A 230,686-nucleotide genomic window follows, 5' to 3' on the forward strand; every position below is an offset into this window, starting at 1 on the left:
ACCGGAGGCGCTGTCGGTGGTCGGCTTCGACGATATCGAACTGGCCCAGTTCGTGCATCCGCCGCTGACCACGGTGGCGCAGAACACGCGCCAACTCGGCAACCTGACCGCGCAATGCCTGCTGGAACGCATTGCCGATCCCAAACGCCCCATCCGGCGCGAAACGGTCGCGCCGCAATTGCAAGTCAGGGGCTCGACAGCCCCGCTTTTGAAATGAGTACTCAAACACCATGATCGTCATCATCGGCAGCATCAACATGGATCTGGTCTTGCGCGTGCCGCGCATGCCCATGCCCGGCGAAACCCTGGCCGGCGGCAAGTTCATGACCATTCCCGGCGGCAAGGGCGCCAACCAGGCCGTGGCCTGCGCGCGCCTGTGCCAGGAAGGCACGCCGGTCGCCATGGTCGCCTGCCTGGGCGGGGACGCCTTCGGCAGCCAGATGCGCGCCTCGATTGTCGCCAACGGCATCGATGACCGCTACATCGCCGACATCGCCGACGAAGCCACCGGCATCGCTTCCATCCTGGTCGACGACCGGGCCCAGAACAGCATCGTCCTGGCCGCCGGCGCCAATGGCCGCCTGGACGTGGCCCAGCTGGAACGGGCGCGCGAACTGATCGCCTCGGCTTCCATCGTGCTGCTGCAACTGGAAGTGCCGATGCCGGTCGTCGCGCACGCCGTCGACATGGCGCATGCGCTGGGCAAGACCGTGGTGCTCAATCCCGCGCCGGCGCAAGCCTTGCCGGCGGGGATGCTGGAGAAGATCGACTACCTCATCCTGAACGAGATCGAGGCGGCGATGCTGGCGGAAGAGGAATCCGACGACATCCCCATGCTGGCGGCGAAGCTGCGCTCGCGCGGCGCCCGCAACGTGGTGGTGACCTTGGGCGAGAAGGGCGTATACGGCCACTTCGAGCGGGCCGGCGCGCGCCATCTGGATGCGCAGGCGGTCAAGGCGGTCGATACGACCGCCGCCGGCGACACCTTCATCGGCGGCTTCATCGCCGCGCTTAATGCCGGCCGCGACGAGTTCACCGCCATCGTCTATGGCCAGGCTGCCGCCGCCATCAGCGTCACCCGCACCGGCGCCCAGACCTCCATCCCGACGCGCGACGAAGTGCGCCTGTAAGCTGCCGTATCACCAAGGAAAAAACATGAAGAAAACACCGCTGCTCAATGCCGCCATCTCGCAAGTGATCGCTTCCATGGGGCATGGCGACACGCTCGTCATCGGCGATGCCGGCTTGCCTGCGCCCGCCGGCGTACCGGTGATCGACCTGGCGCTGACGCCGGGTATTCCCGGTTTCATGGATACGCTCAAGACCATCCTGGCCGAACTGCAAGTGGAGCATCACGTGCTGGCGCAGGAACTGGCGCAGCGCAGCCCGGCATTGGCCGCGCAGATCGGGGCACTGGGATTGCCGGGGACGCAGCTGGTGCCGCATGAAGAATTCAAGCAGCGCACGCGCCAGGCGCGCGCTTTCATCCGTACCGGCGAGTGCACGCCTTACGCCAACATCATCCTGTCTTCCGGCGTGGTGTTCTGATCAGAACGCGTCGCCCGGCACCCGCACCCAGCCCTCCATCAATACCCGCGCGCTGCGGCTCATGATGGCCTTGGTCACTACCCACTGTCCGTTTTCCAGCTTGGCCTCGGCGCCTACCCGCAGCGTGCCGGAGGGATGGCCGAAGCGCACGTTGTTGCGCTCGCCGCCGCCCGCCGCCAGGTTCACCAGCGTGCCGGGGATCGCCGCGGCGGTGCCGATGGCGACGGCGGCGGTGCCCATCATCGCGTGGTGCAGCTTGCCCATCGACAGGGCGCGCACCAGTACGTCAGTGTCCTTGGTCGTGACCGGCTTGCCGCTGGAGGAGATGTAATCCTTCGGCCTGGCCACGAACGCCACCTTGGGCGTGTGCTGGCGGGTGGCGGCTTCTTCCACCTTGGAAATCAGGCCCATGCGGATGGCGCCGTGCGCGCGGATAGTCTCGAAGCGCGCCAGCGCGGCCGGGTCGCCGTTGATGGCGTCCTGCAGTTCGGTGCCGGTGTAGCCGATGTCTTCGGCGTTGAGGAAGATGGTGGGGATGCCGGCATTGATCATGGTGGCCTGGAAGCTGCCCACGCCTGGCACTTCCAGCGTATCGACCACGTTCCCGGTCGGGAACATGGCGCCGCCGGCGCCTTCTTCGTCGGCGGCCGGATCCATGAATTCCAGTTGCACTTCGGCGGCCGGGAAGGTCACGCCGTCCAGTTCGAAGTCGCCAGTCTCCTGCACCTGGCCGTTGACGATGGGGACGTGGGCGACGATGGTCTTGCCGATATTGGCCTGCCAGATGCGCACCACGGCAATGCCGTTCTGCGGCACTTTATCGGCTGCGACCAACCCGGCGGCGATGGCGAACGGGCCGACCGCGGCCGACAGGTTGCCGCAGTTGCCGCTCCAGTCGACGAAGTCCTTGTCGATCGAGACCTGGCCGAACAGGTAGTCGACGTCATGGCCGGGGCGGGCGCTCTTGGAAATGATCACCGTCTTGCTGGTGCTGGAAGTGGCGCCGCCCATGCCGTCGATCTGCTTGCCGTAGGGATCGGGGCTGCCGATCACGCGCTGCAGCAGCTTGTCGCGCGCGCGGCCCGGTACCCGGGCGGCTTCAGGCAGGTCGTCCAGCTTGAAGAACACGCCCTTGCTGGTGCCGCCGCGCAGGTAGGTGGCGGGGATGCGGATCTGGGGGGCTTGGCTCATGCTTGCATTCCTTTTCTTTTTGCCCGTTCGGGCTGAGTAGCCGCTTTAGCGGCGTATCGAAGCCAGCGCACCGAAGCTGCCCTTCGATACGCGCTGCGCGCTACTCAGGGCGAACGGAGTCACTGCTTCAGAGATCCATCAAACCGACTTGCGGTCGTTTTTGCCGGCATTGGCCGAGGCTTCCAAAAAGTCCTGCGCAAACCGCTGCAGCACGCCGCCGGCTTCATAGATCGACACTTCCTCGGCGGTGTCCAGGCGGCAGGTCACCGGCACTTCGACGCGTTCGCCGTTCTTGCGGTGGATCACCAGCGTCAGGTCGGCGCGCGGGCGGCGCTCGCCGATCACGTCATAGGTCTCGGTGCCGTCGATGGCATAGGTGTTGCGGTTCTCGCCGGCCTTGAACTCCAGCGGCAGCACGCCCATGCCGATCAGGTTGGTGCGGTGGATGCGTTCGAAGCCCTCGGCCACGATGGCTTCCACGCCGGCCAGGCGCACGCCCTTGGCGGCCCAGTCACGCGAGGAGCCCTGGCCGTAGTCGGCGCCGGCGATGATGATCAGCGGCTGCTTGCGCTCCATGTAGGCTTCGATGGTTTCCCACATGCGCATCACTTTGCCTTCCGGCTCCAGGCGCGCCAGCGAGCCTTGCTTCACGCTGCCGTCTTCCTTCCGCACCATCTCGTTGAACAGCTTGGGGTTGGCGAAAGTGGCGCGCTGCGCGGTCAGGTGGTCGCCGCGGTGGGTGGCGTAGGAGTTGAAGTCTTCTTCCGGCAAGCCCATCTTGTGCAGGTATTCGCCGGCCGCGCTGTCCATCAGGATCGCGTTGGACGGCGACAGGTGGTCGGTGGTGATGTTGTCGCCCAGGACCGCCAGCGGACGCATGCCGCGCAGCGTGCGCTCGCCGGCCAGCGCGCCTTCCCAGTAGGGCGGGCGGCGGATGTAGGTGCTTTGCGGGCGCCAGTCGTAGAGCGGGCTCACGGCCTGGCTGCGGTCGACGCGGGCGGCGAACATCGGGGTGTAGACGTTGCGGAACTGCTGCGGCTTGACGGCGGCCTTGACCACTTCGTCGATTTCCTCATCGGACGGCCAGATGTCTTTCAGGCGGATTTCACGGCCGTCGGCGGTGGTGCCCAGCACATCCTGCTCGATGTCGAAGCGGATGGTGCCGGCGATCGCATAGGCCACCACCAGCGGCGGCGAGGCCAGGAAGGCCTGCTTGGCGTACGGGTGGATGCGGCCGTCGAAGTTACGGTTGCCCGACAGCACGGCGGTGCTGTACAGGTCGCGGTCGATGATCTCCTGCTGGATCTTGGGATCGAGCGCGCCGGACATGCCGTTGCAGGTGGTGCAGGCGAAGGCGACGATGCCGAAGCCCAGCTTTTCCAGGTCGGCGGTCAGGCCGGCTTCCTGCAGGTACAGTTCGACCGCCTTCGATCCCGGCGCGAGGGAACTCTTGACCCACGGCTTGCGCTCCAGTCCCAGGCGGTTGGCGTTGCGCGCCAGCAGGCCGGCGGCGATCACGTTGCGCGGGTTGCTGGTGTTGGTGCAGCTGGTAATGGCGGCGATGATGACGGCGCCGTCGGGCATCTTGCCCGGCTCGTTCTCCACCTTGCCGGCGATGCCTTGCGCGGCCAGTTCCGACACCGGCAGGCGCTTGTGCGGGTTGCTCGGGCCGGCCAGCGTGCGCACCACGGTCGACAGGTCGAAGCGCAGCACGCGTTCGTATTCGGCGTTTTTCAGGCTGTCGGACCACAGGCCGGTTTCCCTGGCATAGGTTTCCACCAGCTTGACCTGTTCGTCGTCACGGCCGGTCAGCTTCAGGTAGTCGATGGTCTGCTGGTCGATCGAGAACATGGCGGCGGTGGCGCCGTATTCCGGGGCCATGTTGGAGATCGTGGCGCGGTCGCCCAAGGTCAGGCTGGAAGCGCCCTCGCCGTAGAACTCCAGGTAGGCGCCAACCACTTTCTGCTTGCGCAGGAACTCGGTCAGCGACAGCACGATGTCGGTGGCGGTGATGCCGGGCTGGCGGCGGCCGGTCAGCTCGACGCCGACGATGTCCGGCAGGCGCATCCAGGAGGCGCGTCCCAGCATCACGTTCTCGGCTTCCAGGCCGCCCACGCCGATGGCGATCACGCCCAGCGCGTCCACGTGCGGAGTGTGGCTGTCGGTGCCGACCAGGGTGTCGGGGAAGGCCACGCCGTCCTTGGTGTAGATCACCGGCGACATCTTCTCCAGGTTGATCTGGTGCATGATGCCGTTGCCGGGCGGGATCACGTCGACGTTTTCAAAGGCCAGCTTGGTCCAGTCGATGAAGTGGAAGCGGTCTTCGTTGCGGCGATCCTCGATGGCGCGGTTCTTGGCGAAGGCCTGCGGGTCGTCGCCGCCGCATTCCACCGCCAGCGAGTGGTCCACGATCAGTTGCACCGGCACCACCGGGTTGACCTTGGCAGGGTCGCCGCCCATGTCGGCGATCGCATCGCGCAGGCCGGCCAGGTCCACCAGCGCGGTCTGGCCCAGGATGTCATGGCATACCACGCGCGCCGGGAACCACGGGAAATCGAGGTCGCGCTTGCGCTCGATCAGCTGGCGCAGCGAGTCGGTCAGGGTAGCCGGATCGCAGCGGCGCACCAGGTTCTCGGCCAGCACGCGCGAAGTGTAGGGCAGGCCGGCCCAGGCGCCGGGCTTGATGGCGTCGACGGCGGCACGGGCGTCGAAGTAGTCCAGTTTGGTGCCGGGCAGTTGCTTGCGGTATTGAGTGTTCATGGCGGATGGCTCGTTGAGGTGGGTTCGATGTCGGGAAATCAGGCCTGGCCGCGCTGTCCGTTGGCTTGAGAAGCGGCTTGCGCGATCTGGTGTTCGATGTTGCGGCGCGAAGCGCCGATGTGCCGGCGCATCAGCAGGTCGGCCAGTTCGCCGTCGCCGTCGGCCAGCGCGTCGAGGATGCGATGGTGCTCGGCGAAGGCATGGCGAGGGCGGTTGGGGGTGGCGGAATACTGGATGCGGTACATGCGCGCCAACTGGTACAGCTCGCCGCACAGGATGCGCGTGAGGATCTGGTTGCCGCTGGCCTGGATGATCTTGTAGTGGAAGTCGTAGTCGCCTTCCTGCTGGTAGTAGCCGCGCCCGGCCTGGAAGGCTTCGTCCTGCTCGTGCATGTCCAGCACGCGGCGCAGTTCGTCGAGTTCGGCGCGGCTCATGCGCTGGGCCGCCAGCCGGCAGGCCATGCCTTCCAGCGATTCGCGGATCTGGAACAGTTCGACCAGTCCTTCCAGCGTCAGCGACACCACCCGCGCGCCCACGTGCGGCACGCGCACCAGCAGGTTCTGGCCTTCCAGTCGGTGGATGGCTTCGCGCAGCGGGCCGCGGCTGATGCCGTAGGTGCGCGCCAGTTCCGGTTCGGAAATCTTGCTGCCGGGGGCGATGTCGCCCTGGACGATGGCGGTCTGGATTTTCCGGAAAACGTGTTCCGAAAGTGTCTCCCCATCCCGTTCCGAACCCGGCAAAGCAATCAATTCGCTCATGGTGTCGACAATGTTGGCTGTTTTATTTATTTAATCATAGCACTTTGCCGAAAATATTTAATAAGTGTCGACAATTAAATATTTTTAACTTGAACCAGTAAAAAAATAGCATGAGTCAATTTGCGATTCCGATGAGAAAATTTGCCGCAGTTTGAGAAAAAGTGAATCGGCTCCTCAAATTTTTAAAGAAAATTTCTCTCTGTACGAGAAAGCAAATCCAAAACTGAGAATTTAAATTTATATTGCTCCCATGGACTCTCCTCAGACCTCGACCATCGTCGACCGTGTACTTCATGTTCTAGCCGGCGTGGCGCGCGCAGGCAAGCCTGTCAGCGCAAAGCAGATCGCCGCCATGGTGCAGCAGCCGGTCAGTACGGTTTATCGCCACCTGGCGTCGCTCAAGAAGTGGGGCCTGCTGCAGGAGCATATGAACTCCGGCACTTTCGAGCCCGGCCCCACGGGCGTGCAACTGGCCTGGGGCTTCGACCAGAACTCCAACCTGATCAGCCAGAGCCGGGACGAGATCAGCGCGCTGGTCGAGCGCAGCGGCGAGAGCGTGGGCCTGCTGGTCTACACCAACGGCGAGATGGTCTGTATCGCCATGGAAGAAAGCAACCAGCCGTTGCGCTGTTCCTTTACCAAGGGCCGCGCCCATAAGCTGTACAAAGGGGCCTCGGGCAAGAGCCTGCTGGCGTTCATGCCGCGCAAGCTGCAGCAAAAGCTGCTGGCGGACCAATTGGGCGACCAGCCAGAAGAGGCCGCCGCGCTGGAAGCGCAGCTCGAAGAGATCCGCCGCCGCGGTTATTCCACCAGCGAGAGCGAGGTCGACTTGGGCGTGTGGGGCGTCTCGGTGCCGATCATGACCTCCAACGGCCGCCTGGAAGGCACGATCACGCTGATGGCCCCGGCATTGCGCGTCGGCGCGCGCGAGCAGGAACTGATCCGCATGACCGTGGAGGCGGCGCAGCGTATCTGCAACCGTTTTTAAGTTTGGCCGGCAGGGACCCATGCTGAAACGGCATGGATAAGAAGGGGGCCAAGATTTTTGTTGTTGTCATCCCGCCAGGAAATCGTCCTGCAGCGATCCGATCCGTTGCACCTTATTGAGGAAACCATGATGAAATTTTCCAAGCTGCTCTGCGCCTGTGCCGCAGTCTTCGCCCTGTTCACCGCCTCCGTCCCCGCGGCCCGGGCCGCCGACAATGTGATCCGCGTCGGCACCGATGCGACTTTCCCGCCGATGGAGTTCGTCAAGGACGGCAAGCGCACCGGCTTCGACATCGAGCTGGTCGAGGCGCTGGCCAAGGCCATGGGCAAGAAGGTGCAGTGGGTCGACATCGACTTCAAGGGCCTGATCCCGGGCCTGATTTCCAACCGTTTCGATATCGCCGCGTCGGCCATCTACATGACCGATGAGCGCCGCAAGGTGGTCAACTTCAGCGACCCGTACTACCGCGGCGGCCTGGCCGTGCTGGTGCGCCGCGACGACCAGAGCATCAAGGTGCCGGACGACCTGAACAAGGGCAAGAAGGTATCGGTACAGGTCGGCACCAAGTCGGTCGGCTACCTGAAGGACAATTTTCCCGGCGTGGAGCGCGTCGAGGTCGAGAAGAACCAGGCCATGTTCGACCTGCTGGCGACCGGCCGCGTCAATGCCGCCGTCACCGGCCGCCCGGCCGCGGTGGAATATGCCCGCACCCAGCCGCTGGTGCGGGTGCTGGACAAGGGCCTGACCACCGAGCTGTACGGTTTCGCCATGCGCCGTGGCGACACAGAGCTGGCCGCACAACTGAACAAGGCGCTGCAGACGCTGCGCGTGAACGGCACCTACACCGCGCTGACCGAAAAGTGGTTCGGCAAGAGCGAGTAAATCCGTCGGACGCCGCCCGCACTGCCGGGCAACGCACGGCCGCCTGACGCCATGCGCCGATAAGCGGCGCCGGCGGCCGCCACTTCTTCACGCATGAACCGCCGCTGCCGGCCGCGCCGCAGCGGGCTACGCGGTTTGTTTTACCGGAGTACCTCAATGGATTTCGACTTTTCCCCGATATGGGAAAGCTGGCATGCGCTCGCCACCGGCACCGCGGTCACGGTGGAGATCACCGCCGCCGCGCTGGTGCTGGGATGCCTGCTGGGCCTCTTGGTCGGGCTGGGGCGCCTGTCGCCGCAGCGCCGCATCCTCTACGGCATCTGCACCGTCTACCTGACGCTGGTGCGCGGCACGCCGTTGCTGGTGCAACTGTTCATCTGGTTCTTCGGCCTGCCGCATTTCGGCATCCTGCTGCCGGCCTATGTGTGCGGCATCCTCGGGCTGGGCATCTACAGCGGCGCCTACGTGTCGGAAATCGTGCGCGGTTCGATCCAGTCGATCGAGCGCGGCCAGATGGAGGCGGCCCGTTCGCTCGGCCTGCCGTACAAGATGGCGATGCGCCGCGTGATCCTGCCGCAGGCCTTCGTGCGCATGATCCCGCCGCTGGGCAATGAATTCATCGCGCTGATCAAGAACTCGGCGCTGGTGTCGCTGCTGACCATCGCCGACCTGATGCACGAGGGCGAGAAGATCATCAGCGTGTCCTACCGTTCGCTGGAGGTCTACCTGGTCATCGCCGTGATCTACCTGGCGCTGACCAGCATCACCACCCTGATCCTGCGCCGGATCGAGAAAGTACTGCGTTCGGAAGGGAGAGTGTGATGACGCAAGCCATCGTCGATATCAAGGGCCTGGAGAAATCCTTCGGCGACCACATGGTGCTCAAGGGCATCGATTTCGCCGTGCAGCCCAGCCAGGTGGTGGTGGTGATCGGCCCCAGCGGTTCCGGCAAGAGCACCTTCCTGCGCTGCCTGAACGGCCTGGAAACCGCCGAGGGCGGCACCATCACGGTGTGCGGCCATCCGGTGGTACAGGGCGGGCGCATGATGCCCGAAGCCAAGCTGGACGAGCTGCGCGCCGAGGTCGGCATGGTGTTCCAGTCGTTCAACCTGTTCCCGCATCTCACCGTACTCGACAACATCACCCTGGCGCCGACTTGCCTGCGCGGCGTGCCGCGCAAGCAGGCCGAGGAGCAGGGCATGCGCCTGCTGAAGAAGGTCGGCCTCGACCACAAGGCCAAGGTCTATCCTGGCACGCTTTCCGGCGGCCAGAAGCAGCGCGTGGCGATCGCCCGCGCATTGGCGATGGAACCCAAGGTGATGCTGTTCGACGAGCCCACCTCGGCGCTCGACCCAGAACTGGTGGGCGAAGTACTGCAGGTGATGAAGGACCTCGCGGCCGAAGGCATGACCATGCTGATCGTCACCCACGAAATGGGCTTCGCCCGCGAAGTGGCCGATGTGGTGGTGGTGATGGACCACGGCAGCATTGTCGAAGCCGGCGCGCCGGCCGATATCTTCACCGCGCCGAAAGAGGCGCGTACCCGCAGCTTCCTGCAAACCATGCTGGCGCGCGAGGTGGTCCATGGCGGTTGAGGCTTCCTGCGCGGCGCTTGACGACGCCATCATCGCCGCCGGCCATCTTGGCGGCATTGCCGCCGTACCGTGGAAGAACGAGGGCGGCCAGACGCGCGAGCTGTGCGTGGAGCCGGCAGAGGCGGATTTCGCATCGTTTGCCTGGCGCGCCAGCGTGGCCGATGTCGGGCGCGACGGCGTTTTCTCGACCTTCGACGGCATCGACCGCACCATCGTGCTGCTGGAGGGCGGCGGCTTCACCATGCATGCCGATGGCGCGCAGATACATGACCTGCGCGAATGCTTCGCGCCGTTTTCCTTCGCCGGGGAGGAGGGCGTCTCGGTGCGCCTGCACGGCGCGCCGACCCTGGATTTCAACCTGATGGTGCGGCGCAGCCTGGCCAGCGGCGAAGTGGTGGCGCTGAGCGGGCAGGATTTCAGCAAGCTGCCGGGCGATACGGTATTGCTGTATGCCGCGCAAGGCGAGGCAAGCCTGGCCGACGCTGCCGGCCAGCGGCGGCAACTGCGCACGGGAGAGTTCGTCCGCTTGCGCGAAGGCGCGCCTTTGCCCGACCTGGGGTGCGCGGCCGGCGCGGTGGTGCTGGCCATCCGCATCCACAGCAAGACTTGATCCCTTCCTATGCCAACGCACACCGAACCAGACCTGAATCTTGCCGGCGGCGCGCTGTTCTGCCCGCAAGCCTTGCTGCCTGAAGGCTGGCGCAGCAACGTGCTGCTGCGCTGGAACGCGGCCGGCGAGCTGACCGAAGCCATTGCCGACAGCGAGCGCGGCACCGCCGCCCAGGCTGCCGGGCCGGTCATTCCCGGCATGCCCAACTTGCATTCGCACGCCTTCCAGCGCGCCATGGCCGGCCTGACCGAGACCATGGGCAGCCCGACCGATTCCTTCTGGAGCTGGCGCACGCTGATGTACCGCTTCGCCCAGCGCCTGCAGCCGCAGCACCTGGAGGCGATCGCGCGCCACCTCTATATCGAGATGCTCAAGGCCGGCTACACCTCGGTCTGCGAATTCCATTACCTGCACCACGCCGAAGGCGGCGCCGCTTATGCCGATCCGGCCGAACTGTCGCTGCGCGTGATGCGGGCGGCGCAGGAGGCCGGCATCGGCATGACCTTGCTGCCGGTGCTGTACCAGTACGGCGGCTTCGGCGGCATCGCGCCGATGCCACACCAGGCGCGTTTCATCTCGTCGCCGCAGTGGATGCTGGAACTGCGCGAGCGCCTGCAGCGCGCGTTGCCGGAGAACGGCATGCGCCGCTACGGCGTGGCGCCGCATTCGCTGCGCGCGGTCGCCGCCGACGGCCTGGCCGAACTGGTCGGCGGCGTGCGCGCATCAGCGCATGGGGACGACGCGCCGATCCACATCCACATCGCCGAGCAGACCAAGGAAGTCGACGACTGCCAGGCCTGGTGCGGCAAGCGCCCGGTGCAGCAGCTGCTCTCGCTGCAGGAGCTCGACGCGCGCTGGTGCCTGGTGCACGCCACCCACATGGCGGACGATGAATACCGCGCCGTGGCGCAAAGCGGCGCCGTCGTGGGCTTGTGCCCGACCACCGAGGCCAACCTGGGCGACGGCATCATCGATGCGCCGCGCCTGCTGGCCGACGGCGCCAACTGGGGCATCGGCTCGGACAGCAACATCGCCATCAACCTGCGCGCCGAACTGCGCCTGCTTGAATATGGCCAGCGGCTGCACCATCGCCGCCGCAATATGCTGGCTTCCGAAGCGCAGCCGGCCGTGGCCGACCGCCTGTTCGCGCAGGCCGTGTCCGGCGGCGCGCGGGCCAGCGGACGCGCCGTGGCCGGGCTGGCCGCCGGGCAGCGCGCCGATTTCGCGGTGCTCGACGGCGACGACGTCAACCTGGCCGGACGCGGCGCGCAACAGCTGTTGTCGGCCCTGGTATTTTGCGAACATGACGGCAACCCGGTGCGCGACGTCTTCGTCGGCGGCCTCCAGGTGGTGGCCGAGGGCCGCCATGCGCTGGAAGGGCAGGCGCGCGCCGATTATCGTGCGACCGTAGCGCACTTGCTCAACGATTGAGGAACCAGACATGCGCCAGGAAATATTCAAGCTGCGGCAGGGCGCCGCGCCCTTGCTGATCTCCATGCCCCACGTCGGCACGTTGCTGCCGGACGACCTGAAACCCGCCTTCAGCGAAGTCGGCCTGCAGGTCGACGATACCGACTGGCATGTCGGTGAACTGTACGATTTCGCCGGGGAACTGGGCGCGTCCGTGATCCGCCCGTCCTATTCGCGCTACGTCATCGACCTGAACCGCCCGGCCGACGGCAAGAGCCTGTACCCGGGCCAGAACACCACCGGCCTGTGCCCGCTGACCACCTTCGACAACGTGCCGCTGTACAAGCCCGGTATGGAACCGGACGAAGCCGAAGTGGCGCGCCGCCTGCCGCTCTATTGGAAGCCTTACCACGATGCGTTGCAGGCCGAACTGGAGCGCATCAAGTCGATCCACGGCTACGCCTTGCTGTGGGATGCGCATTCGATCCGTTCGGTGATCCCGCACCTGTTCGAGGGCGAACTGCCGGTGTTCAACTTCGGCACATCCAGCGGCGCCTCCTGCGCGCCCGGCATGGGGGAAATGCTGCTCGGGCAGGCGCGGGAACTGGCGCCGCATTATCCGGCGGTGCTCAACGGCCGTTTCAAGGGCGGCTACATCACCCGCAACTACGGCCAGCCGGCCAGCCGCGTGCATGCGGTGCAACTGGAGCTGGCGCAGCGCAGCTACATGCAGGAGCAGGCGCCCTACGCGCTGGATGCGGCGCTGTCGGCCCGGCTGAAGCCGGTGCTCAGGGATCTGGTCAAGGGCTATCTGGCGTTCAAGCCCTCCTGAACACGGCATCCAGCGAAAAAGGCCTGCAGCGTGCAGGCCTTTTTTACGCCGGTGTGCGCAAAATGATGGATTTGGAGAAACTCGCCGCAATTGGTACAGTCAGTCCTTGGTTAAAGATGAGCTGGCAAGGAGTCCCGATTTGAGCAATACATCCCACCATGGCAACAGCAGCAATGCCTTCATGCGTTTCTTCGCGGACGAGGCGGCAGGCGGCATCGTGCTGGCCATCGCCGCCGTGCTGGCGCTGGCCGTCAGCAATTCGCCCTGGCGCGAGACCTATGAGGCCTTCACCCGCATCCGGGGCACGGTCGACATCGGCGGGCTGCTGGTGCTTTCCAAGCCGCTGCTGTTGTGGGTCAACGACCTGTGGATGGCCGTGTTCTTTTTCCTGGTCGGACTGGAGATCAAGCGGGAGTTCGTAGAAGGGGAGCTGGCCTCGCGCAGCCAGGCCATCCTGCCGGCGGCGGCGGCCCTGGGCGGCATGGCCGTCCCGGCGGCGATCTACGCCCTGATCAACCTGGGCGATGCGACCGCCTTGCGCGGCTGGGCCATTCCGGCGGCGACCGACATCGCTTTCGCCATCGGCATCGTGATGCTGCTGGGCTCGCGCGTGCCGACCTCGCTCAAGGTGTTCCTGACCGCCGTGGCGATCATCGACGATCTCGGCGCCATCGTCGTCATCGCGCTGTTCTATACCGACACCCTGTCGCTGGGAATGCTGGCGGCGGCCGGCGCGGGCGCCATCGCGCTGCTGCTGCTCAATCGCGCTGGCGTGCGGCGCGCCGATGTCTACATCGCGGTCGGCCTGGCGGTCTGGGTCTGCGTGCTCAAGTCCGGCATCCACGCCACGCTGGCCGGCGTAGTGACGGCACTGGCGATACCGATGCGCGATGCCAAGGGGCGTCCCCTGGCCGGCGCGCTGGAGCATGGCCTGCATCCGTGGGTGGCGTTCCTGGTGCTGCCGATGTTCGCCTTCGCCAATGCCGGCGTGTCGCTGCAGGGGCTGTCGCTGGACAGCCTGCTCGACCCCATTCCGCTGGGCATCGCCGCCGGGCTGGTGCTGGGCAAGACCGTGGGCGTGTTCGGCGCCAGCTGGATGATGATGCGCAGCGGCCTCGCCACGGCGCCGGCCGGCGCCAGCACGCGCCAGTTCGTGGGCGTGTGCATGCTGTGCGGCATCGGTTTCACCATGAGCCTGTTCATCGGCGGCCTGGCGTTCCAGGGGCTGAGCCCGGATTTCGAAGCCAGGCTCAAGCTGGGCGTGCTGGGCGGCTCTATCCTGGCCGGCTTGCTGGGGACGCTGGTGTTGTGGCGGCAGGCGGCGCCGCGCTGAAGGCCGCGGCATCCCGTCGCCATCCGGCGACGCTTGCCGGAGTTTTCGTATTGCATTGCGGGATGCTTGCTTGCCGGGCAACCGCCGGCCCGGAAAATCATCGGGCCGCCTGTTCCTGACGGTGGAAGCCCGGCCGGCAAGCCATGCCAGATGGCCGTCGGTTGGTGGCGGGAGGAAATTGCTGCTGTGCGAAACAAGTGCCGCTTTACATCGAAAAATGGCAAGAGCAAGATGAACTTGAATCCAGCAGCCGTGCGGGATTGCCCGTGAACGGCAAGGCTGGAGTGGCAGCAGGTCCGGTGCAGCAATTTGGTCCGATCCCGATGCTTCGCCGCGCCGGCGAATGACGAACAAGCTTGGCTGTGGCATGCATGGCATGTGCCCATCGCAAGCAGCGCATTCGGAGCATCTGCCTGGCGACCGGGCCGGATGAAGTCAGCGAGGGAATGTCGAGATGGGAATCCTGGATCAGATCTTGTCGTATGGAGCGCTCATATTGAGCTGGTACGCGCTTTATGTCGTGATCGCCGGCGGCGTGTTCGCGGCCTATCTGGTCTATCGCCTGTGGCTGCACAACGCCTTCTTCAGGATGCGGGGCGCCGACCACCGTTCGCGGCATCGGGAAATGGATTGAGACTCCTTGATCCGGGATGTTTCGTCCCGGCCATCTGAGGCGCAGTTTTCTTTCGGCGCCTTCTTGCCTGCAAAGCCATCGGGGCATGGTGATGCGGGCAATTTCATTTTCACCCGATACATCCCATTCGCCGCTGCGCGATGTCGCGGCGGCGGTTTCCATTTTTCCTACAGGGAAAAGCGGAGCAGTCCTATCGCATGGCGCAAGTCGCCTCGTTACCCTGTGATCCTGCCCTGTATGCGGCAGGGTAAGGCCCTGAGGCTTATCCAGGCCGCATTTGGCGATATCGGTGCGTTGCCTTCACCAGGCTGCCACGCCCACCCCGCCCAATCCCCCAGGAACAAGGAGCCGGACCAATGACGTCTTTGCCCGCCAGCGACATCCAATTGCCTCTCTTCCTCCATGCGCGGCGCGAGCCGCTGACCGAAAAAAGCGCCTGGATCGCGCTCGATGAACATTACCGCAACCGCGCACGCCACTTCCGGCTGGAACGCCTGTTCGCCATAGACGGCAAACGCGGCGAGAGCATGGCCGTCGAAGGCGTCGGCATCTATCTCGATTACTCCAAGAACCTGGCCACCGCCGAGACCATGAAGCTGCTGATGCAGCTGGCCCGGCAGTGCAGCTTGCAAGAGCGCATCGATGCCATGTTCCGCGGCGACAGGATCAACCACACCGAAGGGCGACCGGTATTGCATACCGCCTTGCGCAAGCCGGCCGGCACGCGCCTGGTGGTCGATGGCCAGGACGTGGTGGCGCAGGTGCAGGAAGTGCTGGGCCGCATGGCGCATTTCGCGGACCAGGTGCGTTCAGGCCAGTGGCTGGGATATACCGGCCGCCCGATCCGGCACGTGGTCAATATCGGCATCGGCGGTTCCGACCTCGGCCCGATGATGGCGTATGAGGCCTTGCGCCACTACGGCAAGCGCGATATCGGCATGCATTTCCTGTCCGACGTGGACGGCGCCGCGCTGCAGGAAACCGTGCGCGCGCTGCCGGCCGAACAGACGCTGTTCATCGTCTGCTCCAAAACCTTCACCACGCTGGAAACCATCACCAATGCCCATGCCGCGCGCGATTGGCTGGTTGCGCAACTGGGCGACGAGCGGGCGGTGTCGCGCCACTTCGCCGGCGTGACCACCAACATCCGGGAAGCCGAGCGCTTCGGCATCGATCCGGAGAACACCTTCGGTTTTTGGGATTGGGTGGGCGGCCGCTATTCGATGGCCAGCGCCATCGGCCTGTCGACCATGATCGCCGTCGGACCGGAAAATTTCCGCCAACTGCTGCGGGGCATGCATGACATGGACGAGCATTTCCGCACCGCCGCGCCGGAGAAGAACCTGCCGGTGATCCTGGGCATGCTCGCGATCTGGTACGCCAACTTTTTCGATGCGGCGACCCAGGCGGTGCTGCCGTACAGCCAGTACCTCAAGCGCATGCCGGCCTACCTGCAGCAACTGGCGATGGAAAGCAACGGCAAGCACATCACCGTCAACGGCGAGGCCGTCAATTACCGGACCTCGCCGGTCTACTGGGGCGACAACGGCATCAACGGCCAGCATTCGTTCTACCAGATGCTGCACCAGGGCACCCAACTGGTGCCATGCGACTTCATCGGCTTTTGCAAGCCGCTGGAACAGAGCGGCGACCAGCATGAACTGCTGATGGCCAATATGTTCGCGCAGTCCGAGGCCCTGGCCTTCGGCAAGAGCGCGGCCCAGGTGCGCGACGAGGGCACGGCCGAAGCGCTGGTGCCGCATCGCGTATTCGACGGCAACCGTCCCAGCAACAGCATGCTGCTCGACAAGCTCACGCCTTACAGCCTGGGTACGCTGGTGGCCTTGTACGAGCACAGCGTATTCACCCAGGGGGCGATATGGAATATCGATTCCTTCGACCAATGGGGAGTCGAACTGGGCAAGGCGCTGGCCAAGCGCACCGCATCGCAATTGCTGGACCACAGCCAGCCGCTGCGCCATGACAGCTCCACCAATGCCTTGATACGCCGTTTCCGCAACTACAATCGCAACGGCGGTTTGCAGGCCAGGAAGGCCGCCTGAGCCGGCTTGTCATCCGGATATTTCCGGATGACAAATCAAGCGCCGCGCACAAGCCACACACAATAGACTTCGACGTTGCCGATCCGGGCAGTATCGCTTGCGCGCGACAATTTCCGGTTTGTCCTACAAGCAAATACGGCGGCGTCCGATACGGCTCAGCATTGCCGCCGCGTATGATCGCAAGGCCGCTCAAGAAGCGGCGCGGTACGCCATGTTCCATTGTTGTGCATGCGATTGCGGCAATGATGTCCATGGGAAATACCGGCCCTTATTTTTCACAAACAAAGTCATCCGGACCGGCAGAGTTTGGCTAAAATGAATTGGCCGGTGGTTGTGGAAATCGAATGTGTTTTCACTTGGGCGGCAAGGTGTGAAAGGCCATGCCGCCGATGAAATGCAAGGAAGAAGCGATCGCGTTTTCGCAAGCCCGGCACGCTTCGCCAGCCACAGGAGGCGCAGGCCGCAGTGCGCCGCCGCGAAGCGGGATTGCGTCTTGGAAAACGCAGTGAACAGGTATTGCCAGCTCTGGAAATTTGACAGGGGAAGTGTCATGGACAAGTCCGATTCTGCTCATTCGACCGACAAGAACATCGCCATCCAGCAAGGCGATTGGGACGCATACCGGAACCATATCGGAAGCCATGCCGCCGAGCCGCCGAAACCGGCGGACGAGTGCGAAGAGGACGCCCGGGAAGTCCGCAGCGCGCTGGCCGATACACCGCGCGATTCATCCGGCCAGCCATTGCACAGCGAGGAAGATATCCTGGCTTACCGCCGCCAATGCGCGCGTGCCTATATCGGCATGAACGGGCGTTTGGGCGGGCGCGCCTACCACGCCAACGAACCGGTGATCCTGACGCCTGAAGCCGTCAATGAATTGGCCGAACTCAACCGCATCTTGCGGGAAGAGCGCGCGCAAAAAAAGAAGGTGCGCTGACGCGCGCCTGCAGATGCCGCACTTGGCATTCTCATATAAATAACCGGGCCGATATCAGATGAGCCCAGGCCTGAGGAGCGGCGCCGAAGCCGGCATACTCAGGCGGCAACAGGCTTGCACGCTTTCACGACATGACAGAAATTTCTTGGTTGCGCGGTGGCGGTCAGACCGGCAGGAGCGTTTCCGCGTTCGACTGGAAAAGTAGCGCACTGGGCGAGCCGGAACATTGGCCGGTGCCGTTTCGTACTTCCCTCAACATCGCGCTGCATTCGCCGTCGCCGGTCCTGCTGGTCTGGGGCGGTGCCCGCAATATTTTCTACAATGATGCCTTCGCGGCCTGTATCGGACGCCAGCATCCCGGCGTATTCGGCGCGCGCCTGATCGATGTGCCGTTCTGGCCGGAGATCCGTGCGGCGCATCTGGCGGCGATCGAAGCCTGCTTCGCCGGCCGCGCGCAAACGCTGAAAGAGCAGCATGCGGATGCGATCGACGCTTGGTTCGACTTGTCCTATGTGCCGGTGTTTTCCGCCGACGGCGCCGGCGTCGAAGGCGTGCTGTGCACTTGTTCCGACCTCACCGAACGCCGCCGCGGCATGCAGGCGCTGCTGTCGAGCGAGAGCCGCCTGACCGCGATTTTCAATCAGGCCTCGGTATGCTTTTCCGAACTCGACCTGCAGGGGAACTATCTGCGCGTCAACGACGCCTTGTGCCGCATGCTTGGCCGCAGCGAGGAGGCGTTGCTGCAGATGACGCTGGCAGACGTAACGCATCCCGACGATGTTCCGGCCAACATGTCGATGTTCAACCGCTGTATCGAGAACGGAAAATCCTTCACGCTGGAAAAGCGCTACTTGCGGCCGGACGGCTCGTCGTTCTGGGTGTCGAGCAACATCAGCCGCATCGTCGACGCGCAAGGGCGGCCGCAGGCGATGATGGCGGTATCCACCGACATCACCGAACGCCGCCGTGCCGAAGAAGCGCTGCGCGAACTCAACGATACGCTGGAGCAGCGCGTGGCCGAGGAAATCCTGGAGCGCAGCCGGGCCGAGGCCGTATTGAGCCAGATGCAGAAGATGGAAGCGGTGGGGCAGCTCACCGGCGGCGTGGCGCACGACTTCAACAATGTGCTGCAGATCATCGGCGGCAACCTGCAATTGATGCAGTCGGCTCCAGAGCTGGAAGAGCGGAGCCGGCATCGCGTGAAAATCGCCATCGACGCCGTCGACCGCGGCGCCAAGCTGTCGTCGCAGTTGCTGGCGTTCGCGCGCCGGCAGCCGCTGCAGCCGCGCAGCATCAACCTGGCGCGCATATTGCGCAACATGGATGACCTGCTGCGTCGCGCAGTGGGCGAAACCGTCGAGATATCGACGGCCATCGCAAGCGGCCTGTGGAACACCATGATCGATCCCAACCAGGTCGAGAACCTGATTATCAACACCGCCATCAATGCGCGCGACGCCATGCCGAACGGCGGCCGCCTTACGCTGCAGATCGGAAACGCGGAATTGTCCGATCCGGATTTCCTGTCGCAAGCCGACCTGGCGCCGGGCGACTATGTGGAGTTGTCGATTTCCGACAATGGTTGCGGCATGCCGCCGGAGGTGCGCGAGCGCGCCTTCGAGCCTTTCTTCACCACCAAGAAGGAAGGCGAGGGCAGCGGACTCGGATTGTCGATGGCCTACGGTTTCGTCAAGCAGAGCAAGGGCCATATCAGCATCCAGAGCGAGGTGGGCAGCGGTACCACGATCCGCATTTATTTCCCGCGCTCCCACGAGGACGAAGCCGCCATCGAGGAGCGCCATGAAATGGAAATGCTCGGCGGCAGCGAGACCATCCTGGTGGTGGAAGACGATCCCGGCCTGCGGCTGACCGTGACCGATACGCTGTCTTCGCTGGGCTATCGCGTGCTCACGGCCGAAAACGGCGAACGCGCGCTGGCCATCGTGCGCAGCGGCGTCGCCATCGACATGTTGTTTACCGATGTGGTGATGCCGGGCAGCGTACCCGCGACTGAACTGGCGCGCCACGCCCGCCAGTTGCTGCCAGGCGTGGAGATATTGTTCACATCAGGCTATCCGCGCGATGCCATCGTGCATGAAGGGCGGCTGGATACCGGGGTCGAATTGCTGTCCAAGCCTTACCGCATCAGCCAGTTGGCGAGGCGCATGCGCCACATGCTCGCGCGGCAGGGGCGGCGCCCGCAGCTGGCGCAGGGCGGCAATGCCACGCAAGAAATGCCGGGCACCGCCACTATCCACATTTTGCCGGTGGCCGAGCGCCAGCAGCGCTTACGCTTGCTGGTGGTGGAAGACAATATCGATTCGCAAGAGCTGATCTGCGAATTGCTGGAAACGCTTGGCCATGAAGCGCATGGCGTGGCCTCCGGGGAAGAGGCGCAACAGGCGCTGGGGGATCAGGCGTTCGATGTGCTGTTTACCGACGTCAACCTGCCGGGCATGTCGGGCGTGGACCTGGCCAGGAATACGCTGTCGCGCTTCCCCGGCATGTCCATCATCTTCGCTTCAGGCTACGGCGAGATGGTGGCGCGCAATGCCGGTTTCGCCTCCCACTCCTTGCCCAAGCCTTACGACATCGCCCAACTGCAGGACATCCTCGGGAAGATCGCGGCCGCGGCCTGATCTCCTTCCCGTTCACACTTCCATCCCCGCCTTGCCGCCGCGCGCCAGGAGTCTCTCCGAAGGGAGCAGGGCAGTGCTTGCTGCGCGATCAAGACTTGTAAGTTTTGTTTCCTTTTTCAGCGCTTTTTAATAAAATAAATACGAATCGTTACTATTTACATTTGTATTTATTGTTTGAAAGGCAAAACTTGAAACGCCACAACCCGATTCCGGCGCAGCCGCGCGCCATGATCCGCGCGCTGCGCAAGGCGCTTGTCTACATGACGCTGGCGGGTGTGCCGGCATTGGCCGCCACCCCCGCCGCGGCCCAGTCCGCCGGAACGGCAGCAGATCCGCAAGGGGACAACTTGCCCACCGTGACCGTCACCGGCAGCGGCGAAGGCAAGCAGCACCTGCAAACCCAATCCGGCAGCGGGGCGCTGGGTTCGCGCTCAATCCTGGAAACGCCGTTTTCGGTGACCAGCGTCACCGCCGGTGAATTGGAAGACCGGCAGGTATTGAAGCTGGGCGACGTGTTCTTCGGCGACGCATCCGTCAGCGACAACAGTGGCGGCTACAGTGCCTGGGCGTCCTACATCACCATCCGCGGCCTGCCCGCGGATTGGCAAAACTCCTTCCGCATCGACGGCAAGCCTTTCCTCAGCTACGGCATCACGCTGCCTTACGGCCACTTCGAGCGCATCGACCTGCTCAAGGGCTCGTCCGGCTTCATGTACGGCTTTGGCACGCCCGGCGGCCTGATCAACTACGTCAGCAAGAAACCGACCGACACGCCGGTGCGCAGCGTCGGCGTCGGCTATACCAGCAACGGTATCTTGAGCGAAAGCGTCGACCTGGGCGGACGCTTCGGCAACGACGGGATGTTCGGCTATCGCCTCAACGCCACGCATGACCAGGGGGAGACCTTCAACCAGGGCCGCATCAAGCGCGACGCGGTATCGCTGGCGCTGGATGCGCGCCTGACGCGCGACCTGACCTGGGATTTCCAGGCGATCTGGCAGAACAGCAATTCGACGGACCAGACGCCGTCGATCGTCACCACCGGCCTGGCCGGCGGCAGCCTGCCGGCCGTGGTCAGCGGCGGCAACCGAACCCTGGTCGGCGGCGGCCAGCATCTGGATACCAATTTCCAGTTGTACCAGACCGGCCTGAGCTACCGCATCACGCCGGACTGGAAGGCCAACCTGAGCTATAGCCACAGCACATCCAAGCGCTTCCGCAACGAAGGCATCGCCACCCTGACCGATACCGCCGGCAATTACGCAGACTGGCGTTCGGATTCGCGCGAGGGGCATGTGTTCGACCAGTGGCAGGCCATGCTGGAAGGCAATGCCAGGACCGGCTTCCTGGAGCACCAACTGGTGCTGGGCGCCTCCTGGCAGAAGCAGGTCAACGATTATTCGGTCGCCCAGTACTACCAGCAGATCGGCAGCGGCAACCTGTACACGCAAAACACCAATTCGCATGACAGTTCGACCGACCTGCAGACCTACCACGCCGGCATCATCACCCAGCAGGCGGTGTTCGCCAGCGATACCCTGAAATTCTCCGAGCATTGGTCGCTGCTGGCAGGCGCGCGCTACAACCAGTTCCGGCAAGACGGCTTCGATACGACCGGCGCCCGTACCTCCCGCTATGACCAGTCGGCGCTGACCCCGACGCTGGCCCTGATGTTCAAGCCCGAACCCAACACCACGGTCTACGGCAGCTATGTCGAATCGCTGGAGCAGGGCGGCGTGCCCCAGATCGGGCAGACCAACTACGGCCAGCAGCTCAAGCCGCTCAAGAGCAAGCAGTACGAGTTCGGCGCCAAGACCGACCAGCAGGACTGGAGCGCCACCGCCGCGCTGTTCCGTATCGAGCGGGCGGCCGAGTACACGCTGAACAATACGCTGGTGCAGGACGGCCAGTCCAACTACCAGGGCCTGGAGCTGGGCGGCTCGCTCAAGCTGGATCGGCAATGGCAACTGGGCGGCAGCCTGATGTTCCTCGATTCCAAGTACAAGAAGGGGGCGGTCTATAACGGCAACCGCGTGGCCGGCGCGCCGGACATGGTGGCGACCGCCCAGGTCTCCTACCTGGTGCCGCAACTGGCCGGCCTGAAGTTGATGGCCGATGCCAAGTACACCGGCAACACCATGCTGCGCGCAGCCAACGACTTGCAGACGGCCGGCTATACGCTGCTCAACCTCGGGGCCAGCTACACCACCCGCATCGGCAAGTACGACACCACGTTCCGTGCCGCCGTCAACAACCTGCTGGACAAGCGCTACTGGCAATACCAGTATGAGAACTACATCAAGCCCGGCGATCCGCGCACCTTCAGCTTGAGCGCCAAAGTGGACTTCTGATGCGCGCATTCCTGGTCATCCTCCACCGCTGGTTCGGCCTGGCGGCCGCGGTCTTTCTTTTCATCGCCGGGGCCACCGGCGCCGTCATTTCCTGGGACCACGAGCTGGATGCCTGGCTCAATCCGCGCCTGTTCCATGCCGACAGCGCCAGCCGGCCCGGCGCGGGCGCGCCCAAAGGCGGGCTGGAACTGGCCAACCTGGTGGAGCAGGCGGAGCCCAAACTGCGCGTGACCTATGTGCTGGCCGAGAGCGAACCCGGCCATACCATCGGCATGGTGGTCGAGCCGCGCATCGATCCCGCCACCGCCAAGCCATACCCGCTGGACTACAACCAGATCGCGGTCGACCCCGTCACCGCCGATATCCAGGGGCGCCGCATGTGGGGCGCGGTGTCGCTGTCGCGCGAGAACCTGCTGCCGTTCCTGTACAAGCTGCATTACACGATGCACCTGCCCGACATGGGCGGTTTTGAAACCGGCATCTGGCTCATGGGCATTATCGGCATCGTCTGGGCGCTGGATTGCTTCATCGCGCTCTACCTGTCGTTTCCCAACTGGCGCAGCTGGCGCAAGTCGTTCGCCTTCCGCTGGCGCGAGGGCGGCCATAAGCTCAACTTCGACCTGCACCGCTCGGGCGGCGTATGGATCTGGGCCTTGCTGCTGGTGCTGGCGGTGACGTCGGTATCGATGAACCTGGAGCGGCAGGTCATGCGGCCCCTCCTGCAAACCGTTTCCAGCCTGACGCCGGGGCCGTTCGATACGCGCACGCCGGTGGCGCCCGGCAAGGCCCGCGAGCCGCGCATCTCGCGCGAGCAGGCGGTCGAGCTGGGACGGCGGGAAGGGCTGAAACTGGGGCTGGCCGATCCGGTGGGCGGGGTGTTCTATTCCCCGATGTTCGGCGTGTATGGCGTCGGCTTCTTCCAGCCCGGCAACGACCATGGCGATATCGGCCTGGGCAATGCCTGGCTGTACTTCGACGCCGATACCGGCGCCTATGCCGGCGGCCGCATACCGGGCAGCGGCAGCGCCGGCGATATCTTCCTGCAGGCGCAGTTCCCCTTGCATTCCGGCCGCATCCTGGGCCTGCAGGGACGCATCCTGATCTCGTTCATGGGGGCGCTGGTGGCGATGCTGTCGGTGACCGGCGTGGTGATCTGGGTGCGCAAGCGCCGTGCGCGCCTCCAGCAGCGCGCACGCCTGGCGGCTACCGCCGCGTCCGCCGGAGCGCGCTGAAGGTTGGCGCGACGGCGCGCTATGCGGCATCGTGGAATATGATCCCCAGCGTGTGCCGCTGTCCGCTGCGCAAGCGCGACACGCCGTGGCGCAGGTTGACCCGGTAGACATGTCCCGGCCCGCGCACGCCTTGCACCGGCCGCTGGCTGACGGCGAATGCCACCGCGTCGCCCTGACACAGCGGCACCACTTCCGGGCGCGACTGCATGCGCGGGCGTTGCTCGGTCAGCACGAATTCGCCGCCGGTGAAGTCGCGCCCCGGTTCCGAAAGCAGGATCGCCACTTGCAGCGGAAACACATGCTCCCCGTACAAGTCCTGGTGCAGGCAGTTATAGTCGCCGCTCCCGTAGCGCAGCAGCAATGGCGTGGGGCGCACCTGCCCGGCATCATGGCAGCGGCGCAGGAACCCGGCGTGCGTGGCCGGATAACGTACATCGATATCCATCATGGCATTCCAATGGTTGGCCAGCGGCGCCAGTTGCGCATAGAAAGCGCTGCGCAGCGCCTGCACCGGTGACGGCAGCGGGTAGCGGAAGTACTGGTACTCGCCCAGGCCGAAGTTGTGGCGCGCCATTACGATGCGCGAGCGGAACAGGCCGTCGTCGTCGTAAAGGGCGGACAGCAGCCGGGCTTCGCGTGCATCGAGCAAGCCGGGGATCAGCGCGCAGCCGCCGTCATGCAGCGCCGAGGAGATTTCTTCCCACGGTTGCGCAGCGACGCGCCGGCCGAGGTCGGCGAAAGGCGATGGAGCGGCAACATCATCAAGTGGGAGTTCGGAGGCGAGGGTGGCAGTTGCGGGCATGGCATATCCTTGTCGGCGGAGACGGAAGATGCCCAGTGTGCGCCGCTTGCCGCGAGGCCGCACTCCGCCGCTTGCTTTTGAATTGTCGCCGGCTGCCACATGGGCAATAAAAAAGGACATGCGCGGCAACGCATGTCCTTTCGCTTTGCCATTCCCAGCTTGCTTCAATGCGCCATCAGCACCGGAATGGTCATGCTCCTCATGATCGTCAGCGTGACGCCGCCCAGCAATACTTCGCGAAAACGCGTATGCCCATAGCCGCCCATCACCAGCAGGTCGGAGCCGAGGTCGGCCGCCAGCGACAGCAGGGTGTTGCCGATATCCATGTTGCTTTGCTCTTGCATGACTTGCACTTTCACGCCGTGGCGCGCCAGGTAGAGCGCGATATCGGCGCCCGGCTGTTCGCCGTGCGTGCCATGCCGCTTGCCGGCGTCGAATACCGCCACGGTCACGTTGCCGGCACTGCGCAGCAGCGGCAAGGCGGCGGTAATGGCCCGCGTGGCTTCCATGCTGCCGTCCCAGGCGACCAGCGCATTGTTGCCGACATGGCTGAATTCGCCGGCGCTGGGGATGACCAGCACCGGGCGCGGTGCATTGAGCATCACGTATTCGGGCAGGTCGGCCAGCAGGCTGCTGTCGGGTTCGTCGAGGTCGGTCTGGCTGACCACTACCAGGTCGCTGTAGCGCGCCTGCAGCGCCAGGCCGCCTTCGGCGTCATCGTCGATGAAGCGTTTCTCGTAAGAGGACACACCCACGCTGCCGGCGATGCTGTCGAACTGCTCCAGCGCCGCCAGCGCGCGGTCGCGGAAGACGTCGATCTGCGCTGCCACGAAGGCCGCGCCTTCCATCTGGATATAGCTGGAAATGCCGCTCATGGCGCTGCCGATCAGGTGCGCCTGCTGGGCGCGCGCGAGCTCGGCGGCGATGCGGATGCGTTGCGCGGCGTGGCGCGACTGGTCGACATGGACCAGGATGGATTTGTAGCTCATGGCAACTCCTCGGAATGGTCTCGAACATGAATCCGCAGCCGGACTCCATATGTTGAGCCTAGGCCGGAAAGCGGGTCGCGTCCAGCGCCGAAAAACGAAGTGCTTGCGCTATATCAAGCATGCGCGCAATCAGGCCGAAGGGATGGCCTGCGACAACATTTTCAGCATGTTGGGGCGTTCGCTCAGGGCCGGGGTGAGCAGCACGATGTCGCGCGCGTAGAGCGCATGGCCTTCCGGTTCCACCGGCTCCATGCGGCAGCCGGAGGCGAGCTTTTCCAGGCCGCTCCAGCGCGGCGCCAGACTCACGCCGACGCCGTCGGCCACCAGCATGGCGATGGTTTCCAGGGCGTCGAGGTCGCATAGCAGCGCCGGCTGCAGGCCCTGGTCGTCGAGATAGCGCTGGGCCGGCCGTCCGCCCCAGGCCGACGGGTCGTAACGGATATAGGGTTGGGTGCGCAGCAGCGTGGCGGCGTCGCCGCGCAGCTTGCGCTGGGCCAGCAGGACCAGCTCTTCGCGGCGCAGCGTCAGCGCGTTCAGGGTCTTGGGCAATTCGAACGGCGGCGCCACCAGGATGGCGGCATCGATCTCGCCGGCCAGTAGCGCCTGGTAGAGCGAGCGCGAAGTGCCGGGGATGATGCTCGGGCGCAGGCCGGGCGCTTGTTGCGTGAGCATGCGCAGGGCGGCCGGCAGCATTCCGGTCAAGGCCGTGGAAATGGCGCCGATGCGCAGCGTGCCGGTCAACCCGGCATCATCGGCGTCACCGGCCAACAGCGCCACTTCGCGCACGATGCGGCGCGCCCGCGGCAGCAAGGCCAGGCAGGCATCGGTGGCCTTGGCGGCATGGCCGGCGCGCGACAGCAGCGCGAAGCCGAGCATGCGTTCCAGCGCCTGGATGCGCTGGCTGACGGCCGCCGCCGTCAAGCCTTCGGCGCGCGCAGCGTCGGCGATTGAACCGCTGTCGATGACGGCGACCAGGCTTTTCAGATAGCGGCTGTCCATAAAAAATACTTTCGGATGGATTAAAAATTACATGCTATCTCTTTTGATGGGCAGGGGCTATCCTAGCGCCTGTCGGCATTCAATTCGCTATCGAGGGACTCCCATGAAATCAATCTTCCACCTGGCCTACCATGTACGCGACCTCGGCCAGGCGCGCCGTTTCTATTGCGGCCTGCTCGGCTGCGAAGAGGGCCGCAGCACCGACACCTGGGTCGATATCGACTTCTTCGGCCACCAGCTGTCGCTGCACCTGGGCGAGCCGTTCAGCGTGTCCAACACCGGCAAGGTCGGCAACCACATGGTGCCGATGCCGCACCTGGGCATCATCCTGGCCATGGACGACTGGAAGCAGCTGGCATCGCGCCTGAGCGGCAGCGGCGAGGTGGAGTTCGTGCTTGAGCCGCAGATCCGTTTCGCCGGCGAACCGGGCGAGCAGGCCACGATGTTCTTCCTGGACCCGTCCGGCAACCCGATCGAGGTCAAGGGCTTCAACAGCCTGGAACAGGTCTACGCCAAATGAGAGAAGCCATCCCTTTCGTCAGCCAGGGCGGCGCCGCAGCAGCTCAAGCCTGGATCGAAGCGCTGCGCGCGGCGATGCCCGAGGAGCGCATCGTGGACTTTGCCGAGCTGGACGAGGCGGAGTGGGCGCAGTGCAGGCTGGCCATCGTCGCCAACCCCGATCCGGCCGAATTGAAGCGCCTGCCGCGACTGGAGTGGGTGCATAGCGTATGGGCCGGCGTCGAGCGACTGGTCGAAGACCTCGGCGGCAGCGGCTTGCAGTTGACCCGCCTGGTCGATCCTCAACTGGCCGCCACCATGGCCGAGGCGGTATTGGCCTGGACGCTCTATCTGCATCGCGAAATGCCGCTCTACGCGCAGCGCCAGCGCGCGCGCCTCTGGCAGTCGGAAGACTATGTGCGACCCGAACAGCGCACGGTCGGCATCCTGGGGCTGGGGGCGCTGGGCGAGGCGGCGGCGCAAGCGCTGCTGCAGGCGCGCTTCAAGGTATGCGGCTGGAGCCGCAGCCCGCGCGAACTGGCCGGCGTGCGCACTTTCAGCGGCGAACAGGGGCTGGCACAGATGCTGGCCATGAGCGACATCCTGGTCTGCCTGCTGCCGCTGACCGCCGATACGCGCCATCTGCTCGACGCGCGTCGGCTGGCGATGCTGCCGCCGCGGGCGCAACTGGTCAACTTCGCGCGCGGCGCCATCATCGACGACCAGGCCTTGCGTGCCGCGCTGGATGAGGGCGCGCTGCGCCATGCGGTGCTGGATGTGTTCGCCGTCGAACCGCTGCCGGCCGACAACTGGCAATGGACGCATCCGGACGTCACGGTGCTGCCGCATTGCTCGGCGCCGACCAACCGGGAGACGGCGTCGGCCATCGTGGCCGGCAATATCCGGCAGTATCGCCAGAGCGGGGAAATTCCGGCCAATGTGGATATACGGCGCGGATATTGAGCAACGCGCCGTCGTCCTGACCTTCGCCGGGATGACGGCGGTTGGGAGCGTCAAGCTTGGGAAATGGTGAATCCGATACTGTTGTAACCGCCTTCGCTGGCCGCGAACGCGCGTCCCCCATGCATGCGCGCCACCGCCTTGACGATGGCCAGCCCCAGGCCGTGGCCGTGGCTGCCGTTGATATCCTGGCGCGCGCTGTCGACCCGGTAGAAGCGGTCGAACAGGCGCGGCAGGTGGCGCGCGTCGATGGGCTGGCCGGGATTGGTGACGGCGATGCGCACGCCGCCGTCCTGCCGGGCGATGTCGATCCGGATCAGGGCGCCGGCCGGCGAGTGCTGGATGGCGTTCTGGATCAGGTTGGTCAGCGCCCGCTTGAACAGCGAGGTTTCCATCATCGCGGTGGCCTCGGTGTCGCCGCTGACGGCGATGCTCATGCCGGCGTCGTCCAGCACGAACTCGAAAAAATCCACCGTCTTCTGTACTTCGTCGGCGACCCGCGCATGCACCAGCGCGGTGGCCGCTTCGCCCTGGTCGGAGCGGGCCAGGAACAGCATGTCGTTGATGATGGAGCGGATGCGGTCCAGCTCTTCCAGGTTGGATTGCAGCACGCCCTTGAACTCGCCGGCGCTGCGTTCGCGCGCCAGCGCCACCTGCGTCTCGCCGATCAGGTTGGCCAGCGGCGTGCGCAATTCATGGGCGACGTCGGCGTTGAAGGCTTCCAGCTGGGTATAGGTATCTTCGATGCGCTCCAGCGCGCCGTTGAAGGCCAGTGCCAGCACCGACAGTTCCGCCGGCAGGGATTCGACCGGCATGCGCGCCGACAGCTTGCGCGGTGAAAAGCTTTGCGCGCGCGCCGACATGCGACGCAGCGGCGCCAGCCCGGCGCGCGCGATCCAGTAGCTGGAGATCACCGCCAGCACGATGCCCAGCAGTGAAAACGTGAAGGTCGCCAGCAGGAAGGTGCGGCGCATTTCGAAATACGGCTCGGTATCGATGCCGACCGTCACCCTGATCTCGGGCCGTTCCTCGAACGCCGGCAGGATGCGCGTCATGGTGTGCAGCGGATATTCCTTGCCGGCCAGGCGCAGCATGCCGACGGTGTTGTTGTCCGGGGCCGCCACCAGGTGCTGCAGGCGCGTCAGGTCGCCGTAGCGGAAGCGCTCGTCGTCGCAGGAGATCCAGAACGATACCCGCTGGTCGGCCTGCGACAGCGCTGCCAGTTTCAGTTGCACGCGTGACCAGCGCTCGGTATTGCCGGCGCGCGAGATCTGGTAGCTGATGTCGTTGAGGGTGGTGACAAGGCCGTCGCGCTCATGGCGCAGCAGTTCGCCCTTGAGGACGGTATAGAGCACGATGCCAGTCAGCGCGAAGATGAACAGCGCCGAAGCCGCCGACATCCACACCAGCCGCGCCGTGATCGACTGGCGCAGCGGCAGGAACCGCCGCAGCCGACCGGGGGCGGGGCTGGAAGAGGTGTCCGGCGGGGACGGGCGGCGCTCCATGTGTCTGGCTTCAATCGTCCACGGCATCGGCCGCGGCGCGCGGTTCCAGCACGTAGCCCATGCCGCGCACGGTGTGCAGCAGCTTCTGGTCGAAGGGGATGTCGATCTTGGCGCGCAGGCGCTTGATGGCGACTTCGACCACGTTGGTGTTGCTGTCGAAATTCATGTCCCAGACCAGTTCGGCGATGGCGGTCTTGGACAGGATCTCGCCCTGGCGGCGCGCCATCACCGCCAGCAGCGCGAATTCCTTGGCGGTCAGGTCGATGCGGGTGCCGCCGCGGAAGGCCTTGCGGCTGATCAGGTCGATCTGCAGGTCGCCGATGCGCAACTGCGCCGGCTCCTGCGAACGGCCGCGGCGGGTGAGCGCCTGCAGGCGGGCCAGCAGTTCGAGGAAGGAGAAGGGCTTGATCAGGTAGTCGTCGGCGCCGTCGTGCAAGCCCTTGATGCGGTCTTCCACGCTGTCGCGCGCGGTCAGCATGATGACCGGGGTCTGCTTGACCGTGCGCAGCGAACGCAGCACCGAAAAGCCGTCCAGCCCCGGCAGCATCACGTCCAGCACGATCACGTCGTAGTCGTGCTGGATCGCCAGGTGCTGGCCGTCGATGCCGTTGGACGCCAGGTCGACCGCGCACCCTTGCTCGGCCAGGCCTTTGCAAAGGTATTCGGACATCTTTTGCTCGTCTTCGACAATCAGGATTTTCATGCGGTCTCCATATGCCGGGATTTTAACCTTTCGGCTGCTGATGCTTGATTCATTGGCCCTGGCTTTGCGCAAGACGGGCGGCCTTGCGCGCGGCGCGCGCTTCCTTCTTGTTCATGTACCAGTAATGGGCGCGGTCCAGGTAGAGGTAGACCACCGGCGTGGAAAACAGCGTCAGCGCCTGCGACAGCACCAGGCCGCCCACCATCGCGTAGCCCAGCGGGCGGCGCAGCTCGGAGCCGGCGCCCTGGCCCAGCATCAGCGGCAGTCCCGAGAGCAGGGCGCACATGGTGGTCATCATGATGGGGCGGAAGCGCAGCAGGCAGGCCTGGTAGATCGCTTCCTCGGGCTTGAGACCCTTTTCGCGTTCGGCGGTGAGGGCGAAGTCGATCATCATGATGCCGTTCTTCTTGACGATGCCGATCAACAGGATGATGCCGATCAGCGCGATCACCGACAGGTCGTAGCCGCCGATCATCAGGATCAGCAGCGCCCCTACGCCGGCCGAGGGCAGCGTCGAGAGGATCGTCAGCGGGTGGATGTAGCTCTCGTAGAGCAGGCCCAGCACGATGTAGACCGCGATCAGCGCGGCCGCGATCAGGTAGGGCTGCGACGCCAGCGAATCGCCGAAGGCCTTGGCCGTGCCCTGGAAGTTGCCCACCAGGGTCTGCGGCGCGCCCATCTCGTCCTTGGTTTTCTGGATCAGGTCGACCGCCTCGCCCAGCGACACGCCCGGCGCCAGGTTGAACGAGATCGTCACCGCCGGGAACTGGCCCTGGTGGCTGATCGACAGGTAGCCGGTCTTGGTGGTGTCGACCTTGACGAAGGTCGACAGCGGCACCTGCTGGCCGGTCAGCGGCGAGGTCAGGTAGAGCTTGTTGAACAGCGCCGGATCCTTCTGCAGTTCGGGCGTGACCTCCAGCACCACGCGGTAGCTGTTGATCTGGGTGAAGTACTGCGCCACCTGGCGCTGGCCGATGGCGTCGTAGATAGTGGCGTCGATCAGCGCCGGCGAGATGCCGAAGCTGGAAGCGCGCGCGCGGTCGATGGTGACGGTCGCGGTGGCGGCGGCATTCTGCTGGTCGGAGGCGACGTCGGCCAGTTGCGGCAACTGGCGGAAACGCTCCAGCATGCGCGGCGCCCAGACGTTGAGCTCGTCCAGGTCGGTGTCGGTGATGGTGTACTGGTATTGCGTGCGCGCCAGGCGGCCGCCGACGTTGATGTCCTGGCTGGCCTGCATGAACAGGTTGATGCCTTGCACCTTGGCGACCTTGGGGCGGATGCGCGCGATCACCTGGTCGGCATTGGTGGTGCGGCCTTCGTCCTTGGGTTTCAAGGCGATGAAAAAGGTGCCGGTGTTGAAGGTGGTGGAACCCGCGCTCATGCCGAAGCCGGTCACGTCCGGATCCTGGCGCACGATATCGGCCACTTTCAGCAGGCGCTCGTGCATGGCTGCCGAGGAAGTGTCCTGCGCCGATTCGGCGAAGCCGATGATCACGCCGTTGTCCTGCTGCGGGAAGAAGCCCTTGGGGATGAAGATGAACATCGCCACCGTCAGCGCCACCGTGCCGATGAAGCTCATCAGCGTGATGAACTGGTGCCTGAGCACCAAGTCCAGGCCGCGCTTGTAGCCGGCCAGCATGGCGTCGAAGCAGTGCTCGAACCATTGGTACAGCTTGCCGTGGCGGTTGCCGCTCAGTGCATCGTGAGGGTTCTTGAGGAAGCGCGAGCACAGCATCGGCGTCAGGGTCAGCGAGATGATCACCGACACGCCGATGGTCAGCGTCACCGTCACCGCGAATTCGCGGAACAGGCGGCCGACGATGCCGCCCATCAGCAGCAGCGGGATGAACACCGCCACCAGCGAGACCGAGATCGAGATGATGGTGAAGCCGATTTCCTTGGCGCCCTTGAGCGCCGCTTCCATCGGCGGCATGCCTTCTTCCACGTAGCGGTAGATGTTTTCCAGCATGACGATGGCGTCGTCCACCACGAAGCCGACCGCAATCGTCAGCGCCATCAGCGACAGGTTGTCCAGGCTGTAGCCGACCACGTACATCACGGCGGCGGTGCCCATGATGGCCAGCGGCACGGTGATGCTGGGGATGATGGTGGCGGCGACGTTGCGCAGGAACACGAAGATCACCATCACCACCAGCGCGATGGTCAGCACCAGCGTGAATTCGACGTCTTCCACCGAGGCGCGGATGGTCTGGGTGCGGTCGATCAGGGTATTGACGTGCACGCTGGCGGGGATGGCCGCGCGCAGGCGCGGCATGGCGGCCTTGATGCGGCCGACCGTCTCGATCACGTTGGCGCCGGGTTGCTTGGTGATGGCCAGCACGATGGAACGGCCGTCGGTGATGCTGTGGTCGCTGCCGGCGGCGGCGCCCGAGAAGGCCCAGGCGGCGATCTTGGCGTTTTCCGGGCCGTCCACCGCGACGCCGATGTCGCGCACGCGGACCGGCGCGCCGTTGCGGTAGGCCAGCACCATGTCGCTCCACTGGTCGGCCTTGAGCAGCTGGTCGTTGGTGTAGACGGTGAAGCTCTGGCGCGTGCCGTCCACCGTGCCCTTGGGCTGGTTGACGGTGGTGGTGGCGATGACGCCGCGGATGTCTTCCAGGCTGATGCCCAGCGTGGCGATCTTGGCCGGATCGACCTGGATGCGCACGGCCGGCTTCTGCTGGCCGTTGACGCTGACCAGGCCCACGCCGGAGATCTGCGAGATCTGCTGCGCCAGGATGTTGTCGGCGTAGTCGTTGACCACCGTCAGCGGCAGCGCTTCGGACTGCACCGACATGATCATGATCGGCGAGTCGGCCGGATTGACCTTGCGGAAGGTCGGCGGATTGGGCAGGTTGGCCGGCAACTGGCCGGTCGAGGCGTTGATGGCCGCCTGCACGTCCAGCGCGGCGGCGTCGATGTTGCGATTGAGGTCGAACTGCAGCGTGATCTGCGTATTGCCCAGCGAGCTTTGCGAGGTCATCTGGGTCAGGCCGGCGATCAGCGAGAACTGGCGCTCCAGCGGCTGGGCCACGTTGGAGGCCATGGTTTCCGGGTTGCCCCCTGGCAGGCTGGCCGAGACCTGGATGGTCGGGAAGTCAACCTGCGGCAGCGGCGCCACCGGCAGGAGCGGCCACACGGCCGCGCCCACCAGCAGGATGGCGATGGCCAGCAGCGTGGTGCCGATCGGGCGCTTGATGAAGGTGGCGGAGACGCTCACTTGGCGGTTCCTTTCGCTTGGTCGCCGGCCGCGGCCTTTTGCTGCGGCCGGCTTTCGGCGATGCGCGAGCCGGGCTTGAGCTTGTACTGGCCGTCCAGCACCACGCGCTGGCCGGCGGCCACGCCGCCGTTGTCAGCCAAAACGGCAATGCCATCCTGGATGCGGGCCACCTTGACCGGCTGCATGTTGGCCTGGTTCTGGTCGTTGACCGCATACACGTAGGTGCCTTGCTGGTTGCGCTGGATGGCGGCGGCCGGCAGCGTCAAGGCATTGCCGTGGGCATGCATCTGCAGCCGCGCGTTGACGTACTGGCCCGGCCACAGCTTGTGCTCGGCATTGGCGAAGCGGGCTTTCAGTTGCACGGTGCCGTTGGTGGTGTTGATCTGGTTGTCCAGCAGGATCAGCCTGCCGGTGGCCAGCGGTTCATCCGATTCGCGCGCATAGGCGGTGACCTTGAGCGCATGCTGGCTGTCGGAGTTGGCGCGCATGGCCTGGTTGATGGCCGGCACCGATTCTTCCGGCAGGGTGAAGACCAGGGTGATGGGGTCGATCTGGTTGATCACCACCAGGCCGTTGGCGTCGCTGGCGTGCACGATGTTGCCCGGATCCACCAGGCGCGCGCCGACGCGGCCGGAAATCGGCGCGGTAATGGTGGTGTAGCCCAGTTGCACCTTGGCGTAGCTGATCTGCGCTTCATCGGTCTTTACCGCCGCTTCCAGTTGTGCCACCAGGGTCTTTTGCGTATCGAGCTGCTGCTGGGTGGCGGCGTCCTGGGCGCGCAGGGTGGTGTAGCGCTGCAAGTCCAGCCGGGCGTTGGCCAACTGGGCCGCGTCCTTGGCGCGCTGCGCTTCGGCCTGCGCCAGCTGCGCCTGCAGCGCGCGCGGGTCGATCTGGGCCAGCAACTGGCCCTTCTTGACGTCTTCGCCTTCGCTGAAGCCGACCTTTTCCAACTGGCCGTCGATGCGCGCCTTGACCGTCACGCTGGCGTTGGCCGTGACGGTGCCGACGCCGGCCAGGTACAGCGGCACGTCGCGCTCTTGCACAGTGGTCAAGGTCACGGCGACCGGGGGCGCTTCCTTGGGGGTCGCCTGCTTGTCGGCGGCGTTGGCGCGCTGCCAGTGCAGCCAGCCGCCGGCGCCGGCCAGCACGATGACGGCGGCCGCTACGGAAAGGGTGAGCGGGGAGCGTTTGTACAGCTTGTGCAAATTGGGGGAGGTTGTCATGCCTGGAACTCTTCCTGGAGGATCACTGGGTATGTCGGGTGTTTAACGCGCTGCCGGTTGCGACGCGAGCGGTTCTGCCTGGCCTGCATGCCAGCCGCCGCCGGTAGCCTTGATCAGCGCTACGCTGGCCACCAGTTGGCGGCCCAGCAAGGTGACGGCATTGCGCTGGTTGGTCAGGGCGGTTGCCTGGGCGGTCGCCACCGACAGGTAGGTCGCGGTGCCGGCCTGGTATTGGCTCAGCGCCAGCCGTTCGCTCAGTTGCGCGGCCTGGACGGCTTGTGCCTGCACTGCACTTTCCTGATCGAGCACGCGCAGGGTGGAGAGGTTGTCTTCCACTTCCTGCAAGCCGCCCAGCACGGTCTGCTTGTATTGCGCCACGGCGGCGTCATAGGCCGCCACGGCCTGGTCGTTGCGGGCGCTGCGGGCGCCGCCATCGAAAATGGTGGCGGCCAGCGCCGCGCCCAGCGACCAGACCCGGCTGGGGGTGTCGAACAACTGGGAGAAGGCCACGCTGTTGTAGCCGCCGCTGGCCGACAGCGTCAGAGTCGGGAAGTAAGCCGCGCGCGCCACGCCGATGTTGGCGTTGGCGGCCGCCGCCAGCCGTTCAGCGTTGGCGATGTCGGGACGGCGCTCCAGCAAGTCGGACGGCAGCCCGGTCGGGATCTGCGGCAGGCTGGCTTGCAGGCGCAGGGCGTTGCCGTCCAGCGCCATGCCGCCAGTATCGGCAGTCGCGGCCGGCAGCGCCTGCAGCGTGAAGGCGGCGGGCGCACGGCCGACCAGGATGGCGATGGCGTGCTCAAGCTGGTTGCGGGTGGCGTCGAGATCGATCAACTGGGCCTGGGCCGAGCGCAATTGGGTTTCGGCCTGGGCCACGTCGGAGCGCAGCGCGGTGCCGGCTTCGTACTGGTAGCTGGTCAGCTGGAATGAACGGGTGTAGGCCTCGACAGTGCGGCGGTACAGGTCTTTTTGCAGGTCGGCCACGCGCAGTTGCAGGTAATCCTGCGCCAGCGTGGCCTGGATCGACAGGCGCGCGGCGGCCAGGCTGGCGGCGCTGGCCTGGGCGCCGGCATCGCCGGCTTCGGCGCCGCGCCGGATACGGCCCCATATATCGGCTTCCCAGGCGGCATTGAGGCCCACGCTGTAGTTGTCGGCCAGGCGTTGCGTGCCGTTGGTATTGGTCTGCGCGCGGCTGGCGGCGCCGGCCGCGCCGATGGTGGGCCACAGGCTGGCGCGCGCGATCTGCGCAGTGGCCTGGGCCTGGCGATATTGCGCCTCGGCCTGGCGGATGTTCTGGTTGGCGGCGTTGGCCTGGTCGATCAGGTCGTTGAGGAAGGGGTCGCGATAGGCTTCCCACCAGCGCTGGTTGCTGTCGATCTGGCCGGGTGCGGCGACTTTCCACGGGCCGTCTTCCTTGTAGGCCTGCGGCAGCTCCATCGCCGGCCTGACATAGTCGGGGCCGACGGCGCAACCCGCCAGCAGCGCGGCCAGCGCCAGCGCAGTCATTCCCCGGGTGGCGCGGAAGGGGGATCTGTAGTTGGGATGAGTGAGATGACTGGCGTTGGAGCTGGTGGCAGCGCGGCGAAACGGGACGGCCATAGGATGCATGATGATGTTCGGGTGACGGACCGGCCGCCGCTGCACGCCCCCGCATGCTGGCGCCGGCCATGGCTTAGAACCCGTTTCATTGTGAAACAGGCCCTGACTCCCGTTAATCTAATACCCTGTGCTCAACGTCAGGCTGACGTCAATATGACAATTTTGTCAGTTCCGCCATGGATGGAGGCTTTTCAGGTATTCATCCACCTGCCCCGGCGTTCGCCCGGACAGGCAGATGATTCAATACTTGAACGTCGCCGTCAGCAGGAAAGTCCGCGGGGCGCCGAAGGTGATCAGTGTCGCCGCCGGCGTCGTGCCCTGGATGTATTGCCTGTCGAACAGGTTCTTGATGCTGAATTTCATGCCCCAGGAATCTGCCTCGTAACCGCTATTGACATCGAACACGGTACGTCCCGCAATGGCGACAAAATTGGGGCTGCGTTGCGATGTGCTGGCGCTTTGGTAATGCATGCCGGCACCCATGTTCCAGCCCAGTTTGTTGGGGTTGAAATAATATTGGGTGAATAAGCCGGCCGCATTTTTAGGAACCAGATTGATCCGTTGGCCGATGCTGCTGGCCGTTACGCTTTCAGTCGTTTTCGCGAACGGAATGTAGCTATACGATGCGGAAACATTCCACTGCCTGGTCAACGAGGCGCTTGCTTCCGCTTCAAAGCCCCTGGTGACCTGTTCGCCTATCTGGATATAGTAATTTGTGTTTGCAACGGCTTCATCCACGTTCCGGCGCGTCAGGTCATAGACTGCCACATAGCCCTGCAGGCGCTGGTTGAACCCCTGGAACTTCAAACCGGCTTCGGTTTGCTTGCCTGTTTCAGGTTTCAGCAATACGCCATCGGTACCCAGGTCGGTGTTCGGCATGAACGATGTCGAATAGCTGACATAGGGCGCGAAGGATTCGTTGATCCGGTACATCAGCGAGGCACTGCCGGTAAATGCGTGCTCGGAGCTGTTTACCCTGGCGTCGCTTCCGACCAGGGGATCGACTTTCACCTGAGCCCAGTCATGCCGGCCCGATAAGCCGATAATCCACCGGTTATCGACCTTGATCGTATTGCGCAGATACAGGCCGGCGTATTGGGTGTAGGTCACGTCACGAGACGGCGCTCCCACCTTGGTCGTGATGAGGTTTCCGTAGTTCAGGGTATTCGCGTTGAGCGCGTTGACGTTGTCGGTGCGCTTATAGTAATCGCTGCGTTCCCGCATCATGTCGAGGCCCGTGACCACTTCGTACTTGGCTCGGCCAAAATCGAAATTGCGTTGGAAGTAGTTATCCATCGCAATGTTGAGATCCTTCTTGTCCTGGTAGTTGAGCTGGCGTGCAACATTGGGGAACGCAGCCGATGAGGCGGCAAACACCGAATTGGTCCAGCTGCGGCCCTTGGTGACGGCAAAGTTGTTCTTGAATGTCCAGCCGTTGCCGAAATAGTGGGTGTAGTTGCTGCCGACACGGTAGGAATCCACGATGTAGGGATGGTCCGGTTCGCCGATGAAGATGCTGCGGCTGTATTTCCCGGTCCAGTTCAGCGGGACGCCCTGGTTGCGGATGTATTCGCGATGCTGGTAGCTGGCAATGACAGAGAGCTCATCCTTCGAACCCAAATCGAAGTTGTACGACCCTGCTACGTATTGCCCCTTGAAGTAGACGTAATCGGTCGGATCCTCCTGGTCGTAGACATGGGCCACCAGGCGGTATGCGCCCTTGCTGCTGTCGTTGGGGGCCACGTTGATGTCAACGGTGGCATCCTTCTGGTTATAGCTGCCATAGCTCACGCCAGCGCGGTAGGAGGTTTCCCCCTCGGGGCGCTTGGTGGTCAGGTTGACCAGGCCGCCGGGCAGCGCCAATCCATAACCGACCGACGTCGGCCCCTTGACGACTTCGATGGAGCCCACGCCGTAGATGTCTTCCGATCGCAGGACGTTGGTGGATGTCTGGGCACGCAAGCCGTCGATATAGGTCTGGGCGGAGGAGATCTGGCCCCGGATCATGAAGTCATCCCAACCGCGTTTTCCATACATGCCGGAGGTGACGCCCGCCACACCGTCCAGGGCTTCGGCTACCGTCCTGGCCTGCTTTTGCTCGATTTGCTGCCCGGTAATGACGGTGATCGATTGAGCGGTTTCGAACAAGGGATCATTGGAACGCAGTACGCTGGGCGCAGTGTGCGCCGTGTAGCTTTGCTCGTTGTCCTGCTCCCTGTCGCCCACCACCTGGATCGGTTTCAGGCCGCTCTCCGCAGTATCGGTGGTTTGCGCCCAACCCGAAAGGGGGAGGGTGGCAGACATCAGGGAGAGGCCAAGCAACATTTTATTTTTGCGGCGGAAGAGTTCGCTTGTCATGATGGAATTCAGGCGTAGTCAGGAAGTGTGGTGGATTTAGCGCGCGTCCACGGCCCAATCGACGGCAGCGTCGAACAGCTTGAGGCCGGAAGCAGACAGGTTGGGGAAGGTTTCGTTATCGAGGAAGAACATGACCCGGCGCGCGGGCGCCAGCGATTCGTAGTCCATCGTGGCGCCTTTCTCGTAACCGAAGATGACGGCCTTGTCCGGATGTCCATACAGCGTGGCGATGATTGAAGCGCCCAACCCAGGCTTGCCCCAGTTCATCGGCGCGGGCTTTTCATAGACATTGATCACGCCCGCCGGCAGCCCCGCGGCCATCGGATGCGGCGCATTGACGAGCCAGACATAACGCTCCTTTTCGGTCTTGCCGAAATCGGTATCAGCGTGTTTGCCGCTCATGCCGAGGTCATCGAGCAAGTCGCTCTCCCAGGTGAGCATGGGCACCGTGACATTGCGATAGGCGCCCAGCAGGTCGCGCGAACGCACGGTCGACGAGAGAATCACCAGGTCGCTATCCTGCGCCGCTTCTACCGGGGCGTATTGGCTGTGCAGCGTGACGATGTAACCGCGTGAGGCAAGGTGCTGCTGGATCTTCTGGTCGATCGGAAGGCTTTTTCCTTCCATGCGCACCACCAGCAATATTTTCTTGGCGGCTGCAGGGGGCGCGGCGTGGCTCGCGGCGGGCAGCACGCCGGCCATCAGGCCGGTGGCCGACAACAGCAGGGCGTTAAGGAATCCGAATAGTTTCATGCTTATGTTCTCCGATGAAAGCGGTGAAGGTAGGAATGGGGAAGCGGCAAGGCGTCGGCTGGCTTGCCGGAAAATGGGCGCAAGGAGGTGGCATGCGCCAGTTCGGCGGCGTCCTCGCGCAAACCCGGCTTGCGCCATGGCCAGCCGTGACGGCTGAAGTAAACCTGCTCCAAGGAGCCGCCCAGGGGCGGATTGCTGAAATAAGCCACGATACTGTGAGATTTGGGACTGAACGGGAGGAGCGAACGGGGCATCGAATGAATGCGGATCAACCGGGTATCGTGGCGGAGGAAGCTGGATTTGGACGCGTAATTATAATAGTAATAATTCTTATTCACAAAAATTAACTTTCGTTTGCATTGCCATCTTTGGACCGCTGGCATGCCGTATGCCCCAGCCGGCAAGCTGCAGGGAAACGATTTATATTCATTGTTGGCAATGTGCGTTATCGATAGCGCATTCCCGCATCAACCTCACCATGAGAAGGAGTCCTCTATGCCCTCACCATCTTCCGTCATGGCAAACTCGCCGGTGGCCGCAGCCATGCTGGATGAAATATGGAGCGCGCTGGATGGCCCGCAGGCCGCGTTGTCCCGTGTACAGATGGTCGGCGACGGCGCCTTGCCTTCCGTATTTGCTGTCAGCGACCTGGCGCAGGCTTCGGTGGCGGCAGCGGGGCTGGCGGTGGCCGAACTGGCCGCATCAGGTGGCGCCTTGCCGGCGCTGGCATGCGACCGCCGATTGGCGTCGATGTGGTTTTCCAGCTCGTTGCGGGGCCAGGGCTGGGCGCCGCCGCCGCTGTGGGATTCGGTGGCGGGCGACTACCGCAGCGCCGACGGCTGGATCAGGCTGCATACCAATGCGCCGCACCACCGGGCCGCGGCGCTGCAGGTGCTGGGGCTGGATGTGCAACAGGCATCGCGCGAACAGGTGGCCGAGGCCGTGGCGCGCTGGAATGCGGGGGAGCTGGAGACCGCCATCGTCGGCAACAAGGGATGCGCGGCCGAGATGCGCAGCCAGTCCCAATGGGCCGGGCATCCGCAGGGGCAGGCGGTGGCCGCCGAGCCGCTGGTGGCGCATCGGGCGTTCGATGCCGGCTGGCGGCGTACCGTGCCGGCCGATCCGGCGCGGCCGCTGGCTGGCGTTCGCGTGCTGGACCTGACCCGGGTGCTGGCGGGACCGACCGCCACGCGCTTCCTTGCGGCATTCGGCGCCGAGGTGCTGCGCATCGATCCCGCTTCCTGGAATGAACCGGGCGTGGTGCCGGAGATGACATTGGGCAAGCGTTGCGCCCATCTCGACTTGCGCCAGCCGGAAGGGCGCAGCGCGCTGGAGCAACTGCTGGCGCAAGCCGATGTGCTGGTGCATGGTTACCGTTCGCAGGCGCTGGAAGATTTGGGGCTGGGCGCGGCGCGCCGGCGCCAGCTCAATCCGGCGCTGGTGGATGTGGCGCTGGACGCCTATGGCTGGAGCGGCCCCTGGGCCGGCCGGCGCGGTTTCGACAGCCTGGTGCAGATGAGTTCGGGAATCGCCGATGCCGGCATGCGCCTGCTGGGCCGCGACAAGCCGACGCCGTTGCCGGTGCAGGCGCTGGACCATGCCACCGGCTACCTGATGGCGGCGTCGGCGTTGCGCGGCCTGGCGCGCCGGCAGCAGGCCGGGCAGGGCTGCGAGTACCGCTTGTCGTTGGCGCGCACGGGGCAGTTGCTGGCAGCGCATCTCCCGCAAGGCGCGGAACCGGCGTTCGCGGCCGAGCAGGCCGGCGACGTCGATGCCGCCGAGGAAAACACCGTGTGGGGACCGGCGCGCCGCTTGCGTGCGCCGCTGTCGATCACCGGCATCCCGATGAGCTGGGACCTGCCGGCATCGCCGCTGCGTTCGGCGCCGGCGCAGTGGCGCTGACAACGCCTGCCCGGATGGGCCTAAGTCAACCGGAGCGTCGCTTGCCGCATTAGCTGTTCATCCCCGATTTTTCATCAAACAAGAAAGAGAGCTCCATGAAACCGGTCAAGAACCTGCTGGGCGAGTACAAGGGCGTGTTGGTGTTCATGGCCCTGATGGTGGTGTTCCGCAGCGCCATCGCCGACTACAACATGGTGCCCAGCGGTTCGATGCTGCCGACGGTGCTGATAGGCGACCGCATCCTGGTCGACAAGATGGCCTACGACCTGCGCGTGCCGCTGACCCATATCCGCATTGCCCGGCTGAATGAACCCAAGCGGGGCGATATCGTCACCGTCGATTCGAAGCAGGCCGGCGAATTGCTGTTGAAGCGCGTGATCGGCCTGCCGGGTGACGTGGTGGAGCTGCGCGAAAACGTCCTGTACATCAATGGCCAGGCCGCCAGCTACAGCCGCGCCGCGATGCAGGCGCTGCCGGGGGATGGCGGCGATCCTGCCGCTTACCGCGATGAGCGCCTGGGCGGCATGTCCCACCTGGTGCGCCTGTCGGAATCGCATCCCAGCCTGCACAGCAGCTACGGCCCGGTGGTGGTGCCGGCCGACCATTACCTGATGCTGGGCGACAACCGGGACAACAGCGCCGACTCGCGCTTCTACGGTTTCTTCGGTCGCGACGAACTGATGGGGCGCACGCGCCGCATCGCTTTTTCACTGGATGCCGAACGCGGCTACCTGCCGCGTTTCGATCGCACGGGAAGGCTGCTGGATGGAGCGATTGAATAATTTATTTAATAAATTACTTTAAATAAAAATCTTATCTTATTGATTTTATTTGATTTAATTTTTAAAGACTGGGTCCGCCCGATTCGGCGGATGACCCAGGCAAGCTTTCTCCCCGCGTATTGCCGCAGCGCCAGCCTTTTGCTGGCGAAAGCGCTCAAGTTGTCGCCAGGCATGCCGTTATACAACACGGATTACCTGTCATTGTCACTGGAGCGCATCATTTCTCTCACCTTCATTTCCGATCCGGCCACCGGCCGCCGCAGGAACGCGGTCAGCCACGACGCCATCCTTGACGCCACCTATGTGATGCTCGAGGAGATTGGCTTCGACAAGCTGTCGCTGGAAGGGGTGGCCGCGCGCGCAGGCGTGGGCAAGGCGACCATTTACCGCTGGTGGTCCAGCAAGAGCGCGCTGGCGATGGAAGCGCTGCTGCGCGCGGTCGATCCGTTGCCGCCGATCGGCGACAGCGGTTCGGCCCGCCGCGATATCGAAGACCATATCACCCGCCTGGCGCAGCTGTTGCGCGGCAAGAGCGGGCGCGTGGTGCGGGAGATGATCGCGCTGGCGCAGTTCGATGATGAAACCAAGCGCATCTTCAACGACAGTTATCTGGAACCGCGCCGTTCGGCGCTGGTGGAGGCACTGCGCCGCGGCGCCCAACGCGGCGAGTTCAGGGACGGATTGGACCTGAACCTGGTATTCGATCTGCTGTACGCCCCCTTGTTGCAGCGGCTTCTTACCGGTAGCGCCGGCATCGAAGAACACCAGATCAATGCGCAATTGGACCTGGTGCTCAGTAGTATCTCCCTTGAACATCCCCTCACGCAGTAATCACAGGACCGAATAAATTTCGAGCTAACAATCGTAAATTTTGTTGAGCGCAAGATAATTTGCACCTAGAATCCGAGACGAAACGTATCGTATTGGCTCTGGGCAAGTGTTCTATTGTGTGAGCAAACACCGGTTTGCTCTTGAGACGGCCTGACTTGGCGCTTGAATAGCTGTCTCCGGCGGCCCGGAATGGGGAATGTCGTTCCATCTCCCGGCTTCGCTGAAATGCGAGCCTGTCTTTGCCTTGCCTGCCTGTCCGATACCTTCATCCAGATTGGAATACAACACCGGTTTCCCGCAGGGGCGCCGGGGGACGATTGCTATGCGGCAAAGGGCGCCTTGCAGGCGGCCGCGCGGTGATCCAGGGGCGAAAAACACATGCAAGTGCAAGGGGAAAAAATGCACGGCGACGCAATGGGCGGGTACGGGGGCGTACCAGGCATGCTTTCACGCGAACCGGAGCGGCAACGCAGGGCGAGGCGCTGGTGCATCCTGGGAGTGATCCTGATTCCGCTTGTACAGGCCTTCTTGTGGGTGCAGTACGCATCGGCGCGCCAATCCGGCGAACTGCTGTATGCCGAGCGCTATTGCGGATGCCGGGAGACGGTATCGCGCTGGGTCAGCGACTACATCTGGACCCAGATGATCTGGTTGCCGTGCAATACCTTGTTCCTGCTGATCTGGGCGGCATTGGCGCTCAAGTTGTGGAACAGCAGGCGGACTCGCCGCTGAGGCCGCTGTTCTTTTTCCTTTTCTTGCTTTTCTTCCTTCTCTTGCCCGCCGGCGATGCGCCGGGATGCGGGCAATTCCATCATGCCAAAAATGCGAGTCATATTTTTCGATATGGTTCGACAATTTTATTGTCATTGAGTAGTAATACTTCGATGCAACAATCCGCCCCGCATCCGCTACGGCCTGATTTTTTGTTCACGTTCCAGGGAAGATCGTGAAACTGCGCCAAGGATCGCCATCACAAGGGGAACTCAATGACCATCCGTCTGCGCATCACGCTGCTCGTCATACTCACATTCATCGCCATCGCCGGCATCGGCGGCTACGCGATGATCCAATCCCGCGACAGCGCGGCGGAGGTCAAGTCGGTCACGGAAGGGGTGATGCCGAGCGTGCTGGCCTCATCCGACCTGATGGGGCAGTTGAAGGATGTGCAGCTGGCGGCGATGGTGATGGTCACCGAAGCCGACAACCAGCTGGTCGCCCAGGAAAATGAAAAGCTGGCCGAGAAAAAGGCGGTGCTGGAAAAGGCCCTGGAGACGCAGGCCAAGCATGCTGGCAGCGTTGCCCAGCGCGGCCTGGTCGAGCAGGCGCGCGAGAGCCTCGATAACTACTTCGGCGCCATCGACAATACCGCCAGGTTCAAGCTGGCCGGCAAGAACGAGATCGCCCAGGCGCAGTTCTTCGGCGGCGTGATGCAGTACCAGGTCGAGCTGGAAGGCATCGTCAACACCCTGCGCATCGAAAAGAACCGCTTCAAGGATGCCGCCATCACCTCGCTCAACGGCAAGCTGGAATCGACCACGACCACGATCTCGATCGTCACCGCGGTGGCCGTGGCGCTGCTGGGCGGCATCGGTTTCCTGCTGTACCGCCAGATCACCGGCCCGATCAGCCGCATGTCGAGCATGATGGGCGAGATCGCTTCCAGCCAGGACTTCAGCCGCCGCCTGCCGGTGCAGCGCATGGATGAAGTCGGGCATTCCATCGTCGCCTTCAACGGCATGGTGGAAAAGATCGAAGAGGCGTCCGCCCAGGTGCGCCAGAAGACCGCCGACATGCAGGCCATGCTGCAGAACATCCCGCAGGGCATCCTGACCATCGTCGATGGCAACAAGATCCACCCCGAATATTCAGCCTTCCTCGAAACCGTGTTCGAGACCACCGACATCGCCGGCCGCGACCTGATGGAGCTGGTGTTCTCCGGCACCAACCTCGGCGCCGACACGCTGTCGCAGATCGAAGCCATCGGCGGCGCCTGCATCGGCGAAGACGTGATGAACTTCGAATTCAACGAACACCTGATGGTGGGCGAAGTCGAGAAGACCATGGCCGGCGGCGGCAAGAAGATCCTCGACCTGTCGTGGTCGCCGATCACCGACGGCAACGACACGGTGATCCGCCTGATGCTGTGCGTGCGCGACGTCACCGAGCTGCGCCAGTTGGCGGCCGAAGCCAATGAGCAAAAGCGCGAGCTGGAAATGATCGGCGAGATCCTGGCGGTGGCGCCGGCCAAGTTCGGCGAATTCATCGGCAGCGCGCGCCGCTTCCTCGACGAGAACGAGCAGATCGTGCACCAGAACCCGGAAGCCACCGCATTCGCGATCGCCAAGCTGTTCCGCAACATGCACACCATCAAGGGCAACGGCCGCACCTACGGCCTGCTGCACCTGGCCAACGTGGTGCACGAGGCCGAACAGCATTACGACGACCTGCGCCATCCGGAAACCGGCGCCGTCTGGAGCCAGGAACACCTGCTGCTGCAACTGGCGCAAGTGCGCGAGACCATCGACCGCTACGCGCGCATCAACGACGTCACCCTGGGGCGCGGCGCGGCGGCCGAACCGGCCGATGCGGGCGCAGGCTACGAGCGCCATGTGATGACCGTCGACCGCAAGCACATCCAGGAAAGCCTGCACCGCCTGGAAACCGTCAATACCGCCAACCTGCATGAGATGGTGGCGGTGCGCAACGAAGTGCGCCGCACGCTGCGCCTGCTGGGCACCGAGAGCGTGCAGGACGTGCTGGCGCCGGTGACCGCCTCGCTGCCGGCGCTGGCGGCCGACCTGGGCAAGGCGGCGCCGGTGGTGGAGATCGAAGACAACGGTTATGTGGTGCACAGTTTCGCTTCGCCGCTGCTGCAGAACGTGTTCATGCACCTGATTCGCAATGCGATGGACCACGGCCTGGAAAGCGTGGCGGAGCGCGTGGCCAAGGGCAAGCCGGAAGCCGGCACGATCAAGCTGGAAATGGGCGTGATGGACAACATGTTCCAGATGGCGCTGTCCGACGACGGCCGCGGCCTGGCGCTGGAGCGCGTGCGCCAGATCGCCGTCGAGAAGAACCTGATCGGCATCCACCAGGCCATGACCGATGCCGAACTGGCGCGACTGATCATGCAGCCGGGCTTTTCGACCCGCAGCGAAGTGACCGAGGTGTCCGGCCGTGGCGTGGGCATGGATGCGGTGCTGGATTTCGTCACCCGCGAGCACGGCAAGATCGAGATCCGTTTCACCGACGCGGATGAGGGCGCCGCTTACCGGGCGTTCCAGATCATCGTGATGCTGCCCGAGAACGTGGCGGTGGAGGTGGATGGCATCGATGTGCCGTATCCGGTGGCCGGCTACGAGCAGGCTGCGCCGGCGGTGAACCTGCCGCAGGGCGGCGATCCGCAGGTGGCGTGAGCGGGCGGGAAGGGCGCTTGTCCCGATGCCGCAGGTCGGCGCCGGTATGAAGATGAAGTAACGGTGGTGAGAAATGAATGTGATGGTGTGGAATTCGATACTTTTCCTGGCGCTGGGCGCCTTGCTGGCGGGCGTGCCGATGGCGGTGCTGTGGCGCCGCCAGAAGGTCCGCGCCGCGCGCATGATCGACCTGGCGCAGGTGGAGTCCTTGAAGCGCAATGTGCAGCAGACGCTGCAGGAGCAGCAGCGCGACGTGGCCGAGCATCAGCGGCATATCGAGGCGGAGCGCCTGGAAGGCGAGCGCCGCATGGCCGAGATGCGCGGCGAGAGCGAGGCGCTGGTGGCGCGCCTGAGCGAGCAGAATTCGCAAAACATGGCGCGCGTGATGGAAAACTGCGACGCCTCGCAGGACACGATTTCCAAGCTGCTGGGCCTGATGCGCACATTCGAGCGCTGGCACGACGACATGAACGTGCTGATTTCGCATAACCGCGAGATGCACCGCAAGAACGACGAGTTCGCGCTGATCGTCAACCAGGTCATCATCGTCGCCCTCAATGCCTCCATCGAAGCGGCCCGGGCCGGCGCGCACGGCCGCGGCTTCGCGGTGGTGGCGTCCGAGGTGCGCGACCTGGCGCAGCGCGCCGAAAAGCTCTCCAAGAGCTACCGCGCCAACCTGTACCAGAACGACCTGATCACCACCACCACCTTCCAGGACCTGCAGGCCGGCGGCAAGATGATCATGGGCGCCGTGATCGGCCTGGACCTGATCAACAAGAAGACCCGGGAAACCCTGGCGGAGGCGGCCTGACGATGGATAACGCCTTGATCAGCCAGGCCGCCAGGGACGGTTTCGACACGCTGCTGCGGCAGGCGCTCAGGACCAGCCTGGTGCCCGACGGCGCTGCGGCCGAGATGACGGCCATCGACGACGTGTCGGCCATCCGCGAAAAGAAAATCGTGGTGCTGACGGTTTCGTCCTACCTGTTCCGCCTGATGGTGATGTTCTATTTCACGCCGGACGCCGCCACCAAAGCGCATTTCGCGCGGCTGAACCGGGTCGATCCGGAAGATATGTCGGAGCAGGCCTTCATGGACGCCATCGCCGAGTGCGGCAACCTGTGCTGCGGCATCCTGAACCGCGACCTGGGGCGTTTCTATCCGCACCTGGGCATGTCGACGCCGAACGTGATCGACAAGAATTGCGCGGCCTACCTGCAGACGCTCAACGTCGGCCACCTGCGCCACCTGGCGGTGGATATGCCAGAGGCGCCGCGTTTTCACGTCACGCTGTGCGTATCGGCCTACGCGGAGATGGATTTTTCGGTGTCGGAGGAAGAAGCCGATGCCGGCACCGGCGAGCTGGAGCTGTTCTGACCGGGCGCCCGGTGCACCCGTTTCAATTTCAAATTCAAATTCAACTTGATTATCGAGAGAGACAACAACATGGCACAAATTCTGGTCGTAGACGATTCAAGCACGGTGCGCGCCGAGGTCGGCGATTTCCTGAAAAAGAACGGCCTGGACGTGGCGCTGGCCGTGGACGGCCGCGACGGCCTGAGCAAGCTCAAGGGCGACCCGGGCATCAAGCTGGTGGTCTCCGACGTCAACATGCCCAACATGGACGGGCTGACCATGGCCGAGAAGATCCGCGGCGAACTGGGCAATGCCAGCGTCAATATCATCATGCTGACCACCGAGAATTCGCCGATCATGAAAGAGCGCGGCAAGGCGGCCGGCATCAAGGGCTGGATCGTCAAGCCGTTCAAGGGCGACGCGGTGCTGCCGACGTTCAAGAAGCTGGTCGGCGCCTGATGCTTCAAGGTTGAAGGAGGGCGCAGGCCGCGTTTTCCGCGGTTTGCGGGACGCCGCCCGTCATCGCGACGGCGGCGTTTTTCATTGTCACTGCTCTTCGATCACCAGTTCGAAGCAGATCAGCACCGGATTGCGGCCGCGCGCCAGCACGCCTTCGCAGACCTTGCCCTCGGGATTGATCAGCGCGATGTCCAGCTGCGCGCGCAAGCCATCCGGGCCGCTCCTGACTTCGCCCGAGCGCACCAGGATTTCGGTGGCGCGGTCTTCCAGCACCCGGCCGTCCTCGAAATCGGCGCCGATGATGCTGCCGACGCTGCCGCGGATGACGGCGTGCGCGATGCCGTGCGAGCGGCACACGTCTTCGATGGCCATGGTCAGGTCCTCATCCGGGCGGATGCGGGCCAGTACGATGCGCTTGCCCTGGGCGGCACGTTCGCGGCCTTCCAGGCGGGTGGGATGGAACAGCGTGAAATTGGTTTCCGGGTCGTATTTGGTCGCCATGGTGGCGTCATGCAGGCCCCAGGCTTGCGCCTGGCAGGCTTCGGCCACGATGGTCTGGTCCATCAGCATGTGGCCGCCCTGGCGTTGGCCGTCGCTGCCGCGCCAGACGGCATGGCAGTGCACGAAGGGTTGGCCGTCCTTGCGGCCGTAGGTGGCGCAGGCGAATTCGATGACCGTGCCCTTTTCGATGGCGTGGGGCGCGCTGTAGAAGGCGGCGTGCTGGTCGTCCACGGCCAGGGCCGGCATCAGGAAATGGAGCGGCGCCACTTTCAGGTTTTCAAAGCGCACGGTGCCGCCGGCGATGCCGGCTTTGTCCAGCGGGATGTGCATGGCGTCGCGCAGCGTACGGCCCGGTTCCAGCGTGAAAGTCCGGTGCATGGCGCCGCCTTCCAGGCTGGCGATGCGTACCGGGTCCGGCTTTCCCGGATGGCGGACGGTGCGGGCGAATGTCTGGCTGGGGGGCATTGCGGGTCTCCTTGTTGCGTCCTGTTCCGGGCGCGGCCTGGGCGGTGTGCGCCCGGCCGTTTTGTCTCCGGCAGACGGTGTCTGGATTTTATTATCCCGTTTCCCTTTGCGGCAGTAGGTGAATGTTTTTAATCCTCGGCCGGCGTGGCGGCTCAGAGCGGATTGGGCACCAGTTCGGGAATGCCGACCACCGTGGTCCAGGGCTTGACTTGCCAGCGCGTCACCAGGCCGTGGCGGACGTAGGGATCGGCGGCGGCGAAGGCTTCGGCATCGGCGGCCGAACTCCTGAACAGCAGCAGGCCGCTTTCGGGCGGATCGCCGACGGCGCCGCCGGCCGCAAGTTCGCCGCGCGCCACGGCGTCCTTGCATAAGGCGAGGTGTTCGCTGCGGTGGGCCGGACGGCGGTCGAGATAGTCGGGAACGAAATCGTAGATGAGCAGGTAGTTCATGGCCGGCGGACAAATATAGATAAGAGAGATTCAATATAGCACCGGCCATGCGATCCGGATTAGGCGCCGCAGGTGCCCGAAAAAACAAAACCCGGAAGCGGGCTTCCGGGTTTTCTTCGATGCAGGTTACGCCGGCATTGCCGGCGGTTATCGGCGCATCAAGCCATCAATCGTCCTTGGCTTCCAGCGCCCGGTTCAGGCTCAGCGCCGCCAGCGAGCCGACCGCGCCGGACAGCAGGTAGAAGCTGACATAAGCCAGGCCGAAGTGCGCCGACAGGCCCAGCGCCACCAGCGGGGCGAAACCGGCGCCCACCAGCCAGGCCAGGTCTTGCGTCAGCGCGGCGCCGGTGTAGCGGTACTTCCGCTGGAAGTTGGCGGTCACGGCGCCGGCGGCCTGGCCGTAGGACAGGCCCAGCAGCGCGAAGCCGATCAGGATGAAGGTGTTCTGGCCGGATTCCCCGCCATTCATCAGGGTCGGCACGAAGGCCGAGAGGATCGCGATCAGCAGCGCCATCGTGCCCAGCGTGGTGCGGCGGCCGAAGCGGTCGGCGATCAGGCCCGATGCGACGATCCCCAGCGCCATGATCGCCGCGCCGATGATCTGGGTGATCAGGAAGTCATCCATGGAGCGCAGCGAATACAGGCTGGCCCAGGACAGCGGGAACACCGTCACCAGATGGAACAACGCGTAGCTGGCCAGCGCGGCGAGGGCGCCGATGATGATGTTGCGGCCCTGGGAGCGGCTCAGTTCGACGACGCCGGCCGGTTCCAGCTCGCGCTCGTCGAGCAGCTTGGCGTATTCCGGCGTGGAAACCAGGCGCAGGCGGGCGAACAAGGCAACAACGTTAATGGCGAAAGCCACATAAAAAGGAAAGCGCCAGCCCCAATCCAGGAAATCTTCCGTGGTAAGATCCGACAGCATGTAGGCAAACAGGCTTGCCGCGATGATGAATCCGAGCGGCGCGCCGAGCTGGCCCAGGGCGGCATACCATCCGCGCTTGTTCTGGGGAGCGTTCATCGCCAGCAGGGACGGCAGCCCGTCCCAGGCACCGCCCAGCGCGATGCCCTGTCCGACCCGCAGCAAGGACAGCAGGATGATGGCCCAGACGCCTATGTGGTCATAAGTTGGCAGCAATGCAATACCCGCCGTTGAAAAACCAAGCAGGAACAGCGCCAGCGTCAGTTTCACTTCTCTTCCGTAAGCCCGCTGGATCGCCATGAAAATCACCGTCCCTATGGGGCGGGCGAGGAAGGCGAACGCAAAGATCGCGAAAGCGGAAAGCGTGCCTTCCAACCTGTATTCGAAAGGAAAGAAAATGGCCGGAAACACCAGCACGGATGCCAGCGCATATACGAAAAAGTCGAAATATTCGGACGCGCGTCCGATCACCACACCGACGGCGATTTCACCTGGTTCGATGTGCCCATGATCATGGGCTGCGGGGGCGACGTTAGATTGCGGCCGGAACTCGCTGGAACCTTGACCGTTGTGGATGCTGGTGCTTGCCATGGCTTTGTCTCCCACTTATTAGAGGTTTAGGTTTAGTCGCAGTACAAATCCCAACCCGGCGGGTGCTGCATGACGGGGTGGGACAAAACGTCCAATCGCCAACACACTTTATTGCCGTTACATTAGCATGCTCTGCTACATACGACTGGACTTTTCCTTCATGGTTTCTAAAATACTCCGTCGCGGATTGTTCCTCCTGCCCGCTATTTTGTTGGCTGGATGCAACACCGTAGTGATGAATCCCTCCGGCGACATCGCTTCCCAGCAGGGACGCCTGATCGTCATTTCCACCATCCTGATGCTCCTGATCATCGTACCGGTGATCGCGCTGACCGTGCTGTTCGCATGGCGTTATCGCAAGAGCAACACTTCCGCGCCGTACGAGCCCGAGTGGGATCACTCGACCCGCCTGGAGCTGGTCATCTGGGGCGCGCCGCTGCTGATCATCATCGCACTCGGCCTGCTGACCTGGATCACCACGCACACGCTGGACCCGTACCGTCCGCTGTCGCGCCTGGATGCGGAACGCCCGATCCCGCCGGAAACCAAGACCCTGACGGTCGAAGTGGTGGCGCTGGACTGGAAGTGGCTGTTCATCTATCCGGAGCAGGGCATTGCTACCGTGAACGAGCTGGCCGCCCCGGTCGATACCCCGATCCAGTTCAAGATCACCGCCTCCAACGTGATGAACTCGTTCTACATTCCCGCCCTGGCCGGCCAGATCTACGCGATGCCGAGCATGGAAACCAAGCTGCACGCGGTCATCAACAAGGCCGGCGAATACGAGGGCTTCTCGGCCAACTACAGCGGCGCGGGCTTCTCGCACATGCGCTTCAAGTTCCACGGCCTGGACCAGAAGGGCTTTGACGACTGGGTCAAGAAGGCCAAGTCCGAGTCCGGCGCCATGACGCGCGCCGACTACCTGCAACTGGAAAAGCCCAGCGAGCGCGAACCGGCCCGCCTGTTCGGCAAGGTCGACACCGGCCTGTTCCATGCGATCGTCAACCGCTGCGTCGAGCCGAATTCGGTCTGCCTGGACAAGATGATGGCCGCCGACCTGAACGTGAAGCCCGGCCAGCAGAAGCATGAAGAGTGACCGTTCCGAGCGTAGTAGCCGCGCAGTAAGCGGTATTGGCGCAGCAGCCTGTTGCTGCGTCCTGGTTTCCTTTTTCTCCGGGAAGTAAAGATGTCCGACAATTTTGACCTGATAAAGCTGATCTTCGGTCGCCTCAGCCTGGAAGCGATTCCATACCATGAGCCGATCCTGATCGGCACCTTCGCCGCAGTCGCCCTGGGCGGCATCGTGTTGCTGGCGCTGCTGACCAAGTATCGCCTGTGGGGCATGCTGTGGCGCGACTGGTTCACCAGCATCGACCACAAGCGCATCGGCATCATGTACATCGTACTGGCCATCGTCATGCTGCTGCGCGGTTTCTCCGACGCCATCATGATGCGCGCGCAGCAAGCCATCGCCTTCGGCGACAACCCCGGCTTCCTGCCGCCGCACCACTACGACCAGGTGTTCACCGCCCACGGCGTGATCATGATCTTCTTCGTGGCCATGCCCCTGGTGACCGGCCTGATGAACTACGTCGTGCCCCTGCAGATCGGCGCGCGCGACGTGGCGTTCCCGTTCCTCAACAACTTCAGCTTCTGGATGACCACCTTCGGCGCGCTGCTGGTGATGGCGTCGCTGTTCGTGGGCGAATTCGCCCGCACCGGCTGGCTGGCCTACCCGCCGCTGTCGGGCATCCTGTACAGCCCGGATGTCGGGGTCGACTACTACATATGGGCCTTGCAGGTGGCCGGGGTAGGGACGCTGCTGTCGGGCATCAACCTGGTGGTCACCATCGTCAAGATGCGCGCCCCCGGCATGAACATGATGAAGATGCCCGTCTTCACCTGGACCTCGCTGTGCACCAACGTGCTGATCGTGGCCGCCTTCCCGGTCCTGACCGCCGTGCTGGCCATGCTCTCGCTGGACCGCGTCTTCGGCACTAACTTCTTCACCAACGACATGGGCGGCAACGCCATGATGTACGTGAACCTGATCTGGATCTGGGGCCACCCCGAGGTCTACATCCTGGTGCTGCCGGCGTTCGGCATCTTCTCCGAGATCGTCTCGACCTTCAGCGGCAAGCGCCTGTTCGGCTATACCTCCATGGTGTACGCGACCGTCGTGATCACCATCCTGTCGTACCTGGTGTGGCTGCACCACTTCTTCACGATGGGTTCGGGCGCCAGCGTGAACTCGTTCTTCGGCATCACAACGATGATCATCTCGATCCCGACCGGCGCCAAGATCTTCAACTGGCTGTTCACCATGTACCGCGGCCGCATCCGCTTTGAAGTGCCCATGCTGTGGACCATCGGTTTCATGATCACCTTCGTGATCGGCGGCATGACCGGCGTGCTGCTGGCCGTTCCCCCGGCCGACTTCGTGCTGCACAACAGCCTGTTCCTGATCGCCCACTTCCACAACGTGATCATCGGCGGCGTGGTGTTCGGCATGTTCGCCGGCATCAACTTCTGGTTCCCGAAGGCCTTCGGCTTCAAGCTCAACGATTTCTGGGGCCGCTGCTCGTTCTGGTTCTGGCTGGTCGGCTTCTACCTGGCCTTCATGCCGCTGTACGTGCTGGGCCTGATGGGCGTGACCCGCCGCCTGAGCCACTTCGACGATCCATCGCTGCAGATCTGGTTCGTGATCGCCGCGCTGGGCGCCGGCCTGATCGCCCTGGGCATCGCTTCGTTCATCATCCAGATCTACGTGTCCATCCGCGACCGCAAGAAGCTGGCCGACGTCACCGGCGATCCGTGGGATGGCCGTACCCTGGAATGGTCGACCTCGTCGCCGCCGCCGGCCTATAACTTCGCGTTCACCCCGGTGGTGCATGACAACGACGCCTGGACCGACATGAAGAAGCACGACTACAAGCGTCCGCTGGGCGACTTCGTCGAAATCCACATGCCGAAGAACACCGGCGCCGGCTTCATCATCGCAGCGCTGTCGGCCGCATTCGGCTTCGCCATGATCTGGCACATGTGGCTGCCGGCAGTGGCCGCCTTCATCGCCGTGGTGGTGGCGTCCATCGTCCACACCTTTAATTACAACCGCGACTACTACATCCCGGCCGACGAAGTCGTCCGTGTCGAAGCAGAGCGCACTCGTCTGTTGAATAGCCATGTCTGAAGCGATTAACTCCACGGCCGGCGCGACGCCAAGCTCGCGTTTCTGGACCCGCCATCACCATCCGGAGAACGGCACCCTGCTGGGCTTCTGGATCTACCTGATGAGCGACTGCCTGATCTTCGCCTGCCTGTTTGCGTGCTATGCCGTGCTCGGCCGCAACTACGCCGGCGGCCCGACCGGCGCCGAACTGTTCGACCTGCCGCTGGTGGCGCTCAACACCGCGCTGCTGCTGCTGTCGTCGATCACCTACGGCTTCGCCATGCTGTCGATGCAGGCCAAGAAGCAGCAGAACACGCTGGTCTGGCTGGCCGTCACCGGCTTGCTGGGCGCGGGCTTCATCTACTTCGAACTGTATGAGTTCCTGCACCTGATCCACGAAGGCGCCGGCCCGGGCCGCAGCGGTTTCCTGACCTCGTTCTTCGCGCTGGTCGGCACCCACGGCCTGCACGTGAGCTTCGGCATCATCTGGCTGATCGTGCTGATGTTCCAGGTCAACAAGCATGGCCTGACCCCGGAAAACGGCCGCCGCCTGATGTGCCTGTCGATGTTCTGGCACTTCCTGGACGTGGTCTGGATCGGCGTCTTTACCTTTGTCTACCTGATGGGAGTCCTGCCATGAGCCGCGGCCACCAAGAACACCCGGCCCGCCCGATGGGCCAGCATGACGACCATCACCACGGTCACGATGACCACGGTTCGCATGGTTCGATGAAAGACTACGTCACCGGCTTCGTGCTGGCAGTCATCCTGACCGCCATCCCGTTCTGGCTGGTGATGGGCAAGAAGATCGAAAGCCCGAGCAGCATGGCGATCGTGCTGCTGGCCTTCGCCGCCGTCCAGATCGTGGTGCACATCAAGTATTTCCTGCACATGAACGGCAAGGCCGAAGGCGGCTGGAACATGCTGTCGATGATCTTTACCATCGTCGTCGTCGGCATTACGCTGTCCGGCTCGCTGTGGGTCATGTACCACCTGAACCACAACATGATGCCGACCATGTCGCCGCAGAACATGCCTAACGAAACCGTGCCGCAGTCGATGCAGCAAAGCATGCCGGGCATGCAACACGCGACGCCGCAAGCGAAATGAGCCAACCGCCACGCAAACGCGTGACGCAAGGCAACGGAACGGGGCGCGCGCAAGCCGCCCCGGCATCCCGCTCAAAAGCCAGCCTGATTTTCCTGGCGCTTTGTGCGGGATTTTTGTTTTTAGCCTTCGCCGCGCTCGGAACCTGGCAGGTCTACCGCCTGCAATGGAAGCTGGCGCTGATCGCCCGGGTCGATGCCCGCGTCCATGCGGAACCGGTGCCGGCGCCGGGACATGCGCAATGGCCGCAAGTCTCGCCGGACGCCGACGAATACCGCCGCGTCAGCCTGTGCGGCCGCTTCCTGTACGCCAAGACCACCGCCGTCCAGGCCAGCACCGACCTGGGCAGCGGTTCCTGGCTGCTGACCCCGCTGCAGACCGCCGACGGCGACCTGGTGCTGGTCAACCGCGGCTTCGTCGCCACCGCGCCGATCAAGTTGATCGCCAGCACCGCCCAGGACGATCCGAACGGGCCGCAGATCGAGGTGGTCGGACTGGTGCGCATGAGCGAGCGGGGCGGCGGCTTCCTGCGCAGCAACGAGCCGCAGCAGAACCGCTGGTATTCGCGCGACGTCCAGGCCATCGCCGCCGCGCGCGGACTGGCGCCGGAGCGCGTGGCGCCTTACTTCGTCGATGCCGACCGCGCCTCCTCGCAAGCCAACGCCGCCGGCGCCCCCGATGCCGAAAAGCCGGTCGGCGGGCTGACCGTGATCGCCTTCCACAACAGCCACCTGGTCTATGCGCTGACCTGGTATGCGCTGGCCTTGATGGCCGCCGGCGCCGGATATTGGGTCGTGCGCGACGAACGCCGCCGCGCGCGGCGGGGACACAACGATGACCAGCGCAACTGACGCAAGCGGGGCCGGCAAGCCCAGGACGCTCAAGGAGCGCTGGCAGCGCCTGAGGCAGGGCGAGGAAAACCCGGCCGGCCACCAGAACATGCTGCTGCTGATCCAGCTGCGCTGGCTGGCGGTGCTGGGGCAGATTTCCACCGTCGCCTTCGTGGTGCTGGCGTTCGACATCCGCCTGCCGCTGCCGCATATGCTGGAGGTGCTGTCCTGCCTGGTCGCCTTCAACATCGCCAGCCACCTGCGCTGGCATGAGCACCGCACCGTCACCAACGCCGAACTGTTCCTGGCCTTGCTGGTGGACGTGGCGGCGCTGACCTTCCAGCTCTACCTCTCCGGCGGCATCACCAACCCGTTCGCCTTCCTCTACCTGATGCAGATCATCCTCTCGGCGGTGCTGCTCAAGCCCTGGTCGAGCTGGGCCATCGTCGGTATTACCCTCGGTTGCCTGGCCGGGCTGGCGCTGTTTTCCGAACCGTTGGCGCTGCCGCCCGACACAGGCCACGGCCCGTTCAGCCTGTATGTGGACGGCACGCTGATCTGCTTCCTGCTCAACGCCGGCCTGCTGGTGTTCTTCATCACCCGCATCAACAGCAACCTGCGCGCCGGCGACGCCTTGCTGGCCGACCTGCGCCAGCGCGCCGCCGAAGAGGACCACATCGTGCGCATGGGCCTCCTGGCGTCCGGCGCGGCGCACGAGCTGGGCACGCCGCTGTCGACCTTGTCGGTGATCCTGGGCGACTGGCGCCGCATGCCGGAAATCAGCCGGCGCGAGGAATTGCTGGAAGACATCAGCGAGATGGAGGCCCAGCTGCAGCGCTGCAAATCCATCGTCAGCGGGGTGCTGCTGTCGGCCGGCGAAGCGCGCGGCGAATCCTCGGTCAAGACCACCCTCAACACCTTCCTCGACAGCGTGGCCGAGGACTGGCGCAAATCGCGCCCGGTCGCGGCGTTCGAGTACCGCAACCAGATCGAACAGGACGTGCCGGTGGTGTTCGACTCGGCCATCAAGCAGATGCTGGGCAATGTGCTGGACAACGCCTTCGAAGTCTCGCCCGAATGGCTCTCGCTGCTGGTCAAGCGGGAAGGGGACTTGCTGCTGATGGAAGTGAGCGACCGCGGGACCGGTTTCCCGGAATGGATGCTCAGCCAGCTCGGCAAGCCTTACCAGTCGACCAAGGGCAAGCCGGGACGCGGCCTGGGGTTGTTCTTCGTGGTCAACGTCGCCCGCAAGCTGGGCGGACGGATCGCCGCCAGCAACATCGAAACCGGCGGCGCCAGGGTGACGCTGACCCTGCCGTTGGCGGCGATCAGCCTGGAAGAGCCCGATTCCGGCGATCCCGCGGGCCAGGCGGCAAGCTGATATCGCCTGATTCCCATATTTCATGCGGCGCCGTAGGCGCTGCGACCCGATCTGGCAATACAATAGCGGGTTGAAAAAGCAGAAAGAAATATAGGAATTGCAACATGACGGCTGATCGCCTGCTTCTGATCATCGAGGATGACGCCGCCTTCGCCCGCACCTTGAGCCGCTCCTTCGAACGCCGCGGCTACACGGTGCTGCAAGCCTCCAACCAGGAGGAAGCGGCCGCCCATCTCCAGGACCACAATCCGGGCTATGCCGTGGTCGACCTCAAGCTCGCCGGCAATGCCTCGGGCCTGGCCTGCGTACAGATGCTGCACACCCACGATCCGGCCATGCTGATCGTGGTGCTGACCGGTTTCGCCAGCATCACCACCGCGGTGGAAGCGATCAAGCTGGGCGCCTGCCAGTACCTGGCCAAACCTTCCAATACCGACGACATCGAGGCCGCCTTCGGCCATGTGGCCGGCGTGGCGGAGCTGGAATTGCCGGCGCGCGCGACGTCGATCAAGACCCTGGAATGGGAGCGCATCCACGAAGTGCTGGTGGAAACAGATTTCAATATCTCCGAAACCGCGCGCCGGCTTGGCATGCATCGCCGCACCCTGGCGCGCAAGCTGGAAAAGCAGCGCATCAAATAAAAAGGACGAAGATGGTCAACATGAAATTCCTGCTGGCAGCCGCTTCACTGGCCATCGCCGGCGCATCCCAGGGGCAAACCACCATCAAGATCGGCGAGATCAACAGCTACAAGGCGCAGCCGGCTTTCCTCGAACCGTACCGCCACGGCTGGGAAATGGCGCTCGACGAGGTCAATGCCGCCGGCGGCGTGCTGGGCAAGAAGCTGGAAGTGATCGCCCGCGACGACAACGGCAACCCCGGCGACTCGGTGCGCATCGCCGAGGAACTGATGTCGCGCGAGCGCGTGGCACTGCTGTTCGGCGGCTTCCTCTCCAACACCGGCCTGGCGCTGACCGACTATGCGAAACAGCGCAAGGTGTTCTTCCTCGCCGCCGAGCCGCTGACCGACAAGATCGTCTGGCACAACGGCAACAAGTACACCTACCGCCTGCGTCCCTCCACCTACATGCTGGTGGCTTCGGTGGTGAAAGAAGCCGCCAGGCTGAAGAAGAAGCGCTGGGCGGTGGTCTATCCCAACTACGAATACGGCCAGTCGGCCGTGGCCAGCTTCAAGACGCTGCTGAAGCAGGCGCAGCCCGACGTCGAATTCGTCGCCGAGCAGGCTACGCCGCTGGGCAAGATCGACGCCGGCTCGGTCACCCAGGCGCTGGCCGACGCCAAGCCTGACGCCATCTTCAACGCGCTGTTCGCCGCCGACCTCGGCAAGTTCGTGCGCGAGGGCAATACCCGCGGCCTGTTCGATGGTGTGGAAGTGGTGTCGCTGCTGACCGGCGAACCGGAATACCTCGATCCGCTGAAGAATGAAGCGCCGGCCAACTGGATCGTCACCGGCTATCCCTGGTATGCGATCAACACGCCCGAGCACAAGAAGTTCGTCGATGCCTATCGCAAGAAATTCAACGACTACCCGCGCAACGGTTCACTGGTCGGCTACAGTGCGCTGATGTCGATCGCCGCCGGCATCAAGAAGGCCGGCAGCACCGACGCCGACAAGCTGGCCGCCGCCTTCTCCGGGCTGAAGGTCGATACGCCGGTGGCCCCCATCGTCTATCGCGCGCAGGACCACCAGTCCACGCTGGGCGCCTTCGTCGGCCGCACCGGGCTCAAGGATGGAAAGGGCATCATGACCAGCTTCACCTATGTCGACGGCGCCGCGCTGCAATTGCCGGACGCCGAGGTGAAGAAGCTGCGGCCGGCAGACTGACCGCGTTTCCGATGACTGCTTCGAATCGGCAGGCGTGATTCCCATGACGCTTGCCAGCCTCACCGTCCAGCTGATCAACGGCCTGGCCGACGCCTCCGCGATGTTCCTGGTGGCGGCCGGGCTGTCGCTGATCTTCGGCGTCACGCGCATCGTCAACTTCGCGCACGGTTCCTTCTACATGCTGGGCATCTACATCGCCTACACCCTGGTCGGCGCCATCGGCGCCAGCGCCGGCGGTTTCTGGAGCGCGGTGCTGCTGTCGGCGTTCGCGGTGGCCGCCATCGGCGCGGCGGTCGAGATCCTCATCCTGCGCCGCATCTACCGCGCCCCCGAACTGTTCCAGTTGCTGGCCACGTTCGCCCTGGTGCTGGTGGTCAAGGATGCCGCGCTCTGGGCCTGGAGCCCGGAAGACCTGTTCGCGCCGCGCGCGCCGGGGCTGGAAGGCGCGGTGCACCTGCTGGGCCGGCGCCTGCCGCAATACGACTTGCTGCTGATCTTCATCGGGCCGCTGGTGTTCGGCTTGCTGTGGCTGCTGGCCAACCGCACCCGCTGGGGCACGCTGATCCGCGCCGCCACGCAGGATCGCGAAATGCTGGGCGCGCTGGGCGTGAACCAGGCCTGGCTTTTCACCGCCGTGTTCGCGCTGGGCTGCTTCCTGGCCGGGTTGGGCGGCGCGCTGCAGGGGCCGCGCATTCCCGCCAACCTGGCGCTGGACCTGGACACCATCGGCAATACCTTCGTGGTGGTGGTGGTCGGCGGCATGGGATCGATCGGCGGCGCGTTCGCGGCGGCCTTGCTGATCGCCGAGGTCAAGGCGTTGTGCATCGCGCTGGGCAACGTCTCGCTGTTCGGCATCGATTTCTCCCTGTCGCGCCTGACGCTGGTGGTTGAGTTCCTGGTGATGGCATTGATACTGGTGGTGCGGCCGTGGGGCCTGTTCGGCAAGCCGCTGGCGGCGGCGCGCAGCAGTGCGGAGCATGATTTGCCGCTACGTCCTGCCAGTCGCAATGCCCACCGGATGGGGTGGTTGCTGCTGGCGCTGTTGCTGGCCTTGCCGCTGCTGGCCGGGAATTTCCCTTACCTGCCGGTACTGATGGTGGAAATCCTGGTGGCCGTGCTGTTCGCCGCCAGCCTGCATTTCCTGATGGGGCCGGGCGGCATGGCCTCGTTCGGGCATGCCGCTTACTTCGGCCTGGGCGCTTACGGCGCCGCGCTGCTGGCCCTGAAGCTGCAATGGCCGATGGCCGCCGCATTCGTCGCCGGGCCGCTGGTGGCGCTGCTGGGCGCGCTGCTGTTCGGCTGGTTCTGCGTGCGCCTGTCGGGCGTCTACCTGGCCATGCTGACGCTGGCCTTCGCCCAGATCGTCTGGGCCGTGATCTTCCAGTGGGACGACTTCACCGGCGGCAGCAACGGCCTGGTCGGCCTCCGTCCGGCCGAGGCCCTGGCATCTCCCGTCGCCTACTACTATCTGGCATTGGCTTGCGCCGCGGCTGGCGTCTGGCTGTTGCGCCGGGTGGTGTATGCGCCGTTCGGGCTGGCGCTGCGCGCCGCGCGCGACTCGGCCGTGCGCGCCGAAGCGCTGGGGATGGACGTCAAGCGCGTGCAGTGGCTGGGCTTCGCCGTGGCCGGCTTGTTCTGCGGGCTGGCCGGTGTGCTGTTCGCCTTTTCCAAGGGCAGCATCTCGCCCGAGGTGGCGGGCATCAACCGCTCGGTCGACGGCCTGGTGATGGTGATGCTGGGTGGCCTGCAAAGCCTGCTCGGCCCGCTGGTGGGGGCATCGTTGTTCACCTGGCTGCAAGACGTGGTGGCTCGCGAGACGGATTACTGGCGCGCCTTGCTGGGCCTGGTCATCCTTGTGCTGGTGCTGCTGTTCCCGGGCGGCGTGGCGGGCCTGTTCCGGCGTTTTGAACACCATGGCGAGGAGACGCCATGAGCTTGCTGCAGGTAAGCCATCTTTCCAAGGCCTTCGGCGGCGTGCAGGCGCTCGACGATGTGTCGTTCGAGCTGCCGGCCGGGCAGTTGCTGGCGCTGATCGGCCCCAATGGGGCCGGCAAGTCCACCTGCTTCAACATCATCAACGGCCAGCACAGGCCCGATGGCGGCGCCGTGCTGCTGGACGGGAAAAACATCGCCGGTCTCGGCCCGCGCCGCATCTGGCGCCGCGGCGTGGGACGCACCTTCCAGGTGTCGGCCGCCTTCCATTCGATGACGGTGCTGGAAAACGTCCAGGCCGCCTTGCTGTCGCACCACCGCAAGCTGAGCCATTGGTGGCGTCCGGCCGCGCGCTATTACCGCGACGAGGCGATGCAATTGCTGCAGCAGGTCGGCATGGCCTCGCAGGCCGAACGCGCCTGCGGCGTGCTGGCCTATGGCGACATCAAGCGCGTCGAGCTGGCCATGGCGCTGTCGAACCAGCCGCGCCTGCTGCTGATGGACGAACCGACCGCCGGCATGGCCGCGCATGAACGCAATGAACTGATGGCGCTAACGCGCCGGCTGGTCAGCGAGCGCGGAATCTCGGTGCTGTTCACCGAACACAGCATGGATGTGGTGTTCGCTTTCGCCGACCGCATCATCGTGCTGGCGCGCGGCAAATTGATCGCCGATGGCGCCGCCGCCGACATCCGCGGCAATGCGCAGGTGCGCGAAGTCTATTTCGGTTCCGGCAGTACCTTTGAAGACCGGTCGGGGGAGGGCATGGCATGAGCGCGCCGCTGCTCAAAGCCGAAGGGCTCGACGCCTTCTACGGCCGCGCCCACATCCTGTTCGACCTGAATCTGGAGGTCGGGCGTGGAGAAGTGGTGGCGCTGATGGGCAGCAACGGCGCCGGCAAGTCGACCACCCTGAAAGCATTGATGGGGCTGCTGGAAGGCACGCAAGGCAAGGTGGCATTCGATGGCCGCGATATCTCGCGCCTGGCGCCTTACAAGCGGGCGCGCCTGGGCCTGGGTTTCGTGCCGGAGGACCGCCGCGTGTTCACCGGATTGAGCGTCATGGAAAACCTGGAGTCCGGCCGCCAGCCGCCGCGCCCCGGCGCCACGACATGGACGCCGGAGGCGCTGTTCGAGATTTTTCCCAACCTTGGGGCCATGCCGAAACGTCTCGGCGGCCAGATGAGCGGCGGCGAGCAGCAGATGCTGACCATCGCCCGCACGCTGATGGGCAACCCGCACCTGCTGTTGCTGGACGAGCCGTCGGAAGGTGTGGCGCCGGTGATCGTGGAGCAGATGGCGGCGATGATCGTCAAGCTCAAGCAGGCCGGCATGGCGGTCTTGCTGTGCGAGCAGAATGTCCGCTTCGCCCGCCTGGTCAGCGACCGCGCCTACCAGCTCGACCACGGGCGCATCGTCCGCGAGGGCGGCCTAGATTAAGTTTGCGGGGGCGAGCAGTTCCGCCGCCATGGCCGCATCCATGCCATCGCGCCACGGCAGGCTGCCCAGCATGGGCGCGTCGATGCGTTGCCGCAGGCTGGCGATCATCGCATCGGCCTGAGGCTCCTGCGGATCGATGGCATTGGCAACCCAGCCGGCCAAATGCAGGCCCCGGCCGGCGATGGCTCGCTGCGTCAGCAGGGCGTGGTTGATGCATCCCAGCCGTATTCCCACCACCAGGATCACCGGCAGGCCCAGCCAGGCCGCGAGGTCGTCGCTATTCACACGGTCATTGAACGGCACCACGAAACCGCCGGCGCCTTCGACAATCACCGCATCCGCCACGCGCCGGATCTCCCGGTAGCAGCGTTCGATATGTTCCGGCTCGATCCGTATTCCCTCGGCCTGCGCCGCGATATGCGGGGCGGTCGCTTCCTTCATCAGGTAGGAATTGATCGTGGCAAGGGGAAGCGAGACATTAGCCTGGGCGCGCAGCATCTCGACGTCTTCGTTGCGCCAATCCGCGCCGTCACGGAACGCGCCCGATGCGACCGGCTTCATGCCGGCCACCTTGATTCCGCGTTGCACGAACAGGCGGATCAGCGCTGCCGATACCAAGGTCTTTCCCACGCCGGTATCGGTGCCGGTGATGAAAAATCCCGCCTTGTTCATGCAGCCTCCATCACCGCATCGAATGTGCGCCGGATACGCTCGGCCAGCCACACGGCATCTTGCTGATCCAGGATATAAGGCGGCATCAGGTAGATGGTGCTGCCTATCGGCCGCAGCAGCAGTTCGTTGCGGGCGGCCTCGGCGGCAAAGCGGCGGGAGAAGCCGGGCTGCCCGTCAAGCACGGCATCGCAAGCCCAGATCATCCCCGCCTGCCGGAAGTTGGCGATGCGCGGATCGTGCGCCAACGGCTGCAGCGCCTCGGTCATCGCCTCGGCGAACACGCGGTTGCGCGCCAGCACATCGTCGTCCTCGAAAATGGCAAGCACCTCCAGCGCCGCCCGGCACGCCAGCGGATTGCCGGTGTAGGAATGGGAATGCAGAAAGCCCTTGCGCACATCGTCGTGGTAGAACGCTTCATAGACGGCGTCGCGCGTCATGACCAGCGAAAGCGGCAGGTAGCCGCCGCTGATGCCCTTGGACAGGCACAGGAAATCGGGCCAGATGCCGGCCTGTTCGCAGGCGAAGAAGCTGCCGGTGCGGCCGCAGCCGACCGCGATTTCATCGGCGATCATATGCGCCCCGTAGGCATCGCACAGCCGGCGCACGCCGGCCAGGTAAGCGGCGCCATGCATGGCCATGCCGCTGGCGCATTGCACCAGCGGTTCGACGATGACGGCGGCGATGTGGCCCTGGCGTTGCTGCAGCAGCTTTTCCAGGCTGGCCAGCGCGCGCTGCTCGACATCGGCGGCGCTTTCGCCGGGCTGCGCCTGGCGGGCATCGGGCGAGGCGGCAACGTGGGACGCCCGCAGCAAGCCATCATATGGCTCGCGGAACAGGGCCGTGTCGGTGACGCCGAGCGCGCCCAAGGTTTCGCCGTGGTAGGCGCCTTGCAGGCAGATGAATTCCCGCTTGTCGCCATGTCCGGCATTGCGCCAGGCATGCGCGCTCATCTTCAGGGCGATCTCGACGGCGGAAGCGCCGTCGGAAGCGAAGAAGCAATGGCCCAGTACATGGCCGGCCAGGGTCGACAACTTTTCAGACAGGGCGACCACCGGTTCGTGGGTGAAGCCTGCCAGCATCGCATGTTCGAGCCGGTCGAGCTGGTCCTTCAGCGCGTTGTTGATGCGTGTGTTGGTATGGCCGAACAGGTTGACCCACCATGAACTGATCGCATCGAAGTAGCGGCGGCCATCGGCATCGTGGAGCCAGGCGCCGTGGGCGTGCGCGACGGCGATCGGCGGGCTGGTTTCATGGTGCCGCATCTGGGTGCAGGGATGCCAGACGCTGCGCAGGCTGCGTGCGGCAAGGTCACCGGACCTGGGGCCGTTCATGCCGCCTCCTTGGCCAGTGCCGGGGCGACCTCCAACAAGGCGTCGGCCAGTTGTTCCAGGTGTTCGTCGGTATGCGCGGCGGACAAGCTGATCCTCAGGCGCGCGCTTCCCTTCGGCACGGTCGGCGGGCAGATCGCCGGCACCCAGATGCCGCGGCTGCGCAGTGCATCCATCAGGTCGCGGGCTTGCTTGTTGTCGCCGACGATCAGCGGCTGGATCGCCGTCGATGACGGTAACAGCTTCCACGGTAATGGCGCCAGGCGCTGCCGCAGATAGGCGGCGCTTTCGCGCAGGTGTTCGCGCCGCCATTCGTCGCGCCCGATGACGGCCAGGCTGGCTGACACCGCCGACGCCATCATGGCCGGATTGGCGGTGGTGAACATATAGGTCCGGGCGCGCTGCATCAGCCATTCGACCAGGTCCGCATGTCCGGCCACGAAGGCGCCGGCGACACCGGCGGCCTTGCCCAGCGTGCCCATGTAGACCAGGCAGTCCGAGTCCAGGCCAAAGTGTTGCAGGCTGCCGCGTCCTTGCGGTCCCAGCACGCCGAAGCCGTGGGCGTCGTCCACCAGCAGCCAGGCGCCGTGGCGTTCGCATAGTGCCGTCAGTTCCGCCAGCGGTGCGATATCGCCATCCATGCTGAAGACGGCATCGGTGATCACCAGCTTGCGCGTGCTCCGGCATTTTGCCAGCAGATGTTCCAGCCGCGCGACATCGTTATGCGGATAGACGCTGAACTCGGCGCGCGACAGCCGGGCGCCGTCAATCAGCGAGGCATGGCTGAGCCGGTCGAGAAAGACCGCATCGCCGGCGCCCACCAGCGCGGTGATGGCGCCGATATTGGCCATGTAGCCATTGGAAAAATACAGGGCACGCGGCATGCCGGTGAAATCGGCCAGCTCCCGCTCCAGCGTTTCGTGCGCCCGGGCATGGCCCGAGATCAGCGCCGATGCTGCCGCGCCGACGCCGTAGCGTTGCGCGGCGGAGATGCTTGCCGCGACGATCCCGGGATGGTTGGCCAGTCCCAGATAGTCATTGCTGCAGAACGACAGGTAGCGGACGCCGTCGACTTCCAGGATCGGCCCCTGCGGGCCGTCAACTACGCGCCGGGTGCGGCGCAAGCTCTGGGCCGCCAGCTCGGCCAGGGATTGCTGGAAATGATGCGATGTCAATGAAGGCTCTCGTATGTGGCGGATATGGCGCGGGTCGCTTGCGGTATCTGCTGCATTGAGGGCAGAGGGCAGGCGAGGGGCAGTCGCTCCAGGGCGCGGTATGCTGGATTGTTTTGCCAGGCCGGGCCGGCGGCATCCAATTCCAGGTCGGGCATAGCCCGCAGCAGCGCGCCAAAGGCGATTTCCGCCTCCAGGCAACTGAGCGCGGCGCCGAGGCAGACGTGGGGGCCGTGGCCGAACGCGAGATGGTTGCCTTCGTCGCGGGCGATATCGAAGCGGTGCGGATCGCTGAAGCGCTCCGGATCGCGGTTGGCGGCGCCGATATGCAGGATCGCCAGCTGCCCTTTGCGCAGCGTCTTGCCGCGCAGCTCGATGTCGGCTACCAGGCGGCGGCCGGTGTACTGCACCGGGCTGTCGTAGCGCAGCATTTCCCTGACGGCGTGGCGCAGCAATTCCGGCGAGGACTTCAGCTTGGCCCATTGCTCCGGGTGCCGCAGCAGCGCAAGCAAGCCGTTGCCCAACAGGTTGCGGGTCGTCTCGTAGCCGGCGAAGAGCAGGGTGCAGCATTGCGCCAGGGCTTCGATGCGGGACAGGCGCTGCTCCCGGTGCGCCTGCATGATGCGTCCCAGCAGGTCGTCGCGCGGGCTATCCTGGCGCGCTTCCATTTCATCGAGGAAGAAACCGGTCATGCCGGCAAGCGCTTCCTGCGCGCGCCATGCCTGAACGGCACTGGGCGTGGCGCTGCCGATGAATGCAGCGAGATCCGCGGCCCAGTCGACGAAGCCGGCCGGATGCGCGGAACCGATCCCGATCAGACGGGCGATCACCAGCGCCGGCAGCGGGCGGGCGAAGCCGTCCACGAAATCGAATGCGACATGGCGTCGCCCGTCGCCTCGTGTCGTCGCTTTCCGGAGAAACGATGCGATCAGCTCATCGGCGATGCGGGTAATGGCCGGGGCCTGCGCCTGCAAATCGCCCGGTTTGAATCCGATATTGAGGATGCCGCGCATGCGGCGATGGGCGCGGCCGTCGACAAACAGCAGGGAGCGCGAGAACACGCGCTTGAACTGCTCCATCCGGGGATCGGGCGTGGCGACTGTACTGTTGATCCAGCGCGCCGCGCGCCGTACCGAAAAGCTTGGGTCGCGCAGGGCGGCGGCGACATCGGCATAACTGCTGATGACCCAGGCGCCGCCGCAAAACGCCTCGCTCCATGCCACGGGCTCGTCGCGCGCATGGCAATGCTCGCGCATCACGATGCGCAGGCTGCGGGCATGGGCTTGATGCCGAGCCGCGCCAGCAGGTCCTGGTCGGCAGACACTTCCGCATTGGGCGTGGTCAGCAGCTTGGCGCCCAGGAAGATCGAGTTGGCGCCGGCGGCGAAGCAAAGCGCCTGGGTGGCTTCGCCCATGCTTTCGCGGCCGGCCGAGAGCCGGATCATCGACTTCGGCAGGGCGATGCGGGCCACCGCCACGGTGCGCACGAATTCGAACTCGTCCAGCGGCGGCGCATCTTCCAGCGGCGTACCCTTGATCGGCACCAGGTGGTTGACCGGCACCGACTCCGGTTGCGGCGACAAGGCGGCCAGTTGCGCGATCAGCATGGCGCGCTGGCGGCGCGTCTCGCCCATGCCGACGATGCCGCCGCAGCAGACGCGCATCCCGGCATTCTGCACCTTGCGGATGGTGTCGAGGCGGTCCTGGTAGGTGCGGGTGGAGACGACGTTGCCGTAGAAATCCGGCGCGGTGTCGAGATTGTGGTTGTAGTAATCCAGCCCGGCCTGCTTGAGCGCGTGGGCCTGGGTTTCTTCCAGCATGCCCAGCGTCATGCAGGTTTCTAGGCCCAGCGCGCGCACCTCGCGCACCATGGTCGTGAGCGCTTCCATGTCGCGCTCCTTGGGGTTGCGCCAGGCGGCCCCCATGCAGAAGCGGCTGGCGCCTTGTTCCTTGGCATCGCGCGCAGCGGCCAGTACCGCTTCGGCCGACATCAGCTTGGTCGCGGTGACATCGGCCGACTGGTGCCGGGACGATTGCGAGCAATAGCCGCAATCTTCAGGACAGCCGCCGGTCTTGATCGACAACAGGCTGGAAAGCTGCACTTCGTTGGCGGGGAAATTCGCGCGATGGACGGTTTGCGCGCGGTACAGCAGGTCGAGGAAGGGGAGTTCGAACAGTTCCCGCACCGCGGCGGCGCCCAGGGGATCGGCAGCTGCGGGAGCGTCGGCAGGAACACCGGTGGAAGCGGAGCGGGATGGCGCCCAGTGGATCTGGCATTCTGATTGCGTCATATCGGCCAAAAGTATAGATAGAATTAAAATGTGTGCATCAACGCGTAAAATCATGCGTTCGTTGGATTCTATCTGCGGCCTTTTTCATTTAACAATTTATTTTTTCATAGATTATCTATAAATGAGTGACGATTCCAAGGACACTTTCACGACCGCCGAACGGATCGCGGACGCCTTGCGCACGCGCATCGTGCGCGGTGAAATCGCCGGCGGCGCGGCGCTTCGGCAAGACCACATCGCGCAGGAATTCCAGTCCAGCCATGTGCCGGTGCGCGAAGCCTTCCAACGCCTGGAAGCGCAAGGCCTGGTGGCCACGCTGCCGCGCCGGGGCGTGCGCGTGACTTCGCTGAGCCCGGCCGTGATCAAGGAAAACGTCGAGATGCGGGCTGCGCTGGAGATACTGGCCTTGAAGCACAGCGCGGCGAAATTCACCGCGGAACATATCGACCGCCTGGAGCAGGCGCATGCCTCCTGTTCGGAGGCGACTTCCCTGGTTCAATGGGACGCGGCCAATAATCTTTTCCATGAAATCCTGAGCGGCGAATGCGGCATGCCCAGGCTGTTGGCGGTGCTCAGGCAATTGCAGCTGACCAACTCGCGCTACCTCTTCGCCACCGGCCTCACGCGCGGCTGGCAGCCGCGTTCCGACCATGATCACATGCTGATCATCAATGCCCTGAAAGATAAAAAGGTCGACCGCGCGCTGCAGTTGCTGAGCATGCATATCGGGACGATGGAGCGGGTCGGGTTTTCCGCCGGCTGAGCGGGTACGCAGCGGGACGGGAGGTGCGGTCAGTGCACCCCGGATGGGACCAGCAAGCCGTTGACGGCATCGTTGACAATCAGGGACGGCAGCGAATTGCGGTCGTTCCTGACGATCACCATGTCCTTCTCGATATCTCCCGGCAGCGCCAGTTCGCCGATGTAGGCGCAGTCGGCGCTGCAGGTGTAGCGCAGCACGGCGTTGCCGCGGCTGGCTTCGATGATGTGCTGGCCGTTCTCGACGCCGTAGTAGCGCACGCCCACCAGTGACGCCGCACCGCCGGCCTGCCTGTCTTCATAGAAATATTGGCCCTTGTCGACGCGCACATAGTGCGGCCAGGGCATGGCGCCGGCCGGGGCGATGCCGGCGATCTGCGCATCGTTCAGGCCGAGGCGCAGCGGTTCGGCCGGGGCCGGCTGGACTTGCGCCAGGACAGGCGCAGCGGCCTGCGCCTGCAGCTCGGCCTGGCGCCGCCGGTACCAGTCGGCCAGGCAGCCACGCTCATGGCAGTTCTGTTCGCGCCAGCGCCATTGCCGGTCCGAGTCGGCGCTGAAGGCGCGCTTGTCGGCCGCGCGCATGCGGGCCTGACGGAATGTCTGGCCCAGCTTGTCGTCCAGCGCCGAGAGTTCGGCATCGCCGCAAATGATTTTTTCATTGGCCGAGCTCGCCTTGCCGCAATCGAAGCTGGCGGCAAGGGCGGGAGCGCAGGTGAAGGCGCAATGCACGGCAAGAGCCGTGTAGAGGAAGGAGAGGGTTTTCTTCATGGCGTTGCTCCAATGTTGCGCGATGCGATGCGCGCAAGCATCGCACCGCCGATGACGGTGCAAAACGGTGAGAAGAAAGGTCTTTTTCTAAAAATCTTTGCAGGTGAAAAAGCGTGTTCGGGCTTCTTTACAAGCAGCCTTGGGGCAGGCTTTCCGCTGTATGGCAAGCGCTGTCGCGCAATGCATTTTCCATCCAAGTAAAATCGCGTTTTCGCAACGGCGAAGCACATTCAGGAGATTGTCAGGACATGCAGGGCAGCGACGGCCAGGATCGGCAGAATCAGTTGCAGCAAGGCGAGCGCAGGGGATTCATCCTCAGCCGCCACTGGCGCGACACGCCTGCCGGCATCGAGGTCGAACTCTGGCTGGCGACCGACGATGGCCCGCAATGCCTGCGCCTGCCGCCGCAACAGGCGGTGGCGTTCATCCCGCAGTCGGAGAGGGAGCGCGCGATGCCCTTGCTGGCCGGCGACGGCGGCTTCGAACTGCGCCCGCTCGACAACCTGAAAGACTTCAGCCAGCGGCCGGTGATGGGCCTGTATGCGCGCCACTACCGCAAATTGCTGAAGAAGGAAAAGCAACTGCTGGAGAACGGCATCCCGGTCTACGAGGCCGACGTGCGGCCGCCGGAGCGTTACCTGATGGAACGTTTCATCAATGCGCCAGTGGCGTTCTCCGGCACGCCGGGGCCGGATGGCGTACTGCTGGATGCGCGCATCCGTCCGCTGGAAGGCTACCGGCCGCAACTCAGGCTGGCTTCGCTGGATATCGAAACCAGCTGGCACGGCGACCTGTATTCGATTGCGCTGGAAGGCTGCGGACAACGCACCGTCTACACGCTGGCGCCGGCCAGCGGCGCGGTGGCCGAGGTGGATTTCGAGCTGCATTTCTGCGCCGGCCGGAAGGAACTGATCGAACGCCTGAATGAGTGGATGGCGCGCCATGACCCGGACGCCATCATCGGCTGGAACCTGATCCAGTTCGACCTCAACGTGCTGCAGAAGCAGGCCGGCAAGTTCAAGGTGCCGTTGCGCCTGGGACGCCGCGGCGCGCCGCTGGAGTGGCGCGAGCACGGTTTCCGGGCCAACCACATGCTGGTGACGGCGCCGGGGCGGCTGGTCATCGACGGCATCGAAAGCCTGCGTTCGGCGTTCTGGAACTTCCCTTCCTTCAGCCTGGAAAACGTGGCGCAGACGCTGTTGGGCGAGGGCAAGGCGATTTCCACGCCTTACCAGCGTATGGACGAGATCGACCGCATGTTCGCTGAGGACAAGGCGGCACTGGCCACCTACAACCTGAAGGATTGCGAACTCGTCACCCGCATCTTCGCCAAGACCGAGATTCTTGAGTTCCTGCTGGAGCGCGCCAGCGTCACCGGCCTGCCGGCCGACCGCAGCGGCGGCTCGGTGGCGGCGTTCACCCATCTCTACATGCCGCAGATGCATCGCAAGGGATATGTGGCGCCCAACCTGGGTGATGCGGAAGCCATCGCCAGCCCGGGCGGCTTCGTGATGGATTCGCGCGCGGGACTGTACGACTCGGTGATCGTGCTGGACTATAAGAGCCTGTACCCGAGCATCATCCGCAGCTTCCTGATCGATCCGGTCGGCCTGGTGGACGGGACGCTCAACGAACCCGAAGCCGAGACCGTGCCGGGTTTCAACGAGGCCCGCTTCTCCCGGCGCAGCCACAGCCTGCCGGCCATCATCGAACAGATCTGGCAGCAGCGCGAGGCCGCCAAGCGCAACGGCAACCAGCCGCTGTCGCAGGCGCTGAAGATCATCATGAATTCCTTCTACGGCGTGCTGGGATCGACCGTGTGCCGTTTCTTCGATTCGCGCCTGGCCTCGTCGATCACCCGGCGCGGGCACGAGATCATGCGCCACACGCGCCAACTGATCGAAGAGCAGGGCTATGAAGTGATCTATGGCGACACCGATTCCACCTTCGTCTGGCTGAAACGCACGCACAGCGATGAACAGGCGCGCGCCATCGGGCTGGAACTGCTGCAAAAGATCAACCTCTGGTGGCGCGACCGCCTGCGCGAGCAATACCAGCTGGAAAGCGCGCTGGAGCTGCAATTCGAAGTGCATTACCAGCGCTTCCTGATGCCCAGCGTGCGCGGCTCCGACGTCGGCAGCAAGAAGCGCTACGCCGGCTACGTGCGCACCGCGCAAGGCGAAGACAAGCTGACGTTCAAGGGCCTGGAAACCGTGCGCACCGACTGGACACCGCTGGCGCAGCAGTTCCAGCAGGAGCTGTACCTGCGCATCTTCAGGAAGGAGCCGTACCGGGATTACATCGCCGGCTACGTGGCGGATCTGCTGGCGGGCAAGCTGGATGCGCAACTGGTCTACCGCAAGCGCCTGCGCCGCCAGCTGGACCACTATGAAAGGAATGTGCCGCCGCACGTGCGCGCCGCGCGCATGGCCGACCAGGTGAACAAGGAAGGCGGGCGCCCGCTGCAGTACCAGCAAGGCGGCTGGATCAACTACGTGATGACCACGGCCGGGCCGGAGCCGCTGGAAAAGCGCAGCGCCGCCATCGACTACGGGCATTACCTGGAGCGCCAACTGGCGCCGGTGGCCGACGCCATCCTGGTTTTCGTCGGCGACAGCTTTGCCAGCGCGACTTCGCCGCAGCGGGAGCTGTTCTGAGTGGGCGATTTCGGGAGCGGGAAGGCCGGTCGGAAGATGCGCTTACCGGGGCAGGTGAGGATCCGAGCCGTCCTGGCGGCGTTCCAGCTTGCGCGGCCTGGCGCCGGTGCAGCGAAACACCTTTCTCCAGATGAAATAGCCAAACGCCAGCGCACCCGCCAGTACGTACAGGGCGTACAGCCCCAATGCGTAGGAGCCGTAGTGCATCAAACTTTGGAGGATGGTCATTTTTCCGGCGTCAGGAAAGTGTGTCGCGAAGCTAGCATTTTATTTCCGGTTGGGGCGGCTGGACATCGGGAATTTCCCGATATCGGTTCAAGCCAGGGCCGCCCGGCCACTGTGTAGAACGTATAAGCCGGCCAGGATGATGACAGCGCCGAAAAAATAAAATGCCGTGCGTCCCAGCTTGCCGAAACCGGCCCGGCGCCCCGGCCCTTCATCGGCGCCGTGGCAGGGAGGCTCTTCATAGTGGATGTTGTAGGCATGGCGGTGGCCGTCATGGGACAAGAGCACCCGCGCCATGAATGCATGCGGCGCCGGAATGGTATCGGTCGACTCCAGGAATGCGCCCCGGTCGATGAACCGGAAGGTCTGCCGGGCGCCGCCGTCCGGGCGGATCGTGCGGATTTCCATGCCGGCGGCCGGCCAATTGTGCCGGCCGTGTTCACCCGAGAGCCTGAAGCGCGGCGGCGCGTTGTCTTCGAAGATGTCGACGCTCAGCATGCCGTGGCCGGTATCGATCCATCTGGTTTCGTGGCGGTGGGGGTGGCAACGCCGGGTTGCTTTTCGGGGGCGCTGCCGGAACAGGGTTTTAATCTCGATCATGGGATGCCTCGGCGATAGTTCGTCAATATGCAAGGGAAAAAGTCGGCCCCGCATCCCCGCAGGCGAGGATGCCATCGATCACATCGGGAGGAAAACCGCAGGCCGCGCCAGCGGGCCTGCGGTGATGCCGCCATCTGCCTGCAGCAAGACGACGGCCAGAGAATTCTTGGCGGGTCTTGCTGCTACAGCATCGGACGTGATTGCCGACAACTACAACAGTCTGGGCCAGTGTCCACGGAAGGACTCCATCAGTAAGTGGTTCAGCGCGCACCGGAGCATTGCCTGAAACGGCATGCCGGCGGCGGATTTGCGGCTAGGTTACGGCTATCTTGCTTACCAGCCGGAAGACGGTTTCACAGCCAACACGCCATGGGTGACGGCGTTGCCGCGTCCCGGATGCCGGGGCGCGCTGCGGCGGCCTTCGATTTGCGCATTCACGGACGAGGCAGACCAGCCGAACTTCCAGTTCGAGGGCTGGGCAGCCGGTTGCGCTGTGGTGGCCAGGTGGAAGGATTTGGATTTTTTCATAGCGATCCTCACGGTGAGAAACATTGTTGCCAGTCAGGACAAAGGATCGACCTTGCTTGCGCGAACCGGCTTCGCAAAGCAACAGCGACCGCGCAATAGGGACAACCGGCACTCCGGAAAAGGAATGCCCGCCGAACCGTGCGTGATCACGCAATGGAACCAACAGAAATGGGGAAGGACGACGGATGTCGTGGAAGACAAGCGCTACAGCCAGGATCGCGGCTGCGGCAGGAGGGGAACTGCGGAGCTCAGGCGATATTGGCTGGGGTCATGCCCCAAGTATGTAAGTGACTACTGCTACTGTCCAAGATCGAACTCCATGTTTTTTCGGTGCCCGGATGTTAGTTCCATATGCAAATCTGCGTCAAGGAAAAAGCATGGTTTCCGACATTATTTCGGCCGACCGTTGCTTTCCGCCCAAACCGAGGCTTTTCAGAAAGCAGGCTAAAGCTGGAATCTGACCGCCACGCTCAGGCCGGCATGCTGGCCGCTGTCGGATTTCCGGTTGGCGAAGACCACGCTGGCGTTGTTGCGGTCGGCGATCGCCTTGACGATCGCCAGCCCGAGCCCCGATCCGGATTCGCCGTTGCCGAGGATGCGATAGAACGGATCGAAGATGCGTTCCATCTCGTGCTCCGGAATCCCCGGCCCGGAGTCCTCGACCTGGACCGCCAGGACCCGGCCCTCCTGGCGCGCCCGCAGGCGCAGTTGCCCGCCGGCCGGGGTATAGCGGATCGCATTGTCGGCCAGGTTCTTGATCAGCATCAGGGCGTCGAACAATTGGCCGGTGAAGATGGCCGCGGGCTCGCTGTCGACCTCGACGTCGATGTTCTTGGCCTCGGCCGAGGGCATCAGGTCTTCCAGCACCTGCTTGAACACGTCTTCCATCGGGATGGTCGAGACTGGGGATGCCACGGTTTCCTGCGAGCGCGCCATCACCAGCAATTGCTCCAGCAGGGCGCGCATGCGCTGCATGCCGCGGCGCAGGTCGAGCATCCGCTCCTGCGCCGCCGCCGGCAATTCGATCTTGCGGATATTGTCGGCCTGCAGGGAGAGGGCGGTCAGCGGCGAGCGCAGTTCATGCGCGGCGTCGGCGACAAAGCGTTTCTGCATTTCCATCGCGCGCCGCACGCGCAGCAGCAGGGCGTTGATGGATGCGGTGAAAGGACGGATTTCACTCGGCACATTGAGGTCGTCCAGCGGGCTCAGATCGTTGTCGCGCCGTTTGTCCAGTTCGCTGGAGAGCTGCTTGACCGGCTTGAGCATGATGCGCGCCACCACATTGATCAGCAGCAGCAGGACCGGCACCAGCGCGATGAAAGGGAAGACGGTGCGCCATGCGCTGCCGTTGGCGATCTCGTCGCGCGCATCGGTGCGCTGGCTGACCACCAACCGGGCGCCATCGGGCAAGTGGCGGATGAAGATACGCCAGGTATAGAGATGGCCGTCCAGGTGCTGCACGCCTTCGGGAAGGCCGGCCGGCAGCGGCACCGTTTCATCGAGCAGGCGGATGCTGTCTTCGCCGTGCGCCAGCACCTGCACGATGACTTGCGTTTCTGGATCGTCGCTGGGCTCGATCTCCTGGGTGATGAGCAGGCCGGTATGCGGTTTCTGCTGCTGCATCAGGCCGGCGATCTGGCGAAGTTGGTCGTCCTGGAAGGCGTTGGCTTCGCGCAGCGCCCCGCGAAACGAGAAGTAGCCGCCGCCGGCCGCCGTGGCCAGGATGACGGCCGAAAGCCAGAACGAGAGCTGGGCTTGCAGGGAACCGGTTATTTTTCTTTTGAAACCATCCATCCCAGGCCCCTGACATTCTTGATGATGTGGTTGCCGAACTTCTTGCGGATGGCGTGGATCAGGTATTCCACCGCATTGCTTTCGACTTCCTCGTTCCAGCCGTAGATGCGGTCTTCCAGGTCACGGCGCGACAGGATCGCCCCCGGACGCTGCATCAACGATTGCATCAGGCTGAATTCGCGCGCCGACAGGCGCTGCGCGGTCCCTTCGAAGCGCATCTCGCGGCTGGTCGGATCGAGCCCGATCTCGCCGTTGCTCAGCACCGGGCTGCCGCTGCCGCCGCGGCGGCGGATCACGGCGCGCATGCGCGCCAGCAGTTCGTCCATTTCAAACGGCTTGATGATGTAGTCGTCAGCGCCCGCATCCAGGCCGCGGATACGTTCTTCCAGCGCGTCGCGCGCGGTGACGATCAGCACCGGGGTATCCATCCTGTTCTCGCGCAGGTGGCGCAGCACATGGAAGCCGTCCAGCCGCGGCAAGCCGAGGTCGAGCAGGACCAGGTCGTATTGTTGGGTGTTGACCGCGAGCTGGGCCGAACCGCCGTCGCCGACGCAATCGACCGCGTAAGCCGCGTCCCGCAACGCCTGTTCGGTCGCCGCTGCGATCATGCGGTCGTCTTCCACCAGAAGTACTCTCACCTTGCCTGTTCCCTAAGATTGTCAGTGTGCCTGCCGTGCCGCCAATAGTAGACCAATCGCGCGCCGCTACGCGAAACACGTATCTATTTGGCAGGTTTCGGAGACAACGCCAGCATACGATTGGCCATTCACGCCTGGCAGCATAATGGGCCAGACTTAGGGACGGCTGAGGTCGGGCCAATCGCCAATAGTGGGAAAATGCGCCTTAGAATGCCAACGATATCCAGCCGAATTCGAAGAAGGGCGCAAGTCGCCATCAGTATGGAAGCAAAACTCAAACAAGAACAGGTTCTGCCCGCCCGGATGGAAGCCGTCGGCGTGTGCTCCCCGGTGGTCGCGCCGGTGTCCTTCAGTGTTGTCGCCGGCCAGTGCCTGTCGGTGTCGGGCCGCTCGGGTGCGGGCAAGACGCGGCTGCTGCGGCTGGTCGCCGATCTCGACGAAGGCGGCGGCGATGTCATGCTCGACGGCGTCTCGCGCAGCGCTTTTTCAGCGCCGGACTGGCGCCGGCAAGTCCTGTACCAGAGCGCGGAACCGGCATGGTGGCGACCCAGCGTGGCCGCGCACTTCGAACCGGAAGAGCTGGAGCTGGCCACGCAATTGGCCGACCGGCTGGCCTTGCCGGCCGGCCGCCTCGAGGCGGACATCTCCCAGCTTTCCACCGGCGAGCGCCAGCGCGCCGCGCTGATCCGCTCCCTGGCCAAACGCCCCAAGGCGCTGCTGCTCGATGAGCCGACCAGCGCGCTGGACGCCGACAATGCCAGGCGCGTCGAAGCTTTGCTGCTGGATTGCATGAACGACGGCCTGGCCCTGGTGCTGGTGACGCATTCGCAGGAGCAGGCGGCGCGGCTGGCGGGCTCGGCCATCCTGATCGAGCCGAGGCGGTGACGATGGCGCCCCTGATGCTTTCCTCGACCGACCTGGCGCTGGCGGCCATCCTGGTGCTGTGCAACGGCGCGCTGTCGCTGGCGCTCGGCTTGCAGGTGCACCGGCCGCTGGCGATCGCCGCGGTCCGGATGGTGGTGCAACTGCTGTTGGTCGGGCTGGTATTGCGCTGGATACTGGAAGTCCGCTCGCCGCTGGCCACCGGCCTGGCGGTGGCGCTGATGGTGGTGGCCGCGGCCCGCGAAGTCGCGGCCAGGCCGCGCCGGCGCCTGCGCGGCTGGAGCGGGATGCGCATCAGCGCCATCGTGGTCAGCGCGGCTTCCCTGCTGACCGTGGCGCTGGCGCTGGCGACCGCGATCCGGCCCGCCCCGTGGTACGACCCGCGCTATGCGATACCGCTCATGGGCATTGTGCTGGGCAGCGTCCTCAACTCGGCCAGCATCGCGCTCGATGCCTTCCTTTCAGGCGTGCATGCGGCCGCGGCCGTGATCGAAGGGCGGCTGGCGCTGGGCGAGCCGAGAAACGAAGCGCTCAAGCCGCACGTCGTGGCTGCCATCCGCAGCGGCATGCTGCCGGTGATCAACCAGATGTCGGCCGCCGGCATCATCACGCTGCCCGGCATCATGACCGGCCAGGTGCTGGCCGGCATGGATGCGCTGGAAGCGGCCAAATACCAGATCCTGCTGATGTTCATCCTGGCCGGCGCCAGCGGCATCGCCGCCTTCGGCAGCGCCGTACTGGCCGCCTTGCGGATCACCGATGAACGCCATCGCTTGCGGCTCGACCGGCTCCAATCCTGATGTGACGGCTGGCTGTCGTCAGCTTCCGCCTTGCGCGTGGGCTTCGTCGAAGAAATAGTCCTTCCACGATGCCGGGCGGTGCTTGATCGCGCCCACATCGGCCAGGAACGCAGCCAGCTTGTAGGTGTTCTGGGGCTGCAGGGTGTACTGGACATCGGGCGAGGAAATGATCTCCTGCACGAAACTCACCGGCAGCTTCGAATTCTCCAGGCGGACATAGATGGCCGCGGCTTCGGCCTTGTTGTTGCGCACGAAGGCCAGGGCTTCGGCCAGGGCCTTCCGGAGCGCGATGAAGGTCTTGGGGTTGTCGCGCTGGAAACGTTCCGGCGCCCAGAGGATGTTGAGGGTGGCGGGGCCGCCGAGGATGTCGTAGGAGGTGGTGATCTTGCGGATGGCAGGATCCTTCAGTTCCTGGAACTGGAACGGCGGGCTGGCGAAGTGCGAATTGACTTCCGTCTTCCCCGACAGCAGCGCCGCCGCGGCTTCGCTATGGGGCAGGCTGACGGTCAGTTCATCGAAGTGGTTGAACTTGTCCTTGCCATACTTTTCGCTGGCGGCGATCTGCAATAACCGCGCATGCAGGGACACGGTCGTGGCGGGCAGGGCGATGCGATCCTTGGGGCTGAAGTCGCCGAGCGTCCTGACCGCCGGATTGCGGGTCAGCAGGTAGGTGGGCAGCGACCCCAGCGCGGCGATGGCCTTGATATTCTGCTTGCCGTAGGTGCGGTCCCAAACCGTCAGCAAGGGCGGCAGGCCGGTGGAGGCCACGTCGAGCGTATTGGACAGGATCGCATCGTTGATGGCGGCGCCGCCGGAAAGCTGCTTCCATTCGACTTGCGCCTGGATGCCTTCCTGGCCGGCGTATTTTTCGATCAGCTTCTGGTCGCGCACGACGTGCAGCAGGATATCGCCGACATCGTACTGGTAGGCGATGCGGATTTGCCCCTCCGCATGCGCCGCGCCTGCCGTGGCCAGCGCCAGCATGGCCGGCGCCAGGCGCTTGGCAAGGCGTGCAAACCAATGCCGCGGTTTCTTGTGGTGGTTCCGGTTCGATAACTGCATCCAGGGCTCCTCGATACCTGCCGCCGAACTCAGAATAAGTTCTCGCCGCGGCAGAGAAAGCCTGACATCGTATTGGCCTGGAAGCGGATGTCCAAAGAATGTTTACGAGGATACTTAGCCGTTTTTTACGCTGGGAAGAGAACCTCTTGCCAACGACAAACTGGATGCCAAGCCGGCCGCCAGTCGAGTCGTCGCAGCCTGTTGCAAACCGGCAATGGTAATGCGTGATGTGGTTCGACAATAGCCGGCGCCGGGCAATCTATTTCTCAAGGAAAATTTATTAATCGCGCTTCTTTCCCCCTTAATCAATCTCTGCGGCGGTGATAGTATGAAAGAAATTATTCCCACATAAGTATCAGGCCAGGCGACGGTTCTCCAGGGGGCATATGTCCAGATTCGTCCCGTCTTTGCGTATTGTTGTCGTAGACGACCAGCTCACGCACCTCAAGGCGTTGTGCGACATATTGGAACAGCACGACTTTGAGACAACCGCCTGTTCGAGCGGCGAAGCGGCGCTTTCCCGGCTTAGAGAAGATTCTTTCGATCTGTTGTTGACCGACTTGGCCATGCCCGGTATCGACGGTCTGGCCTTGATAGAGGCGGCGCGCGCATTCGATCCTTGCATCGCCTGCGTCATCATGACCGGGGCGGGCACGGTAGACACGGCGGTCAAGGCGATGAAAATAGGCGCGCTCGACTACATCATCAAACCGTTCAAGGCGGCCACCTTGCTACCCGCTCTGGAGCGGGCCGTCGAGTTCCGCCAGTTGCGGCTGCAAAACGTCAAATTGGAGGCTGCGCGCCAGGAGGAGGCGCGGGCCAACCAGGAGAAGTCGGCTTTCTTGTCCGGCACGAGCCACGAGTTGCGCGCGCGGTTGAACAGCATGCTTGGTTTTGCGCAGACACTGGCCAGTGGCCAATTCCCGAACGGTGAAAGCGACCGGCAGCGCTTCGCACAGAGCATTGTCCAATCCGGAAAGCGCTTGCTGTCGCTGGTCAATGAGATACTGGATCTGGCCCAGATCGAATCGGGCAAAGCGCCGCTGGTGATCGGCCCGGTGGCGTTGGATGCGGTGCTGCGCGAGGCCTATGCCATCGTCACGCCGCTGGCGCAGGCGCGCCAGATCGCGTTGGCGCCGCCGCCCGAATCCGGATTGGAGTTGTGCGCGGACCAGAGGCGGCTCAAGCAAATCCTGGTGAATCTGCTGTCGAATGCGATCGTATGCAGCCGCGAGCGCGGCGAAGTCAGCGTCAGCTGCGAACGGCAGGATGGCTATGGGCGTGTTGCCATCACCGATAGCGGGAAGGGATTAAGTCCGGCGCAACTGGCCACCATCTTCCAGCCTTTCGGCCTCGCCGGAGACGGGGATGGCGACGAAGAAGGCACCGGCCTGGCGCTGGCTATCGCCCAACGGCTGGCCGCAGCCATGCGCGGCAACATAGAAGTGGAAAGCCAGTTGGACGTGGGCAGTACCTTTCGTATCGCTTTGCCGCTTCAGGACGCGATGGCAAGCAAGCCTGTCAATCCCGACGCCATGCCGTTCAGCGTCGATAGCAAATAATTCCGGGAGCCGCCATGAAACATCCGGGCAGCAAAACCATGCTACTGCTGTCACTTGTCATTGTTCTCGTTGCCGGTATCGGTTTATGGCTTGGGTTGCGTTCGGCAGGCGGACCGCCGCCGGCGGTCGAGTCTATTACCATCGCGACCAACACCGACTATGTGGGCGCATGCCCGGTGATGGCGGCCCAGAGCCAGGGTTATTTTGCCAGCCATCAGCTCAGCGTGCAGTTGCGGCCTTACAGCAGCGGCAAGCAAGCCTTGGACGCGGTTTTGTCGGAGAAGGCGGATATGGCGACGGTAGCCGATATCCCCGTCATGTTTGCCGCGCTCAACGGCGTACCGGTCCAGGTGATCAGCACCATCTTCCGCACCGGGCAGGATCATGGACTGGTGGCGCGGCGCGACCATGGCATCAACCAGGGCAGCGATCTCAAGGGCAAGCGTATCGGCGTCACGCTGTCCACCTCGGGACATTTCGCCCTGGAAGTATTCCTCAACCGCCAGCGCCTCGACACCCGCGACGTACAGTTGCGGAACTATCCCCCCGATGGCTTGCTGCAGGCGCTCGTTAACGGCGAGGTCGACGCCGTCAGCGGCTGGGATCCGTTCCTGACCCTTATCCAGGAGCGGTTGGGAGCGGCTGCCTTGCGGTTCCCGGGGAAGGATATCTACGAAAGCATTTACAACATGGTGGCGCCAACGCCGTATCTGCAACAGCATCCGCAGACCGTCATACGGCTGTTGCAGGCGCTGGAACAGGGGGCGCAATTTTGCCGCACCAAGCCAGCTGCGGCGGCCGACCTCCTGCCCCGGCTCACGCCCGAGGGCAAGGCGGCGCTGCTGGCCGAATGGCCTTCGCATCATTTCGGGCTGGAGCTCGACCAGAGCCTGTTGCTGGTGCTGGAAGACCAGTCTCGCTGGGCGATCAAGGGCAGGTTGAGCCCCGTGAACACGGTGCCCAACTTTCTCGACTATATCTACGTGGATGGGATGAAGGCCGTCAGTCCCGCTGAGGTGACGATCATCAATTAGGGAGCCTTGCGTGAAAATCACCACTCGTCTCAAGCTCGCCCAGTTCTTATGCATTGTCTTGTTGGCAATCATGGCCGTCATCTTCGTTCGTACCACGCTGCAGATGCGCAATGAAGTGGCCAAGGCGGAGATCACCGGCGAGGTGCTGCGGGCGGCGGCCGGCTTGCGCCACCTGTCGCTGGAATATGTGCTGCATCACGAGACGCGCAGCCGCATGCAATGGCGGCAACGGCAGCAGTCGCTGCAGCGCCTGATTGCCACCAACGCAGGCTTCGACTCCCAGGATGAACTGGCGATACTGGACGATCTGCGCCAGCGCTTGCAGTCTATCGGCAGCCTGTTCAGCGAGTTGGAAGGAGTGCAAACAGAATTCCAGCGCACGCCGGAACGGCGTGAAATCCTGCTGGAACTGGAGGAGCGGCTCACCGGCCTGATCATGAACCGTGCGCAGAACATGATGTCGGGCGCCGAGGACCTGGCGCGTCTCAGCCGCGAAAACATCCTGGCGGCGCAGCGCGATCTGATGATTGCCGGCGCCGCGCTTGGCGGCTTGATCCTGCTCGTGGTGCTGGGCGCGATGGGCTTGACCATCCGCAGCGTGACGGCGCCGCTGTCGCGCCTGCACAAGGCCACCGAAGTGGTGGGCGGCGGCGGCCTGGATTTTGCGCTCGACTTGCGTACCGACGATGAAATCGGCAGTTTGGCGCGTTCTTTTGACCATATGGTCGAGCGCTTGAAAAAAACCACGGTCTCGCGCGATGAACTATTACAAGCCAACCAGGCCCTGCAGACGGAAGTGGCGGAGCGGCAGGCCGCCGAAGGCAAGGTCCTGGCCCAACTGACGCGGATGAGCCTGCTGCACCAGATCACCCGCTCGATCGGCGAACGGCAGGATTTGCGCAGCATCTTCCAGGTGGTGATCCGCAGTCTGGAAGACCAGTTGCCGGTCGATTTCGGCGCCATCTGCCTTTATGTTGACGGCGAACTGGTCGTCAGCGGCGTCGGCGTGCGCAGCTACGACCTGTCGATGGCGCTGGCGATGGGCGAGAACGCGCACATCGCGATCGACCAGAATGGCTTGTCGCGCTGCATAGCCGGCCAATTGGTCTATGAGCCGGACATCAGCGCGGTCAATTTCCCGTTTCCGCAGCGGCTGGCCAAGGCCGGGCTGGCGTCGATAGTGCTTGCCCCCCTGCTGGCGGAGAACACCGTATTCGGCGTGCTGATCGTGGCGCGCCGCCAGAAAAACGATTTTTCCAGCAGCGATTGCGAATTCCTGCGCCAACTGAGCGAGCATGTGGCGTTGGCCGCCAACCAGGCCAAGCTATATGCGACGCTGCAGCAAGCCTATGACGACCTGCACCAGAGCCAGACGCAAGTCACCAAGCAGGAGAGATTGCGCGCGCTCGGCCAGATGGCTAGCGGCATCGCCCACGACATCAACAACGCCATCGCGCCAATCGGCCTGTATGCCGAATCGTTGCTGGAGACCGAGCGTGGCCTGAGCGAGCGCGGGCGCGCCAACCTGCAAGTCATTGAGCGCGCCATCGATGATGTGGCGGCGACGGTGGCGCGTATGCGCGAATTCTACCGGCAGCGCGAACCGCAACTTACGCTCAGCACGGTCAATGTCAATCTGATGGTGCGCCATGTGGTCGACCTGACCCGCGCGCGCTGGTCGGACATGCCCCAGCAACGCGGCATCGTGATCGAGATACGGCAGGACCTGGGCGAGAACATTCCCGCCGTCCTCGGGGTCGAGGGCGAAATCCGCGAGGCGCTGACCAACCTGCTGTTCAACGCGGTCGACGCCATGCCCGATGGCGGCACGGTAACGCTGCGCACCCGTTATATCGAACACCTGGCCGACGGCGCCGGGCCGCATGTGCTGGTCGAAGTCAGCGACAACGGCACAGGCATGGACGAGGCGACGCAGCAGCGTTGTCTCGAGCCGTTTTTCACTACCAAGGGGGAACGCGGCACAGGCCTGGGACTGGCGACCGTATATGGCATGACCGAACGGCATTCGGCGCGCATCACCATCGAATCGCAACTGCACGTGGGCACTTCGGTCAAAATGTACTTTCCGGTGGCGGCGGTGGTGGCCGATGGCGCCGCCATCGCACCTTCGCCCAGGCCCACGTCGAGCCTGAAAATATTGATCGTGGATGACGATCCGACGCTGCTGGCGTCGCTGGGCAATATCCTGAGCGTCGATGGGCACGATGTCACGCAGGCCGACGGCGGCCAGGCCGGCATCGACCGTTTTTGCGCGGCCAACGCGGCCGGACAGGACTACGCGGTGGTGATCACCGACCTGGGCATGCCGTACGTGGATGGCCGCAAGGTCGCCGAGACGGTGAAGCGAATCGCGCCGGCGGTGCCGGTGATTTTGCTGACAGGCTGGGGGCAGCGGATGATTCCCGAAACCGGCGACGAGCCGGTGAATGTGGACCAGGTATTGAGCAAACCGCCGAAGATCCGCGAACTGCGCGCCGCATTGGCCAAATGCGTGGAGCGCCGGGCTTGAGCGCCGGGAGGCGCGCGTGACTTATCGGCCCGCGTCAAGCGCCAGGGCAGCATTGCAAACCGATCTCTACTTAAACTTGGTTGGGTGCCAGCATGCAACTTAAATCATCGCCATATGTCCCGCCGGATGCTCAACTTGACGGCGCAAGGCATGTTTCCAGTCCGAGCCGTGTCATTGTGGTTGACGATGAGGTTGCGCAGATGCGCGCATTGTGTGAAACCCTGGGCGACCATCACTATGAGGTCGAGGGATACTCCGCTGCCGGATCGGCCCTGGCGGCCCTGCGTGAAAGGCGTTTCGACTTGCTGCTGACCGACCTGATGATGCCGGAGATGGATGGCATCACTCTGTTGCAGGCGGCGCATCAAATCGATCCCGACCTGGTCGCGATCATCATGACCGGCGAGGGAACGATCATCAGCGCCGTGGACGCGATGAAGTCAGGGGCATTGGACTACATCCTCAAGCCCTTCAAGCTGTCTGTCGTCCTCCCGGTGCTTGAGCGCGCTCTCGGCATAAGGGATTTGCGGATCAAGAATGCCATTCTGGAAGCCCGTGAGCGCGAACACATGCTGGAACTGGAAGCCGCGCTCAAGGATTTGGAGGCCTTTTCCTATTCCGTGTCACATGATTTGCATGCGCCTGTGCGAATTGCGGGATCTTATCTGACGATGTTATCGGAGGATTTTTCCGAACAGCTTCCCGCCGAGGCGAGCCGCTTTCTCAATGTCGCCCAGCGCAGCATAGACCATATGAGGCAATTGGTTGACGACTTGCTGCGTCTGGCGCGGCTGGGGCGCCAGCCTTTGGCGAAGCGCCGGGTGAATATGGAGGCGCTGGTGCAGGAAGTGCTGGCGGAACTGCTTGCCACGGCGCCTGAACGCGAGATTGCCATTGAAACGGATGAACTGCCGGCTTGTGTCGGGGACGTCGGCTTGCTGCGCCAGGTCTATTTCAACCTGCTGTCGAATGCGCTGAAGTTCACCCGCGATCGTCAAGCGCCGCTTATCCAAATCGGCGCGCGCCCGGAAGATGGGCAATCGGTCTATTTTGTGCGCGACAACGGCGCCGGCTTCGACATGCGCTACGAAGCCAAGCTCTTTGCCGCCTTCCAGCGACTGCATAGCTCTGCTGAATTCGAGGGTTCAGGTATCGGCTTATCCATTACGCACAAGATCATTGAGCGCCATGGCGGGCGTATCTGGGGGGAGGGCGAGCCGGACCGAGGCGCCACCTTCTATTTCACTTTGCCGGCGGCGACTTGAGATATCCAGTTCAGGCCAGCAATTCTTGCGGCCTTGTCATCTCAACGTGGCTTCAAATTTCTCGAACGCGTCCGACACGATTTTTTCCAATTCATCGTTGTCCCAAGGTTTGACAAGAAACTTATAAACAGCCCCCTGGTTGATCGCTTGCGAGATGCTGTGGAGGTTTGTCTGGCCCGTGAGCATGATCCGTACCGCGTTGGGAAACATATAGCTGATCTTTTCTAAAAGATCGCTTCCCAAGACATCCGGCATTTGATGATCGGTCAGCACTACGCCGATTTGATGCTTGGCGAGAATTTCAAATGCCTCCGCAGCATGATTCGCCGTGAATATCTGATAGCCGGAACGGCCCAGTGCCCGCTTGATGGCCGATAGAATATTCACGTCGTCGTCTATCACGAGCAGGGAACGGGCGTAGGAGGGGCGGCGAATGATCTCCATTGGCAATGAAACGTCGCGCTCCAGCAGCGATGTGCAGTCGTCTGCCGGAAGAGGGGCGCTAAAGTAGTAGCCTTGGATTCTGTCGCATCCTTCGGCATGAAGCATTTTCAGCTGGCTGACCGTTTCGACGCCTTCCGCGATGACTTCCAGGTGCAGGCTCTTGGCGATGGCAATGATGGATCTGCAAATCGCCAAGTCTTGCGCATCGCCCACCAGGTCGCGGACAAAAGATTTATCAATCTTGAGGCGGCTGACGGGAAATTTCTTCAAGTAGCCGAGATTCGAATAGCCCGTTCCGAAGTCATCGATGGAGAGCGTGATACCGATCTTGCGCAAATGCACCATAATCGCGATGCTTTTCTCGGGATCGCTCATCGAGACGCTTTCCGTCAGTTCCAGTTCGAGATGCTGGGAGTCCAATCCGGATTCCGCGAGAATCTGGCCGACCAATACCTTGAGGTTCTTCTCGGTAAATTGCATCGCAGACAAGTTGACGGCAATGGTCGCCGGATTAAGTCCCTTCTCCTGCCATGATCTGCATTGCTTGCACGCCGCGCGCAATACCCACTCTCCCAGGGCCAATATCAAGTCAGACTCTTCCGCCAATGCGATGAATTCGCCGGGCATCAACAGCCCCAGTTCAGGATGCTGCCAACGCACCAGGGCCTCGAATCCGTCGATCCGGCCATTCTTCAAGGAAACCTGCGGCTGGTAATGCAAAACCAGCTCGTCTCGCTGTATTGCTTCTCGTAATTGATTCTTCAGGATGTGGCGTTTGGTAATCTCCTGATTGAATTCAGGGGAATAGAACTGGTAGTGGTTGCGCGCATCTTCTTGAGCCAGATGCAAGGCCACTTCGGCAAAATGGGGGAGGGATTCGGTGTTATTGCCATCATTGGGATACAAGGCAATCCCGATCTTTGGAAGAAGATGGATATTCTGTTGTTCAGGAATCGAATACGGCTTTTCCAGTATTTGGAGAAGATCCTGGACGATGGTATCGATGTCGCTTTTCTTCACCTCTTCCAGCAAAACCGCAAATACGCCATCCGAATACTGGGTGACCGTTGCTTTCCCCGGCGGTCTCCATGCCTGCAGGCGTTGCGTCACGGCGATTGTCAATGCGAGGCCGGCCTTGGCGCCGAAGACATCCCGGATTTGATCAAGCCCGTTCAACTCGGCCAACATGAGTACCACCACTCCGCCATGAGAATCATGGCGGCGAATTGCCTGCTCCAAGCGATCCCGTAGAACTACGCGATTGGGCAATCCGGTAATGTGGTCGAAATAGCTGAGCCGGTAAATTTTCTCTTCCGCCTCCTGCCATTCCGTAATGTCGATTCCGCTAAGGACGAAGATAGTCTTGAAGTGACGGTCCTCAAGGATGCTAAGAGAACAAAGAATTGAACGCACCCGGCCATCGCGCGCCAGCCATTGGCTCTGGTACTGCATCGGAAAGGCCGACCTGTCTCTTCGCTGATAGCGGTCCTTCTCACTTTGCCTCTGGGAAGAGGGGAAAAATATATCCCAGAAACAGAGCCCCAGAATATCCTTGCTCGCGTACCCCGTGGACTTTTCTCCGGCTTGATTGAACCGGAGGATTTTCCCCTCCGTGTCCAGCATGACGCCTACTGCGCCCGCAGTGTCAAAGACGGTGGTAAGCAAGTTACTTTCCGCAAACAGTATTTCTTCAGTTCTTCTTCGTATTGCGCGTTCGTGGGATTCTTGAAGCGCGCGGCGTACCGAGGAGGGCAGGCGGGCGATGTTGTTTTTGAGAACATAGTCGTAGGCGCCGAGCCTTAATGCCTGAATCGCAAGTTCCTCGCCTATGGTGCCGGAGACAAAGATGAAAGGAACATTGGGAATTTTCTCGTGCGCAATTTTCAAGGCTGTCATGCCATCGAAACCGGGCAGCGAATAGTCACACAGAATGATATCCGCATGGCTCTCGACAGCCTTCAGGAGGGCGGCCTCGCTACTGACTTGTTCATACGTCGCCTGCAGGCCGGAACGTCTGAGTGCTTCATGCACAAGTTCCGCCTCTTCTGGGACGTCTTCGACATGAATAATGCGGAGGTTTTCTTCTGAATACGAGGGAGGATCGGAAAGGGGCGCTGTATACATAGACTCTTTGCCTAAAGTAAAGACTGTCCAGACTCATGTATCCATCCGCGAAAACCCTGCCGTTATGGCAGGCCGCTAAATTCCATGTTATTCCGATAAAAAGATAATGACAACCTGATCCCGCTCGCCCGCATGCCGGTGAGCGAGCTGAAGCCGCGGTGCGGCTGGTGATTTGATAGAAAGCAGAAGAGCCGGCGTACTAGGCCGGCTCTTGTTGGCGGTTGGCGGCAAGAAAATTTACTTATCGATCGCCTTGGCCGCGGCCAGCGCCGTCATGTTGATGACGCGGCGCACCGTGCTCGATGGCGTGAGCACATGCACCGGTGCCGCGGCGCCCAGCAGGATCGGCCCGATCGTGGTGCCCTGGCCGCTGCTGGTCTTGAGCACGTTGAACAGAATGTTGGCGGCATCCAGGTTGGGGCAGACCAGCACGTTGGCCGAACCGGTCAAGGCGCTGTCGGCCATACCCGCATTGGCGCGGATCTTTTCCGACAGCGCGGCGTCGCCGTGCAGCTCGCCCTCGGATTCGATATTCGGCGCCATCTTGCGGAAGCGCTGGTGGGCGTCGGCCATCTTGCGCGCGGAAGGGCGGGAAGAGCTGCCGTGGTTGGAGTGCGAGAGGAAGGCCACCTTGGGCGGCACGCCGAAACGCTGCACTTCGTCGGCCGCCGCCAGCGCGATGCGGGCGAGCTGTTCGGCGTCCGGGGTGTCGTTGACGTAGGTGTCGGTAATGAACAGCGTCTGGTCGGGCAGCAGCACCGCGTTGAGGGCGGCGAATTCCTGCGCGCCTTCCTTCAGGCCGATCACGTCCTGCACATGCGCCAGGTGCTGGTCGTAGTGACCGTCCAGGCCGCACAGCATGGCGTCGCCGTCGCCTTGTTTGACCATCAGCGCCGCGAACAGGCTGCGGCTGCCGCGCACGGCGTCTGCGGCGGCTGCCAGCGAGAGGCCGGCGCCGGCCGGGGTGCTTTGGTATTGCTCGGCGTACTGGGGCAGGCGCGGATCGTTTTCAGGATTCACGCACTGCACGTTCTGGCCCAGCTTGAGGCGCAGGCCTGCTTTCTTGACGCGGGCTTCGATGACGTCCGGGCGGCCGATCAGGATGGGCGCGGCCAGCTTCTCGTCGGCCGCGAACTGCACGGCGCGCAGTACGCGCTCGTCTTCGCCGTCGGCATAGACCACGCGCTGCGGCGACAGCTTGGCGGTGTTGAAGACCGGTTGCATGAACATGCCGGTCTGGTAGATGAAGCGGGTCAGCTCTTCGCGATAGGCGGCGTAGTCGGCGATAGGGCGTGTGGCCACGCCGGACTCTTGCGCGGCCTTGGCCACGGCCGGGGCGATCTTCAGGATCAGGCGCGAATCGAAGGGGGTGGGGATCAGGTAGTCGGGGCCGAACACCAGTTCCTTGCCGGGGTAGGCTGCGCTGACTTCAGCGCTGGTCTCGGCCTTGGCGAGGTCGGCGATTTCGCGCACACAGGCCAGTTTCATGGCTTCGGTGATCTTGGTGGCGCCGCAGTCGAGCGCGCCGCGGAAGATGTAGGGGAAGCACAGTACGTTGTTGACCTGGTTCGGGTAGTCCGAGCGGCCGGTGGCGATGATGCAGTCCGGACGCACCGACTTGGCCAGCTCGGGACGGATTTCCGGCTCGGGGTTGGCCAGCGCCAGGATGATCGGCTTGTCGGCCATGGTCTTGACCATTTCTGCGGTCAACACGCCCGGCGCCGAACAACCGAGGAACACATCGGCGCCATTGACCACGTCGGCCAGGGTGCGGGCTTCGGTCTTGACCGCGTAGCGCTGCTTGGAGGCATCCAGGTTGCCGGGGCGGCCTTCGTAGATCACGCCCTTGCTGTCCACCATATAAACGTGTTCGCGCTTGACGCCCAGGCCGATCATCACTTCCACGCAGGCGATCGCGGCCGCGCCGGCGCCGGAGACGGCGATCTTCACCGAACCGATGTCCTTGCCCACCAGTTCCAGGCCATTGAGCAGGGCGGCCGAGGAGATGATGGCAGTGCCGTGCTGGTCATCGTGGAACACCGGGATGTTCATGCGCTGGCTGAGCTTCTGTTCGATGTAGAAGCATTCCGGGGCCTTGATGTCTTCCAGGTTGATGCCGCCCAGGGTCGGTTCAAGGGAGGCGATGATCTCGACCAGCTTGTCCGGGTCGGTCTCGGCCAGTTCGATGTCGAAGACGTCGACGCCGGCGAATTTCTTGAACAGGCAGCCCTTGCCTTCCATCACCGGCTTGCTGGCCAGCGGCCCGATGTTGCCCAGGCCAAGCACGGCAGTACCGTTGCTGACCACGGCCACCAGGTTGCCGCGCGAGGTGTAGTCGAAGGCCTTGAGCGGATCGGCCTCGATGTCCAGGCATGGATAGGCGACGCCTGGCGAATAGGCCAGCGACAGGTCGCGCTGGTTCGACAGGGGCTTGGTCGCGCGCACTTCGATCTTGCCGCGCGTCGGGGTGCGGTGGTATTCGCGTGCGGCGTCACGAAGGAGTTGCTCTGCGGCGGAAAGGTTATGTGTCATGGTCTTGATGAGGTGTAAGAAGCGTAATAAGGAAGGCGGAGCGCCGGCGAAATGCGGAGGGATAGGGCCCGATGCTAATACATCAGGCCAATCGAAGAAAGAGCGCGGGCCCCGGACTCAATGGGCCGGCCGAGAAGTCGGCAAACGATTCCGGTTCCGCGTAGGGATATAAAAGCGATCTCATTGTGGAGACATATTACGCCCGAAGTGGCGGATATTGTTATTGCTTTTTCTTTATACCCCATGAAAGAAATTTGACTTTCTCCGGATCGCCTGGAGACTTTGCAAAAGCACCGCAGCAAAACAGTCATGGAAAAGATTTCTCGCATGAGAACCTCCGAACCCCTCCTATAATCAATTCCTGTCATCAACAAAAAGAAATAACATGAAAGATCCAAACAAGAACAATATCCCTTTGTACTTCGACGCGGGGCGTTCCATTTTTAATGTGGTTACCTGGGCTCTTTTGAATTTCCTGGTTTTGCTTCTGGTTTCTTTATTCGTGGGGCTTTATTTCAAGGTGCAAAAGGGGATCTCCACAGATGCCGATGTGGCCAGCGCGTTCAAGATTGCATTTCTTGTACTGATTCCGTTAAATTGGTTCTACTGGAAGACAAAAATGAAAGACGGGAAATGGAGATATCTGTTTTACCGTGATTGGAAATAAAGTCGGCAAAGGGGGGCGAGCGTGGCGATCCGGAGCGGGTGCTTGGTACTGGGAGTCATCTTGGCGGCAGGGGCCTGCAACGTTCAGGCCGATCCGCGGACCGTGCTCATTGGCCTGGCGGCGCCGATGAGTGGCTTATCGGGCAACATTGGCGTGAGCCTGGAGCGCGCTTCAGAGCTGGCGATCAAGGATATCAATGAAACCAAACCGGTCATCGGCGGCGAACCGGTGGTTTTCAAGTTGCTGCCGCTGGATGACCGCGCCGATCCCCGCACCGGCGAATGGATCGCCGACTACTTTGTCAAGAGCAAGGTAGCCGCCGTCATTGCCCACTGGAACAGTGGCGTCGGCATCCCCGCCTCGAAGATCTATGCCGCCGCCGGCATTCCCCACCTCTCGCCGGGCGTGACCGCCCCGGCCTTTACCCTGCAAGGCTTCGAGACGACCTTTCGCCTCGTTCCCCACGATGGCGACGGCGCCCGGCTGACCGCCGAATACGTTCTGAACGAGCTGAAGGCCAGGACGATCGTCGTCATCGACGATCGCACCGTGTTTGGCGCGACCTATGCCGCGGAATTTGAAAAGTCGGTGGCGGCATTGAACGGCAAGGTCTCCGCCCACTACAGCATCAGCAGCAAGTCTTCGGACTTCAACCAGATCCTGCGCCAGGCCAGCGCCCTGAACCCCGATGTGCTGTTCTTCGGCGGCATCGATGCCCAGGCCGCCCAGCTCGCGCGCGACATGCGCCGCCTGGGCCTCACGGCGTCGCTGGTCACCAGCGATGGGGTGGTGGGGCAGACTTTTCTCGATATCGCAGGGCCTGCCGGGGAGAATACGGTTGCGATAGAGCCGGGGCGGCCGTCCTATAAAGGCCCCCAATGGGCCCGTTTCCAGAGCGCCTGGAAGGCCAGATACAAAGAAGAGATCTACCTTTACGCGCCGTTTGCCTACGATGCCGTGCGCGTTGTCGCGGCAGCCATGAACAGCGCGAACTCAACGGACACGGCCAAGGTGACGGCGGAACTGCACAAGATCCGCTACCAGGGCATCAGCGGCAATATTGCCTTCGACAAAAAAGGGGACCTGACAGAGCCCGTTTTCACGATATACGCCGTGAAGAATGGCCGGTGGCGCGCAGTCAGGACCATTGGCGGGAAGGAGTGAGCCTTCCGGCTAGGATGCCTTGCGCTTGGCCGGCCAGGATGCCTCAAGCGTGTTGCGCAAGCCCGGCGCCTGCTCGCGGATGTAGTCCCACAGCAGGTTTGCGACCGGCCCATGCGCCTGGTCGCGCCGCCGCGCCGCGACCAACTCCTCCGTACGGCCCGGCAGGTAGCGCCCGGTAATCGCCAGCAGCTCCCCGCGCCGCAGCTCCTCATCGACCAGAAAACGCGGCATGTGCCCCCAGCCCATGCCTTGCAAAATGATTTCCTTCTTCATCAACTGGTCGGCCACCGTGCACTGGTGCGCTCCCTCGATCATGAAATAGTCGCGCGGCGCGGAATGGCGCGCCGTATCGCGGATGACGCATTGCGTGAAATCGCGCATCTGCTCCGGCCGGATCGTGTGCGATACCGGAAAGGGCAAGAATCCCTTGGCCACCACCGGCACGAACGGCACCTCGCAAAGGTCCACCCACTCCAGCCGCGCGTCGCTCTTGTCCACGCCGTGCAGGATCAGGTCGGCGTCGCCGTCAAAGAGGCGCTCCCAGGGGCCCGTGATGGCTTCGAAATGCAGATGCAGACGGGTGCGCGGATGGTTCATGAAGAAGCGGCTGAGCAGGGCGAGCGTCTGCGGGCGTGGACACAAGTCGCCGATCACTACGCGTAATTTGGTTTCCTCGCCCATCGCCAATTGTTCCGCATGCGTACGCAGTTCTTCCATTTCGCGCAGCAAGGACTGCGCCCGCTGGTGGAAAGAATGCCCGGCATCGGTCAGGCTGACCCGATAACCGCTGCGGTCCAGCAGGCTCAGGCCGAGTTGCCGTTCCAGCTTCGCGACGGCGGCGAACACGGCGGGATGGGAACGATGCAGGGTTTCCGCCGCGGCCTGGAAGCCGCCGGCCTTGACCACCGTATCGAAGCATTGCAGGTCGTGCAGCGTAAAGGGATTATTCATGTCAATTTTTATTACATTGAATATCCAATCTTTATAATATTTATTTTCAGACGCCGCAACTAAGATCCCCTCCATGGCACTTGCTGTTGCAAGAGCCGGCAAGCAAGTCGACGACATGCTCCCGCCAGGCTCTCAAGAAACCGACTTCAAAAGGCAATGACATGGAAAACCGCTCTTTCGTTACCGCCGGCGACGGCACACGTATCGCCTATCGCATTGACGGCGCGGCCGACAAGCCGGTACTGGTCTTGTCCAACTCCATCGCCACCACGTTCCACATGTGGGACGGGCAGATCGACGCCTTGTCGAAACACTTCCGCGTCGTGCGCTACGACCTGCGCGGCCATGGCGGCTCGGGCATCCCGGCGGGAGCCTATTCGCTCGACCGCCTGGGCCGCGATGTGATCGAACTGCTCGACGCGCTGCATATCGAAAAGGCGCATTTCCTGGGCTTGTCCCTGGGCGGCTTCATCGGACAATGGCTGGGCATCCACGCCCCTGAGCGCATCGACCGGCTGGTTCTTGCCAATACGTCGCCTTACCTCGGGCCGGCATCGTATTTCGACGAACGCATTGCCGAAGTGCTGCAGGCGCGGGACATGAGCGACACAGCCGCCATGTTCCTGGCGAACTGGTTTCCAGCGCATATGCTGGAGGCGAGGGGAGTGGTCGTCGAGGAATTCCGCGCCATGCTGCTCGGCATGGACAAGCAAGGACTGGCAGGCAGCTTTGCGGCGGTTCGCGATTCGGACTTGCGCCGGACCGTCGCGCTGATTTCCCGTCCGACCTTGGTCATTGCGGGGCGCGACGACAAGGTAACGCTCCCCGGCCATAGTGAATTGATTGCGGCGGCGATTCCTGGATCGAAGCTGGCCATCCTGCCGGCCGTGCACCTATCGAATGTTGAATGCCCGGTTGAGTTTGTGGACTTGGTGCGGGAGTTCCTGGGGGCGCGCTGAAGAAGGAGACGGGCGGGTATCCCCGAGTTGCCCTGGATCTGAAACGAAAAAGCCATCCGATGAGAACCGGATGGCTTTTCACATGCATCAGGGACGGGCGGTCTTATGGGCGGCAAGCCTTTGAGCAGCGTATCGCGCAACTGGAGGAAGGCGGGGGCATGGCTTCGTTCCTTCCCCGATCTTTAATCTCATTGACTCAGCGCACAAAATTTTCTACTTCTTGTTGTCCGCCCAAATGTTGGCCTGGCGACGTGGCGAACACGGTAAAGCGATCGCGTCCGCCGGTTTTCGATTCATATAGCGCCGCATCCGCCGCGCGCAGCAATTCGTTGGCATCGGCTGTCGGCAGTGGACTGCACACCGTCGCGACGCCGATGCTGACGGTGACCACTTTCCCGGGGCTGTCTTCGTGCTCGAGATGCAGATCACGCACGCTCTGGCATATGCGCGCGGCGAGGTTCTTCGCGCCTTCCGTGTCGCATTCGGGGAGGATTACCGCGAACTCCTCGCCGCCATAGCGTGCGGCGATGTCCCCCGGTCGCTGGAGACAGGCCTGCAGGGTCCCGGCGACCTTCTTCAGGCAGTCGTCCCCGCACTGGTGCCCGTACCTGTCGTTATAGCGCTTGAAGAAATCGACGTCGATCATCAGCAGCGACATGCACGTATCCTCCCTGCGGGCCCGGTTCATCTCGGTGGCAAGGCTCTGATCGAAATGCCTTCGATTCGCCAGCCCGGTCAGGCCGTCTTGCATCGCTAATTGAGACAAGATGCGATTGAGCTCTTCCTGTTTTTTCTTGGCGTCCAACACCTTTTGTTCGGCAAGTTCTCTTCGATTGATATTGAAGATGAGCCTGTTGCCGAATAGCAAGACAAGAATGATGCCGGTAAAGATGAAAATGCCGCGCATGAGCGTGTCGCCGACCCATTCCGCAAGCGCTTCATCCTTGGACATGGCCGCGACGACGAACAAGGGATAATCGTCGACCCGCCTGAAGCTGTTGAAGCGGACAACGCCGTCAACGGACGATTTGATGGTCACAATGCTCGCATTTTTCTGCGAAATCAGAGTCCGGTAAATCTGGGTATTCGACAGATCCCGGCCGATTGCATCTTCGGTAAACGGACGTCGATAAAGAGCGGTGCCGTTCATCAGCCCCAGAAGGATGGCGCCTTCGCTGCCGATCTCAAACTGATCGTAAAATTTTTGAAAGGAAGCGACGTCCAAGGTGGCCAGGACCACGCCGCCAAAACTGCCGTCGGCTTTGTCGATTCGCCTGCTGATGGTGAAGATCCATTTCTTTGTCCCCCGGCTGAAGACAGGAGGACCGATGTGAGGCATGAAATCCGGGTGGTCGCGATGGTACTGGAAGTATTCGCGGTCAGCATTGTTGAATTGCGCCTGCAACGCCTGGCGAGAAGTGACAAGCTGTTCCCCTGTTTCGTTGTAGACGAATATCCCGTCCAGCGCAGGCAGATTCTGGACTGCCGAGGCAAACATCAGATGCAGTCGATCCAGGGCGGCAGGACCAAGGCCATCGTAACGGATCCGTTCGGATACCCCGGCTAGAACGATGTCGGCTTCCTTGAATGTCTGGTTCGCATGCTGCGCCAGGGCGTAGGAAACGTTGTTGACCGCTGCATAGGTTTCTTTCAGCTGGGTTTTGCGCGCTTGCCAGGCATTCCAGATTTCAATCCATAGCAATGCCGTGCAGATGATGATAACCAGACATAGAACGTATGTTGATGTACGGTATTTTTGACGGGTATTCATTCGCATCCCAGTGTTATGGAGCACACCAAATCTGCCGCGACATCAAGCGATGGAGATTTTCCGAATTCTCGCTGCGAGAGCCAGATAGAAATTAATATTTTTTCATGACTCCAGAATACAACCTTCCAGGCTCGAAGTGATGCATCCCAGATGTACCGATGCGACAGTTTCTGCTTCTCAGGGGAGGGAGGGGAAAATACGGTTCATTGCTGCATTCCATCTAAAACAATAGAACGGTCCAACATCATCAGACGATCATGAGGATTGACTTAAATTCATTAATCACAAGAGGAATACAACATAAGTAATTGATTTTTAATTAAAATCAATTTTTCGTTAAGGTAATGCGCTGCTCACTCCAAGGAAAACAGGTTGCACTAAAACTGTAAATGAAAAACATCCAGCCTCGCAAAGAGGCCGGATACCAGGAGGGAGGGATAGCCTCAGAGCGGCAATGAATCCAGCCGGAATGCGCCCAGTTCATCCTGTGTGCACTGCGCCACCAGCGCGGTTTCCCAGGCCAGGTACTGGCGCGCCGCCTCGGCATTGCCGGCATGCCGGTCATGCACGAAGAACAGGTAGTCGATACGCTCGGCCGCGCTCAGCGAGACCGGATCGGTGATGGTGGGCCAGTTCGCCTTTTGCAGCGAGGCCAGGCCGTCGATCCAGGCTACCTGTTTCACTCCGGCGTCAAGCAGATCCTGTGCCACCAATGCCGCAGCCCCGGCGCTGTCGGCTACCAGGAAGGCATGATCTGGCAGGGCAGGCTGCGACCGGAGCCAGGCGGCGATGCGCGGCCGGATCAGCCATTGGCTGGTCAGGGCATGCTCCTTGAGATAAGCCTCGCTGCTGCGGATATCAAGCAGTACCGCCTGGCGTTGTGTGAGCAGACGGATGGCTGCCTGCACATCGGCTTGCCCGATATGGACGCCGTTGGCCGGCAACGGCTGGCTGGCCTTGTGATCCGGCAGGCGCAAGGGGGCGGCGATGCCCTGTGCCAGCACCGCCACTTCGAAGCCCAACTGATACAGCCAGCTGGCCACCACCGGGGCGCGCACCAGCTCGTGATCCAGCAGGATCAAGCGGCTGTTGCGCACGCCCACGTACTGGTCGGTGGCCTGGATCAACTGGCCGCCCGGCGCATGGGCCGCGCCGGGCAGCGTACCTGCACGAAATTCCTCAGCACTGCGAATATCGAGTACATAGGTCGTGCGGCCGGCGTCGTCCACCCAGGCTTGCGCCTGTGCCGCATCGAGTCGGGGAATGGCGAAGTGGCGGCGCAGACGTTCGGCGGCCGCGCGGGCGGCCTCCAGATCTTGCGGCGCCTGGTCGGGATAGCGCGCCTTGCTGCCGTGCTCCAGCGTAAGGCCGGACAGGTACCAGCCCTGGGTACCGTTTTCCAGGGCCAGCACAGGGTTGGCCAATCCCAGGTTGCGCAACGTCTGCGCCCCCAGGATGCTGCGCGTGCGGCCGGCGCAGTTGATGACCACCGGCACGTCGGCATCCGGCACCAAGGTGCCGATGCGATAGGCCAGCTCGCCATTGGGGCAGGCCACCGAACCGGGAATGGTCATCTTGTGGTGTTCCTCCAGCGTGCGCCCATCCAGCAGTACGAAGCGCTTGCCCTCCTGGCGCCACTGGTCCAGTTCGGTGGCGCTGATGTGGGGTGTGGCATAGGCATGCTCGACCAACTCGCCGAAGGTCTTGGAGGGAACGTTGACGCCCTTGAAGAGCGTGTGCCCGGCGGCCTGCCAGGCCTGCACGCCGCCGTCCAGCACCAGCACCCGGCGATAGCCCAGCGCTTCCAGCCGATGTGCCGCCAGCGGCGCAATGCCGTCGCCTTCATCGACCAGAACCAGCCGAACATCCTTGCGCGGCGCCAGCCGTGGCGCGTCCAGTTCCAGCCGGCTATAGGGCAGCGGCACGGCGAAAAACAAGTGGCCTTCGCCGAACTGGCCGGCCTCGCGGACATCGAACAGGCCCAGTTCAGCGCCATCGGCAAGCCAGTGGCGCAGGGTGGCGGGGGAAATGGTGTCAGCCATGTGGGTCTCCTTGGGTCAGCCCTGCGCCGCCTGGAAGGCGCGCGCGAGGTCGTCGATCAGGTCATGCGGATTTTCCAGGCCGATGTGCAGGCGTACTACCGGTGCGTTGCCCTGATAATAGCTGTGCTCGGCCAGGCGCGCGGGTGCGGCCAGTTGGACCAGGCTTTCATAGCCGCCCCAGGAGGCGCCGATGGCGAACAATTCCAGGGTATCGATGAAGCGCCTTGCCTGCTGCGCGTCATCATGGGCGAAGGCGAACGAGAGCAGTCCATTGGCCCCGCTGAAGTCGCGCCGCCAGCGCGCATGGCCGGGATCCGACGGCAGGGCGGGATAGAACACCCGCGCCACCTGCGGATGGCTGTGCAGGTACTGCGCCACCTGCAAGGCATTGGCCTGGTGCTGCTGCAGGCGTACCGGCAGGGTGCGGATACCGCGCAAAGACAGGTAGGCGTCATCCGGGCTGACCGCCAGCCCGAGGCTGTCGCTGGTCTCGCGCAGTTGCCGGGCCAGGCCATCGTCCTTGACCACGACCGCTCCCTGCATCACATCGGAGTGGCCGGAGATGTACTTGGTGGCGGCCAGGATGGAAATATCCGCACCTAGCGCCAGCGGCCGGTACAGATAGCCGGAGGCCCAGGTATTGTCAGCCGCGACCAGTACGCCGCGGTCGCGCGCCCGCGCGGCCAGCGCCGGCAGGTCGGGGATTTCATAGAGCAGGGAACTGGGCGACTCCAGGTAGAGCAGGCGCGTTTCCGGGCGGATCAGCGCGTCCAGATCGTCTTGCAAGGGTGAGAAATAGCTCAGGCTGATGCCCAGCCGTTTGAGCAGGCTCTGGTCCACCCGGCGCAGCGGCGAATAGACGCTGTCCTGCACCAGAGCATGGTCGCCCGGCGAGAGCAGCGCCAGCAGCGTAAGCGTGATGGCGGCCAGGCCAGAGGGCGCCAGCAGGCAATGCTGCCCGCCTTCCAGCGTGGCGATGGCCGACTCCAGCGCACGATGCGTATCCAGCCCATGGCGGCCATAGGCGGCCACGTTTTCGCCGGCGGCGCGGCGTTCGTGGATGCTGTCGTATTCGGCCATGTTGGCGTATCGCAGTGTGCTGGTGCGCACGACCGGTACATTGACCGGACCTGTCCCTTGGCTCAGGCGCGGCGAACCGGCATGGATCAGTGCCGTGTGCAGGTGGTGGCTCATGCTGCCTTCTCGCTGCGGTTGAAGAAGTTCTGGTTGTAGTTCAGGATGCGCCCGCTCTGCGGGTCAATGCCTATGCGCCCGGTCAGGGTGTCCAGCGGGCGGCCGTAGAGATGGAAGTGCAGGGTAGGCACATCGCCCTGCACATGGATGCTATGCAAGTCGTCAGGCAGGAAGCTGATCGGTGTGCCAGGCTCCACCACCAGTTCACGGGCCACGCGGATCTGCGCCTGTTCCGGATTGCTGCGGTCATCTTCGCGCTCGTAGAGCCGGTTCAGTTCCTGCCCGCTGACGGCCACGATCACCGCCCAGGTGTCGTGATTGTGCGGGAAGGTGGTCTTGCCGGGAATGATGGAATTGAGATAGAGGGCGATGTCGTCCTTGTCGGTGTCGGCGCCTTCATGGTTCAGGTAGTAGCGGGTCGAGGTGCTGCCGCTGTCGGCTTGCGGCGGCGGGAACTGCTCGAAATTGAACAAATCATGGCGCCCGGCCAGCTCTTGCAAGACAGCGGTGATGGTTTGCAGCGAGGAGCGGGTGATGCCTTGCTCCTTTTCTATCTGGCGGATGCGTTGCAGGGTGGCAGCCACTGCGGTGGCGCGTTGCGATTGCAGGCTCATGGCGGATTTCCTTATGGGATGGGTGAGCGGCCTAGATGGAGAAGGCCAGCCGGTTGAATGCGATGGGAGCGAAACTGTTGCGCGCGGACTGGCGTTCGCCATTGAGGGCACGGTTGAGGAAGGCGCGGGTGCGATCATTGTCCGGTGCGCTGAAGATGTGGCTGGCTGCGCCATGCTCCACCACGCGCCCGCTCTCGATGAAATGCACCTGGTCGCTGACCTCCTCGGCAAAGCGCATTTCATGCGTGACCAGCACGCAGGTCATGCCTTCCTGGACCAGCTCGCGGATCACGGCCAGCACTTCGCCCACCATTTCCGGGTCCAGCGCCGAAGTCACTTCATCGAACAGGATCAGTTCAGGCTGCATCGCCAGCGCCCGCGCGATGGCCACGCGCTGCTGCTGGCCGCCGGACAATTCGCCGGGATAGGCATCGGCCTTGCCGGCCAGGCGCACCCGCTCCAGCAGCGCCAGCGCGCGGCTGCGGGCGGTGCTGCGATCCAGACCGAGGATGCGCACCGGCGCCATCACCAGGTTTTCCAGCACGGTCAGGTGCGGGAACAGGTTGTATTGCTGGAACACGAAGCCCACGCGCTGGCGCAGCCGCGCCAGTTGCGCTTCGGAGCGCAGCGCGCCCAGCTCTACGCCATCCACCAGGATCTGTCCCTGCTGTGGATGCAGCAGGCCGGTAATGCAGCGCAGGATGGTGGATTTGCCGGAGCCCGAGGGACCGATGATGGAGACCGCCTGACCGCGCTGTACCTCCAGGTCGATGCCGCGCAGGATGGCGTTACCGCCCAGTGTCAGGTGGACGTCGCGCAGGCTGACGAGGGCCTGCGCGGGGGAATCAATGGAAGGCATGTTTCTTTTCCAGGTATTGCGTGAAACGCGAAATCGGATAGCAGTAGAGGAAGAACAGCAGCAACGTGAGGAAATACACGGTGACCGTGAAATCGACCCGGTTCACCGTGCTGCTGGCGATCTGCGCCGTATCCAGCAGGTCCTTCACACCGACCAGCGAGGCCAGCGCGGTGCCCATGGTGATGGTGGCGTACAGGTTCATCCACGGCGGCAGCATGCGGCGCAGGCATTGCGGCAGGATCACCCAGCGGTAAGCTTGCGACCGCCGCAGCCCCAGTTGCGCCGCCGCCTCCCACTGCGCCGAGGGAATCCCGCCGATGGCGCCACGGAAGATCTCGGCCACGTTGGCGCTGGCCGGCAGGGCCAGGCCCAGCGTCACCTTGATCCAGTCGGGGAAGGCCAGGTAGGTGCTGCCCAGGCGGATCTCGAAGGGGAATACATAGGTGCTGAAGTAGATCAGGATCAGCATCGGCGCATTGCGAAACACCTGCACATACCAGCGCGCCACCTGCGCCACCGGACGTACCGGCGACAACTGCAGCGCTCCGATCACCAGGCCGGCCAGCGTCCCCAGGGCGATTGCCAGCACGCTGATCTGGATGTTGGCCAGCATGCCCCACAGCAAGGCCGGCAGCCAGCGCAGCACGTGGGCCAGCAGCGGTGAGGCGCTTCGCGTAGGGATCAGCCACAGCACGGTCAATGCCAGCAGTAGTGCGATGACGATGGCCGCCAGTGCCGGCAGGGTGATGTTGCGGGCGTTGCGCCAGCCGGGCAGCGTGGCCACGAATCCGGTGTTATCGGCCATAGCCAGGCATCCTCCAGTAGTGCTCCAGCGCGCGGCCGCCCTGATTGACCAGCCACGTCAGCAGCCCGAAGAAAGCCAGCATCAGCAGCATCAGCTCCAGCACGTTGTCGCGCTGGCTCCAGATCATGATGGCCTGGTAGGTGACGTCGCCCACGGCAATGGCCGAGGCCACGGTGGTCATCTTGACCAGGTCCACCAGGTTGTTGACCAGGCTGGGCAGGGCAAAGCGCAAGGCCAGCGGAAACTGCACCAGCCACAAACGGCGCGTGGACGTGAAACCCAGCGAAGCGGCGGCCTCCAGCATGACCGGCGGCACCGCCTGCAGCCCGGCGCGCAGGGCTTCGGCATGGAAGGCGGCCTTGTGCAGCGAGATCACCACCACCACCCACAGAAAGGGCGTCAGCGGATTGCCGCCGGACAGCTTCAGCGCTTCCGTGATGAGCATGTTGAGCACCAGGAAGGCGCAATATAGTTGCACCAGCGTGGGCGTATTGCGGGTGATCTCGACGAAAGCGCGTGCCGGCAGGGCCAGCGCGCGATTCCGCGACACCAGCATGGCGGCCAGCAGCAGCCCGGCGACCAGGCTGCAGACGATGGCGGCCACGGCCAGTTCGATGGTCACCACCAGTCCGTGCAGGAAGGAAGCGCGCTCGCTTGCGGCGAGCAGGAATTCATAATTCAGGCCAGCCGCCTTCAGGCTGGCGACGGCGGCTTGGGGCCAATCGGCAAGGCTCATGCTGTGGGCTCAACCGTTCTTGTATTTGTTGTGCAGTTCCGGCAGCGCAGGCGAGGCCGGGGTAATGCTGAGCTTCTTTTCGGTAGCGATCAGCCAACCGCTCTTGTGCCAGCCCTGGATGACGCGGTCGATGGCGGCCACCGTATCCTGTTCGCCCTTGCGCGCCCACACCACCGAGTTGCCGGGGATCAGCTCGGGAGTGATGGTGCGGTAGTTCTTCCATTCCGGATTGCCGGCCACCAGCGGATTGAGCAGCGTGGCGTCATGTACAGCCGCCACGCAATTGCCGCCGCGCAGCGCCAGCAGCGATTCAGGCGCACCCTTGAAGCCCTTGGGAATGGCACCGTATTCGGTAGAGACCGGCTTGATGTAGCTGCTGCCCTGGGAGATGCAGATTTCCTTGCCGCGCAGGTCTTCCCAACGGCGAATGCTACTGTCTGCGGACACGATGGCCACGCCACCGACGCGATAGAAAGGCGTCGGTGCGAAGGACAGCAGCTCGCCGCGTTCGGTATTCCATTCCATCGACGCGATCAGTACATCGACCTTGCCCTGCTGCAGCAACTGCACGCGGTTGGAAGGCTGTACCTGCACGGTCTCCAGCTCCACACCCAGGTCTTGCGCCAGCTTCTGGGCCAGTTCGAAGTTCCAGCCCACCGGCTTCTGGGTGGACGGATCGATGGAGCCAAAGGGGCCGCCCGAGAGCATGACGCCGACCACGATCTTGTTGCGGCTCTTGATCTTGTCCAGGGTGGAATCGGCCTGGGCCGGAGCGGTGCCCAGCAAAGCCGTGGCGCCGGCCAGAGCGGCGATCATGGCGCGGGGGAAAGAGCGGGTGAGGGAAGCGGAAGAGCGAAGCGAATTGCGCATGATGATATTTTTTCGGTTGTTGCGGTGAGGGACTCACTCTAATGAATGCTCCCACCTGCGCGGAACGAACAAAAATCGATATCCTTATGCGCTGGCCGTGTTTGCTCAGTCCTGAGAGGCGCTCAAGGCGACGGCCGGCTCCGGCGCTTGCCCATACGCAATCACCCGTTGCGGCGAGCGCAAGGCGCTCACGGCGCGCTTGAGGCGTTTCATCGCTTCCTCCAGCACGGCGTCGGCGGCGGCCGTCGACAGGCGCAAATAGGGCGACAGCCCGAACGCAGCGCCGTCGACCAGGGCCAGTCCCTCGGATTCAAGCAGCCACTGCACCGCATCCTGGTCGGAGGCGATGACCTGGCCATCCGGACGCAGCTGTCCGATCAGACCGGCGCAATGCACGAAGGCGAAGAAAGAGCCGTCGATGCGGCGCAAGGCCAATCCCGGGATCTCCGCAATTGCCGCTTCGACCAGCCGGGCACGGCGTGCATAGGCCTGGCGCGCCTGCACGGCAAAGCCCTGGTCTTCCGATTCCAGCGCTGCCCGGGTGGCGGCCTGGGCAATGGCGTTGGGTCCCGATGACACCTGCGACTGGATCACCACCATGGCTTGCACCAGGCGCTCCGGCCCCGCACCCCAGCCGATGCGCCAGCCCGTCATCGCATAGGTCTTGGAGGCGCCGCTGACCAGCAGGGTGCGCGCTTTCAAGTCCGGCGCCACGTGCAGCCAGTGCTCCGGCGCCTGGGGCGTGAACCAGATGTGCTCGTACAGCTCGTCCAGCAACACCAGCACCTGAGGATGCCGCCGCAACACCTCCGCCAGCGCCGACAGTTCCTGCCTGTCGTAGACGGCGCCCGAGGGATTGCCGGGGGTGTTGAGCACCAGCCAGCGGGTACGCGGCGTAATGGCGGCTTCCAGCGCGGCGGCGCTGAGCTTGTAGCCGCTCTGGATGTCGCAGGCAACCAGCACCGGCACGCCGTCATTGACCAGCACCATGTCCGGGAAGGAAGGCCAGTAAGGCGTGGGAATGATGACTTCGTCGCCCGCGGCGAGCGTCGCCGCAAAGGCGCTATAGATGACCTGTTTGCCGCCATTGCTGACGATGATCTGTCCGGCGCCGTAATCCAGGTCAAGCTCGCGCCGGTACTTCGCGCCGATGGCGCGGCGCAGGTCGAGGGTGCCTGGCGTGGGCGTGTATTTGGTTTCGCCCCGCGCCAGCGCGTCGATGGCGGCCTGCTTGATGGAATCGGGTGTATCGAAATCCGGCTCGCCGGTGGTCAACGCGATGATGTCGCGCCCCTCGGCAGCCAGGGCCGCTGCACGGGCCGCGGCTGCGGCGTTGGGAGAGAGCTTTACCCGCGAGACGCGCGGCGAGAGCTGGATGGGGGAAGCGTCCTGGCCCATGGTGTCAGCCTTTGCTAGATGTTGTGAAATGGGTTCTTATAGTCCGGTGCGGTACGCCGTCGATCCATCAAGTCGCTCACACTCATGGCTTGACGCTCTTGCCGGCATCCGCCAGTTGCGCCGACTTGTAGACATCGAAATCGAAAGGCGCGCGATCGAACTGACTTTTCAAGGCGCGTTCATGGCGGCTGGCAATCCACTTGTCCGGCACGCCCCACCGGCGCGCCTGCCGCAGCAGGAAACCGGAGCGGTGCCAATCCTGAACAGTCTTGTCGACGAAGGCCTGGGTATCGCTTTCACCCTTGCGCATCCAGACCACGGTGGGGGAGGGAATCAGTTGTTCCTCGCTGGCCAGCGCGAAGTCTTTCCATTGATCGCTGCCATCGCCGTGCAAGGTGTTGTAGAGCGCCGGATAGACGTGGACCGAGGCGTCGCAGGTGCCGCCCTTGAGCGCCAGCAGCGACTCCGGGATGCCGCGCAAGCCCTTGACCACGGCGCCATAGCTTTCTGCCAGCGGCTTGGCGAAGTTGCTGCCCTGGGACACGCAGGCCACCTTGCCGCGCAGGTCTTCCCAGCGCTTGATGCCGCTGGACCTGGACACCAACGCGCCGCCGCCAATGAGGTCATAAGGGGTGGGGGCGAAGGCCAGGGTGTCATTGCGCTCCCTGGTCCACTGGATGTTGGCGATGAGCAGGTCTACCTTGCCGGTCTGCAGGAACTGCACGCGCGTGGAAGCGGTGACCGGCACCGTTTCCAACGTCACTCCAAGACGCCGCGCGATGTCTGCGGCCAGTTCCGCCTGGTAGCCGCCCGTCTTGCCGGTGGCGGGGTCCATCACGCCAAAAGGCGGGCTCACGCCATCGACTCCCACGGAGAGCTTGCCGCGTTGCCTGATCTTGTCGAGGGTGGCATCGGCGTGGGCGGCCGGGCTGGCCAACAGGGCCATGAGCAAGCCCGGCAGGAGACGGCTGGCGAGACGGGAAGCGGTACGCTGCAGCGAGGACGAAACGGAATGCATGGCGGATCGGCGAAGACGGTTGGACATGGCCGCTGATCATGCACTGGTCCGGCAGCAAGGGACAACGAAGCTTTTTGCGTTTGCTAATGCGCTTTGTGCCGGATCTGATTGCATGTGCATCGCACCCCGGCTGGTCAATCCATGCCGGAGGCGATGCCGACCAGCGAGGCCATCAATCGATCAGCGCAATGCCTGTATGCCCCTCGCGCTCCAACTGGGCCACCAGCCCCAGCTCCCACTCCAGGTATTCCACGAAACCGGCATTGCGCAGCGCCAGATCCTTCTGCAGATAGGGGCTGTAGCTCTGGTCATCGTCGCCCGTGACCACGCCATCGCCGCCACTGTCGGTAGGCAATTCAGCAGCAATCCACCCGCGCGTGCCTCCGCGCAAGGCCAGCAGCGGCTGCGCTGGCTTGGCGCTGCGCAACAGCCCCGAGGCCACGCTGTGGGCCAGGATGCCATCGGCTGAAATCAGCACCACCGAGGCCTGCGCCGGCAAGGTGGGGATGAATTCACTCAAACGGCCAGGCGCGACGAAGCGCGCGCCGGCAGGATGCCGTTTTTCATAGGCGGCGCGGCTATCGATGTCGATCAGTACGGCGGCTCCGGATTGCTGCAAGGCCGCGGCCTGGGCCGGTGCGATCAGTGGAGCGGGGCTGTCAGGCACCAGTACGCGCACCGGTTCCGGCCCCGTCACGCGAGCGGCGCCGGGGCCATGGGTGGCCGGAGCATGAACCGAGACATCCCAGCCCAGTTGCGCCAGCCATGCGCCGGTCGTCAGCGCGCGCACGCCGTCCCAGTCGGCCAGGACGATGCGCGCACCGCGGGTAGCGGCATATTCGTCGGTGGCTTGCACCAGCTGTCCGCCGGGCGCCCAGCGCCAGCCTTCCAGATGCCCGGCTTCGTATTCGGCGCGGGTACGGATATCGAACAGATAGAGGGTACGTTGCTGCTGTCGTGCCGACTCCTGCCAGCGCTGCAGCGTGGCCGCATCGATACGACGCACCCCGGCGCGGTGCGCCACCGCGTCGGCTTGCGCGCGGGCGCCGGCCAGATGGCCTGCCGACGGCTCCGGTAGCGGCGTCTGGCGGCCGTGGGCCAGTGTGCGGCCGGTCAACAGCCAATCCATGGTGCCGTTGCGCAACGAGACCACGCGGTTGGGAATGCCGGCATCGATGAGCGTTTGCGCGCCGACGATACTGCGGGTACGGCCGGCGCAGTTGACCACCACCAGGGTTTCCGGATCGGGTGCGATTTCAGCAATGCGGTAGACCAGCTCGGCGCCCGGGACGCTGTGCGCAAACGGCAGGCTGAAGGCGGCAAATTCCTCGGGAGTGCGGCTGTCGACGACGGCGATGTTGTCGCCTTGACGCACCAGGCGTTCCAACTCCTCCGAGGTGATCCAGGGCGTCTGTTTCTCATGTTCGATGACTTCACCGAAGGCCTTGCTGGGTACGTTGGTGCCACTGAATACTTCCAGTCCGGCCGCGGCCCAGGCTTCAGTGCCGCCGGCCAGCACCGACACGTTGGTCCAGCCGAGACGGATCAACTGGTGCGCGCCGTCATGGGCCTGGCTCTCATCGCCATCGATGACCACGATGCGGGTATTGCGGCGGGGAACCAGGCGGTCGATGTCCAGCGGCAGGCGCCAGCGCGGTGCCGAGACAGCGAACAGCAGATGGCTGCGCGCATAGACGCCGGCATCTCGCACATCCAGCAGGGCAATCTCCTGGCCGTCCGCCAACGCGGCCTTGAGGTCTTGCGGGGTAATGCGGGCGTGGCGGATCCCGGCCGGCGGGCCGAAGGTGCGATAGCTGCCGCCAGCACGGCTTTCAAACACGACGCGCGCCGGCATATGGTCGAGACCGCGGCCGTAGAAGTGCAGATGCAGGCCGGTCTGGTGGCCCTGCAATTCGATGGTATGGACATCGTCGGGGCCGAGGATGACAGAATTGCCAAGACCCACATCGACCGTACGTTCCGGCGTGAGCGCGTCGCGCGCGGGATCGGCGGTCTTGTCCCGGCGATAGAAGACATTGCGCTCCACGCCTTGCACGCCGCTGATGATGGCCCAGGTCGTATGGTCGTGCGGCAGGACCGACTTGCCCGGCAGTGCGGCCGACAGGTACAGCGCAAAGCCGCCGTCGGCCTCTTCGCTGAGGCGGTAGACCACTGCCGGATGCTCCTGGTCGACCGGGAAATCCTCTTCCGGAAACAGCGTAGCCTGGCGGCCGAGGGTTTCGAGATGGCGCGCCACCGCTTCCAGATCCTCGCGACTGGCCTGCGACGGATCGCCAATCAGTTGACGGGCGGTGGAGATGAACTGGGCGATGGCGGCGGAACGGCGAGTGCCGACGTCGAGCTCACGGGGAATGGCGGAAAGCAGGGTGGAGGTCATGGGAATGGACGCGTAAAAAGACACCGAAACAGCATGCCGGAAACAGTCCGCAATGGACCGGGAATGAATTGGCACGGTAAGTCCACCCACTGTCGACAGGCAACGAACAATTTCGCTCTTCGATATGCGCAAATTTCCAAGCTTTGCGCGTGATGTGGCAGAAGGACGGTGTCGTCAATGCACGAACCCACCCTTGACGAAATGCACCGGGTCGGCGTCCATGGCGGCGATCAGCTGGTCGATTCCTTCCCGCTTTGCGCCGGCAGCCCCGAGTCCAACGGCGAGCGGCGAGCGGCATAGCATGTCGCTTTGCGACCAGGCGCCGCCGCTGCTGCGGGCGCGCAGCCAGCCGTCGCGGTCGGCCAGCAGTTCGGCGCCGGCCAGTTTTGCCGGCGGCGTGCCGGTGATGATGGCGATCGCGCGCAGGCCGTCGGCATCCGCGCCGACGCAGTCGATGGCGCCGACCGCATTGCCCGTGGCGCCTCCCAGCAGCACGCTTTGCAGGCGAGGATCTTCATTGCGGGCATCTTCACCGTTTCCCGTTCCGCCCGATCCCACCACCAGCCTGACGCGCTGCCCGCGCCACCGGCCGGTGCGCGTGGCGCCGCTGCGGCGGCAGGCCAGCGCCAGGTCCGGCAGCGCCACCGGCCGCGGCCACGCGCCGGTATCGGCGATGCCCACGCCGGCGGCGTTGGCCTTCATGTAGTCGATCAGCGCCCAGTTGTCGGCAATACCGATCCGCTCCCCGAACGCGGGCATGCTTCCTTTGCCGTGGCGCAGGCTCCAGTAGATGTCGCCGTCGAAGCGCCGCCACAGCAGGCCGCTGGACAGGTTGGGCGGCGCTACCGGCAGCGACAGCGCCAGCGGCGTGTTCCCTTTACCGTCGGCGCCGTGGCAGCCGATGCACTGCTGGCGATACAGCCTTTCGCCGCGCACGATGGCTTCGGCAGAGAAGCCGGTGGGGGAGTTGTGGAAGGTGGTCGGAGTTGCCGACGTGGTGATTAGGCCGGCCTGCGGCCAAGGCGTGAACAGCGCCAGCAGCGCCGCCGATGCCAGCAGCGGCACGCGCATCCGTTTCCAGAGCATGGCCACCAGCGCCAGCAGCAGGGCCGCGGCGGTACAGCCGAGCGCCGCCAGCAACGCGCGCGCCACGCCATGGTCGACCAGCATGACCTCGCCGGACAGCCGCAAGGCGAACGGCCAGGCAGGCTGGCCGTCGACATCGGCGGCGATGCGCAGGATGGACAACAACTGCAAGAGCGCTTGCTGGAACAGCTGCATGGCGCGCAGCATCAGGTCGATGCAGGCGTCCCAGTCGATGCCGATATCGGGCACTACCAGCTCTCGTCCAACCCCAGGTGGCGCGCCGCTTCATGCCGCAACTGCGCCAGGCGCGCATCGCCGCGGTGGCGCGGGTAGGGCAGGTCGACCTTGATTTCGGCGCGGATCGCGGCGGGACGCTGGCCGAACACGATCACCCGTTGCGCCAGGAACAGCGCTTCTTCGATATCGTGCGTAACCAGCAGGGCCGAGAATTGCCGGCGTTGCCACAGCGCCACCAGTTCGCTTTGCATCGTCAGGCGCGTGAGCGAGTCCAGCTTGCCCAGCGGCTCGTCCAGCACCAGCAGTTGCGGATCGTTGACCAAGGCGCGCGCCAACGCCACGCGCTGCGCCATGCCGCCGGAAAGCTGATGCGGGAAGGCTTGCGCGAACTCCTCCAGGCCGACCAGTTCCAGCGCATCGTCCACCCGCTGCCGGTGTTGCTTCAGCAGGCCACGCGCCTGCAATCCCAGGGCGACGTTGTCCCACACGCGGCGCCACGGGTAGAGCGTCGGATCCTGGAACACCACGATGCGCGAGGGATCGGGCCTGGCGATCGGCTTGCCGTCCTGCTCGATGCTGCCGGCCGTGGCCGGTTCCAGTCCCGCCACCAGCCGCAGCAGCGTGGACTTGCCGCAGCCGCTGGGGCCGAGCAGGGCGACGAACTCGCCCGGCTCCACCGTCAGCGAAATGTCGTCCAGCACCTGCAGCACGCCTTGTTTCTTGTCCTGCAGCCTGAACCAGTGGCTTACCTGGCGCACGTCGATGCGCGCGCCGGTTGGCGTTTGCGCCGGCGCGATGGAGGCTTGCGAAGCTTGCGGAGATTGCACGGCGCTTACCATTTGACGGTTCCCTTCTGCCACGACAGCGCGCGGTCGCGTACCTTGAACAACAGCGTGATCAGGCCGGAGCACAGCACCGCCATCACGATCAGCGCCGCATACATGTTGCTGTAGGCGGCCCAGCCCTGGGACCATTGCAGGTACCAGCCCAGGCCGGCCTTCACGCCCATCATCTCGGCCGTGACCAGCACCGAGAACGCCGCGCCCAGCCCCATGAAGAGGCCGACGAACACCTGCGGCAACGCCGCCGGCACCGCCACCCGCAATACCAGGAAGGATTCGGAGGCGCCCAGCGTGCGCGCCACGTCGTAGTAGCTCTTGTTCACCGCGGCCACGCCCGACCAGGTCAGCACGGCGACCGGGAAGAACGTCGCCAGCCCGATCAGGAACACCGCGGCGGCATAACTGGACGGCGCGAAGAAAAATGCCAGCGGTAGCAACGCCGAGGCCGGCACCGGCCCCAGGAAACGCAGCACCGGATGCACCCAGTAACCGGCGATGCGCGACCATCCTATCCATACCCCGACCAGGAAACCCACGGCCGCGCCGCTGGCGAAGCCATGCGCGAGCAGGCGCAGCGAGTGCGCGGTGGACAGGCCCAGGCGCGGCCAGTCCTCGGCATAGACCTCGATCAGGCTTTGCGGAGGCGCGAAGAAGGGCGTGGGCAGGATGCCGAGCTTGGCGGTCAGTACTTCCCATATCCCCGCCAGCAGCGGCAGCACGACCAGCCAGAGGCCGGCTGGTCGCAACTGGTCGGCGATGCGCTCGGTGAAGCGCCCGCCCAGCGACAGGACGGCCAGCAGCGCGGCCACCGCGAGCGCGGCGTAGCCGAACTCGTCGGTGTAGGCCCAATCGCTGAAGCCGACTTCCTTGTTGGGCCACTTCAGCACCAGCACGCCCAGCGCCAGCCATATCGCTGCCGCCAGCAGGCCGGTATGCCACGGGGCGCCGCGCACTGCGGCCGGCGAGCTTGCCTGCCATGCCGGGCGCGGCAGGCTCTCGGATGTCGTCGTCATATCGTTCTCCTTGTTGCGCCGGGTGATGTGAGGCTAAGCCAGGCTTAGGCCAGCACGTCCACCGTCACGTGGCTGGCGAAGCGCGCGGGATCGGTGCTTTTCTTCAGCACGCCGGCGGTATGGAAGTCGCGCGCGAAATATTCGACTTCCGAGCGCAGCGCGCCGCCGGTCGGGTGGTTGTGGTAGGTCAGGTCGGTCAGCAGCGCGCGCAGGTCTTCCACCGGTACCTTGGGGGAGTACTTGGCGTACAGCTTGGCCGCTTCGTTGGGGTTCTCGGCCACATATTCCGACGCCTGGACGATGGAGCGGACCACGGCCGCCGCGGCCGGCTTGTTGTTGCGCACGAACTCGCCGCGCGCGCCCGTGATGCAGCAGATCTTGTCCTTGTACTCGCCGGTGCCGCTGTTGCCGATCTCGGTGAACACGCCCTGGTTGCGCTTCTCGATGAGGTAGACATTGGGATCGCCGTCGGCGATGGCCTGGATCTCGCCCTTTTTCGCCGCCACGTCCAGCAGGTCGGCCGGATAGACGCGCCACTCCACGTCCTTGTCGATGTTCACGCCGCGCTTGGCCAGGTGGATGGCGAAGAAGTTCTTGGCCGGGCTGTTCAGGTCGGAGACGCCGATGGTCTTGCCCTTGAGCTGCTTCCAGTCGGTCACGCCGGCGTTCTTCACGCCCACCATGCGCAGGCAGCCGCCGTGCGCGGCGCCGATCACCTTGACGTCGAAGCCGGATTCCAGCGGCTTGAGCCAGCGATGGATCAGGCCCACGCCGACATCGGCCTTGCCAGTGGCGAGCGCTTCGAGCAACTGGTCGGTGGAGCCGCCCCAGTTGAGCAGTTCGACCTGCAGGCCGTTCTTCTCGAAAATGCCTTTCTCCTGGGCCACCACCACCGGCGAGAGGCAGAACGCCACGGAGCTCCAGGCGAAGGTCAGCTTCTGGGGCGCGCCGGCCGACCAGGCGCTGCCGGCGGCCAGGGATCCCCCGATCCCGGCCAGCGCGGCGGCGCCCCCGGCGCGCAGCACATTACGGCGCGACCAGGAGGAAGGGTGCTTGTGTTCAGGCAGGAGGAGATCTTTTTTCATGTGTTCGTGGCTCCACTGGTTGATTGGGAAACGGAAAGGATGAAAGGAAACAGGTGCGGCAAATTGCCGCATTTGCCGAAATATGGAACAGGCACGGAGGCGGGTAAAGGAATAAGAACGCACATTCATATGCGTCTTTTCGCGCATGTCGATATGCGCATTGCTTCGTTGCTGGCGGCATCGGCGCGGCGGGAAACTGTGCGTTCTCCTGAACGCCAGGCAGAAACCATCCACCAACAAGACGAGAGCGCCATGACGACACTGAACCACTACCTGAACGAAAAACGCAGTGCCGTGCTGGCACGCGAAGCCCTGATCGAGGCCGGCAACGCCGGCCCCAATGCCTTGTCGGCGCGCGTGTCGGCAGAGGGCCGCAGCGGCGTGCGGCGCATCCGCATCCGCGACCACCAGGTGATCAGCGACAGCCCGCCGGATTTCGCCGGCTACAACCTGGGCCCCAGCTCGCCGGAACTGCAGTTGGGCGTGCTGGGCTCCTGCGTGACCCATATCTTCCTGATCCAGGCCGCGCACCGCCAGGTGCCGATCGATTCGCTGGAAGTGGAAGTCAGCGGCAAGATCGACCCGCGCGGCGGCCGCCCCGGCCACGAAGGCATCCCGATCTGGCCGCATGACATCGGCTATGTGGTGCACCTGGATTCGCCGGCATCCGATGCGGATGTGCAGGCCTTGTTCGAGGCGGTGGAGGCAAGCTGCCCCATCCTCAACCTGCTGAAGAATCCGCAGACCATCCGCGCCGAGATCAGGCACAACCGCACCGCCGCGCAGGACGCGCGTTCCGGCGAGGAGCGGGCCATCGCTTGATTGGCGCTGTCTTTTAGTCCGATTATTCCGTGGCAGGCAGGCGACGATGCCTGCCGCCATCGTATCGATAGTCTTAACGCCGGTCGGCCAGGATGGCCTCGGCAAATTCCACAAAGCCGGCGCCGCCCGGGCCGTCAGTGATCCAGGCCGGCGGTTTCAGCAGCGCATCCAGGCATTCCCTGATCGTGGAGACGCCCGCGGTGTGCCGGTAGCGGGCGAACATGGGGCCGTCGTTCAACGAATCGCCGCTGTAAGCGACGATCTCGTCCGCGGCGTCATCGTCGACGCCGTATTCCTCTTCCAGCATCTTGCGCGCGGCGGCCAGCTTGTCGTACCCGCCCAGCCAACCCAATATCCAGAGATTGTTGATGGCGACGTCCAGCCCCTGTTCGCGCAGGGCATCGGCGACTTCGCGCTCCTGCCGGCTGTTGCCGTCGCGGGCGAAAGCGATGCTGGCCAGGCGAAACGGCTGGTCGTCAGCCAGCCGCGTTCCGGGCAGCCGGCGCAGCACGGTTTCGGCCTTATCGCGTAGCTGCTGCATTACCGTTCCGGCGTAGTCGCCGTGCCAGAAACTGCGGGCCAGCTCATGCAGCCCCTCGCGCCGGAAGAAAAAACCGCCGTTCTCGCCGATCACCCCGTCTACCGGCCACATGCGCGCCATCTGGTCGCACCAGCCGGCCGGCGCCGCGGTGACCGGGATGATGCGGATGCCGGCATGCTGCAGTTCTTCCAGCGCCCGGTAGGTGGCGGCCCCGAGGCGGCCTTTGTGGGTGAGCGTCTCATCCATGTCGGTCAGGACAAAGCGCACGTCGGCGAAAATGCCCGCCGGCCGTTCATGCAGGTTCTTCATCGGATAGCGCCGGGCGCAAGCTGTTGGAGAGAAGAGCGGGAAGAGAATAGGGCGGCCATCGTGATTTACAGGGTGTCGGCGGTTTGCAGGGCGGCGGCCAGCGCCAGGGCGGTATTGCCGGCGCCGGCGACCTGTTCGGCGATGGAGTTGGATTCCCACACTGCGCCGCGCAGCGGATGACCGACCGCGAACAGGCTGCCCGGCTGGCGGAGACCGTCGGCAAGCACGGCACCGGTGGCCGGATCGGCATCAATGCCGAAGCCGGTGGCATGCGGACGCACCAGCTTGCGCGAGAGCAGGTTGCGCACCAGCGGATCGTCGATACGCAGCCAATCGAACTCATAGCCGGCGGCATTGGCCACGCGGTCCACCAGCAAGGTGCGCACGGCATCCTGGCCGCGCTGCGTCCAGTCCACCGCGACCTTGTCGCCGGCCGGACGCAGCGCGCGGATGCGGCCGGTCAAGCGGTTCAGGCGGCCTTGCGCGATGATCCCATCGAGCTTCTTGCCCGACTCGGGACCGGCGCGGTGCAAGGAAATTTCCCAGAACGGACGGATATGGCGCAGGAAGCGCTTGCGGTCGGCGTTGTTCGCCTTGTCCCACAGCGCGGGTACGTGCGGGCGGATCGCCGGCGGCAGTTGCTGCCAGTCGCCGCCGGCGGCATTCAACGCGCGGCGGGCCGCGCGCGTAGCCTGCAACACTTCGCGCAGCGTGCCGGGCAGGCGCTGGCCATCGAACAGCGGCGGCCACGGCGCCACCTGGCGACGCGGCTGCACCAGCAGTCCGCGCCGCGAGAGCGCATGGAAACTGCCGGTGAAACCGGCGCGTTCGGCGTTGAGGGCGGCGTCCAACGCGGTCAGGCTGGAGCCTACGATAAGGATGTCGCGGTCACGGTCCGCGCCTTGCCAGGCTTGCGCGCTCCAGATGTCGTCGATATAGCGGGCGCCCAATGCCTGGCGCTGCTCCGCCGTGAGAAAACTTTCGCCGGCGTTGCGGAACAGGCCCAGCGCCAGCACCACGCGGCTTGCCGCCAGCCGGCGGCCGTCTTCCAGCACGACGTCGTAACCGTGGTCGGCGCTGCGCAAATCGAGCGCGCGGCCGCGGATGAATTCCAGGCTGGCGGCAGGGCCGGCGTCGCGCAATGCCTGCTTGAGCTCTTCCTGCACGTAGGTGCCATACAGCCGGCGCGGCGGAAAGGCGTCGGGGAAGCTCACGCCGGGCGGCGGCGTCCATCCGTGACGCGCGGCGTTGGCGGCCAGCCAGTCGGCGAGGTGCGAGGGTTCTTCCGGGTAGAGCCCGAACATTTGCGCCGGGCCGTTGACGATATGTTCTTCGTTGTCGGTGCTGTAGGCGATGCCGCGGCCGACATCGGCGCGGCTCTCGATGATGCGGATGGCCAGCGGCGCCTGGCCGCCCTCGGCGGCGACGGCGCGCAACAGCTTGATGGCGGTCACCGCGCCGGCGAAGCCGCCGCCGATGATGGCGAGGTCGGAGATCTGTTCTGGCATGTCGGTAAGGGAAGGGCTGAAATGGTGGAGGTAGGTTCCGAGCATAAAACAGGCGAAGGGTGCGCGTTGCGCTGTTTTCGTCTGTGTTTATGCGCTTTTCAACCATGGGCAAAACTGATCGCAGAAATGCAGTAATCCCTCTGCGCAAATGAAAAAGCCGTCACGACAATGTGACGGCTTTTTTTTCCTTGCGGCTCGGATGGTTCCGAGCCGCTTACTTCGGCTGCAGTTGCCCGCGGATCTCGCCGCCCGGGTGCGCGGCGCTGTGGACGTTGACGTACAGCGTGCCGGCCTGGTAAGCGGCGTATTGCTCGTCGGTGAGCTTGGTGCCGGGCGGCACGCTCCAGCCGTTGTCGCCGTTCTTGGCCAGCGGCACGATGACCGGGCCGTTGGCGCCGGCGGCGCCCGTGTGGATGTGCGCCACGCGACCTTCGATGCCGGTGGTGGTGACGCTGCCGCTGACGACCTTGTCGGCGTCCACGCTGATGCTGCCGGTGCCGCTGGCGGTGGAGGCGTTGGCCGGCACTTCGTTGGTGCCCTTGAGTTCGACGTTGGCGGTCTGCGCCATGGCGGCGGCCGAGGCCAGCAGCAGTGCCGCCAGCAGCGTGCGGTGGATAAGGGTAGATGCGCTCATGTTGCTCCTCGTCTGGTTGTTGTGATGATGAAGCGGGATGGAACGTGTGAAACACCTGCGCGGCTCAGTATAGGTGTGCGCTGCGCCGGCGTACAGGAAGTAATCCGAATGATCTTATTTGTGGTCGCTGCTATGAGGAGCACCAAGATTTCAACTTGTTTTCTAGTGGCCCCGCTGCATCGGTCTTGGCCAAGCCTGAGCTGATTTTTTTGGGGGGGAAATGCCGCAAGGAAATGTGTGGTCCCCTTACCTATTGGGCAGGAGGATGCATGCGTAGGAGATCGTTTTATCCCAGGTGCGGCAAGCTTGCCCGTTGCGTCATGAGCGGCGCGGGGTGCGGTATGCGGCGCGCCGCATAGAGGCGCTTGCGCCAGTAGGAAGCATTCAGGTCGGATCGGTGGATGGCGTCGTATTTGCGGGAAGCGTGGATGAATTGGCGGTTGCCGACATAGACGCCCACGTGCGCCACAGCGCCGCGGCTATTGCGGAAGAACACCAGGTCGCCGGCTTGGATGTCCTTGATCGGGATGCGCTTGCCGAGTCGGTTCATCTGGTGCACGGTGCGCGGCAATTGGCGGTTGCTGGCCTGGCGGAACAGCATGCCGATGAAGGCGCTGCAGTCGAGGCCGGTTTCCGGATCGGTGCCGCCGTATTTGTAGCGGATGCCGCTGGACAGGCTATGGACCGCTGCATCCGCGACCAGTTGGCCGGTGGCGGTGGCGTTCATGTTCTGGGCGTCTGCGTGCTGGAAAACGGTAAAGGCGAAAGCCAACGAAAGCAGGCTGAAACGGAAGACGTATTTTGCAATGGGCATAGGACGATCAGGCGTCCTGGTCATTGGATGGACGCAATAAATAAGTAGGCGGTTCGAGGAAAGAAGGATGCGGAAAAGCGGAACGCTTTGTTGCAGCCCAGATAGAGCAGTTAGTGTAGGGGGGGCTTTGTTGATGCGAATATGGGACTAGACCTAATTCGTGGTGGGTTGAACCAATGTCGGGTAGCGTCCCGTTTATCTGATATCAAGGGACGGATGGACATTTAAATCTTGGAGGAGTCATGAGCACGTTCTTTGCAAATATTAAAGGGATGAGCGACATCGGCCTGAAGGCAATGCAGAAATCGATCGTTGATTGCCTCGAAAGAGATGATCAATTGCCGAAAGGCCAAGAAAAAATCTATGGCGTACGCGAATTTTCTGATTGGCGCGACATGTCGAATGAGATTGAGGCGGAGCTGGACCGGAGAGGCATCAAATACAACAAGATCTGTTGGTAATAGGAATACGCCCGGCGCCGGCGACGATGAGCAGGTACAGCATAGTGGTGGCGGCTTTCTTGGTTTTGAGTAGGAATTTAATTTTACATAATACAAATTATGCGAATTTAATGAGCAAAGAAAAAGCGAGTGTTAGATGCTGAAACGAACTGAGATCAGCTTCTAACCACTCATCTTTCCTATGAATAACAATGAGAAATGATGCTATGAGATACCCTAATACCCGCTGTTACAGCACTACGAATACCAAGATCGACTGCGCCAGATGGGCTTTACACAACCGAAGACACGCTTGGCCATTGCGACGGCTGGTTTCCCAAGCCCGCACCCGCCCGAAACATCGCAGAGCATGCTCAAACGCTCTCTGAATCCGATAAAACCAGCGCCCGCTAATTGGCATCTTGTTTAAGATTTTCCATTGACAAGCGCCTTGCTTTCCAAATATTAAGCCCCGGATTTCCGGGGCTCTTTTTGTTTCACACAGCTATTTTTTCTTACGGCCTTTTTGGGCTACGGGCTGTTTTTCTGGCGCCGCAAACACAACCTCTCTAATACGATCTGCGAGAAATTCCTCCTCGGGACGGTTAAGAGGATTAACAGCTTTTTTCTGCAACATGCCTATGACATCTTCATCCAGTAAAGGAAGGATCAGCTCATGCTTTGCCGCGAATAGATCATGACAACGGGCAATCAGCGTTCGGTAATCAGAGACAGCGCGACATACTAAAAAACCAAACTGCGAATGTTTGAACGAGAATCGTCCTGCAAGTTGATCCAGTTCAGGATTAGCCACATCCTTAGAATAGTTTTTGCACTCGACCATCACATATGACGATGAAATTTTCCTTGTCGCATGCAGCCGATAAAATTCACCGGAAGACGCTGCATTGTCGAACACGATGTCTATACGCTTCCTTCCTTCATAAATTTCTTGTTCTTTCCGAGGGCGGGTCAAACTTGGATAAAAAAGGAGCTCCAGTATACCGATGATCAACTTGTGATATGCAGATGCATGCTCATTACCAGAAGGTGTTTTTTCAAGGGTCTTAATCAGGTGCAAGGCAATGTCTGACACTAGCAACCTGCCATCGATTTCCTGACTTTCCAATGGTTTAGCGTATTTCCCCGCATCTTTTCGAAAGTTAATAAAGAGATCTTTATGCTGTTCGGTATAACCGGCAACAAAATCCTTTTCAGGAGGTGCGACGTGCTTACGCATATCGTCCTTCGTAACCCACACCTTCTTTTTCCCGTTTGCAAGAGTCTTATCGCGGACGAACGGACCATTATTCACTAAGTGGTCTTGCTTAACAAAATTCAGCAGATATCGGTTGTAATACCGATCAAACGAATAAACCAGACCATAGCTAACCAACCACTTTGGAACCAGCAAAATAGGCCGGTTTTTTATAACTAGCATGTCATGGTGTGATCGTTCCCACTGCCGACTTATTTCATTCCAATAAGGGCCGCTTGCGACATTGCTCTGCAAAGGGATATCGTGCAACAAACATTGCTCTTGAGTATATTCGATTAAATTCAATCGAATAATATTGGTGGTCATATCGGAGACTTTATCTGGCCCAATCCCATGTACAAATATTCGAAAATCCTCTAGGTGCTCCAAAACGCCAGTTTCGATAGCTCGACTCTCCATAATACTATTGAAGATATCTCCAGCTTGCTTATTCGCGACACCGCGACCATTCGGTCGTCCCTTAGATGACCCTAGGCAAGTTTCATTGGGCTCATGCAAATGCGAAAACAAAGCCCTCGCCCTATCAACTTCACCTCTACGCACCAACTCCAGAAAAAAATTAAAAAAGCTTGATATGGTCGCGTGGCAATCATGAGAAAACGGATGATCAGATACGCCAATAAGATGAGGATCTATGTATAGCGGAATATCTTTATCAATATCAATGTCGATAAAGTCTAACTCGGCCTGTGTCTTCCCCAATTTGAATTGCTTGCTTATTCTCATTGTCGCTCCCCATGAATTCTTGCCTCAAAACGGGCAATGAACTAACGCGTCACGGCATAGTGATGTCGCTATCCAGAACAAGTCAAGAGCTTTATTGTGCCAATATTGCGCCAAATCAGATCCATAAAAAAAGCCGTCCGGTTCACTCCGGACGGCTTTTCCATTTCAAGTCAGCGCTCATTCAGCGATACAAGCCCTTCACCTTCCGCTAAGCGTTTCAGCCGACACGACCGCTGGCAGCCCGGCGACCGAGGAATACCACGGCGATCACGCTCACCAACGCCGTTCCCATCACATAAAAACTGGGCGACATATTGCTGCCGGTAGCGGCGATCATCCAGGTCACGATCAGCGGGGAAAAACCGCCGAAGATAGTGACGGAAAAGTTATACGACAGCGCCAGCCCCGTGCCGCGGGTACGGGTCGGGAAAATGTCCGACAGCATGGCCGGAATCGGTCCCAGGCACGCCGCGATCAGCAAGCCTACCAGTGCCTGTACCGCCATCAGCATTTCCACCGTGGGCCAGGTATTGAGCGCCCAGAACAGCGGATAGGTAGACAGGCCGATCGATGCCAGCGATGCCGTCAGCACGCGGAAGCGGCCGAAGCGGTCGGACAGCGAACCGAACACCGGCGCCGCGAACATCAGGATCAGCCCCGTCACCAGCGCCCCCAGGAACGACGATGTGGCAGGAATATGCAATTGCTTGAGCGCATAGGTCGGCATGTAAAGCTTATGCACGTAGTTGAAGGCCGTGGCGCCAGATACCACGCCGATGCCCAGCAACAGATTCAGGCGTTCATGCACCAGAACAGACTTCAGCGGCGAGGCGTCAGTAGGCTTGGCTTCGGCCTTGGCCTGTTCGAACTCGGGCGTTTCTTCGATCTGGCTGCGGATATAGAAGCCTACCGGGCCGACCAGCAAGCCCACGCCAAACGCCACGCGCCATCCCCAATCGGCCAGTTGCGCATCGGTCAACATGGCGCTCAGGAGCGCGCTCATGCCGGCTGCCAGCACGGTGGCCAGCCCTTGCGTGGACAACTGCCAGCTGGCGAAGAAGCCGCGCCGCTTGGCATCGGCATGTTCGGCCATGAAAGCTGTGGCGGCGCCGAACTCGCCGCCGGTGGAAAAGCCTTGCAGCATGCGGGCCACGATCACGATCAGCGGCGAAGCCAGCCCGATCTGGGCATGGGTCGGCGCAAATGCAAGCATGGCCGTCCCCACCATCATGATGGCGATCGACATCGTCAATGACGCCTTGCGTCCCCTGCGGTCGGTATAGGCGCCCAGTACGATCGCGCCCAGCGGGCGCATCACGAAGGAAATGCCGAAGGTGCCTACGCTCAGCAGCAGCGAGGTGGTGTCGTTATCGGCCGGGAAAAACAGCTTGCCGATGGTCACGGCAAAATAGCCGTAGATCAGCAGGTCATAGAATTCGAGCGCATTGCCGATGCTGGCCGCGCAGATTTCTTTCCATGGATTGCGTTTGGCCACGGCCTGTTGGCGGTTTGCGCCTTGGGATTGCTGGTGATACTGGGTCGTCATGAAGGTCTCCGTCCTCGGTACGCCGCCCCGGGGAACGGGTGCGGCCCTGCGTTGGCGGCGCAGTGGTTTTGTAAGTGGCCCGAAGTATATGGACGACAAAAGCCGTTCTGGTGCCGATTGGGCAACGGCTGGTGCCGTTATGGTTACGCCACCGGCGCCATTGGGCGCCTGTTTGGACACTATATGGCTGCATGCGGCGTCCCTTCGGACGCAATCCGCCTCAAATCCGCCTCAAATGCACGGCGGTGACTGGGGTTACCGGAATCGTTACAATCATCATCCGCAGCAATGCTGGATATCGCCGCCAAAGGCTGGACCAGCCAAGTTTCCATTGCAATCAATCAGTGCCGGAACCGCGCCAGCGCCCTTCCGGCAAGGAGCAATCGTGCATCTCGTCTGGCTGGAAGACTTCATTGAACTGGCGCGTAGCCGCAGTTTTTCGCGCGCCGCCGAAAACCGTTTCGTTACCCATCCGGCTTTCGGGCGCCGCATCAAGGCGCTGGAGCAATGGGTCGGGGCCGATCTGGTCACGCGCTCGCAACCGGTGACGCTGACCGCCGCCGGAAAGCTTTTCCTGGATGCCGCCAACAATGCGGTGGAAGTGCTGCACGCGGCGCGTGCCCAGCTGCAGGAAGCCCCGTCAGAGCCGGAAAAACTGTTGCGCATCGCCACCGGGCGCACGCTGTCGCGCACCTTCTTCCCTGACTGGTATGACGAAATCCGGCAGTATTGCGGAGACTTCCCGGTCTCGATCGCTACGGGCGGGACGCAAGACATCATCCTCAAGCTGGATGCCGGCGAGGCCGATATGCTGATCGCGTATTCCAGCCCGGTCACTCGCATGCTGATCAACCACCAGCGCTACGAATCGCTCAATATCGCCCACGAAGTGCTGCTGCCGGTATCGGCGCCGGACCAGCGCGGCAAGCCGCGATGGCCGCTTGAGCCCAAGGGCGCGCCGGTTCCCTGGCTGGCGTTTTCGCAAACGCTCACGCTGCGCGGCATCCTGGCCAAGCATTTGGCGGATCTGGAATATAAGCCGGCGCTCAAGATGGCTTACCAGGCCGACTCGTACGAGGCTATCCAGGAAATGGCGATACGCGGCGCCGGGATGGCCTGGCTGCCGCAACGCTTGGTGGCCAGGGATATCACCGAACGGCGACTGTTGGTGGTTGGCGATGAGAACCTGAGGATCCGCTTCGATATTTCGCTATTGCGATTGCGCACCAGCGTTCACCCGCTGGTACGTGCAATCTGGGACCATCTGAGCGCGCGCCATGCGCCCTGATCCCCTGCTGCGCTGACGAAACGGCACAAGTCCGTGCCCAATCGGCACGCGCCGCATTTTCCCGCCTGTCTATACTTCTCCGCATCGATTTTGCAACCTGGCCCCTGCGCTTGACTCGCATGGCGGCTGCCATTTTTGAGTGCCGAATGATGAAGACACTGGAACAGATCCGAGCCACCCTGCCCCACTATCCGGTTGAGGTCGCCTTCCCTGACATTGAACCCTGGCGCTGCGGCAATACCGGCGTGGATTTCGTACATAGCATCGATAGCGGCGTTGCCGGCCCGCATGTGATGGTATTGGCGCTCATGCATGGTAATGAAGTAAGCGGCGCCATTGCCGTCGACAAGCTGCTGCGCAAGAACCTGCGACCGTTGCGCGGCAAGATCACGCTGGGTTTCGGCAATGTCGCGGCCTATGCCCGCTTCGATCCGAATAATGCAGATTCCTCGCGCTACATCGACGAAGACATGAATCGCGTCTGGAGCGCCCAACGCCTGGATGGCCCGGATGACTCGTCCGAACTGCGCCGTGCCCGCGAACTGCGCCCCATCATCGACACCGTCGATTTCATGCTGGACTTGCACTCGATGCATGAGGCCGCGCCTCCGCTGATCGTGAGCGGCCCGCTGGAAAAGGGCATGGAATTTTCCGCGCAGTTGGGAACGCCACGCCACGTGGTGGTCGACAAAGGCCATGCCAACGGCGTACGCATGCGCGATTACGGTGGCTTCGGCGATCCCGCCAGCCTCAAGAACGCCTTGCTGGTGGAATGCGGCCAGCACTTCGCGGCAGTCAGCGAGCGCGTGGCGCTGGACGTGGCGGCGCGCTTCCTGCTGGCTACCGGCGTGGTCGACCGCCAGGCCGTGGCCGATATGCTGCAAGCCGACCCGGAACAAGCGCAGCGCTTTATCCAGGTCACCGATCCGGTGGTGGCCGAAAGCATGGAATTGGAATTCAGCGACGACTACCGCGGCATGGAAGTCATTGCCCGCGCCGGCACCGCCATCGCGCGCGAAGGCGGGCGCAGCATTGTCACGCCCTATGACGAATGCACCCTTGTCATGCCTTCCCTGCGCCACATCGGCCCCGGGGTGACCGTGGTGCGCCTGGGCCGGGAAATCGTGCGCTGAGGAAACGGCGCCATCCAAGGCTGCAGGCGCGCATCCTCGCGCCTACATTGCCGGCATTACTTGAGCGGAGTCGCCCGCAACGCCTTCATCGACTCGGTCGCCGTATGCTCGGAATGCTCCTTCATCAGCTGCGGCAGTTTGCTGCGGTCCGCGGCCTGCAGCGCCGCCATGATCGCCTCATGCTCGTCGAGCGACTCCTGCCAGCGCGCGCTGTCTGCATTGGCCACGCCGCGCGCGCGGTGGATCTTGGTCATCAGGCCGGCGTAGATCGACGACAGCACCGGGTTTTGCGCGGCGTCGATCATCATCTGGTGGATTTCCTGGTTGAGTTGAAAGTACGCAGCGCGCTTGCCATTGTGGTGATGGGCGACCATCGCCTGGTGCTTGCGCTCGATCGCATGCAATGCGCCTTCCGTCACCCGCTTCGCCAGGCACCGGCCGGCCGTTTCCTCCAGGCCGTGCAGCACTTCGAATACGGCGGCGATCTCGTCGATGTCGATCGCGGCGACGCGATAGCCGATGTGCTGGCGATGCGTTACCAATCCTTCCACAGCCAATACCTTGAGCGCTTCACGCAGCGGCGTCTTCGAAATATCGAAGTATTCGCACAAGTCTTTTTCCAGGATGCGGCTGCCGGGCGCGAGTTCGCCTTCCTGGATCATTTCGCGCAGGTGGTCGGCGATGTCTGTGTACAGGCCATTGCGGCGCACACGCGCGGAAGGCGCGGCGCGCGGCGCTTTGGCCGGTTTGCTTTCATTCTCGGTCAGCATGTTGCCAGATGGGTTCGTAAATCCAGTCAAAACAATAACATGCTTTCAAACTATTTTAGTTATACGTTTAAAATCAATGATTTACATAGCTTGTAATTACAGATTAAGTATTCTATACTCCTTTCAAACGAGTGCAGGCGCGCTCGTTTTCTAATCAGATAACGCATAAATTAAAAATCACAGGAGCGAGACCATGCCAACCACATTCAACACAGCGTAGCTACCGCACTTACGGCTGCGCGCCTCGCCGCAAATTGCCTGAATGCGCATTTGCATGCATCCGGCGAGACCGCGAACCGCTTCCAACCAATACGACAACAAGTCTGTCGTGCGCCGGATTCGGCGCACAGACCGGGCCGACCGACTACGCCCTGAAACAATGCAGTGCCGTTTCAGGAGCGATGACACATCCAATCGAGGAGTGAGACCACAATGAGCACCGCTATTAATACGGCTGCCGCCGGACAGAAGACGACTGTCCGCTGGAAAATCTTTTTCATGATGCTGTTCCTGATCGCGATCAACTACATCGACCGCGCCTCCCTTTCCGTCGCGATGCCGCTGATCGCCAAGGAATTCGACCTGAGCCCCACCATGCAGGGCCTGATCCTCAGCTCCTTCTTCTGGACCTATGCCTTCATGCAGATTCCGGGCGGCATGCTGGCCGACCGCTTCAAGCCGCGCATCGTGATCGCCGCCGCGACGCTGTTCTGGGGCTTCTTCCAGGCCATCGCGGCAGTGTGCACCAACGCTACCAGCCTGCTGCTGACGCGCCTGGGCCTGGGCGCGGCGGAAGCGCCGATCTATCCGGCCGGCGGTAAGTTGAACGCCATCTGGATGACCCAGAACGAACGCGGCCGCGGCGCCACGCTGCTGGACGGCGGCGCACCGCTGGGCGCGGCGCTGGGCGCCATCATCATCACCTGGCTGATCGGCGCGCTCGGCTCCTGGCGCCTGGCCTTCGTGGTCGCCGGCGTGGGCACCGTGCTGGCCGGTATCGGCGCCTGGTACTACATCCGCAACAACCCGCGCGACCATGCCGGCGTCAACGATGCGGAAGCCTCCTATATTGAAGAATCGCACGCGCTGGAGTACAGCAAGGAACCCGAGAACGCCAGCGGCCGCACGATGGATTTCTTCAAATACCGTTCGGTGTGGTTCATGTTCTTCGGCTGGATGTGCTTCAACAGCGTGTTCTACGGCCTGCTGACCTGGATGCCGAACTACCTGAACAAGGTGCACGGTTTCGACATCAAGCAGATGGGCGGCGCCAGCTTCATCATCTTCTTCTCCGGTTTCGTCGGCGAACTGGTCGGCGGCTGGATCGCGGACAAGTGGAAAAGCGCCGGCGCCAGCCCGAACAAGGTGATGCGCACCCTCTTCGGCATCGCCGCCGTGGTCGCCACCGTCTCGATCTTCTCGGTGGCTTATACGAAGGATCCGGTCACCGTCGTCGTGCTGCTGTCGACCACCCTCTTCTTCCTGCGCTGGTGCGGCCTGTTCTGGTGCATCCCGTCGATCCTGGCGACCCGCAACAAGATCGGCTTCCTGGGCGGCACCATGAACCTGGGCGGCAACATCGGCGGCATCTGCGTCCCCATCATCGTCGGCATGATCGTCCAGTTCACAGGTTCCTACTTCCTGGCGCTGATGTTCTTCGCCGCCGCCGGCGTGGGCCTGTTCATCTGCTCGACCGGCATCGACTACGAGAAGAAGCTTCCCGTTTAACATTGGCCATCCCATTTCGTACCCCGCAACATTCACCGATACAGATACAGAAAGACTGAAATGACAAAACGCACCCTGCTCGGCATGCTGACCCCCTCCTCCAACACCTCGCTGGAACCGATGACCAGCGCGATGGTTGCCGGACTGCCTGGCGTCTCGGCCCACTTCGCCCGCTTCACCGTCACCGAAATCTCCCTGCGCGACCAGGCCCTGGGCCAATTCGACGACAGCAAGATCCTGGAAGCCGCCAAGCTGCTGGCCGACGCCAAGGTCGACGTGATCGGCTGGAACGGCACCTCCTCCGGCTGGCTCGGCTTCGAGGCCGACGAGCGCCTGTGCCGTCGCATCACCGAAGCCACCGGCATCCCGGCCACCACCTCGGTGCTGGCGCTCAACGAGATCCTGACCCAGACCGGCGCCAAGGATTTCGGCCTGGTCACCCCGTACCTGGACGACGTGCAGGAAAAGATCGTCGCCAACTACGACCGCTCCGGCTACAACTGCATCGCCGAAAAGCACCTCGGCCTGCACGTGAACTTCTCGTTCTCGGAAGTCACCGAAGACCAGATCCGCGGCATGGTGCGCGAAGTAGCCAAGAGCAAGCCCAAGGCCATCTCCACCTTCTGCACCAACCTGAAGGCGGCGCACCTGGTGGAAGAGCTGGAAAACGAAACCGGCATTCCCATCTACGACACCATTTCGACCGTGGTCTGGAAGTCGCTGAAGGTGGCCGGCTACGACACCACCAAGGTCAAGGGATGGGGCCGCCTGTTCCGTGAAGTGATCTAATAAGTTATCTGCCCGCCCCGATCCTGGCGTCCCGCATGGGGCGCCGGGACCGGGCATTTATTCCAATCCCGACAGGAGAACGATCATCGCAACCGCATACGACCTCGTGATTCGCAATGCCGACGTGGCGACGGCTTCGGATCGCTTCCGATGTGATATCGGCATCCGCGACGGCCGCATCGCCGCGCTCGGCGCCAACCTCGATGCCGGCGCCGAAGAGATCGATGCCGCCGGCATGCTGGTGCTGCCCGGCGGCGTCGACGCCCACTGCCACCTCGACCAGCCCATGCCCGAAGGCATGCGCATGGCCGACGATTTCTTCACCGGTACCCGCTCGGCCGCTTGCGGCGGCACCACCACCGTGATCCCCTTCGCCGCCCAGGAAAAGGGCGGCTCGCTGCGCGCCGCGGTCGAGGACTACCACCGCCGCGCCGACGGCAAGGCAGTCGTCGACTATGCCTTCCACCTGATCGTCGCCGACCCGACGCCCCAGGTATTGAACGAAGAACTGCCGCGCCTGATCCGCGAAGGCTACAGCTCGTTCAAGATCTACATGACCTACGACGACCTCAAGCTGTCCGACCATGAGATCCTGAAGGTGCTGACCGTCGCGCGCGAGCATAAGGCGCTGGTGATGATCCATGCCGAGAATTCGGACTGCATCGCCTGGCTGACCGAACGCCTGAACGACGAAGGCCATACCGCGCCGAAGTACCACGCGGTGTCGCGCCCGATGGCGGTCGAACGCGAAGCCACGCACCGCGCCATCACCTTCTCGGAACTGGCCGACGTGCCGATCCTGATCGTGCACGTATCAGGCCGCGAAGCGATCGAGCAGATCCGCTGGGCGCATGGCCGCGGCCTACCGATCTACGCGGAGACCTGCCCACAGTACCTGTTCCTCTCAGAACAGGACCTGGGCGGCGAAGGCTACCACGGCGCCAAGTGCGTCTGCAGCCCGCCGCCGCGCGACATCGGCAACCAGCGCGCGGTGTGGGACGGCCTGGCCGGCGGCGTCTTCTCGGTGTTTTCTTCCGACCATGCGCCGTTCCGCTACGACGATGCGGAGGGCAAAAAGCTGGGCGGCAAGGAACAGCCGTTCCAGTACATCCCGAACGGCATCCCCGGGCTGGAGACGCGCTTGCCGCTGCTGTTTTCCGGCGGCGTGATGGAAGGCCGCATCGACGTCCACCAGTTCGTGGCGCTGACCGCGACCAACCCTGCCAAGATGTACGGGCTGTATCCCCGCAAGGGATCGATCATGATCGGCGCCGATGCCGACATCGTGCTGTGGGACACCAGGCGCAAGGTAACCATCGCCAATGCGCTGCTGCACCACGACGTCGACTACACCCCTTACGAGGGCCGGACGGTGCAAGGCTGGCCGGTGCTGACGCTGTCGCGCGGGAAGGTGGTCAGCCGCGACCAGGCGTTTGCGGGGGAAATGGGAAGCGGCCGCTTCCTGCCATGCGGCGCGCCGCAGGTGCCACGCCTGCAGCAGGGAAAAAGCATCTAGGCAACGGCCTGGAGGACAGGCTTGCGCCTGGATCTTTCTAGCGCAAGCCCAGCCGCTTGGCCAAACGGCTCAGGTTGGCCCGGTCCAGCCCCAGCTCGCGCGCGGTAGCGGCCAGATTGTTGGCATTGCGCTCCAGGCTGGAGGCAACCAGTTTGCGCTCATAGTTTTCGACGGCATCGCGCAGGCTGGTGCTGGTGCTTTGCACGGTGTCGGACTGACTTTCATCTTCGGCACTCTTCACCGCTTCAATAGCTTCGGGCGCCCGCAACTCAAGCTCTTCCGCTCCCAGCGTCAGGATGGCGGGACGCAGCTTGTGAGCGGCCAGGGCGCGCAATGCGCTGCGGCCGACCAGGTGTTCCAGTTCACGGATGTTGCCCGGCCAGGCATAGCCGAGCAAGGCACGCTGCGCATCGGCCGACAGGCGCAGGCTGGACAACCCGAGCCGTGCCCGGTTCTGTTCCAGGAAATAGCCGGCCAGCAGCAGCACATCGCGCCCACGCTCGCGCAAGGGCGGCACGCGGATCGGGAAGACCGAGAGGCGATGGTAGAAGTCGGCGCGAAAACGCCCGCGCTTGACCTCCTCGGCCAGGTCGCGGTTGGTGGCGGCGATGAGCCGCACATCGACCCGGTGCTCGCGGTCCGAGCCGACCCTTTGCAACTGCCCGCTTTGCAGCACCCGCAGCAACTTGGCCTGCACCGCCAGCGGCAATTCGCCCACCTCGTCCAGGAACAGCGTGCCGCCGTCGGCCATTTCGAACTTGCCGCGGCGGTCGGCCACCGCGCCGGAAAAGGCGCCGCGGATGTGGCCGAACAATTCGCTTTCCACCAGCGTGTCGGGCAATGCCGCGCAATTGAGGCTGATCATCGGCTTATGCGCGCGCGGCGAGGCGGCATGCAAGGCATGCGCCACCAATTCCTTGCCCACGCCGGTTTCGCCGGTCACCAGCACCGTCATGTCGCTGGGGCCGGCCATGCGGATCTCCTGCATCAGTTGCTGATGCGCCGGGCTCTGGCCGATCAGTTCGCGCTTGCCCTGGCTCTCCTCCAATCCCAGCCGGTAGGCTTCGGCGCGCTGGCGCTCCTGTTCGCCGGCGGCCGACAAATGGTCGATGCGTTCGGCCACGTTGACGGTGGCGGCAGCCAGGTCGGCGAACGCCTGCAGAGAAGCCATGTCGACGCTGTCGAAGCGCCCCGCTCCCAGCGCGTCCAGCGTCACCAGCCCCCACGGCCGGCCATTGACGGTCAGCGCGCAGCCCATGCAGTCATGCACTTCCAACTGGCCGGAATGGATGTCGTTGAGGCCGTCGACCAAGCCGTCATACGGATCCGGCAGCGACGAGTCGGCCGGGAAGCGCGTGGGCTCATCGTTGCCCAGCAACACGCCGAAGCGCGGATGCTCGCTGACCCTGAAACGCCGCCCCAGCGTATCGCCCGACAGGCCGTCGATGGCCAGCGGCACCAGCACCTCGCCCTCCAGGCGCAACAGCGCGGCGGCATCGCAAGGGAACAGCGTGCGCATGGTTTGCAGCAGGCGCCGGTAGCGCTCGCGCTCGTCCATCTCGCGAGACAGGTCGGCGACCAGCGGCAGCAAGGCATCGAGCAAGGCCTTTGATGTCATTTTGACTCTGGACAGTGAATATTTAAGTCATTCTGACACGGTTTATTCGACACAGGCAAATTGCAAGTAATTGATTTATAAGGATTGCCGCACTGGCACAGGATTCGCAATAGGGAAAGCGAACCGGCGTTCCGGCTTGTTACTCACTTTCTTCCACTCCTGGAAAGGCGAACCATGCTTACCGATGCACAACTGGCCATCATCAAATCCACCGTCCCCTTGCTGGAAAGCGGCGGCGAGGCGCTGACCACGCATTTCTACAAGCTGCTCATGCGCGATTATCCGCAAGTGCAGCCGCTGTTCAACCGCGCCCACCAGGCCAGCGGCGACCAGCCGCGCGCACTGGCCCACGGCGTGCTGATGTATGCGCGCCATATCGACCGCCTGGAAGCCCTCGGCCCGCTGGCCGCGCAGATCATCAACAAGCACGTGGCGGTGCAGGTCATGCCGGAGCACTATCCGATGGTCGGCGATTGCCTGCTGCGCGCCATCCGCGAAGTGCTGGGCGCGGAGATCGCCACCGATGCCGTGATCGATGCCTGGGCCGCCGCCTACGGCCAACTGGCCGACATCCTGATCGGCGCCGAGAAACAGCAATACGATGCCAAGGCCTCCGCTCCCGGCGGCTGGCGCGGCGCCCGCAACTTCATCGTGGCGCGCAAGGTGGCCGAGAGCGACGAAATCACTTCCTTCTATTTCCGCCCGCAGGACGGCGGCGCCCTGCTCGACTTCCAGCCCGGCCAGTACATCGGCCTGCGCATGGTGGTCGACGGCCTGGAACAACGCCGCCAGTATTCCCTGTCGGCGCCGCTGAACGTGCCCGGCCAGCCGCCGCAATACCGCATCAGCGTCAAGCGCGAAGCCGACGGCAAGGTTTCGCGCTACCTGCACGATGAAGTGCGGGAAGGCTCCGTGGTCGAACTGTTTCCGCCCTCGGGCGACTTCTCGCTGACCGCCAGCGACAGGCCGCTGGTGCTCATCAGCGGCGGCGTCGGCATCACGCCCATGCTGACCATGCTCAATGCCGCCCTGCAAAGCGGCCGCGCCGTGCACTTCATCCATGCCGCACGCGACGGCGGCGTGCACGCCTTCCGCGAATACGTCGACGCGCTGGCCGAACGCCATCCGCAACTGCGCCGCTTCTTCTGCTACGAACGCGCGCGCGACGGCGACCGCCAGCCCGACGCCACCGGCCTGATCGACCGCGAACTGCTGCAGCGCTGGATGCCTGCCAGCACCGACGTCGACGCCTACTTCGTCGGCCCCAAGCCGTTCATGAAGGCGATCAAGCGCTACCTGCGCGAGATCGGCGTGCCGGAAGCGCAAAGCCGTTACGAATTCTTCGGCCCGGCCGCCGCGCTGGAGTGAATATCGGCAGGCACGCGGCCAAAGCAGCCTGACCTGCCTGATATTTCATCGCAAGGCAAAAAGCCTCGTTTCCCGGCAACGGGAGGCGAGGCTTTTTTACATGGCATCGCGCACTTGCCTGATGAAAAACGCGCGTTTCCAACGCTTTTCGGCGCCGAACCTTTCATCCAGCCATCGAAAAAACCGAAATCTGCATGGCCGGCGCGGCTTTACCGTCCACGCGCAGGTTTTCGGGGATAGAATCGGCGGCGCAATAGCTGACACACAAAAAAAGATCCTGATTAAAACCGGCCCCACACCGGCGAGACAGGCACAAGACCGGATACACGGTCCGCCCAACACATAAATGAGGCACTCAACATGACTACATCCACATCTTCGCAATCGAAGCTTTCCACGGTGCTGCGCGTTACCAGCGGCAACTTCATGGAAATGTTCGATTTCTTCCTGTTCGGCTTCTACGCGACGCACATCTCGAAAGCGTTTTTCCCCAGCGACAATGAATTCGCCTCGCTGATGCTGACCTTCATGACCTTCGGCGCCGGCTTCCTGATGCGTCCGCTGGGCGCCATCATCCTGGGCGCCTACGTCGACCGCGTCGGCCGCCGCCAGGGCCTGATCGTGACGCTGGCGCTGATGGCGCTGGGCACCATGCTGATCGCCTTCGTTCCCAGCTACGCCACCATCGGCGCGCTGGCGCCGTTGCTGGTGCTGGTCGGCCGCCTGCTGCAAGGCTTCTCGGCCGGCGTGGAGCTGGGCGGCGTATCGGTCTACTTGGCTGAAATGGCTACTCCCGGCAAAAAGGGCTTCTATGTGAGCTGGCAGTCCGGCAGCCAGCAAGTGGCCATCATCGTGGCGGCCGCCATCGGCTACCTGCTGTCGACCAACCTGACGCCGGCCGATGTCGGCGCCTGGGGCTGGCGCATCCCCTTCTTCATCGGCTGCCTGATTGTGCCGGTGCTGTTCATGATCCGCCGTTCGCTGCAGGAAACCGAAGAGTTCATGCGCCGCAAGCACCGCCCGACCACCGGCCAGATCTTCCGCTCGATGATCGAGAACTGGAAGCTGGTGATCGCCGGCATGATGCTGGTGTCGATGACCACCGTCTCGTTCTACCTGATCACCGTCTATACGCCGACCTTCGGCAAGAGCGTGCTCAAGCTGTCGACCGAAGCCAGCCTGATCGTGACCTTGTGCGTGGGCCTGTCGAACTTCTTCTGGCTGCCGGTCATGGGCGCCCTGTCGGACCGCATCGGCCGCCGCCCGATCCTGGTGGCGTTCACCGTGCTGACCATCCTGACCGCCTATCCGGCCGTGAACTGGCTGGTGCATGACGCCAGCTTCGCCAAGATGCTGGTGGTCGAGCTGTGGCTGTCCTTCCTCTACGCCAGCTACAACGGCGCGATGGTGGTGGCGCTGACCGAAGTGATGCCGGCTGAAGTGCGCACCGCCGGTTTCTCGCTGGCCTACAGCCTGGCCACGGCCGTGTTCGGCGGCTTCACCCCGGCCATTGCCACCGGCCTGATCGAGTACACCGGCGACAAGGCCGCGCCCGGCATCTGGATGAGCGCCGCCGCCGTGTGCGGCCTGCTCGCCACTTTCATCCTCTACCGCAAGCAGGCCGGCAAAGCCGTGCCGGCCTGAGTATCGGGACATTGCAATAGCTATTGAACAGGGCCGCTGATGCGGCCCTTTTTTTGGGCCTTGATGCCATTGAGACAACATCCGGATCAAGACCCATGCAAAAAATTCTTCAAGTCTTATATAAGAGTTGAAGCATTTCGGCGCGCTTAGGAGTAAACTACCGTCTGTTTTTTGCCGCGGCATCTGAGGGAAAGACGAGACGCTGCCGGAAGAAGGCGGTTTCCCCCGGGAAACGACGGTTTTTGCCGGCAGGAGATTGCCGCCCCCAGCCAACGGCATGCGGATGCCTCAGCCACAAGCACACGATGCACCGCATACCGGGCGACCGGACGGCACATGCAGCACAGCACATCAACACACCAACAGCAAGGACATCATCGTGACTACAGGTAACCCGACCATTATCTATACGCTGACTGACGAGGCACCCTATCTGGCGACCCACTCGCTTCTGCCTATCGTCAAGAAGTTCACCGCGCAAGCCGGCATCGACGTCGTCGAGAGCGACATCTCGGTGGCTGCGCGTATCCTGGCGGAATTCTCCGAGTTCCTGACCGATGAGCAGAAAGTGCCCGACACCCTGGCCGAACTGGGCGCCCTGACCCAGAAGCCGGAAGCCAACATCATCAAGCTGCCCAACATCAGCGCCTCGATCCTGCAGCTGCAGGCGGCCATCCGCGAACTGCAAAACCGCGGCTACAAGCTGCCCGACTACCCGGAAAACCCGGTTACCGACGAAGAGAAGGCGATCCAGAAGCGCTACGCCAAGGTCACCGGCAGCGCCGTGAACCCGGTCCTGCGCGAAGGCAACTCCGACCGCCGCGCGCCCAACGCCGTCAAGAACTACGCCCGCAAGCACCCGCACTCGATGTCCAAGTGGAGCATGGCTTCGCGCACCCACGTGGCGCACATGCACGGCGGCGACTTCTACGCCGGCGAAAAGAGCATGACCCTGGACCGCGCGGTCGACGTCAAGATGGACCTGGTCACCAAGTCCGGCGAAACCATCGTCCTCAAGCCGAAGGTTTCGCTGCAGGCCGGCGAGATCATCGACAGCATGTTCATGAGCAAGAAGGCGCTGTGCAAGTACTACGAAGAACAGATGCAGGACGCCTTCGAAACCGACCTGCTGCTGTCGGTGCACGTCAAGGCGACCATGATGAAGGTCTCGCACCCGATCGTGTTCGGCCACGCCGTGCGCACCTACTACAAGAACACCTTCGAAAAGCACGCCAAGCTGTTCGCCGAGATCGGCGTCAACCCGAACAACGGCATGTCGGGTGTGTACGAGAAGATCAACACCCTGCCCGAAGCCAAGAAGGCTGAAGTGCTGGCCGACCTGAAGGCCGACGAAGCCAAGCGCCCGCGCCTGGCCATGGTCGACTCCGCCAAGGGCATCACCAACCTGCACGCCCCCAACGACGTGATCGTCGACGCTTCCATGCCGGCCATGATCCGCGCCGGCGGCAAGATGTGGAACGCCGAAGGCAAGACCGAAGACACCAAGGCCCTGCTGCCGGAATCGACCTTCGCCCGCATCTACCAGGAGATGATCAACTTCTGCAAGACCAACGGCGCGTTCGACCCGACCACCATGGGCACCGTGCCCAACGTCGGCCTGATGGCCCAGAAGGCCGAGGAATACGGTTCGCACGACAAGACCTTCGAAATCGCCCAGGACGGCGTGGCGCGCATCGTCACCCTGGATGGCGAAGTGCTGCTGGAAGAAAACGTCGAAGCCGGCGATATCTGGCGCATGTGCCAGGTCAAGGACGCCGCGGTGCGCGACTGGGTCAAGCTGGCGGTCACCCGCTCGCGCCTGTCGGGCATGCCGGCCGTGTTCTGGCTGGATCCGTACCGCCCGCACGAAGCCGAACTGATCAAGAAGGTGCGCACCTACCTGAAGGAGCATGACACCAACGGCCTGGACATCCAGATCATGTCGCAAGTGCGCGCCATGCGTTACACCCTGGAACGCGTGATCCGCGGCATGGACACCATCTCGGTGACCGGCAACATCCTGCGCGACTACCTGACCGACCTGTTCCCGATCATGGAACTGGGCACCTCGGCCAAGATGCTGTCGATCGTCCCGCTGATGGCCGGCGGCGGCATGTTCGAAACCGGCGCCGGCGGTTCCGCGCCCAAGCACGTGCAGCAGCTGGTCGGCGAAAACCACCTGCGCTGGGACTCGCTGGGCGAATTCCTGGCGCTGGCGGTGTCGATCGAAGACGTCGGCATCAAGAACAACAATGCCCGCGCCAAGATCCTGGCCAAGACGCTGGACGCCGCCACCGGCAAGCTGCTGGACAACAACAAGTCACCCTCCCCCAAGACCGGCGAACTGGACAACCGCGGCAGCCACTTCTACCTGGCGCTGTACTGGGCCCAGGAACTGGCCGCGCAGAAGGACGACGCCGAACTGGCCAAGCACTTCGCGCCGCTGGCCAAGACGCTGGCCGAGAACGAGCAGAAGATCGTGGCCGAACTCAACAGCGTGCAGGGCAAGCAGGTCGACATCGGCGGCTACTACATGCCGGACCGCGCCAAGACCTTCGCCGTGATGCGTCCGAGCGAGACATTCAACAAGGCGCTGGAATCCATCTGATTCCACACCGGTTTGAATGCCTGCTGCGCATCGCCCGCGATGCGCAGCGCTGGCAGTGACAATGAAAAGGGCCGCAATCCACATTGCGGCCCTTTTTTCATGGCCGGCGCTGGCGGCGGCCGCCCTTCGGCGGCACAATACCGGGCATCCCGTTTCAACCGACCAGCCAACGGCCATGACCGAAAACGCCAACGACGCCAAGAACGCCAATAACGTTTTTTCGCTGGAACAATTCGAATACCTCTGCTACTCGCGCCAGCATGAACCGGCCGCGCGCGAGCTGATGCGCCTGCTGGCGCTGATCGACCGCAACTACGGCAAGCTGGCCGGCAACTTCTCGCTGTCGGTGTCGCCGGCGGTACCGGCCGCGGAGCTGGAGCAGCATGTGCTGGCGCGGGTCACTAGCGCGATTTCGGCGCTGTTCTCGGATCCGGGCTTCCATGTCAGCCCGGACGGCTTCGGCCAGCTGATCAACTTCCAGCGCTGGCTGTCGGCGCTGTTCGGCGCCAGCCATTTCATCAATTGCGACCATATCCTGCGTTCGCTCAACCTGGGCGGCCCGGAGGCGAAAGACTTCCAGGTCAAGCCGCCGGACCTGGTGAAATTCTGCATCCTGTACTCGCCGGAATCGGAACTGCCGCTGGACGTCGAAATGCTGTGGGAACAGAACAAGCCGCTGGCCGCGGCATTGTTCATGGCGCTGCTGTCGCCGCGCTTCCTCGGCACGCCGGCGGCGCACTCCAAGCGCGAAGCCCTGCTCGGCTGGCTGCCCGACCGCCTGCAGGAACTCGAGAGCCTGGATAGCCTGCCGGTCGCCGTCCTGCACGACGTCTACATGCATTGCAGCTATGCCGACCTGCCGCAGCGCCACCGCATCAAGGGCGCCATCAACGCGCTGATCGAAAAGAAGCTGGCTGAAGCCGGCATCGCCGATATCGATGACTTCGGCGCGCCCGGCGAGGTCGCCGGGAAACCGGTACTGCTGGTGCTGCTGGAATGGTTTTCCGGCGGCCACTCGATCTACCGCACCCATTCCAAGACACTGGAAGCGGCGCGGCGCCATTTCCATGTGGTGGCCATCGGCTACCAGGCCAATACCGACGAACTGGGGCGCGCGGTGTTCGACGAATTCATCGCCTTCGACCGTCCCGGCGACTTGCTGGGCTGCCTGGCCCAGTTGCGCGCGCTGGCCGCGCAGCGCCGGCCGCAGGCGCTGTACATGCCCAGCGTGGGCATGTTCCCGATCACCATGTTCGCCGCCAACCTGCGCGTGGCGCCGTTGCAGGTGGCGGCATTGGGCCACCCCGCCACCACCAGTTCCCGGCGCATCGACTACATCAGCGTGGAAGACGACTTCGTCGGCGATCCGTCCTGCTTCAGCGAACGGCTGCTGCGCCTGCCTGCCGACGGCCAGCCCTACCGCCCCTCGGCGATTCCCTTCGACGTGCCGGTGCTGGAGCGCGGCGACAAGCCCTACGTCAACATCGCCATCGCCGCCACCACCATGAAGCTGAACCCGCGCTTCCTGATGGCATGCCAGAAGATCGCCGAACTGGCGCTGCAGCCGCCCGGCGGGCAGGCGCCGAAGCAGGTGCGCTTCCATTTCCTGATCGGCCAGGCGCAAGGCCTGCTGTACCCGCAACTGCAGCGCCTGGTCCTGCGCTATGTGCCCGGCGCCAGCGTTTATCCGCACCAGCCGTACCAGCAATACCTGTCCCTCTTCAACCAGTGCGACATGTTCCTGTCGCCGCTGCCCTTCGGCAATACCAACGGCATCATCGACGCCTTCACGGTCGGCTTGCCCGGCGTATGCAAGACCGGTCCGGAAGTGTTCGAGCATATCGACGAAGGCCTGTTCCGCCGCGTCGGCCTGCCCGACTGGACCATCGCCGCCACGCTGGACGACTACATCCTGGCGGCGGTGAAGATGGTGACCGACTTCGGCGCGCGCGCCGCGCTGTACCGCCACCTGACCGATCCGCAATACCTGCAGCGGCTGTTCGAAGGCCGCCCGGAATCGCTGGGCGATGCGCTGGTGCAGCTGATCCGCAACCGGGCCGAGGGGGCGGCGGCGCAAAGCTGAACGCCGGCAAAGAAAAAGCCGGCCGCCTTGCGGCGCCGGCTTTTCATTTCAATGGAAAATCCCGGTGTTTCAGACACGGTAGATCTTTTCTCCCGTCTGGATGATCCTGAACTTCTCATTCGACAAAGGATCGAGCGCCCGCCCGTCGGCCAATTGGTAAGTGCGCTGGCCGGCGGCGGCATCGCCCGTCCCGTCCAGTTCGATTTGGTACACCTCTACGTGGTAAGGCGCGCCGGTCTTGCCTTTGGCATCGAATTTTTCCACCAGATCCATCTGTCGTCTCCTTAAGCTTGGCCCTGTGCCAGGATCAAAGATAGCAGATTTGGCGGCGCTTTCCAGCGCATTGCATGCTGCGCCGCACACATCAGAAATGCAGCGTAACGCCCAGGCCGAACTGGCGCGTGACCTCGGCCTTGTTGAGGCCGAATTTGGCGCCGACATCGAGATCGACGCTCTCGTTGGGCGACCAGATCACCCCCACCAGGCCATACGCCGGCCAGGTGCGGTTGGCGCGATCGGCATTCTGCGCCACGCCGGTGTCGGCCACCAGCCGCCACTGCTCATTGAGCGCATACCAGACGGCGGCCGAAGTGCGCCATGCCAGGCGGCGCTTGGCGGCATCGTCGCTGTCGAGCTGGTAGCGGCTGTAGTTCAGGCCGGCATTGCCGTGCAAGGTCCAGGGGCCGGTCTCATAGGAGGCGATCGCGGTCAGGCCCAGGCCGCTCCTGCCGTTGCCCAGCCCCTTGTCCACATCGCCGCTGGGCAGGAACAGTTCCGGCTTGAGGGCCAGCGCCAGCCCGTCCCGGTCGTAGTAGCGCCATTTGGCGCCGAGCGAATAGTCGCCCACGCCGCTGCCGCCAGGCGACTGGAAGGTCAGTGGGAGATTGGCGAACAGATCCAGCCTGTCGGTGACGCCATAGGTGTAGGTGAATGCCCCGGTATGCCCGGCCTGGCCCGCCTGCCGGCTCCAATCGGTATTGGTTTCGATCTGGTGGCGCCCGTCTCCCTGCACCCCGGCGTCGTCCGTCACCAGCGGGTGGGCGGCGAAGGCCGGCTTCATCATCACGCAGAGCAGCCAGGATGCGCACAGGATTTTTTTCATAAACCGCCTGTTCATAATGCGATGCGCGTAACGGGCAATTCCCGGACAGGATGCTTGCGGCTCCCCCGCGGAGCGTACTCCGCAGCCGGCAAGGCGGACGAGCCCCGATGGACTCGGCCCGTTACGTTATTTTGTTTATTGACTGCGGCAAGCGCCGCGATATCTTGGATGGATGGGAGCACGATGTCGCTGGCATCCGGCTGGCCCCATTCCGGGCCGGAGGTGGAAAAGCGCAAATGGAAGCCCGCATCACATGCGGGCCGACCGCCCAGGATTGCCGGCGGCGCCTGTATCGCAAGCCGCGGTGAAACGGCAGCCGGCATCCACATCCAAGCCGGGCGCCATACTAGCATCCCAGTATGACGGTTCAAATACAAAACCCGGGCTTGTGCGGATTTCCAACGGATTGTGAGCGGGATGTCGGAACATGCCGTCATTTCGATACATGTTGAAGTTCAGGCCCACCGCAAAATCAGTCCGGCTGCTTGGCCGCCTCCGCGAGCTCGGCGCCGATTTCCGGCAGCGCCCGGGTCGAGATGCGCAGCAAGGTACCCCAGTCGCTCCAATCCCACGACACCCTGGAACAGATGTACTCCACGCTCGACAAGGGCAGATCGAAACGCGCAGCCAGTTGCAGCAAACGAGGCAGCAGGCGGCCGCGGGTCTCGGCGTCGGCGATGCAGACATCGGCGACGCATCCCGCCAGTTCCAGTACACGCGCCAGCGCCTGCTGGCGGTCGCTTTCGTCCAGTCCCGATTCATCGGGGTTTTCATGGTGCAGGACGGCAGTGCAAAACAGCTTGGGGAAATGCCAGTCTTCCATCATCGCCGCGGCCAGCGCCAGGTGGTCGAAGCCGAATGCCGCCCGCTCCTTGTCCAGCAAGTCCTGCCCTTGCGGCTTGTCCTGCAAAATCTCGCCATAGCGCTTGGGGCGCGCCGACGCCAATCCGAGGCGGCCGATGCCGGCCAGCAGGCCGTTGGTGAACATTTCCGCCGGCGGCGCCACCTGCAGCATTTCGCCCAGGGCCTGGCCGGCGCATGCCATCGCCGTGGAACGGCCCCAGAACGCGTCGTAGTCGAACTCCTTGCAGTCGCCGCGGCGCGCCGACTCGGTCAGCGAAATCGCCAGCGCCATCTGGCGCACCGCGTGCAGGCCGATCATCAGCAGCAGCTCGACATTGACCGACGCCACCATGCGCCCCTTGTTGATGTTGGGGATGTTGGCGATCTGGATCAGGCGGCCCGCCAGCACCGGGTCGCCCTGCACTTGCGCGACCAGGTCGGGCAGCGAAATGTCTTCCTGCTGGCACATCTGCATGATGTTGAGCCGCACGCCGGACGGGGCCGGCAACACTTCCGAATCCTGCAGTTCACGAAATGTTTGAGGCTCGATATAAGTCGACATCTTTCATCGCTTTCGTTGATTGTCGGGATACAAATTCCGCTACGGCAAAACGCCGCTTCATGAGGCCTGTCGGCATCGGGCACGGAAGCTGCTTCCCCGGAAGATGCAATTTGCCGGCCGCTTACCCCACCAGCCCGAAGTTGACAGGCCCTAGGATACCGAATCCACCTGTTTTTTGCGATGCGAAATCGAAAAAATGCGTATTGACAAGCGTATGGCCAAGGATGTCCGGGGTTCGAATAAGGCGTATTATCACCCGCTGCGGCCCGTCAAAGGGCCACGGCGCAAGTCCACGAATCTTGCATTGCAGGTATAACCTCAAGGAGAACGATGCGATGAAATCCCTCAAACCGATGCTGGCAATCGCCTTCGGCCTGCTGTCCGCAACCGCTGCGCAAGTCCGCGCCGACGCCCTGGCCGATATCCAGAAGGCCGGCGTGGTGCGCATCGGCGTGCCGCAGGACTTTGCCCCCTTCGGTTCGGTCAACACCGACCTGCAGTTGCAGGGCCTGGATATCGACGTCGCCAAACTGATCGCGCAGAAGATGGGGGTGAAGGTGCAGCTGGTGCCGGTGGCCAGCGCCAACCGCATCGCCTACCTGCAGACGCACAAGGCCGACCTGGTGATCTCGACCCTGGGCAAGAATGCCGAGCGTGAAAAGGTGATCGACTTCTCGCAGCCCTATGCCCCGTACAACAACAGCGTGTTCGGCGTGGCCGGCGTCCAGGTCAGCGGCCCGGCCGACCTGGCGGGCAAGACGGTGGGCGTGGCCCGCGGCACCTTCCAGGACCTGCAACTGACCGACACCGCCCCCAAGAGCGCCACCATCAAGCGCTATGAAGACAACAACGCCATGATCTCGGCCTACGTCTCGGGCCAGGTGCAACTGGTCGGCACCGGCGACTTCGTGGCCTATGCGCTGGGCGAAAAGGCCCCCAACAACAAGCCGGTGCTGAAATACATCATCCATGAATCGGCCTGTAGCGTCGGCCTGAACAAAGGCGAAGGCGCCTTGCTGGCCAAGGTCAACGACACCATCACCGCGGCCAAGAAAAGCGGCGAACTCAACGCCATCGTCAAGAAGTGGCTGAACGTGCCGCTGCCGGAGAAAATGGCGACCACCTACCAGTGACCTGCCTGAGCCGCCCCGTCAGAACTTGGACGAGATCCCCACGCCCCACTTGCGTTCGGGATCTCCCGTATCCGGCAGCAGGCCGTTCGAATAATCCAGGCTCAGCCCCACATACTGGTTGAAATTGTAGGTCAGCACCGACTTCCAATAGTGGATGCTGCGGTTGCCGTGCAAGGCCTTCAGGCCGGTGAACGTGGTGGTGAAATCGAACGGCAGCGCCGGATTGGTCGACGCCAGCGTGAAGCCGGCCTGGGCGCCCAGGCGGATGAAGTCCTGGTGCTGGTCGTAGACCGCCGGATCGCCGCGGTTGATATAGGAACCGTTGCGGCTCTGGCCGATCAGGATCGGCTTGACGGCCAGACCATTGTTCCAGCGGATGAAATCGTTGAGGATGCCCGGCCGCACCGGCGTGAGCGTGAAGTTGACGGTTAGCAGGCGGCTGCCGTCGCTATTGTTGACCAGATAGTCCGGCCGCGCGGTCAGGTCTTCGGTGTCGGCAGAACCGGCATGGGCGAAATGGAAGGAGCTCAGCATGCCGACCTGGCTGGTGCGGGTGGTGGTGACCGCCGGCGTGCCGTCGCTGTTGTAGATCGTCGTCCGGTTCTGCTTGAAACCGACATAAGGAACGGCTTCGTAGGTGCTGCCCGCCTCGTCCATCGGGCGCTTGTCGAACGCGTAGCCGGCGTACACCACGACGTCGTTGGTGCGCGACTTCGCCACATCGTCGTTGGCCAGGTTCACGCGCGCACGCTCTACCGAGGCATAGCCGGCCTTGTTGTTGCGGTCGATGGAAAGCTGGTCGGGATTGCCGCGCACACGGATCGGATCCATCCAGGCAGGCTGCGGCGCAGGTGTGGGAGGCGCGGGAGCTGCGGACGCCGTGGCCGCGGCATGGGGCAACGGCACCTCGGCGCCGGCCTGGTGGCAAGACAAGGCCACGCCATTGTCGCCGCTGAAGAAACCCGCAGCATCGGTTCGGCCTGAAGGCTTGAAGCCGGCATCCTTGCCGTCGAGCAGGTATTGCAGGTCATCCGCCATGCGGTCGACATTGCAACTGTCGCCGCTGCAGGCGCCGCCGCCGGCCTTCTCCGCGGCCCGTTTCCTGAGCAGCCAGGAGGCCAGCGCCCGATGGGACGACAGGGGCGCCGGATTGTCGCCTGCCGAAAGATAGGCGGTGCTGACCGGATAAGCCTTGAGCAGGTAAGCCGCCAGGCTTTCCTTGTCGAGCTGGAGATCGGGGCCGCACAAAGCGCCGCCGGCATCGGCGGCATGGGAATAGGAAACGGCAACGGTTCCTGTCACGGTCAACAGCATTGCTGCTGCGAGCGAATGCAATCTGCCTTGCATTGAGATCCTCATCGTTGCGTGGACATCGGTGGTGCAATGCACTGTAACCGGCGCCTCGCAGGCCCTTGCATCGGACATCGCCAACGATGGCTGTAAGAATCAATGAGCATCCGAGGGCGCAACCGTACCAAAGCGATACGGACCGCCCCATTCAGCCGCTTCTTCCCTGTAGGTGTTTTTCTGACACGTCAATCGGACACTGTCCGATCTGTTTTTTTTCGGCGCGACGATAGTATGCATCCCAACGCACTCGAAACCGATGGACATCAACTTCCCGGCAGGAACGTCCCCCTCCGTCCGGCCATGGAAACGTCCTTCCCCTAATCGGTTTATTCCCACGAGTCGTTTCATAAGCAGAAATTCATCGGAGATTCCCCCGATCTCCGGCGTCTTATATCCCTCCCCCTCAGGCCGCCTCCCCCGGGCGGCCGTTTTTTTGCCTGGATCTGTCCCGCATGAGGCAACCGCTGCCGGCGTCGCGGGCGGGCAACGCTGCAATCCTGATTCAAGTCAGCATCCCGCAATATCTCTGCCATATCGTGCCAAGGAGAAGTATTCTTACTGTCAACAAAGGCCGATAGGCGATGGCACGGGAATATGCCAGCCCACGATACGGCCTTCCGCCCCGATATAGCGCAAAAAACCTCATGCCCATTAATTACTTGCGCCAGCTCACCAGCCCGGCGCGCACCGAATTATCAAACCGCCACCTGGGCCGCTCGCTGGCCTTCGTCGCCGGCGCCATCAATGCCGGTGGCTTCCTGGCCGTGGGCCAATATACCTCGCACATGTCGGGCATCGTCTCGGCGCTGGCCGACAACCTGGTGCTGGGCGATGTCCTGCTGCTGGTGGCCGGCGCCAGTTCCTTGCTGGCCTTCCTGGCCGGCGCGGCGACTTCGGCCATCCTGATCAACTGGGGACGGCGCCATCGCACCAACAGCGAATACGCCATGCCGTTGATGCTGGAAGCCGCCCTGCTCCTTTGCTTCGGCATCCTCGGCAGCAACCTGGAGGGACACCGGCTGCTGTTCGTGCCGGCTACCGTGGCGCTGCTGTGCTATGTGATGGGCTTGCAGAATGCAATGATCACCAAAATCTCGCGCGCCGAAATACGCACCACCCACGTGACCGGGCTGGTGACCGACATCGGCATCGAGATCGGCAAGATGTGCTATTGGGCGATGGCCTCCGGCTCCCCCGGCGAACCGCCGACGGCGGAACAGGTCTCCTCGGCGCGCCGCAAGCTGCGGCTGCTTTCCTCGCTGCTGCTGATGTTCTTCCTGGGCGGCGTGATCGGTGCGATGGGCTTCAAGGCGGTGGGCTTCCTGGCGACCATTCCGCTGGCGGCTTCATTATTCCTGCTGGCCCTGGTGCCACTGCTCGATGACCTGGTGCAGCACTGAAAAGCGCGCCTGCCGGCTTTCCGCCAGGCGCGCCTTCCATAAAAAAAGGCGCTGCTGCGCCTTTTATTTTTCCAAACTGTCGAAAGCCCCTCAGCCTTGCTGCGGCGGATTGCTGTCCGACTGCTGCGGCTGCAATGCTTGCGGCGTGCTTTGGAGCATTTGCGGGGAGGAGGCTGCCATGCCGCCGCCGGCCGGCTCGGCAACGGACTCGGCATTGGCCCGGGCGTTCTTGCGGCCATGGCTGTTCAGGCCGCCCTTGCGGCCCGCTTCGCGCGCCTCGGCCGAGGTGAACTCGTGGGCAGCGCCTTTGGCATGGGCCGCCTTGCCGCCCATGCTGGCGATCTCGCGCTGCTTGCTCGGATCCATCGCCGCAAAACCACGGCTGTTGCCAGGGGTTTGTACATTTGCCATATCTGACTCCTTTATCTGGAATGGTCGGAAGTGAAGTGGATGGTAAACGGCAGGCAACCGGATACCATCGACGGCGCAAACCGCCTGTCCACGTCTGCAGTGTAGAAAGCATCCACAGCAGCCACTATCAGAAGAGTTCATCAGCCCATGTAGGCATTGGCTGTAGGAAATGAAGGAATACGTGAAGATGAGCTTACCGATTGTTATCGGTGCGGCCGATATCGGGGGAAAAGCTTATCGCCCGCCCCATCCATGGCATGCCCGGCATCAAGCCGCCTGCGCCATGCGGAAGGCATTGCGCCCTTCGCTCTTGGCCCGGTACAAGGCGATATCGGCACGGTTCACCAGCTCATCCCAATTCTGGACCTGCCCCGGCTGCAACACCACCAATCCGGCGCTGATGGTGACGGTCTGGCCATGGTCGAAAGCATGCTCGCGCACGGCAGCGACCAGGCGCTCGCCGATACGGTCGGCTTCGAGCTGGGTCAGGCCCGGAAATACCGCACAGAACTCTTCCCCGCCATAACGGCCGAGCAAGTCGCTTTCGCGGCAATGTTCGCGCAGGACGGCGGCGATGCCGGCCAACACCCGGTCGCCCACCTGGTGGCCGAAGCGGTCGTTGATCTGCTTGAAATGGTCGACGTCGATGAACGCCAGCGTCAGGCTATGCCCCCTGGCGAGCGCATCGTGCAGCATCTGCTCGCCGCAGCGCACCAGTTCACGCCGGTTGAGAGTGTGGGTCAGTTCATCCTCGGTGGCCAGGCGCTGCTTGTCGGCGACCAGCCGCTCGAAGTACAGCATCAGCAGCGCCGCCGAGAACAGCAGGCTGCCGCCCAGCGGGATCAGGTAGATCAAGGCGACGCCGAGATCGCTCATCCGCGGCGGCTCGAAAAGTTCGGGATGGGACGGGGCAAGCGCCAGGCGCGCGATATAGGCCGCGCTCAATAACGTCACCGACGCGAAACCGATCCAGCGCCCGAACGACCAGCGCGCATAGCGGCCGGCCTGCGGGCCGGACAAGCCCATCCTGAACTCGAACAGCACCAGGAAAAACACCAGTTGCATGGCGCCGATCGCCAGGTAACTGCGCTGCGTGAAGCTGGCCTCCAATGCCAGCAAGGCGCTGAACGATACGGCGTAAGCCGCGATGAACAGCCACGGCCACCAGCGTGCGGGGCGCTGGTAGAAGCAGCGCAAGCCGCTCCATGCCGCGATGCTGGACGCAAACAGGCTGGTATTGCCCAGCATCAGGCCGATGGGACGCCAGCTGCCGCCTCCACCGGCATAGATCGGTACGATCAGGCAAATGGCGAGCGCCGCCAGAGCGCCGGACAACGCCCAGTAGCGCGTGCAGCGTTCGGTCGGCGTGCTCAGGAACACCCCTGCCATGATCAGGCCGCTGCAAAACTGCACGATCGCCAGGGCAATGCTGGCCGTGAATGGATTCATCCGTTATACGTTCGCCTTGGGCGGCGGAAAAATATGAAGAACATTCCTGCCATATCGACACAGCAATCGCTGCGGATATCGGCGAAACGAACCGCAGTGTACCCGATTGGCATGTCGATTTACCAACACGCGCCGCGCGGCAAGTTGCCGGCGCTATTCCCGTTTGAGCAGTTCGGTATGTCCCCATTTGCCGGAACGGCAGAGTTCATCGGTCACATCCAGCACCAGTTGCTCGACGGCGGCTGCCGCATTGGTCAAGGGGATATTCTTGGAGGCGCACAATGCCAGCGTGCGCGAGATCCTTTCCCCGGCGATCGGATGCGCCACCATCTCGCCGCGTTCGATGTCCGCCAGCAGCGGCGCCACCGGCAGGATGGTAGCGCCGATATCGGCCAGGATGGCCGACTTCAGGATCGCCACCGAGTTGATCTCGATCACGTTCTCCAGCGCCATGCCGTTGGCGCGCACCAGGCTTTCGATGCGCGGCCGCACGCCGTGCGCCAGTCCCGGCAGGATCAGCGGCGCCTCGATCGCCTTGGCCAGCGGCACGCCCTTGCGGCCCGAAGCGCCGTAGCGCGACTTGGCGCGGGTGATGTACATCATCTCTTCCTCGATCATCGGCGTGGCGGCGAAGGAGGATAGCTGGCCATCGTCGAACAGCACCGCCAGGTTGATGCGGCCCGATTTCAACTGGGTGATCAGGTTGCCGGTCAATTCCTCGGTCAGTTGCAGCGTGATCTCGGGATAAGTGGAACGTACCGCATTCAACAGCGGCAGCGCCAGCGCGTTGGAAACGCTTTGCGGAATCCCCAGCGCTACCGTGCCAGATGGCTTGTCGGTCGATTGCGCCACGGCTTGCTTGGCGTCCTGCACCTGTTTCAGGATCGCCAGCGCATGTTCGTAGAACACCTTGCCGGCATCGGTGGCGATCACGCCCTGGGCCGAGCGGTGCAGCAACTGGGCCGCCATCTCGTCTTCCAGTTGGCGGATCTGCTGGGTCAGGGCCGGCTGCGCGATGTGCAGCACGCGCGCGGCGCGCGAGAGCGAACCATGGTCGACGATGGCGACGAAATAGCGCAGTTGGCGTAATTCCATGAAGTTATTCTTAAGTTCTTAACTTGTTAATTCAATTGACAGCGCAATTGAGCGCGGACCGGCGTTCACAAACCCGGCCGGCTGTTGAACATGCGCGTGCGGGCATTCTCGATATGGCCGCGCATGGCGCGCCGGGCGCCTTCGGCATCCTGTTCGCGGATCAGGTTGAAGATATGGCGGTGCTCGTCCATCGCATCCTGCGAGCGCTTCCATGGCGGGATGTGCATCAGGTGACGCAGCATGTTGACGGCATGGCTGACGTCGTATTCCAGCGTCTTCATCACCTGCACGAAACGCATGTTGGCAGTGGCTGCGGCGATCGCCTCGTGGAAGCCGAAGTCGAAATGGTGGGCGATGCCGCCCACGGCATTGGCTTGTTCGAAGCCTTCCAGCAGGCGCTCCATCTTGTCCAGGTCTTGCGCGTTGCGGCGCAATGCGGCCAGGTAGGCGCATTCCGGCTCGATCACCAGGCGCAGCTCCAGCCCGTTCATGATGTGGCCGATGCGGGTCTCCGGTTCGACGTCCTGCGGCGTGGCCGCCAGGCCCGGCTTTTCCTTCACATAGGTGCCGGAGCCGCGGATCGATTCGACCAGTTGGTCTTCGCGCAGGCGGTCCAGCGCCTGCCGCACTACCGGGCGCGAGACGTCGAACAGCGCCGCCAGGTCGTTTTCCGCCGGCAGCTTGCTGCCGACCGCGATGCGGCCCTCGACGATGGCGTGGAACAGCGTCTCGTAGATGCGCTCGGCGAAGCGTTCCGGGCGTACCGGGCCGAGGCCGGCCGCGGCCAGCGTCAGGATTTCCGGCGATCCGCCGGCCGGACGCGCCACGTTCTTCAAATTGACAACTTTGGCCGATGCCTCGCCGCTTGCTGCATCGGGGCGCTCTGGGCGGTGCGGCTGGCTGGACTTCGGCATATCGTCTCCCACTTTGTCTGTCGCATGATGCGCATGGTAGCGGATTTGCCGTGGACGGAGATAGCTTTTGCCGAAGAGGGCCGGCATCAAATAAGTAAAATAAATTGACAGCTTTGGGCGCCTGCCTTAGATTTAGCATCCATAAACCGCGCCGCCATCGCCAAGCATTGCAGCGGACGCCATAGAACGACAGGAGACCACGCCCCTCAGGCCCGCGCATGCCTGCCCTGCCGTTTCGCTTTGCCCCAGAACCCGCACCGGACTCAACCGAAAGGACGCATCGCCCATGAAACAGCACTTCATCGACAACCGCTGGGTCGCCCCCGCTTCCGGCGAAAGCATTCCCGTCGTCGATCCCTCCGACGGCCAGGTCTTCGAAGCCATCGCGCGCGGCAACGAGGCCGACATCGACCGCGCCGTCAAGGCCGCGCGCCGCGCCTACGAAGGCGCCTGGGGCAAGCTCTCGGCCGCCGAGCGCGGACGCCTGCTGATGAAGTTGTCGCTCAAGCTGCAGGAGCACCAGGAAGAATTGGCCCAACTGGAAGGCCGCGATTGCGGCAAGCCGATGAAGCAGGCGCGCGCCGACGCGGCCGCCATCGTGCGCTATTTCGAGTTCTACGCCGGCGCCGCCGACAAGCTGCATGGCGACACCATCCCCTACCAGGCTGGCTACACCGTGCTGACCCTGCGCGAGCCGCATGGCGTGACCGCGCACATCGTGCCTTGGAACTATCCGATGCAGATCTTCGGCCGCTGCGTGGGCGGCGCGCTGGCCGCGGGCAACACTTGCGTGGTCAAGCCGGCGGAAGATGCCTGCCTGTCGATCCTGCGCGTGGCCGAGCTGGCAGCCGAGGTCGGCTTCCCTGAAGGCGCGCTCAACATCGTCACCGGCTACGGCCATGAAGCCGGCGACATGCTGGTCAAGCACCCCGGCATCGACCACGTTTCCTTCACCGGCTCGCCCAACATCGGCAAGGTGGTGGTGCGCGCCGCCGCTGAACACCACACGCCGGTCACGCTGGAACTGGGCGGCAAGTCGCCGCAGGTGGTGTTCGACGACGCCGATTTCGACGCCATGCTGCCGGTGGTGGTCAACGCCATCGTGCAAAACGCCGGCCAGACCTGCTCCGCCGGCAGCCGTCTGCTGGTGCAGCGCGGCGCTTATGAAAAAGTGCTGGATCGCCTGGGCGAACTGTTTTCCAAGCTGCGCGTGGGTTCCTCGCAGATGGACCTGGATTGCGGCCCGCTGATCCGCAAGACGCAGCAGGAGCGCGTGGCCGGCTTCCTGGCCGACGCCCGCCGCGACCGGATCGCCATCGTCGCCCAGGGCAGCGTCGATCCCGCCGCGCCCGCTTCCGGCTTCTACCAGGCGCCGACGCTGCTGCGCGACGTGCCGCCGCAGCACCGCCTGGCGCAAGAGGAAGTGTTCGGTCCGGTATTGTCGGCGATGGCGTTCGAGGATGAGGCCGAGGCCGTCCGCCTGGCCAACGGCACCGACTACGGCCTGGTGGCCAGCGTCTGGACCAACGACGGCGCGCGCCAGATGCGCATGGCGCGCGCGATCCGCAGCGGCCAGGTGTTCATCAACAACTACGGCGCCGGCGGCGGCGTCGAGCTGCCTTTCGGCGGCGTCAAGGCCAGCGGCCACGGGCGCGAGAAAGGCTTCGAGGCCCTGTACGGCTTCACCGTCCTGAAAACCATCGCGATCCGCCACGGTTGATGCCGCGGCCGATGCGCGAGTCACTCATCATTGAACAGAATCACCAACAAGGAGACAACATGCGTTTGCAAGACAAAGTGGCCATCGTGACCGGCGGCGGTTCCGGATTCGGCGAAGGCATCGCCAAGACCTATGCGCGCGAAGGCGCATCCGTGGTGGTGGCCGACATCGGCGAGGCCGGCGGCCTGCGCGTGGTGGAAGAAATCAGGCAGGCTGGCGGCCGCGCGGTGTTCGTCAAGGCCGACGTGTCGAAGGCGGCCGACATGGACCGCCTGCTGGCGGCGGCGCTGGAGCACTACGGCGCCATGCACATCATGGTCAACAATGCCGGCACCACGCACCGCAACCGCCCCATGCTGGAGGTGGACGAGGCCGAGTTCGACAAGGTCTACGCGGTCAACGTCAAGAGCATCTTCCTGTCGGCCAAGACCTTCGTGCCGCATTTCCGCAAGGTCGGCGGCGGCGTGTTCATCAACATCGCCTCCACCGCCGGCATCCGCCCGCGTCCGGGCCTGACCTGGTACAACGGCAGCAAGGGCGCGGTCATCACCACCAGCAAGTCGATGGCCGCCGAACTGGGCCCGGACAACATCCGCGTGAACTGCGTCAACCCGGTGATCTCGGCCACCGGCCTGCTGGCGGAATTCATGGGCGTGCCCGACACTCCGGAAAACCGCAAGAAGTTCGTCGCCACGATCCCGATGGGTCGCTTCTCGACCCCGCAGGACATCGCCAACGCCTGCCTCTACCTGGGTTCGGACGAGGCTGAGTTCGTCACCGGCGTATGCATCGAGGTGGATGGCGGCCGCTGCGTCTGAAACCCGGCGGCGGTGACGGCTTGATGTGATTGACAAGCGCGCCGCCGCCACTACAATGCAGGGCACCCGCCAACCGATGCGGCGCGGAAAGGATTCCCGCGCATCGATAACGACAGCAGGCAAAAACCGGATGCGGCACCACGCAAGCCATACTGCCGGATGTGGCCTTGCGGCGCAGACAGAGAAATATAAGAATTCCGCGCACACTTTTGGGAGTGAGACATGACCTACAACGCAGGCCTGACCGCCTCGCCCGGCAACACCTTTGAGAACGCCACCTACGCCAAGGTGACCTGGCGGCTGCTGCCCCTGCTGTTCCTGTGCTACGTGGCCTCTTACCTGGACCGCGTCAACGTCGGCTTCGCCAAGCTGCAGATGCTGTCCGACCTGAAGTTCAGCGAAACCGTCTACGGCCTGGGCGCCGGCATCTTCTTCATCGGCTACTTCATCTTCGAAGTCCCCAGCAACATGATCCTGCACAAGGTGGGCGCCCGTTTGTGGATCGCCCGCATCATGATCACCTGGGGCATCATCTCGGGCGCGATGGCGTATGTCACCACCCCGGAAATGTTTTACGTCATGCGCTTCCTGCTGGGCCTGGCTGAAGCGGGCTTCTTCCCCGGCGTGATCCTGTACCTGACCTACTGGTACCCGGCCGAGCGCCGCGGCAAGATCACCGCGTTGTTCATGACCGGCATCGCCCTCTCGGGCGTGGTCGGCGGCCCGCTGTCAGGCTGGATCATGCACGCCATGCCGGGCATCTGGGGCCATAGCGGCTGGCAGTGGATGTTCATCCTGGAAGCCATTCCCTCGCTGATCCTGGGCGTGATGGTGATCGCCTACATGAAGGATCGCATCAGCGACGCCGATTGGCTGACCAAAGAGGAAAAGTCCCTGCTGGAAGCCAACATCGGCAAGGAAGACAGCCAGAAGGAACACCTCTCGCTGTCGGCCATGTTCTCCCACGGCCGCGTCTGGCTGGGCGCGCTGATCTACTTCTGCTTCGTGATGGGCCTGTATGGCGTGAGCTTCTGGCTGCCGACCATCATCAAGACCACCGGCGTCACCGACCCGTTCAACGTCGGCATGCTGACGGCGATCCCCTACGCCTTTGCCGCCGTCTCGATGGTGCTGATCGGCCGCAGCGCCGATGCCCGCCGCGAACGCCGCTGGCACGTCGCCATCCCGGCCTTCCTGGGCTGCGTCGGCCTGCTGCTGTCGACCGTGTATGACCACAACACTGTGCTGGCGATGGCCTCGCTGACGCTGGCCAGCATGGGCATCCTGACCACCCTGCCGCTGTTCTGGAGCCTGCCGACGGCCTTCCTGTCGGGCACCGCCGCGGCCGCCGGCATCGCGCTGATCAACTCGCTGGGCAACCTGGCCGGCTTCGTCAGCCCGTTCCTGGTGGGCTGGCTCAAGGACACTACCCAGAGCACCAATGCCGGCATGTACGTGCTGGCGGCCTCGCTGGTACTCGGCGGTTTGCTGACGCTGACCTTGCCGGCCAAGCTGGTGAACAAGTAATACGCTGTACTGTCGCGGCACACGTGAAAACGGCGGCTCTTTCGGGAGCCGCCGTTTTTTCATTTCACCGTTGATTGCGCCTATACGGCCGCCTCCGCAGAGAATCGGGCCGCCGCGCTCAGTACCGCCAGAACCGACGCGGTAACGATGTTCGCATGCCGGCCCACGCCAAAGCGGGAGCCGGGAACACCGGGCATGGCCGCTTCTACGATGGCCAGCGCCGCCGCGTCGGATCCCGCGCCCAGGCTGCGCTCTTCATAGCTGTCGATGCGCAGCGGCAGGCCCAGCGCCGCCACCGTGGCGGCGATCGGACCGTTGCCAGTCCCTTCGCAGGTCTTGACCTTGCCATCCGCCTGCGCCAGCTCCAGTGCGATACCTTGCCCGTCGGCGTGCTCGAACAGGCGGTGGCTGCGATAAATGACGCCTGGCAGCTCCCGCGCCGGGACAAGGTAGGTGCGCTCGAACGCGTCCCAGATTTGCTCGCTGCTCAGTTCCGTTTCGCTGGCGTCGGCCAGCGCCTGAACGATGGCGCTGAACTCCACCTGCATGCGGCGCGGCATGACGATGCCATGGTCGCGCTGCAGCAAAAACGCAATGCCGCCCTTGCCCGACTGGCTGTTGACGCGCACGATGCTGTCGTAGGTACGGCCCAGATCCTTCGGGTCGATCGGGAGGTAAGGCACGCGCCAGGGCGCATCGGCCTTTTGCGCGGCGAAGCCCTTGGCGATGGCATCCTGGTGTGAGCCGGAGAACGCCGTGAAGACGAGATCGCCCACATACGGGTGGCGCGGGTGAATGGGCAGTGCGGTACATTCCTCGGCCACGCGCGCCACCGCCGCGATGTCGGAGAAATCCAGCCCCGGCGCGATGCCCTGGGTGTACAGGTTCAGCGCCAGCGTCACCACATCGACGTTGCCGCTGCGCTCGCCATTGCCAAACAGGCAGCCTTCGACCCGCTGCGCGCCGGCCAGCATGGCTTGCTCGGCGCAGGCCACGCCGGTGCCCCGGTCGTTATGCGGATGCACAGACAGCACAATGTGTTCGCGCCGCTCCAGCCGCCGGTCCATCCATTCGATCTGGTCGGCGAAAACGTTGGGCGTGGAGACTTCGACCGTGGTCGGCAGGTTGATGATCATCGTCCGCCGCGGCCCGGCATCCCAGGCGCGGATGGCGGCGTTGCACACGGCCAGCGAGACCTCCAGCTCGGCCATGCAGAACGTCTCGGGCGAGTATTGCAAGACCCATTCGGTTTCCGGGTGGGCCGCCGTCAGCCGCTTAAAGAGCGCGATATGGCGCTCAACCATCTCGATGATCTGCGGCACGCTCATGCCGAATACGATCTCGCGCCAGGCCGGCGCGATGGCGTTATAAAAATGCACGATCACGCGCCGCGCGCCGGCCACGCTGCGCACGGTTTCGGCGATCAGGTCATCGCGCAATTGCGTCATGACCATGGGCGTGACGTCTTCTGGAATCAGATCCGCGTCGATGAGGTGGCGCACGATCTCGAAATCGGTGCGCGAGGCGGCGGGAAAGCCCACTTCGATTTCCTTGAAACCGATGCGCACCAGTTCATGGAACAAGCGCAGCTTGCGCTCGCGGTTCATCGGCTCGAACAGCGCCTGGTTGCCGTCGCGCAAGTCGGTGGACAGCCAGGTAGGGGCTTGCATCAGGATGCGCGACGGCCATTGGCGGTCGGCGAGATTGACCGGGGAAACGGGGCGGTATTTCTGGGAAGGATCGGTCAGCATGAAAAACTCCAAGGGGATCGTTGACACCCGATTCCCCTAGCCTGCAACAAGCTGACGATGGTCGGGGTCAGGGGAAATCAGGGTGGGTCATGGCGCGAACGAACGCGCGCAGACCCCGACCGGGAACCAGTGGTAGTAGCCGTTGCGAAAGACCGAATGCGGACATGAGTGGAATGAATCCGGAAGATTGATTGAAGAGAAATATTAGGCTTGCGCGCATAGTCCATCTACATAAAAATAGACAAATTCTTTATTGATTTGGACAAATTGCACCGGCATGGGCTTTTTCTCCCCCGAAGACGGCAGCCATGCGCTCGACCTGAGCGCCCGGGAAGCCTCTGGCTTACCGATATTCGGTGTCGCCGTGCGCTACCCCGCGGGCCATATCGTGCCCATGCACGAGCATCCGCACGGCCATCTGATCTACGCGGATCGCGGCTTGCTGCGCGTGGAGGCTGAAAGCGGCCAGTGGCTGGTGCCGCCCACTGCCGCGGTCTGGCTGCGGCCGGGCGTGGCGCACCGGCTGGTCGTGCCGGTGGCGCTGCAAGCGCATGGGCTGTTCGCACGCGAGGATGTCTGTGCCCGCCTGCCCGCGACCGATTGCGTCGTCCATGTATCCGGGCTGCTGCGCGAGTTGATCGTGGCGCTGACCCGGACCGACGACCCCGCCGCATCTCCTGAACGCATGCGTTTGCTAGGCGCCCTGTTGGCCGAGGAACTGCACGCCCAACCCGCTCTTCCCCTGCATCTGCCGTGGCCGGCCGCTGATGATCCGATATGCCGCGTTTGCCAGGCGCTACTAAACAACCCGGGAAATGCCGCCACCGCCGCCGAGTGGGCCGGAAGGCTGGCGCTGGGCGAAAAAACCTTCCACCGGCGCTTTCTCCAGTCGACCGGCATCAGCTTCGGTAAATGGCGCCAGCAACTGCGGCTGATGTCGTCGCTTACCCTGCTCATGCAAGGAATGCCGATCACGCAGGTGGCGCTGGCGAGTGGCTACGACAGCCACAGCGCCTACACCACGGCATTCAGCAAGCAATTCGGGCAACCGCCTTCCGCATTTGCCGCGAACAGATAAGAATCCGTTCAAAGGCCTTTTTTCATGGATTTTTCCGTATTTCCTGCGGCGCCAGCAATTGGCGCATGGCCAGCCGCACGGCGTCGGCGTGGGTGGCTTGCGGATGCAGGCGTTTCTGTTCCCTGATCAACTGGTCGACATGGGCGCGGTCGCCGTGGCATAGCTCGGTCATGCGCGCCGTCAGTTCGAGATAGCCCTCGGGGTCGTGCAGTTGCTGCCCGCTGCGTTCCACATGCCTCAGCCAGATTCGATCCGCGGCGTAGACGGCGAGCACGCCGACAGCAAGAAACAGCAACCAGTCGAGCATGATGGGCACTCCGGCAAAAGATGCCGATTATGCGCACGTCCCGGCCGGCCTGCCATCGGCGGCATCCGAGAAAAACGCTTATTTGCGCAATGTCAGACCGACAGCCAGTCGCACAGCACCCTGTCATCGTCCAGCAATTGCGCCGGCGTGCCGTGGAATACCACCTCGCCGCGCCCCATCACGTAGACGCGCTGGGAAATATCCAGCGCGATGGTTTGCCGCTGTTCGATCAGCAGCACCGCCACGCCGCGCTCGCGCAACTGCCGCAGGTAGCCGGCCACCTGCTCCACCATCTGCGGCGCCAGGCCTTCGGTCGGCTCGTCGATCAGGATCAGGCGGGGATTGCCCATCAGCGCGCGCGCCAGCGACAGCATCTGCTGCTCGCCGCCGGACAGCGCACCGGCCGCCACCGTGCGCCGCTTGTGCAGCGACGGGAACATGGCGTACATGTCGTCGAAGCGCCAGCCATTGGCCGGCTGCTTGCCGCTTTTCTGGCCCAGCAGCAGGTTCTGTTCCACTGTCAATGTCGGGAAGACGTCGCGGCTTTCCGGGACATAGGCGATGCCGCGACGGGCTATTTCATAGGTCGGCAACGCGCCGATATCGGCGCCGCCGAAGCGTACGCTGCCTTCGCTGCGCACCAGTCCTACCAGAGCCTTGAGCAAGGTCGAACGGCCCGCGCCGTTGCGCCCCAGCACGCTGACGATCTCGCCCGCGCCGACTTCCAGGTTGACGCCGTTCAGCACATGGCTCTGGCCGTACCAGGCGTGCAGGCCTGCGACTTCCAGCAAGCGGCTATGCATGTCGGCTCCGGTTCAGGTAAAGGCGCTGCACCTCGGGATTGGCGCGGATGTTTTGCGTGCTGTCGCAGGCGATCACGCGGCCGTTGTCCATCACCGCGATGCGGTCGGCCAAGTTGAACACCACCTCCATGTCGTGCTCCACCATCAGCAGGGTCTTGCCGACGCTGACTTCGCGGATCAGCGCCACCATCGCCTCGGCTTCGGCACGGCTCATGCCGGCGGTCGGTTCGTCCAGCAGGATCACCGATGCATCGGCGGCGATGGTCACCGCCACTTCCAGCGCGCGCTGGTCGGCATAGCTGAGTTCGCCGGCGGGCACATGGGCGCGTGCCTGCAAGCCGACCTGTTTCAGTACCGCCGCGGCGCGCTCGGCGGCATCGCGCAAGCGGCCGATGCGGCGCCAGAAGGCATAGCGGTAGCCGAGTTTCCACAGCACCGCGCAGCGCACGTTTTCAAAGGCCGACAGGCGCGGGAACAGGCTCGATATCTGGAAACTGCGCGCCAGGCCTATGCGGTTGATCTGCTGCGGGGCCAGGCGCGTGATGTCGGCGCCGTGCAGCAGGATGCGGCCGGCATCGGCGCGGTAACGCCCCGAGACCAGGTTGAACAGGCTGGACTTGCCGGCGCCGTTGGGGCCGATCAGGGCGCAGCGTTCGCCGACGCGCAATTGCAGGTCGACGCCGCCGATGACTTCAGCGCCGTCAAAGGCCTTGCGCACGCCGCGCAATTCGAGCGCATGGATGCCACTCATGCCGCCTCCCGCCGTTGCGCCTGTTCGGACAATTCCACCCTCTTCCATGCGGCGCTCCAGCTTGCCGCCCACGACCTGCGCAAGCAGGCAATCGCGCCGACGCCGGCAACCGCCAGGACGACGGCCAGCAGCCAGGCCGATACTGAATGCACGTCGATACTGAATCCGAACAACACCACCGGCGCCACGCCGCTGCCGGTATCGGCCAGGCTGCCCAGGCTCAGTTGGTAAAGCATTTCAGTGCCGAGAACAATGCCCGCCAGTGCCAGCAAACCGGACAATGCCAGCGCCGCCAGCAAGCGCACCAAGGCGGCATTCAGTGCCCTTGCCCGCACCACGCGAACGAGGTTGTCCACCAGCTTGGCCAGCCCGCCGGGCAAGGCCATCACGACCAGAATGAAGAACGCGCCAAGGTAGAACTGCCAGGCCTGGGTATAAGCCGACAACAGCGAAGCGAACAGCACGCCGACCACGCCGCCGATGATGGGGCCGTAGAAGAAACCGGCGCCGCCGATGAAGGTGAACAGCAGAATGGAACCGGAACGCAGCGCGCCCACGTATTCGGCGCTGACGATCTCGAAATTGATGGCCGACAGCCCGCCGGAGATGCCGGCGAAGAAGGCCGACAAGATCAGCGCAAGATAGCGCACGCGCTGCGGATCGTAACCGATGAAGGCGGCGCGCTCGGGATTGTCGCGCACGGCATTGAGGATGCGGCCCAGCGGCGTGTGCTTCAGGGCATGGATGGCGACGGCGCACACCAGCAGCCAGCCGGCGATCAGGTAGTAGACCTGCAGTTGCGGGCCGTAGCTGATGCCCATGACCGGCTCGCCCACCACCCGGTTGCTGGAAATGCCGCCCTCGCCGCCGAACAGGTCGGGGAACATCAGCGCGCCGGCCGAGACCAGCTCCACCAGCCCCAGCGTGATCATCGCAAAGGTGGTGCCTGCGCGGCGCGTGGTCAGGTAGCCGAAGACGATGCCGCACAGCGCGCCGACCAGGCCGCCGGCCAGCGGCACCAGCGTGATCGGGAAATGGATACTGCCGTCGCCGATGCGGTTCATCAGGTGGATCGCGCCGAACGCGCCCAGCCCCGAATACACCGCGTGGCCGAAGGACAGCATGCCGCCCTCGCCCAGCAGCATGTTGTACGAGAGGCAAAGCAGCACCATGGTGCCCATCTGCGACAGCAGCGACAACGCCGCGCTTTGCGGAAACGCCAACGGCGCGGCCAGCAGCGCCAGCGTGAAGCACAGCCAGGGGAGCAAGGAACGCAAAGAACGATGCATCATCGCATCACCCTTCCCGCTTGCCCATCAGGCCCTTGGGGCGCACCACCAGCATCGCCACCAGCAGCAGGTACGGCAGGATAGGCGCGACCTGTGCCAGTGTCAGCCGCAGCACCGGCGCCAACGGGCCGGAAGATGGGATGTTCAGGCCCAGCGTACCCAGCAATCCGGCCAGCGAATAGTCGAGCGCGACGGCGAAGGTCTGCATCATGCCGATCAGGATGGAGGTAATGAAGGCGCCGGCCAGCGAACCCAGCCCGCCCACCACCACCACCACGAAAATGATGCTGCCCACCGCCGCCGCCATGCCCGGCTCGGTGACGAAGGCATTGCCGCCGATCACCCCGGCCAGCGCCGCCAGCGCGCAGCCGCCGCCGAACACCAGCATGAACACGCGCGGCACGTTATGGCCGAGCGCTTCGGCCATCTGCGGATGGGTCAGCGCGGCCTGGATGGTCAGGCCGATGCGGGTATGGCGCAGCAGCAGCCAGATGGCCAGCAGCATGACCCCGGCCACCAGCAGCATGAAGCCGCGATAGACCGGGAACGAGGTCGAATACAGCGTGAAAAGCGTGCCGTCCAGCCCAGGCGGAATGCGGTAAGGCACAGGAGAACGGCCCCACACCAGTTGCACCAGTTCCACCACCAGGTAGGACAGGCCGAACGTAAACAGCAGCTCCGGCACATGGCCGTAGCGGTGCACGATGCGCAAGCCGTAATGCTCGACCAGCGCGCCGGCCAGGCCGACCAGCAGCGGCGCGATGAACAGCGCCGGCCAGAAGCCCAGTACGCCGGAGATCGAATAGGCCACGTAGGCGCCCAGCATGTAGAAGCTGGCATGGGCGAAGTTGGGCACGCCCATCATGCTGTAGGTCAGCGTCAGCCCGGAGGACAGCATGAACAGCAAGAAGCCGTAGCCCAAACCGTTCAGGAAAGTGATCAGTGCGAATTCCAAGGGTGCCCACAAAAAATTGCCCTCCCGCAATCGCGGCAGAGCCCAAAAGTAGCGCGATCCTATGGGATTAGCGGTTCTCTGTCAAAATGATGGATTGCGTGCGGACGCACTCGCAGCGGGCTTGCGATCGGCGCCGACAGCTCCATTTACCTGCCATGACCATCACTTCAGACGCCACGGCCGCCTTGCCGTCCTTCGGCAACCGCTTCGCCGACTTGCCGCCGGCCTTTTACACGCGCCTGCAGCCTACCCCGCTGCCCGCCCCTTACCTGGTCGGTTTCAGCGACGAGGCGGCCGCCACCATCGGCATGAGCCGCGCCATGCTGGACGATCCCGCCTTCCTGGACGTATTCACCGGCAACCGCATCGCCGACGGCTCGCTGCCGCTGGCGGCGGTGTATTCGGGACACCAGTTCGGCGTGTGGGCCGGGCAACTGGGCGACGGCCGCGCGATCTCGCTGGGCGACCTGCCCGCCGCCGACGGCCAGGGCCGCATCGAACTGCAATTGAAAGGCGCCGGCCAGACGCCCTATTCACGCATGGGCGACGGCCGCGCCGTGCTGCGTTCGTCGATCCGCGAATTCCTGTGTTCCGAAGCCATGGCCGCGCTGGGCATCCCGACCACGCGCGCGCTGGTGGTGACCGGCTCCGACCAGCGCGTCATGCGCGAGACCGTCGAAACCGCCGCCGTGGTCACGCGCATGGCGCCCAGTTTCATCCGCTTCGGCTCATTCGAGCATTGGTACTACAACCAGCGCTTCGACGAGCTCAAGGTGCTGGCCGATGCCGTGCTGGAACAGTTCTATCCCGAATTGCTGCAGCAGGAAAACCCCTACAAGGCGCTGCTGACGGAAGTCACCCGCCGCACCGCCGAGCTGATGGCGCAATGGCAGGCGGTCGGCTTCATGCATGGCGTGATGAACACCGACAACATGTCGATCCTCGGCCTGACGCTGGATTACGGCCCGTTCGGCTTCATGGAAGCATTCGACGCGCGCCACATCTGCAACCATACCGACCAGCAGGGCCGCTATTCCTACCAGATGCAGCCGCGCATCGGCCAATGGAACTGCTTCGCGCTGGGCCAGGCCATGCTGCCGCTGATCGGCAGCGTGGAAGATACCGAGGCCGCGCTGGCCGGTTATGAAGCGGTATTCGAAGCCAAACAGGAAGCGCTGCTGCACGCCAAGCTGGGCCTTGCGACCTTCCAGCCCGACGACGACAAGCTGATCGACGCGATGTTCGCCATCCTGCAGAACAGCCATGTCGATTTCACGCTGTTCTTCCGCCGCCTGGGCGAATTGCAGATCGGCAATCCGGCCGGCGACGAGCCGTTGCGCGACCTCATCATCGACCGCCCCGCCTTCGACGCCTGGGCCGCGCAATACCGCCAGCGCCTGCGCGCCGAAAACAGCGACGATGCAAGCCGCCGGCTTGCAATGCATGCGGTCAACCCCAAATACGTGCTGCGCAATTACCTGGCCCAGGTCGCCATCGACCGCGCCCTGCAAAAGGATTTCTCCGAAGTGGAAAAGCTGCAGGCCATCCTGCGCCGCCCCTTCGACGAACAGCCCGAGCATGAAAAGTACGCAGATCTGCCGCCCGACTGGGCCAGCCACCTGGAAGTAAGCTGCTCATCTTGAAAACCATTACACTTCCGGCAACGTTATCGCATCAGCATTACAGGAGCCCGACATGACCAAGCGCGTAGAAAAGACCGAAGCCCAATGGCGCGAGCAGCTCGATCCGCTCGAATACCAGGTGACCCGCGAAGCCGCCACCGAGCGCGCCTTCACCGGCCGCTACTGGGACCATCACGAGGCCGGCACCTATACCTGCGTCTGCTGCGGCACGCCGCTGTTCACCTCGGACACCAAATTCGACTCCGGCTGCGGCTGGCCGAGCTACTTCGAACCGATCGACTCGGCCAACGTGCGCGAAAAAATCGACCGCAGTTATGGCATGATTCGCACCGAGATCATCTGCAACGTCTGCGACGCCCACCTGGGCCATGTCTTTCCTGACGGCCCGCCGCCGACCGGACTGCGCTACTGCATCAATTCGGCGTCGCTGCGTTTCGATCCGGCCTGACGCCGTCTCCCTTTCATTCCTTATCTTCGTAAAGACGTCCGCACAATGAAGTTCCTGTTCGACCTGTTCCCCATCATCCTGTTTTTCGGCGTCTTCAAGTGGGCCGAAGGCCATCCCTCGGCCGCGCAGGAACTGGTGATGCAATACCTGGGCGGCGCCATGTCCAGCGGCGCGGTCACCGCGGCGCAAGCGCCCATCCTGCTGTCGACGGCGGTGGCGATCGTCGCCTCGCTGGCGCAGATCGCCTGGCTGCTGCTGCGCCGGCGCAAGGTGGACGGCATGCTGTGGGTGTCGCTGGCGATCATCGTCGTCTTCGGCGGCGCCACCATCTACTTCCGCGACGACACCTTCATCAAGTGGAAGCCGACCATCCTGTACTGGTGCTTCGGCGTGGCGCTGCTGTTCTCGCAGCTGTTCCTGAAAAAGAACCTGATCCGCACCATGATGGAAAAGCAGGTCAGCCTGCCGGAACCCGTCTGGCCTCGCCTGAACCTGGCCTGGATCCTGTTTTTCGCGGCCATGGGCGCGCTCAACCTGTACATTGCCTTCAACTACCCGCTCGATACCTGGGTCAACTTCAAGATGTTTGGCAGCATGGGGCTGATGTTCGTGTTCATCATCGGCCAGAGCCTGTTCCTGTCGAAGTACATGAAAGACGCCGAATGAGCGCCGCCGATACCCGCCCGGAACGCATCCGCGAACGTTTGCTTGCAACTTTCTCGCCCACCCAGTGTCTGGTCGAGGACGAGTCCGCCCTGCATGCCGGTCATGCGGGCGCTGCCTCGGGCGGCGGCCATTACAGGGTCCGCCTCGTCTCCAACTTGTTTGAAGGTAAAAATAGGGTCAACCGCCATCGGCTGGTGTATGATTGCCTGTCCGACCTGATGCAGCAAGAGATCCACGCGTTGGCCATCGTGGCGCTCACCCCATCAGAGGCAAACGACTGAAATCAAGAACAAAGAACAGACGCCCCTCTTCCTGTTTTCATCTCCATTTTGATTCACTCCTTTCTTTCCTAGGATTCAACAATGACATTTAAACCCGCTCGTCTGCTGGTTCTGCTGTTTGCAATCGCTTCGATCCCGGCTTTCGCCCAAAACCTGGCAGTCGTGAACGGCAAGGCCATTCCCTCCTCCCGCGCCGACCTGATGGTCAAGCAGATGACCGCCCAGGGCCAGCCCGACAGCCCGCAACTGCGCGGCGCCATCAAGGAAGAGCTGATCAACCGCGAAATCCTGATGCAGGAAGCCGACAAGCAGGGCCTGTCCACCAGCCAGGACGTCAAGAACCAGCTGGAACTGGCGCGCCAGTCCATCGTCATCCGCGCCCTGATCTCCGACTACCTGAAGAAGAACCCGGTGTCGGACGCCGATATCAAGGCTGAATACGACAAGTTCAAGGCCCAGGCCGGCGACAAGGAATACCACCCCCGCCACATCCTGGTGGACAAGGAAGAAGACGCCAAGGCCATCATCGCCAAGCTGAAGGCCGGCACCAAGTTCGAAGACCTGGCCAAGCAATCGAAGGACACCGGCTCGGCTGCCAACGGCGGCGACCTGGACTGGGCCTCCCCGGCCTCCTTCGTCAAGCCGTTCTCCGACGCCATGGTCGCGCTGAAGAAGGGTGAAGTCACCCCGACCCCGGTGCAGACCCAGTTCGGCTGGCACGTGATCAAGCTGGAAGACGTGCGCCCGGCCAAGGTTCCGACGCTGGACGAAGTCAAGCCGCAAATCGCCGAAGCCCTGCAACAGAAGAAGCTGCAGGCTTACCAGGACGAACTGCGCAAGAAAGCCAAGGTGCAGTAATTGCCTTGCGTTGCGGCGGCCATGAGTGGCTGCCGCATTACTCGCTGTGCATTCAATCGACATACCCGGCCAAGGCTTCCTTGCCGGGTATGTTGCTTTACAGGCATGGCTTATCGCCCATCCTGCTGAACGGCGGTGTTCTTTCCCAAGCCCCTCCAAGGGGTCTCCTCAAGCGTTGGATCGCAAATCTGCGAGATTTTGGCTTTATCGACAGCCAATGGAATCACCCGGGGAAATCGGGCTCACATCATTTACCTTGAGCCTCCGGACCTCGCCATGCCGCATTCCCTGCTCTCCGCCGAATTCCTGCTGCCGCTGGCAAGCGCCGCCGTCCTCTTCGTCTGCCTCGTATTCACCAGCATCCAGGGATGGCGCTCGGCCCGGCCTCGCTGGTACTGGCATGGCCTTAGCCTGCTATTGTGCGCAGGTATCCTGATTGCCGTGTATGCGGCCGAATCCAGCGACACTCCCGAGATGCCACCGCTTTTTTCCATCGCCATCTGGATGCTGATGGCCGGTATGATCGCAGCCATTGCATCGGCGTTTTGCCTGTTGACCAGACGTTTTCTTGAGTACCGTACCAGGCAGCGGGAAACCTCTCAGTAGATGCCTCTTCAAGAAAAATCACTTCCATTTATTTTTTAAATTTAAATAATTTATTTGTAAATAATTATAAAAATAAAATTATTCAACCTCACTTCAATCATTTCACCAATAAGCATTCTGCTATTCTTCGATCCTGCCCCCATAGGGGCACGGTCGTTCGTTCACCAAGCATTGACAGCAAAAAGAACGGCGGCAAAAAGGGCGTTTCGGGGGGAGGCACATAAGGTCGCTCCGCGGCGCCGATCATTACAACATCGTGGTTTCAGGAGAGACACCAATGAAAAAAAGTTCCTTGCTTCTGCTCGCAGCGGGCTTGACCAGCGCCGGTGCGGCATTTGCCCAGACGAACGTGACCATTTACGGCATCGTCGATACCAGCATTCGCTATCTCAGCAATGACAATAGCCAAGGCAACAGCAACTTCCGCATGGACAACGGCGCCATCGCCAACAGCCGCATCGGCTTCAAGGGCACCGAAGATCTGGGCGGCGGCCTGAAAGCCATGTTCCAACTGGAAAACGGCTTCTCCAGCGACACGGGTGCAATGAGCCAGGCCAATACCATTTTCAACCGCCAGTCGTGGGTTGGCCTGCAAGGCGGCTTCGGCAAGGTCCGCGTTGGTCGCCTGAACACCCCTCTGTTCGACCTGCTGGCCGACCACTTCGATCCGCTGACCGTGGGCAACTACGAAACCAACTCGTGGCTGCCGGCCGCCGCAAGCCTGGTCCGCAACAGCAACATGATCCGCTATGACAACGACTTCGGCCCGGTGTCGGCAGCAGTCAGCTATGCCTTCGGTGAAGTCGCTGGTTCGACCCGCAGCAAGAGCCAGTTCAGCAGCGCCCTGCGCTACACTGCTGGCGCCTTTGCGGTTGGCGGTGGCTTCCAGCAAACCAATGACGACAGCCAAAACAAGGATACTGTCTACAACCTGTCGGCCTCCTACGATTTCGGCACGACCAAGCTGTTTGGCGGCTACTTCAACATCAAGGATGCGACCGGTACAAGCACCAACTATATGGCTGCCAATGGCTGGGCTTCCAATGTTACCGGCGGTGGTCTGGCCGGTGTCCAACGCAAGGATAATGGCTACTTCCTGGGTGCTAGCTATAAGGCAACCAACGCCCTGACCCTGACCGGCGCGTTCTACTACGACAAGAGCCAAAATGTGGCGTACAAGAATCTGGGTAATGTCGGCGATGGTCGTCGTTACACGCTGGCGGGTTGGGCCGAGTATGCGCTGTCCAAGCGTACCCAGATCTATACCACGATCGACTACAACAAGGCCAAGGATGCTGCCACGTATGAGATCACCGATTCTGCAACAGGCAAAAACAATCTGACCACCGTCGGCGTCGGTATCCGCCACATTTTCTAATCCAGCCTGAATCGCGCCGCATGCCCCACAAAGGCTGCGGTGCAAGACAACTGGCATCAGAAAGCAAAAAGCGCAGTTCCAGGAGGAACTGCGCTTTTTTATTGCCGCTATCGCTTGAACGGCCCGCCAAGCGGGCCAGCCCAAATTACCCCACCCACTTGCGCGCGTTACGGAACATGCGCATCCACGGCGAATCCTCGCCCCAGGTATCCGGATGCCACGACTGCGTGACGGTACGGAACACGCGCTCGGCATGCGGCATCAGCACGGTGAAGCGGCCGTCCGGCGTGGTCACCGACGTAATGCCCTGCGGCGAACCGTTCGGGTTGTACGGATAAGCCTCGGTCACGGCGCCCTTGTTGTCGATGTAGCGCATGGCCACGATGGCCTTGGTGATGTCGCCGGTCTGCGAGAAGTCGGCGAAGCCTTCGCCGTGAGCGGTGGCGATCGGCGCCTGGGTGCCGGCCATGCCTTGCATGAAGATGGACGGCGAATCGGCCACTTCCACGTTCACGAAACGCGCCTCGAACTGCTCCGATTTGTTGCGGGTGAATTTGGGCCAGGCTTCCGCGCCCGGGATCATCGACTTCAGGTTGCTCATCATCTGGCAGCCGTTGCAGATGCCCAGCGAGAAGGTGTCGCCGCGCTGGAAGAAGCGCGAGAACTGCTCGGCCAGTTGCGCGTTGAACAGGATGGTCTTGGCCCAGCCCTCACCCGCGCCCAGCACGTCGCCGTAGGAGAAGCCGCCGACCGCGATGAAGCCCTTGAAGTCGTCCAGCTTGGCGCGGTTGGCGATCAGGTCGCTCATGTGCACGTCGACCGCGGTGAAGCCGGCCTTGTGCATGGCGAAGGCGGTCTCGATGTGCGAGTTCACGCCCTGCTCGCGCAGGATCGCCACCTTGGGACGGGCGGCGGCGCCGATATTGAGGAACGGCGCGGCGATGTCTTCCTGCGGATCGAAGGTCAGCTTCGGGCTGATGCCGGGGTCGGCCGCGTCCAGGATGCGGTCGTATTCGGCGTCGGCGCAGGCCGGGTTGTCGCGCAGGCGGGCGATGCGCCAGCTGGTTTCGCTCCAGGCGCGCTGCAGCTCGATGCGGGGCTGGCTGTAGATATTCTTGGCGTCACGCAGGAATTCCACCACGTCGCGCTCGTTGAGCTTGCCGATGATGTGGCTGCAGGCGCCCAGGTTGAAGCTGCGCAGCACGTTCATCACGTCCGACTTCTCTTCGGCGCGCACCTGGATCACCGCGCCCAGCTCTTCGTTGAACAGCGCGCGCAGCGTCAGTTCATTGCGGCGCTCGGCCACTTGCGTGGTCCAGTTCTTGGAATCGCCCCAGTCGGCCGCATGCTCGCCTTCCATGGTCAGGATGTCGAGGTTGACCGAGATGCCGGTATGGCCGGCGAAGGACATTTCCGCCAGCGTGGCGAACAGGCCGCCGTCGGAACGGTCGTGGTAGGCCAGCAGCTTGCCGTCGGCATTCAGTTGCTGGATGGCGTTGAAGAAGCCCTTCAGGTCTTCGGCGCTGTCCACGTCCGGGGTTTCGTTGCCGATCTGCTGCATGACCTGGGTCAGCGCCGAGGCGCCCATGCGATTCTTGCCGCGGCCCAGGTCGATGGCGATCAGCACTGTGTCGCCCTGGTCCTTGCGCAGTTGCGGCGTCAGCACGCGGCGCACGTCGGTCACCGGCGCGAAGCCGGACACGATCAGCGACACCGGCGAAGTCACCGACTTGGCGCCCGTTTCGTCCTTCCAGGTGCTGCGCATGGACAACGAATCCTTGCCCACCGGGATCGACACGCCCAACGCCGGGCACAGTTCCATGCCCACCGCCTTGACGGTATCGAACAGCGCGGCGTCCTGGCCCGGCTGGCCACAGGCCGCCATCCAGTTGGCCGACAGCTTGATGTCGCCGATTTCAGCGATCGGCGCGGCGGCGATGTTGGTGATCGTCTCGCCCACGGCCATGCGGCCCGATGCGGCGGCGTCGATCACGGCCAGCGGCGTGCGCTCGCCCATCGCCATCGCTTCGCCGCGATAGCCTTCCAGCCCCATCGCGGTCACCGCGACGTCGGCCACTGGCACCTGCCACGGGCCGACCATCTGGTCGCGCACGGTCATCGCGCCCACGCTGCGGTCGCCGATGGTGATCAGGAAGGACTTGTCGGCCACGGCCGGCAGGCGCAGCACGCGGTGCGACACTTCCACCAGGTCCATGCCGGTCAGGTCGACCGCCGGCAGAGTCTTCTCAACGTGCTTGACGTCGCGGTGCATCTTGGGCGGCTTGCCCAGCAGCACGTCCATCGGCATGTCGACCGGGCTGTTGTCGTGCTCGGGGTCGATCACCTTCAACTGGCGCTCTTCGGTGGCGGTGCCGACCACGGCGAACGGCGAACGCTCGCGCTCGCACAGGTACTTGAACAGTTCCAGATGCTCGGGCGCGATGGCCAGCACATAGCGTTCCTGGGATTCGTTGCTCCAGATTTCCTTGGGCGCCAAACCGGATTCTTCCAGCGGCACTTTACGCAGGTCGAACAGCGCGCCGCGCTTGGCGTCGTTGGTGATTTCCGGGAAGGCGTTGGACAGGCCGCCGGCGCCGACGTCGTGGATCGACAGGATCGGGTTTTCGTCGCCCAGCGCCCAGCAGGCGTTGATGACTTCCTGCGCGCGCCGTTCCATTTCCGGGTTGCCGCGCTGCACCGAGTCGAAGTCCAGGTCGGCGGTATTGACGCCGGTGGCCATCGACGAGGCGGCGCCGCCGCCCATGCCGATGCGCATGCCGGGGCCGCCCAGTTGGATCAGCAGGCTGCCCACCGGCAGGTCGTTCTTCTTGGTGTGCTTGGCCGAGATGTTGCCCATGCCGCCGGCGATCATGATCGGTTTGTGGTAGCCCATCACCTCGCCGCCCACGTTCTGCTCGTAGGTGCGAAAGTAGCCGCCCAGGTTGGGACGGCCGAATTCGTTGTTGAACGCGGCGCCGCCCAGCGGGCCGTCGATCATGATCTGCAGCGGCGAGGCGATGCGCTCGGGCTTGCCGTAGATGCCGCCGTCGGCGCGCACATCGCGCGCAGCCACCGGCTGCGCCACGTCGCGCGCGTTTTCCCACGGCTGCACCGCGTGCGTGACCATCAGGTTGGACACGGTGAAACCGGTCAAACCGGCCTTGGGCTTGGCGCCGCGGCCGGTCGCGCCCTCGTCGCGGATTTCGCCGCCGGCGCCGGTGGAGGCGCCCGGGAACGGCGAGATCGCGGTCGGGTGGTTGTGGGTCTCCACCTTCATCAGGATGTGGGTCAGTTCTTCCGACGCCTCATAGACGTTGCCCTTGACCGCTCCGCGCTGGTAGAAACGCGGCACGGTGGCGCCCTCGATCACCGACGAGTTGTCGCTGTAGGCCACCACCGTGCCCTTGGGGTTCAACTGGTGGGTGTTCTTGATCATGCCGAACAGCGACTTGTCCTGCGCCACGCCGTCGATGGTCCAGTCGGCGTTGAAGATCTTGTGGCGGCAGTGTTCGCTGTTGGCCTGGGCGAACATCATCAGTTCGACGTCGGTCGGGTTGCGCTGCACGCGGGTGAAGGCTTCCACCAGGTAATCGATTTCGTCGTCCGACAGGGCCAGGCCCAGTTCGGTATTGGCGCGCTCCAGGGCCGCCTTGCCGCCGCCGATCACATCCACCGATTCCAGCGGCTTGGCCTGCAGTTCGGTGAACAGGCCGGCCGCTTCGTCCGGATGGCGCAGCACGGTTTCGGTCATGCGGTCATGCAGCAGCGCCGCCACGGCCGGGATGCTGGCGTCGGCCAGCTTCTTGGCGCCGCCCAGCAGGCCGCTCTTGACCTGCACGTGGTAGATCACGCCGCGCTCGACGCGGTGGATATGGGCCATGCCGCAGTTGTGGACGATATCGGTGGCCTTGCTGGCCCAGGGCGAGATCGTGCCGAAACGGGGGATCACGACGAAGGCATCGCCCTCATCGCTGCCGTTGAATGGGTCGCCGTAGGTCAGCAGGCCGTTCAGGCGCGCCTCGTCTTCCTTGGTCAGGGCGCCAGCGGCATCGACAAAGTGCAGGAAACGGCCGGAAACGCCGGTGATGGCGGGATCGACAGCTTGCAATTGGGACAGGAGGCGTTGGGTGCGGAAAGCGGAAAGGGCATTGGAGCCCGGCAGAATCAGCATGGCGAGGTCGAGGCAGTTGGCTTGGATCGGGAAAACTGGTGCTGGTGCGGCTTGTGGCCGACCCGTGGATCGTGCGCGCGTTTGTCGCGCGTTTGTCCGTTTGTCAGCAAAGACCGAATTATACAGTGGACAAGGGTATTGAGCCCACCGAAAGCGGGTACCTGCGGGCATCGGCGCTGTCATCGATACTTCCCGCCCGTGCGTTGACCCCAACAGCACCCGCAGTTCCTGGAATCAATCAAACGCGTCGCCCTTGAGGGGAAACCTGCATGACATTTCGACAATATCTGAGCGGCAACAGCATTTCGAGGTATCATTCCGGCCGCATCGGAAACGCCGCCGCCAAGGCGGCCGCCCGATGACGATGACAACAGCGGCCTGATCCGCCATTAAGACAGACAGAGTGAACAACACACATCGACAGATCGCCGTCATCGGCGGGGGACTTTCAGGGATTTGCAGCGCCTATTTCCTGGCCGCCAAGGGGTATGAGGTGGCCGTGATCGAACGGCGCGCCCACGTTGCCGAAGAAGCCACTTTCGGCAATTCCGGCCTGCTCGCGCCCGGATTGGCGATGCCGCTGACGCTGCCCGGCGCCTTTTCCACCTTCGCCTGCCGTTTCCAGGAGGAACCGCGCGTCTTGCTGGCCCCGGGAACCGACCTCAAGCGCAACCGCTGGATGCGCCAGGCGCGCCAGGCCCAGCAGCAGCGCTTCGCCGACAACAAGCTCCGGCTCACGCGCCTGTCGGCCTACGGCCAGGAACTCACGCGCCAGTTGCAGGAGCACTACGCCATGGAGCATGAAAACGGCAACGGCGTGTTCCATCTGTTCCGCACCCCGGCCGAAGCCGCCCGCATGGCGCCCTTGCAAGAAGCCGCGCAGCAATGCGAGATCAAGCACAAGGCGCTGGACACCGCCGCGATCCGCCTGCTGGAACCCGCTTTTTCTTCCGAAGCCGCCCTGGCCGGCGCGCTCTACTACCCGGACGACATCGCCGGCAATTGCGTGCTGTTCGCCAAGCAGATGCGCAATGCCGCCCAGGAGCTGGGCGTCACCTTCCATTTCGGTTCGGCCGTCAAGGCGATCCAGCCCGAATTCGGCGGCCGAGTGGCGCTGGAACTGGAATCGCAGCACCTGCCCGGCCGCATCACCACCGATGGCGTAGTGCTGGCCGCCGGCATGCAAACCGCCGAACTGCTGCGCCCGCTGGATACGCCGTTGCCGCTGCGCGCCCTGCAAAGCTATTCGGCGCTGGTGCCGGTCAAGAACCCCGACGACGCGCCCAACATGGCGCTGTTCGACGACAGCTACAAGGTCGCCATGGCGCGCCTGGGCAACCGCATCCGCATCACCGGCCTGCTCGGTTTCACACCGCCGTCGCAGGCGATCCCGCCCAAGGCGCTGCGCAACCTGCTCAAGATCGCCGGCGACTACTACCCGAACGCCGCCAACTACAACCAGGCGCACTTCTGGAGCAGCACGATCCCCCTCCTGCCCAGCGGCATGCCGCTGTTCGGCCCGACCCGCCACGGCAACGTCTTCGTCAACGTCGGGCACGGCGTCGCCGGCTGGGCGGCCGCCGTGGGCTCGGCGCGCGCGCTGGCCGACATGGTGGCCGGCGAGCAGCCGGAAGTGGATCCGGAAGGCTTCCTGCCGCAGGATCTGGCGGCTGCCTGAGCTTCTCTTCAACCCCGGCTTCCGCCGGGGTTTTCGTTTGCATCGATTTTTTTCATCTGGGTGCTTGCAACGTGCTGCGCGCAATTGACTTAGAATGATTTCGAGGCAGCCCCCCACCTCCGCAGTCCATTCCGTTCAACAGCAAGCCCAACGCACAGCGATCACAGCCATGAGCGCGCTCTATTCCGTTGCCGAAATCCGCGAAGTCGAGCAGGCTGCCCTGTCCGGGCTCCCGTCCTATACCCTGATGCAGCGCGCCGGCGCGGCGGTGGCCGAATACGCGCAGCAACTGCTGTGCTCGGCCACCGAATCCTCGCCTTCGGTGCTGATCCTGGCCGGCCCCGGCAACAACGGCGGCGATGCGCTGGAGGCTGCCTGCATCCTGGAAGAAGCCGGCATCGAAGTCGCCGTGCAGCTGCATGCCGATCCGGACAAGCAACCGGAGGATGCGCGCCGCGCCCTGGAGCGCGCCCGCGAAGCCGAAATCTGGTTCATCGACGACCTCACGCCGGCCGGCCTGCGCGAGCAGTCGTGGGCGCTGGTGATCGACGGCCTGTTCGGCATCGGCCTGACGCGCGCGCCTTCCGGCAAGCTGCGCGCCATCATCGACTATGTCAACGGCCTGCCCTGCCCGGTCTTGTCCATCGACGTTCCCAGCGGCCTCAATGCCGACACCGGCAGCATCGTCGGCGGCGCCGACGGCGCGGCGATCGACGCTACCCACACCATCACCTTCATCGGCGACAAGCCCGGCCTGCACACTTGTGAAGGCAAGGACCATAGCGGCGTTATCGAACTGCAAGCGCTGGACATCGATCCCGGCTGCTACCGGCCGACCCGCGCCTTCCTCAACGGGCCGGCGCATTTCGCGGCCTCGCTCAAGCCGCGCGCCAACAACTCGCACAAGGGCAGCTATGGCGACGTGATCGTGGTCGGCGGCGCCCGCGGCATGGCCGGCGCACCGGTGCTGGCGGCCCGCAGCGCGGCGTTCGGCGGCGCCGGGCGGGTCTACCTGGCGTTCGTCGAGGACGGCCCGGCCTACGACAGCATGCATCCCGAGCTGATGTTCCGCCTCGCCGACCGCGTCGAGTTCGGCCCCGGCGCGACGCTGGTGGTCGGCCCCGGCATGGGCACCTCGCGCCATGCGCACGACATCCTTTCCCGCGCGCTCGACAGCCAGGCCGACATCGTGCTCGATGCCGACGCCCTCAACCTGATTTCGGCCGAGCCGGTCTTGCAGCACAAGCTGCAGCATCGCCGCGGCAGCAATGGCGACACCACCAGCATCCTCACCCCGCACCCGCTGGAAGCGGCGCGCCTGCTCGACACCACCACCCAGAATATCCAAAGCGACCGGCCGCAGGCCGCCCGCATGCTGGCGCGCCACTTCAATGCCATCACCATCCTCAAGGGCGCCGGTACCGTGATCGCCTTCCCCGACGGTGAAATCTCGGTCAACCCGACCGGCAACCCGGCGCTGTCCACTGCCGGTACCGGCGATGTGCTGTCCGGCCTGTGCGGCGCGCTGCTGGCGCAAGGCTGGCCCACGCGCGCCGCCGCGCTGGCCGCCACCTGGATCCACGGCGCCGCCGCCGACCGGCTGGTGGCGCAAGGGCTGGGACCGGTGGGGCTGACCGCCAGCGAATTCATCCCGGCCATCAGGGCCGTGTTCAACAACATCATCCGAGACCATGTCCACCAGCGCCCTGCCGCAATTCCGCATCGCCCCCACGCCTAAGCTCTGGCTGGGAATCATCTTTCTGGTTACCGGATTGTGGACGCTGTCCCTGCTGGATGCGGCCGGCAAGCTGCTGGCCATCTCCGGCTACCACGTGGTGATGATCGCGTGGATGCGCTACAGCATCAACGTGCTGTTCATGGCGTTCACGCTGGTGCCGCTATACCAGAAGCGCACCGGACGCAGCATCTTCCGCTCCAACCGGCCGGGCCTGCAGATCGGCCGCGGCGCGCTGCTGCTGGGATCGACGCTGGTCTTTTTCTCGGTATTGAAGGTGGTGCCGCTGGCCGAAGGCACGGCGATGAACTTCTGCGCGCCGCTGATCGTGCTGGCGATCTCGCCCTGGCTGCTGGGCGAGACCACCTATTTGTCGCGCTGGATCGCGGTGCTGGTGGGGTTTACCGGGATGCTGATCGTGATCCGCCCCGGCGGCGACATTCCGCCGCACGGCGTGGCGCTGGGCCTGCTGTCGGCGCTGACGATGGCGCTGATGTCGATCCTCAACCGCAAGGCCAACCAGGCCGACGATCCGATGGTGACGCTGTTCTACGGCGCGCTGATGGGCAGCGGCCTGTCCACGCTGGCGGTGCCGTTCTTCTGGAGTTCGCACTCGCCGACGCTGGTGGAATGGGCGATCCTGATTTCCACCGGCATCACCGGCACCATCGGCCACTTCCTGCAGAACAACGCCTACCGCCACGCCGAAGCCTCGGTGCTCACGCCCTTCTTCTACGCCCAGATCATCTCGGCCTCAGGCATGGGCTGGCTGGTGTTCGGCCAGTTCCCCGACCGCATCACCCTCCTCGGCATCGCCGTCATCTGCGCCAGCGGCATGGGCATCGCCTATGTCGAGCACAGGCGCGCGCATCCGCTGCCGGCGGCCGATCCGATGGAGTCCGTGTAACCAGGTTCTAAAAACCTGCTTCAGGTGCTGGCCGCCAAACGGCCGGCCGCGATAGTGATGGTGCGCGCGCAACGCGCGGCGATGGAATTGTCGTGGGTCACCAGCACCAGCGTCGAACCGCGTTCCTCATTCAGTTCGAACATCAGCCGGATCACCGATTCGCCGGTGGCCGCATCCAGGCTGCCGGTGGGCTCGTCGGCCAGCAACAGCGGCGGCTCGGTGACGAAGGCGCGCGCCAGCGCCACGCGCTGCTGCTCACCGCCGGAGAGGTATTTCGGGTAGTGCTTCAGACGGCTGCCCAGTCCCACCCGCTCCAGCATCCGCTCGGCCTTGGCGCGGGCCTGGCCGTCGCCGCGCAGCTCCAGCGGCAGCATCACGTTTTCCAGCGCGTTCAGGTGGCCCAGCAACTGGAAGGACTGGAACACGAAACCCAGCTTGCGCTTGCGCAGCGCCGCCCGGCCGTCCTCATCGAGGGCGAAGATGTCCTCGCCATCGAGCCGCACGGAACCTTCGCTGGGGGTATCCAGCCCCGCCAGCAGCCCCAGCAGCGTGGACTTCCCGGAGCCGGAAGCGCCGACGATGGCCAGCGTGGTACCGGGCGCCACGGTAAAATCGATCCCCGACAGGATCGTGAGCTGGCCGGATTCGGCCGAGGCATCGGCCACGCGTTTGGATAACCGAAGGACTTCAATGGCAGGAACAGCGGAAATGGCGACAGCAGTGGCGGCAGCGGACATGCAGGGCATTCGGGCAAGAAGGATGGCGGCATTCGCAGCGCGGACCGGCATCAAGGCATGGTTGCGGCTGCTGGCGGGCATCGCCCTGGTGCTGGCGGCGATGAGCGCTTATTCTGCCCCAAAAACCCTGCTCGTGCTCGGCGACAGCCTGTCGGCGGAATACGGCCTGGCCCGCGGCGCCGGCTGGGCCGGGCTGCTGCAGCAGCGCCTGCGGCAGCACAAGGTCGATGCGCTGGTGGTCAACGCCAGCATCAGCGGCGACACCACCATCGGCGGCAAGAACCGCCTGCCGTCCCTGCTGGAAAAGAACAAGCCCGACATCGTCCTGATCGAACTGGGCAGCAACGACGCCCTGCGCGGCCTGCAGCTCAACGCCACGCAAGACAACCTGCAGGCCATGATCGACCTGGCGCACCAGCACAAGGCCCGGGTGCTGCTGGTCGGCATGCAGATCCCGCCCAACTACGGCGCCGACTACACGCGCCGCTTCTCGGAGATGTTCCGGGACCTGTCCAAACGGAACAAGGCGCCGCTGGTGCCGTTCTTCATGGATGGCATCGCCGCCGACATGGATTTGTTCCAGTCCGACCGCATCCATCCCAACGAACGGGCGCAGCCGATGCTGCTGGATAACGTCTGGCCGCATTTGAAGCCGCTGGTCGGCCTCAAATAATTCCGCGGCAATAAAAAACCCTTGCCGCCGGAATCGGGGCAAGGGTTGCATTTGCTTCCGGCGATGCGCCGCAGTGCTCAGTGGCGCGCGTACAAATCCAGGAACCGGCGCAGCAAGCCGGTCGATTGCGGCGTTTCGCTGACCTTTTCGCACAGCGCCGCGGCATCGATGCCGCAACCGCGATACACCTCGGCGTAATAGTTCAAATGGGCCCGCACGAAGGCCGGCGAGAATTCCGGGTGGAACTGGGTCGAATAGATGTTCTCGGCATGCTTGAGCATGTGGTGCGGATCCATCGGCGAACGCGCCATCACGATCGCCTCGCTGGGCGGGCGCAGCACCGACTGCATGTGCAGCATGTGCGCCGGAAAGCTGGCCGGCAACTCGCCCAGCAAGGCATCCTTGCGGCAGCAGTCGTAGGTTTGCACATGCATGGTGCCGGCCGCGCGGCCGGCCGGGTTGTAGCCGACTTCGCCGCCGAAGGCGTAGGTCAGCAACTGGTGGCCGTAGCAGATGCCGAACATCGGCGTCTCTTCCTGCGCAGCATCGCGCAGCCATTCGGCGGTGCGCTCGCTCCAGTCTTCCTTGTCGGTCACCATGGCGGGCGAGCCGGTGATGAAGACCGCGCGGTACGAACAGGGCGAGCGCAGCGCCTGGCCTTCGTAGACGGTCACGATTTCGGTGTCATGGTCGGCCAGTCCGGCGGCGTGGCGGATCTGCTGCGCGTAGCTGCCGTAGCTGCTTTTGAGGGTTTGGTTGGGATCGCCGGTTTGGATGATCAGGACTGGAGCTGGCATGGAAAGCGATGGTCGACTATTCAATGGCTAATGCTGCAACGACGCAAGCGGCAATCGGGATGACAAGAAGATGGCGGCGCGCCGGAAGCGACACGGAATTCCCGTGTACTGAAAAACGGTGAATTGCCGCTAATCCCCCCTCTTCGTGCCCTTCCCTCACGCATTTCCCGACATGCTGCGCCGCCTCCATGATGAAACAAAAAAGGCCGCTGGAAAAGCGGCCTTTATAAATTTTTTACCAAATTGTCGCACCCATGCATCTTTGCCGCCCCTCAGGGCGGCAAAGATACATTATTTGGCGGAATCGTCGGCGCTGACCGAGGCCGCTCCCTTGAGCAGCTTGGTCTTGGCCTTCTCGCGCAGGTAGCCGAGGTAGGCCAGCGCTTCCTGCTGCGACAGCGCGCTGGCGATCTGCTCCTGCTCGGCCTTGCGGCGCGCCGTGTCCACCACCTTGGGCTGTTCGACCTTGGTCACGCGGAAGATCTGGTAGCCCAGGCCCGGCGTTTCGACGCCCGCGTAAGCCGGCAGCTTGGCGGTGTCGACCTTCATGACGGCATTGAATGCCTCCTGGGTCCAGCCCTCGGCCTTGACGCGCGACACCACCTTGGCGTCGCTGAAGCCGGCGCCGTCGTCCTTGGCCTGCAGTTGCGCCAGGCGGGCCTGGCCGGCCTTGGTGGCCAGCGCCTGCTCTTCCTGCTGCAGCACGGCCTTCTGGACATCGGCCTTGACCTCGTCGAATGCGCGCATGGCTACCGGCTTGTACTCGGTGATGCGTCCGGCCACCAGCGTGTTGGGCGCGACCTGGACGGTCTCGGAATTGTGCTTGGCCTTGATCACGTCGTCGGTGAACAGCGCCGCCAGGAACTTGCCGTTGTTGTACGGCGCGGCGCCTGCGGCCGGGTTGGGCGTACGGGCGACACCGGTAGCGGTCTGGATCTTCAGTTTCAGCTTGTCCGCCACCGCCTTGAGGCTGTCGCCGTTTTCATAGACCAGGTTGTTGAACTGGTCGGCCATCTCGGAATACTTCTTGGCGGCGATCTGCTTCTTGATCTCGCCGGCGATCTCGTCCTTGACGGCTTCCAGCGGCTTGACCGCGGCCGGCTTGATGCCGGTGACTTCGATCACGTGGTAGCCGAAGTCCGATTCCACCGGGTCGCTGATCTCGCCCTGCTTCAGGCCGAACGCGGCATCTTCGAACGGCTTGACCATCGCGCCGCGGCCGAAGAAGCCCAGGTCGCCGCCGTTGGCGGCCGAGCCCGGATCTTGCGAATCGGCCTTGGCCAGCTTGGCGAACTCGCCCGGATTCTTGCGCAACTGGGCGACCAGGCCTTCGGCCTTGGCCTTGGCCGCAGCCTTGTCGGCGGCCGGCGCATCCTTCTTGACCGCGATCAGGATATGGCTGGCGCGGCGCTGCTCTTCGGTCGAATACTGCTTCTGGTTCTGCTGGTAGTAGGACTTGATGTCGTCGTCGGTGACCTGCGATTGCGCGGCCACCGCGGCGGCGTCCAGCACCACGTATTCGATGCCGGCCTGCTCCGGCGTCTCGAAACGCTTGCCGTTCTTGTCGTAGTAGGCCTTGAGCATGTCATCGGTCATCTTGACCTGGGCGGCGTAGGCGTCCGGCTTGAAGTTGAGCATCTGCACCGTGCGCTCCTGGTCGTTCAGGTTCGACAGGTTGTCGGCCACGGTCTTGGGCGCGAAAGCGGTGGTCTGGATCGCCGCGTTCAGCTGCTGCAGCGCCATCTCGCGGCGCAGGCTGGCCTCATAGCCCTTCGGGGTCATGCCCTGGGCCGCCAGCAGCACACGATATTGCTCGTTGTCGAAGCTGCCGTCCGGCTTGGTCAGGCCCGGGATCTGCAGGATGCTCTGCTGCAGCGCCTGGTCGGGCACCACCAGCTTGCTGGCCACCACTTCGGCGCCCAGCGCGCGTTGCGCGATCAGGTTGTCGAGGATGGCGCGGCGCGCCTCGGGGGTATCGAACAGCTTGGAATCGAACTGATTGCCATACGCCTGGCGCATGCGCTCCAACTGCTGGCGATGCGCGGCATCCCACTCTTCCTTGGTGATGGTCTGGCCGGCCACCTTGGCCACGCCGCTGTCATCGGTCAGGCGGCTGTAGCCCTCCAGGCCGAAGAAGGCGAACGACGGGAAAATGAACAGCAGCAGCAGGAACTGCATCAGGCGCTGGTGGGTACGAATGAATTCAAACATGAATAGCCAATCAATAAACGATCCGTCAATGAAAGTGCGCACCTGCCACCCGGATCGGGTAATAAAAAAGGCGAACTCACGTTCGCCCTGATCCGGCGGAGCGGTAACCGCTCAGGCGCACGCACTCAGTCGTGCACGCGCGACATTATACACATGCCAATCCTTGGGAACACCCTTGCTTCCGCCTCATTCGCCCATCTGCGCCAGCGCCACGCTGCGCAGCTGGAAGCGCCCGTCGTTGTTGAACAGCCAACTTTCCGACAATTCGATGCGGCCTTGCCGCAGCAGCGCTTCCGGCGGCTTGGGGAAAGGCGCCGTGTTTTTCAGGCTGCCCAGCGCGCTGGCCTCGGCCTGCCTGTCGCGGTTGCTGCGCAGGATCTCGCTCCTGACCAGGTTGCCGTCGCGGTCAACCACATACTTGAGCACGATCACCGACCTCAGCAAGGCTTGCGGGCGCTCGGCATAGACACTGGCGAAATTCACCTGCGAGATGCGCCTGGCCAGGTCCTGCTTGTAGCCCTCGACGGTGGTGGCTGTCGAGGTCGCGGCCCGGCCCTGTTCGATGGCGGACTTGGCCGATTCGTCGCGCTGCTGCGTGCTTTCCGGCCCGGAGCAAGCCGCCAGCCATGCCGCCGCGCCGATCCCGGCCAGCGCCAGCCGGGATGGCCCGCGATATCTCCATTTGCTTGTCTGATCCATGTTCATTCTCCCGGCATATCGCCGATGACGGCCCGCCTGCTTCCTCTGGCTTTTCGTACATTCTTGCCTGCACGCAAGCCAGCTTCCCTGGCCATCCAGGCAACGGAATTTCGACAACATTTCAGCGCCGCCATTCCATCCTCGGCTGCAAGCTGCCTCATCCATAACTTCAATCTATAGGTCGGATATTACCCCGCTATCACAGGGGGAGCTGTCATCCAGCAGTCATATTTGGCCCGTAACATCCGCTTGCCTCGAGACCGGCAACTTCCCGCAAACGCGCTACAGCGCTGAATTCCGGCAAGCATAACAAACCATTGCAGCGGCGCCACCAGCCAGACCAGCCAAATAGATGATGCAGATTTCTTCCGAGCTTCCGAACGCCTCCCGGCACCATGCCGGCAACCTGCCTCCTGCCGACGGCAGCGAGACTTTCCTGTCGGTGCGCGACATTGAAAAGCGCTTCGGCGCCTTCACCGCGCTGGATCGCGTTTCGCTCGAAGTCAGGCAGGGCGAGATGGTCTGCCTGCTGGGTCCCTCCGGCTGCGGCAAGACCACCCTGCTGCGCACCATCGCCGGGCTGGAACGCCAGGACGCCGGCAACCTGCAGGCCGGCGGGCGCGACATCTCGCTGCTGCCGCCGCAGGCGCGCGATTACGGCATCCTGTTCCAATCGTACGCGCTGTTTCCCAACCTCAGCGTGGAAGACAACGTCGCCTACGGCCTGAACACCGCGCGCAAGCTGTCGCGCCAGCAAAAGCAGGCACGCGTGGCCGAGATGCTGGCCATGGTCGGCCTGGCCGGCAGCGAGCGCAAATATCCCAGCCAGCTCTCCGGCGGCCAGCAGCAACGCGTGGCCCTGGCGCGCGCGCTGGCGCCCTCGCCTTCGCTGCTGCTGCTCGACGAGCCGCTATCGGCGCTGGACGCCCAGGTGCGCGAACACCTGCAACTGGAAATCCGCCGCCTGCAGAAGGAATTCCGCATCACCACCCTGATGGTCACGCACGACCAGGAAGAGGCGATGGTGATGGCAGACCGCATCGCCGTCATGAACCGCGGCCGCATCGAGCAGTTCGGCACGCCCGGCGAAATCTACCGCCGCCCGGCCTCGCCCTTCGTGGCCGACTTCATCGGCCAGTCCAACTGGCTGCCGTTCACCCGCATTTCCGGTTCGCAAGTTGCCGTCGGCTCGCTGCAGCTGGAAATCCGGCCGGAGGAAGAGGAATTGTCCAGCGGCCGCCTGTTCTGCCGGCCCGAGGCGATCGACCTGTTCCCCGGCGAACAAGCCGCCAACCGCTTCCAGGCGCGCGTGGTCGACCGCATCTACCTCGGCAACCGCTATCGCATCGCCCTGGCGGCCGACGCCCTGCCGGGCCAGACGCTGGTGGCCGACGTCATGGATGAAGAGCATGAGCGCCTGGCCGCCATGCACGGCGGCGAAGGCATCTGGATCGCGCTGCCGCGCCAATCGCTGCAGGTGTTCGTCTGATGAGCAACAGCACCGCCATGCCCTCCGCCGCTCCCGTCATGTCCGATAGCGGCGCCAGGCCGCTGCAGCGACCGGCGCAACATATCGACCGCAGCCAATTGCTCACCACCGGCCTCAAATGGCTGCTGCTGGCCGCCCTGCTGCTGGGCCTGGCCGGCCCGCTGGCATTCATCCTGACGCAGGCGGTGCTCACGCCCGAAGGAAGCTGGGCCGGCTTGCAACCGTTCGCCACGCTGTTCTCCAACATCAATTTCCTGCCCATGCTGGGGCGCAGCCTGTGGGTGTCGCTGGTCACCGCGCTGGTGACGGTGCCGCTGGCCTATGCCTTCGCCTATGCCCTGCAGCGCACCTGCATTCCGTTCAAGCCGGTGTGGCGCGGCATCGGCCTGTTGCCGCTGCTGGCGCCCTCGCTGCTGCCGGGCATCGCGCTGATCTACCTGTTCGGCAACCAGGGGCTGTTCAAGGAGATGATGGGCGGCAGCATCTACGGCTTCTGGGGCATCCTACTGGGCGAGGTGTTCTATACCTTCCCGCATGCGCTGATGATCCTGCTCTCGGCCCTGTCGCAAGCCGACGGCCGCCTGTACGATGCGGCCGCCGCCATGGGGTCGTCGCGCTGGCGCACATTCAAAAGCGTCACGCTGCCGGCTACGCGCTACGGCATCTTCGGCGCCTTCTGCCTGGTGTTTACGCTCACCATCACCGACTTCGGCGTGCCCAAGATCGTCGGCGGCGCCTACAGCGTGCTGGCGGTGGAAGCCTACAAGGCGGTGGTCGGCCAGCAGCAATTCGGCCGCGGCGCGCTGATCGGCCTGTTGCTGCTGGTGCCGGCGGTACTGACCTTCGCGGTCGACGCCTGGCTGCAGCGCCGCCAGCGGGCCCAGATGAGCAGCCGCTCCGAACCCTACGTACCGCGCCCCGACTGGCGCCGCGATGGCGCCAACCTGGCCGCGGTGACGCTGCTGGCCGCCGCCATCCTGATCGTCATTGCCGTCGCCATCGGCGCCTCGCTGGTCAAGCTGTGGCCGTACAACCTTCAACTCACCCTGCGGCACTACGACTTCGACAACATGGACGGCGGCGGCTGGCTGGCCTACTGGAACAGCCTCAAGCTGGCCTGCGGCACCAGCGTCATCGGCACCCTCGTCATCTTCACCGGCGCCTGGCTGATGGAAAAGACACGCGGCCCGGCCGTGCTCGGTCCCGTGCTGCGGTTCCTGTGCTTCCTGCCGATGGCGGTGCCCGGCCTGGTGCTGGGCCTGGGCAGCCTGCTGTTCTTCAACCATCCGGCCAATCCGTTCAACTTCCTGTACGGCACGATGGCGTTGCTGGTGCTGTGTTCGGTGGCGCACTTCTACACCACCGCGCACCTCACCGCCGTCACCGCCCTGAAGCAACTCGATCCCGAATTCGAAGCCGCCTCGCTGTCGCTGAAGGTGCCGCTGCTCAAGACCTTCGTGCGCGTCACCGTGCCGCTGTGCCTGCCGGCGCTGCTGGAAATCTTCCGCTACCTGTTCGTGTCGTCGATGACGACCGTCTCGGCGGTGATCTTCCTGTACCGCCCCGATACGGTGTTGGCCTCGGTCGCCGTGCTCAACATGGACGATGCCGGCGACGTCGGCCCGGCCGCGGCGATGTCGACGCTGATCCTGCTGACCTCGGCTGCCGCCTCGCTGCTGATGCACGCCGCCGGCAGCCGCTGGATCTCCCGCGCCCAGGCCTGGCGACGCGGGCGCGGCCACTGACCCGATTTTTCCATCCGGCGTTCCTCAAACGCTCTTTCAACCCAGCCCATCCAAAGGCCATCATGAAAAAAACCACGCTGTTCAAACTGCTCGCATCGGTCATCGGCGCCGGCATGCTGTTCTCGGCGCACGCCGCCACCACGCTGACGGTCTACACCGCCCTCGAAGCGGACCAGATCAAGGCTTACCAGGCCGCCTTCCAGAAGGCCAACCCGGACATCGAGATCAAGTGGGTGCGCGACTCCACCGGCATCGTCACCGCCAAGCTGCTGGCCGAAAAGGCCAACCCGCAGGCCGACGTGATCTGGGGCCTGGCCGCCACCAGCCTGGCCATGCTGGACAAGGAAGGCATGCTGACCCCGTACGCGCCCAAGCCCCTGTCCAACATCGAAGCCAAGTACCGCAGCGCCGCCAACCCGCCGGCCTGGGTCGGCATGGACGTGTGGGCCTCGGCGATCTGCTTCAACACCGTGGAAGCGCAGAAGCTGGGCCTGCCCAAGCCGACATCCTGGGCCGACCTGACCAAGCCGGTCTACGCCGGCAAGATCGTGATGCCGCACCCGGCATCTTCCGGCACCGGCTACCTGGACGTCTCCGCCTGGCTGCAGATGATGGGCGAGGACAAGGGCTGGGCCTACATGGACGCCCTGCACAAGAACATCGGCCAGTACACCCACTCCGGCTCCAAGCCTTGCAAGCAGGCCGCCACCGGCGAGTTCCCGATCGGCATCGCGTTTGAATACCGCGCCGTGAAGACCAAGAAGGAAGGCGCACCGATCGACGTGATCCTGCCGTCCGAAGGCCTGGGCTGGGACATCGAAGCCACCGCCATCGTCAAGGGCACCAAGAACCTGGAAGCCGCCAAGAAACTGGCCGACTTCTCGGCCAGCAAGGAAGCCATGGCCCTGTATGAAAAAAACTTCGCCGTGGTCGCCATGCCCGGCATCGCCAAGCCGGACGAACTGCTGCCGTCCGACTACGAGAAGCGCCTGGTCAAGAACGACTTCACCTGGGCCAGCACCAACCGCGACCGCATCCTGACCGAGTGGAGCAAGCGCTACGAAAGCAAGGCCGAAAAGAAGCAATAAGCCTGCGCCGCAATACGTAAATACGTAAGGCAGTACCGGCCTGTGCCACACCGTGGCGCAGGCCGCAAAAGCAATCGAAGCAAACGCAATCAGATGGAGCACGCATGAACAACACCGGTCCCCACCACTTCGACCTGGCCGTGGTCGGCTCCGGCATCCTCGGCCTGGCGCATGCCTACGCCGCCGTCAAGCGCGGCCTGCGCGTGGCCGTGTTCGAACGTACCGGCACCCCGCTGGGTGCTTCGATCCGCAATTTCGGCATGGGCCTGGTCACCGGCCAGCCGCCCGGCATCATGCTGGACCTGGCTCGCGAAAGCCGTGCACTGTGGCTGCACCTTGCCGCCCGCGCCAACTTCAGCGCGCGTGAAGCCGGCACCCTGCTGTTCGCCCGCACCGAGGCCGAACGCGACGTACTGCAGGAATTCATGATCGTGCGCGCGCGCCAATACGAATACCGCGCCTCGCTGCTGCAAGGCGACAAGCTCAACGCCCTCTACAACGGCCGCTTCCGCCACCACCTGGCGGTGCTGCACGGCACCGAAGACTTGCAGCTCTATTCCCGCGAAGCGATGCCGGCCCTGGTGGCCTACCTGCATTCGCAGGGCGTGCATTTCCGTTTCAACACGCTGGTGCATGGCGCCGGCGACGGCCGCCTGTCGACCACCGCGGGCGAATTCCGCGCCGAACGCGTGGTGGTGTGCTCCGGCCACGACTACCAGACCCTGTTCGCCGACAAGCTGCAGGCGATGAACCTGAAACAATGCCGCCTGCAGATGCTGCGCGTGAAGGCCCAGGACGCGTTGCCGCTGACGCATGCGGTGCTGACCGGCCTGTCCTGCACCCACTACGGCGCCTTCGCCGACCTGCCCACCGCGCGCGCGGTGCATGCCGAGATCGACGCCACCGCGCCGCTGCTCAACAAGCACGGCATCCACCTGCTGGTCAGCCCGACGCCGTACCAGGAGCTGATCGTCGGCGATTCACATTACTACGGCACAGACTCGCCGCCGTTCAACAGCGAAGAGATCGACCAACTGATGATCGGCCTGGCCGAACATACGCTGGCTACCCGCGTGCAGGTGCTGGAACGCTGGCAAGGCGTGTACGGCAGCAAGGGGCCGGGGCCGTTCTCGGCGCTGCCGATCGACGACAAGACCACGGCCGTGCTGATGCATACCGGCATCGGCATGAGCGTCGGCCTGGGGCTGGGCGAACGCGTGGTCAAGGCGCTGCTGGCCGGCGACGAGCTGCCCGCCGGCACGCCCGCCGCCGCGCCTGCGCCGGTCACGGCCTTGGCCTGAACAGCGCACACCTGTCATGAAGAACGGCGCCCACGGGCGCCGTTCTTGTTCCTGCATGCGCAATGACAATCAATAAAACAGCTTCATCAACACCGTGGCGAACACCACCATCGCTGCCCCGCCGATGCGCGTGGAAATCTGTGCGAACGGCATCAGCCCCATGCGGTTGGACGACGACAGGATGGCCACGTCGCCGGTGCCACCCAGGCCGCTATGGCAGGCCGTGATGATGGCCGACTCCACCGGATACATCCTGAGCCAGGCGCCGACGAAGAACCCGGCCGCCACCATGGCCAGCACAATGGCCGCGCAGATGACGAAATAGGCCGGCGTGAATGCCGCCACCAGCTTGTCCCACGAGACGAACAGCGTCCCCAGTCCAACCAGGATGGCGAAGGTCAGGTTGGTCGACATGAACTTGTACATCTGGTACGCACCGGTCTCCATGCTCTCGGGAATGGTCCGCACCACCTTCAGCAGCGCCGCCGCCACGATCATCAGCACCGGCCCGGGAATGCCGGTCAACGGCGCCATCAGCTCGCCCAGGATGAACAGCGTGCAGGCCAGCAGCAGCCCTGCTCCCATCAGGCGCAGGTCAAGCGGCGCATCGTCCTTCTTCTCGCGCAGCAGCGCCTGGTCTTCACCGGTGCGCACCAGCATGCCGTCGCCGCTGTGGTGGGGATATTTCTCGCCGAAGCGCTTGAGCAGGCCGGCCGACAGGATCGCCACCACATTGCCCACCAGCGCCGCCGGCACCAGCGAGGCGATCAGGTCGCCCTGCGGCGTACCCAGGATGTGCGAATAACCGATCGACAACGGCAGCACGCCTTCGCCGATGCCGCCGCCGAGGATGGGAACGACGATGAAGAAGAAGGTGTGCCTGGGGTCGTAGCCGAACGCCAGGCCGGCTAGGATGCCCGCCGCCACCGCTGCGGCGGTACCCACCAGCAAGGGCACGAACATCTTCAGGAAGCCCTGGATCAGGATCTTGCGGTTCATGCCGAGGATGCTGCCGGCCACCAGGCAGGCGATGTAGAGGTATTGCAGGTTGGCCGTCTTCATCGTGACGGTGATGGTCTTGAGCGCGGCCGGGTCCATCAGCTTGAAGCCGATCAGCGCCGACGGCACGAACAGGCACAGGATGGCCGGGCCGCCGATGTTGTTGAGCAAGGGAATGCGCTTGCCGATTTCCGACAGCAACAGCCCGGACAGCATCAGCACGGCAAAACCGCCGATCATGTCGTTGGGCAGGCGCCCGCTGGCGAGCGCCAGCACGGTCACCAGCGTGACTGCTGCGAACATCGGCAATGGCATGCCGCCGATGCGGAATTGTGCGAGTGCGAAACGACGGCCGAGCGCCGGCGCGTCCTGCGGGATGCTTGGACTTTCCATGTTTGTCTCCTGTTGGATTGTAGGTATTGGTTTTCGGCCCCGACGGGCATCAATCGACGGCGAACGCTGCCTGCTGGACCGGCAAATCGAGCTGCATCCACGGGCTCTGCGCTCGGTGCTTCCGTTCGAATTCGGCAATGGCGCCGGCGTCGGCCAGCGTCATGCCGATCATGTCCAGGCCTTCGGTGAACATGCGCTTCTGGCGCGGCGGCAGCTCGAAGGCATATTCGGCGCCGTCGGCGGCCACCACGCGCTGGCGCTGCACGTCGATCGCCACATTGCTGCAATCGGGATTGCCGACAGTCGCGGCCAGCGCCGCCACCGAGGCCGCATCCAGCGTCACCAGCAGCAGCCTGTTGTTCTGCGCGTTGAAGTAGAAGATCTCGCCGAAGCTGGGTGCGATCACTGCCTCGATGCCGGCCTGCATCAGCCCCCAGACCGCATGCTCGCGGCTGGAGCCGCAGCCGAAGTTGGCGCCGGCCACCAGGATGCGGGCGCCCTGGTACTGCGGCCGGTTCAGCACGAACTCCGGCCGCGGACGGCCCTCGCCGTCCATGCGCAGGTCGTACAGCACGCCGCGCGCCAGGCCGCTCTTGTCGATGCCCAGCAAGAATTGCTTGGGCATGATCTGGTCGGTGTCGAGGTTGTCGATGGGAAGCGGCGCGGCGATGCCGGCCACGGTGTCACGCCGGCTCATGGGCGAACTCCTTGCGCACGTCGACGATGCGGCCGGCCAGGGCGGCAGCCGCGGCCATCGCCGGACTCATCAGGTGGGTACGGGCGCCACGTCCCTGGCGTCCCTCGAAATTGCGGTTGGTGGTGGAGGCGCAGCGCTGGCCCGGCTGGAGCACATCGTCGTTCATCGCCAGGCACATCGAACAGCCCGGCTGGCGCCACTCGAAACCGGCGGCGATCAGGGCATCGGCCAGCCCTTCCCGCTCGGCCTGTTCGCGCACCCGGCCGGAACCCGGCACCACCATGGCGCGCACGCCCGGCGCCACGCGGCGCCCGCTCACCACGGCCGCCACCTCGCGCAGGTCCTCGATGCGCGCATTGGTGCAGGAACCGATGAAGACGTGGTCGACCGCCAGCCCATCCAGTGCGCCGCCCGCCTCCAGCCCCATGTAGCCGAGCGCCTTGGCGGCATTGGCCTGTTCCACCGGATGCGGCGGCAGCGCCGGAATCCGGCCGCCGATCGGGATCGCCTGGTCGGGACTGGTGCCCCAGGTGACATAAGGCGCGACGGCATCGGCATCGAAGCGATGTTCGGTGTCGAATACAGCGTCAGCATCGGATTTCAGCGCGCGCCATTGCGCCATCGCGGTCGAGATATCCCCGGGCGGCATGTCGCGGATGCGTTCGGCCACGTAGCGCACGCTGACCTCGTCGGGCGCGATCAGCGCGCCACGCGCGCCGGCTTCCACCGTCATGTTGCACAAGGTCATGCGGGCCTCGGCCGACAGCGCTTCGATGGCGCTGCCGCAATACTCCACCGCATAGCCGCGCGCGCCCTGCGCGCCGATGCGCGCGATGATGTGCAGCACCAGGTCCTTGGCGGTGACGCCGCCGCCCAGATTGCCGTTGACGCAGATGCGCATGTCCTGCGCAACGCGGTAGACCAGCGTCTGCGTCGCCAGCACATGCTCCACTTCGGAAGTGCCGATGCCGAAGCCCAGCGCGCCCAAGGCGCCGTAGGTAGTGGTATGGCTGTCGCCGCACAGCACCACCATGCCGGGCCGGATCAGGCCGATCTCGGGCGCCACCACGTGTTCGATGCCCTGCTCGCGGTCGTTCACGTCGAATAGGTAGATGCCGTGCTGGCGGCAGTTGCGGGTGAAATTGGTGGCCTGCCGGGCGGCGGCGTCGATCACGATAGTCCGGCGGTCGCGCGCCACCGGATGCGTCGGGATCACATGGTCGACGATGCCCATCTGCTTTTCGGGGCAGCGCACCGGCAGGTTCTTCTCGGCCAACCCGGCGAACGCCTGCGGGCTGGTGTACTCGTTCATGATGTGCAGGTCGGCGTACAGCGCGACGTGCTGCGCATCGACGCGGAATACCGTGTGGCTGTCCACGATCTTCCGGTAAAGCGTTTTTCCCACGGTCTCCTCCTGATGTGTCATGCGATGGATACATCGCTTCATCTGACGGAAACCAGTGTAACTTCACCGATCAATGTGCATAATACATACTCATTTAAGCTATTTTTAAATTTAACTTAACAATAATGGATCCGATCAGCGACCTCGAATTCTTCACCCGGCTGGTGCGCTACGGCAGCCTGTCGGCGCTGGCGCGCGACCTCGGCGTGACGCCGCCGGCCGTCAGCGCGCGCCTGGCGGCGCTGGAAAAGCGGCTGGGCGTGCGCCTGCTCAACCGCACCACGCGGCGGCTGGCCATGACGCAGGAGGGCGAGCTGTATCTCGCCACCGGTTCGAAGTTGCTGGAAGACGTGCAGGAGCTGGAGCGCATGGTATCGAGCAGCCGCGATGTGCCGCGCGGGCTGCTGAAGGTGAACGCCACCTTCGGCTTCGGCCGCCGCCATATCGCGCCGGCCTTGTCGGCATTCCGGCAGTGCTGCCCGGAAGTGGACGTGCAGCTGGACCTGACCGACCGGCCGCTGAACCTGGCCGAGTCCGCCTTCGACGTCGGCATCCGCTTCGGCGAACCGCCCGACTCGCGGCTGGTGGCGCGGCGGCTGGCCGCCAACCGTCGCCTGCTGTGCGCCGCGCCCGCCTACCTCGATGCGCACGGCGTGCCCGCATCGCCGGACGGCCTGCGCGGGCACCGCTGCATCGTGCTGCGCGAGAACGACACCGCCTACGGCACCTGGCACTTCAGCAAAGGCAAGCGCCACCAGACGGTAAAGGTGCATGGCGCGATGAGCAGCAACGACGGCGAAGCCACGCTGCAATGGGCTCTGGACGGCCACGGCCTGCTGCTGCGTTCGCAATGGGATGTGCAGGAACATATCGGCAGCGGTCGCCTGCGCCGCGTGCTGCCCGACTGGGAACTGCCGCCGGCCGATATCTATGCGGTCTACCCCGAGCGCCTGAACCTGTCAGCCAAGGTAAGGGTCTTCGTCGATTTTCTTGAAAAGGCGATCCGCCTGCCCTGATGTGCCGCGCACGCCATTCGCTGCACTGCAAACAAAAAACGGCCCGAAGGGTGCTTGGCAACGCTAATTTTTTGCTGCACTGCGAACATATTCCGGCCGTTTTTCCCTGTAAGCCTGTGTAAGTTTCAAGCAAGTCCTGCGTAAGTTTTTGGTCGCACACTCGGCGCGTGGACAAGTGGGCCATTACGCAAGCAATGCGGAACCAATATCGCAGTTTGTGTAGGAATCCGTTGACGACCATCGCCGGGGCGAAGTCGTCGACGGGTTGAAACGGGGATGGTGTCGCAACTTCATGCATGGCATCTCCGCTGCGTTCTTGCATAACGCCCCATTCGGCCATGCATCAACCAACCCAATTAAAACTAGGAGACCAGCATGACGACAGCATCAGTCAGCACGACTGCGCGCGGCATCACACCTGAGGAGCGCAAGGTCATTTTCGCATCCTCGCTCGGCACCGTTTTCGAATGGTATGACTTTTACCTGTACGGTTCGCTGGCGGCCATCATCGCCAAGCAGTTCTTCGCCGGCACCGACCCCAACACCGCGTTCATCTTCGCGCTGCTGGCGTTCGCAGCGGGCTTCATCGTGCGCCCGTTCGGCGCGCTGGTGTTCGGCCGCCTGGGCGACCTGGTCGGACGCAAATACACCTTCCTGGTGACCATCCTGATCATGGGCGCGTCGACCTTCATCGTCGGCATCCTGCCCAACTACAACTCGATCGGCATTACCGCGCCGATCATCCTGATCGCCCTGCGCATCCTGCAAGGTTTGGCGCTGGGCGGCGAATACGGCGGCGCAGCCACCTACGTGGCCGAACACGCGCCGGAAGGCCGCCGCGGCGCCTTCACCGCCTGGATCCAGACCACCGCGACCCTGGGCCTGTTCCTGTCGCTGCTGGTGATCCTGGGCGTGCGCACCTCGGTGGGCGAAGCCGCTTTCGCCGAATGGGGCTGGCGCATTCCGTTCCTGGTCTCGATCCTGCTGCTGGCCATTTCGGTGTGGATCCGCCTGTCGATGAATGAATCCCCGGCGTTCCTGAAGATGAAGTCGGAAGGCAAGACCTCCAAGGCGCCGCTGACTGAAGCCTTCGGCCAGTGGAAGAACCTGAAGCTGGTGATCCTGGCCCTGATCGGCCTGACCGCCGGCCAGGCCGTGGTGTGGTATACCGGCCAGTTCTACGCGCTGTTCTTCCTGACCCAGTCGCTCAAGGTCGACGGCGCCACCGCCAACATCCTGATCGCGCTGGCCCTGCTGCTGGCCACCCCGTTCTTCATCTTCTTCGGCTCGCTGTCGGACAAGATCGGCCGCAAGCCCATCATCCTGGGCGGCTGCCTGATCGCCGCGGTGACCTACTTCCCGATCTTCAGCGGCCTGACCCACTTCGCCAACCCGGCGCTGGAAGCCGCGCTGCAAAAGGCACCGGTGGTCGTGACCGCCGATCCGGCCAGCTGCCAGTTCCAGTTCAACCCGACCGGCACCAAGAAGTTCACCTCCTCGTGCGACATCGTCAAGGCCAAGCTGTCGGCCGCTTCGGTGAACTACGAGAACGCGGTCGGCGCACCGGGCTCGGTGGCGACCGTCAAGATCGGCGACAAGATCATCACTTCGTACAATGCCGCCGGCCTGTCCAAGGAAGAAGCCGCAGAGAAGGACAAGGCCCTGTCCAAGGAACTGGCTGACGACATCAAGGCCGCCGGCTACCCGACCAAGGCCGATCCGGACCAGATGAACAAGCCGATGGTCCTCTTGCTGCTGTTCATCCTGGTGCTGTACGTGACCATGGTCTACGGCCCGATCGCCGCCGCCCTGGTGGAAATGTTCCCGACCCGCATCCGCTACACCTCGATGTCGATGCCTTACCACATCGGCAACGGCTGGTTCGGCGGCCTGCTGCCGACCACCTCGTTCGCGCTGGTGGCCTTCAAGGGCGACATCTACTACGGCCTGTGGTATCCGATCGTCATCGCCCTGGTGACCTTCGTGATCGGCCTGCTGTTCGTCAAGGAAACCGTCCACAACAACATCTACGCCGTCGACTGAACGGTGTAATCCGGGCCGCCTTGCATGGCGGCTCGCGCAGCAAACTTCCTTCAAAGCTGGGCCGGGCGGAACCGGATATCCGCCCGGCCCTTTTCAATGGGCGAACCCGCCCTTGCCGCCTGCTCAGGCAGCGGCCTTCTCTTCCAGCAATTCCAGCAAACCCTGCGCCGCGATCGATAGGCTGCGTTCCTTGGGCGTGACGATCAGCAGCGGCCGCACCAGTTCCGGCGCGTCCAGCGGAATCGCCACCAGGTTGGGCAGGCGAAACTGGAACAGCGTCAGCTCCGGCACCACGCTCACCCCCAGCCCGCTTTCGATCAGTCCCGCCACGGTAGCCAGGTGTTCCACTTCCAAACCGGTGTTGATGACGCCGCCGGGATGCAACAGCGCGTCCAGGTGCTGGCGCACGCTGGTCGAGCGCGCCAGGTGGATCAGTTCGCAGCCGGCCAGCTGGGAGACCTTGATGCGCCGTTTTCCGGCCAGCTTGTGATCGCGCCGGCACACCAGATAGAACGGGTCGGAACACAGCGGCCGGGTATCGAATTCCAGCAAGTTGGGCCCCGGCGCGGCCAGCGCGATATCCACCTTGCCCTGGCGCAGCAGGTCGAGGCAATGGTCCGATATGGCATCGAACAATTCCAGCGCCACGCCCGGGTAGCGCCGCCGGTACTCGGCCAGCAGCGGCGGCAGCCAGCCGGCGGCCAGCGAAGGCAGCGCGGCGATGGCAACCCGGCCCTTGCGGCGCGCCACATAGTCGCTCATGTTGGAAAACGCCGACTCGATGTCGGCTACCAGCTGGCGCGCCACTTCGACGAACAATTCGCCTTCCGGCGTCAGCGTCACGTTGCGCGTATCGCGTTCGAACAGGCGCGCGCCGGCGGCTGCCTCCAGCTTCTGGATCATCACGCTGAAGGCCGATTGCGAAACGTGGCAGCGCTCGGCCGCATGGCCGAAATGGCGGCAATCGGCCAAGGCCAGGAAGGCCTGCAGCAAGCGGGTCGAGATGTTGGTTTGCATGGTGGACGAGGGATAGGTTGATTGATCTGAAAAACAGATTAATCAATCGAAAAAATCAACTTTACAACAAAATTGCCAAAAACCTACACTCGCCATGCCTTCCCCTTGCGTCAACACGGCACAGAAAAACCAAGCCGGGCCGCAGCGGAAAATCGAATAAGAAAAAATCCCTAAAAATCCTGGAGACACGCATGCTCGCCCTGCTCGGCTTTGTCACGATCGTCCTGTTGTTCACGGCCATCCTCACCAAGAAGATGTCGCCGCTGGTGGCGCTGATCGCCATCCCCATCGTCGCCGCCCTGGTAGGCGGTTTCGGCTTGCAGACGTCCAAGTTCATCGTCGCCGGCGTGACCTCGATCGCGCCGGTGGCGGGCATGTTCGTGTTCGCCATCCTGTTCTTCGGCATCGTCACCGATGCCGGCATGCTCGATCCCATCATCAGCCGCATCCTCAGGACCGTCGGCAGCCGTCCTTCCCGCATCGTGCCCGGCACCGCGCTGCTGGCGCTGCTGATCCACCTGGACGGCTCCGGCGCGGTGACCTTCCTGATCACCATCCCGGCCATGCTGCCGCTGTACGACCGCCTTGGCATCGACAAGCGCATCCTGGCCTGCGTGGCTTCGATGGCGGCCGGCGTCAACTTCCTGCCGTGGACCGGCCCGATGATCCGCGCTTCAGCCGCGCTGCATATCCCGGTGTCCGACATCTTCACGCCGCTCATCCCGATCCAGTTGGCCGGCCTGGCGTTCGTGTTCATCGCTTCCTACCTGCTGGGCCTGAAGGAAGAACGCCGCCTGGGCCTGGGCAAAGGCGCGGCCGTGGATTTCGTGCAGCAGCATGAGCTGACCGATGCGCAGAAGAAGATCCGCCGCCCGCAAAATTTCTGGCTCAACATCGCCCTGACCGTGTTCGTGCTGGGCGTGATGATCAGCGGCAAGGTCGATCCGGTGGTGATGTTCATGATCGGCGTGGTGGCCGCGCTGATGATCAACTACCGCGACGTCAACATGCAGCGCGAGCGCATCGACGCGCACGCCAAGGCCGCGCTGCTGATGGCCAGCATCCTGTTCGCCGCCGGCGTGTTCACCGGCATCATGACCAAATCCGGCATGCTCGGCGCCATGGCCAAGACCGCCGTTGGTTTCGTGCCGCCCGAGATGGCCGGACATATCCCGGTGGCGCTGGGCATCCTGTCGATGCCGCTGTCGCTGCTGTTCGATCCCGATTCGTTCTACTTCGGGGTGCTGCCGGTGATCGCGGAAGTCAGCCACATGCTGGGCGTGCCGACCATCCAGGTGGCGCAGGCCGCGCTGCTGGGCCAGATGACCACCGGCTTCCCGGTCAGCCCGTTGACGCCGGCCACTTTCCTGGTCTGCGGCCTGGCCGGCATCGAACTGGCAGACCACCAGAAGTACACCATTCCCTTCCTGTTCGGCGCGTCGGTCATCATGACCATCGCCTGCGTCGTACTCGGGCTGTTCCCGCTGTTCTGACGCGCGGCCCGCCTTGCCATGATTGGATAGCAGCATGAACCGCACAACAGATCCCTCCCGGCGCACGGTGCGCATCGGCGCCGGCGCCGGCTACTCGGGCGACCGCATCGAACCGGCGGCCGAACTGGCCGAACAAGGCGATATCGACTACCTGGTGTTCGAATGCCTGGCCGAACGCACCATCGCCATCGGCCAGCAAGCGCGCCTGGCCGATCCGGCCAAGGGTTACGACCCGCTGCTGGACGAGCGCATGCATGCGGTGCTGAAAACCTGCGCCGAGCGCGGCATCCGCATCATCACCAACATGGGCGCGGCCAATCCGCGAGCCGCCGCGCGCCGCATCCGGGAAATCGCGCAAGAGATCGGCCTGAAGCGGCTCAAGATCGCCGCCGTCAGCGGCGACGATGTGCTGGATGTGCTGCGGCAAGGCAGCTTCACTATCGAAGACAACGGCTTGCAGGTGGCCTCCCTCGGCGACCGCTTGATTTCAGCCAATGCCTATCTCGGCATTGCCCCCATCGTCGAAGCGCTCGCGGGCGGCGCCGATGTCGTGGTCACCGGCCGCGTGGCCGACCCGGCGCTGGTGCTGGCGCCGCTGGTGCATGAATTCGGCTGGGCCGCGGACGACTGGGACAAGCTGGGCCAGGGCACGCTGGTAGGCCATCTGCTGGAATGCGCCGGCCAGATCACCGGCGGCTACTTCGCCGATCCGGGCAAGAAGGATGTCGCCGGCCTGGCGCGGCTGGGCTTTCCTATCGGCGAAGTCAGCGCCGACGGCAGCGCGGTCATCACCAAGGTGGCCGGCTCAGGCGGCCAGGTGACGGCGCAAACCTGCAAGGAACAACTGCTCTACGAAATCCACGACCCGCAGAGCTACTTCACGCCGGATGTGGTGGCCGACTTCTCGCAGGCGCGCATCGAGGAAATCGGCCCGGACCGGGTCGCCGTCAGCGGCGGCCACGGCCGCCCCCGCACCGCCACGCTTAAGACCACGCTGGGCTACCGCGACAGCTTCATCGGCGAAGGCCAGATTTCCTACGCCGGACCGGGCGCCCAGGCGCGCGCGCAACTGGCGCTGGACATCGTGCGCGAACGCCTGGCGCTGACCGGCCTGCAAGCCGAGGAATTGCGCTTCGACCTGATCGGCGTCAACGCCATCTGCGGCAGCGGTATGTCATCCGCGGCAGCCGAACCGTTCGAAGTGCGTGCCCGCGTTGCCGGCCGCACCGCCAGCATGAAGGAAGCCGTGCGCATCGGCAATGAAGTCGAGACACTCTACACCAACGGCCCGGCCGGCGGCGGCGGCGCCACCAAGGCGGCGCGCGAGGTCATCGCCGTGCTATCCATGCTGCTGCCGCGCGAGCTGGCAAGCGCATCCGTTCATTTCGAGGAGATCTGACATGCTGCTGCGTGACATCGCCCATTCCCGTGCCGGCGACAAAGGCGACATTTCCAACATCTCGGTGATCGCCTATCGCCAGGAAGACTATGCCCTGCTTGAGCGCGAGCTTACGGCCGAGCGCGTGCGGCGGCATTTCGCCGGTGTCGTGCACGGTGAAGTGGTGCGCCATGCGCTGCCGCATCTGGGCGCGCTCAACTTCGTCATGCACAAGGCGCTGGGCGGCGGCGTGACCCGCTCGCTGGCCCTGGATGCGCATGGCAAATCGCTTTCGGGAGCGATGCTTGATTTGCGTCTGGATGAAAAATAATTTGGATGGCTGGCTGGGTTTCGATAGCCGCAAATAACTGGCCTTACCGATGGCACCTTCCAACTTAGACAGATTTAGGGAAATTTGGACTCTGTTGCCTGCAGGTAGATAGAAGTTCGGAAGAGGCACTCCAGCTGCCGCGGGCTATAATTTCCCAAAGGGAAATTTTCCATCACCATCCCTCATTCCCGCCACATGCAACTGCGGACATTCCGGCTGTCCAAACGGTGCAAGATTTGGTATCGTCCGCCGGTTATTTTATTTCTCATACCGCATCAGCGCCCTGCTGATCCTTCACTCCCCAGTTATGAAAAAACCAATCCGACTCGGCACCCCGCTTTCCCCATCGGCTACCAAAGTCATGCTGCTCGGCTCCGGCGAGCTCGGCAAGGAAGTCATCATCGCGCTGCAGCGCCTGGGCGTGGAAGTGATCGCCGTGGACCGCTATGAGAACGCCCCCGGCCACCAGGTCGCGCACCGCGCCCATGTGATCAACATGACCGACGGCGCCGCGCTGGCCGCGCTGATCGAAAAGGAACAGCCGGATCTGGTGGTGCCGGAAATCGAGGCGATCGCCACCGAGACCCTGGTCAAGCTGGAAGAAGCCGGCAAGGCGCGCGTCATCCCGACCGCCCGCGCCGCCTGGCTGACCATGAACCGCGAAGGCATCCGCCGCCTGGCCGGCGAGACCCTGGGCCTGGCCACCTCCCCCTACCGCTTCGCCGACAGCCTGGAAGAACTTCAGGCAGCAGTGCAGCAGATCGGCTTCCCGTGCGTGATCAAGCCGGTGATGTCCTCCTCCGGCAAGGGCCAGTCCAAGATCGACGGTCCCGATGAAGTCAAGGCCGCCTGGGACTACGCCGCCGCCGGCGGCCGCGTCGATGCCGGCCGCGTGATCGTGGAAGGCTTCATCGACTTCGATTATGAAATCACCCTGCTGACCGTGCGCTCGCTCAACGAAAACGGCGACACCGTCACCAGCTTCTGCGACCCGATCGGCCACCTGCAGGTCAAGGGCGACTACGTCGAATCCTGGCAGCCGCATCCGATGCCGCCGGCGGCGCTGGACAAGGCCCGCGACATCGCCCGCAAAGTCACCGAAAACCTCGGCGGGCTGGGCCTGTTCGGCGTGGAACTGTTCGTCAAGGGCGACATGGTGTGGTTCTCCGAAGTCAGCCCGCGCCCGCACGACACCGGCATGGTCACCATGGTCAGCCAGGTGCAGAGCGAATTCGAACTGCACGCCAAGGCCATCCTCGGCCTGCCGGTCAATACCGCGCTGCGCTCGCCGGGCGCTTCCGCCGTGATCTACGGCCAGCACGAGGCACGCGGCATCGCCTTCGAGGGCGTAGCCGAGGCCCTGCGCATCCCTGGGGCCGACATCCGCCTGTTCGGCAAGCCGGAATCCTTCCAGCGCCGCCGCATGGGCGTGGCGCTGGCCTCCGGCGAAAACATCGAATCGGCCCGCATCCGCGCCAAGCAGGCGGCGGCCAAGGTCAAGCCGGTGATTCCTGAGTAAGCACGCTTCACAGGCAATGCCCGAAGCCGGGCTCCGATGCAAGTCGGGGCCCGTTTTTTTTGGGGAACAGGTTCTTACATTGCTCAGGCCGGGATGAGCATCAGGTGTCCGACACCTGAACTGGAAGCATGGACGCGAATTTCAATGTCGTAACCCAGACGGGTCAGGCAATCCATTAGCTTGCGTTCGGAGAAATTCGAAAATTCCCCATGCAGGAGCGCTGACACCTTGGGTTGCGTCAGGCCCATGCGTTGCGCGGCTTCCGCCTGGGTCAATCCCTGCTTGCGGATTGCCTTGGCGATCTCGATGGTCAATCCGGACTTGATCTTGAGCTTGTCGGCATCAGGCAACGCCAGATCGGCAAATACGTTGCCCGAACTGGATTCGACCTCGATGCCTTCAATGACGCGCTTCTTCATTTCCTGACTCCTGTGCGACGATTGCCGCCACCCGCAACCGTTTTCTGATGATTTCCATGTCCGCTTGCGGTGTGGCGATGCCACGTTTGCTTTCTTCTGGAAGTCGTGCAGCACGAATACCGCTTCAGCGAAACGCACCGTATAAACGGCGCGGTACGTGCCATCCACATCGTCTTCCACCACTTCCAGCACACCTGCGCCGCCAAAACCCCTGAGCGCCTTGGCCGCGGCATGTTGTCCGCCGTGCTGGGCAACATCCAGCGCATGCCCGAAGAACTTGCGCACCGGAACCGGCAGCGCCAACAGATCCTTTTTACTGCTGCCAAGCCACACAAGTTGGCGTTCCTGATTGCTGGACATGATATACCATTTCAAGGATATTCTTGCCTGTGCCAGACACTACTGCGATGCCGCTGCATTGGATATCGATCAATGGGGAATTTGCGGCAGATTTCATAAAATCCGCGCATCAGCCGAATCCGGCCAGCTTCTATGAGACGACGGAGGTGGAATCGCGCATCATAAAAACGCCCTAAACAGTTTCCCCCGCAACGGTGGTTATAATCACTGCCCACCTCCACCACTACAACAGCAGTGTTGCCCACGATCATGAAGTTCGATGTCGCCATTATCGGCAGCGGTCTGGCCGGTCTCTCCGTTGCGCTCCACCTCGCCGAAAAACACCGGGTCGTCGTCGTTTCCAAGGGCGAACTGCTCGACGGCGCCAGCAACTGGGCCCAGGGCGGCATCGCCGCCGTGCTCGATTCCGGCGACAGCCACGGCCAGCACATCGCCGATACCCTGGTGGCCGGCGCCGGCCTGTGCGACGAGGGCGCCACGCGCTTCATCGTCGAGCACGGCCGCGAAGCCATCGAATGGCTGATAGAGCAAGGCGTGCCCTTCACCCGCGACGACAGTGCCGAGCTGGGCTATCACCTGACCCGCGAAGGCGGCCACAGCCAGCGCCGCATCATCCACGCGGCCGACGCCACCGGGCATGCGGTGCAGGTGACGCTGGAACAGCGCGTGCGCACCCATCCCAACATCACGCTGCTGGAGCACCATTGCGCGATCGACCTGATCCATGCCCGCAAGCTCGATGCCAAGGCCGAGCCGCGTTGCCTGGGCGTGTACGTGCAAGACACGCGTTCCGAGCGCGTACTCTCCATTGCCGCACGCCACACGGTGCTGGCCACCGGCGGCGCGGGCAAGGTCTACCTGTACACATCCAATCCGGATTCGGCCACCGGCGACGGCATCGCCATGGCCTGGCGCGCCGGCTGCCGGGTGGCCAACATGGAGTTCATCCAGTTCCATCCGACCTGCCTGTACCATCCCTACGCCAAATCCTTCCTGATCAGCGAGGCGCTGCGCGGCGAAGGCGCGCTGCTCAAGCTGCCGCAGTCGGCCGGCGCGGCGGCGGGCATGCGCTTCATGCCGGAGCACGATGAACGCGCCGAACTGGCACCGCGCGACATCGTGGCGCGCGCGATCGACTTCGAGATGAAAAAGCGCGGCCTGGACCATGTCGACCTCGACATCAGCCACCAGAGCCCCGAATTCATCCGCGAACATTTCCCGACCATCATGGCGCGCTGCCTGGAGTTCGGCATCGACATCACCAGACAGCCGATCCCGGTGGTGCCGGCCGCGCACTATACCTGCGGCGGCGTGGTCACCGACATGGCCGGCCGCACCGATATGCCGGGCCTGTACGCCGTCGGCGAAACCGCCTATACCGGCCTGCACGGCGCCAACCGGCTGGCCAGCAATTCGCTGCTGGAATGCCTGGTGCTGGGCCGCGCGGCGGCCGGCGATATCGAACGGGAACTGGCGGCCGGCACGCACGATGCCATCGCGGTGCCGCAGTGGGATGAAAGCCGCGTCACCGATGCCGACGAGGAAGTGGTGATCGCCCACAACTGGGACGAGCTGCGCCGCTTCATGTGGAACTACGTTAGTATCGTGCGCACCGACAAGCGCCTGGAGCGCGCCCAGCATCGCATCCGCCTGCTCAAGGAAGAAATCGACGAGTACTACGCCAACTTCCGCATCACGCGCGATTTGCTGGAACTGCGCAACCTGGTCGACGTGGCCCAGCTGATCGTGGCCAGCGCCCTCACCCGCAAGGAAAGCCGCGGTCTGCATTTCAGCCAGGACTACCCGCGCACGCTGCCGCGCGCCACACCCACCATCCTGCCCGGCCACGACGGCAAAAGCGCCGGCTGACGCCCTGCAACATGGATTCCCCTTGCCATGCGGCGGGGCCGGCGGCTAGCATTTCCCTCAGGAGCCTGGCCGTCCGGCTCCGGGGAGATCATCATGAGCATCACCCGCATCAATACCTTCCGCGCGCGTGAACACCACGCCGCCGACCTGAAGGACTTCCTGACGGGTATCCTGCCCGAGATCCGCGCCTCGGCCGGCTGCCAGTCCTGCGAATTGCTGCAGGACCATGCCGATCCGTCGCGTATCGTGATCGTCGAGATCTGGGACAGCATTGAAGCCCATCGCGAATCGCTGTCCCATGTGTCGCCGGAAAGCATACGCCAGGCCAAGCAATTCCTGGCCGAAGCGCCCAGCGGGGCTTACTACTCCTGATTTTCCGGCGCCGCTTTTCTCTCTTCCCGATTGCCGCTCCGGCCTTGCGCTGGTGTAATATCCGCCATCGATTTCATTGCGGAACGCCTGCCGTGCAACGGTCTTTCTCTGCCTTCCTGCGCCATCGCCTGCGCCTCTCTCCTATCCCGATTGCCGCCGTACTGGCCATGGCGATAAGCCTTTCCCTTCCGGCGCGCGCCGAGGAATCCATCGCATCGCCGACGACAGCCAATACAAAGCGTCCCCGCGTGTGCCTGGTACTCTCCGGCGGCGGCGCGCGCGGCTATGCTCACCTGGGCGTACTGCAATACCTGGAAAAGCTGCACGTGCCGGTCGACTGCATCGCCGGCACCAGCATGGGCGCGCTGATCGGCGGCCTGTACGCCAGCGGGCTGTCGGCCGACGAGCTGGAGCGCCGCCTGGCCACCACCAATCTCTCCGACATCGCCTTCGACCGCAACGACCGCGCGCACCTGCCGCAATCGCAGCGCGAGGACGAATTCCAATACCCGATCTCGATTTCGGCCGGCTACGACGACGGCAAGCTCAAGCTCGCGCCCGGCCTGGTCCAGGGCAACAACCTGCTGACGCTGCTGCAGAACTGGACCGCGCAATTACCGGCCAATATCGATTTCGCCAGGCTGCCGATCCCGTTCCGCGCGGTGGCGACCGACCTCAGCGACGGCGCCAAGGTCGAGATGAAGGAAGGCTCGCTGCCGCGCGCCATGCGCGCCAGCATGGCGGTGCCGGGGCTGTTCGCGCCGTTTCGCGTGGGGCAGCGCATCCTGGTCGATGGCGGCCTGGTCAGCAACCTGCCGGTGCAGACGGCGCGCGAGATGGGCGCCGACGTGATCATCGCGGTCAACATCGCCACGCCGCTGCAGGATGCGGCGCAACTGCAATCGCCCACCGCGGTGGCGCAGCAGATGGTGGGCATCCTGATCCAGCAGAACGTGCAGGCGCAAAAGGCATTGCTGGGCCGGGGCGACATCCTGATCGAGCCGCAGTTGGGCAACATCTCCCTGACCGATTTCGCGCGCGGAAAGGACGGCATCAACGCCGGCTGGGATGCCGCGCAGCAGCAGAGCCTGCGCCTGACCGGGCTGTCGCTGCCCCCGTCGCAATGGCAAGCCTATCTTGCCGAACGCGCGCACGACGGCAGCGCGCTGGCCAAAGGCACGCGCATCGACGCCATCGAGGTGCACAGCGGCAAGCGCATCCCCGCCAGCTACGTGCGCAGCAAGCTGGCGGTAAAGGAAGGCGACCTCTACGACGGCGCCGAACTCAACCGCCAGTTGTCGGCGCTGTCGACCAATGGCGATTTCAACGGCGTGACGCAGGAAATCGTCACGCGCGACGGCCGCAACGTGCTGGTGGTCGACGCCGAAGAGAAATCCTGGGGGCCGCAATACCTGCTGTTCGGCCTGGGCCTGTCCAACAGCTTCAACGGCCGCGGCAGCTACAACCTGCAGATCGGCCACCGCTATCCCTGGATCAACGCCAGCGGGCTCGAATGGCGCAACGACCTGGTGCTGGGCAATACGCGCCTGAGCCTGCAAAGCGAATTGCGCCAGCCGATCTGGGGCAACACCGGGGCCTATATCGCCCCCTACCTGGAGCTCAGCCGCCGCAATCTGGACCTGTATCCCGACGGCAGCGATGTGAAGGCATCGCCGGTCAACGAATATCGCATCGACACCGCCCTGGTCGGTGTCGACCTGGGATTGCCGCTGGCGCGCCTGGGCGAGGTGCGGCTGGGCGTGAACTACCGTCACCAGCGCTACTCGCCCAACTACGACTATCCGCTTCCCGACGGCCAGGGCTTTCCCAGCGGCAGCGACAGCCAGCCGACGGCCCGCATGCGCGTGACCATCGACCAGCTCGACGACGTGCTGTTCCCGCGCAAGGGCTACTACGCCTATGCCGAGCTCAACCACGGTTTGGGCGGCAACGATACGCGCTATTCGGACATCCAGGCCAAGGGGCTGTGGGCCTTCGGCAGCGGACTCAACACCATCAACATCGCGCTGGAGGGCGCGCGCAGCTTGTCCTCCAACGACGCCAGCCTGGGCAGCAACGGCATCGGCTTCACGCTGGGCGGCTTCCAGCGCCTGTCGGCCTACGCGCCTGACCAGTTCTCCGGCAACTATCTGCTCTATGGCCGCCTGACCTGGCTGCGCGACCTCAACCAGTACAGCCTGGCCGGCCTGCGCAATCCGGTGCTGGGCACCAGCCTGGAAGCGGGCAACGTCTGGCAGAACAAGGAGAATTTCGGCGACGGCCCCTACAAGACCAGCGCCAGCGTCTTCGTGGGCGGCAGCAGCGCGGTCGGGCCGATCTACTTCGGCGTGGCCGTGGGCCAGCGCGGGGTATGGAACGTGTATATGCAGTTGGGCCGGGTGTTCTGATCCGGCCCTGCCTGCGTCTCAGTCTTGCGGCGCAGGCTCTCCGGCGGCCCCGCGTTCGCGCCGGCGCGGACGGAACTCCTGCGGCGGGAAGCCGAAGAATTCCAGGATGCTGTTGGCCACCTGGTCGCGGTCGTTGTCCACGCAAATCATGTGGTAGCTGTTTTCCAGCACCACCACGCGCGCATCGGCGATCTGCTCCTTGAGGAAATCGGCCGAGCGCAGGCTGGTCAATTCATCTTCCCTCGCATGCACTACCAGCGTGGGTGCCTTGATGTTGCGGGCGCGGCCCATGGCCCAGGCGCGCAGGCGGTCGACCTGCCGCACGCAGCTCAGCGGCACCCAGCGGTAATGGAAATTGTCGCCGCGCTCGAACTTGGCTTTCACCACGGCGCGCACCAGCGTGTTCTTGATGCCGTAAGGCTCGCCCTCCTCCACCTTCATGCGCGCGGCAACGCCGGGGATGAAATAGAACAGCCGGCGCAGCCCGGCGTACCAGGGCGTGGACCAGCCGTCCAGATAGATCGGCGGCGCCAGCGTCACCAGCCGGCCCTGGGCCGCGCCGTGCTGCACGCGCTCGGCCAGCGCCAGCGCCACCAGCGCGCCCATGCACATGCCCATGATATGGAGCTGGCCGTATTGCGGCTGCAGCTCGCGGTATTGCTCCACCACGGCATCGATCCATTGCTCGGCGCGCACGCCTATCAGATCCTCCGGCACGGTGCCGTGCCCGGCCAGGGTAATGGCGTGCGTTTCCACCCCTGCCTTCTTCAGGATCTTCTGCAGCGAACCCAGATCGTACTGGGTGCCGCCCAGCCCATGGATGAGCAAGGCGCCGACAGAGCCGGGGCCGCTCATCACGCGCCCCGGTCTTGGGCGGTGTCTTGCGCCTTGTCGGCGAAACGCCAGACCCCGGCCACGATCGCCAGGCGGTCTTCGGCATCCAGCAGGCTGCGGCTGATATCGAGCACGGCCGCGCCGCCGGCCTGCAGGTGGAACGGCATGTCGGCGCGTTCGTCGCCGTCGCCGCCATCCAGCCAGCGCTGGCGCAGGCGCGCCTGGTCCAGCGGCGCGACCAGCCTGAGCACCTGGTCGAGCGTGTGCAACTGCGCCGCCGGGACGCCCAGCAGCGCCTCGACGTCGCCGCTCCAGGTGAAGGAAAGCCGCTGCGGGTCGATCGTATAAGCTAACTGGCGGCTGGCCGACAGCGACAGCTCGACCTCGTTCTTCCAGCGCGCGACGTCCTCGTGCAATTGCTCGCGGGTGGTCTTGAGCGCACTGATGAGCAGCGACAGCAACGACGCCACCGCCAGATAGATCTGCAGCTCCAGCAAGGCGTTGCTGGAATGCAGCTGCACCAGTTCGACGAAGGGGCCGTGCCCCAGCGAGTTGTAGACGAAGGCCATCAGCGACAGCACCGCCACCGACAACGAACCGCCGCGCCCGCCCCACAGCAGGGTCACCAGCGCGATGAAGAACAGCGGCACATAGGTGGTGGAAAATTCGACATCGAACACCACGCGGTCGATGTCACTGTCAAAGGCCAGATAGGCCGAACCGACCATGGCGACGAAGGACGCCAGACCCAGCAGGAACTCGGTGCGGGCGATGCCGCCGGAACGGGTGGCGCGGAACTGCGACCAGCCGGCCAGAACCGGCGTCATGATCAGGATGCCGACCAGGTCGGAGAGCGACCAGATGCGCAAGGTTCCCCAGAACGACAAGCCCTGCGTCAAGTGGAACCAGGCCGCGCCGAACAGGCCGCTGACCACGCTGGCGCCGACCCCGACCATCAGCAGGCCGCGCACGAAATACAAGCCCTCCATCGGGAACGGCGCGCGCTGCACCAGCCACACGGCGATGGCGGCCACGCCGATCTCGTCCAGCGAAAACAGCATCATGCGCCACAGCTCGCGCTGCTCGACCCAGCCCAGCAGCACCTGGGCCGCCACCAGCAGCACCAGCAGCGGGAACCAGCGCGCCGTCGGCGTCAGCAGCAATGCGCCGACGGTGATGCCGGCCGGCAGCCAGATATAGCCGCTGGCGATGAACGCTCCATTGAGTTCATGCGAGGCGAAGCCGAACAGGAAATAGACGGCGGCCCACACCAATGGCGCAGCAAGATTATTTGATTTCACAGTGGAATCCCCCCCGACATGACGGCAACGGTGCCAGCGCGGTGCGCGGTCTCGGCCGCGACATTGCCGGCCATTCTATCAGCTCGTTTCATGGGATCGCACCGGCAACGCTCAATAAAAAACGCCGCGACAGGCGCGGCGTTTTTCGGAAGCGCGGATATCCGCTTGCTCAGCCAAGCACCCGCAACGAAAAGTCCGCCGCGCGGATGTCCTTGGTCAGGCTGCCGATGGAAATGCGGTCCACGCCGGTTTCGGCGATCTCGCGCACGGTCTCCATGTTGATGCCGCCGGAAGCCTCCAGCACGGCGCGCCCGGCATTGACGGCGACCGCTTCGCGCATCATCTCCAGCGAGAAATTGTCGAGCAGGATCGACACCGCGCCGGCGGCCAGCGCCTCTTGCAGTTCGGCGATGCTCTCCACCTCGACCTGGATGCTCACGCCGGCATCGATCTTCTGCGCGGCGTCCATCGCGGCGGTGATGCCGCCGGCGGCGGCGATGTGGTTTTCCTTGATCAGGATGCCGTCGTACAGCGCCAGCCGCTGGTTGGCGCCGCCGCCCACTCGGACCGCGTACTTCTGCGCCAGGCGCAGGCCGGGCAAGGTCTTGCGGGTGTCGAGGATGCTGGCCTTGGTGCCGGCCACCACATCGACATAGCGCCGGGTGGCGGTGGCCACGCCCGACAGCAACTGCAGGAAATTCAACGCGCCGCGTTCGGCGGTCAGCAAGGCGCGCGCCGGGCCTTCGATGGCGCAGACCTCGGTATCGGGCTGCATCAGTTCGCCTTCGGCGTAGCGCCAGTTGATCTGCAGGCGCGGGTCGAGCCGGGTCATGACCGCTTCGAACCAGGGCGCCCCGCACAGCACGGCGGTTTCGCGCACGATCACGCGCGCCTTGACGAATTCGTTCTCGGGCACCAGCAAGCCGGTGTAGTCGCCGTCACCCACATCCTCGGCGATAGCCTGGTTGACGTTGGCGTCGAAGGCGGCGTTGAGCGCGGCGTCGAACGGCGCGAAGGGATTCTTCAGGTTGCTGGTGGCGCTGATGCTGCTGGGGCTGGTTTTGATGGCGTGGAGTGTCATGCTGGGCCGATTCCTGCAAACAGTTTCTGCTCGTCTTCAAGGCGGCCCGTGGGCAGCGCCTTGGCTTTCTTGCTGGCGGCGAAGTCCAGCATGCGGTCGATGCACACCACGGCCTGCCTGCCGACGGCGGGATCGACGTGGATCTCATTGGCGCCGGTTTCCAGCACGTGCAGCAGGTTCTGCAAACCGTTCATCGCCATCCAGGGGCAATGCGCGCAGCTCTTGCAGGTGGCGCTGTTGCCGGCGGTCGGCGCGTCGATGAACAGCTTTCCGGGCGCGGCCAGGCGCATCTTGTGCAGGATGCCGTTGTCGGTGGCGACGATGAACGACGGCGCGTCGGAAGCCTGCACGGCGGCGATCAGCTGCGAGGTCGAGCCGATCACATCGGCCTGCGCCACCACCGCCTCGGGCGACTCCGGGTGCACCAGCACCAGGGCCTCGGGATGCTCGGCGCGCATCAGTTCCAGTTCAACGCCCTTAAACTCGTCGTGCACCAGGCAGGAGCCTTGCCACAGCAGCATGTCGGCGCCGGTCTGTTTCTGGATGTAGCTGCCCAGGTGCTTGTCCGGCGCCCACAGGATCTTCTTGCCCTGCGCATGCAGGTGCTGCACGATCTCCAGTCCGATGGACGAGGTCACCATCCAGTCGGCGCGCGCCTTCACGGCGGCGCTGGTATTGGCGTAGACCACCACGGTGCGGTCCGGGTGCTGGTCGCAGAAGGCGGCGAATTCGTCCGGCGCGCAGCCCAGGTCGAGCGAGCAGGTGGCGTCCAGGTCAGGCATCAGGATGCGCTTTTCCGGGCTCAGGATCTTGGCGGTCTCGCCCATGAAGCGCACGCCGGCCACGACCAGCGTCTTGGCCGGATGGTCGCGCCCGAAGCGCGCCATCTCCAGCGAATCGGACACGCAGCCGCCGGTTTCTTCGGCCAGGTCCTGCAGGTCGGCGTCGACATAGTAGTGCGACACCAGCACCGCTTCCTTTTCCTTGAGCAGTTGCCGGATGCGCGCCTTGAGGCTGGCGCGCTCTTCTGCGCTGGGCGTCGGCGGCACCTTGGCCCAGGCATTGGCGGTACAACTTCCGCCGGTCTCCATTTGCGGCCGCTCGAATTCGACGACCTTGGTTGCTATTGCTTGCATGACGGTGGGTTGGCTGTGCGCGGGTTATACGGATTATTCGATGCCCTGGCTGGCCAGGTAGTCTTCGTAGTTGCCCTGGAAGTCGATGATCTTGCCATCCTTCACCTCCAGGATGCGGGTCGCCAGCGAGGACACGAATTCGCGGTCGTGCGACACGAAGATCAGCGTGCCGGCGTATTTTTCCAGCGCGATGTTGAGCGATTCGATGGACTCCATGTCCATGTGGTTGGTCGGCTCGTCCATCAGCAGCACGTTGTGGCGGCCCAGCATCAGCTTGCCGTACATCATGCGGCCCTTTTCACCGCCGGACAGCACCTTGACCGACTTCTTGACGTCGTCGCCGGAGAACAGCAGGCGGCCCAGGATGCCGCGCACGGCCTGGTCGTCATCACCCTCTTGCGTCCACATGCCCATCCAGTCGGTCAGGGTCTCGCCCTTGGCGAATTCCTCGGTCGGGTCTTGCGGCATGTAGCCGACGTTGGCGTTCTCGGCCCACTTGACCACGCCGGAATCCGGATGCAGGCCGGCCACGTCGCCGCCGATGCTGCGCAGCAGGGTCGTCTTGCCGGCGCCGTTGGCGCCGATGATGGCGATCTTCTCGCCGGCTTCGACCATGATGCTGAAGTTCTTGAAGATGTCGCGGTCGTAGGTCTTGGAAATGCCTTGCGTCTCCACCGCCAGGCGGTGCAGCTTCTTCTCGCCTTCGAAGCGGATGAAGGGGTTCACGCGGGACGACGGCTTGACGTCCTCGACCTTGATCTTGTCGATCTGCTTGGCGCGCGAAGTCGCCTGGCGCGCCTTGGACTTGTTGGCCGAGAAGCGGCGCACGAAGTCCTGCAGTTCGGCGACCTTTTCCTTGGCCTTGGCGTTGGCCGCCATTTGCTGCGCGCGCGCCTGCGACGAAGCCAGCATGTAGTCGTCGTAGTTGCCCGGGTAGATCTTCAGCGTGCCGTAGTCCATGTCGGCCATGTGGGTGCAGACCTGGTTCAGGAAGTGGCGGTCGTGGGAAATGATGATCATGGTGGAATTGCGCTCGTTGAGCACGTTTTCCAGCCAGCGGATGGTGTCGATGTCCAGGTTGTTGGTCGGTTCGTCCAGCAGCAGGATGTCGGGATTGGAGAACAGCGCCTGCGCCAGCAGCACACGCAGCTTCCAGCCGGGCGCGACGTTGCTCATCGGGCCGTTGTGCTGTTCGATGGGCACGCCCACGCCCAGCAGCAGCTCGCCGGCGCGCGCTTCGGCGGTGTAGCCGTCGTACTCGGCGAACTTGGCCTCCAGGTCGGCGGCCTTCATGTAGTCGTCGTCGGTGGCTTCCGGATTGGCGTAGATCGCATCGCGTTCGGACATCGCCGCCCACATCTCGACGTGGCCCATCATCACCACGTCCAGCACGCGCATTTCTTCATAGGCGAACTGGTCCTGGCGCAGCTTGCCCAGGCGTTCGTTGACGTCCAGGCTGACGTTGCCGGCCGAAGGTTCGAGGTCGCCGCCGAGGATCTTCATGAAGGTCGACTTGCCGCAACCGTTGGCGCCGATGAGGCCATAGCGGTTGCCGTCGCCGAACTTGACGGAGATGTTCTCGAACAACGGCTTGGCGCCGAACTGCATGGTGATGTTAGCGGTGGATAGCACTGCGGAAACCTTTTCAAAAATGAAACCTGCGCGCGGCGGCCATGGAAATCTTGCCGCAGGGCGCGCGAAACCTTGCATTTTACCATTGTGGGCGCGCCCCGGCTTGACTTGCGGGCCGGATGACGCCGCTTTCTTTCCCTGCGGCAAAGGCGATGCATGCCGCCGATCTTGCCTGAACTACAATGACCGGGATTTTTAACCGGCTGTAGCGCTCCAATGGGCTTCGCAGCCAACGCCACGGATCATATGAAGCTAGCAAAAAACCTGCCCAGCCGCCATTGGGCCGCCGCCCTCGCCTTCGGCTTGTGCTCGGCCACGGGGGCCCATGCCGCCTACAACGTCTGGACCAACGAATACAGCGTCTCCAAAAAGGAATTGGAGACGGCAATCGCGCCGCAGTTTCCGCGCAAGCTGCGCTATATGGAGATTTTCGAGGTCACGCTGAGCAACCCGCGGCTGGGCATGGATCCGGACAAGAACCGCCTGACCACCGTGGTCGATGCGCAGATCGCCAATCCGCTGCTGTTCGCCAAACCGGTCAATGCGGCGCTGACCATGAGCAGCGGCTTCAAGTACGATCCCGCCACGCGTTCGCTGCGGCTGGATGCGCCCAAGGTGGAAAACGTCGATTCGCAAGACCTGCCGCCGCAATACGGCCAGCAGTTGAGCGCGCTGGGCAACGCCGCCGCCGACAAGCTGCTGCGCGACTATGCGGTCTACACCTTCACGCCCGAACAGCTGCAGATGAACGGCAAGCGTTTCGAGCCGGGCAAGATCACCGTGGAAAAGGATGCGGTGAAGGTCGAGATCAAGGAGCAGTAAAAATCAACGCCGGCGCAGCGTCGGATAACCCGACAGCGTCAGCGTGAATCCTTCCGCGCCGCGCGCGTCCAGCGCCGCATGCGCGCCTACCGGCAGCGTCACCAGGTCGCGCACGTGGCCGAACGGCAGGCCGGTGACGATAGGCGCGGCGATGCGGTGACGCAAAAAGGCCAGCATCTCGCCGAAGTCGTAGCCATTGTCGACCTCGCCCAGCCGGTAGCCGGAGAAATCGCCCAGCACGATCGCCTTTTGCCGCGCCAGCACGCCGGCCTGCTCCAGTTGCAGCATCATGCGCTCGACGCGGAACGGATGCTCGTTGATGTCTTCCAGAAACAGGATGCCGCCGTCGACCTGCGGGAACCAAGGGCTGCCGATCATGTGCGCCACCATCGCCAGGTTGCCGCCCCACAGCTTGCCCTCGCATTGCACGACAGGGCTGTGCGGGTCGGTCCGGCGGTCGCCGTTGGGCGCGCGCTCGGCGCCGGCCGGGCCGGTGTAGTTGCGCACTTCCACCTGCGGCGAAGCCAGCGTCTTCCAGAACGTCGCCAGCGCCTGCCAGTTCGGCTGCTCGGCGCCGAAGTCCCCGGCCAGCATCGGCCCCTGGAAACCGGCCATGCCGGCTTGCTTCAGCAAGGCGAACTGCAAGGCGGTGACGTCGCTGTAGCCGACCAGCAACTTGCCGCTGGCCGCCAGCGCCGGAATATCCAGCGCCGGCAGGATGCGGCTCATGCCGTAGGAGCCGCGCAGGCACAGCAGCACATCGATATCAGGATCGGCCGCGGCCTCCATCAGTTGCGCGGCGCGCTGCGCATCGGTAGCGCCGAAACGCTGGAAGCGCGCCTCATGACGGTAGAAATTGCGCACACGGCAACCCAGCGACTCCAGCAGCGCCACGCCTCGCTCCACATTTGCCGGATCGACCGCATGGCCGCACGGCGCGACGATCGCCACGCCGGTGCCGGCCGGCACCAATCCATCGAGAAGTTCACGGCCGGCGGCCGCTGCTGCCTCTGTCATTGCTGTTCGCTTTCGTCATCGGTTTGTCCATTCGCCGCGTCCAGCAGCCGCTGCTGCTTCACCTGCTCGCGCCGCATGGCGAAAAAATCCTTCAGCAGTTGGCCGCATTCTTCGGCCATCACGCCGCCCTGCAATTCGGTATGGTGGTTCAGCTTTTCCTGTTCGAACAGGTTGAGCACCGAGCCGCAGGCGCCGGTCTTGGGATCGGTCGCGCCATACACCACCCGCGCCAGGCGCGCATGCATCATCGCGCCCGAGCACATGGCGCAAGGCTCCAGCGTCACATACAGCTCGCAGCCTGGCAAACGGTAATTGCCCAGCTTTTCGGCCGCGCGGCGCAGCGCCATGATCTCGGCATGCGCGGTCGGGTCGTGCTTGCCGATCGGCTGGTTGAAGCCGGCGGCGATCACCTCGCCGTCCTTGACCACCACCGCGCCCACCGGAATCTCGCCCAGCGCCCAGGCGTTATTGGCCTGGTCGAGCGCGGCGCGCATGTGGCGCAGGTCGTCTTCGCTTGGGGTGAAATCGGTCATCGCTCTCAGTCGGCAGTGACTTCGGCCCAGCAATTGGGCGTTTCATGCAGCACCAGCTTTTGCAGGTGCAGGCCGGTGCCGTAGCGGTCCTTGTAGGCCGCCTTGAGGATGTTGAATGCCGCACGGGCCAGGTTTTCCACGGTCGGGATGCTGTCGATGACCACTGTCTTGTGGCCCGGCAGGCTGGCCAGGAAATCTCGCACCGGCGTGTCCTTTTCATAGACCAGGAAGGCATGGTCCCAGACGTCGACCAGGTGTTCCTTGGCCAGCGACTTGATGTCGGAAAAGTCCATGATCATGCCGTTGTCCGAATTGCCCTCGATATCGATCACCGCGCCGGTCAGCGTGATTTCCAGCGTATAGCGATGGCCGTGCAGGTTGCGGCACTGGCTCTTGTGGTCGGGAATGCGGTGGCCGGCGTCGAATTCGAGTTTGCGGGTGATGGTCAGCATGAATCTGTATTTTCAATGAGAAGCCCGCCGAAGCATGTCCGGCAAGCGATAAGCGATTGTAATCAGGTCGGGGAGCGTCAGGGAATATTCAGCAGCTTGTGCGTCTGGATGCTCAGTTTCCACTTCGGGTTGTTCTTGACCATTTCGATGGCCAGTCGGGTGTTGGCGGCGGCGTCGGGGCCGTCCATGGGCTGCAGCAGGAAGTTCTGGAAGTCCAGCTTCTCGTACTCGGCCAGCGGCTGGCCGGGCTGCGGCACCACTACCTTCAGTTCGCTGCCGCGCGTGACCTTCAGTTCGGAACCCATCTTGGGGCTGACGCAAATCCAGTCCACGCCCGGCGGCACGGGAATGGTGCCGTTGGTCTCGATGGCGATCTCGAAACCGGCCGCGTGCATGGCGTCGATCAGCGGGCCATCCAGTTGCAGCAGCGGCTCGCCGCCGGTGAAGACCACGTACTTGCTGGGCGCATAGGTGGTCGGCCACAGGTTGTCGATCTTCGCGGCCAACTCCTCGGGCGACTTGAACTTGCCGCCGTTCTCGCCGTCGGTGCCGACGAAATCGGTGTCGCAGAATTGGCAAATCGCCTTGTTGCGGTCTTCTTCGCGGCCCGTCCACAGGTTGCAGCCGGAAAAACGGCAAAACACCGCCGGCCGGCCGGCGTGGGCGCCCTCGCCTTGCAAGGTATAGAAGATTTCTTTGATGCTGTAGGTCACGATATTGCTGCGGAAAGGGGCTGGTGCGCCGATGAAAATGATTGTGTAAATACCTGATATTTCAGGAAATTTTCCCGATCGACCGAGAGCGTCATTATAGCGCCCCGGCGTCCGGTATGCCGCTCCTGTTACACTGCTGGCCTGTTTCCGCTGCCTGTGCCATGAACATGCCTGCCATCACTGAATTTCGCCAACAAACGCCAACGCCAGAATACGATCATCCGCGCGAAGAACGCAGGCTGGATGGCAATCCCAAACGCACCACCTGGAACCACTTCACCAACGCCAGCGGCGAAGTCAGCGCCGGCATCTGGGCCTGCGAGAAAGGCAGCTGGCGCATCGCCTTCGCGCCCAACAAGGATGAATATTTCTACGTGCTGGAAGGCCGCTGCCGCGTCATCGACGAGCAAGGCCATGCCGCGGAAGCCGGCCCGGGCGATGCTTTGGTGATCCCCGGCGGCTTCAAGGGCGTCTTTGAAGTCGTGGAGCCGGTGCGCAAGCACTATGTGATCGTGGAACGGGCGGCCTGACTTGTCCGCCCGCTCCGGGTAACGCACAATCAGTTCTTTACGCCTGCCGCCTTGGCCCGCGCCTTGTGCAGCTTCCGGTAGCTGTCGAGCAGACGGTGGTGTCGGTCCAGCCCTTCCAGTTTCATGCTGGTCGGCGTCAGCCCGTAGAAACGCACGCTGCCGTCCACTGAGCCGATGACCGCATCCATCCGTTCATTGCCGAACATGCGGCGGAAGTTGGCTTCGTAATCTGCCAGTTCCAGTTCCTCGTCGAGCAGCACCTCCAGCACCACGTTCAAGGCCTGGTAGAACAAGCCGCGCTCGACCGTATTGTCGTTGTACTGCAGGAAGGCGCCGACCAGTTCATGCGCCTCCTCGTACTGCTTCAAGGCCAGGCGGATCAGCAGCTTCAGCTCAAGCACCGTCAACTGTCCCCACTCGGTGTTTTCGTCGAACTCTATGCCGATCAAGGTCGCGATGTCCGAATACTCGTCCAGCTCATTGTTTTCCAGGCGATCCAGCAGCGCAGCCAGGCTGGCGTCGTCCAGGCGATGCAGGTTCAGGATATCGGCGCGGAACAGCAGCGCCTTGTTGGTGTTGTCCCAGATTAGGTCCTCGATCGGATAAATCTCGGAATAGCCCGGCACCAGTATCCGGCAGGCCGTTGCGCCCAACTGGTCGTACACCGCCACGTAGGCTTCCTTGCCGAGGTCCGCGAGAATGCCGAACAAGGCGGCCGCTTCGTCGGCATTGGAGTTTTCCCCCCTGCCGGAAAAATCCCATTCGACAAATTCGAAATCCGCCTTTGCGCTGAAAAAGCGCCACGACACGATGCCGCTGGAATCGATGAAATGCTCGACGAAGTTGTTGGGCTCGGTCACCGCGTTGCTTTCGAAGGTCGGCTGCGGCAAATCGTTCAGGCCTTCGAAGCTGCGTCCCTGCAGCAATTCCGTCAGGCTGCGCTCCAGCGCCACCTCGAAGCTGGGATGCGCGCCGAACGAGGCAAAGACGCCGCCGGTGCGCGGGTTCATCAGGGTCACGCACATCACCGGATAAGTCCCGCCCAGCGACGCGTCCTTGACCAGCACCGGGAAGCCCTGCTCTTCCAGCCCCTGGATCCCGGCCACAATGCCGGGATATTTCGCCAGCACCTCTTGCGGCACGTCGGGCAAGGCGATTTCGCCTTCCAGGATTTCACGCTTGACCGCCCGCTCGAAGATTTCGGACAGGCATTGCACCTGCGCTTCGGCCAGCGTATTGCCGGCGCTCATGCCGTTGCTGACGAACAGGTTTTCGATCAGGTTGGACGGGAAATACACCGTTTCGCCATCCGACTGCCGCACATACGGCAGCGAGCAGATGCCGCGCTCGGCATTGCCGGAATTAGTGTCGACCAGGTGCGAGGCGCGCAGCTCGCCGTCCGGGTTGTAGATATCGAGGCAGTACTTGTCGAGGATCTCTTTCGGCAGCGCATCCTTGCGGCCCGGCTTGAACCAGCGCTCGTTCGGGTAATGCACGAACTCGGCGTTGGCGATGTCTTCGCCCCAGTAGGAGCCGGCGTAGAAATGGTTGTTGCTGATGCGCTCGATGTACTCGCCCAGCGCCGACGCCAGCGCGCTTTCCTTGGTCGCTCCCTTGCCGTTGGTGAAACACATCGGCGAATGTGCGTCGCGGATATGCAGCGACCACACATTGGGAATGATGTTGCGCCACGAGGCGATTTCGATCTTGATGCCCAGGTCCGCCAGCACGCCCGACATATTGGCGATGGTCTGCTCCAGCGGCAGGTCCTTGCCCAGGATATAGGTGCTGGCGTCGCCGTCCGGCTTCACCGTCAGCAGAGCCTGCGCATCGGCATCCAGATTCTCGACTTCTTCAATGACGAACTCGGGGCCTTCCTGCACCACCTTCTTGACGGTACAGCGCTCGATGGAACGCAGGATGCCCCGGCGGTCGGCTTCCGAAATATCGGCCGGCAATTCGACCTGGATCTTGAAGGTCTGCTGGTAACGGTTTTCCGGGTCGACGATATTGTTCTGCGACAGGCGGATGTTTTCGGTCGGGATGTTGCGCGTATTGCAGTACAACTTCACGAAATAAGCCGCGCACAGTGCAGACGAAGCCAGGAAGTAATCGAAGGGACCGGGCGCCGAGCCGTCGCCCTTGTAGCGGATGGGCTGGTCGGCGATGACGGTGAAGTCGTCGAACTTGGCTTCGAGACGCAACTTGTCGAGGAAGTTGACTTTAATTTCCATGAGGGAACTCTAAAAATGGTGCTGAAAGGAGGTGGGCGCCATTATCCCCGTCAGGTCGGCGCCCTGCAAAACATTCTCGCGCTCATTACACAAGAAAATGCAGTATGATGTACATTATTTAGCACAATTTATAGGCCTTCGGAGCATTCCATGTCTATCTCTGCAAGCGATGTGATCCCCCTGTCCCAAGCCCGGGCCAATCTGTCCGAACTAGCCGACCAGGTGAAGGCCGGCGCCGAAAAAATTGTCACAAAGAACGGAGAAAGCTACGTTGCCATCATCGATGCACAACGGCTTGATTACTATCATCAGTTGGAGCGGGAGCACATTCACCTGCTGTTGATTGCCGATGCCGGCAAAGGCTTGGCAGACGTAGCGGCAGGACAGGTCAAGGATGCCCGCAGCGCGCTCTCCGCCATCAGGCAACGCCGTACCGGCAACACCTCCAGATAACGGGCCGATTCATACCGTGACAGTCCGACACACCGTCAAGCTCACCGCCAGTTTCGAACGCAATCTCGATGAAATCGAGGCGTTCCTCCGAGAAGCCGAAGCACCACAAGCCTTCGATGCATTATTGGACGCATTGTCCGATATCGTCATTCCCAATCTGGAACGTTTTCCCGCAATGGGTTCATCCTTCCTGGAACGTCCCATCCGCTCAGTGGAAACAAGCAACGCTATTGCACGCCTGACTGCACAGTTGAACGCCATTACCGAAGGCGGCGCACTGTACGAGTACGTGATGACGGACTACCTGCTGCTGTATGCGCAGATCAAAGACACGATATATCTGCTCTCGATTCGTCATCATCGGCAGCTTTCGTTCAACTTGCCCGGGCACTGGCCAACCTAAGAGTGGCACGTGACTAGTGTTCCTCAACGCCACACGACAGTCCACTCTACACCGCTACGCAGAGCAATAAAAAATGAAAGGGAGAGTTAATTGCAAGAAAAACGACAAGGCTTGCCACAGGCCAGCCACCATCAGATTCTCAGTTTTTGGCACAAGATCGAATTTTTCATTCCCTACGACCTTCAGCGTCAGATCCTGGAGGCTAAGGACGCAGACTGGAGTGTCAGGCTATTCTCGAAGGACCAGTTGGCACGGCTGTCGACACAGATTCTGTGGTCCGCGCCTGTGCCAGAGGGGCGTAGGCTCAGCGGATTCGATGTATACCTCGGCGTTTTTGACAAGGCCGAACTCGCTGATGTCACGCGTCGCGTCGTCGCCGAAGCCCTGAGCGATTTGGAAGCTTATGAACAGGACGAGCGTGGCGAGCTGGAAGGACTCACCTGCTGTGCCAGCCTCAAGATGCGTGCCGACGGAACACCGCTGCTTGACGACCTGTCGGTTTCGACGGTCCCGTGGGCTCTGGGTAGGATCGTGCACCAGGGCCTCGGTGGCCTGGACTTCGAGGTCTTCCAACAGGACCTGGAATCGCTCAAGCGTAATGTGAAAACCTTCCGCGCTTCCGTGGGAGCGACAGCGCCTGCCCAGGACAGGGATACGGCGCCATGCAGTCCCGCGGACCTACTTCGGTTGATGGAGGTCCTGGCGGCCTGGTCCGGTCATGACATCGCGAGCCGTAATACCTCAGACCCAATCTTGGTAATCAGGGCGAAAAGCGTCGAAGACAAGCCGAAACCGGAAGACGGGGCTGCAACGGGCCAGCCAGTTGCGGCCGCGATCGGCTCGGAGGAAGACAACGACGAGGACGAGCCGGCGGGCGAGACCGAAATCAGCATCCTCAACAGTTTCTTCGCCGGGGACATTGCCTCTGCCATCAGAGCACTTGCGGACGGCACCGCCAGCGTGCCACTGCAAGCCTATCTGACGCCGCTGCTGCAAGCCAAGCGAGTAGATCTGTACGAGCCACAGGGACAGCGCCTCATCTCGGAGCAATTGCGACCAAAGCACCTCAACAGCGGCCACTGGCCAGGCAACCCGGCTCACGCAATGAGCCTCATGCAGCAGCTCGCGATCAATAGCATCTTTAAACAACTGCAAGGCCCCGGCATTTTCTCGGTCAACGGCCCCCCTGGAACCGGCAAGACCACGCTGCTTCGCGAGGTCTTCGCTGAGAACATTGTCCGGCGCGCCCGGGCGTTATCGCGCTACGTAACTTCCGGGGAGGCCTTCGTCAGTCAACGGAGCGTGAACTTCGATGGAGAGAAGCCCTGCAACATCTCCGTACTGAAAGACGAGCTGGTCGGCTTCGAGATGGTGGTGGCCTCGTCGAACAACGCCGCAGTGGAGAATATCTCGCGCGACCTGCCTAAGAACAAGTCGCTCGGCCAGCCGGCCAAGTCCGGCGAGAAGGGATGGCGCAGCGCTGAGGGCGATGCGAACTTCAGCTACCTGCAACCGGTGGCGCGCAACCTGCTCGAACGAAACAGCAAGGGTACGTATGACCACCCAAAGTCGGACGAAGATGCCTGGGGGCTGATCAGTTGCGCACTCGGCAACAAACGCAATCGAGATACGTTCGTTCGCAGCATCAGCTCTGCTGGCCCTAAACGTGGAGACACGCCGCCCAAGGGCTTCGATCCGATTCGTCACCAGTCTCTCTGGCATTGGCGGACCAAGTACGCGGGAATCACCTTCGCGGAAGCCAAACGGTTGTTCATAGAGGCTGATGCTGCAGTGAGCCAGTCGCTAGCCCAACTCGACCGCTTCGCCGCGCTCTCTCTCGAACTTGAAGGCTTGACAGCCGAGGCGTTCTGCGATGCCGCTGCTCAAGATCTCCAGGCAGCCAACAGCGCCCATGCAGCGGCCGATTCGTTGTTCACCCAGCACGACGACGAGTGGGGGCTGTGCAAGCGCCAGATCGAGTTGCTCAAGACCGAAAAGGCGCTGATCGAGGAGCGTCGGCCAGGTTGGTGGGCCCGCCTCACCAATCGCCAGCTCATGCGCGAGCACACTGCGGAGTTGGCCGAGAACAGCAGCAAGCAGGCAACCTGGATCCGTCGACAGTACGAGGCCGAGCCGTTGCGCGAGTCGGCCCGGCAACAGGTCAGCCGCACGATCGCTGCCATCACCAAGGCGGAGACCGCATTGAAGACGAGGAAGCAAGAATGGGCCAGCAAGGTCAAGCAGATGCAGGACCTAAGGCGGGAGTTCCCTCAGGCTGCTCATCCCACGCGCTTGGCCGAGCTTGATGACGAAGACTGGCAGATCAAGGGCTTGTGGCACAGCGACCTTGTCAACGGGAAGCGCTCAGATCTCTTTGTTGCAGCGTTGAGGCTGCACGAGGCCTGGCTCTCGGAGGTCTTGCAGAATGGAGCTGGTTTCGGACCTAACGTTGTGGCACTTTGCCACCTACTGGATGGCAAGCGGCTACAGGATCCAAAGGACGCGCTCGTGATCTGGCGCAGCCTGTTCATGATCGTGCCTGTGGTTTCCAGTACCTTCGCCTCCTTCGCGCGCCAATTCCGATATCTCGGCCCGAACTCCATTGGCTGGCTGTTCATCGACGAAGCAGGCCAAGCAGTGCCGCAAGCGGCGGTCGGCGCGCTGTTGCGCGCCCAGCGGGCGGTGGTCGTCGGCGATCCGCTGCAGATCGAGCCGGTCTTCACAGTTCCCATCAAACTGCTCGAAGCACTCGCGAAGACAAGCTCTCTGCCTAAGGACATGGAGGTTTCGCCCGATAAGACTTCCGTCCAGGTCCTTGCCGATGAGGCCAACCGCCTCGGGGTACGGGTGGGATCTGGCGGCAAGAGCTTGTGGATCGGCAGTCCGCTGCGCGTGCATCGCCGCTGCGTCGACCCCATGTTCTCAATCGCTAACGAGATCGCCTACGAGGGGAAGATGATCTTCTTCGCCCCAAAGGATCCAGCGAAATGGCTGCCGCCATCGGACAGCCTGGATATTGGCTCCAGTGCATGGGTACAGGCACCTGGTTCCACGAGCGACAAGCAGGTCGTACCCAACCAAATCGAACTCGTCCAACAGGCGCTGTTAGCGCTGTACAGGCGCACTGGCACGCTGCCGCCCGTCTACATCATCTCGCCGTTCAAGCGCGTCAAGATGGCATTGTCCGAGCATCTGGGCCAGCGTGAAGCCTGGGCCTCGGCCGCAGGCCACGGCCCGCAAGCTCCCAAGATCACAGAATTACGCAACTGGTGCAAAGAGCGGATCGGTACTGTACACACCTTTCAGGGCAAGGAAGAAAGCATTGTCTGGCTGGTTCTGGGTTGTGACCAACGGACGGCGGGGGCGGCCCGTTGGGCGTCAGACAAGCCCAACCTCCTCAACGTCGCAGTCACACGCGCTAAGCACCGCTGCTTCCTTATCGGCGATCAGGACCTGTGGAGTGGCTTGCGGCACTTCACAGCAGCACACGCTGGCCGTATGCCTCGGATCACTCCGGAGCAATTCGTCAGGCAAATGACACTGCCCAGTCACGACGACTGAAGCGGGTGGTTGCATTCCGATCCCTTTGCCTAGGGCCTGTTAACATTTAATTTGCGAGATGCGTTGCCCCCAGAAGGCGTGATGGCAAGGCGCGCGGTAGGGCTGGTGGTGGTTCCACCAGTCCCACCGGGAAACGCAGCCAGCGCGCCTTCTGAGGGCAACCCTCCGAGAACGGCCATCAGGCGTCGCCTGCTGTTGTTGCCGCTCCTTGCCGTAGCACCACTACGCCGCGTCGCCACGCCTAGGCAGACAACGCCTGATATAAAAAGACAAAAAAGCCCGCAAAATCGCGGGCTTAGCTGTTATTTAATGCCTGAAGATACCAGCCACTGCCAGACGTGGAATCACTCCCACTCAATCGTAGCCGGCGGCTTACCCGAAATGTCATACACAACACGGTTCAAACCGCGCACTTCATTGATGATGCGGTTGGACACCCGCCCCAGCAACTCGTGCGGCAGATGCGCCCAGTGCGCGGTCATGAAGTCCTGCGTCTGCACCGCACGCAGCGCCACCACGTATTCGTAGGTGCGGCCGTCGCCCATCACGCCCACCGACTTGACCGGCAGGAACACGGCGAAGGCCTGGCTGGTCTTTTCGTACCAGGTCTGGCCGTCTTCATCCTTGGTGTTGCGCAGCTCTTCGATGAAGATGGCGTCGGCGCGGCGCAGCAGGTCGGCGTATTCCTTCTTCACTTCACCCAGGATGCGCACGCCCAGGCCGGGGCCGGGGAACGGGTGGCGGTACACCATCTCCGGCGGCAGGCCCAGGGCCACGCCCAGTTTGCGCACTTCGTCCTTGAACAGTTCGCGCAGCGGTTCCAGCAGCTTCAGGTTCAGGGTTTCCGGCAGGCCGCCGACGTTGTGGTGGCTCTTGATGGTATGGGCGGTCTTCTTGCCCTTGCCGGCGCTTTCGATCACGTCCGGGTAGATGGTGCCCTGGGCCAGCCACTTGGCGCTGGTCAGCTTGGCCGATTCGGCCTGGAACACTTCGACGAATTCGCGGCCGATGATCTTGCGCTTGGCTTCGGGGTCGGTGACGCCGGCCAGGTGCCCCATGAACTGCTCGGTGGCGTCCACGTGGATCACCTTCACGCCCAGGTTCTTGCCGAACATGTCCATGACCATCTTGCCTTCGTCCAGGCGCAACAGGCCGTGGTCGACGAACACGCAGGTCAGCTGGTCGCCGATGGCGCGGTGGATCAGCGCCGCGGCCACGCTGCTGTCGACGCCGCCGGACAGGCCGAGGATGACTTCGTCGCTGCCGACTTGCTGGCGGATCATTTCCACCGCTTCGGAGATGTAGTCGGGCATGTTCCAGTCCGACTTGCAGCCGCAGATATCATGCACGAAACGGCCCAGGAGCGCCGTGCCCTGCACCGTGTGGGTGACTTCCGGGTGGAACTGCACGCCGTAGAAACGGCGCTCCTCGTCGGCCATTCCGGCGATCGGGCAGTTGCCGGTGGAGGCCATCAGCTTGAAGCCGGCCGGCATTTCATTGACCTTGTCGCCGTGGCTCATCCAGACCTTGAGCATGCCGTGGCCTTCGGCGGTGGTGAAATCACTGATGTTTTCCAGCAGCTTGGTGTGGCCGTGGGCGCGCACTTCGGCGTAGCCGAATTCGCGCAGGTGGCCGTTCTCGACCTTGCCGCCCAGTTGTTCAGCCATCGTCTGCATGCCGTAGCAGATGCCCAGCACCGGCACGCCCAGTTCGAACACGGCTTGCGGCGCGCGCGGAGTGTCGCCTTCGGTGACGCTGTTGGGGCCGCCGGAGAGGATGACGCCGGCCGCGCCGTAGTTGCGTACGAACTCATCGCTCACGTCATACGGGAAAACCTCGGAAAACACGCCGGCGTCGCGCACGCGGCGGGCGATCAGTTGGGTCACCTGGGAACCGAAGTCGAGGATCAGGATTTTCGAGTGCGAATGCGTAGACATGGCTTTGAGGGATGGCTGCGATAATCTGCGTTAGTGAATGGGTACGGCTGCTGCAAAAATTCAACAGCCCGGCAGTCCGGCATCTTGCCGCGGACTGTCGGGCTGTGGCCGCATCTTGAATTACTCGGCGCGGTAGTTCGGTGCTTCCTTGGTGATCTGCACGTCGTGCACATGCGACTCGCGCATGCCGGCGGAGGTGATCTCGACGAATTCGGCGCGTTCGCGGAAATCGTCGATGCTGGCGCAACCGCAGTAGCCCATCGAGGAGCGCACGCCGCCCACCAGCTGGTACAGGATGGCGACGACCGAGCCCTTGTAGGCGACGCGGCCTTCGATGCCTTCCGGCACGAACTTGTCGGCGGTGTTGTCGCCGTCCTGGAAGTAGCGGTCGGCCGAACCGTCGGCCATCGCGCCCAGCGAGCCCATGCCGCGGTAGGACTTGTAGCTGCGGCCCTGGTACAGGATCACTTCGCCCGGCGCTTCTTCGGTGCCGGCGAACATGCTGCCCATCATCACGGCCGAGGCGCCGGCGGCCAGCGCCTTGGCGACGTCGCCCGAGAAGCGGATGCCGCCGTCGGCGATGACCGGCACGCCGGTGCCCTTCAGGGCTTCGGCGACATTGGCGATGGCCGAGATCTGCGGCACGCCGACGCCGGCGACGATACGGGTGGTGCAGATGGAGCCGGGACCGATGCCGACCTTGACCGCATCGGCGCCGTGTTCGACCAGCGCCTTGGCGGCCGCCGCGGTGGCGATGTTGCCGCCGATCACTTCGACGTGCGGATACTTGGTCTTGACCCACTTGACGCGGTTCAACACGCCGGCCGAATGGCCGTGGGCGGTATCGACCACGATCACGTCCACGCCGGCTGCGACCAGCAGCTCGATGCGCTCGTCATTGTCCGGGCCGACGCCGACGGCGGCGCCCACGCGCAGCTTGCCGTGCACGTCCTTGCAGGCGAACGGGTGTTCGGTCGACTTCTCGATGTCCTTGACGGTGATCAGGCCGCGCAGCTCGAAAGCGTCGTTGACGACCATCACGCGCTCCAGGCGGTGCTTGTTCATCAGGCGCTTGGCTTCTTCAGGATCGGCGCCGGCGCCGTTTTCCTTGACGTAGACCAGCTTGTCGCGCGGGGTCATCTTGGCGCGCACTTCGGCGTCCAGTTCCTCTTCGAAGCGCAGGTCGCGGTTGGTGATGATGCCCACCAGGCTCTTGCCTTCGACCACCGGGAAGCCGCTGATGCCGTGCTGCTTGGACAGCGCGATGACGTCGCGGATCTTCATGGTCGGCGGGATGGTGATCGGGTCGCGCACCACGCCGGATTCGAAACGCTTGACCTTGGAAACCTCGCGCGCCTGTTCCTTGGGCGTCAGGTTCTTGTGGATGATGCCGATGCCGCCCTCTTGCGCCATGGCAATAGCCAGGCGCGCCTCGGTCACGGTGTCCATGGCCGCGGAGACCAGCGGGATGTTCAGCGTGATGTTGCGCGTCAGGCGCGTGGTCAGGGTCGTATCTTTGGGGAGGATGTCCGAGAAGGCCGGGACGAGCAGCACGTCATCGAACGTGAGTGCTTTTTGGAGAAGACGCATAGTGTTTCCTATAGGCGCAAAAGCGAATTATACAGAAAAGCTTAGCGTGCGTCGCGCTGCAGTTGAGTTTTAGCGTCCGGCCTGTGGCAAACAGGCCCGATCCGTTGAAATTCAGGCAAGCATGGCCGGCAGCGCCAAGCGTCAGCGCGAGGCCTTTTCCTTATGCGCCACGCGGCGGCGGCGCGAATCCTTGGGGTCGGCGATCAGCGGGCGGTAGATCTCGATGCGGTCCCGCGCGCGCAGCGGCGTATCCAGCTCCTTCACCTTGCCGTAGATGCCGACGCGGCATGCCGTCAGGTCGATCGCCGGATGTTCGCGCAGCAGGCCGCTGCCCATGATGGCTTGCTGGATCGTGCAGCCCTCCTGCACCTCGATGTCCTTCAAGACCTGCAGGCCGGGCGCCGCATAGCAGATCTGCACTTGCAAACGGGCCGGTTCAGCCATATATCTGCTCGGCGCGCTTGCAGAAGGAATCGACGAAGCTGTTGGCGATCATGCTGAACACCGGGCCGATGACGCCTTCGAGGATGCGGCTGGAGAATTCGTACTCCATGTCGAACTCGATCTTGCAGGCGTCTTCGCGCAGCGGCTTGAAATGCCAGCGCCCTTCGAAATGCTTGAACGGCCCTTCCACCAGGCGCATGGTCATGCTGGTGGGACGGACATTGGTATTCTGGGTGCTGAATGCCTGTTTCAGGCCGTGGTAATTGATCTTCAACTGGGCCGTCAGGCTGTGTTCGCCGCGCTCGGCCACTTCGACGCCCCCGCACCAGGGCAGGAATTCCGGGTAATCCTCGACCCGGTCCACCAGGTTGAACATCTGCTCCGCGCTATAGTTGATCAAGACGGTTTTGTGTACGACTGCCATCGAGGGTGGTCCGTTTGATAAAATCGCAAAGTAATAATTTTAACCGACGGGACCCATTTTTCTTAGATGAGCATAGTTGACAACAAAAAAGCCTTTTTCGATTACTTCATCGAGGAGCGGTTCGAGGCGGGCATCGTCTTGCAGGGTTGGGAAGTCAAATCGATACGCGCCGGCCGCGTGCAACTGAAAGAAGCCTATGTGATCGTGCGCAATGGCGAGGTATTCCTGTTCGGCGCGCACATCAGCGCCCTGACCAGCACTTCCACCCATGTCCACCCGGAAACCACGCGCACCCGCAAGCTGCTGCTCAACGCCGCCGAGATCAACAAGCTGATCGGCAAGGTCGAGCGCTCCGGCTATACGCTGGTGCCGCTGAACCTGCATTACAGCAAGGGACGCGTCAAATGCGACATCGGCCTGGCCAAGGGCAAGAAACAGCATGACAAGCGCGAGACCGAAAAGCAGCGCGACAGCCAGCGTGAAATCCAGTCTGCCATGAAACAGCACCGGCGCTGACCCCACCTCCCGCAGGAAACACGATGGCTGCCTTGCGCAGCCGTTTTCATTTGCCCAGCGTGCGTATGAACGCCGCGACCTCTTCCACCACGCTTTCCCAATTGCCGCGCTGCCGCTGGCGAAACAGGCGCATGCGCGGGTACCATGCGCTGCGTTCCGGCTGCTGCCCCCAGCGCCACTCCCCCTCCAGCCGCAGCATCAGCGCCACCGGCATATCCAGCGCGCCGGCCAGGTGGGCCACCGCGCTGTCGATGCAGATCACCAGATCGAGATTGCCCATCAGCGCCGCCGTATCGTCCCAATCGTTCAAGGCGAAGCGTTGCAGGTTTGGCTGCGCATCGGCGCATGGCCGGTCGGCCGGCGGCACGGCCTGCTGCAGGCTGATGAAATCGGCATCGACATCGAACAACGGCTTGAGCTGTGCCAGGGCCAGGTCGCGCGTATGGTTGATGGCGCCGTATTGCCGCCCGGCCCAGGTAATGCCGATGCGGGCGCGACGCCGCTCGCCCAGCCGCGCCGCCCAGTCCGCCACCCGTGCCGGCGCCGGGACCAGATACGGCGGCCGCGGGCTTTGCCCCGGGTCCGGCCGGCCCAGCAGCAATGGCAGGCTGAGCAAAGGCGCATGCAGGTCGTGGGGCGGCAAGGCCTTGTCGTTGCCGATGAAGCCGCACATCGGGAATGAGCGCTGCAGCAGCGGCAGCAAGCCGGGCGGCGCGCAGACGATGGTGCGCCCCGCCCGGCCCGCCGCATCCGGGATATAGCGCGCGAACTGCAGCGAATCGCCCAGCCCCTGCTCGGCCCACAGCAGCAGCGTTTTTCCGGCGAGCGCCATCCCCGGCTGCCATTGCGGACTGGCGCTGTGCACGTCGGCGCGGCGGATCTGCGCGATCGCGCGCCTTGCCTCATGCTCGCGCCAGCCCTCCTCGTAGTGTCCCGCCATGAGCAGCAAATGGCTGCGCGCCACGCGGGCCTCGGCGAAAGCGGGATGCAGGGAGAGCGCCTGCTCATAGCAGGTCTGCGCTTCGCCAAAACGCCCCATCTGGCGCAATACATTGCCGCGGTTGAACTGGAGCAGCGCCATGTCGCCGGATGCCTGTCCGTAACAGGCCAGCGCTTCTTCGTGCCGGTTCAGCCGCAGCAGGATATCGGCGCGCAAGTTGAGCAGGGAAAAATCATCCGGCATGGCTGCCATCGCTGGCGCCAGCGCCTCAAGCGCATGCTCGTGCAGCCCGAGCTTGAACAGCGCATGCGCCTTGGCGGCGCTGATCTCGGAAACCGCCGCCGTCAGCGGTCCGGCCAGCGCACGGTCGCATTTCTCGACCAGTGCGTATAGCGCCTGCGTACGTGCAGTAGCGGCATCTGCCAGCGTGGGGCTAAGCGCCAGGCATTCCTCGTAACTGGCGACTGCGGCCTGAAAATCCCCGGCCTGTTCCTGCAGGCGCCCGCGCTGCATCAGCAGCGGGAAGAATTCCGGCTCGAGGGCCAGGCCCGCCGCCACCTTTTCCAAGGCCGGCCCGTGCCTGCCGGCGCCGCCCAATGCGATGGCTTCGCACATCAGGGACATCAATTGCCCAAGCCTGGCCTCATCCAAAATATTCATGCGGTGAGCTTAGCACGCCGGCGGCCGATGCCGGATGCGCGATCCGCTCCGCTGCCGCATCACTGGCCCCGGCAAATCGGAGTAAAGTTTTACCGGTCGCGACCGGGTTGCCGGGGCTGCGGCCAAGGCAATTTCCGCCACCGGAAATCTTGCGGCACTGAAACAAAGAAGACGAGCATGGCCGGCCTGGAATGTTCGCGCCGCCAGGGTAAATGAATGTAAAGATGCAATTGTAAAGACGCTCTGAAACACATCTGCAAAACCTTTTACGGCATATTAGCGGCTGCCGACGCCCCGCGTTTTCAATGCGGGGCAATTCAAGAATGCAAGAATGGAACGCAGCAATGTCTAAAGTGCTTTTGATCGACGATGATGTCGAGCTGGTCGATATGCTCAAGGAATACCTTGAACAGGAGAAATTCGAAGTCAATGTCGCCTATGACGGCGAAACCGGCGCCGCCGAAGCCTTGACCGGCCAATACGCCATTGCCGTGCTGGATGTGATGATGCCGCGCCTGAACGGGGTCGACACCTTGCGCCGCATCCGCGCCAGGAGCAGCATGCCGGTGGTGATGCTGACCGCCAAGGGCGACGACACCGACCGCATCATCGGCCTGGAACTGGGCGCCGACGACTATGTCCCCAAGCCCTGCACCCCGCGCGAGATCGCCGCGCGCATCCGCGCCATCCTGCGCCGCGCCACCGCTGAAAGCAGCGAGCAATCGCCCTATTCCCCATTGTCCGTCGGCGCGCTGTCGATGTGGCCGGAACAACGCCGCGCGACCTGGGCCGGCCATCCGCTGGAATTGACCAGCAGCGAATTCAACCTGCTGGAAGTGCTGGCGCGCAATGCCGGCAAGCCGGTCAGCAAGCAGCACCTGTCGGAGCAAGGGCTGGGCCGTCCGCTGGCGCGCTTCGACCGCAACATCGACGTCCACCTCTCCAGCATCCGCCAGAAGATCGCGGCGCTGGGCAGCGACAAGAGCTGCATCCAGACCGTCTACCGATTGGGCTACCAATTCATCAAGGAATAAAGTAGTGGGTCGGTTATTCTGGAAGTTCTTCTTCTTCATCGCGATCGCCCAGATCACCGCCACCTTCGGCGTGGGCGTGCTGTTCTGGGTCGAGAACCTGGAACGCAACAGCCGTTCCACTGAAATCGACCTCAGCCCGCCCGCCTCCTTCATGATCCGTTCGGCTGCCGCGACCCTGCAGTTCGGCGGCACCGAAGCCTTGCGCAGCCTGATCAACGAAGGCCGCGAGCGCCGCCTGAAGCTATACGCGGTGGATGAAAACATGAACGACCTGATGGGCCGCGAAGTCTCGCCCAAGCTGGTGGAAGAAGCGCGTGCCGTGCTCAGGACCGAAAAGGAACGGCGCGTGGTCGAACTGGTGAAGGCCGCCAACGGCCACAGCTACCTGTTGTTCATTCCCGCCCCGCCCGATGAATTCGCCGGCCCCGGCCCACGCGAGCCGCGCCATATGCGCGAGCGCAGGCCGCAGCCGCTGTTCTTCCCCAGCATGCCGATCGTGGTGGCGCTGGCCGCCAGCATGGTGTTCGCCCTGTTGCTGGCCTGGTATTTCTCCTACCCGATCCGCCACCTGAAGAACGCTTTCACCCAGGCCGCTTCCGGCAACCTGGACCTGCAACTGGAACCCGTCATGAGTTCGCGCAGCGACGAACTGGCCGACCTCGGGCGCGATTTCGACGCCATGACGGCCAAGCTGCGCACGCTGATGGAAAGCCAGCGCCGGCTGCTGCACGACGTCTCGCACGAGCTGCGTTCGCCGATCGCGCGGCTGCAAGTGGCCATCGGCCTGGCGCGGGTGCAGGACAAGGACAAGCTGGACATCACGCTGGAACGCATCGAGCGCGAAAGCATGCGCATGGACAAGCTGGTGGGCGAGCTGCTGACGCTGTCGCGGCTGGAAGCCGATGTGCCCGGTTCGATGGAAGAGAACATCGCGATCCAGCCGATGCTGGCCGACATGGTCAACGACGCCAGTTTCGAGGCCGGCGCCAACGGCAAGCAGATCGAGAGCCGGATCGACTGCGCGGTGGAGATCAAGGGCAATCCCGAACTGCTCTACCGGGCGATCGAGAACGTGCTGCGCAACGCCATCAAGCACACCGCGCCCGATACCGCCGTGCAAATCCATACCCAGGTCGATGAGGCCAACAAGCTGCTGAACCTGTCGATCCTGGACCGCGGCCCCGGCGTGCCGGAAAACGAACTGGACAGCATCTTCGAACTGTTCTTCCGCAGCAGCCGGACCAAGAGCAACAGTTCGGGCCACGGTCTCGGGCTGTCCATCGCACGGCGCATCATCGAAGCCCACAACGGCTACATCCGCGCCGCCAACCGCAGCGACGGCGGCCTGCGCGTGGACATCACCCTGCCCTTCATGGCCGACGAACCGGCCAGGGGACAGACGCTGGACGCCTGACCGGCCCCCTTCGCGCACGGGAACCCGCTACTTTGCAGCCTGCTCCGGATCCGGCTGGTTGATAATCGCCGCCATCAATCCCCGCTGCACCGTGACCTGGAAGGCCTGCAGCCCTTCCATGGCCTTTTCCAGCGGATAGTCGGCCGGCAAGCGGTTGAACAGCACCGCCCACGACCAGCCGTCTTCGCGCGCCTGCAGGTAGGCATAAGTGCCGGCAATCAGCGCGCCGCTATGCGAGATGATGTTCACGCCGTTCATCCTGGTGACCACCCAGCCCAGTCCGTTGTTATTGTCAGGCATGGCGGGATTGCGCTGCTTCATCAGCGCGACCGTCCGGGGCTTGAGCAGCGCGGGCGATCCGCCGCGCCCCAGCGTGGCGTCGGCGAAGCGCACCAGGTCGCCCGCCGTCATCGCCCAGCCGCCGTGCGCATCCATGGCCTGGAAATGGAAACCGAAATACGATCCCGGGCCGGTCGCTCCGCTGCCATCCTGGTCCGGCACCGGCGGCCAGCGCGGATCGTCGTAATACACGGCTTCGCTGGCCGAGCGTTGCATGCGCTTGTCGGCGGCGATGGCCGCACCGGCCGCCCCCGCGGGTTCCAGCACCAGCTCGCGCACCGCTTGTTCGTAAGGCTTGCCGCTCTTGTGCTCGATGATGCGGCCGAGGATGTTGTAGCCGAAATTGCTGTAATGGAATTCGGTGCCGGGCGCCACGTCCAGCAAGCGGTGCCTGAGCATGAACGCGACCACGGTGCGCGCCGGGGCCGGGGCCGGCACGTTCATCGTGCGGGCGATTTCGACCAGGTCGTATTGCGGATCGTACTCGCTCGCGCCCCAACCGCCGGTATGCTGCAGCAGGTCGCGCAGCGTCACCTTCAGCACGCGCGAATCGAGCGGTTGCGCGAAATCGGGATAGGCGGCGTCGGGCAACAGCCCATCCGGCCCGAATACCCGCCGCTCCAGCGCCTGCGGCAGCTCATCCTCGAACAGCTTGAGCACCGCCACCGCCGTGATCGGCTTGGAGACGCTGGCGATGCGAAACACCGTCAGCGGCGTGGCCGGCGTATTGCTTTCGGTCACCGCCATGCCGTAGCCGCGCTGGTAGACGAATTCGCCCTTGTAGGCGATGGCGATGCTGGCGCCGGGGATCTGGTAGTGGGCCAGCAATTGGTTCATCTGGCCATCCACCCTTTCGGCCAGCGCCTGGTCCGGCGACTGCGCCTGGATCGGCACTGCCGCCGCCATCCACGCGAAAAACGAAGCTGCCGACAGCAGCCGGCGCATACGGCTCGACATCGCGGCCTCCCTTGTTGACCGGCGCCTGTCGATGACCATTCGCACGGCGGAAACCTGCGGCGTCACTTCGGCTGGCTCTTGACCACCTGCAGCGCCGCGGCGATCAGCCCGCTCATATCCGACAGGTTGGCCGGCACGATGATGGAGTTATTGGTCTTGGCCAACTGGCCGAAAGCGGCCACGTATTGCTCGGCCACCTTCAGGTTCACCGCGTCCGAGCCGCCCGGCGCCTGGATCGCGGCGGCGGTCTTGCGGATCGCCTCGGCGCTGGCCTCGGCAATCGACAGGATCGCTGCGGCCTGGCCCTGGGCGCGGTTGATGGAGGCCTGCTTTTCGCCCTCGGACTTGGCGATGGCGGCTTCGCGCTCGCCGGTGGCGATGTTGATCTGTTCCTGCTTGCGGCCTTCGGAAGCGGCGATCAGCGCGCGCTTCTCGCGCTCGGCGGTGATCTGCGCCTGCATCGCGTGCAGGATCTCCTTGGGCGGGGTCAGGTCCTTGATCTCGTAGCGCAGCACCTTCACACCCCAGTTCTCGGCCGATTCGTCGATGGCGCTGACGATGGCGGTGTTGATGTGGTCGCGCTCCTCGAAGGTCTTGTCCAGCTCCATCTTGCCGATCACCGAACGCAGCGTGGTCTGCGCCAGCTGCGTGATCGCGGCGATGTAGTTGGACGAGCCGTAGGAGGCGCGCATCGGGTCGGTGATCTGGAAGTACAGGATGCCGTCCACCTGCAGTTGCGTGTTGTCCTTGGTGATGCAGACCTGCGGCGGCACATCCAGCGGGATTTCCTTGAGGATGTGCTTGTAGGCCACGCGGTCGATGAACGGCACCACGATGTTCAGGCCCGGGGCCAGCGTCGCGTGGTATTTGCCCAGGCGCTCCACCACCCAGGCATGCTGCTGCGGGACCACCTTGACCGTCTGCACGACGAACACGATGGCGATGAAGAAAATGACCAGGGTTACGCTTCCCAGCATGAGGCTCTCCTTAGGTGTGATTCAGTATTCAACGCGGCGCGACGATCAGCCGGCTGCCGCGGATTTCGCGGATGACGAAAGCGCCGGGCTCGGCGTGATGGCCGCTTTGCAGCTCCACGTCCCACAAGGCGCCGCGGTAAGGCACGCGGGCCAGATACTGGTTGCCGTGCTGCTGCCAGGCCGCCACTTCGACGGTCTGCCCGATGTCGAGGATGACATTGGGGTCGCGGTTGGCGTCGCTCTTGCGCAAGCGGCCGAAACGGCTGCGGCGCAACGACATCACGGCGGCGATGCCGACGATCGCGGCCGCCAGCAATTGCCACTCCACCTGCGCGCCCGCAAGCGCGGCCACGCCGCCTGCCGCAAGGCCCAGCGCGATCATCAGCAGGTAAAAAGTCCCGGTGAAAAGCTCGGCGACGATCAGCGCGCCGGCCAGCACGAACCAGATGGCCCAATCCGTCATATGCGATCCCTGTCTGTCAAAACGCCGGCTTTCCCTCCGGCAAGGGCGACAATAGTCTACTCCACAATCATGCGCCCAAAAACAAAGGCGCGGACATTTCTGCCCGCGCCTTCATGTTGACCGCTTACCGTCTTACTTCTTGCCGGCCAGTACCTGCCAGGTGTCGATGACGGTGTCAGGGTTCAGCGAGATCGACTCGATGCCCTGCTCCATCAGCCACTGGGCGAAGTCCGGATGGTCCGAAGGCCCCTGGCCGCAGATGCCGACGTACTTGCCCTTGGCGCGGCAAGTCGAGATCACCTTGGTCAGCAGCGCCTGCAGCGCCGGGTCGCGCTCGTCGAAGTCGGCCGCCAGCAGCTCCATGCCGGAATCGCGATCCAGGCCCAGGGTCAGCTGGGTCAGGTCGTTGGAACCGATCGAGAAGCCGTCGAAGTGCTCCAGGAACTGCTCGGCCAGGATGGCGTTGGACGGCACTTCGCACATCATGATCACGCGCAGGCCGTTCTCGCCGCGCTTCAGGCCGTTCTTGCCGAGCAGGCCGATCACCTTCTCCGCCTGGCCCAGGGTGCGCACGAACGGCACCATGATCTCGACGTTGGTCAGGCCCATATCGTTACGCACGCGCTTCATGGCCTGGCATTCCATCTCGAAGGCTTCGGCGAAGTCCTCGGCCAGGTAGCGGGCGGCGCCGCGGAAGCCCAGCATCGGGTTTTCCTCGTCCGGCTCGTAGCGCGAACCGCCGATCAGCTTCTTGTACTCGTTCGACTTGAAGTCGGACAGGCGCACGATCACGGTCTTGGGCCAGAACGCCGCGGCGATGGTGGCGATGCCTTCGGCCAGCTTGTCGACGTAGAAAGCCTTGGGCGAGGCGTGGCCGCGCGCCACCGATTCCACCGCCTTCTTCAGGTCGGCGTCGAT

199 protein-coding genes and 1 pseudogene (2 of these 200 only partly in view) are annotated in these 230,686 nt (G+C 63.6%); 100 read left to right on the forward strand and 100 right to left on the reverse strand.

Annotated elements, in window-relative coordinates:
* The 3 genes in view from J7548_RS02380 to rbsD are tightly spaced (at most 25 nt apart) and all read left to right on the forward strand, a layout consistent with a single transcriptional unit that may run on beyond the window.
* Positions 1-217 carry the 3' portion of a LacI family DNA-binding transcriptional regulator gene (locus J7548_RS02380; RefSeq protein ID WP_290969825.1) on the forward strand. The gene continues 782 nt to the left of window position 1, outside the view, so 217 of the gene's 999 nt are visible here — the last part of the coding sequence; the start codon falls outside the window, past its left edge; the stop codon is at positions 215-217.
* A gap of 13 nt (positions 218-230) precedes the next feature.
* Entirely contained in the window at positions 231-1,130 is a 900-nt protein-coding gene (rbsK, locus tag J7548_RS02385) for a ribokinase (RefSeq protein WP_290969828.1), read from the forward strand.
* A gap of 25 nt (positions 1,131-1,155) precedes the next feature.
* Entirely contained in the window at positions 1,156-1,548 is a 393-nt protein-coding gene (gene rbsD, locus J7548_RS02390) for a D-ribose pyranase (protein WP_290969832.1), read from the forward strand.
* Here the strand turns inward: rbsD and prpF are convergent, their stop codons facing one another.
* From prpF to J7548_RS02405, 3 genes are all read right to left on the reverse strand, one after another.
* Complete coding sequence (gene prpF / locus J7548_RS02395; protein ID WP_290969834.1) at positions 1,549-2,739, reverse strand: 2-methylaconitate cis-trans isomerase PrpF; 1,191 nt, start codon at positions 2,737-2,739, stop codon at positions 1,549-1,551. It lies immediately after the preceding gene.
* A gap of 138 nt (positions 2,740-2,877) precedes the next feature.
* Positions 2,878-5,499 (reverse strand): Fe/S-dependent 2-methylisocitrate dehydratase AcnD, encoded by a 2,622-nt coding sequence (acnD, locus tag J7548_RS02400; protein ID WP_290969838.1) that lies wholly within the window; start codon positions 5,497-5,499, stop codon positions 2,878-2,880.
* Between the two features lie 38 nt (positions 5,500-5,537).
* The gene (locus tag J7548_RS02405; RefSeq protein WP_290969840.1) at positions 5,538-6,257 is read right to left on the reverse strand and encodes a GntR family transcriptional regulator; all 720 of its coding nucleotides are present in this window, start codon (positions 6,255-6,257) and stop codon (positions 5,538-5,540) included.
* Positions 6,258-6,507: 250 nt separating this feature from the next.
* On the opposite strand from J7548_RS02405, the gene J7548_RS02410 reads away from it, so the two are divergent.
* The 11 genes from J7548_RS02410 (at position 6,508) to pgi (ending at position 16,604) form a co-directional block, all read left to right on the forward strand.
* Positions 6,508-7,245, forward strand: a complete 738-nt coding sequence (locus tag J7548_RS02410; RefSeq protein ID WP_290969843.1) for an IclR family transcriptional regulator — start codon at positions 6,508-6,510, stop codon at positions 7,243-7,245.
* Positions 7,246-7,374: 129 nt separating this feature from the next.
* The gene (locus tag J7548_RS02415) at positions 7,375-8,127 is read left to right on the forward strand and encodes a glutamine ABC transporter substrate-binding protein (RefSeq protein WP_290971572.1); all 753 of its coding nucleotides are present in this window, start codon (positions 7,375-7,377) and stop codon (positions 8,125-8,127) included.
* Positions 8,128-8,283: 156 nt separating this feature from the next.
* Entirely contained in the window at positions 8,284-8,949 is a 666-nt protein-coding gene (locus tag J7548_RS02420; RefSeq protein WP_290969845.1) for an amino acid ABC transporter permease, read from the forward strand.
* Entirely contained in the window at positions 8,949-9,722 is a 774-nt protein-coding gene (locus tag J7548_RS02425; RefSeq protein ID WP_290969847.1) for an amino acid ABC transporter ATP-binding protein, read from the forward strand. The genes J7548_RS02420 and J7548_RS02425 overlap by 1 nt, the downstream gene beginning before the upstream one ends.
* Positions 9,712-10,332: a HutD family protein gene (locus J7548_RS02430; protein WP_290969849.1), complete on the forward strand. Its 621-nt coding sequence runs from the start codon at positions 9,712-9,714 to the stop codon at positions 10,330-10,332. Before J7548_RS02425 ends, J7548_RS02430 begins: the two co-directional genes overlap by 11 nt.
* A 9-nt stretch (positions 10,333-10,341) precedes the next feature.
* Positions 10,342-11,763: a formimidoylglutamate deiminase gene (locus J7548_RS02435; RefSeq protein ID WP_290969851.1), complete on the forward strand. Its 1,422-nt coding sequence runs from the start codon at positions 10,342-10,344 to the stop codon at positions 11,761-11,763.
* A 10-nt stretch (positions 11,764-11,773) separates the two neighbouring features.
* Positions 11,774-12,574 (forward strand): N-formylglutamate deformylase, encoded by an 801-nt coding sequence (hutG, locus tag J7548_RS02440; RefSeq protein WP_290969853.1) that lies wholly within the window; start codon positions 11,774-11,776, stop codon positions 12,572-12,574.
* A gap of 181 nt (positions 12,575-12,755) precedes the next feature.
* On the forward strand, positions 12,756-13,907 hold the full coding sequence (gene nhaA / locus J7548_RS02445; protein WP_290971575.1) for a Na+/H+ antiporter NhaA: 1,152 nt from the start codon (positions 12,756-12,758) through the stop codon (positions 13,905-13,907).
* Between the two features lie 143 nt (positions 13,908-14,050).
* Positions 14,051-14,254 carry a hypothetical protein gene (locus J7548_RS02450; protein ID WP_290969856.1) on the forward strand — a complete coding sequence of 68 codons (204 nt, stop codon included), beginning with the start codon at positions 14,051-14,053 and terminating at the stop codon, positions 14,252-14,254.
* A gap of 107 nt (positions 14,255-14,361) precedes the next feature.
* Positions 14,362-14,541, forward strand: a complete 180-nt coding sequence (locus tag J7548_RS02455; protein WP_290969859.1) for a hypothetical protein — start codon at positions 14,362-14,364, stop codon at positions 14,539-14,541.
* A 356-nt stretch (positions 14,542-14,897) separates the two neighbouring features.
* Positions 14,898-16,604 (forward strand): glucose-6-phosphate isomerase, encoded by a 1,707-nt coding sequence (gene pgi, locus J7548_RS02460; RefSeq protein WP_290969862.1) that lies wholly within the window; start codon positions 14,898-14,900, stop codon positions 16,602-16,604.
* Between the two features lie 189 nt (positions 16,605-16,793).
* On the opposite strand, the gene J7548_RS02465 is transcribed toward pgi, so the two are convergent.
* Positions 16,794-17,156 (reverse strand): hypothetical protein, encoded by a 363-nt coding sequence (locus J7548_RS02465; protein ID WP_290969863.1) that lies wholly within the window; start codon positions 17,154-17,156, stop codon positions 16,794-16,796.
* On the opposite strand from J7548_RS02465, the gene J7548_RS02470 reads away from it, so the two are divergent.
* The 4 genes from J7548_RS02470 (at position 17,155) to J7548_RS02485 (ending at position 23,763) form a co-directional block, all read left to right on the forward strand.
* A complete protein-coding gene (locus J7548_RS02470) occupies positions 17,155-17,541 on the forward strand; it encodes a hypothetical protein (RefSeq protein ID WP_290969865.1) in 387 nt (128 codons plus the stop codon). The genes J7548_RS02465 and J7548_RS02470 overlap by 2 nt on opposite strands.
* A 131-nt stretch (positions 17,542-17,672) precedes the next feature.
* Positions 17,673-20,180, forward strand: coding sequence for a PAS domain S-box protein (locus J7548_RS02475; RefSeq protein ID WP_290969868.1), 2,508 nt, complete (start codon positions 17,673-17,675; stop codon positions 20,178-20,180).
* Between the two features lie 188 nt (positions 20,181-20,368).
* Entirely contained in the window at positions 20,369-22,531 is a 2,163-nt protein-coding gene (locus J7548_RS02480; RefSeq protein WP_366004697.1) for a TonB-dependent receptor, read from the forward strand.
* A complete protein-coding gene (locus J7548_RS02485; RefSeq protein ID WP_290969871.1) occupies positions 22,531-23,763 on the forward strand; it encodes a PepSY-associated TM helix domain-containing protein in 1,233 nt (410 codons plus the stop codon). The genes J7548_RS02480 and J7548_RS02485 overlap by 1 nt, the downstream gene beginning before the upstream one ends.
* Positions 23,764-23,782: 19 nt before the next feature.
* Here J7548_RS02485 and J7548_RS02490 read toward each other — a convergent pair whose 3' ends face one another.
* From J7548_RS02490 to J7548_RS02500, 3 genes are all read right to left on the reverse strand, one after another.
* Entirely contained in the window at positions 23,783-24,565 is a 783-nt protein-coding gene (locus J7548_RS02490; RefSeq protein ID WP_290969874.1) for a 2OG-Fe(II) oxygenase, read from the reverse strand.
* A 164-nt stretch (positions 24,566-24,729) separates the two neighbouring features.
* Positions 24,730-25,554: a universal stress protein gene (locus tag J7548_RS02495; protein WP_290969877.1), complete on the reverse strand. Its 825-nt coding sequence runs from the start codon at positions 25,552-25,554 to the stop codon at positions 24,730-24,732.
* Positions 25,555-25,683: 129 nt separating this feature from the next.
* Positions 25,684-26,553: a LysR substrate-binding domain-containing protein gene (locus tag J7548_RS02500; protein ID WP_290969880.1), complete on the reverse strand. Its 870-nt coding sequence runs from the start codon at positions 26,551-26,553 to the stop codon at positions 25,684-25,686.
* A 103-nt stretch (positions 26,554-26,656) separates the two neighbouring features.
* Here J7548_RS02500 and J7548_RS02505 point away from each other — a divergent pair, with 103 nt between their 5' ends.
* Positions 26,657-27,073 carry a VOC family protein gene (locus tag J7548_RS02505; protein ID WP_290969883.1) on the forward strand — a complete coding sequence of 139 codons (417 nt, stop codon included), beginning with the start codon at positions 26,657-26,659 and terminating at the stop codon, positions 27,071-27,073.
* Positions 27,070-28,014: a glyoxylate/hydroxypyruvate reductase A gene (locus tag J7548_RS02510; RefSeq protein WP_290969886.1), complete on the forward strand. Its 945-nt coding sequence runs from the start codon at positions 27,070-27,072 to the stop codon at positions 28,012-28,014. Before J7548_RS02505 ends, J7548_RS02510 begins: the two co-directional genes overlap by 4 nt.
* 50 nt (positions 28,015-28,064) lie before the next feature.
* Here J7548_RS02510 and J7548_RS02515 read toward each other — a convergent pair whose 3' ends face one another.
* The 8 genes from J7548_RS02515 to J7548_RS02550 all read right to left on the reverse strand — a co-directional run bounded on the left by J7548_RS02515 (position 28,065) and on the right by J7548_RS02550 (position 39,707).
* Complete coding sequence (locus tag J7548_RS02515; protein ID WP_290969888.1) at positions 28,065-29,516, reverse strand: heavy metal sensor histidine kinase; 1,452 nt, start codon at positions 29,514-29,516, stop codon at positions 28,065-28,067.
* Between the two features lie 10 nt (positions 29,517-29,526).
* Positions 29,527-30,219: a heavy metal response regulator transcription factor gene (locus J7548_RS02520; RefSeq protein ID WP_290969890.1), complete on the reverse strand. Its 693-nt coding sequence runs from the start codon at positions 30,217-30,219 to the stop codon at positions 29,527-29,529.
* Positions 30,220-30,268: 49 nt separating this feature from the next.
* Positions 30,269-33,439: an efflux RND transporter permease subunit gene (locus tag J7548_RS02525; RefSeq protein ID WP_290969893.1), complete on the reverse strand. Its 3,171-nt coding sequence runs from the start codon at positions 33,437-33,439 to the stop codon at positions 30,269-30,271.
* Positions 33,436-34,662 (reverse strand): efflux RND transporter periplasmic adaptor subunit, encoded by a 1,227-nt coding sequence (locus tag J7548_RS02530; RefSeq protein ID WP_290969896.1) that lies wholly within the window; start codon positions 34,660-34,662, stop codon positions 33,436-33,438. The genes J7548_RS02525 and J7548_RS02530 overlap by 4 nt, the downstream gene beginning before the upstream one ends.
* A 42-nt stretch (positions 34,663-34,704) precedes the next feature.
* Positions 34,705-36,267, reverse strand: a complete 1,563-nt coding sequence (locus J7548_RS02535; protein WP_290969899.1) for an efflux transporter outer membrane subunit — start codon at positions 36,265-36,267, stop codon at positions 34,705-34,707.
* A 231-nt stretch (positions 36,268-36,498) separates the two neighbouring features.
* Positions 36,499-38,616: a TonB-dependent siderophore receptor gene (locus J7548_RS02540; protein ID WP_290969902.1), complete on the reverse strand. Its 2,118-nt coding sequence runs from the start codon at positions 38,614-38,616 to the stop codon at positions 36,499-36,501.
* A gap of 36 nt (positions 38,617-38,652) precedes the next feature.
* Entirely contained in the window at positions 38,653-39,369 is a 717-nt protein-coding gene (locus tag J7548_RS02545; RefSeq protein ID WP_290969905.1) for a hypothetical protein, read from the reverse strand.
* A 2-nt stretch (positions 39,370-39,371) separates the two neighbouring features.
* Positions 39,372-39,707 (reverse strand): hypothetical protein, encoded by a 336-nt coding sequence (locus J7548_RS02550; RefSeq protein ID WP_290969908.1) that lies wholly within the window; start codon positions 39,705-39,707, stop codon positions 39,372-39,374.
* Positions 39,708-39,864: 157 nt separating this feature from the next.
* On the opposite strand from J7548_RS02550, the gene J7548_RS02555 reads away from it, so the two are divergent.
* The 8 genes from J7548_RS02555 to J7548_RS02590 all read left to right on the forward strand — a co-directional run bounded on the left by J7548_RS02555 (position 39,865) and on the right by J7548_RS02590 (position 48,115).
* On the forward strand, positions 39,865-41,271 hold the full coding sequence (locus J7548_RS02555; RefSeq protein ID WP_290969910.1) for a CoA transferase: 1,407 nt from the start codon (positions 39,865-39,867) through the stop codon (positions 41,269-41,271).
* Positions 41,272-41,366: 95 nt separating this feature from the next.
* Positions 41,367-42,053, forward strand: a complete 687-nt coding sequence (gene lepB / locus J7548_RS02560; RefSeq protein WP_290969913.1) for a signal peptidase I — start codon at positions 41,367-41,369, stop codon at positions 42,051-42,053.
* A 171-nt stretch (positions 42,054-42,224) separates the two neighbouring features.
* Positions 42,225-42,884, forward strand: coding sequence for a TetR/AcrR family transcriptional regulator (locus tag J7548_RS02565; RefSeq protein WP_290969916.1), 660 nt, complete (start codon positions 42,225-42,227; stop codon positions 42,882-42,884).
* 441 nt (positions 42,885-43,325) lie between these two features.
* Positions 43,326-43,616 carry a hypothetical protein gene (locus tag J7548_RS02570; RefSeq protein WP_290969919.1) on the forward strand — a complete coding sequence of 97 codons (291 nt, stop codon included), beginning with the start codon at positions 43,326-43,328 and terminating at the stop codon, positions 43,614-43,616.
* A gap of 254 nt (positions 43,617-43,870) precedes the next feature.
* On the forward strand, positions 43,871-46,300 hold the full coding sequence (locus J7548_RS02575; RefSeq protein ID WP_290969921.1) for an ATP-binding protein: 2,430 nt from the start codon (positions 43,871-43,873) through the stop codon (positions 46,298-46,300).
* A gap of 85 nt (positions 46,301-46,385) precedes the next feature.
* The gene (locus tag J7548_RS02580) at positions 46,386-47,111 is read left to right on the forward strand and encodes a methyl-accepting chemotaxis protein (RefSeq protein WP_290971581.1); all 726 of its coding nucleotides are present in this window, start codon (positions 46,386-46,388) and stop codon (positions 47,109-47,111) included.
* 2 nt (positions 47,112-47,113) lie between these two features.
* A complete protein-coding gene (locus J7548_RS02585; protein ID WP_290969924.1) occupies positions 47,114-47,677 on the forward strand; it encodes a hypothetical protein in 564 nt (187 codons plus the stop codon).
* 69 nt (positions 47,678-47,746) lie between these two features.
* Positions 47,747-48,115: a response regulator gene (locus J7548_RS02590; RefSeq protein WP_290969927.1), complete on the forward strand. Its 369-nt coding sequence runs from the start codon at positions 47,747-47,749 to the stop codon at positions 48,113-48,115.
* Between the two features lie 87 nt (positions 48,116-48,202).
* Here the strand turns inward: J7548_RS02590 and J7548_RS02595 are convergent, their stop codons facing one another.
* The 3 genes from J7548_RS02595 to J7548_RS02605 form a co-directional block, all read right to left on the reverse strand.
* Positions 48,203-49,081 (reverse strand): DUF296 domain-containing protein, encoded by an 879-nt coding sequence (locus J7548_RS02595; RefSeq protein WP_290969931.1) that lies wholly within the window; start codon positions 49,079-49,081, stop codon positions 48,203-48,205.
* Positions 49,082-49,233: 152 nt separating this feature from the next.
* Positions 49,234-49,530, reverse strand: a complete 297-nt coding sequence (locus tag J7548_RS02600) for a YciI-like protein (RefSeq protein WP_290969934.1) — start codon at positions 49,528-49,530, stop codon at positions 49,234-49,236.
* Between the two features lie 166 nt (positions 49,531-49,696).
* On the reverse strand, positions 49,697-51,040 hold the full coding sequence (locus tag J7548_RS02605; protein ID WP_290969937.1) for an MFS transporter: 1,344 nt from the start codon (positions 51,038-51,040) through the stop codon (positions 49,697-49,699).
* 160 nt (positions 51,041-51,200) lie between these two features.
* Here J7548_RS02605 and cyoA point away from each other — a divergent pair, with 160 nt between their 5' ends.
* The 11 genes from cyoA (at position 51,201) to J7548_RS02660 (ending at position 62,744) form a co-directional block, all read left to right on the forward strand.
* On the forward strand, positions 51,201-52,136 hold the full coding sequence (gene cyoA, locus J7548_RS02610) for a ubiquinol oxidase subunit II (protein ID WP_290969940.1): 936 nt from the start codon (positions 51,201-51,203) through the stop codon (positions 52,134-52,136).
* Between the two features lie 90 nt (positions 52,137-52,226).
* Positions 52,227-54,230: a cytochrome o ubiquinol oxidase subunit I gene (gene cyoB / locus J7548_RS02615; RefSeq protein WP_290969943.1), complete on the forward strand. Its 2,004-nt coding sequence runs from the start codon at positions 52,227-52,229 to the stop codon at positions 54,228-54,230.
* A complete protein-coding gene (gene cyoC, locus J7548_RS02620; RefSeq protein WP_290969946.1) occupies positions 54,223-54,849 on the forward strand; it encodes a cytochrome o ubiquinol oxidase subunit III in 627 nt (208 codons plus the stop codon). The genes cyoB and cyoC overlap by 8 nt, the downstream gene beginning before the upstream one ends.
* Positions 54,846-55,319, forward strand: coding sequence for a cytochrome o ubiquinol oxidase subunit IV (cyoD, locus tag J7548_RS02625; protein ID WP_290969948.1), 474 nt, complete (start codon positions 54,846-54,848; stop codon positions 55,317-55,319). Before cyoC ends, cyoD begins: the two co-directional genes overlap by 4 nt.
* A complete protein-coding gene (locus J7548_RS02630; protein WP_290969951.1) occupies positions 55,316-56,167 on the forward strand; it encodes an SURF1 family protein in 852 nt (283 codons plus the stop codon). The genes cyoD and J7548_RS02630 overlap by 4 nt, the downstream gene beginning before the upstream one ends.
* Positions 56,151-57,527 carry an ATP-binding protein gene (locus J7548_RS02635; protein ID WP_290969954.1) on the forward strand — a complete coding sequence of 459 codons (1,377 nt, stop codon included), beginning with the start codon at positions 56,151-56,153 and terminating at the stop codon, positions 57,525-57,527. Before J7548_RS02630 ends, J7548_RS02635 begins: the two co-directional genes overlap by 17 nt.
* A gap of 104 nt (positions 57,528-57,631) precedes the next feature.
* Entirely contained in the window at positions 57,632-58,168 is a 537-nt protein-coding gene (locus J7548_RS02640; protein ID WP_290969956.1) for a response regulator transcription factor, read from the forward strand.
* A 20-nt stretch (positions 58,169-58,188) separates the two neighbouring features.
* Complete coding sequence (locus tag J7548_RS02645; protein ID WP_290969957.1) at positions 58,189-59,373, forward strand: ABC transporter substrate-binding protein; 1,185 nt, start codon at positions 58,189-58,191, stop codon at positions 59,371-59,373.
* 43 nt (positions 59,374-59,416) lie between these two features.
* Positions 59,417-61,306: an ABC transporter permease gene (locus J7548_RS02650; RefSeq protein ID WP_290969959.1), complete on the forward strand. Its 1,890-nt coding sequence runs from the start codon at positions 59,417-59,419 to the stop codon at positions 61,304-61,306.
* Positions 61,303-62,079: an ABC transporter ATP-binding protein gene (locus J7548_RS02655; RefSeq protein ID WP_290969962.1), complete on the forward strand. Its 777-nt coding sequence runs from the start codon at positions 61,303-61,305 to the stop codon at positions 62,077-62,079. Before J7548_RS02650 ends, J7548_RS02655 begins: the two co-directional genes overlap by 4 nt.
* Positions 62,076-62,744 (forward strand): ABC transporter ATP-binding protein, encoded by a 669-nt coding sequence (locus J7548_RS02660; protein WP_290969964.1) that lies wholly within the window; start codon positions 62,076-62,078, stop codon positions 62,742-62,744. The genes J7548_RS02655 and J7548_RS02660 overlap by 4 nt, the downstream gene beginning before the upstream one ends.
* Here the strand turns inward: J7548_RS02660 and bioD are convergent.
* Genes bioD through bioB form a run of 5 tightly spaced genes read right to left on the reverse strand, consistent with a single transcriptional unit; the run spans position 62,736 to position 68,206 of the window.
* On the reverse strand, positions 62,736-63,416 hold the full coding sequence (gene bioD, locus J7548_RS02665; protein ID WP_290969966.1) for a dethiobiotin synthase: 681 nt from the start codon (positions 63,414-63,416) through the stop codon (positions 62,736-62,738). The genes J7548_RS02660 and bioD overlap by 9 nt on opposite strands.
* Complete coding sequence (gene bioA, locus J7548_RS02670; RefSeq protein WP_290969968.1) at positions 63,413-64,747, reverse strand: adenosylmethionine--8-amino-7-oxononanoate transaminase; 1,335 nt, start codon at positions 64,745-64,747, stop codon at positions 63,413-63,415. Before bioA ends, bioD begins: the two co-directional genes overlap by 4 nt.
* On the reverse strand, positions 64,744-65,919 hold the full coding sequence (gene bioF / locus J7548_RS02675; RefSeq protein ID WP_290969970.1) for an 8-amino-7-oxononanoate synthase: 1,176 nt from the start codon (positions 65,917-65,919) through the stop codon (positions 64,744-64,746). Before bioF ends, bioA begins: the two co-directional genes overlap by 4 nt.
* On the reverse strand, positions 65,916-67,172 hold the full coding sequence (locus J7548_RS02680; RefSeq protein ID WP_290971583.1) for a cytochrome P450: 1,257 nt from the start codon (positions 67,170-67,172) through the stop codon (positions 65,916-65,918). The genes bioF and J7548_RS02680 overlap by 4 nt, the downstream gene beginning before the upstream one ends.
* Positions 67,172-68,206, reverse strand: coding sequence for a biotin synthase BioB (gene bioB, locus J7548_RS02685; protein ID WP_290969973.1), 1,035 nt, complete (start codon positions 68,204-68,206; stop codon positions 67,172-67,174). Before bioB ends, J7548_RS02680 begins: the two co-directional genes overlap by 1 nt.
* 121 nt (positions 68,207-68,327) lie before the next feature.
* Here bioB and J7548_RS02690 point away from each other — a divergent pair, with 121 nt between their 5' ends.
* Positions 68,328-68,969 carry a GntR family transcriptional regulator gene (locus J7548_RS02690; RefSeq protein WP_290969976.1) on the forward strand — a complete coding sequence of 214 codons (642 nt, stop codon included), beginning with the start codon at positions 68,328-68,330 and terminating at the stop codon, positions 68,967-68,969.
* A gap of 29 nt (positions 68,970-68,998) precedes the next feature.
* On the opposite strand, the gene J7548_RS02695 is transcribed toward J7548_RS02690, so the two are convergent.
* Positions 68,999-69,733: a hypothetical protein gene (locus J7548_RS02695; RefSeq protein WP_290969979.1), complete on the reverse strand. Its 735-nt coding sequence runs from the start codon at positions 69,731-69,733 to the stop codon at positions 68,999-69,001.
* A gap of 12 nt (positions 69,734-69,745) precedes the next feature.
* Here J7548_RS02695 and J7548_RS02700 point away from each other — a divergent pair, with 12 nt between their 5' ends.
* Both J7548_RS02700 and J7548_RS02705 read left to right on the forward strand, forming a co-directional pair.
* The gene (locus J7548_RS02700; protein WP_290969981.1) at positions 69,746-69,934 is read left to right on the forward strand and encodes a hypothetical protein; all 189 of its coding nucleotides are present in this window, start codon (positions 69,746-69,748) and stop codon (positions 69,932-69,934) included.
* Between the two features lie 47 nt (positions 69,935-69,981).
* The gene (locus J7548_RS02705) at positions 69,982-72,390 is read left to right on the forward strand and encodes a DNA polymerase II (RefSeq protein ID WP_290969984.1); all 2,409 of its coding nucleotides are present in this window, start codon (positions 69,982-69,984) and stop codon (positions 72,388-72,390) included.
* Between the two features lie 42 nt (positions 72,391-72,432).
* On the opposite strand, the gene J7548_RS02710 is transcribed toward J7548_RS02705, so the two are convergent.
* The 5 genes from J7548_RS02710 to J7548_RS02730 form a co-directional block, all read right to left on the reverse strand.
* The gene (locus tag J7548_RS02710; protein ID WP_290969990.1) at positions 72,433-72,618 is read right to left on the reverse strand and encodes a hypothetical protein; all 186 of its coding nucleotides are present in this window, start codon (positions 72,616-72,618) and stop codon (positions 72,433-72,435) included.
* An 87-nt stretch (positions 72,619-72,705) separates the two neighbouring features.
* Positions 72,706-73,215, reverse strand: a complete 510-nt coding sequence (locus J7548_RS02715) for a hypothetical protein (protein ID WP_290969993.1) — start codon at positions 73,213-73,215, stop codon at positions 72,706-72,708.
* 333 nt (positions 73,216-73,548) lie between these two features.
* The gene (locus tag J7548_RS02720) at positions 73,549-73,743 is read right to left on the reverse strand and encodes a hypothetical protein (protein WP_290969996.1); all 195 of its coding nucleotides are present in this window, start codon (positions 73,741-73,743) and stop codon (positions 73,549-73,551) included.
* A gap of 444 nt (positions 73,744-74,187) precedes the next feature.
* On the reverse strand, positions 74,188-75,537 hold the full coding sequence (locus J7548_RS02725) for an ATP-binding protein (RefSeq protein ID WP_290969998.1): 1,350 nt from the start codon (positions 75,535-75,537) through the stop codon (positions 74,188-74,190).
* The gene (locus J7548_RS02730; RefSeq protein WP_290970000.1) at positions 75,513-76,175 is read right to left on the reverse strand and encodes a response regulator; all 663 of its coding nucleotides are present in this window, start codon (positions 76,173-76,175) and stop codon (positions 75,513-75,515) included. Before J7548_RS02730 ends, J7548_RS02725 begins: the two co-directional genes overlap by 25 nt.
* 261 nt (positions 76,176-76,436) lie before the next feature.
* Here J7548_RS02730 and J7548_RS02735 point away from each other — a divergent pair, with 261 nt between their 5' ends.
* Both J7548_RS02735 and J7548_RS02740 read left to right on the forward strand, forming a co-directional pair.
* The gene (locus J7548_RS02735; protein ID WP_290970003.1) at positions 76,437-77,060 is read left to right on the forward strand and encodes an ATP-binding cassette domain-containing protein; all 624 of its coding nucleotides are present in this window, start codon (positions 76,437-76,439) and stop codon (positions 77,058-77,060) included.
* Between the two features lie 2 nt (positions 77,061-77,062).
* Positions 77,063-77,857, forward strand: a complete 795-nt coding sequence (locus J7548_RS02740; protein WP_290970004.1) for an ABC transporter permease — start codon at positions 77,063-77,065, stop codon at positions 77,855-77,857.
* 18 nt (positions 77,858-77,875) lie between these two features.
* On the opposite strand, the gene J7548_RS02745 is transcribed toward J7548_RS02740, so the two are convergent.
* Positions 77,876-78,919: an ABC transporter substrate-binding protein gene (locus tag J7548_RS02745; protein WP_290970006.1), complete on the reverse strand. Its 1,044-nt coding sequence runs from the start codon at positions 78,917-78,919 to the stop codon at positions 77,876-77,878.
* A gap of 386 nt (positions 78,920-79,305) precedes the next feature.
* On the opposite strand from J7548_RS02745, the gene J7548_RS02750 reads away from it, so the two are divergent.
* From J7548_RS02750 to J7548_RS02765, 4 genes are all read left to right on the forward strand, one after another.
* On the forward strand, positions 79,306-80,481 hold the full coding sequence (locus J7548_RS02750; protein ID WP_290970009.1) for a hybrid sensor histidine kinase/response regulator: 1,176 nt from the start codon (positions 79,306-79,308) through the stop codon (positions 80,479-80,481).
* A gap of 14 nt (positions 80,482-80,495) precedes the next feature.
* Entirely contained in the window at positions 80,496-81,515 is a 1,020-nt protein-coding gene (locus J7548_RS02755) for an NrtA/SsuA/CpmA family ABC transporter substrate-binding protein (RefSeq protein ID WP_290970012.1), read from the forward strand.
* A 70-nt stretch (positions 81,516-81,585) separates the two neighbouring features.
* Complete coding sequence (locus J7548_RS02760) at positions 81,586-84,045, forward strand: ATP-binding protein (protein ID WP_290970015.1); 2,460 nt, start codon at positions 81,586-81,588, stop codon at positions 84,043-84,045.
* A 92-nt stretch (positions 84,046-84,137) separates the two neighbouring features.
* Complete coding sequence (locus J7548_RS02765) at positions 84,138-85,310, forward strand: response regulator (RefSeq protein ID WP_290970018.1); 1,173 nt, start codon at positions 84,138-84,140, stop codon at positions 85,308-85,310.
* A gap of 36 nt (positions 85,311-85,346) precedes the next feature.
* On the opposite strand, the gene J7548_RS02770 is transcribed toward J7548_RS02765, so the two are convergent.
* Both J7548_RS02770 and J7548_RS02775 read right to left on the reverse strand, forming a co-directional pair.
* Positions 85,347-87,878: an EAL domain-containing protein gene (locus J7548_RS02770; protein WP_290970020.1), complete on the reverse strand. Its 2,532-nt coding sequence runs from the start codon at positions 87,876-87,878 to the stop codon at positions 85,347-85,349.
* A 237-nt stretch (positions 87,879-88,115) separates the two neighbouring features.
* Complete coding sequence (locus J7548_RS02775; protein WP_290970022.1) at positions 88,116-90,410, reverse strand: NADP-dependent malic enzyme; 2,295 nt, start codon at positions 90,408-90,410, stop codon at positions 88,116-88,118.
* A gap of 385 nt (positions 90,411-90,795) precedes the next feature.
* On the opposite strand from J7548_RS02775, the gene J7548_RS02780 reads away from it, so the two are divergent.
* Positions 90,796-91,077, forward strand: a complete 282-nt coding sequence (locus J7548_RS02780) for a hypothetical protein (protein WP_290970024.1) — start codon at positions 90,796-90,798, stop codon at positions 91,075-91,077.
* 60 nt (positions 91,078-91,137) lie between these two features.
* Entirely contained in the window at positions 91,138-92,241 is a 1,104-nt protein-coding gene (locus J7548_RS02785; protein ID WP_290970026.1) for a branched-chain amino acid ABC transporter substrate-binding protein, read from the forward strand.
* A gap of 9 nt (positions 92,242-92,250) precedes the next feature.
* Here J7548_RS02785 and J7548_RS02790 read toward each other — a convergent pair whose 3' ends face one another.
* On the reverse strand, positions 92,251-93,192 hold the full coding sequence (locus J7548_RS02790; RefSeq protein ID WP_290970028.1) for a LysR family transcriptional regulator: 942 nt from the start codon (positions 93,190-93,192) through the stop codon (positions 92,251-92,253).
* A gap of 161 nt (positions 93,193-93,353) precedes the next feature.
* Here J7548_RS02790 and J7548_RS02795 point away from each other — a divergent pair, with 161 nt between their 5' ends.
* Positions 93,354-94,151: an alpha/beta fold hydrolase gene (locus tag J7548_RS02795; protein ID WP_290970030.1), complete on the forward strand. Its 798-nt coding sequence runs from the start codon at positions 93,354-93,356 to the stop codon at positions 94,149-94,151.
* A 196-nt stretch (positions 94,152-94,347) separates the two neighbouring features.
* On the opposite strand, the gene J7548_RS02800 is transcribed toward J7548_RS02795, so the two are convergent.
* The 15 genes from J7548_RS02800 to J7548_RS02870 form a co-directional block, all read right to left on the reverse strand.
* Positions 94,348-95,922, reverse strand: coding sequence for a sensor domain-containing diguanylate cyclase (locus J7548_RS02800; RefSeq protein ID WP_290970032.1), 1,575 nt, complete (start codon positions 95,920-95,922; stop codon positions 94,348-94,350).
* A gap of 443 nt (positions 95,923-96,365) precedes the next feature.
* Complete coding sequence (locus J7548_RS02805; protein ID WP_290970034.1) at positions 96,366-97,964, reverse strand: rhodanese-like domain-containing protein; 1,599 nt, start codon at positions 97,962-97,964, stop codon at positions 96,366-96,368.
* Between the two features lie 15 nt (positions 97,965-97,979).
* On the reverse strand, positions 97,980-99,158 hold the full coding sequence (gene metC / locus J7548_RS02810; RefSeq protein WP_290970036.1) for a cystathionine beta-lyase: 1,179 nt from the start codon (positions 99,156-99,158) through the stop codon (positions 97,980-97,982).
* Positions 99,155-99,772 (reverse strand): cysteine dioxygenase family protein, encoded by a 618-nt coding sequence (locus tag J7548_RS02815; RefSeq protein ID WP_290970037.1) that lies wholly within the window; start codon positions 99,770-99,772, stop codon positions 99,155-99,157. Before J7548_RS02815 ends, metC begins: the two co-directional genes overlap by 4 nt.
* 31 nt (positions 99,773-99,803) lie before the next feature.
* Positions 99,804-100,631 (reverse strand): amino acid ABC transporter ATP-binding protein, encoded by an 828-nt coding sequence (locus J7548_RS02820; RefSeq protein WP_290970039.1) that lies wholly within the window; start codon positions 100,629-100,631, stop codon positions 99,804-99,806.
* A complete protein-coding gene (locus J7548_RS02825) occupies positions 100,618-101,436 on the reverse strand; it encodes an amino acid ABC transporter permease (protein WP_290970041.1) in 819 nt (272 codons plus the stop codon). The genes J7548_RS02820 and J7548_RS02825 overlap by 14 nt, the downstream gene beginning before the upstream one ends.
* Positions 101,426-102,172 carry an amino acid ABC transporter permease gene (locus J7548_RS02830; protein WP_290970043.1) on the reverse strand — a complete coding sequence of 249 codons (747 nt, stop codon included), beginning with the start codon at positions 102,170-102,172 and terminating at the stop codon, positions 101,426-101,428. Before J7548_RS02830 ends, J7548_RS02825 begins: the two co-directional genes overlap by 11 nt.
* A 9-nt stretch (positions 102,173-102,181) precedes the next feature.
* Positions 102,182-103,042: a transporter substrate-binding domain-containing protein gene (locus J7548_RS02835; protein ID WP_290970045.1), complete on the reverse strand. Its 861-nt coding sequence runs from the start codon at positions 103,040-103,042 to the stop codon at positions 102,182-102,184.
* A gap of 105 nt (positions 103,043-103,147) precedes the next feature.
* Entirely contained in the window at positions 103,148-104,440 is a 1,293-nt protein-coding gene (locus J7548_RS02840) for an aminotransferase class I/II-fold pyridoxal phosphate-dependent enzyme (protein WP_290970047.1), read from the reverse strand.
* A gap of 82 nt (positions 104,441-104,522) precedes the next feature.
* Positions 104,523-105,458, reverse strand: coding sequence for a transporter substrate-binding domain-containing protein (locus J7548_RS02845; protein ID WP_290970048.1), 936 nt, complete (start codon positions 105,456-105,458; stop codon positions 104,523-104,525).
* 172 nt (positions 105,459-105,630) lie between these two features.
* Positions 105,631-107,856 (reverse strand): rhodanese-like domain-containing protein, encoded by a 2,226-nt coding sequence (locus tag J7548_RS02850; protein WP_290970050.1) that lies wholly within the window; start codon positions 107,854-107,856, stop codon positions 105,631-105,633.
* A 174-nt stretch (positions 107,857-108,030) separates the two neighbouring features.
* Positions 108,031-109,191: a cytochrome c gene (locus tag J7548_RS02855; protein WP_290970052.1), complete on the reverse strand. Its 1,161-nt coding sequence runs from the start codon at positions 109,189-109,191 to the stop codon at positions 108,031-108,033.
* Positions 109,191-110,018, reverse strand: coding sequence for an ABC transporter ATP-binding protein (locus tag J7548_RS02860; RefSeq protein ID WP_290970054.1), 828 nt, complete (start codon positions 110,016-110,018; stop codon positions 109,191-109,193). The genes J7548_RS02855 and J7548_RS02860 overlap by 1 nt, the downstream gene beginning before the upstream one ends.
* A complete protein-coding gene (locus tag J7548_RS02865; RefSeq protein WP_290970056.1) occupies positions 110,012-111,034 on the reverse strand; it encodes an ABC transporter permease subunit in 1,023 nt (340 codons plus the stop codon). Before J7548_RS02865 ends, J7548_RS02860 begins: the two co-directional genes overlap by 7 nt.
* A gap of 44 nt (positions 111,035-111,078) precedes the next feature.
* Positions 111,079-112,119 carry an ABC transporter substrate-binding protein gene (locus J7548_RS02870; protein ID WP_290970057.1) on the reverse strand — a complete coding sequence of 347 codons (1,041 nt, stop codon included), beginning with the start codon at positions 112,117-112,119 and terminating at the stop codon, positions 111,079-111,081.
* A 252-nt stretch (positions 112,120-112,371) separates the two neighbouring features.
* Here J7548_RS02870 and J7548_RS02875 point away from each other — a divergent pair, with 252 nt between their 5' ends.
* The gene (locus J7548_RS02875; RefSeq protein ID WP_290970060.1) at positions 112,372-112,941 is read left to right on the forward strand and encodes an OsmC family protein; all 570 of its coding nucleotides are present in this window, start codon (positions 112,372-112,374) and stop codon (positions 112,939-112,941) included.
* A 73-nt stretch (positions 112,942-113,014) separates the two neighbouring features.
* Here J7548_RS02875 and J7548_RS02880 read toward each other — a convergent pair whose 3' ends face one another.
* The 4 genes from J7548_RS02880 to J7548_RS02895 all read right to left on the reverse strand — a co-directional run bounded on the left by J7548_RS02880 (position 113,015) and on the right by J7548_RS02895 (position 116,747).
* A complete protein-coding gene (locus J7548_RS02880) occupies positions 113,015-113,791 on the reverse strand; it encodes an HAD-IIB family hydrolase (protein ID WP_290970062.1) in 777 nt (258 codons plus the stop codon).
* A gap of 65 nt (positions 113,792-113,856) precedes the next feature.
* The gene (locus J7548_RS02885; RefSeq protein ID WP_290970065.1) at positions 113,857-115,299 is read right to left on the reverse strand and encodes an FAD/NAD(P)-binding protein; all 1,443 of its coding nucleotides are present in this window, start codon (positions 115,297-115,299) and stop codon (positions 113,857-113,859) included.
* Between the two features lie 214 nt (positions 115,300-115,513).
* Entirely contained in the window at positions 115,514-115,933 is a 420-nt protein-coding gene (locus tag J7548_RS02890; RefSeq protein ID WP_290970067.1) for a CHRD domain-containing protein, read from the reverse strand.
* A 286-nt stretch (positions 115,934-116,219) separates the two neighbouring features.
* Positions 116,220-116,747 carry a C40 family peptidase gene (locus J7548_RS02895; protein ID WP_290970069.1) on the reverse strand — a complete coding sequence of 176 codons (528 nt, stop codon included), beginning with the start codon at positions 116,745-116,747 and terminating at the stop codon, positions 116,220-116,222.
* Between the two features lie 242 nt (positions 116,748-116,989).
* On the opposite strand from J7548_RS02895, the gene J7548_RS02900 reads away from it, so the two are divergent.
* Positions 116,990-117,208: a hypothetical protein gene (locus J7548_RS02900; protein WP_290970071.1), complete on the forward strand. Its 219-nt coding sequence runs from the start codon at positions 116,990-116,992 to the stop codon at positions 117,206-117,208.
* Between the two features lie 484 nt (positions 117,209-117,692).
* On the opposite strand, the gene J7548_RS02905 is transcribed toward J7548_RS02900, so the two are convergent.
* Positions 117,693-119,192, reverse strand: coding sequence for a hypothetical protein (locus J7548_RS02905; RefSeq protein ID WP_290970074.1), 1,500 nt, complete (start codon positions 119,190-119,192; stop codon positions 117,693-117,695).
* Between the two features lie 217 nt (positions 119,193-119,409).
* Positions 119,410-120,738 (reverse strand): MFS transporter, encoded by a 1,329-nt coding sequence (locus J7548_RS02910; RefSeq protein ID WP_290970077.1) that lies wholly within the window; start codon positions 120,736-120,738, stop codon positions 119,410-119,412.
* A 385-nt stretch (positions 120,739-121,123) separates the two neighbouring features.
* On the opposite strand from J7548_RS02910, the gene J7548_RS02915 reads away from it, so the two are divergent.
* Both J7548_RS02915 and J7548_RS02920 read left to right on the forward strand, forming a co-directional pair.
* A complete protein-coding gene (locus J7548_RS02915; protein ID WP_290970079.1) occupies positions 121,124-122,026 on the forward strand; it encodes a LysR family transcriptional regulator in 903 nt (300 codons plus the stop codon).
* 149 nt (positions 122,027-122,175) lie between these two features.
* Complete coding sequence (locus tag J7548_RS02920) at positions 122,176-123,159, forward strand: M14 family metallopeptidase (protein ID WP_290971586.1); 984 nt, start codon at positions 122,176-122,178, stop codon at positions 123,157-123,159.
* Between the two features lie 56 nt (positions 123,160-123,215).
* Here the strand turns inward: J7548_RS02920 and J7548_RS02925 are convergent, their stop codons facing one another.
* Positions 123,216-123,929 carry a GntR family transcriptional regulator gene (locus tag J7548_RS02925; RefSeq protein WP_290970082.1) on the reverse strand — a complete coding sequence of 238 codons (714 nt, stop codon included), beginning with the start codon at positions 123,927-123,929 and terminating at the stop codon, positions 123,216-123,218.
* Between the two features lie 432 nt (positions 123,930-124,361).
* On the opposite strand from J7548_RS02925, the gene J7548_RS02930 reads away from it, so the two are divergent.
* The 3 genes from J7548_RS02930 (at position 124,362) to hydA (ending at position 127,962) form a co-directional block, all read left to right on the forward strand.
* Entirely contained in the window at positions 124,362-125,657 is a 1,296-nt protein-coding gene (locus tag J7548_RS02930) for an MFS transporter (RefSeq protein WP_290970085.1), read from the forward strand.
* Between the two features lie 60 nt (positions 125,658-125,717).
* Entirely contained in the window at positions 125,718-126,446 is a 729-nt protein-coding gene (locus J7548_RS02935; RefSeq protein ID WP_290970087.1) for an aspartate/glutamate racemase family protein, read from the forward strand.
* Between the two features lie 85 nt (positions 126,447-126,531).
* A complete protein-coding gene (gene hydA / locus J7548_RS02940; protein ID WP_290971589.1) occupies positions 126,532-127,962 on the forward strand; it encodes a dihydropyrimidinase in 1,431 nt (476 codons plus the stop codon).
* 37 nt (positions 127,963-127,999) lie between these two features.
* Here the strand turns inward: hydA and norR are convergent, their stop codons facing one another.
* Positions 128,000-129,580: a nitric oxide reductase transcriptional regulator NorR gene (gene norR, locus J7548_RS02945; protein WP_290970089.1), complete on the reverse strand. Its 1,581-nt coding sequence runs from the start codon at positions 129,578-129,580 to the stop codon at positions 128,000-128,002.
* A 174-nt stretch (positions 129,581-129,754) separates the two neighbouring features.
* Here norR and hmpA point away from each other — a divergent pair, with 174 nt between their 5' ends.
* From hmpA to J7548_RS02965, 4 genes are all read left to right on the forward strand, one after another.
* On the forward strand, positions 129,755-130,948 hold the full coding sequence (hmpA, locus tag J7548_RS02950) for an NO-inducible flavohemoprotein (RefSeq protein ID WP_290970092.1): 1,194 nt from the start codon (positions 129,755-129,757) through the stop codon (positions 130,946-130,948).
* Positions 130,949-131,308: 360 nt separating this feature from the next.
* Positions 131,309-132,592 (forward strand): MFS transporter, encoded by a 1,284-nt coding sequence (locus tag J7548_RS02955; protein WP_290970095.1) that lies wholly within the window; start codon positions 131,309-131,311, stop codon positions 132,590-132,592.
* Between the two features lie 379 nt (positions 132,593-132,971).
* Positions 132,972-135,200 (forward strand): NADP-dependent isocitrate dehydrogenase, encoded by a 2,229-nt coding sequence (locus tag J7548_RS02960; RefSeq protein WP_290970098.1) that lies wholly within the window; start codon positions 132,972-132,974, stop codon positions 135,198-135,200.
* Positions 135,201-135,375: 175 nt separating this feature from the next.
* Entirely contained in the window at positions 135,376-137,283 is a 1,908-nt protein-coding gene (locus J7548_RS02965; RefSeq protein WP_290970101.1) for a peptide transporter, read from the forward strand.
* Between the two features lie 69 nt (positions 137,284-137,352).
* Here the strand turns inward: J7548_RS02965 and J7548_RS02970 are convergent, their stop codons facing one another.
* From J7548_RS02970 to J7548_RS02980, 3 genes are all read right to left on the reverse strand, one after another.
* Positions 137,353-137,556, reverse strand: a complete 204-nt coding sequence (locus J7548_RS02970) for a hypothetical protein (RefSeq protein WP_290970104.1) — start codon at positions 137,554-137,556, stop codon at positions 137,353-137,355.
* A 91-nt stretch (positions 137,557-137,647) separates the two neighbouring features.
* Positions 137,648-138,385 carry a transporter gene (locus J7548_RS02975; RefSeq protein WP_290970106.1) on the reverse strand — a complete coding sequence of 246 codons (738 nt, stop codon included), beginning with the start codon at positions 138,383-138,385 and terminating at the stop codon, positions 137,648-137,650.
* A 472-nt stretch (positions 138,386-138,857) separates the two neighbouring features.
* A complete protein-coding gene (locus J7548_RS02980) occupies positions 138,858-139,790 on the reverse strand; it encodes an HDOD domain-containing protein (RefSeq protein WP_290970109.1) in 933 nt (310 codons plus the stop codon).
* Between the two features lie 335 nt (positions 139,791-140,125).
* Here J7548_RS02980 and J7548_RS02985 point away from each other — a divergent pair, with 335 nt between their 5' ends.
* Positions 140,126-140,923 (forward strand): transporter substrate-binding domain-containing protein, encoded by a 798-nt coding sequence (locus tag J7548_RS02985; protein WP_290970111.1) that lies wholly within the window; start codon positions 140,126-140,128, stop codon positions 140,921-140,923.
* A gap of 18 nt (positions 140,924-140,941) precedes the next feature.
* Here J7548_RS02985 and J7548_RS02990 read toward each other — a convergent pair whose 3' ends face one another.
* Positions 140,942-142,237 carry a hypothetical protein gene (locus tag J7548_RS02990; protein WP_290970113.1) on the reverse strand — a complete coding sequence of 432 codons (1,296 nt, stop codon included), beginning with the start codon at positions 142,235-142,237 and terminating at the stop codon, positions 140,942-140,944.
* 680 nt (positions 142,238-142,917) lie between these two features.
* Here J7548_RS02990 and J7548_RS02995 point away from each other — a divergent pair.
* Positions 142,918-143,673 carry a YoaK family protein gene (locus J7548_RS02995; RefSeq protein WP_290970116.1) on the forward strand — a complete coding sequence of 252 codons (756 nt, stop codon included), beginning with the start codon at positions 142,918-142,920 and terminating at the stop codon, positions 143,671-143,673.
* Between the two features lie 90 nt (positions 143,674-143,763).
* On the opposite strand, the gene J7548_RS03000 is transcribed toward J7548_RS02995, so the two are convergent.
* From J7548_RS03000 to J7548_RS03015, 4 genes are all read right to left on the reverse strand, one after another.
* Entirely contained in the window at positions 143,764-144,084 is a 321-nt protein-coding gene (locus tag J7548_RS03000; RefSeq protein WP_290970119.1) for a KGG domain-containing protein, read from the reverse strand.
* A gap of 267 nt (positions 144,085-144,351) precedes the next feature.
* Positions 144,352-145,533, reverse strand: a complete 1,182-nt coding sequence (locus J7548_RS03005; RefSeq protein ID WP_290970122.1) for a GGDEF domain-containing protein — start codon at positions 145,531-145,533, stop codon at positions 144,352-144,354.
* A gap of 153 nt (positions 145,534-145,686) precedes the next feature.
* Positions 145,687-146,628 (reverse strand): LysR substrate-binding domain-containing protein, encoded by a 942-nt coding sequence (locus J7548_RS03010; protein WP_290970124.1) that lies wholly within the window; start codon positions 146,626-146,628, stop codon positions 145,687-145,689.
* 65 nt (positions 146,629-146,693) lie between these two features.
* Entirely contained in the window at positions 146,694-147,464 is a 771-nt protein-coding gene (locus tag J7548_RS03015; protein WP_290971592.1) for a FadR/GntR family transcriptional regulator, read from the reverse strand.
* A 364-nt stretch (positions 147,465-147,828) separates the two neighbouring features.
* Here J7548_RS03015 and J7548_RS03020 point away from each other — a divergent pair, with 364 nt between their 5' ends.
* From J7548_RS03020 to J7548_RS03030, 3 genes are all read left to right on the forward strand, one after another.
* A complete protein-coding gene (locus J7548_RS03020) occupies positions 147,829-149,262 on the forward strand; it encodes an aldehyde dehydrogenase family protein (protein WP_290970126.1) in 1,434 nt (477 codons plus the stop codon).
* 59 nt (positions 149,263-149,321) lie between these two features.
* A complete protein-coding gene (locus J7548_RS03025; RefSeq protein ID WP_290970128.1) occupies positions 149,322-150,080 on the forward strand; it encodes an SDR family oxidoreductase in 759 nt (252 codons plus the stop codon).
* A 222-nt stretch (positions 150,081-150,302) separates the two neighbouring features.
* Positions 150,303-151,607 carry an MFS transporter gene (locus tag J7548_RS03030; RefSeq protein ID WP_290970130.1) on the forward strand — a complete coding sequence of 435 codons (1,305 nt, stop codon included), beginning with the start codon at positions 150,303-150,305 and terminating at the stop codon, positions 151,605-151,607.
* A gap of 80 nt (positions 151,608-151,687) precedes the next feature.
* Here the strand turns inward: J7548_RS03030 and J7548_RS03035 are convergent, their stop codons facing one another.
* Complete coding sequence (locus J7548_RS03035) at positions 151,688-153,358, reverse strand: 2-isopropylmalate synthase (protein WP_290970132.1); 1,671 nt, start codon at positions 153,356-153,358, stop codon at positions 151,688-151,690.
* Positions 153,359-153,635: 277 nt separating this feature from the next.
* Between J7548_RS03035 and J7548_RS03040 the strand changes: the two genes are divergently transcribed.
* Positions 153,636-154,436 (forward strand): helix-turn-helix transcriptional regulator, encoded by an 801-nt coding sequence (locus J7548_RS03040; protein ID WP_290970135.1) that lies wholly within the window; start codon positions 153,636-153,638, stop codon positions 154,434-154,436.
* Between the two features lie 22 nt (positions 154,437-154,458).
* On the opposite strand, the gene J7548_RS03045 is transcribed toward J7548_RS03040, so the two are convergent.
* The 5 genes from J7548_RS03045 to J7548_RS03065 form a co-directional block, all read right to left on the reverse strand.
* Complete coding sequence (locus J7548_RS03045) at positions 154,459-154,743, reverse strand: hypothetical protein (protein WP_290970138.1); 285 nt, start codon at positions 154,741-154,743, stop codon at positions 154,459-154,461.
* Positions 154,744-154,835: 92 nt separating this feature from the next.
* Positions 154,836-155,546, reverse strand: coding sequence for an ABC transporter ATP-binding protein (locus tag J7548_RS03050; RefSeq protein ID WP_290970141.1), 711 nt, complete (start codon positions 155,544-155,546; stop codon positions 154,836-154,838).
* Positions 155,539-156,297: an ABC transporter ATP-binding protein gene (locus tag J7548_RS03055; protein ID WP_290970145.1), complete on the reverse strand. Its 759-nt coding sequence runs from the start codon at positions 156,295-156,297 to the stop codon at positions 155,539-155,541. Before J7548_RS03055 ends, J7548_RS03050 begins: the two co-directional genes overlap by 8 nt.
* The gene (locus J7548_RS03060; protein ID WP_290970148.1) at positions 156,294-157,589 is read right to left on the reverse strand and encodes a branched-chain amino acid ABC transporter permease; all 1,296 of its coding nucleotides are present in this window, start codon (positions 157,587-157,589) and stop codon (positions 156,294-156,296) included. Before J7548_RS03060 ends, J7548_RS03055 begins: the two co-directional genes overlap by 4 nt.
* 4 nt (positions 157,590-157,593) lie before the next feature.
* Complete coding sequence (locus J7548_RS03065) at positions 157,594-158,541, reverse strand: branched-chain amino acid ABC transporter permease (protein WP_290971595.1); 948 nt, start codon at positions 158,539-158,541, stop codon at positions 157,594-157,596.
* Between the two features lie 155 nt (positions 158,542-158,696).
* Here J7548_RS03065 and J7548_RS03070 point away from each other — a divergent pair, with 155 nt between their 5' ends.
* From J7548_RS03070 to J7548_RS03100, 7 genes are all read left to right on the forward strand, one after another.
* Positions 158,697-160,184: a protein adenylyltransferase SelO gene (locus tag J7548_RS03070; RefSeq protein WP_290970151.1), complete on the forward strand. Its 1,488-nt coding sequence runs from the start codon at positions 158,697-158,699 to the stop codon at positions 160,182-160,184.
* Between the two features lie 52 nt (positions 160,185-160,236).
* Positions 160,237-160,632, forward strand: a complete 396-nt coding sequence (msrB, locus tag J7548_RS03075; protein ID WP_290970154.1) for a peptide-methionine (R)-S-oxide reductase MsrB — start codon at positions 160,237-160,239, stop codon at positions 160,630-160,632.
* 45 nt (positions 160,633-160,677) lie between these two features.
* Complete coding sequence (locus tag J7548_RS03080) at positions 160,678-161,298, forward strand: septation protein A (RefSeq protein ID WP_290970156.1); 621 nt, start codon at positions 160,678-160,680, stop codon at positions 161,296-161,298.
* On the forward strand, positions 161,295-161,579 hold the full coding sequence (locus tag J7548_RS03085; RefSeq protein WP_290970159.1) for a BolA family protein: 285 nt from the start codon (positions 161,295-161,297) through the stop codon (positions 161,577-161,579). Before J7548_RS03080 ends, J7548_RS03085 begins: the two co-directional genes overlap by 4 nt.
* 81 nt (positions 161,580-161,660) lie before the next feature.
* The gene (locus J7548_RS03090) at positions 161,661-162,437 is read left to right on the forward strand and encodes a peptidyl-prolyl cis-trans isomerase (RefSeq protein ID WP_290970161.1); all 777 of its coding nucleotides are present in this window, start codon (positions 161,661-161,663) and stop codon (positions 162,435-162,437) included.
* A 276-nt stretch (positions 162,438-162,713) separates the two neighbouring features.
* On the forward strand, positions 162,714-163,043 hold the full coding sequence (locus J7548_RS03095) for a hypothetical protein (RefSeq protein ID WP_290970163.1): 330 nt from the start codon (positions 162,714-162,716) through the stop codon (positions 163,041-163,043).
* Between the two features lie 277 nt (positions 163,044-163,320).
* Positions 163,321-164,421, forward strand: a complete 1,101-nt coding sequence (locus J7548_RS03100) for a porin (protein WP_290970166.1) — start codon at positions 163,321-163,323, stop codon at positions 164,419-164,421.
* A 145-nt stretch (positions 164,422-164,566) separates the two neighbouring features.
* On the opposite strand, the gene purL is transcribed toward J7548_RS03100, so the two are convergent.
* Positions 164,567-168,592, reverse strand: a complete 4,026-nt coding sequence (purL, locus tag J7548_RS03105) for a phosphoribosylformylglycinamidine synthase (RefSeq protein WP_290970169.1) — start codon at positions 168,590-168,592, stop codon at positions 164,567-164,569.
* A gap of 403 nt (positions 168,593-168,995) precedes the next feature.
* Between purL and J7548_RS03110 the strand changes: the two genes are divergently transcribed.
* From J7548_RS03110 to J7548_RS03120, 3 genes are all read left to right on the forward strand, one after another.
* Entirely contained in the window at positions 168,996-170,270 is a 1,275-nt protein-coding gene (locus tag J7548_RS03110; RefSeq protein ID WP_290970172.1) for an FAD-dependent oxidoreductase, read from the forward strand.
* A gap of 169 nt (positions 170,271-170,439) precedes the next feature.
* Positions 170,440-172,008, forward strand: coding sequence for an NAD(P)H-hydrate dehydratase (locus J7548_RS03115; protein WP_290970175.1), 1,569 nt, complete (start codon positions 170,440-170,442; stop codon positions 172,006-172,008).
* The gene (locus tag J7548_RS03120) at positions 171,962-172,912 is read left to right on the forward strand and encodes a DMT family transporter (protein WP_290970177.1); all 951 of its coding nucleotides are present in this window, start codon (positions 171,962-171,964) and stop codon (positions 172,910-172,912) included. The genes J7548_RS03115 and J7548_RS03120 overlap by 47 nt, the downstream gene beginning before the upstream one ends.
* A gap of 20 nt (positions 172,913-172,932) precedes the next feature.
* On the opposite strand, the gene J7548_RS03125 is transcribed toward J7548_RS03120, so the two are convergent.
* Positions 172,933-173,649 (reverse strand): ABC transporter ATP-binding protein, encoded by a 717-nt coding sequence (locus J7548_RS03125; RefSeq protein WP_290970178.1) that lies wholly within the window; start codon positions 173,647-173,649, stop codon positions 172,933-172,935.
* A gap of 22 nt (positions 173,650-173,671) precedes the next feature.
* On the opposite strand from J7548_RS03125, the gene J7548_RS03130 reads away from it, so the two are divergent.
* Complete coding sequence (locus J7548_RS03130; protein WP_290970180.1) at positions 173,672-174,322, forward strand: arylesterase; 651 nt, start codon at positions 173,672-173,674, stop codon at positions 174,320-174,322.
* Between the two features lie 77 nt (positions 174,323-174,399).
* Here J7548_RS03130 and J7548_RS03135 read toward each other — a convergent pair whose 3' ends face one another.
* The 3 genes from J7548_RS03135 to J7548_RS03145 all read right to left on the reverse strand — a co-directional run bounded on the left by J7548_RS03135 (position 174,400) and on the right by J7548_RS03145 (position 178,029).
* A complete protein-coding gene (locus J7548_RS03135; protein WP_290970181.1) occupies positions 174,400-175,119 on the reverse strand; it encodes a glutamine amidotransferase in 720 nt (239 codons plus the stop codon).
* Between the two features lie 291 nt (positions 175,120-175,410).
* On the reverse strand, positions 175,411-177,330 hold the full coding sequence (locus J7548_RS03140; protein ID WP_290970184.1) for a SurA N-terminal domain-containing protein: 1,920 nt from the start codon (positions 177,328-177,330) through the stop codon (positions 175,411-175,413).
* Between the two features lie 186 nt (positions 177,331-177,516).
* Positions 177,517-178,029 carry a TonB family protein gene (locus tag J7548_RS03145; protein WP_290970187.1) on the reverse strand — a complete coding sequence of 171 codons (513 nt, stop codon included), beginning with the start codon at positions 178,027-178,029 and terminating at the stop codon, positions 177,517-177,519.
* Positions 178,030-178,381: 352 nt separating this feature from the next.
* On the opposite strand from J7548_RS03145, the gene J7548_RS03150 reads away from it, so the two are divergent.
* The 4 genes from J7548_RS03150 to J7548_RS03165 all read left to right on the forward strand — a co-directional run bounded on the left by J7548_RS03150 (position 178,382) and on the right by J7548_RS03165 (position 183,652).
* On the forward strand, positions 178,382-179,518 hold the full coding sequence (locus J7548_RS03150; protein ID WP_290970189.1) for a putative 2-aminoethylphosphonate ABC transporter ATP-binding protein: 1,137 nt from the start codon (positions 178,382-178,384) through the stop codon (positions 179,516-179,518).
* Complete coding sequence (locus J7548_RS03155; protein ID WP_290970192.1) at positions 179,518-181,263, forward strand: putative 2-aminoethylphosphonate ABC transporter permease subunit; 1,746 nt, start codon at positions 179,518-179,520, stop codon at positions 181,261-181,263. The genes J7548_RS03150 and J7548_RS03155 overlap by 1 nt, the downstream gene beginning before the upstream one ends.
* Positions 181,264-181,325: 62 nt before the next feature.
* Positions 181,326-182,351, forward strand: a complete 1,026-nt coding sequence (locus tag J7548_RS03160) for a putative 2-aminoethylphosphonate ABC transporter substrate-binding protein (RefSeq protein WP_290970195.1) — start codon at positions 181,326-181,328, stop codon at positions 182,349-182,351.
* Positions 182,352-182,455: 104 nt separating this feature from the next.
* Complete coding sequence (locus tag J7548_RS03165) at positions 182,456-183,652, forward strand: TIGR03364 family FAD-dependent oxidoreductase (RefSeq protein ID WP_290970198.1); 1,197 nt, start codon at positions 182,456-182,458, stop codon at positions 183,650-183,652.
* 69 nt (positions 183,653-183,721) lie between these two features.
* Here the strand turns inward: J7548_RS03165 and J7548_RS03170 are convergent, their stop codons facing one another.
* The 3 genes from J7548_RS03170 to leuC are packed head-to-tail and all read right to left on the reverse strand — an operon-like array spanning position 183,722 to position 187,146.
* Complete coding sequence (locus J7548_RS03170) at positions 183,722-185,044, reverse strand: 2-hydroxycarboxylate transporter family protein (protein ID WP_290970201.1); 1,323 nt, start codon at positions 185,042-185,044, stop codon at positions 183,722-183,724.
* Between the two features lie 49 nt (positions 185,045-185,093).
* Positions 185,094-185,741 (reverse strand): 3-isopropylmalate dehydratase small subunit, encoded by a 648-nt coding sequence (gene leuD, locus J7548_RS03175; protein WP_290970204.1) that lies wholly within the window; start codon positions 185,739-185,741, stop codon positions 185,094-185,096.
* Entirely contained in the window at positions 185,728-187,146 is a 1,419-nt protein-coding gene (gene leuC / locus J7548_RS03180; protein WP_290970207.1) for a 3-isopropylmalate dehydratase large subunit, read from the reverse strand. The genes leuD and leuC overlap by 14 nt, the downstream gene beginning before the upstream one ends.
* 125 nt (positions 187,147-187,271) lie before the next feature.
* Between leuC and J7548_RS03185 the strand changes: the two genes are divergently transcribed.
* Positions 187,272-188,162, forward strand: a complete 891-nt coding sequence (locus J7548_RS03185; protein WP_290970210.1) for a LysR family transcriptional regulator — start codon at positions 187,272-187,274, stop codon at positions 188,160-188,162.
* 375 nt (positions 188,163-188,537) lie between these two features.
* Positions 188,538-190,205, forward strand: coding sequence for an MFS transporter (locus J7548_RS03190; RefSeq protein ID WP_290970213.1), 1,668 nt, complete (start codon positions 188,538-188,540; stop codon positions 190,203-190,205).
* Between the two features lie 123 nt (positions 190,206-190,328).
* Here the strand turns inward: J7548_RS03190 and J7548_RS03195 are convergent, their stop codons facing one another.
* Complete coding sequence (locus J7548_RS03195; protein WP_290970215.1) at positions 190,329-191,222, reverse strand: LysR family transcriptional regulator; 894 nt, start codon at positions 191,220-191,222, stop codon at positions 190,329-190,331.
* Between the two features lie 191 nt (positions 191,223-191,413).
* Between J7548_RS03195 and J7548_RS03200 the strand changes: the two genes are divergently transcribed.
* From J7548_RS03200 to purT, 4 genes are all read left to right on the forward strand, one after another.
* The gene (locus tag J7548_RS03200; protein ID WP_290970218.1) at positions 191,414-192,715 is read left to right on the forward strand and encodes a citrate:proton symporter; all 1,302 of its coding nucleotides are present in this window, start codon (positions 191,414-191,416) and stop codon (positions 192,713-192,715) included.
* A gap of 34 nt (positions 192,716-192,749) precedes the next feature.
* Positions 192,750-194,114 (forward strand): acyclic terpene utilization AtuA family protein, encoded by a 1,365-nt coding sequence (locus J7548_RS03205; protein ID WP_290970221.1) that lies wholly within the window; start codon positions 192,750-192,752, stop codon positions 194,112-194,114.
* Position 194,115: 1 nt separating this feature from the next.
* Positions 194,116-194,424, forward strand: coding sequence for a hypothetical protein (locus tag J7548_RS03210; RefSeq protein WP_290970223.1), 309 nt, complete (start codon positions 194,116-194,118; stop codon positions 194,422-194,424).
* 307 nt (positions 194,425-194,731) lie between these two features.
* Positions 194,732-195,943, forward strand: a complete 1,212-nt coding sequence (purT, locus tag J7548_RS03215; RefSeq protein ID WP_290970225.1) for a formate-dependent phosphoribosylglycinamide formyltransferase — start codon at positions 194,732-194,734, stop codon at positions 195,941-195,943.
* 83 nt (positions 195,944-196,026) lie between these two features.
* Here the strand turns inward: purT and J7548_RS03220 are convergent, their stop codons facing one another.
* Both J7548_RS03220 and J7548_RS03225 read right to left on the reverse strand, forming a co-directional pair.
* A complete protein-coding gene (locus J7548_RS03220; protein ID WP_290970226.1) occupies positions 196,027-196,362 on the reverse strand; it encodes a helix-turn-helix transcriptional regulator in 336 nt (111 codons plus the stop codon).
* Positions 196,343-196,722 (reverse strand): annotated as a pseudogene (locus J7548_RS03225) (type II toxin-antitoxin system RelE/ParE family toxin). Before J7548_RS03225 ends, J7548_RS03220 begins: the two are co-directional and overlap by 20 nt.
* Before the next feature lie 249 nt (positions 196,723-196,971).
* Between J7548_RS03225 and nadB the strand changes: the two are divergent.
* The 3 genes from nadB (at position 196,972) to J7548_RS03240 (ending at position 201,371) form a co-directional block, all read left to right on the forward strand.
* The gene (gene nadB, locus J7548_RS03230; protein WP_290970228.1) at positions 196,972-198,591 is read left to right on the forward strand and encodes an L-aspartate oxidase; all 1,620 of its coding nucleotides are present in this window, start codon (positions 196,972-196,974) and stop codon (positions 198,589-198,591) included.
* Between the two features lie 93 nt (positions 198,592-198,684).
* Positions 198,685-198,963: an antibiotic biosynthesis monooxygenase gene (locus J7548_RS03235; protein ID WP_290970231.1), complete on the forward strand. Its 279-nt coding sequence runs from the start codon at positions 198,685-198,687 to the stop codon at positions 198,961-198,963.
* A 167-nt stretch (positions 198,964-199,130) separates the two neighbouring features.
* On the forward strand, positions 199,131-201,371 hold the full coding sequence (locus J7548_RS03240; RefSeq protein ID WP_290971598.1) for a patatin-like phospholipase family protein: 2,241 nt from the start codon (positions 199,131-199,133) through the stop codon (positions 201,369-201,371).
* Positions 201,372-201,389: 18 nt separating this feature from the next.
* On the opposite strand, the gene J7548_RS03245 is transcribed toward J7548_RS03240, so the two are convergent.
* The 5 genes from J7548_RS03245 to J7548_RS03265 form a co-directional block, all read right to left on the reverse strand.
* A complete protein-coding gene (locus J7548_RS03245) occupies positions 201,390-202,226 on the reverse strand; it encodes an alpha/beta fold hydrolase (protein WP_290970234.1) in 837 nt (278 codons plus the stop codon).
* On the reverse strand, positions 202,226-203,506 hold the full coding sequence (locus tag J7548_RS03250; protein ID WP_290970236.1) for an MASE1 domain-containing protein: 1,281 nt from the start codon (positions 203,504-203,506) through the stop codon (positions 202,226-202,228). Before J7548_RS03250 ends, J7548_RS03245 begins: the two co-directional genes overlap by 1 nt.
* A 169-nt stretch (positions 203,507-203,675) precedes the next feature.
* Entirely contained in the window at positions 203,676-204,587 is a 912-nt protein-coding gene (gene nadC, locus J7548_RS03255) for a carboxylating nicotinate-nucleotide diphosphorylase (protein WP_290970238.1), read from the reverse strand.
* On the reverse strand, positions 204,584-205,723 hold the full coding sequence (gene nadA, locus J7548_RS03260; RefSeq protein ID WP_290970241.1) for a quinolinate synthase NadA: 1,140 nt from the start codon (positions 205,721-205,723) through the stop codon (positions 204,584-204,586). Before nadA ends, nadC begins: the two co-directional genes overlap by 4 nt.
* A gap of 33 nt (positions 205,724-205,756) precedes the next feature.
* Positions 205,757-207,355 (reverse strand): ABC-F family ATPase, encoded by a 1,599-nt coding sequence (locus J7548_RS03265; RefSeq protein ID WP_290970243.1) that lies wholly within the window; start codon positions 207,353-207,355, stop codon positions 205,757-205,759.
* A 246-nt stretch (positions 207,356-207,601) separates the two neighbouring features.
* Between J7548_RS03265 and J7548_RS03270 the strand changes: the two genes are divergently transcribed.
* Entirely contained in the window at positions 207,602-208,177 is a 576-nt protein-coding gene (locus J7548_RS03270; RefSeq protein WP_290970244.1) for a DUF1439 domain-containing protein, read from the forward strand.
* Positions 208,178-208,180: 3 nt separating this feature from the next.
* Here J7548_RS03270 and ldcA read toward each other — a convergent pair whose 3' ends face one another.
* The 4 genes from ldcA to queE all read right to left on the reverse strand — a co-directional run bounded on the left by ldcA (position 208,181) and on the right by queE (position 210,892).
* A complete protein-coding gene (gene ldcA / locus J7548_RS03275; RefSeq protein ID WP_290970245.1) occupies positions 208,181-209,194 on the reverse strand; it encodes a muramoyltetrapeptide carboxypeptidase in 1,014 nt (337 codons plus the stop codon).
* Positions 209,191-209,727: a tRNA adenosine(34) deaminase TadA gene (gene tadA, locus J7548_RS03280; protein ID WP_290970247.1), complete on the reverse strand. Its 537-nt coding sequence runs from the start codon at positions 209,725-209,727 to the stop codon at positions 209,191-209,193. Before tadA ends, ldcA begins: the two co-directional genes overlap by 4 nt.
* A gap of 5 nt (positions 209,728-209,732) precedes the next feature.
* On the reverse strand, positions 209,733-210,179 hold the full coding sequence (queD, locus tag J7548_RS03285; protein WP_050466852.1) for a 6-carboxytetrahydropterin synthase QueD: 447 nt from the start codon (positions 210,177-210,179) through the stop codon (positions 209,733-209,735).
* 77 nt (positions 210,180-210,256) lie between these two features.
* A complete protein-coding gene (queE, locus tag J7548_RS03290; protein ID WP_290970259.1) occupies positions 210,257-210,892 on the reverse strand; it encodes a 7-carboxy-7-deazaguanine synthase in 636 nt (211 codons plus the stop codon).
* A gap of 167 nt (positions 210,893-211,059) precedes the next feature.
* On the opposite strand from queE, the gene J7548_RS03295 reads away from it, so the two are divergent.
* The gene (locus J7548_RS03295) at positions 211,060-211,422 is read left to right on the forward strand and encodes a cupin domain-containing protein (RefSeq protein ID WP_290970260.1); all 363 of its coding nucleotides are present in this window, start codon (positions 211,060-211,062) and stop codon (positions 211,420-211,422) included.
* A 29-nt stretch (positions 211,423-211,451) separates the two neighbouring features.
* On the opposite strand, the gene J7548_RS03300 is transcribed toward J7548_RS03295, so the two are convergent.
* Positions 211,452-213,656, reverse strand: coding sequence for an OsmC domain/YcaO domain-containing protein (locus J7548_RS03300; protein WP_290970262.1), 2,205 nt, complete (start codon positions 213,654-213,656; stop codon positions 211,452-211,454).
* Between the two features lie 150 nt (positions 213,657-213,806).
* On the opposite strand from J7548_RS03300, the gene J7548_RS03305 reads away from it, so the two are divergent.
* The 3 genes from J7548_RS03305 to J7548_RS03315 all read left to right on the forward strand — a co-directional run bounded on the left by J7548_RS03305 (position 213,807) and on the right by J7548_RS03315 (position 218,073).
* Positions 213,807-214,109, forward strand: a complete 303-nt coding sequence (locus J7548_RS03305; protein WP_290970265.1) for a type II toxin-antitoxin system Phd/YefM family antitoxin — start codon at positions 213,807-213,809, stop codon at positions 214,107-214,109.
* 16 nt (positions 214,110-214,125) lie between these two features.
* Positions 214,126-214,512: a type II toxin-antitoxin system RelE/ParE family toxin gene (locus J7548_RS03310; RefSeq protein WP_290970268.1), complete on the forward strand. Its 387-nt coding sequence runs from the start codon at positions 214,126-214,128 to the stop codon at positions 214,510-214,512.
* A 90-nt stretch (positions 214,513-214,602) separates the two neighbouring features.
* Positions 214,603-218,073 carry an AAA domain-containing protein gene (locus J7548_RS03315; RefSeq protein ID WP_290970271.1) on the forward strand — a complete coding sequence of 1,157 codons (3,471 nt, stop codon included), beginning with the start codon at positions 214,603-214,605 and terminating at the stop codon, positions 218,071-218,073.
* 344 nt (positions 218,074-218,417) lie between these two features.
* On the opposite strand, the gene guaA is transcribed toward J7548_RS03315, so the two are convergent.
* From guaA to J7548_RS03335, 4 genes are all read right to left on the reverse strand, one after another.
* The gene (guaA, locus tag J7548_RS03320; protein ID WP_290970274.1) at positions 218,418-220,010 is read right to left on the reverse strand and encodes a glutamine-hydrolyzing GMP synthase; all 1,593 of its coding nucleotides are present in this window, start codon (positions 220,008-220,010) and stop codon (positions 218,418-218,420) included.
* A 120-nt stretch (positions 220,011-220,130) separates the two neighbouring features.
* Positions 220,131-221,600, reverse strand: a complete 1,470-nt coding sequence (gene guaB / locus J7548_RS03325) for an IMP dehydrogenase (RefSeq protein WP_290970277.1) — start codon at positions 221,598-221,600, stop codon at positions 220,131-220,133.
* A gap of 141 nt (positions 221,601-221,741) precedes the next feature.
* Entirely contained in the window at positions 221,742-222,044 is a 303-nt protein-coding gene (locus J7548_RS03330; RefSeq protein WP_290970280.1) for an RnfH family protein, read from the reverse strand.
* Positions 222,037-222,468, reverse strand: coding sequence for a type II toxin-antitoxin system RatA family toxin (locus J7548_RS03335; RefSeq protein ID WP_290970283.1), 432 nt, complete (start codon positions 222,466-222,468; stop codon positions 222,037-222,039). Before J7548_RS03335 ends, J7548_RS03330 begins: the two co-directional genes overlap by 8 nt.
* Before the next feature lie 66 nt (positions 222,469-222,534).
* On the opposite strand from J7548_RS03335, the gene smpB reads away from it, so the two are divergent.
* Positions 222,535-222,984, forward strand: coding sequence for an SsrA-binding protein SmpB (gene smpB, locus J7548_RS03340; RefSeq protein ID WP_290970287.1), 450 nt, complete (start codon positions 222,535-222,537; stop codon positions 222,982-222,984).
* Between the two features lie 46 nt (positions 222,985-223,030).
* Here the strand turns inward: smpB and J7548_RS03345 are convergent, their stop codons facing one another.
* A complete protein-coding gene (locus J7548_RS03345; protein ID WP_290970289.1) occupies positions 223,031-224,584 on the reverse strand; it encodes a tetratricopeptide repeat-containing glycosyltransferase family protein in 1,554 nt (517 codons plus the stop codon).
* A gap of 344 nt (positions 224,585-224,928) precedes the next feature.
* On the opposite strand from J7548_RS03345, the gene J7548_RS03350 reads away from it, so the two are divergent.
* Both J7548_RS03350 and J7548_RS03355 read left to right on the forward strand, forming a co-directional pair.
* On the forward strand, positions 224,929-225,618 hold the full coding sequence (locus tag J7548_RS03350) for a response regulator transcription factor (protein WP_290970291.1): 690 nt from the start codon (positions 224,929-224,931) through the stop codon (positions 225,616-225,618).
* Positions 225,619-225,622: 4 nt separating this feature from the next.
* A complete protein-coding gene (locus J7548_RS03355; RefSeq protein ID WP_290970294.1) occupies positions 225,623-227,032 on the forward strand; it encodes an ATP-binding protein in 1,410 nt (469 codons plus the stop codon).
* Between the two features lie 27 nt (positions 227,033-227,059).
* Here J7548_RS03355 and J7548_RS03360 read toward each other — a convergent pair whose 3' ends face one another.
* From J7548_RS03360 to ppsA, 4 genes are all read right to left on the reverse strand, one after another.
* The gene (locus J7548_RS03360) at positions 227,060-228,328 is read right to left on the reverse strand and encodes a serine hydrolase domain-containing protein (protein ID WP_290970297.1); all 1,269 of its coding nucleotides are present in this window, start codon (positions 228,326-228,328) and stop codon (positions 227,060-227,062) included.
* Positions 228,329-228,390: 62 nt separating this feature from the next.
* Complete coding sequence (locus J7548_RS03365; protein WP_290970300.1) at positions 228,391-229,305, reverse strand: stomatin-like protein; 915 nt, start codon at positions 229,303-229,305, stop codon at positions 228,391-228,393.
* Positions 229,306-229,333: 28 nt separating this feature from the next.
* Positions 229,334-229,768 (reverse strand): NfeD family protein, encoded by a 435-nt coding sequence (locus tag J7548_RS03370; RefSeq protein WP_290970303.1) that lies wholly within the window; start codon positions 229,766-229,768, stop codon positions 229,334-229,336.
* A 132-nt stretch (positions 229,769-229,900) separates the two neighbouring features.
* Positions 229,901-230,686, reverse strand: partial view of a phosphoenolpyruvate synthase gene (gene ppsA / locus J7548_RS03375; RefSeq protein ID WP_290970305.1) — the 3' portion only. It continues 1,572 nt past the right edge of the window; the window shows 786 of its 2,358 coding nt (coding positions 1,573-2,358); its start codon lies off the right edge, out of view; it ends in the stop codon at positions 229,901-229,903.

The organism is Herbaspirillum sp. (assembly GCF_017744395.1).
Classification (GTDB): Bacteria; Pseudomonadota; Gammaproteobacteria; order Burkholderiales; family Burkholderiaceae_D; genus Herbaspirillum.

Excerpts from the sequence above, each read along its gene's own strand:
- J7548_RS03150 (WP_290970189.1), top strand. The coding sequence starts at position 178,382 with ATGATGCAGATTTCTTCCGAGCTTCCGAACGCCTCCCGGCACCATGCC.
- J7548_RS02990 (WP_290970113.1), bottom strand. The coding sequence starts at position 142,237 with ATGCTGTTGACCGTGACAGGAACCGTTGCCGTTTCCTATTCCCATGCC.
- J7548_RS03210 (WP_290970223.1), top strand. The coding sequence starts at position 194,116 with ATGCTGCTGCGTGACATCGCCCATTCCCGTGCCGGCGACAAAGGCGAC.
- J7548_RS02820 (WP_290970039.1), bottom strand. The coding sequence starts at position 100,631 with ATGCCTTCCATTGATTCCCCCGCGCAGGCCCTCGTCAGCCTGCGCGAC.
- J7548_RS02660 (WP_290969964.1), top strand. The coding sequence starts at position 62,076 with ATGAGCGCGCCGCTGCTCAAAGCCGAAGGGCTCGACGCCTTCTACGGC.
- J7548_RS03140 (WP_290970184.1), bottom strand. The coding sequence starts at position 177,330 with ATGTTTGAATTCATTCGTACCCACCAGCGCCTGATGCAGTTCCTGCTG.
- J7548_RS02835 (WP_290970045.1), bottom strand. The coding sequence starts at position 103,042 with ATGCGCAATTCGCTTCGCTCTTCCGCTTCCCTCACCCGCTCTTTCCCC.
- J7548_RS02765 (WP_290970018.1), top strand. The coding sequence starts at position 84,138 with ATGCAACTTAAATCATCGCCATATGTCCCGCCGGATGCTCAACTTGAC.
- J7548_RS02575 (WP_290969921.1), top strand. The coding sequence starts at position 43,871 with ATGACCATCCGTCTGCGCATCACGCTGCTCGTCATACTCACATTCATC.
- guaB (WP_290970277.1), bottom strand. The coding sequence starts at position 221,600 with ATGCGTCTTCTCCAAAAAGCACTCACGTTCGATGACGTGCTGCTCGTC.
- J7548_RS03030 (WP_290970130.1), top strand. The coding sequence starts at position 150,303 with ATGACCTACAACGCAGGCCTGACCGCCTCGCCCGGCAACACCTTTGAG.
- J7548_RS02865 (WP_290970056.1), bottom strand. The coding sequence starts at position 111,034 with ATGACGACGACATCCGAGAGCCTGCCGCGCCCGGCATGGCAGGCAAGC.
- J7548_RS03085 (WP_290970159.1), top strand. The coding sequence starts at position 161,295 with ATGAGCGCCGCCGATACCCGCCCGGAACGCATCCGCGAACGTTTGCTT.
- tadA (WP_290970247.1), bottom strand. The coding sequence starts at position 209,727 with ATGACCGATTTCACCCCAAGCGAAGACGACCTGCGCCACATGCGCGCC.
- J7548_RS02750 (WP_290970009.1), top strand. The coding sequence starts at position 79,306 with ATGTCCAGATTCGTCCCGTCTTTGCGTATTGTTGTCGTAGACGACCAG.
- J7548_RS03070 (WP_290970151.1), top strand. The coding sequence starts at position 158,697 with ATGACCATCACTTCAGACGCCACGGCCGCCTTGCCGTCCTTCGGCAAC.
- J7548_RS03370 (WP_290970303.1), bottom strand. The coding sequence starts at position 229,768 with ATGACGGATTGGGCCATCTGGTTCGTGCTGGCCGGCGCGCTGATCGTC.
- J7548_RS02985 (WP_290970111.1), top strand. The coding sequence starts at position 140,126 with ATGAAATCCCTCAAACCGATGCTGGCAATCGCCTTCGGCCTGCTGTCC.
- rbsD (WP_290969832.1), top strand. The coding sequence starts at position 1,156 with ATGAAGAAAACACCGCTGCTCAATGCCGCCATCTCGCAAGTGATCGCT.
- J7548_RS02645 (WP_290969957.1), top strand. The coding sequence starts at position 58,189 with ATGAAATTCCTGCTGGCAGCCGCTTCACTGGCCATCGCCGGCGCATCC.
- J7548_RS02740 (WP_290970004.1), top strand. The coding sequence starts at position 77,063 with ATGGCGCCCCTGATGCTTTCCTCGACCGACCTGGCGCTGGCGGCCATC.
- J7548_RS03220 (WP_290970226.1), bottom strand. The coding sequence starts at position 196,362 with ATGAAGAAGCGCGTCATTGAAGGCATCGAGGTCGAATCCAGTTCGGGC.
- J7548_RS03245 (WP_290970234.1), bottom strand. The coding sequence starts at position 202,226 with ATGAGCGGCCCCGGCTCTGTCGGCGCCTTGCTCATCCATGGGCTGGGC.
- J7548_RS02805 (WP_290970034.1), bottom strand. The coding sequence starts at position 97,964 with ATGGCTGACACCATTTCCCCCGCCACCCTGCGCCACTGGCTTGCCGAT.
- J7548_RS03330 (WP_290970280.1), bottom strand. The coding sequence starts at position 222,044 with ATGGCTGAACCGGCCCGTTTGCAAGTGCAGATCTGCTATGCGGCGCCC.
- J7548_RS03305 (WP_290970265.1), top strand. The coding sequence starts at position 213,807 with ATGTCTATCTCTGCAAGCGATGTGATCCCCCTGTCCCAAGCCCGGGCC.
- J7548_RS02885 (WP_290970065.1), bottom strand. The coding sequence starts at position 115,299 with ATGCCAGAACAGATCTCCGACCTCGCCATCATCGGCGGCGGCTTCGCC.
- J7548_RS03240 (WP_290971598.1), top strand. The coding sequence starts at position 199,131 with ATGGCGATAAGCCTTTCCCTTCCGGCGCGCGCCGAGGAATCCATCGCA.
- J7548_RS02800 (WP_290970032.1), bottom strand. The coding sequence starts at position 95,922 with ATGAATACCCGTCAAAAATACCGTACATCAACATACGTTCTATGTCTG.
- J7548_RS02825 (WP_290970041.1), bottom strand. The coding sequence starts at position 101,436 with ATGGCCGATAACACCGGATTCGTGGCCACGCTGCCCGGCTGGCGCAAC.
- J7548_RS02720 (WP_290969996.1), bottom strand. The coding sequence starts at position 73,743 with ATGAAAAAATCCAAATCCTTCCACCTGGCCACCACAGCGCAACCGGCT.
- J7548_RS02600 (WP_290969934.1), bottom strand. The coding sequence starts at position 49,530 with ATGAACTACCTGCTCATCTACGATTTCGTTCCCGACTATCTCGACCGC.
- nadB (WP_290970228.1), top strand. The coding sequence starts at position 196,972 with ATGAAGTTCGATGTCGCCATTATCGGCAGCGGTCTGGCCGGTCTCTCC.
- J7548_RS02450 (WP_290969856.1), top strand. The coding sequence starts at position 14,051 with ATGCCAGATGGCCGTCGGTTGGTGGCGGGAGGAAATTGCTGCTGTGCG.
- hmpA (WP_290970092.1), top strand. The coding sequence starts at position 129,755 with ATGCTTACCGATGCACAACTGGCCATCATCAAATCCACCGTCCCCTTG.
- guaA (WP_290970274.1), bottom strand. The coding sequence starts at position 220,010 with ATGTCTACGCATTCGCACTCGAAAATCCTGATCCTCGACTTCGGTTCC.
- J7548_RS03160 (WP_290970195.1), top strand. The coding sequence starts at position 181,326 with ATGAAAAAAACCACGCTGTTCAAACTGCTCGCATCGGTCATCGGCGCC.
- J7548_RS03120 (WP_290970177.1), top strand. The coding sequence starts at position 171,962 with ATGTCCACCAGCGCCCTGCCGCAATTCCGCATCGCCCCCACGCCTAAG.
- J7548_RS02535 (WP_290969899.1), bottom strand. The coding sequence starts at position 36,267 with ATGCATCCTATGGCCGTCCCGTTTCGCCGCGCTGCCACCAGCTCCAAC.
- J7548_RS02515 (WP_290969888.1), bottom strand. The coding sequence starts at position 29,516 with ATGGAGCGCCGCCCGTCCCCGCCGGACACCTCTTCCAGCCCCGCCCCC.
- J7548_RS02475 (WP_290969868.1), top strand. The coding sequence starts at position 17,673 with ATGACAGAAATTTCTTGGTTGCGCGGTGGCGGTCAGACCGGCAGGAGC.
- J7548_RS03295 (WP_290970260.1), top strand. The coding sequence starts at position 211,060 with ATGCCTGCCATCACTGAATTTCGCCAACAAACGCCAACGCCAGAATAC.
- J7548_RS02455 (WP_290969859.1), top strand. The coding sequence starts at position 14,362 with ATGGGAATCCTGGATCAGATCTTGTCGTATGGAGCGCTCATATTGAGC.
- J7548_RS03190 (WP_290970213.1), top strand. The coding sequence starts at position 188,538 with ATGACGACAGCATCAGTCAGCACGACTGCGCGCGGCATCACACCTGAG.
- pgi (WP_290969862.1), top strand. The coding sequence starts at position 14,898 with ATGACGTCTTTGCCCGCCAGCGACATCCAATTGCCTCTCTTCCTCCAT.
- J7548_RS03000 (WP_290970119.1), bottom strand. The coding sequence starts at position 144,084 with ATGGCAAATGTACAAACCCCTGGCAACAGCCGTGGTTTTGCGGCGATG.
- J7548_RS02745 (WP_290970006.1), bottom strand. The coding sequence starts at position 78,919 with ATGCAGTTATCGAACCGGAACCACCACAAGAAACCGCGGCATTGGTTT.
- J7548_RS03035 (WP_290970132.1), bottom strand. The coding sequence starts at position 153,358 with ATGCTGACCGATCCTTCCCAGAAATACCGCCCCGTTTCCCCGGTCAAT.
- J7548_RS03005 (WP_290970122.1), bottom strand. The coding sequence starts at position 145,533 with ATGAATCCATTCACGGCCAGCATTGCCCTGGCGATCGTGCAGTTTTGC.
- J7548_RS02715 (WP_290969993.1), bottom strand. The coding sequence starts at position 73,215 with ATGATCGAGATTAAAACCCTGTTCCGGCAGCGCCCCCGAAAAGCAACC.
- cyoA (WP_290969940.1), top strand. The coding sequence starts at position 51,201 with ATGGTTTCTAAAATACTCCGTCGCGGATTGTTCCTCCTGCCCGCTATT.
- J7548_RS02705 (WP_290969984.1), top strand. The coding sequence starts at position 69,982 with ATGCAGGGCAGCGACGGCCAGGATCGGCAGAATCAGTTGCAGCAAGGC.
- J7548_RS02815 (WP_290970037.1), bottom strand. The coding sequence starts at position 99,772 with ATGAGCCTGCAATCGCAACGCGCCACCGCAGTGGCTGCCACCCTGCAA.
- J7548_RS02690 (WP_290969976.1), top strand. The coding sequence starts at position 68,328 with ATGAGTGACGATTCCAAGGACACTTTCACGACCGCCGAACGGATCGCG.
- J7548_RS02545 (WP_290969905.1), bottom strand. The coding sequence starts at position 39,369 with ATGAAACTATTCGGATTCCTTAACGCCCTGCTGTTGTCGGCCACCGGC.
- J7548_RS02710 (WP_290969990.1), bottom strand. The coding sequence starts at position 72,618 with ATGACCATCCTCCAAAGTTTGATGCACTACGGCTCCTACGCATTGGGG.
- J7548_RS03055 (WP_290970145.1), bottom strand. The coding sequence starts at position 156,297 with ATGAGTGGCATCCATGCGCTCGAATTGCGCGGCGTGCGCAAGGCCTTT.
- bioD (WP_290969966.1), bottom strand. The coding sequence starts at position 63,416 with ATGAACAAGGCGGGATTTTTCATCACCGGCACCGATACCGGCGTGGGA.
- metC (WP_290970036.1), bottom strand. The coding sequence starts at position 99,158 with ATGAGCCACCACCTGCACACGGCACTGATCCATGCCGGTTCGCCGCGC.
- J7548_RS02755 (WP_290970012.1), top strand. The coding sequence starts at position 80,496 with ATGAAACATCCGGGCAGCAAAACCATGCTACTGCTGTCACTTGTCATT.
- J7548_RS02895 (WP_290970069.1), bottom strand. The coding sequence starts at position 116,747 with ATGCCCATTGCAAAATACGTCTTCCGTTTCAGCCTGCTTTCGTTGGCT.
- J7548_RS03025 (WP_290970128.1), top strand. The coding sequence starts at position 149,322 with ATGCGTTTGCAAGACAAAGTGGCCATCGTGACCGGCGGCGGTTCCGGA.
- J7548_RS02425 (WP_290969847.1), top strand. The coding sequence starts at position 8,949 with ATGACGCAAGCCATCGTCGATATCAAGGGCCTGGAGAAATCCTTCGGC.
- J7548_RS02830 (WP_290970043.1), bottom strand. The coding sequence starts at position 102,172 with ATGAGCCTTGCCGATTGGCCCCAAGCCGCCGTCGCCAGCCTGAAGGCG.
- bioB (WP_290969973.1), bottom strand. The coding sequence starts at position 68,206 with ATGACGCAATCAGAATGCCAGATCCACTGGGCGCCATCCCGCTCCGCT.
- nhaA (WP_290971575.1), top strand. The coding sequence starts at position 12,756 with ATGCGTTTCTTCGCGGACGAGGCGGCAGGCGGCATCGTGCTGGCCATC.
- J7548_RS02640 (WP_290969956.1), top strand. The coding sequence starts at position 57,632 with ATGACGGCTGATCGCCTGCTTCTGATCATCGAGGATGACGCCGCCTTC.
- smpB (WP_290970287.1), top strand. The coding sequence starts at position 222,535 with ATGAGCATAGTTGACAACAAAAAAGCCTTTTTCGATTACTTCATCGAG.
- J7548_RS02650 (WP_290969959.1), top strand. The coding sequence starts at position 59,417 with ATGACGCTTGCCAGCCTCACCGTCCAGCTGATCAACGGCCTGGCCGAC.
- J7548_RS02900 (WP_290970071.1), top strand. The coding sequence starts at position 116,990 with ATGAGCACGTTCTTTGCAAATATTAAAGGGATGAGCGACATCGGCCTG.
- J7548_RS03185 (WP_290970210.1), top strand. The coding sequence starts at position 187,272 with ATGGATCCGATCAGCGACCTCGAATTCTTCACCCGGCTGGTGCGCTAC.
- J7548_RS03060 (WP_290970148.1), bottom strand. The coding sequence starts at position 157,589 with ATGATGCATCGTTCTTTGCGTTCCTTGCTCCCCTGGCTGTGCTTCACG.
- J7548_RS03200 (WP_290970218.1), top strand. The coding sequence starts at position 191,414 with ATGCTCGCCCTGCTCGGCTTTGTCACGATCGTCCTGTTGTTCACGGCC.
- J7548_RS03365 (WP_290970300.1), bottom strand. The coding sequence starts at position 229,305 with ATGCTGGGAAGCGTAACCCTGGTCATTTTCTTCATCGCCATCGTGTTC.
- cyoD (WP_290969948.1), top strand. The coding sequence starts at position 54,846 with ATGAGCCGCGGCCACCAAGAACACCCGGCCCGCCCGATGGGCCAGCAT.
- J7548_RS03205 (WP_290970221.1), top strand. The coding sequence starts at position 192,750 with ATGAACCGCACAACAGATCCCTCCCGGCGCACGGTGCGCATCGGCGCC.
- J7548_RS02790 (WP_290970028.1), bottom strand. The coding sequence starts at position 93,192 with ATGAATAATCCCTTTACGCTGCACGACCTGCAATGCTTCGATACGGTG.
- J7548_RS03125 (WP_290970178.1), bottom strand. The coding sequence starts at position 173,649 with ATGTCCGCTGCCGCCACTGCTGTCGCCATTTCCGCTGTTCCTGCCATT.
- J7548_RS02760 (WP_290970015.1), top strand. The coding sequence starts at position 81,586 with ATGGCCGTCATCTTCGTTCGTACCACGCTGCAGATGCGCAATGAAGTG.
- J7548_RS02700 (WP_290969981.1), top strand. The coding sequence starts at position 69,746 with ATGTTGCGCGATGCGATGCGCGCAAGCATCGCACCGCCGATGACGGTG.
- J7548_RS02410 (WP_290969843.1), top strand. The coding sequence starts at position 6,508 with ATGGACTCTCCTCAGACCTCGACCATCGTCGACCGTGTACTTCATGTT.
- J7548_RS02880 (WP_290970062.1), bottom strand. The coding sequence starts at position 113,791 with ATGAAGAACCTGCATGAACGGCCGGCGGGCATTTTCGCCGACGTGCGC.
- J7548_RS02635 (WP_290969954.1), top strand. The coding sequence starts at position 56,151 with ATGACCAGCGCAACTGACGCAAGCGGGGCCGGCAAGCCCAGGACGCTC.
- J7548_RS02530 (WP_290969896.1), bottom strand. The coding sequence starts at position 34,662 with ATGACAACCTCCCCCAATTTGCACAAGCTGTACAAACGCTCCCCGCTC.
- J7548_RS02995 (WP_290970116.1), top strand. The coding sequence starts at position 142,918 with ATGCCCATTAATTACTTGCGCCAGCTCACCAGCCCGGCGCGCACCGAA.
- J7548_RS03155 (WP_290970192.1), top strand. The coding sequence starts at position 179,518 with ATGAGCAACAGCACCGCCATGCCCTCCGCCGCTCCCGTCATGTCCGAT.
- J7548_RS02485 (WP_290969871.1), top strand. The coding sequence starts at position 22,531 with ATGCGCGCATTCCTGGTCATCCTCCACCGCTGGTTCGGCCTGGCGGCC.
- cyoB (WP_290969943.1), top strand. The coding sequence starts at position 52,227 with ATGTCCGACAATTTTGACCTGATAAAGCTGATCTTCGGTCGCCTCAGC.
- J7548_RS02605 (WP_290969937.1), bottom strand. The coding sequence starts at position 51,040 with ATGGCAAGCACCAGCATCCACAACGGTCAAGGTTCCAGCGAGTTCCGG.
- cyoC (WP_290969946.1), top strand. The coding sequence starts at position 54,223 with ATGTCTGAAGCGATTAACTCCACGGCCGGCGCGACGCCAAGCTCGCGT.
- ldcA (WP_290970245.1), bottom strand. The coding sequence starts at position 209,194 with ATGACAGAGGCAGCAGCGGCCGCCGGCCGTGAACTTCTCGATGGATTG.
- J7548_RS03095 (WP_290970163.1), top strand. The coding sequence starts at position 162,714 with ATGCCGCATTCCCTGCTCTCCGCCGAATTCCTGCTGCCGCTGGCAAGC.
- J7548_RS02930 (WP_290970085.1), top strand. The coding sequence starts at position 124,362 with ATGAGCACCGCTATTAATACGGCTGCCGCCGGACAGAAGACGACTGTC.
- rbsK (WP_290969828.1), top strand. The coding sequence starts at position 231 with ATGATCGTCATCATCGGCAGCATCAACATGGATCTGGTCTTGCGCGTG.
- J7548_RS03350 (WP_290970291.1), top strand. The coding sequence starts at position 224,929 with ATGTCTAAAGTGCTTTTGATCGACGATGATGTCGAGCTGGTCGATATG.
- J7548_RS02920 (WP_290971586.1), top strand. The coding sequence starts at position 122,176 with ATGAAGACACTGGAACAGATCCGAGCCACCCTGCCCCACTATCCGGTT.
- J7548_RS02965 (WP_290970101.1), top strand. The coding sequence starts at position 135,376 with ATGACCGAAAACGCCAACGACGCCAAGAACGCCAATAACGTTTTTTCG.
- J7548_RS02875 (WP_290970060.1), top strand. The coding sequence starts at position 112,372 with ATGACGACACTGAACCACTACCTGAACGAAAAACGCAGTGCCGTGCTG.
- hutG (WP_290969853.1), top strand. The coding sequence starts at position 11,774 with ATGCGCCAGGAAATATTCAAGCTGCGGCAGGGCGCCGCGCCCTTGCTG.
- J7548_RS02520 (WP_290969890.1), bottom strand. The coding sequence starts at position 30,219 with ATGAAAATCCTGATTGTCGAAGACGAGCAAAAGATGTCCGAATACCTT.
- nadC (WP_290970238.1), bottom strand. The coding sequence starts at position 204,587 with ATGACACTCCACGCCATCAAAACCAGCCCCAGCAGCATCAGCGCCACC.
- J7548_RS02540 (WP_290969902.1), bottom strand. The coding sequence starts at position 38,616 with ATGACAAGCGAACTCTTCCGCCGCAAAAATAAAATGTTGCTTGGCCTC.
- bioA (WP_290969968.1), bottom strand. The coding sequence starts at position 64,747 with ATGAACGGCCCCAGGTCCGGTGACCTTGCCGCACGCAGCCTGCGCAGC.
- J7548_RS02490 (WP_290969874.1), bottom strand. The coding sequence starts at position 24,565 with ATGCCCGCAACTGCCACCCTCGCCTCCGAACTCCCACTTGATGATGTT.
- J7548_RS02845 (WP_290970048.1), bottom strand. The coding sequence starts at position 105,458 with ATGCATTCCGTTTCGTCCTCGCTGCAGCGTACCGCTTCCCGTCTCGCC.
- J7548_RS02955 (WP_290970095.1), top strand. The coding sequence starts at position 131,309 with ATGACTACATCCACATCTTCGCAATCGAAGCTTTCCACGGTGCTGCGC.
- lepB (WP_290969913.1), top strand. The coding sequence starts at position 41,367 with ATGAAACCGGTCAAGAACCTGCTGGGCGAGTACAAGGGCGTGTTGGTG.
- purL (WP_290970169.1), bottom strand. The coding sequence starts at position 168,592 with ATGCTGATTCTGCCGGGCTCCAATGCCCTTTCCGCTTTCCGCACCCAA.
- J7548_RS02905 (WP_290970074.1), bottom strand. The coding sequence starts at position 119,192 with ATGAGAATAAGCAAGCAATTCAAATTGGGGAAGACACAGGCCGAGTTA.
- J7548_RS02465 (WP_290969863.1), bottom strand. The coding sequence starts at position 17,156 with ATGACACTTCCCCTGTCAAATTTCCAGAGCTGGCAATACCTGTTCACT.
- J7548_RS03050 (WP_290970141.1), bottom strand. The coding sequence starts at position 155,546 with ATGCATAGCCGCTTGCTGGAAGTCGCAGGCCTGCACGCCTGGTACGGC.
- J7548_RS03335 (WP_290970283.1), bottom strand. The coding sequence starts at position 222,468 with ATGGCAGTCGTACACAAAACCGTCTTGATCAACTATAGCGCGGAGCAG.
- J7548_RS02655 (WP_290969962.1), top strand. The coding sequence starts at position 61,303 with ATGAGCTTGCTGCAGGTAAGCCATCTTTCCAAGGCCTTCGGCGGCGTG.
- J7548_RS02850 (WP_290970050.1), bottom strand. The coding sequence starts at position 107,856 with ATGACCTCCACCCTGCTTTCCGCCATTCCCCGTGAGCTCGACGTCGGC.
- J7548_RS02555 (WP_290969910.1), top strand. The coding sequence starts at position 39,865 with ATGCCCTCACCATCTTCCGTCATGGCAAACTCGCCGGTGGCCGCAGCC.
- leuD (WP_290970204.1), bottom strand. The coding sequence starts at position 185,741 with ATGAGCCGGCGTGACACCGTGGCCGGCATCGCCGCGCCGCTTCCCATC.
- J7548_RS03135 (WP_290970181.1), bottom strand. The coding sequence starts at position 175,119 with ATGCCAGCTCCAGTCCTGATCATCCAAACCGGCGATCCCAACCAAACC.
- J7548_RS03040 (WP_290970135.1), top strand. The coding sequence starts at position 153,636 with ATGGGCTTTTTCTCCCCCGAAGACGGCAGCCATGCGCTCGACCTGAGC.
- J7548_RS02725 (WP_290969998.1), bottom strand. The coding sequence starts at position 75,537 with ATGGATGGTTTCAAAAGAAAAATAACCGGTTCCCTGCAAGCCCAGCTC.
- J7548_RS02435 (WP_290969851.1), top strand. The coding sequence starts at position 10,342 with ATGCCAACGCACACCGAACCAGACCTGAATCTTGCCGGCGGCGCGCTG.
- J7548_RS03090 (WP_290970161.1), top strand. The coding sequence starts at position 161,661 with ATGACATTTAAACCCGCTCGTCTGCTGGTTCTGCTGTTTGCAATCGCT.
- J7548_RS02910 (WP_290970077.1), bottom strand. The coding sequence starts at position 120,738 with ATGACGACCCAGTATCACCAGCAATCCCAAGGCGCAAACCGCCAACAG.
- J7548_RS02430 (WP_290969849.1), top strand. The coding sequence starts at position 9,712 with ATGGCGGTTGAGGCTTCCTGCGCGGCGCTTGACGACGCCATCATCGCC.
- J7548_RS02510 (WP_290969886.1), top strand. The coding sequence starts at position 27,070 with ATGAGAGAAGCCATCCCTTTCGTCAGCCAGGGCGGCGCCGCAGCAGCT.
- J7548_RS03170 (WP_290970201.1), bottom strand. The coding sequence starts at position 185,044 with ATGGAAAGTCCAAGCATCCCGCAGGACGCGCCGGCGCTCGGCCGTCGT.
- J7548_RS02630 (WP_290969951.1), top strand. The coding sequence starts at position 55,316 with ATGAGCCAACCGCCACGCAAACGCGTGACGCAAGGCAACGGAACGGGG.
- J7548_RS02980 (WP_290970109.1), bottom strand. The coding sequence starts at position 139,790 with ATGTCGACTTATATCGAGCCTCAAACATTTCGTGAACTGCAGGATTCG.
- J7548_RS02840 (WP_290970047.1), bottom strand. The coding sequence starts at position 104,440 with ATGGGCCAGGACGCTTCCCCCATCCAGCTCTCGCCGCGCGTCTCGCGG.
- J7548_RS03195 (WP_290970215.1), bottom strand. The coding sequence starts at position 191,222 with ATGCAAACCAACATCTCGACCCGCTTGCTGCAGGCCTTCCTGGCCTTG.
- J7548_RS02695 (WP_290969979.1), bottom strand. The coding sequence starts at position 69,733 with ATGAAGAAAACCCTCTCCTTCCTCTACACGGCTCTTGCCGTGCATTGC.
- msrB (WP_290970154.1), top strand. The coding sequence starts at position 160,237 with ATGACCAAGCGCGTAGAAAAGACCGAAGCCCAATGGCGCGAGCAGCTC.
- J7548_RS02415 (WP_290971572.1), top strand. The coding sequence starts at position 7,375 with ATGAAATTTTCCAAGCTGCTCTGCGCCTGTGCCGCAGTCTTCGCCCTG.
- J7548_RS02870 (WP_290970057.1), bottom strand. The coding sequence starts at position 112,119 with ATGAAAAAAGATCTCCTCCTGCCTGAACACAAGCACCCTTCCTCCTGG.
- J7548_RS03045 (WP_290970138.1), bottom strand. The coding sequence starts at position 154,743 with ATGCTCGACTGGTTGCTGTTTCTTGCTGTCGGCGTGCTCGCCGTCTAC.
- J7548_RS03145 (WP_290970187.1), bottom strand. The coding sequence starts at position 178,029 with ATGGATCAGACAAGCAAATGGAGATATCGCGGGCCATCCCGGCTGGCG.
- acnD (WP_290969838.1), bottom strand. The coding sequence starts at position 5,499 with ATGAACACTCAATACCGCAAGCAACTGCCCGGCACCAAACTGGACTAC.
- J7548_RS03115 (WP_290970175.1), top strand. The coding sequence starts at position 170,440 with ATGAGCGCGCTCTATTCCGTTGCCGAAATCCGCGAAGTCGAGCAGGCT.
- J7548_RS03020 (WP_290970126.1), top strand. The coding sequence starts at position 147,829 with ATGAAACAGCACTTCATCGACAACCGCTGGGTCGCCCCCGCTTCCGGC.
- J7548_RS03130 (WP_290970180.1), top strand. The coding sequence starts at position 173,672 with ATGGCGGCATTCGCAGCGCGGACCGGCATCAAGGCATGGTTGCGGCTG.
- J7548_RS02500 (WP_290969880.1), bottom strand. The coding sequence starts at position 26,553 with ATGGACAGCCGCTATCTGAAAAGCCTGGTCGCCGTCATCGACAGCGGT.
- J7548_RS03235 (WP_290970231.1), top strand. The coding sequence starts at position 198,685 with ATGAGCATCACCCGCATCAATACCTTCCGCGCGCGTGAACACCACGCC.
- J7548_RS02420 (WP_290969845.1), top strand. The coding sequence starts at position 8,284 with ATGGATTTCGACTTTTCCCCGATATGGGAAAGCTGGCATGCGCTCGCC.
- J7548_RS02935 (WP_290970087.1), top strand. The coding sequence starts at position 125,718 with ATGACAAAACGCACCCTGCTCGGCATGCTGACCCCCTCCTCCAACACC.
- J7548_RS03345 (WP_290970289.1), bottom strand. The coding sequence starts at position 224,584 with ATGAATATTTTGGATGAGGCCAGGCTTGGGCAATTGATGTCCCTGATG.
- J7548_RS03270 (WP_290970244.1), top strand. The coding sequence starts at position 207,602 with ATGAAGCTAGCAAAAAACCTGCCCAGCCGCCATTGGGCCGCCGCCCTC.
- J7548_RS02495 (WP_290969877.1), bottom strand. The coding sequence starts at position 25,554 with ATGAGCTACAAATCCATCCTGGTCCATGTCGACCAGTCGCGCCACGCC.
- J7548_RS02405 (WP_290969840.1), bottom strand. The coding sequence starts at position 6,257 with ATGAGCGAATTGATTGCTTTGCCGGGTTCGGAACGGGATGGGGAGACA.
- purT (WP_290970225.1), top strand. The coding sequence starts at position 194,732 with ATGAAAAAACCAATCCGACTCGGCACCCCGCTTTCCCCATCGGCTACC.
- J7548_RS02860 (WP_290970054.1), bottom strand. The coding sequence starts at position 110,018 with ATGGTAAGCGCCGTGCAATCTCCGCAAGCTTCGCAAGCCTCCATCGCG.
- J7548_RS02565 (WP_290969916.1), top strand. The coding sequence starts at position 42,225 with ATGCCGTTATACAACACGGATTACCTGTCATTGTCACTGGAGCGCATC.
- J7548_RS02775 (WP_290970022.1), bottom strand. The coding sequence starts at position 90,410 with ATGACACATAACCTTTCCGCCGCAGAGCAACTCCTTCGTGACGCCGCA.
- J7548_RS02585 (WP_290969924.1), top strand. The coding sequence starts at position 47,114 with ATGGATAACGCCTTGATCAGCCAGGCCGCCAGGGACGGTTTCGACACG.
- J7548_RS02470 (WP_290969865.1), top strand. The coding sequence starts at position 17,155 with ATGGACAAGTCCGATTCTGCTCATTCGACCGACAAGAACATCGCCATC.
- J7548_RS03010 (WP_290970124.1), bottom strand. The coding sequence starts at position 146,628 with ATGGAATTACGCCAACTGCGCTATTTCGTCGCCATCGTCGACCATGGT.
- J7548_RS02780 (WP_290970024.1), top strand. The coding sequence starts at position 90,796 with ATGAAAGATCCAAACAAGAACAATATCCCTTTGTACTTCGACGCGGGG.
- J7548_RS02735 (WP_290970003.1), top strand. The coding sequence starts at position 76,437 with ATGGAAGCAAAACTCAAACAAGAACAGGTTCTGCCCGCCCGGATGGAA.
- nadA (WP_290970241.1), bottom strand. The coding sequence starts at position 205,723 with ATGCAAGCAATAGCAACCAAGGTCGTCGAATTCGAGCGGCCGCAAATG.
- J7548_RS02970 (WP_290970104.1), bottom strand. The coding sequence starts at position 137,556 with ATGGATCTGGTGGAAAAATTCGATGCCAAAGGCAAGACCGGCGCGCCT.
- J7548_RS02975 (WP_290970106.1), bottom strand. The coding sequence starts at position 138,385 with ATGAAAAAAATCCTGTGCGCATCCTGGCTGCTCTGCGTGATGATGAAG.
- J7548_RS02925 (WP_290970082.1), bottom strand. The coding sequence starts at position 123,929 with ATGCTGACCGAGAATGAAAGCAAACCGGCCAAAGCGCCGCGCGCCGCG.
- J7548_RS02590 (WP_290969927.1), top strand. The coding sequence starts at position 47,747 with ATGGCACAAATTCTGGTCGTAGACGATTCAAGCACGGTGCGCGCCGAG.
- J7548_RS02595 (WP_290969931.1), bottom strand. The coding sequence starts at position 49,081 with ATGCCCCCCAGCCAGACATTCGCCCGCACCGTCCGCCATCCGGGAAAG.
- J7548_RS03360 (WP_290970297.1), bottom strand. The coding sequence starts at position 228,328 with ATGTCGAGCCGTATGCGCCGGCTGCTGTCGGCAGCTTCGTTTTTCGCG.
- J7548_RS03165 (WP_290970198.1), top strand. The coding sequence starts at position 182,456 with ATGAACAACACCGGTCCCCACCACTTCGACCTGGCCGTGGTCGGCTCC.
- J7548_RS02680 (WP_290971583.1), bottom strand. The coding sequence starts at position 67,172 with ATGCGCGAGCATTGCCATGCGCGCGACGAGCCCGTGGCATGGAGCGAG.
- prpF (WP_290969834.1), bottom strand. The coding sequence starts at position 2,739 with ATGAGCCAAGCCCCCCAGATCCGCATCCCCGCCACCTACCTGCGCGGC.
- J7548_RS02795 (WP_290970030.1), top strand. The coding sequence starts at position 93,354 with ATGGAAAACCGCTCTTTCGTTACCGCCGGCGACGGCACACGTATCGCC.
- J7548_RS03300 (WP_290970262.1), bottom strand. The coding sequence starts at position 213,656 with ATGGAAATTAAAGTCAACTTCCTCGACAAGTTGCGTCTCGAAGCCAAG.
- J7548_RS03080 (WP_290970156.1), top strand. The coding sequence starts at position 160,678 with ATGAAGTTCCTGTTCGACCTGTTCCCCATCATCCTGTTTTTCGGCGTC.
- J7548_RS02570 (WP_290969919.1), top strand. The coding sequence starts at position 43,326 with ATGCTTTCACGCGAACCGGAGCGGCAACGCAGGGCGAGGCGCTGGTGC.
- J7548_RS02505 (WP_290969883.1), top strand. The coding sequence starts at position 26,657 with ATGAAATCAATCTTCCACCTGGCCTACCATGTACGCGACCTCGGCCAG.
- J7548_RS02890 (WP_290970067.1), bottom strand. The coding sequence starts at position 115,933 with ATGAGCGCATCTACCCTTATCCACCGCACGCTGCTGGCGGCACTGCTG.
- J7548_RS03100 (WP_290970166.1), top strand. The coding sequence starts at position 163,321 with ATGAAAAAAAGTTCCTTGCTTCTGCTCGCAGCGGGCTTGACCAGCGCC.
- queD (WP_050466852.1), bottom strand. The coding sequence starts at position 210,179 with ATGCTGACCATCACCCGCAAACTCGAATTCGACGCCGGCCACCGCATT.
- norR (WP_290970089.1), bottom strand. The coding sequence starts at position 129,580 with ATGACATCAAAGGCCTTGCTCGATGCCTTGCTGCCGCTGGTCGCCGAC.
- J7548_RS02770 (WP_290970020.1), bottom strand. The coding sequence starts at position 87,878 with ATGTATACAGCGCCCCTTTCCGATCCTCCCTCGTATTCAGAAGAAAAC.